Here is a 226226-nt window from a genome sequence, read left to right on the forward strand (position 1 = left end):
TAATATTCAACAGCGGCGAAGGACGCAGCTCCAGCTGCTCAATCAGCGCGTAGTTTTTAATCCGTAAATCGACTAGCATAACCCTTGCGAAAAAAGCGGAATGTCATGCTGAGCGAAGTCGAAGCTTCTCTACCGCCACAGTAAATAATTACTCCTACAATAGAGATGCTTCGACTTCGCTCAGCATGACGTTCTTTTCATTATTTATTCTAATTTGATTCTGATTTATTTAAGCACCGTTTGATATTTTGCCGAATTGCCGGGGTCTACTTCCGTCAGCATGGCCACGAGCTGCTGCTTCTGGTTCTGGTCGGAGCTGGTGCGGAAAATATTGGCAATTTCATCGGACTTGGCGTCAAAAAACGCCCGGGTCAACAACGCGCCGGGGCGCGTAATCACCGCTTTTTGAATGCCCGTGAGGGCCGTCATCACCGAGGCGCGGGCTTCCTCGGGCTTTTCGATGAACACGTCCATGCCCAGCCGGTAGTAGCTGTAGAGGCCGGTGCGGAAAGCTTCAAGCTGCGGGTCGGTCAGGTTGTCGAGCAGGAAATGGCGCTCGCGCGAGCCCGAGCCGCGCCAGCCCTCGTCGACTTCGTTGGTGAGGGTTTGGTTGGCCGAATAGTTGACGACGTTGCGCGCCAATTCATAATACGGCGTGCCCCCGAGCCGCCCAAACGTGTCGCGGTCGATGCCGATGACCAGGTAAGCGTAGTAGCCCAGCAGCGACGCTAGGTTCGACGTGAAGCTGTTTTGCGAGAAGGCAATGGGGTTTTGGGGCGAGTAGTTGAAGTTGAAGCTGCGGTCGGTGAGGCTGATGACATTGGTTTCGTAGCCGGTGCCGTACACCGGGCGCGTCGAAATCAGGCGCATGGTGGCATTGTAGGTGCCGTTTTGCGGGATGGCCGTGATGCCGATGAACATGCGCACCTTGATGCGCTCCTCGGGCCGGTAGGTTTGCGAAGTCCAGGCCTGCGTGTTGAGCAGGTTGCGAATTTCGTTCTGCATCTGCGTCACCAGCGTGGGGTCGGTGATGGTGACGTTCTGGGTCGTTACCTGCACGTCGGCCTGCAGCTCCTGCGCATGGGCGGCAGAGCCAGCCAGCAACAGCAGCGCAAACAGAGACAAGGTCGAGCGGAATTTTCGCAACATGAGCATCAGGAGGTTACGGCCCGGCGGGCCAGAATCAGGCTTACCAGCCCGCGGGCCACGTCGGCCTTGGACTGCAGTTCAAAATTAACGACTTGGCCCCTGGCATCCAGCACCGTCACCTTATTGGTGTCGTGGCCGAAACCAGCGCCCGCGTCGCGCAGCGAATTCAACACCACAAGGTCGAAGTTTTTGCGGCGCAGCTTGTCTTGGGCGTGGGCCAGCTCGTTCGTAGTCTCCAACGCAAAACCGACGGCAAATTGTTCAGCCCGCTTCTGCTGGCCGAGCGTGGCGGCGATGTCCACGTTCTTCACCAGCTCCAGGGTGAGCGTTTCGCCCGATTTCTTAATCTTTTCGGCAGCTACCTGGGCCGGCCGGTAGTCGGCCACCGCCGCTGCAAATACCCACACATCGGCCTCAGCAGCCACCATCGAAGCGGCGGCGAACATCTCCGCGGCCGTTTCGACCCGCACCGTTTCAATCAAGGAAATGGCCGGATTGGGCAGTTGGCTGGGGCCGCTCACCAGCGTCACCCGGGCTCCCTCAGCCGCGAAGGCTTCGGCCAGTGCGTAGCCCATCTTGCCCGTCGAGCGGTTGCCGAGAAAGCGGACGGGGTCGAGTGGTTCGTAGGTCGGGCCGGCGGTGATGAGGACGCGCATGTTGTGTGCGGAGAGGAAATTGCGAACCCAAAGAACGTCATGCTGAGCGTAGCCGAAGCATCTCTACCGGGTAAGTAAATAATTACTCTCGTGGTAGAGATGCTTCGGCTACGCTCAGCATGACGTGCTATTTTGAAACAAAACCGGCGAAAAACTTCGTCAGCTCCGCCATCATGTCCTCCGGTTCCAGCATGCGGCCGTGGCCGCTGAGGCCGCTGGCCAGCTCGCCGCTGGGCGAGTCGAACACGTGGTTGCCGAAGGAACGCAGGCGCGCCAGATTCTGCGTCACGGCCGGGTGGGCGTACATGTCCAGGTCCATGGCTGGCGCCAGGAACACGGGGCAGCGGGCCGACAGGTACACCGCGCACAGTAGATTGGGGCACAGCCCATTGGCCAGTTGGCCAATGGTGTTGGCGCTGGCGGGCGCAATCAGCAGCGCATCGGCCCAGAGGCCCAACTCCACGTGGTTGTGCCACTCGCCGGCCGCGGCATCACGCAGGAAGCCCGTGAGCACGGGCTTTTTGGAGAGCGTACCCAGCGTGAGCGGCGTGACAAAGGCCGTGGCCGCCTCGGTGAGGATGACCTGCACCTCGGCGCCGGCCTTCACCAGCAGGCGGGTGAGCGGCGCGGCTTTGTAAGCCGCAATGCTGCCGCTCACGCCCAGCAAGATGCGGCGGCCGTGCAGGGCAGTTGAGTGCGGAGTGAGGTCGGCCATAATGGGTAAGTTGCTGTTGACAAAAGAACGTCATGTCGAGCTTGCCGAGACATCTCGCGTGCCACCACCAATCCAATCGATTGAGTTAGTGAAGCACGCGAGATGTCTCGGCAAGCTCGACATGACGTTCTTTTTACTTTTCGGCTGCTCGCCGCTGCGGCTTAGAACAGCTCGCGGGGCACCGGAATTTCTTCCGGCTCGGGGGTGCTGTAGTAGATTTTGCCCTGCAGGAACTCCTCAATGGCGAGGCTGGTGGGCTTGGGCATGCGCTCGTACTGTTTGGAAACCTCGATTTGCTCGCGGTTCTCAAACACTTCCTCCAGGTTGTCGACCGTGGAGGCGAACTCGGCCAAGCGGTCGTTGAGCTCTTCTTTCAGCTTCACCGACAGTTGGTTGGCGCGCTTGGAAATCACGGCGATGGCCTCGTACACGTTGCCGTTATCGCCGGTGATGTCGGCGACGTTGCGCGTTACGATGGAGCTCGAGACGGCGTTGGGATTAGGTTTCATGGGCACAGGTTAATTATTAATTACTGCTTGTTCGTTGTCGGGCAATGCGGGCGGCTGCCGGAGTGGTTCTGGTAACCAGCAACCGGAAACCAACAACGAAAGATTAATTGGATGCGGCCGTGGGCACGGATTTCAGACGGGCAATTTCGCTCTGGCTGAAATCGTACATGTCCTGCGCGGCTTTGAGGCTTTTGCTCTTTGGGTAGGCATCGATGAACTGCTGGTAGAAGCTAACGGCTTCCAAATAACGTTCGCGCTGCTTGGTTTCAATGCTTTCCTTGGCCCAGGCATACTGGGCACTGACGCGCAGGAAAGCCGCCTGCTCGGCATAAGCCGAAGCGGGATATTGCAGCTGGAAGTTGGTGAGGGCCACCACGGCGGCTTGGTTGTAGCGCAGCTGATAGTAGAGGCGGGCGCTTTCGAAGGCTTTGTTTTCCAGCTTCTTCTGCAGCTCCTGGGCCATGTTGTCGGTTTCGGCCTTGAACTTGCTTTCGGGGTAGCGGTTCAGGAAATCCTGGATGGATTCGAGGGCCGATACCGTATTGGTCTGGTCGAGCTCGTAGCCAGGCGAGTCCAGAAACAGCGACTTGGCATTCAGGAACGTGGCTTCCTCGGTGTAGTCCGAGTTCGGATACGTGTCGATGAACTGCTTGAAATAGAACGCACTCAGCACGTAGTTGCGCTGCTTGTAGTTGGTGTTGGCGAAGTAAAACTGGGCTTTTTCGGCCTCGGGGCGGCCTTTGAGCAACGGAATCAGGTCTTCGAGCAGGGTGCCGGCCCGGAAATAGTCGCCCTTGTCGTAGTACTGCACCGCAGCCTCGTACTTTTTATTGACGTCGGTGCTTTTCAGCAACTTTTGGTAGCCGCTGGCGCATGAGCCCAGCAAGAGCGTGCTAACCAGCAGAAAGAGAACCGTGAGGCGGGAAATCGGCATAAGGGGTGCAAAGGTAACGATTTGAGCCGGCGAAGGCAAACGGGGCGCCGAATCGGGCGGGCCGCCCGCCACTAGAGTGCGTGGCAGCGGCCAAAGGTTGCAGCTAGCGCCGCACGGCCGGGACCTTGGCCGGGGTTTTGGCCGGCAAGGCGCTGGCGGCCGGCTTGGTAACCGGCGCCGCGGTTTTGGGCGCGGGCGCAGGCTTCAGGGAGTTGGCGGGCGCCTTTTTCGGAGCGGGCTTGGCTTTGGCGTTTTTCCTGGGAACAGTTTTGGTCTTTTTCTTAACGATTTTGCGCTTCTTGGGCCGGTCGTCGAACTGCTTGCCTAACACCTGGCGGCGGGTGGGCCGTTCCTTGGCGCGCCAGCGGAAGTTTTTCAGGCGCTCGTCATCGGGCTTGAGCTCGTGGGGCGGGATGAACCGGGCCTCGGGGTTCGAGAGTACGGATATCTTGTTGAGCTTGCTTTCCAGAAACAGCAGCCGCATGTTGGCCGAGAGCACCCGGTTCATGCCGGTGGTCACGGTGTCGCCGTCGAGGGCGTAGAAGATGCTTTCCGCGTTGCCCAGCACATCGACGCGCCGGATTTTATTGTCGCGGAAATACGAAATCATATTTCGCCCCTTCGTCTGGTTAAAGTTCAGAAGCGTGTCCTGGCTCACGGCAAACGCGTTGGCGTAGAGGCGCATCTCGTCCACCTTGCCGCGCTTCGAGCGAATTTCCATGGAGTCGGCCGTGAGCTGGTTTTTGGCCTGCCACAGCACGGGGTCCTGGTTGAGGTAGATGATGCTGTCCTGCCGGTCGTAAGTCAGCGAGTCGCAGATGCCCTGCAGGTTGCCCCGAAAAATCTGCACCTTCGGGTAGGCGTAGAGCACGGTGCGGGTGGTGGTCTGGCCGGGCCGCGCCTCGATGCTGATGAGCGTGTCGGCGGCCATGTAGAGCGTGTCTTTCTCGCTGCCGATGTTGCGCACCACCGGCCGGCCGCCGTAAAGCTTGGTGCGGCCTAGCCCGCGCCAGTACTTGCCGTGGTCGCCCCGCAGCACGAGGTTGTCCTTCTTGGAGGTGAGCGACACGTGCCCATCGGCCACGCCATAGAGCGTAGTTTCGTTGTATATCAGCCGGTCGCCACCTAGTAAGTAGTTGGGCGTGTCTACTTTAGCATTTTTCTTGAAATCCGACTGCCGGGTGATGGTGTTGTAGTTGCCCGCTTCGGCGTAGAGGTTGCCCTGCTTGCCCTTGATGCGCGTGGGGCCGTTGAAGTAGGCAATTTTGGTGACGGTGTTGTAGCGCAGCGTGTCGTTGTTCAGCTCCGAGTCGGGCGTCACCAGGTGCACGTTGCGCTTGAAAAGAAAGACCTTGGAGTTCCGGTCGTAGAAGCCCTCTTGGCTGTCGAGGGTATTCTGCGGGTCGGTGAGGTGGCCGGTTTCGGTATAGTAGGCCGTTTTCCGGTTCATGTCGTACTCCAGCGACGGGGCCGTGAGGGTCATGCGCGTGTCGCGCATCACCACGTTGCCGGTCATGCGGGCTGTGCGCTTGGTGGCGTCGTAGAAGCCGTGGTCGCCGGTAATGGTCATGGTGTCGCTCTGCACCACGCGCACGTTGCTGAAAGCTTCTACCTGGTTATTATCAAGGTATTGATAGGCCGAATCGCAATACAGAAACACATCGCCCTGCTGGAAACTAACGTTCCCGATAATCTTCCGAATTTTTACGCCGTTGTATATCCCCCCTGTCAGAACACCGGCACCGGGCAGCAGCCTAATAGGCTCTCCTTTTTTGGGCGGGGCGCCCGTGGCCGGGCGCGGAGCGGCGGCCGCGGGCGCCTGCGGGGCACCGGGGCGCGGCGCGTTGGGGTTTTGGCCCCTGCCCAGCAGCGGCCCCAGCACAAAGAGCAGAACTAAAAAGCGGAAGAGAGACATTCGGGGGCCAAAGGTACGGACCGGGCCCGCGCTAACGGCCATCTTTGCAGCATAGTGCCCGCTGGGCGCGTTTGTGTGGCTTAGCATCCGCGCTTCATTATCCAAGCGCTCAGCATGACGGCCTTTCTTAACACGTTATTACATCATATATGCTTGATGCCGTTCGCCGCTTCATTGAGGAGCACGACCTTTTTTCCATCGAAAACGACCCCATTCTGGTAGCCGTGAGCGGCGGCCTCGATTCGGTGGTGCTGCTGGATGTGCTGCACAAGCTGGGCGCGCAGGTGGCGGTGGCGCACTGCCACTTCGGCCTACGCGGCGAAGATGCCGACGCCGACGAGCAGTTTGTGCGCAAGCTGGCCAAGCAGTACGGCCTCCCATACTTCGCCGAGTTTTTCCAGACCAAGGAATTTGCCGAGCAGGAAGGTATTTCGACCCAGATGGCGGCCCGTTTTCTGCGCTACCGCTGGTTTGAGCAGGTGCGGCAGCGCGAGCAGCTCTCCTACGTTGCCACCGCCCACCACCAGCGCGACCAGACCGAAACCATGCTGCTCAACCTCACGCACGGCACCGGCCTGGCCGGCCTGCACGGTATTCAGGTGAAGAATGGGCACATTGTGCGCCCGCTGCTGGGTCTGGGCCGCGACGACCTGTACGAATACCTGGTGGAGCGCGGCCTGCGCTGGCGCGAAGACGACAGCAACGACAGCCCCGTGTACCAGCGCAACCTGCTGCGCATCGAGGTGCTGCCCGTGCTGCGCGAAATCAACCCCAACCTCGACCAGACCATGGCCGCCACCGCCGAACGCGTGGGCGGGGCCGAAGAAATTGTGCGCCGCTACGTGGCGGACACCGCCGCCCAGGCCCGCCGCGACGAGGACGAAGTGACCTATCTGAACATCAGCACCCTGCAAAAAACGGCGGCCACGGCCTTAGTGCTGCACGATATTCTGCGGCCCTTCGGCTTCTCGTGGCTGGTGGTGAAGGACATTGTAGCGGCCTTTGGCGGCGAAAGCGGCCGGCGGTTCGACTCGCCCACGCACCGGCTGGTGAAGGACCGCGAGAATCTGGTCATTACCCCGCGGCGGCTCAGCAAATTCGGCACCTTTCAGCTGGCGGCGGGCCAAACGGACTTGTTAGCCGACGGCATGCGCCTGAAGGCCGAGCTGCACGACGACGCGCGGCACTTCATCATTCCGCGCTCGAAAAGCACGGCGGCTTTTGATGCCGACAAGCTGAAATTCCCGCTCACGCTGCGCCGCTGGCAGGAAGGCGACTGGTTTATGCCGCTGGGCATGAAGGGCAAAAAGCTGCTCAGCGACTTCCTCATCGACCAGAAAGTGCCGCTCAACCTCAAAGACGACGTGCGGGTGCTGACCTCGGCCGATGGCAAAATCTGCTGGGTGGTGGGCTGGCGCGTCGACGACCGTTTTAAGGTGGAAGAGGCCACCGAGCGGGTGCTCACGGTGCAGCGGATGTAGTTCGGCCGGAAAAACTCCGGTCTTCATTCAAAGCATCGGCGGCCCGGCCGTACTTTTACCCGCGAAACTCCAACCCTCCCAATTCCTCTATTATGAAAGTTACCGTAGTCGGAGCCGGCAACGTGGGCGCAACCTGCGCCGATGTGCTCGCCACGCGTGAAATCGCCAACGAAATTGTTCTGGTTGACATCAAAGAAGGTTTTGCCCAAGGCAAAGCCCTCGATATCTGGCAGAAAGCGCCGGTTATTGGCTACGACTCGCGCACCGTGGGCGTGACCAACGACTACGCGAAAACGGCGGGTTCGGACGTGGTGGTGATTACCTCGGGCCTGCCCCGCAAGCCCGGCATGACCCGCGACGACCTGATTTCGACCAACGCCGGCATCGTGAAATCGGTGACCGAGCAGGTGGTGAAATACTCGCCCAACGCCATCATCATCATCGTGAGTAACCCGCTCGACGTGATGACCTACCAGGCCCACCTCACCTCCGGCCTCGACCGCACCAAGGTGTTCGGTATGGCCGGCATCCTGGACACGGCCCGCTACCGCGCCTTCCTGGCCGAGGCCCTGAACGTGAGCCCCAAAGACATTCAGGCCGTGCTCATGGGCGGCCACGGCGACACCATGGTGCCCCTGCCCCGCTACACCACCGTGGGCGGCATCCCCGTGACGGAGCTGATTGGCAAAGAAGAACTGGACGCCATTGTGGCCCGCACCACCAACGGCGGTGGCGAGCTGGTGAAGCTGATGGGCACCTCGGCCTGGTATGCGCCCGGCGCCGCTGCGGCCCAAATGGTGGAAGCCATTGTGCGCGACCAGCGCCGCGTGTTCCCGGTGTGCATCAAGCTGGAAGGCGAGTACGGCATCGACGGCGTGTACCTCGGCGCCCCGGTTATTTTGGGCAAAAACGGCATTGAGCGCGTGATTGAACTGCAGCTCAACGACGACGAGAAAGCCCTGCTCGAAACCTCACGCGGCCACGTGAAAGAGGTGATGGACGCGCTGGACAAGATGAGCGCCGCCCAGCCGGCTGCTTAGTTTCCGAAGCATCTGCTTAGGTATTTGGGCCGCTCCGCTTCACGCGGGGCGGCCTTTTTTGTGCAGTTATTAATGGAAGCCAGTATCTTGCGGGTTAACGATTATTCATGCACCTGAACCTGATTGATACCAACCCGGAGGTAACCGACGCCTGGGAAAAAGTTTTTGCCGACGTGCCGCAGGTCACCGTTCGCCTCGGCTCCATCTTTGATTATCCGGCCGATGCCCTCGTCAGCCCAGCCAACAGCTTCGGCTACATGAACGGCGGGCTGGATTTTGCCATCTCCAAAAACCTGGGCTGGCATCTGGAAAAAGACCTGCAACGGGTCATTCGCGAGAAATATTACGGGGAGTTGCTGGTGGGGCAGGCGGAAGTCATTTCCACCGGCCACGCCGATTTTCCCTACCTGATTGCGGCCCCCACCATGCGCACGCCCATGACCATCACGCGCGGGCCCAACGTGTACCTGGCCATGAAAGCCATTCTGCAGCTGCTTCGCTACGGCCGGCTGCCGGCTGGGGAGTTGGTGGCGGAGAAAATTCAGCGCATTGCGGTGCCGGGGCTGGGGACGGGCGTAGGGCAGGTCCGGCCGCTGGTGTGCGCCCGGCAAATGCGGCTGGCCTGGGAAGATGTGATGCGGGAGAAGTTTACCACCGAAGCGGGCTGGGAAGAAATGTGCGCGAATTATGCCTACTTCTACACCCACAACCGCTCCGACATCAAGTACAACATCCACTAAGCAATGCCGCAGAACCGTGGATGGCAGTACTACCGGGCCACTATCCCAAACCGGCCGCCCTGCACATCCAGAATCAGGGTGCGCTGGCTGAATACCTCGTTGCCGAGCATGCCGCCCATGCCGGAGAAACGCATCAGCATGCGCTCCATGAAACCGGTGCCGTCGATGTAGGTGACGGTGCCCAGCGGCAGGGCCGTGGTGCCGACCTGCAGGCTAGCGGCGGTAGGCGCGGTGTGTGCTATCAGGGTTTTGCCCCAGGAATTGACCGGCGTGGCCTGCTCGGGCGCGCCCGGCCGGGCCAGTTTCTGCCACGAAGCCTGCGAGGTGAGCAAGGCGAAGGCGCTGCTGCCCGAGTCGAAAAGCAACTGTTTGGAAGAGCCCTGCAGGCCGGCGCGGAGCAGCACGCGGCGCTGCTCAAAATCGAGCGGGGCAAATACGGCCTGGCGGGCGAGGCTGTCGGGCACGCTGGTGCGCAGTTCAAAGCGCTGCCGGGCGTAGTCGATGACGAGCACGCGGCCGTCCAGCACATCGGTGCCTAGGGTGCCGATGACAAAGGGCGCGGTGCTATCGGCCGGCAGCGCGTGGGCGCCCATTGGCCGCACCCGGATACTGTGCGCCGCCACCTGGCCCTGGCCGATGGCAAACTGAAAATTGGCCAGCGCATCGGCTTGGGGTGTAAGGGTTTGGCCGGTGGCGGGGTAGCGGGCCTGCAGGGCAGCCAGCGCGTGGGAATAGAGCAGCGAGTAGGGCGCGCCGGTATCGAACTGCAGGTAGCAGGGGCGCGGGCAGTTGGGCAGCGTCACGGGCATTAGCAGCACGGCGTGCGGCATGGTGTGGCCGGCCGTGGTGTTGGCCTGCCACTCGAAGCGGGAAGCGGCCGGCAGCTGCGAAACCGTGAGCTGGTTGGCGGGCGCCTGGAACTGCTTGCGGAAATAGAAGTAGCCGCCGATGCTGCTCAGCACGAACAGGGCGAAGATGGCCAGCAGGGTTTTTGTCAGAACTTTCATGGGTGCAGAAAAAGAGGGGGAAGACTGGGTCAAACCTACCCGGCCTCCTCCCCCATTCCCGGCGTCATTTGGGCGACATTTTACCGCCACTTCACGCAACACGCTGACCTGCAATTGATAAATTTTGTCGCCCTCTAAAGTCTAATGGGATAGATATCGAGCCGGCCCCGACGCAGCAACAGCTGGCTGTAGCCCACCGTGACCACATTGACCAGATAAGTGAGCACAAAAACGCCGAGAAACACGCCCTTTAACACCACTCCGAAGTAGAAGAACATGGCCGCTTGCAGCAGCAGCACCATCAGGTAGCTGAAGAAACTGGCCACCTGCCACAGCACCTGAAACCCCAGCACCCGCCGGCCCACTTCGCCAGCATGCACGGTGTCGTGGCGGTGCTTGCGCCAGAGCAGGTAGGGCACCAGCAGGTTGAGTAAGGGGAATACCAGCAGGCACAGCGCACTCAGGTTGAGCAGTTGCAGCAGCTGCATTTCGTCGCGCACCGTAGGGCCACTGGCGGGCACGGGCACCACGGCCGGCGGCGCGGGGACAGTCGGTGGAATCACCGCCGCAAGGGCCGGCTCAGCCGCGGGCGTGGGCGTGGTCAGCAACGCCTCCAGCGGCACGTCGAGGGCCGTGGCCAGGGCCTGCACGGTGTGGCCGCGTGGCACGGTTTCGCCCTGCTCTACCCGCTGGATGGTGCGCAGGCTCACACCCGATTGCTCGGCCAGCAGCTCTTGTGAATAGCCTCTGCTTTTGCGCAGGGCTTGAATACGGGCGGCAGAAAACATGGGCGCAGGGTAGCGTTGAGGCCGCTAAAATAGACCCGTCGGCAGCATCCGGCTTCACGGCCAAGCTAATTCCAGCCCAACCACCGAATCGGCCGCGACTTACCCGGCAAAGTGCTTACTTTACACCTCTTATTCCCACTGGCCCGCCTTGCTGCATCGATGAAAAAAGAACTCACCAATTCATTCGACAAGGTGTACCTGACCATCGAGTTTGACGCGGCCAACAGCTGGATTTACAACAACTGGCGGGGCGTGCTGCCCACCGAAAAGGTGATTCAGGGCTGCCAGGCCACCATCGATTTTCTGCGGGAAAACCCCTGTCCGCACATGCTCAACGACAACCGCGAAGTGGTGGGTTCGTGGAGTGCGGCCAACGAATGGATAGCCCACAACTGGATGCCACAGGTGCTGCGCCTGGGCCTGAAGCGCTTTGCGCACATCGTATCGCCGGGCATTTTCGGGCAAGCCTCGGCGGCCGAGATGGTGACGCGGGTGGGCACGCAATTCGAAATGCGCCTTTTTGAGGACATCGAGCTGGCCAAGAGCTGGCTGCGCGAAGGCTGATGCGTTAGGCAAAGCGACGCCGCAGGCCCCGGCCCAGCCGCCACAGGCCAAACCCGGCCAGACCCAGCAGCCCCAGCAGAATAAGTTGGGGTATGATATCTGCGCCCTCCCGCAACCACCAGAAATAGGCTTTTCGCTTCATCAGCAAATTGCCATCATAGCCAAACTGCTCGGCCTGCGCATACACCCGCTCCGCCGATTCCACGTTGCTGGTCAGGGCGTAGGCATTGCCAAGGTCGAAGAGCAGCTCGGCCACAATGGGGTCGGGCGGGGGCACAAAGCTCAGCCGCTCCCGAAGCTGATACTGGAGGGCGAATTGAATAGAATCGAGGGGCCAACCGCCACGCAACGCGGGCACCGGGGCCGCTGCCGAGCCGAAATCAACGCCCAGTAAATCAACGGAATTGATAGCCGCGGCTCCGCGCAGCTTGGCGCGCAGAATGTTGGCGTGCAGCCACTCCGTGCCGCGGTGCGAGCGGGGATTCAGTTGAATAGCCTTTTCTATCCATCGCAACGCCAGCTGGTTCTGGCCCAGCAACTCGTACACGGTGCCGAGATTGGCAGCGGTTTCGTATTGATTTGGCTGCCAGGCATTGAGCTGTTCAAACACGGCACGAGCCTCCGCGTAGCGCCCCAGATACGCCAGCGTCAGGCCGTAGCCCGCGTAGTCGGCCAGCCGATGGCGGGTGCGCCACAGGCTGTCGAGCACCTGCAGGCGGCGGCGGTTGTCCGGGGCTTCGGCCGCCAGGTTCCGCCCTACCGGCGGCAAGGGCATGGTCAGGTCCGTATCGTCCGAACTCTGGTAGGAGCCATCCAATTTGGTGGCCACGTGGTCGTTGAAGCACGCGGCGGCCGGATTTGCCAGCAGCAACAAGCCGAAAATAACCAACTGGTTTAAAGACAGCCGCATAAGTTCGCCGGGGTGATAAGCGGCTAAAAATAGCGTTTGCTCCCCGATGGCGCTACTGCTGGCTGGCCCGGAACAGCTTCTGCTTCTCTTCCTTGCTCAGGCTTTCGTAGCCGGAGCGCGAAATCTTATCCAGGATGGTGTCGATTTCGTCTTGCAACGGCTGGCCGGGGGCGGCGGGCTTCTTGGCCCCGCCGGCCGAGGTAGCCGTCACGGTTTCGGGGCGGCGGGTGGTGCTGCTCACGCGCATGGCGGGCCGGCTGCTGGTGAGGTTGCTGAAGAAATTGCCCACGGCCTGCACGGGGCGGCCAAGGTCGCGCCCGGCTTGGAGTTGCTTGATGAACACGAAGCCGAGCAAGGCGCCGCCCAGGTGGGCCAGCATGCCGCCCGGGTTGCCCGACAGCCCCGCCACCGACAGGATAATGACCACCGCCGCAATCCATTTAATCTTGACCGGTCCGATGAGAATCAGCATAAAGGTGTAGTTGGGCAGCAGCGTGGCCGCGGCCACGATGATGGCCGTAACCGCGCCTGAAGCGCCCAACACAAGCTGGCCAGCCGCGGCAAACGGCATCAGCACCGGAATCAGGTTGTAGCCGAGCAGAAACACGGCGGCCCCGGCCAGGGTACCCAAGATGTAGATACTCACCAGGCGGCGGTCGCCGAGGTATTCCTGCAGCAGCTGGCCAAACCAGTACAACTGTAACATATTGAACAGAATATGCAGGAAAGCCTGGTGGGTGAAGGCATACGTGAGCAGCGTCCAGGGATGGCGAACCACTTCGCCGAGGTTGGCCGAAAGCTCCAGCTGGCTCATCACCCGAAACAGGATGCCGGGCGACTGGGTGAGGTAAGTGATGGCCTCGAGCAGCACAACGGCCACAAACACCAGCACATTAAGCCAGATAAGCTTAACGAGGGCGTTGTCGCGCCGGCTGAAGGCGGTGCGGATGTCTTGAACGATGCTCATGGCTCGTGTCAGGGATTAAAACTGTGGCAACGAAAGTAGCGGGCCGGGAGTGGCCCGGCGGCGGGTTGCTGCATCAACCGCGTTTTAGTAAAACCGTTCCCGGCCGCCTTCCCAAAACTTCACCACAATGAACCCAATCAGCAAGCCGCCGAGGTGGGCGAAGTGGGCCACGTTGTCGCCGGGCACACGGTGGATGCCCTGGTAAAGCTCCAGCATGGTATAGCCGAAAGCCAGGTATTTGGCGGCAATCGGAAACGGAAAGGGGAAAAGAAAAAGCTGGGTGTTCGGAAAAAGGTAGGCAAATGCGAAGATGAGCCCAAACAGCGCGCCCGATGCCCCCAGCATGCCGCCGTGGGGCGAGTTCCAGGTGTCGGACACGGCCTTGTCGACGTTGCGCTCGGCAGCGGCGATGTATTCGGAGTTACTGGGGTCCTGCGCCATGGCACGGGCCAGCGGCTCGTAGCCCGAAGCATCGGGGAAGGTCTTGCGGAAGAACTGCTCGTATTCGGGCCCGGTGGGCGACTGGTGAAACTCCTGGCGTGCCACTTCCATGCGGTGCAGTTCGAAGCCCCGCACGCCTTCGTAGAGCAGGCCGGCGCCCACGCCACAAATCAGCCAGAAGGTGAGAAAGCGCGACGCCCCCCAGCGCTGTTCCAGCAACGGCCCGAAAACTATCAAGCCCAGCATGTTGGAAAACAAGTGCCCCCAGTCGGCATGCAGAAACATGTAGGTAAAGAACTGCCACGGATAGAAATACGGCGAGCCGATGGGGTACAAGCTGCCCACCTGGGTCAGCAGTGGCAGCAGGCTATTCTGGGCCACAAGGAAAAGCACATTCGCGATGAGCAGGTTGCGAACCGTGGGGGTGATGTTGAACATGAAGCGAAGAAAAGCGCCGCGCAAGCCGCGTGGCCAGGGCTTACTTACGGAAAAAATCGGCCAGCTGCTGCCCGTCCAGCAGCACCAGGGTTTTGCGGCCGTCGGGGGTGTAGCCGGGGGTCTGGCAGGCAAAAAGGCGGTCGGCCAGGGCGTTGAGCTCGGTTTCGGGCAGGCGCGTGGCGGCCGTGCCGACGGCCACCCGGCGGGCCAGCGCCCGGGCCAGGCTTTCGCGCTGGTCGAGCTTGAGCGGGCCGGCCGTGGTGCGGAACTGCTCAATCAGGCTTTCGAGCAGCTCTTTTTCGTTCTGGGCCGGCATGCCGGCCGGAATAGCTTCCACGGCGATGGTGTTCGGCCCGAACTCCACGAAGATGAAGCCCAGCGCGTGCAGCGGCTCCGTCAGCTCGCGCAGCACCGCAAAATCGGCGGGCGAAAACGTGACCGTGCGCGGAAACAGCAGCGTTTGCGAGGTGCCCACGGCCCGGCCCAGCTCCTGCCGGTACTGCTCGTAGAGAATGCGTTCCCGCGCCGCTTCCTGGTCAATCAGCAGCACGCCCGATTTCACGGGCACCAGCACGAAGCGCTGCTGCACCTGCACGGCCCGGCTGCCGGCACCGCCTTCGCGGGCCGGCACACTTGGCGCGGTCGGCGTTTCCGGCCCCGTCAGGCCCAGCGAAAAATCGGGGACGGCAGGCGTGACTGCCACCGGCGCGGCCGAGAAATCGGCTTCGAAGCTGCGCGCTACCGGATTATCGGCGCTTACAGTCTGGTCGTCGCGCACGGGCTGGCCCAGCTCGCGGTAGAAGGCTTCCAGTTCGCGGCGGGCCTGCTCGGTGGGACGCGGCGGCAGCTGGCGCTCATAGCCGTCGCGCCGGGTTTCGGGCGAGAAGTTGGAGAAACCAGAATTGTTGCTGGCGGGGCCACGCGTGGCGGCCGAAGCGGCGGCGGCCAGCGCATCGGGGCGGAAGCTGTCGTGGCTGGCAGCAGCCCGGGCGGCGGGCGTGGCGGCGGGCAGGTGGTCGTCGGTAGTGGTGGGCGCGTCGCCGGTACCCTTGCCGGCCCGCAGCGGGCGGATGGGCGCGAAGTTCACGTCACCGTCGAAATCCAGCGACGGCGCAATGTTGTGGATGCCCAGGCTTTGCTTCACGGCGGCGCGCACCACGGCATAGACGGTTTTCTCGTCCTCGAACTTTATTTCCGTCTTCGTGGGGTGCACGTTGATATCAATGGCCTTGGGGTCGAGCTCCAGAAACAGCACGTAGAACGGGTGCGTGTCGCGGGCCAGCAGGCCTTCGTAGGCCGCCAGCACGGCGTGGTTGAGGTAGGCCGAGCGGATGAAGCGGTTGTTGACGAAGAAAAACTGGTCGCCCCGGCTTTTCTTGCTCGACTCCGGCTTGCCCACGAAGCCGCGAACGGAAATGGAATGCGTTACCTCCTCGCAGGCCGCGAGCTGCTCCTTGTAGCCGTTGCCCAGCAGGGCCACAATGCGCTGGCTGAGCTTGCCCGCCGGCAGCCCAAACACCTCCAAATCATTCTGGTAGAGCGAGAAGGCAATCTGCGGGTTGGCCAGCGCCACGTGCTGAAACTCGTCGAGAATGTGCCGCATTTCCACGGCGTTGCTCTTGAGGAAGTTGCGCCGGGCGGGCACGTTGAAGAACAAGTTCTTGACGGCGATGCTGGTGCCGTCGGGGCAGGCGGTGGGCTGCTGGCTGGTGATTTGGGAGCCTTCCACCAAGAGCAGGCTGCCGGTGTCGTGCTCGCGCTGCTTGGTCCGAATTTCGACCTGCGCCACCGCCGCAATGCTGGCCAGGGCCTCGCCGCGGAAGCCAAGGGTGCGAATTTTAAATAAATCTTCGGTGCTGCGGATTTTGCTGGTGGCGTGACGCTCCAGGCTCATGCGGGCGTCGGTGGGCGACATGCCGGCGCCGTTGTCGACCACCTGCACGAGCTGCTTGCCAGCCTCTTTCACAATGAGTTGAACCTGAGTGGCGCCGGCATCGACGGCGTTTTCCAGCAGCTCCTTCACCACCGAGGCGGGGCGCTGCACCACCTCGCCGGCCGCAATCTGGTTGGCGAGGTATTCGGGGAGCAGGTGAATGATATCGGGCATGGGCAGAAGTACGCGGGTGAGGCCGCGCCGGGAAATCAAGGGTGAGCTAACCGGCACAAAAACAAGCGGAAACGTGCCCGGCAATAACCAGAAAGACGCGGCGTTTTAAACCCGCACCCGGGTTTTGTGCGTACCTTCGCGGCTAAATAGCGGGATTTCAGCACGAAACTTTCCGGCATTTGCCATTCGATTTTCGTGCCGCCGCCGGCCACGTTTGGAACCTCCAAACCCAGCCAGCGGGTTCCGCTGCTACCCACGACAAAAGTACGGCCCCCGCGGCCCGTTTGCCTCTTGAACCAACCCACCAACCCCACGGGGCTGTTGCGCATCCCTTTTCAGCTGAGCATTGCCGCGTTGGTACTGGCGGCGGGCCTGCTGCTGTCGTTTTCGGAAGTCAGGAAACTTCCCGCCGACCCGTTCACCAACTCGCCCGCCGAGGTGGCGTGGGTGGATAGCGTGTTCAACTCGCTCACGCCGGACCAGCGTCTGGGCCAGTTCTTCATGGTGGCCGCGTATTCCAACAAGGACCGCAGCCACGTGGAACGCATCGAGCGCCTGGTACGCACCCAAAACATTGGCGGCGTGATGTTTATGCAGGGTGGCCCCAAGCGCCAGGCCATCATGGCCAACCGCCTGCAGGCCGCCGCCAAGGTGCCGCTGCTGGTGGCCATGGACGCCGAATGGGGCCTTGACATGCGCCTCGACTCCTCGGCCCACTTCGCCAAGCAGATGACGCTGGGCGCCATGGACGACCCCAAGTACGTGTACCAGATGGGCCAGGACATTGCCCGCAAAATGCGCAACCTGGGCGTGCACATCGACTTCGCCCCGGTGCTCGACGTGAACTCCAACCCCGGCAACCCCGTGATTGGCAACCGCTCGTTTGGCGAAGACCAGAACCGCGTGGCGGCCCTGGGCACGCAGTACCTCAAGGGGTTGCAGGACAACAAAGTGATGGCCGTAGCCAAGCACTTCCCCGGCCACGGCGACACCGATACCGACTCCCACGTGGCCCTGCCGGTCATCAATACCGACCTGGCCCGGCTGACGAAGGTTGATTTGGTGCCCTTCCAGAAGTCGTTCGAAGAAGGAATCATGGGCGTGATGGTGGCCCACCTCTACATGCCGCTGTTTGACACGACGAACGCCAAAACCACCACGCTCTCGCACGCCCTCGTCACGGACCTGCTGAAGGACAAGATGGGCTTTAAGGGCCTAGTTTTCACCGATGCGCTCAACATGAAGAGCGTGAGCAAGCTCTACAAAGACGGCGAGCTCGACGCCATGGCCCTGGCCGCGGGCAACGACATTCTGTTGTTTTCGGAGGATGTGCCGTCGGCGCTGCTGCGCATTCGGGAAGCGGTGGCGGCTGGCACGCTCAAGCAGGAAGATTTGGATTTGCGCGTAAAAAAGATTCTACGCGCCAAGTACTGGGCGGGGCTCAATAAATACCGGCCCGTGAACCTGGCCACGCTACGCGACAGCCTGAACCTGCCCAAATCGAAGGTGCTGGCGCAGGAAATTTTCGAGCACGCCGTGACCGTGGTGAAGAACGAGGACAAGCTCCTCCCCTTCCAGCGGCTCGACACGCTGCGCATGGCGGCCATCACCATCGGCACGCAGGCCGAGGGGCCGTACGCCACCATTTTCAATAAGTACCAGCCCGGCCCGGTGTACGCCGTGCCCGACCGCTACGCGCCCGATAGCACGTTTGCCCGCATCAGCAGCCGCCTGACTGGCTATAATGTGGTGGTGGTGAGCCTGCATGCCATGAACAACACGCCCAGCCACAGCTACGGCATCGGCGATGGGGCGTTGAAGTTCATCAAGCAGTTGCAAAGCAACAAGCGCTTCAAAACGGTGGTGGTGGCCATGGGCAACGCCTATTCGCTGAAGTTTCTGGAAGGTGCCCGCACGCTGGTGTGCGGTTACGAGGACCATTACGCGGCGCAGCTGGTGGTGCCGCAGGTGCTGTTTGGGGCGCTGCCGGCGCGGGGCAAGCTGCCCGTCACGGTGTCGCCCACCATGCCCGTGGCCACCGGCATTGCCACGCCCGACCTGCACCGCCTGCGCTACGCCGTGCCCGAAAGCCAAGGCCTAAGCTCGCGCGTGCTGGCCCAGATTGACAACATTGCCCTCGAAAGCCAGACCTATGCCGCCGCCCCCGGCTGCCAGGTGCTGGTGGCTAAAAACGGCACCGTGGTGTTCGACCAGAGCTACGGCTACTGCACCTACGACGAGACGCAGCCCGTGACCAGCAGCACCTTATACGACCTGGCCTCAGTGACGAAAGTGGCTGGCACCTTGCAAGCGGTGATGTACCTCAAAGACCAGGGCAAGCTGAATATTGAGGAGAAGGTGGCTACTTACCTGCCCGAACTGGCCCGCACCAACAAGCGCGACATGACCATTCGCGACGTGCTGCTGCACCAAGCCGGCCTCAAGCCCGGCATCCCGACTTGGGAGCGCACCATGCGCGACGGCCAGCTCAAGCCTACCTTCTACGCCAGCATCCGCTCCGACGACTTCCCCAACGAAGTGGCGCCCGGCGAGTACAGCACCAAAGCCGCCGACGACTCGGTGTGGGCCTGGACCATGCGCTCCGGTCTGCTGCCGAAGGTGAAAGGCAAGTACCCCACCGAATATTCCGACCTGAGCTTTATTGTAATGAAGCGGGTGTGCGAGAAGATTCTCAAGCAGCCGATTGAGAATTTTCTAGAGGATAATTTTTACCGGCCGCTGGGCCTGGGCAGCATGACCTACAACCCGCTGCAGCGCTTCCCCAAAAGCTGCATCGCACCCACCGAAAAGGACACCTACTACCGCCGCGAGCAGCTGCAAGGCACCGTGCACGACCAAACCGCCGCCCTCGTGGGCGGCGTGGGCGGCCACGCCGGCCTCTTCGCCACGGCCAACGACCTGGCCGTGCTGATGCAGATGAACCTGCAAAACGGCAACTACGGCGGCTCGCGCTACTTTCAGAACCCGGTGGTTTCTGAGTTTGCCCGCCCCCAGAACGGCGGCCGGCGCGGCCTGGGCTGGGACCACGGCGACCCCAGCAAGCCCGAAGGCCCCACCAGCAACCTCTCGCCGGCCAGCACCTTCGGCCACACCGGCTTCACGGGCACCTGCGTGTGGATGGACCCGGACAACCAGATTCTCTACGTTTTCCTCTCCAACCGCGTGTACCCCGACGCCGGTAACAACAAGTTGCGCCAGTACAACATCCGCACGCGCATTCACGAGGTGATTTATAAGTCGTTGGCGGCGGGAAAGGCGAAGGAGTAGCTAGCGACCTTTGGGCAGTGCGGCGAGTTCAATGTGCAGGTAGGCACCACCGCCGAAGCGGACTGCCTCCGTAGTGATTGGCTGGTAACCTGCGGCTTTTATCAAGAGCGGTCGATTGGCTGTTGAGCTTTTCAAGCCATGACAGCCGACCCATCCCAAGCGGAAAAATCCGGCCTCATTGGCAGCGGCTGTTTTCACGTCGCAGCCCTCCCAACAGGTATAAGAGGTTTGAATTGTTGCGCCTTTTATGGGCTTTCCAGTCGCAATATCAACGATTCGACCTTGCACGTGGGTGGCAGTAGTATCAAAGTAAAACATTGTCACTGCTGTTATCTGCCCTGCTCCTATTTTGATAGGCTTTTCATCTCCACGGCCCAATATGCAGTCGGCCTTACCACAAGGCACTATGCCAACTTCTCTGGCCACGTCGAGAGTATACCATTTTTGGGCTTGAACATGACCGGCAGCCAACAGCAGCGCAAGTATTGCATAACCTGAACAACGTAGTTTCATCAGATTTACGTAGGAAGTAGACGCCGCTAAAGCTACGTCCAATGCAGCATTTGGCTGGCTCATTCGTCAACGCAACAAACCATGCGTTTCCCGGTTGGCTAAGCGCAACAGCATAATCTATGAACATCGGCATCGTTTGTTACCCCACCTTTGGCGGCTCCGGCGTGGTGGCCACGGAACTGGGCAAGGCCCTGGCCCAGCGCGGCCACCGCGTGCACTTCATCACCTACAGCCAGCCGGTGCGGCTCGACTTCTTCAACGAAAACCTCTTCTACCACGAGGTGTATGTGCCGGCTTACCCGCTGTTCCAGTTCCCGCCTTATGAGCTGGCCCTGACCAGCAAGATGGTCGACATCGTGCAGAACGAAAAGCTTGACGTGCTGCACGTGCATTACGCCATTCCGCACGCCTCGGCGGCCTACATGGCTAAGCAGATTCTGCGCTCGCGCGGCATCCAGATTCCAGTGGTGACGACGCTGCACGGCACCGATATTACGCTGGTGGGCAAGGACGCCAGCTTCGAGCCGGTGGTCACGTTCAGTATCAACCAGAGCGACGGGGTAACCTCTGTTTCGGATGATTTGCGGCGCGAAACCTACGAGTATTTCGCCGTCGAAAAGGACATCACCGTCATCCCCAACTTCATCGACCTGCACCGCTTCAAGAAGCAGGAAAAGAGCCATTTCCGGGCCGCCATCGCGCCTGAGGGCGAGAAGCTGCTCATTCACACCAGCAACTTCCGCACCGTGAAGCGGGTAGAGGACGTGTTGCGCATCTTCTGCGGGGTGCGGGCCGTGATGCCGGCCAAGCTGTTGCTCGTGGGCGACGGCCCCGACCGCAACCGCATGGAAAAGCTGGCCCGTGAGCTCGACTGCCACCGCGACCTGCGCTTCCTGGGCAAGCTCGAAGCCGTGGAGGAAGTGCTCAGCGTGGGCGACCTGTTCCTGATGCCCTCCGAAAACGAAAGCTTCGGCCTCGCCGCCCTCGAAGCCATGGCCTGCGAAGTGCCCGTAGTGAGCACCAACGCCGGCGGCATCCCCGAACTAAATGTGCACGGCGTGACGGGCATGCTCAGCGAAATCGGCGACGTACCCGACATGGTAAAAAACGCCCTCTTCGTGCTCGCCGACGAGAACCTGCCCCGCTTTAAAGCCGCCGCCCGCGCCCGCGCCGAGGAATTCGACGTAGAGTTTATCGTGCCCAAATACGAGGAATGCTACCGTCAGGCAATAGAAGCCATAGCGGCAGCGGTATAATCGGTTGTCATTGCGAGGCCGCAGGCCGTGGCAATCCGTCCTCTCAACGCGACCAGCTTTGAGTTACGACAAAGGCTTTAAATAGAAAGCCCCGGCACTGTGCAGTGCCGGGGCTTTCTATTTAAAGGGAGCTTATGGTTTTGACAGGACAGGTTGCCGCGTTGCGCTGCGCTCCACTCGCAATGACATCTAAACAGCAGGCGCTAAAACAGCCCCGCTGCCTCGTTCTTCACTACGGCCAGGGCCTGCGCGGTGGGCTCGGCGCCGTCCATCATCAGGCCTTCGAGGATGCGCTTGGCCAGCTCCGTGCCGCGCGCCTGGGCCGGGTTCTGGATGCCGTGAAAGGCGCGGTTCACCATCGTGAGCACGTTTTCCTTGGCTTCCTTCACCAGCGTCCAGGCGTCGGCCGATATGTAGAGCTGCTGCGAGAGGTTGTGCTCAAATTCGGCCCGGATTTCCTGCTGGAGCAGCCGATGAAACTCGGGCGCCGTGGAGCCGGCGCTGCTCAAGCGCACAAGAATGTTGTTGGGCGAGATGCGCTCCAGAAAAAGCACCACCCGCTCGTAGGCCTGCAGGCGCAGGGGCAAGGTGGTTTTGTTGCTTTCGAGGCGCAGTTCAATCAGGCGGCGCTGCTGCTCTTTTTCCAAAAATTGCTTGAAGAGCAAATAAATGGCGCCGGCTACGATGAGGGCGGGCAGAATAATCTTGAGCAGGTCGTAGAAATACGTGGTCGAATCCATGTTGTTTTTTGATTTTCAGAACGTCATGCAGAGCGCAGCGAAGCATCTTTACCGCTTCGTTGCTTCAATTGATTTAGTATTGAGGTAAAGATGCTGCGCTGCGCTCTGCATGACGTACTTGTTGCGCGCGCAGCCCGCAAACTTACGCCGTGAACCGCCGGGCCCCAACCGCTGTTTACGCTCCGATACTGCCGTATCTTTGCCATCCACCTCTCTAAATCGACTTATCACTATGGCTGCTGTTGCCACCCTCGCCCCCATTACCCTCACCGACCGCGCCGTAGTGGAGGTGAAAAACATCATTCAGGAAAAGAACGTGCCCGCCGATTACGGCCTGCGCATTGGCGTGCAGGGCGGCGGCTGCTCGGGCATGAGCTACCTGCTGGGCTTCGACAAAGCCAAAGACGCCGACGAAACCTACGACCTCGACGGCCTGAAGCTCATCATGGATAAAAAGCACGCCATGTACGTGCTGGGCATGGAAGTCGACTTCCAGGACGGCCTCAACGCCCGCGGCTTCGTCTTCAACAACCCCCAGGCCAAGAGCACCTGCGGTTGCGGCTCGTCGTTCTCGGCATAGTCCCATCTAAACTTATATACAAAAAAGCCCTGGCCCACCGGCTGGGGCTTTTTCGTTTACTTTCGCGCCCACGGTTTCCTAACTCCTTCCCCGATGCGCTTGCCTCTTTCGCTGCTGTTGATTCTTGCCAGTTTCGTGGCCCGGGCGCAAAAATTCAGCCCGGCTGAACTGGCCCGCTGGAAGCAACAGGCGCAGCAGGTCAGCATCACGCGCGACACGTACGGCGTGCCGCACATCTACGGCAAAACCGATGCCGACGCGGTTTTCGGCCTGCTCTACACGCAGTGCGAGGACGATTTTGACCGCCTCGAAACCAATTACCTGGATGCCATTGGCCGGTTGGCGGAGGTAGAGGGCGAGGCGCAGTTGTACCACGACTTGCGGGCCCGGCTGTTTCTGGACAGCACGCAGGCCATCGGCATCTACAAACAGAGCCCGGCCGATATGAAGAAGCTGCTCGACGCCTTCGCGGCCGGCACCAACTACTACCTGGCCACCCACCCCACCGTGCATCCGCGGCTGCTGCGCCGTTTCCAGCCCTGGATGCCGCTGATGTTTAGCGAAGGCAGTATTGGCGGCAACATCAGCGTGGTGAGTCTGGAACGGCTGAAGGCGTTTTACAGCCAGCAGAAATCTACTTCCTGGCAAAAACCCGACGCCGGGCAGCCCGACCGCGACGAAATCGGCTCGAACGGCTTCGCTATTGCACCGGCCAAAAGCGCCAACGGCCACGCCCTGCTGCTCATCAACCCGCACACCTCGTTCTACTTTCGCTCCGAGGTGCAGATGGCCAGCCAGCAGGGCCTGAACGCCTACGGGGCCGTGACCTGGGGCCAGTTTTTTGTTTACCAGGGCTTTAATGAGCACTGCGGCTGGATGCACACCTCCAGCCAGGCCGACTCGATGGATGAATATCTGGAAACCATTGAAAAGAAAAACGGGGCCTACTTCTACCGCTACGGCGGCAAGCTGCGGCCGGTGCAGGCCGAAAAGGTGACGCTGCCCTACCGCGCCGGCAACCAGATGCTGCGCCGGACTTTCACCTTGTACCGCACCCACCACGGCCCGGTGGTGGGCCAGAAAACCGACCAGCAGTGGGTGACTTTGCGCATGATGAACACGCCGCTGGCCGCGCTGCAGCAGTCCTACCTGCGCACCAAAGCCACCGACTACGCCAGCTTTCAGCAGTTGATGAAGCTGAACGGCAACGCCACCAACAACACCGTTTTTGCCGATAGCAAGGGCAGCATTGCCTACTGGCACGGCAATTTTATGCCCCGGCGCGACCCAAAATTCGATTGGAGCCAGCCCGTGGACGGCAGCACTCCTGCTACCGAATGGCAGGGCCTGCACCCCGTGAGTGAACTGGTACAGGTGCACAACCCCACCAGCGGCTTTATTCAGAACTGCAACTCGACGCCCTTCACGGTGGCCGGCCCCGGCAGCAGCCCTGCCCCGGGCAAATACCCCAGCTACATGGCCCCCGATGCCGAAAACTATCGGGGCCTGAACGCCGTGCGTGTACTCAGCCGGAAGGCCGTTTTCAACCTCGATACGCTCATTGCCGCCGCCAACGACCCGCACCTCACGGCTTTCGATGACATGCTGCCGCCGCTGCTCACGGCCTACCAGCCCACGTCGGCCGAAAAAGCCGCGGCCCCGGCCCTGGCCGAAGCCATTGAAATGCTGCGCGCCTGGAACCGCAGCTACAGCAAAACCTCCGTGGCCCAGACCGTGGCCATTTACTGGGCCGAGCGGCTGCTGGCCAAGGCCCGGGCCCGCGTCCCGGCGGCCCAGCCCCAGCTCGACTACATCAGCTTCACGAAATTTGCCCTGGCCAACACCAGTCCGGCGGAAAAAACCGCCGCCCTCACCGAAGCCCTCGACGACCTGACCCGCGCCTTTGGCACCTGGAAGATGCCCTGGGGCGACGTGAACCGCTTCCAGCGCCTCACCGGCCGCATCGAGGAGACGTATGACGACCAGCAGCTCAGCCTGCCGGTGGCGTTCACGTCGTCGGCCTGGGGCTCGCTGGCATCGTTCAAAGCGCAGGCCTACCCCGGCACGAAAAAGCGCTACGGCAGCGTAGGCAACAGCTTCGTGGCCGTGGTGGAGTTTGGGACGCGCGTAGTGGCGCGCTCCGTCGTCACGGGTGGGCAAAGCAGCCGGCCCGGTACCCCGCACTTCACCGACCAAGCCGACTTATACACCAACGGGCGCTTCAAAGACGTGCGCTTTTATCCGGAAGACGTGCAGGCGCACGCGGAGAAGACGTACCATCCGGGGCAGTAACAGGCTTCCCTGAACGTCATGCTTCGACTACGCTCAGCATGACGTTCTTTTTTCACAATCTTACTACACCTCTTCCCTAATGGACATCAAATATCTTTCCGACGACAAAGGCAAAATCACCGGCGTTTTTATTCCGATTGCCGAATGGGAGCGGCTGCAAAAGCAATACAACATCAGCGAAAAAGCCCCGGCCGACTCCGGCGCCCAGCTCCAGCAGTCGCTGGCCGAGGCGCTGAAAAAAGTAAAGCCGGAGTAGCTATTCGCTATTCCGGCTTTGCCTTGTTTTTTGAAACGACGCTATCAAGGGGCCCAATATCTACTTGGCAGGGAGCGTCAGCAGGCCGGCAATGCCTTTCACGTTGAGGCGGGCAAACTTGCGCACACGGTCGAAGCGGGCGGTGGTTTCGGCCAGTTCCTCGTCGGGGGGCAGAGCGTTGGGCACGTCGGTGTGCAGGCGCTCGAAGATGGTTGCGGCGATGTCCATGTAGCCGAGCAGCAGCAGGTAGAGCTGTTTCTTCTCGGCCTCGGCGTAGCCCTTGGTGCGAATGGCCTTGTTGAGCGTGTCGAGCTGGGTAGTTTCATCGGTGAATAGGTCGCGCAGGGCATTGCGCGCCGTCCAATAATCGGCCAGCTGCCCGGCGCTGGCCCCCGACACCGCAAACGGAAACGCTTCGGCAAAAGCCGTGGCCCGCGCAAAAGTCGTTTCGGCCTCGTACACACCGGCCAAGTGCTTTTGCAGGCTAGTCCAGAGGCCGGTGCGGGCCTTGTCGAAGGCGGAGGCGGCGTTGGCGTCCGAAGGGGTCATGGGCAGTAGAGGGTTGGGGTGGAAGAGTTGCTTCGGCTACGCTCAGCCTAACGACTACAATGTTACCGCTTTCTACCGGCCAAAATCGTCCTGCACCCGCACGATGTCATCTTCGTCCGACGGGTTGCTGGCGTCGGTGTGCTGCCAGATTTCGGCCAGCACGCCCCAGTCCTTGAGGCCCACGAGGCGGTGGCGCTCGCCTTGCTTAAGCACGATGCGCTCGCCCACTTGGTAGCTTTTCACTTCGCCCTGCTCGTCGGTGTCGCTGGTGGCCACGCCCACGGGGCCCTGCACCACCTGCCAGATTTCGGCACGGCGGTGGTGGTATTGCCAGCTCAGGCGCTGGTGCGGCGCCACCAGCAGCACCTTCGGGCTCAGCTTGCCCGAAATGCGCAGGTTGTCAACTGCGAGGCCATCAAAATAAGTGTCAGCAAATTGCTGGGCTTGGTCTTCGTCAATTACGAAAAAGCCACCCCAGGGGCGTGTCGGGTCTTCTTTGGCAATGTTGAAGCCTTGCTGCTTCAGCGTCTGGGCCACCTGATGAAACAGGGCGCGCTTCTGGGAATCGGTATCGGACATAGAAAATGGGTGTTCTTAATCGGGCAAAAGTAATGTACTGTGCCCACTCTGCCTTTTTTCTAATACGTCTTCGCCGCATCGGCCGGCACCACCACCACAAAATCAGCAATGTTGAGCTGCTCTTTCTCCAGCGTCTGGAGCTGCTCCTGCGTCACCACGCTCAGGGTGCGCACGCGCAGCTTGGGGGCGTACTGGCGCAGCCAGGCCACAATGCCGTCGTGGTGGTCGGAGTGGTAGCTGCCGTTGACGTGCAGCAGCGTTTGGCCGGGCTGGCGGCTGGCCTGGATGAAGTGGGCCATGGTGGCATCCTTCAGCGCCTGGGCCTGGATGATGTTCTGGGCGCCCCCGCCGTGCGCGCTGCCGGTGCCGCCGAACATGGCGGCCATGTTTTTATAGCCGGGCAGGTCGTAGTCTACTTTCAACGGCAGCGGGGCCAGCAGGGCGCGGTCCACGGCCGGGAGCTTGTCGAGGGCGGTGAGGCTGCGCTGGGCCACCACTTTGGCGAAGGGGCGTGGGGCGTTGGTGCCAACGATGGGCAGGTGGTTTTCGCGGGCGAACAGCAGCAGCGGGCGGTAATCGGTGGCGTAGTTGGGCCACGGGCGGGCCTGGCGCTCGAAGGCGGTATCGGCCAGCTCGCCGGTGGAGTAGGCGGCCACCAGCGGCTGCACGTCGCGCTCAAACATCTCCATGCCCAGCACCAGCTGGCCGGGTTTCTTCAGCTTCAGCAAGTCCCTGGCCACTTGCAGCTCCAGCCAGTGCGTGAGGGCGTCGTTGTGCTGCTCGCCGAAGAGCACCACGTCGGCCTGAGCCAGTTCCTGCAGCATCTGGTCATAATCAGCCGGCGGGCCGGCGGCGGTGAAGAGGCGGTAAGCGGGTCGGTCGGCGGCGAAGCTGGCGAGGCCGAGGAGCAGCAGGAAGAAGCTGATGAGGCGAAGGAAGCGCATAATTTGAGAGGCGTTGCAACAAAAAAACGTCATGCTGAGCTTGTCGAAGCATCTCTACCGCGCAAGTAATTAATCACTGCTGCGGTAGAGATGCTTCGACAAGCTCAGCATGACGTTCAAAGTTCGCTCGGCGAGTCGGGAAATCTAGCCCTTATAGAACATCCATTTTCCCAGCTCTTTGTACGTCACCTTCTTACCGTACATCAGGATGCCCACCCGGTAGATGCGCGCCGCCACCCACACCGTGCCGATGAAACCCAGAATGAGCAGGAAGATGGACAGCCCCAGCTGCCACATCGGCACGCCAAATGGCAGGCGGATAACCATGGCAATGGGCGAGGTGAGCGGAAACATCGACATCCAGAAAGCCACCGGCCCGTCGGGGTTGCGCAGTATCACCGACACGCCCACGATGTAGCTCAGAATGAGCGGCATGGTAATCGGAAACATGAATTGCTGGGTATCGGTCTGGTCGTCCACGGCCGCGCCCACGGCCCCAAACAGTGCCCCGTACAGCAGGTAGCCGCCCAGGAAGTAGATGATGAAGCCGAACAGGATGGTGCCCAGCGGCAGGTTGGCCAGCACTTCAAAAACCTTGAAACGGCCGGTCATCATGGGTTGCTGTTTCTGGGCATCCATGCCTTTATCGAAGGCCGCCGCCGCTGAGCGAGGCTCGTCATCGGCCGCAGCTTTGGCAGCGCCGGGGGCGGGCGTAGCGGCCACTTCGGTTTTAGGCTTGTCGTCGTGCATCAGCATCGGCATTACCACCGACGATACGCCGAACGAGAGCACGCCCCACAGCAGAAACTGGGTGAGGCCCACGGCCGCAATGCCCACAATCTTGCCCATCATCAAGTCAAACGGCTTCACCGACGACAGCATCACCTCCATGATGCGGCTCGACTTCTCCTCTCCCACGCCGCGCATAATCTGCACACCGTAGATGAAAATGAACAGGTAAATGGCCAGCGCCAGCGCGTAGGCTGTGCCCGAGGTGGCCAGGGCGTTGCTGTCGGCTTCCTTGCCGCTCTCGTCGAGGCTGATGGCTTGCAAATCCACCTTCGAGCGCAAGCGGTCGAGTTGGTCCTGCGTGAGGCCTGATTTCTGCATTTTGAGTTCAGAAAAGGCCTTGTTCAGGGCATTCTCGACGGCCAGTTGCTTTTTCAGGCTGATGTTGCCTTTGCCGAAAAACTGCACGCCGGTGGGCTTCTCCACGTCGAGGCCGGCGGGCAGGTACACCAGGCCGTCGTGCTTGGCTTTCTGGAAGCCTTTTTTGGCTTCGGCCAGCGTGCCGCTGGCGGTTTCGAAGCGCAGCTGCGGGGTGCTCACGAGGCGGCTGGCCACGTTCAGGCCGGAGTCGTCGCGCACCTCCACCACGTCGGTGGTGTCGTTGTCGGAGCTGGCCACTTTGGCGATGATGAAGCCGAACGCCGCCAGCAGCAGCGGCACGGCCAGCGTGAGAATGATGAAGGATTTTTTGCGAACGCGGGTGAGGTATTCGCGTTGGGCGACGAGTAAAAATTTAGAAGCCATGGCGGATTAAAGCAACGCGTTAGCGGTTTCGGTGAGGGTTTCGGGCATGGTTTCGCGCACGCGCCGGATGAAAATCTCGTTGATGCTCGGGATTTTCTCGCGGAAGGCTTCCACTTCCACCGCCCCGATGAGGTAGCGCAGCAGGTCGTTGGGCCGCACGCCGGCGTGCAACTGCACCCGGGCGTAGAAGTGGCCGTTTTCGCGCTCTTTCTGCTCCACCACCTCAAAATCGGGGTGCACCAGAATGAGCTTGCCCTTGCCTTCCACCTCATAGGTATTGGTTTTGAACTGGTCCCGAATCAGGTTAATGGGCCCGTCGAGTACCTTGCGCGAGCGGTTGATGAGGGCAATGTTGTCGCACATCTCCTCCACCGATTCCATGCGGTGCGTCGAGAAAATGATGGTGGCGCCCTGCTTGCGCAGCTCCAGAATCTCGTCTTTAATCAGGTTGGCGTTAATCGGGTCGAAGCCCGAAAACGGCTCATCCAGAATAATCAGCTTGGGGTCGTGCAGCACCGTGGCAATGAACTGCACCTTTTGCTGCATGCCCTTGCTGAGGTCTTCCACGTTTTTGCCGGCCCACTCTTTTATCTCGAAACGGTTCAGCCAATGCTTGATGCGCGCCGTGGCATCGCTGCGGCTCAGGCCGCGCAGCTGGGCCAGGTAGAGCAGCTGCTCGCCCACTTTCATCTTTTTGTAGAGGCCGCGCTCCTCGGGCAAATAGCCAATCTGGGCAATGTGGCTGGGGTTGAGCCGCTCGCCGCGGAAGCGGATTTCGCCCTCATCGGCCCCGGTAATCTGGGTGATGATGCGGATGAGCGAGGTTTTGCCCGCGCCGTTGGGCCCGAGCAGGCCGAAAATGCTGCCCTCGGGAATTTCCAGGCTCACGCCCGAGAGGGCGACGTGGTTGGCGTAGGCCTTGCGCACGTCGATGGCTTCCAGAATTGGTTTCACAGAAAGAAGGGTTGGTTGGCGGGTTAAATGTAGAGGAATGTCGCTTGACAAATGTATCAGGTGCCGCCGTCAGTCGCCAATGGACGGGCGCCAAACAGCGGCATAGCGTCCCCAAACGGTGAGTAACCGAGATGAACGGAGCAGCCCAATCAGCGCGCCGGTTCGGCATCAGCAAGTTCGTGCAGGCTGGCTTCCAGGCGGTCGAGGTGCTGACCATAGAGACGCTGCAAGTACCAGCGGGCGGCCCGTACCACGGCCCATTGCAAGAGCAGGCCCAGCACAAGCAGCGCCGCCCCCAGGCCGAGCAGCATACCGATGCGCACCCCGCCGGGCCGGCCCCATTCTTTGCCGGCCACAAATTCGAACGCCAGCAGCAGCGAAGCAGGCGGCATGGCCAGGGTCAGCCGATAATTGAAGCGCAGCATGCTCCGCAGCCCGGCGCTTAAGCGCCGCAGGTTGCCCAGCACATGCCCCTCGGGCTGGGTCATCTGCTTCAACATGGCCAATTTGCGGTAGTAGTACCCCAGCATCACCAGCGACACGAGAAATAGGCTCACCACCTGCGCCCGCTCCAGAAAATTACTGGCAAACCTTATTATCAGCGGCATTGCCACCGCCATCACCACTACAAAACCCAATTCCCACCGGGCATTGCGGCGCATTTTTTCCACGAGTCCATCCGAACGCTGGGCTAACAGGCGGCTAAGCGCTGCTTGGTTTATGGGTGGCGCGGCCGGCTCGGGCTGCTGCCATTGGCGGCGGAGGTCATCGAGTTCTAGCATCGGGTGGCGGGGACTAAGAGGGCGCGAAGTTTTTCCTGCACGCGGTGCATTTTCACGCGCACATTGTTTTGGGTAATGCCCAGAATGTCGGCCATCTCATCATAAGGCCGGTCTTCGAGATAGAGCAAAATGAAAGCCTTGTCCACGTCCGACAGCCGGCCAATGGCGCGGTAGAGCTGGGCGCGGTCATCGGCATCGAAACCCGTTTCCGGTGCCTGGGCCACGGCCAGCGCCTCGGCGTCCAGCTCGCTCGGGGCCGGGCGGCGGGTGCGCTGGCGCAGGTTCGAGATGGCTACGTTCAGGGCAATGCGGTAGAGCCAGGTGCTGAGCTTGGCATTGGCCTGCGGCACGTAGCGCGGCCACGCCCGCCACAGCTGCAGCACCATTTCCTGGAACAAGTCCTGGCGGTCGTCGGCATCCTGGCAGTAGAGCCGAGCCACGCGCCGCAGCAGCGGCTGGTACTCGTGTAGCGCGGCAACAAAATCAGCAGACGGGGTGGCGGAAGCCATGCGGGGGTAAGAGTGTTTCAGGCAGGTGAATCGCAGCCGATTAAGAAGCATTACAAGAATGCTCGATTTTTTCGGAAGCCCACAAGAACATCATGCCAAGCGCAGCCGAAGCATGACGTTCTTTATTGGCCGTGTATCAAATAAAAAGCCCCGCCTGACCAATGGCCAGCCGGGGCTTTTCATAACTATTCCAATCAAGAATTACGCGAAGTACTCCTTCACCTTCTCAAAGAATCCTTTCTCGTTCTTGCCGGGGTGCGGCGTGAAATTGTCCGAGTCGCGCAGCTTTTCCAGCAGCTCGCGCTCCTGGTTGCTCACATTCTTGGGCGTCCATACATTTAGGTGAATTAGCTGGTCGCCGCGGCCGTAGCCGTTGAGGTCCTTAATGCCTTTGCCGCGCAGACGCAAAATTTTACCCGGCTGGGTGCCGGGGTCCACCTTGATTTTCACCTTGCCCTCGATGGTCGGCACTTCCAGGCTCGCACCCAAAGCGGCATCCACGAACGAGATGTACTGCTCGAACATGATGTTGTTGCCGTCGCGCTTCAGGAACTCGTGCGGCTCCTCCTCAATCTGGATGAGCAGGTCGCCGGGCACGCCACCGCGCTCGGGGAAGTTGCCCTTACCGTTCATGCTCAACTGCATGTCGTTGGCCACGCCGGCGGGGATGTTGATGGGAATCACTTCCTCGTGCAGCTGGCGGCCTTCACCTTTGCACACGTCGCAGGTCGTCACGATGGTTTTGCCTTCGCCGTTGCAGGTGGGGCAGGTGCTGCTGCTCACCATCTGGCCCAGCATGGTGTTCACCACACGCTTGGTTTGGCCCTGGCCCTGGCAGGTGGGGCAGGTTTTGAGGTCGGTGCCGTTTTTGGCGCCGGTGCCGCTGCACGGCTGGCAGGCCACATAGCGTTTCACCTTAATTTTCTTCTCGACGCCGTTGGCAATTTCCTCCAAATCAAGCTTCAGCTTGATGCGCAGGTTCGAACCCTTTTTCTGGCGCCGGCCGCCGCCCTGGCGCCCGCCCCCGAAGAAGCCTTCGAAGCCCCCGCCCCCGCCAAAAATATCGCCGAACTGCGAGAAGATGTCTTCCATGTTGGGCCCGCCGCCGTTGCCGCCGCCCACGCCCTGGTGGCCGTACCGGTCGTAGCGCGCCCGCTTATCCGCGTTGCTGAGGACTTCGTACGCCTCGGCGGCTTCCTTGAACTTGTCCTCGGCGGTCGGGTCGTCGGGGTTTTTATCGGGGTGGTACTTGATGGCCATCTTGCGGTAAGCCGACTTGATAACGTCGCCTTCCGCCGTTTTGGTAATGCCTAATACCTCGTAATAATCGCGCTTCGTAGCCATCTGCGTGGTGTTATCCGACCGGTCATGCTGAGCGAAGTCGAAGCATCTCTACCGAGGAAGTAATCAGTTACTCTCGCGGTAGAGATGCTTCGACTTCGCTCAGCATGACCGTCTTTATTTATTGTTCTAAATCCAAACCCTAAAATTACTGCCCAAGCACCACTTTGGCGTGGCGAATGACCTTATCACCTAAATAGTAGCCCTGCTCTACCACGTCCACGATTTTCCCTTTCAGGTCGTCGCTGGGCGCGGGAATCTGAGTGATGGCCTCGTGCAGCTCAGCATCGAAGTCGCCCCCCTTGGCTTCCATGGCGGTCAAACCCTTTTGCTGCAGGGTTTTGTTCAGCTTGCTCTGAATAATGTCGATGCTTTCGCGCACGGCGTTGGCATCGGTGGTGCTGGCGGTGGCAGTGCGGGCGCGCTCGAAGTCGTCAAGCACGGGCAGCAGCGCCGTCATCAGCTCTTGGTTGGCAGTTTTAAACAGGTCGATACGCTCCTTGCTGGTGCGGCGCTTGTAGTTCTCAAACTCGGCGGCCAGGCGTAGGTACTTGTCTTTGATTTCGGCCAGCTCGGCATCAGTGCGCGAGGCTTCGGCTTTCGGCGCGGCCGAGGCGGAAGCTTCGGCGGCAGCGGCGGTGTCGGTGGTTTCGCCGTCGGCATCGGCCATTTCGCCAGCTACGTGGTTGGGGTCAGCGGTCAGGTTGTCGTCCTGGGGCAGGTTTTGCTCGTTAGCCATTTGCGGAAATATTCGTCGGAAGGGGTTTTTCACGGGGTTAGCCGGTTAGTCAAGCTGCGGGCGCAATTCACTTGCCAAAGGGGCGCGGGCTGCCATAGTGGCATTGGCAATCAGTGTTACTTTTAGCAAACGTTTAACAGATTGCCTGTCGCTGATGACCACATTTCGAGAGTTATTGAATCACCCTTTAGGCATTGTCTTCATCATAGATAAACCTGACGGCGAAGAAGAGTGGCAGCCACGAACCGGAATTGTCGTTCCAGGAACGGACGGTCTGGCCGTCTGTTTTCCACCGAATACTGCAGCGACTATTCAACTCGACCCAGAATGGGAGGAACGTCTAAGTCGTGTTCCCGAAGACATGCGCACCCATTGCGACGCCGATTTTATGATTTACATAACAATAGGCCAATTACCGGATGACGCTGACCTCAATGCATATTCATTTATCGGACTTAACATCGGCCCACAGAATTAACCGTGCAACGCCTTCCAAATCACACCTAGCGCGCTAAGAAGGCCATTCTTCGTCGCCTTCCTCTTCGCCAAGGCCTTGGCGCTTAGTTGGGGCAGCATCGCGCCGAGTTTCTTCCAATGCCTTCCAAATCATGTCTTTCAGTGGCACGATGTTCTTATTCGTAAGGCTGGAAATGAATATGGCGGGCACTCCTTCCGGCAGCGTAGCCCGGATTTCGGCCTCCAGTTCCTCGTCAATCATGTCGGACTTGGTGATGGCCAGCAGGCGCTTCTTCTCCAGCAGGTCGGGGTTGAACTGCTCCAACTCGCCGATTAGCACGTTGTATTCGGCGTTGATGTCGGGCGAGTCGCAGCTTATCATGAAGAGCAGCATGGAGTTGCGCTCGATGTGGCGCAGGAAGCGGGTGCCCAGGCCCTTGCCCTCGGCCGCGCCCTCAATGATGCCGGGAATGTCGGCCATCACGAACGACTTGTAGTCGCGGTAGGCCACCACGCCCAGGTTGGGCACGAGGGTGGTGAAGGCGTAGTCGGCAATCTTGGGCTTGGCCGCGCTCACCACCGACAGCAGCGTGCTCTTGCCCGCGTTGGGGAAGCCCACGAGGCCTACGTCGGCCAGCAGCTTCAGCTCCAGGATGATAATGACCTCGATGGCCGGCTCGCCGGGCTGCGCGTACTGCGGGGCCTGGTTGATGGAGTTCTTGAAATGGTCGTTGCCCCAGCCGCCGCGCCCACCGGGCACGAGAATGAGCCGCTGGCCGTGCTCCGTGATTTCGAGCATCTGCTCGCCGGTGGCGGCATCGCGGGCTACGGTGCCGAGGGGCACTTGCAGCACAATGTCTTCGCCCTGCGCGCCGGAGCGCAGGTTTTCGCCCCCACCCTCGCCGTCTTTGGCGAAGACGTGTTTCTGATATTGCAGGTGTAGCAGCGTCCAGAGCTGCGAGTTGCCTTCGAGGATGATGTGGCCGCCGCGGCCGCCGTCGCCGCCATCGGGGCCGCCATTAGGCAGGCCCTTGGCCCGGAAGAAGTGGTGCGAGCCGGCACCGCCTTTGCCCGAGCGGCAGATGAGTTTGACGTAGTCGATGAAGTTATTGGAGGCCACAGGAATTGGGGTATTAAGGTAAAAAAACGGTCATCCTGAGCGTAGCGAAGGACCTTATCACAGTCGAACGATTTGCAGTAACGCTAAACCGTGCAAGCGTGATAAGGTCCTTCGCTACGCTCAGGATGACAGTCGTATTAAGAACTGACAGTCGTGTTAAAGGCGTAAAGTTACGCCTTTACTTCTTTGGTCGCTTCGGCGGGCGCTTCGGGCTTGGCGGCCTGGTGCTGGTCAATCAGGCCGCAAATCTGGCCGAAGATACTGTCGATGGGACCGATGCCGTTGAGGGCGTGGAATTTCTGCTGGGCGGCGTAGTAGCCGGCCACTTGGGCAGTTTCGGTGTTGTACACCGTCACGCGGCGGCGGATTTTGGTTTCGTCCTGGTCGTCGGGGCGGTTGCTGGTTTTGCCGCGCTCCAGCAGGCGCTTCACCAACTCTTCTTCCTGCACTTCCAGCGCAATCATGCAACCGATGTGGGTGTTGTGCGAGGCCATGAGCTGGTCGAGGCTTTCGGCCTGGGCCACGGTGCGGGGGAAGCCGTCGAAGATGAAGCCGCCGGCCTGGGGATTGGTTTCCAGGGCGTGGCCAATCATGCCGATGACCACAGCATCGGGCACAAGCAGGCCCTCATCCATCAGCTTCTTGGCTTTCAGGCCCAACTCGGTGCCTTCGGCAATCTGGGCGCGCAGCAGGTCGCCGGTGCTCAGGTGCACGAGGTTGTACTTAGCAATGAGTTTCTGGCTCTGGGTTCCTTTGCCGGCGCCGGGGGGGCCGAACAGCACGATATTCAACATGAACGAGGAGAGTTGCGCGGAGGCAAGTGGTAAGGTGGGGTTGGGCAAGTTAGTCAATCGGGGGCAGAAATGCTGCTACACGGCCACGTATACATCGGGCAGGTTGCGGCCCAGCCCGTCGTAATCCAGGCCGTAGCCCACCACAAAATCGTTGGGGATTTCCTTGGCCACGTAGCGGATAGACAACTCGTGGCGCAGGCTTTCGGGCTTGAAAAACAGCGTGGCAATCTCCACCGACGCCGGGCCTTTGCTCATGAGCGTGGGCAGCAGGTGGTGCATGGTGGTGCCGGTGTCCACGATGTCTTCGACGAGGACGATGTGGCGGCCCTGCACTTCTTCGCGCAGGCCCAGCACTTCCTGCACCACACCGGTGCTGCCCGTGCCCTCGTAGGAGGCCACGCGGATGAAGACAATCTCGCACTCGCCCTGGTAGCGCTTCAGCAAATCGGAGGCAAACATGAAGCCTCCCGTGAGCACCACCACAAACAGCGGCTGGCGCCCGGCGTAGTCGGCGCTCAGGCGGGCCGCCAGCCCGGCCACCGCTTCATCCAATTGACTAGCCGACAGATATGGCCGAAATTCTTTGCTATGGATGGTAACGTTGGCGTGGGCCATGCGGCGCGGGGGGTGTGATGGAGCCGCAAAGCTACTGATGGATGACGGAACCGTGAATTTATCGGATTTCCCGGATTGGGCGGCTTTTGTGGGCGGGGAGCAGGCGGCTCCATGGGCAACAGGGCCACCAAGCGAAAAATTAAGCAGCAAAAAGGCCGCCTCCGGTTAGGAAGCGGCCTTTCGTCAGTGCGTCTTTTTCAATCGTCCCTAACATCCGACCAATCCGAAAAATCCGCCGAATCCGTGGTTCAGGCTATTTCGCAAGCGCCGTGTAGATGAAGCGCGCGGCAGCCGGAGCGGCTTCGGCGAAGGCGTAGCGCACGTGGGGGCGCGAAACGAGTTCTACCCGCTCTTTTTCGAGCTGCACCGGGGCCATGCCGCGCTCGCCGCCTTTCTGGGCAATGTGAGGCGCGATGACCAGCGACACGATGCTCATCAGCTTGATGAGGATATTCATGCTCGGGCCGGAAGTGTCCTTGAAAGGGTCGCCGACGGTATCGCCGGTTACCGAGGCTTTGTGGGCATCGGAGCCTTTGTACTCCATCTTGCCGTTCACCATCACACCTTTCTCGAAGGACTTCTTGGCGTTGTCCCAGGCGCCGCCGGCGTTGCTCTGGAACATGGCCATGAGCACGCCGCTCACCGTGACGCCGGCCAGCAGGCCGCCCAGCACATGCGGGCCAAAGAGGAAGCCCACAATGATGGGCGAGAGCAGGGCAATGGCGCCGGGCGCAATCATTTTCTTGATGGCCGCTTCGGTGCTGATGGCCACGCACTTCTCGTACTCGGGCTTGCCGGTGCCTTCCATGATGCCCGGAATCTCGCGGAACTGGCGGCGCACTTCCTGCACCATGGCCATGGCCGCCTCCCCTACTGCCTTGATGGCCAGGGCCGAGAAGATGAACGGAATCATGGCGCCCACAAACAGACCGGCCAGCACTTCGGCATTGGAAATATCGATGGTGTCGATGTGGGCCGTGCCCATGAAAGCGGCAAACAGCGCCAGCGAGGTGAGGGCGGCCGAGGCAATGGCAAAGCCCTTGCCGGTGGCGGCGGTGGTGTTGCCCACGGCATCCAGAATGTCGGTGCGCTCGCGCACTTCCTTGGGCAGCTCGCACATTTCGGCGATGCCGCCGGCGTTGTCGGCAATGGGGCCGAAAGCGTCGATGGCCAGCTGCATGGCCGTGGTGGCCATCATACCGGCGGCGGCAATGGCCACGCCGTAGAGGCCAGCAGCTTTGAAGCTGAGCACGATACCAGCGGCCAGCACCAGAATCGGCAATACCGTCGATTCCATGCCCACGGCCAAACCACCGATGACGGTGGTGGCGTGGCCGGTGCTGCTTTGCTGCACGATGCTCATCACCGGGCGCTTGCCCATGGCGGTGTAGTATTCGGTTATGATGCTCATCAGCGTGCCCACAATCAGGCCTACCACCACGGCGTAGAACACGTGCAAGGCGTCGAAGCTGATGCTGCGAATGGTGAAAGTACCCGAAGGCAAAATCCACATAATGAGGAAGTACGAAGCTACCGCCGATACAATAACCGAGATGTAGTTGCCCAGGTTGAGAGCGGCCTGCACGTTGCCGCCCTCTTTCACCCGCACGCAGAGGATGCCGATAAGCGAGGCAATGATGCCCATGCCGGCAATGGCCATTGGCAGGAAGATGGGCGAGAGGCCACCGAACTGGTCGCCAGTCACGGTTACTTCGCGGCCCAATACCATGGTAGCCAGAATGGTAGCCACGTAAGAGCCGAACAAGTCGGCGCCCATGCCAGCCACGTCGCCCACGTTGTCGCCCACGTTGTCGGCGATGGTAGCCGGGTTGCGGGGGTCGTCTTCCGGGATGCCGGCTTCAACTTTGCCCACGAGGTCGGCCCCGACGTCGGCCGCTTTGGTGTAAATGCCGCCGCCCACGCGCGCAAACAGGGCAATGCTTTCGGCCCCAAGCGAGAAGCCGGTGAGTACTTCGAGGGCTTTCTCCATCTCCGTGCCGTTAGCGAGGCCGCTGGGCACGAACATTTTATAAAACACAATGAACAATGAACCCAAACCCAGCACGGCCAGGCCGGCCACGCCCATGCCCATCACCGAGCCGCCCGAAAACGACACGTTGAGCGCGGTGCTGAGGCTGGTTTTGGCGGCCTGCGCGGTGCGCACGTTGGCCTTGGTGGCAATCTTCATCCCGATGAATCCTGCCAAAGCCGAGAATACCGCGCCGATGATGAAGGCAATGACGATGACGGGGCTGGAGTTGCCGCTGGTGCTGCCCAGGTAGAACAGGAACGCCCCGGCGATGAGGCCAAACAGGGCCAGCACCTTGTATTCGGCCTTGAGGAAGGCGATGGCGCCGTCGGCGATAAAGCCGGCAATGGTCGTCATGCGGGCATCGCCGGCGTCCTGCCGGGCCACCCAGCCGGCGCGCAGCCAGGTATAGAGCAAGGCAAAAATGCCCAACGCGGGCACTGCGTAGAGGTAATTCGTCATAAGGGATGAATGGGTGGGAAAAAGTGAGTTACGCGGTTTTCGGTGCGCAAAATAGGGGAAATTGAAGCGAATCCAATTTTCCTGCATTTAGCTACCGCCGTTTCAATTTTTTCCTACCCGTGCTTTCTCCCTTTGCGCAGAATCACAGGCAGTTTAGCCAACTGTGGCTACTGGTCAATAACGCGTCGGCTTACAGTTCGCGCATCAACACCTGATAGAGGGCGAGCATGCTATCGATATCGCGCTTATCCACCAGCTCATCGGGCGAGTGCACGTGGTCTTCGGGCGCCCCAATGAAGCACCAGTCCCAAGGCGCGGCGGCGTGCTGCAGCTCCTTGGCGTCGGAGCCGCCGCTGCCTTCCACTTCAAGCTGATGCGGGATGCCCGAGGCGGCGGCAATGGCCCGGATGCGGTCGACGTAGGTACGACGCGGAATGAGTGAGTCGCGTAGCGAAATGGCGCAGCCCTGGCCCGCGTGCACGCCTTCGGTCACCCACGTAATGTCGGAAATGAGGGCCTGGCGCACGCCGTAGGTGTCGTGGATGTATTTGGCCAAGTAGGCCACTGAGCCTCCGCCGTGCTCTTCCCAGCATGAGAAGGCGATGATGCCGTGCTCCAGCGTTTCGCAGAGGCGCAGGGCGTTCCACACGCCGAGGCGGTTGTCGAGGTAGCAGCTTTGCACGGTGGTTTCGGTTTCGCGGAAGTCGCAGTAGAAGGTGAGCTCCGTGCCGCGGTCGATTTCGCGGTGGAACGCGTAGCCCAGTTCGCCCGTTTCCTCGTCTATGGTCAGCGTGCAGTCTATTTCCCCTTGCGAATCGTGCCCCACCAAACGGTAGCCGGCTTCGGCCTGCGGCCCGCCAATGCGCACCAGCTGCCGGCCGTAGCGCACGGTGAAGCCGATGCTGTCGAGGTGGGCAAATACGGCCGTGCGCGGCTGCCCAAACACCAGCAGAAGGCAGTCCTGGAACCGTTCGTCGGCAATAATCTGGGGTTGGTACCGCCAGCTGCCCTGGTGCTGGCGCACGTAGTCGAGCACGAAACGGGACAAGGGCGCTTCGTTGCCGGCCGGGGCCGCCACGCGGCAAAGTGCATGCAGCAATTGCATATGAAAAGGAATTTACGCCTAAAGCTAGGCCAAAGTCCGTACTTTAGCAGACCTGTTTGCTTTGGCCGAATTCTGCCCGAGCCCCACCTTGGGCCCGCCTTCGACTTTCTATCTATGCTGCGTTCGCTGTTTTGTATCTGTTGGGGCCTGCTCCTACTGCCGAATCTGGCCAGGGCCCAGAAGCCCGATACAATTCGCACTCCCCCGCCCATGAAGACGGTGGCCCTCGACACCGTGGGCGTGCTGCCTTCGGCCATCGACACCAAAGGCTGGCTGCTGCTCGACAAAGACATCCAACTGGAGCTCGACGGGGCGGTGCACAACATCTACAATTTCAAGTATGAGCGGGCCGAAAAGCAGTTCCGCTCGCTGCGGCGGCGCTACCCCAACCACCCCATGCCCTACTTCTTGCTGGGCCTGAGCACGTGGTGGAAAATCATGCCCACCAACTTCCAGACCGAGCAATACGACAAGACCTTCTTCGCATACATGGACACGGCGGCCACCAAAGCCCAAAAGCTCTACGACGCCGACAACAACAACTACGAAGCCAGCTTCTTCCTCTCGGCTGCCTACGGTTTCGATGCCCGCCTGCACGCCGAGCGCCACGACTGGCGCAAGGCCACCGTGGGTGCCCGACGCTCGCTCAACTTCCTCAAAAAGAGCCAGGAAGCCAACGGCCTGAGCCCGGAGTTTCAGTTCGGCCAGGCGCTGTTCAACTACTACGCCGTTTGGATTCCGGACAATTATCCGCTGCTAAAGCCGGTGCTGCTGTTTTTCCCGAAAGGCGATAAAAAGCTGGGCATGCAGCAGCTGCGCAGCGTGGCTAACAACGGCTTCTACACCGCCACCGAGGCCCGCGTGTTCCTCATGCGCATTCTTAAAAACGAGGAAAATAACGCCGAGGAAGCCATTCCGGTAGCGCGCTACCTGGCCAGCACCTTTCCCGACAACGGTTATTTCCAGCGCTTCTACGCCCTACTGGCCTACGACCAGGGCGAATTTGCCGACTGCGAACGGGTGAGCCGGGAAATTCTCGATAAGATTAACAAAGGCATGCCCGGCTACGAAGGCATTAGCGGGCGCTACGCCAGCTACTTCCTGGGCTACCTGATGCAGAACCGCTACCGCGACATGGCCAAGGCCAAGGACTACTACCAGCGGTGCATCGTGTTTTCGGAAAGCACCGGGGACACTTCCGGCGGTTTTTATTTGTTCGCCAACGTGAACCTGGCCCGCCTAGCCGTGAAAGAAAAGGATGCCACGGCGGCCAAACGCTACTACGCCGTGATAGCCGACAAAGCCGACCACAAATCGGAGCAATACAAGGAAGCCAAAGGGTGGCTTAAAAAGAACGGGAAGAGTTAGATTATCATGGAGTTATCCGACCTATTCATTGCGCCATTTTATTTGGCGATATTATATGCTATCGCCTTTGCGGTAAGGCCAGCCGTTACCAACCACTTTACCAAGCCCTTCTTCATTCCGGCCCTCACGCTGAAGTTCATCGGAGCCATCAGCCTGGGGATGATTTATCAATTTTACTACGGCGGCGGCGACACTTTCAACTACTACCGCCACGCCACCATTATTCACGAGGCCTTCGGCAAATCCTTTTCGACCGGTTTTCAGCTGTTGCTCGACAACGGCAGTGGCAACACCCCCGAAACGGCTCCCTACATCGCCCGCATGTTCTGGCACCAGACCAACTCCACGGAGTTTCTGGTGGCCCGCATTGCGGCATTTTTTGGCCTTCTATGCTTCAATTGCTACACGGTGATAGCGCTGTTTTTTGCGGTTGTCAGCTTCAGTGGGGTTTGGGCCATGTTCATTGCTTTTGCCAAAATAAGGCCGCACGTTTATAAGCAGTTGGGCTGGACGATGTTTTACGTGCCATCCATGTTTTTCTGGGGGTCGGGGCTGCTGAAAGACTCGTTGTGCCTGGGGGCTTTGGGCTGGCTTTTTTACGCCATGTACCGGGGTATCATTCAGCGGCAAGCGCTAATTAAATGCCTGACGATTGGCGCACTAGCTGTTTATGCGCTGCTATCTATCAAGGTTTACATTCTGCTGTGCTTCCTGCCCGCAGCCTTGGTGTGGATATTCAACGAAACCAACGACCGCATTAAAAGCAAGGCCTTGCGTCTGGTTGCCCGCCCGCTGTTTCTGAGTGTGGGAGCCATTGTTGCGTTTTACGCGGCCACCAACCTCACCAAAGGCGACGATAAGTACGACGTGGACAAAATTGGGGAGCGCAGCAAGATTACCGCCGACTACCTCTACCAGCAAAGCATGAAGCAGGAAGGCGCCGGTTATTCCCTGGGCGAGCTCGATGGCAGCCTCGGCAGTATGGTGAAGCTGGCGCCTCAGGCTATTGGGACGGCCATCTATCGGCCCTTCATCTGGGAGGCGCACAACCCGGTAATGCTCCTGTCGGCGCTGGAAGCAGGGTTCTTTCTGCTTTTCACGTTGCGCATTTTCTGGCGCACCGGTTTCTTCCGTACGTTCGGCGTCATCGGTAGCAACCCAATTCTGCTCCTCTGCTTTGTGTTTGCGCTGGTGTTTGCGGCTTCGGTTGGCATCACGAGTTCCAACTTCGGCACGCTGGTGCGCTACAAAATCCCGATGATACCTTTCTACCTCAGCGGGTTGTACATTCTGCAGGATATGGCCACGCGCCGGGCGTCCGGGTCTGCTTCGCAGGTAGGCAGGCCCGCCGCCCGGCTGCGACCGCAAGTGGCGGCTTAGCCCCTCGCCTGTTATTGAAACAGCGCCAGAAAATTGGCGGTGTTCGATAGAACCGAATAACGGGCTTCGATAGTAGCGCGGGCCGCCTGGCCCAGGCGCTGGCGCAGGCCGGCATCGGCCAGCAGCTGCCGCAGGCTGGCTTCCCACTCGGCGGGCGTGGCGCACACAAAGCCGTTGTAGCCGTGCTGCACCACTTCGGTGTTCATACCCACCGGCGACACCAATGCCGGTACGCCCAACGCCATGTATTGCAAGGCCTTGAATGCACATTTACCCTTGGCCCAGGGGTCGTCTTCCAGCGGCATCAGGCCCACGTGGAAGCCCAGCAGGTCGGCAATTTCAGTTTCTTTGCGCCAGGGCAAAAAAACCAAAGAGCGCAGCGGAAACTGAGGCGGCTGGTTGGAAATGACGCGGAACTCAAAATCCAGTCCTTCGGCTTCCAGCTTGGCCAGCACGGGCACCACCTGGTCGAGGTACTTGAGGGTGGAGTGCGTGCCCGTCCAGCCAATGATGAGGCGGCCGGGCGCGGCCTGGTCGCGCACCTGGTTGTGCAGATGCACGGTGTCGATGGTGGTCGGGTTGACCACGGCCACCGGGTTGAATTGCCGGGCGTAAGCGGCCAAGTAGGCATTGCCGCAGCTGTTTTTATAGGCCCAGGCGCAGATGTCGGCCACCTTGTGGTGCCATTTCACGCCGGCCGCTATTTTATTGGCTTCGGAGGTGTTGGCCAGCCAGATAGCATCATCAAAATCGTAAATAATTTTCTTGCGTAGCAGCTTGCTGATTATCCACTCGAACACGGGCGGACCTACGGGAGCCGCTTCCCGGTGAATGAAAACGAAATCGAAAGCCGGCACCGAAAACAGCAGCGCAAACCGGCGCAGAAATCCCATCAGAATGCCTTGCGCCTTGCGCAGGCTTTGGCCCGGCTTGTAGAGAATATTCCAGGTAGCCACCGAAATAAAGGGCGCCACTTCGTAGCGGTGCCCGGCGGCGGTGAGGATGTCGAAGTATTGCTCAAAGCGAAACCGCTGCGACGGTGCCCGGCCGGCCGGATAAGGAACGATGAACAGAATACGCATAAAATGACGAAAATAAGCCGGCGCGAAAGCAGCCTGGCAACGAGTGATGCTAGAGCAACTCCAGGGTAGCTCGGTTAAAATAAAACTCCAATACGGCCTCAATAACCCGTTGCTGGTCGTGCTCGGCCAGCTCGTAGAACAGGGGCAGCCGCACCAGCCGCTCGCCGTAGTAGTCGGCCCACGGCAGGGCGCGGCCGTCGTGCTTGGCGGCGTAGTAGGCGCTCCGGTGCAGGGGCAGGTAATGAAAAACGGCCCACACCTGCCGCTCTTTCAGGTGGGCCAGCAACGCGGTGCGCTCGGCCAGGCTGCGGCAAACGAGGTAGAACAGGTGGCCGTTGTTGGTGGCGTAGTCGGGCACCACGGGCAGGCCAATGCCCAGCGCGGCCAGCGGGGCCAGCGCCTGGTAGTAGCGCTGCCACACCGCCCGGCGCACCCGCTGAATGTCGTCCATCTGCTCAAGCTGGGCCCACAAGTAGGCGGCAATGATGTCGGAGGGCAAAAAAGACGACCCCACGTCGACCCAGCCGTACTTGTCTACTTCGCCCCGGTGGAAGGCCGAGCGGGTGGTTCCTTTCTCGCGAATGACCTCGGCCCGTGCATCGTAGCGGGCTTCGTTGATAACGAGCATGCCGCCCTCGCCGGAAATAATATTCTTGGTTTCGTGAAACGAGAACGTGGCCATGGTGCCCAGGCTCCCCAGCGGCCGGCCCCGGTAGTAGCTATCGATGGCGTGCGCGGCGTCTTCTACCACAGCCAGCCCGTGGCGGTTTGCTACCTCCTGAATGGCGTCCATGTCGCAGGCAATGCCGGCGTAGTGCACCGGCACAATGGCCCGGGTGCGCGGGGTCACGAGCTGTTCCAACTCGGCAGTGCCCATGTTGGGGTTGAGCGCGGTACTGTCGGCAAAAACGATGGTAGCGCCGCGCAGCACAAAGGCGTTGGCCGTGCTCACAAACGTAAACGAGGGCATGATTATCTCATCGCCGGGCTGCACGTCCAGCAGCAGGGCCGCCATTTCCAGGGCGTCGGTGCACGAGGTGGTGAGCAGCACCTTGCGAAACCCCAACTGTTCTTCGAAGTAGCGGTGCACGCGCTGCGTGAACATGCCATCCCCGGAAATTTTGCCGGAACGCACCGCTTCTTCGATGTAGCGCGACTCGTTGCCGGAAAAATAAGGTTTGTTGAAGGGAATCAGGTCACTCATCGGGCCCGCAAAGATACGGCGCACAGCAGCCTACTCGGGCTGCTGCCAAAGATGAAACACGTACTCGCGCCGGGCCAGCCGAAAACCGCAGTGTTCGTAAAAAAGCTGCGCGGCCCTATTGGCCTCCTGCGTCACCACTTGCAGCGCTTCCCGTCCCTGCCGGCGCGCCTCCAGCTGCGCCACCCGCACCAGCCCTTGCCCGATGCGCTGGTGCCGGGCGGCCGGGCTTACTGCCAGCAGCTCGATGCTGGCGTGGCCCTCACGGACGCCGAGCGTGAGCAACCCTACCGGCGTGCCCTGCCGCACGGCAGCCCAGGCCGTGCCGCTGGCCAGTGCCTGGCTCAGCCACTCGGCATAGAGTTGGTCGCAGGCCTGGGCGGGGATTCGGGCATCGCGCCGAAAGCGGGAGTACTGGCTACTTTGCTGGGCCAGCTGGTGGAGCGCGGCCGAGGGTTCGGTCACCAGTTGATAGGCAAGGCCAGGCGTTTTTGCTTCATTGGGCAGAGCCACGCCAGGCAGCGCCATGGCATATGTCAGCCGCACATCGGCCAGCCACGCGGCGGTAGCTTGCGCGCTGGCAATAGCCGCTTCGGCTCCGGCATCCACTACCAGATACAGCAATTGCAAGCCCGCCGCCTGGGCATTGGCCATTGCATCGGTCACCTGTTGCGGGGTGTGGGCCGTGGCACGCCCCACGGAATAGCCCAGCCACGCGCTGTCCCAAGCCAGGAGTTCGACCGATGCGTTATCCCTCATGGCCAGCAGCTTAAGGCAGCAGCTGGGTGTAGGCTTCCTGCACGCGCGTGAGGCTGCGGTGGCGCACCGCCAGCTCGTGGATGCGGGTGCGGTATTCGGGCTCGTGCATCAGCGCCGCGAGGCGGGCCAGAGCCGCGGGCACGCTTCCCGGCTGCGTGAGGTCGAACACGGCCCCGCCGCGCTCGGCTTCGATAATAGCCGAGTCGTCGCCCACGCCGGGCGTTACCAGTACAGGCAGGCCGCTGGCCCAGTATTCGCCAATCTTGATGGCCGAGCAAAACAACCGGCACGGCGCCGGTCGAATGGGCGAAAACGCAAAGTCAGCCGCCGACAGGTAGTCGGGCACTTCGGCGTGCGGGGCTTTGGTCACGAAAGCCTGGTCGGGGCCCAGGCCTACGGCTTGCAGCTTGCGGCGCACGTCGGCTTCGGCATTGGGCGTGAGCACGATGAGCCGGAAATCAGGTCCGAAATGGTCGGCCGCAGCGCGGAAAAGGTCGAAGGCTTCCTGGTCGTAATAGATGTCGCCAAACTTGCCCACGTAGATGCCCACCACCGCCGTGGCCGGGTAGCCCAGGCGCTGGCGCACCCGCCGGGCCGCCGTCTCATCAAAAGCAAAAGTCTGAGCATCAACCGAACAAGGCACCGTCACAATGCGCTGGGCCGGTACGCCTTCGCTGATGAGCTGCTGCCGGTAGTTTTCGGCCACGGGCATCAGGCCTTTGGCGAGCTGCTTCTGACGCTTCTCCCAGTGCCGCTGAAACAGGTAGCGCGGGTCGTAGGCGCGCCACACCCCCGATTCGCGCATGTAAGCGGCGTGGGGCTCGAAGGATTCCACGTAGAAGGGCAGCTTGGTTTTCTGCCACACCAAGTACGCCAATGCGCCGGCCGGCGCCCCGCGAGCCAGAATAAAGTCGGGCTTGAACTCGGCTACTTGCCGGATAAGCTCCTGCGGGAAGCGCGTAAAATCCTCGATTTTATTGAGAATCACGTTGCGGCCCGGCCGGGAACGCAAGGGCTCAAAGGAGATTTTATCGGCCACAAAGCCTGGAGTGAACTGCAATTCGGCCTGGGCATCGGGGCCGCGCTCAATGGTTACCAAGCGCACGGCGCTCACGTCGGCGCGGTTCTGCAACACGCGCAGGTGCGGAAAAACGGTCGAAGTAGTCAAGCCGTCGTGCAGGCCCCAATAACTCAAGAATAGAATGCGCATAGCAACGGTAACAACGAGCGGAATGAAATAGGTCGGCGGCGGGGCCGGGCTTAGGTGCGCAGCTTTTTCAGGCTTTGCACCACACCTTCGCCTACCAGGCAGCGGGCCAGCAGCAGGGCCGCCGTGCGCACAGGCAAATAGGGCGCGGCCTTGCGCGCGTAGCCCCAGGCCTGGCCGCGGTGGTGGTCGGCGTAGGCATGGATGGCGCAGAGGTAGTACACCCGGCCCGTGAGCGTGCGGCGCTGCTCCGGCGTGAGGGCCACCCGGTCTAGCATCCAGGCCAGGGCCAGTTCGAGGCGGCGCACCAGGGCCGAGTTATCGGAGCGCATCGAGCGCTGGTCGTGGTCGTTCATGGTGAGCGTCACGGCATCGACGAGGTACACCCGGTCCTGCTGCGTGTTTTCCAACATAAACATCCAGTCCTCCACGGCGGCGTAGCGGCGGTCTTCCTCGAAGAGATGCAGGCCCGGGTTCTGGCGCCGGATGCAGATGTTGCAGGCCAGTGCATTGCCGCGCACAAAGGTGTCGAGGCCGTACCAGCCCTCGGCCAGGGCGGCCGTGTCGCTGTCGGCGTGCTGGCCGGCCCGGTCAAAGTCGTACTTCGTGGCAATGAAATTGGGCTGCTTCAGCTCCTGAATTTTGGCGTGTAGCGTGGCCAGATGCTCAGGGTGGAACCGGTCGTCCGAATCCAGAAACAGCACGTACTCGCCAACGGCACGGGCGAAGCCGTAGTTGCGGGCCGCGCCCCGCTCGGCGTTTTCCTTGGGAAAGTAGCGCAGGCGCGCATCGGTGGCGTAGCGCTGCACCACTTCGGCGGTGTTGTCCTTGCTGCCATCGTCCACTACCAGAATTTCTAGGTGCGGGTAGGTTTGGCCCAGCACCGACTGCAACGTCAGGCCAATAAGGTCGGCGCGGTTGTAGGTGGGAATGACAATACTGAAAAAAACTTCTTTCACAACGCAATTATTTAATACCCGCCTTGGGTCAATTTAATCCCTACAGGTCGGATGCAGATTATGCGCCACTTGACACGTGAGCGAATCGTTTTTTCAGATTCAAAAAAGGCATTTCTACCCATTGGTAAGAGGCAGCGGCCAGGAATATCGCAACAGCCACCGCTATTAAATATACGGCAGCGTGATGGGTTGGCCCGGCGGCGATTCCCACCGCAGTTGCTATTCTGATGGCAAGCACAATAGCCAGCGGATGCAGCATGTACAAGCCATACGAAATGCGCCCCATGTAGTCGAGGCCGGGCAAACGCAGGCTTACAACAGAAGTATCAGTCAGCGCTAGGTTCAATACCAGCATACCGAAGAGTACGGCGTAAAGCTCGTGCGTAAAGTAGGGAATCTGCTGGCCGCGGATTATTAGAATTGTTAGCAGCGGCCAAAGAATCCATTGCACCGGACGCGCCGTGAGCAAGCGCAGTAGTTGGGTACGCTGATGAAATAACAACACAGCAAACACGCCACCAATTGCCATGCATTGAATGCGAAAGAATGCCAGAAAATATTTGATGAACGTAGTGATTTCGTTGATAGGCAAAATATGCCGCGCTGGGGTTGTTAGCGCCCACATAATATTTGTCATCACGATAATTACACCTGCTAAAAGCAAGAAATTGCGAATATAACGCCTTGAATAGCAGACCAATATCGGCCATATCACATAAAATTGCTCCTCAACCCCGATAGACCATGCATGCGATACATAAGGTACTATTGGAAACAAATGCGTGACTGCATTAGGCAATATCAGTACGTATAGCAACAGTTTATATCCCAGCTGCTGGCTGACCAAAGGCGTCAATTCCGGGAAATACAACACCTCAATGTACGGAAACACAAAAAAGGACATGCCTACTACCAAAAAATAAAGGGGCCAGATACGAAGCACCCGTCTCAAATAGAAAGCCCGAAAGTCGATGGTACCTAATTTTTGCTTTTCGGCCAACAATAAATAGGTAATCAGAAAACCACTTAGCACGAAAAATAAATCGACTCCTAACTGGCCTAGAAGTGGAATCGCCGGCACATTCCAGTAATTTGACAGCTTGAATTGCTCCCTGTTTTCCTCTACGTGGTCGATGATAACAAGCATCACCGCCAGAAAACGAAGACCATTCAAGTTTGGGAAGAATATTCGAGCAGTTGGTTTCTCAGCTTTATGTTGCTGAACAGCTGCTTGCGATACTGACTCCATGAAGATATTTAAATCAAAATGCTAGACAAAGCATTGATTATCAAATCAATGCCAACGAATTAAAATTAATAGCTTTTGCAGGCGCAGTAAACGCCCCTTGCCGTGTTAGCAGTGTAAGTGGCCTCAATCCACCACCACGCCCATGCTGGCGTACACTTGCTTGAAACTTGCAATCCACAGCAGCCAGTTGGCGTAGGTGCAGCGCGGGTCGTTGGCTTCGTCGAACACGAACTGCAACGCTGCGGGGTCGAAGTCGCGCGGGTAGTTTTGCATGGCGTCAAGCCGCCCGTGCAGCCACGCCTGGTTCAGGTAATGGTTGGCCGCGATGACGTCGAAATCAACGCCCTTGAACATGTTGGTCGCCGACGAAATAAACGAAGTCTGGGTGAGTTCGACTTCGGATTTGGCGAAGCGCGAGAGGCGCTGCCGCGTCCAGCGCAGGGCGCGGGCCAGCTGGTGCACTTCGTCGGCCTGCTGCTGGCCCGCCGACCACAGGTTCAGCCAGTAATCTTTGCTAAATGCCGCCGAGGCCACCGAATACAGGCTATAGAACGGCAGCTGAAAGTAGATGCCCTCTTTAGCCAGACCCAACCGGTGCAGCACCGAATGCAGTTTGAACCGGTTGAGCAGCAGGGCGCGCAGCCACCACTCGGGGCCGGCGGGCAACGAGAGTTCGTATTCCTGCAGCCCCTTGCTCCGCACGCCCATATTGGCCTGGAACGTGGTGATGTTGCTGCCCCAGTAAAACTTGGTCATTACGACCTGGCGCGACTGCATGTAGTCGGCCATCTCGCTAAAATTTACCGGCTGGGTCATCCATATGTCGTCTTCCAGCAAACAAAATACCGGCGTGGCCGCTTCCACGCCTTCAATCCAGAGCTTGGTGGGGATAACGCGCAAGGAGAACTTCGGCCCGCCCGCCACGTGCGCTTCCAGCTGCGCCACTTTGGCGTCGTACAGCTCAGAACGCTTGATTTCGACCTGCGGGTAACGGCGCGCTATTTCAGCGAGGTAGGCCGGTGGGGTGCCGTCGTCGAGCACCGTAATGGTAAAATCCCCCGTTACGTGCGCGTAGATGCTGCGCAGGCAACGGTCCAGGTAAAACGGCCGATTGAAGGATTTGACAAGGATGGAAACGGCAGTCGGCATGAGAAGGAATTCGGCCCGGCCGCAGCAGCCCCGGCGAGCAATGACAAACGAATGGCGCGCGGGCACCCGCGCAAATTTAGCAACGGCCGGCCGCGGGAGCCGCTTAGGGCCGCACCGTGGCGGCCAGGAATTTGGGAAAGAGCGGCGTGAGGCCCCAGCGCGAGAGCTTCACGAGCAGCAGCGCGGCCCCAATGAGCAACAGCGTGCGCAGCGCAATGCGCGCCACTGGCAGCTTTAGCAACGACAGCACGTGCAAATCGACGGCAAACGTGGAGAGAAGGCTCCCGACGCCGAAGAGCAGCAACGCGAGGTCGAGGTTGTGGGTGGCAACGCCAAAGCTCAGGCCGGCGGCCCGTACGATGAGCAGCCCGATATTGGCGTACAGATAATACTTCTGCCGCTCCATGATGGTGTAGATGCCCGCCGTGCCCAGCGACAGCAGCTTGAACAGCGAGTAAAACCCCAGGTAGCTGGTAAACACGCCCGCCATTTCCCATTTGGCCCCGAACACGACCCGGAAAATCACGTCGCCGTACACCGTCACGATACTGAACGGCAGCACTCCGATGTACAGCAGCTTATAGTACAGATTGAGCGTGATGCCCGGCAGGCGCTCGGGCGCTTCCTGGTAGGTTTCGGCCGCCTTTTGCATGTATACCGGCGCAATGGCGGCCCCTAGCACGTTGATAGGCATTTCGAGCAGGCTCATCGAAAACGAATAGAGGCCAACGGCTTCGGCGCCGAAGGCCGGGGCCAGCAGGAAAATCGGGAGTTGAGTCGAAGCCACGTAAACGTAGCCGCCCGGCATGTACACCAGCGGGAAATCGCGGTATTTGTGGGCCACCAGCCGCATGCGCTTCCACGACACCTGGCGAAACAAGCCTTTGAACTCGTGGCGAATGCTGCCCACGGCCAGGGTTACCGTGGCCGTGATGCGGTTAAAAAAATCGGCCAGCAGCAGCCCCACCACGTTGCCGTGCGCCAGCAAGCCGTAGCCAATGGTGAAGGCACGGCTGGCCAGATTAGTGGCAATATCCACCCCCACCCGCTTGCCAAACTGCTTGTCGCGCATGTACCAGGTGCTGAGGATGTTGTTCAGGTTAAACATCAGCAGCATCAGCGGCAGCGTGTAAAACCATGCCCCCATTGCCTCCACGTGTAGCTGCTTTACCAGCCACGGCCCCACAATGCCCAGCCCCACGGCCAGCAGGCCGCAGGTAACCACCGATATCAACACCGTGAGCTGAACCAGGGCGAGAAACTGCGACCGGCGGCGCGGCAGCAGAAACGCCCCCGGGTACGACAAAGTGGTCAGCAGGTTCAGGTTGCTGATAAGCGCATTATACACCGCAAACTGCCCGTAGGCAGCCGGCGGATAAATGCGCGACACCACCGGCGTAAGCAAAATCCCGATGATGGTGCTCAGCGTCGACCCCGAAAGTGTGATGGCCAGGTTGCGGGTAAACGACCCCTTCTGACGCAGCGAGCTGACGTTTTGCTGATAAAATTGTTGGAGTCGTTGGCGCATGAAAGCAGGCGGCAACCGCTTACTGATGAGGAGATGAATACGGAACCCGGCAGCGCCCGTCCGCGTGAGGCAGCAAGCCGCCCGGCGCCCGGCAAAACGACAAGCCGGACCGCCCTGCTTGTTTAGTAGAAGCGCTGCTTCCCAACCCTTCAGATGGTTGAAAAACAGCGCTTCGTGGTTTGTGCGGCCGTGGTTTGCAAAGCAAGCTCACCCGGTCGCACCCCTAAACGACAATGAGATTTACTCGTGCTGGCTGAACACCTTGTGGCCGCCCTTCATCAGGTAAGCATCGCGCTCGAACAGCGACATATCGGCCTGCATCATATCCTTCACCAGGGCCGGCAGGTCGTAGCGCGGCTCCCAGCCCAGCTTGGTTTTCGACTTGGTGGGGTCGCCGATAAGCAGGTCCACTTCCGTGGGGCGGAAGTAGGCGGCATCTACGCTCACCACTACCTGGCCAACCGGCACGTGGTATTTGCCCGAAACGCTCACCACGCGGCCCACTTCCTTGATGCCTTCGCCTTCGAAGGCCACTTCGATACCGGCCTCGGCAAACGCCATCTGCACGAAATCGCGCACGGTGGTGGTCACGCCGGTGGCAATCACGAAGTCCTCGGGCTCGTCCTGCTGCAGGATGCGCCACATGGCCTCCACGTAGTCTTTGGCGTGGCCCCAGTCGCGCTTGGCGTCCAGGTTACCCAGTTTCAGGTCGTTGCGCATGCCCAGGGCAATCTGCGCCACGCCGCGGGTGATTTTGCGGGTTACGAAAGTCTCGCCGCGCAGCGGGCTTTCGTGGTTGAAGAGTATGCCGTTGCAGGCAAACATGCCGTAGGCCTCGCGGTAGTTCACCGTAATCCAGAAGCCGTACATTTTGGCCACGGCGTAGGGCGAGCGCGGGTAGAAGGGCGTCGTTTCCGACTGCGGCACTTCCTGCACCAGGCCGTACAACTCCGAGGTGCTGGCCTGGTAGATGCGCGTCTTTTTGGTCAGGTTCAGCAGGCGCACGGCTTCGAGAATGCGCAGCGTGCCAATGCCGTCGACGTCGGCTACGTACTCGGGCGAGTCGAACGACACCTTCACGTGCGACATGGCGCCGAGGTTATAAATCTCGTCGGGCTGCACTTCCTGAATGATGCGAATCAGGTTGGTCGAGTCCGTGAGGTCGCCGTAGTGGTTGGTGAAGCGCGGGTTTTTTACCCCCCGGTCGTTCGCAATCAGGTGGTCGATGCGGTCGGTGTTGAACAACGACGAGCGGCGTTTGATGCCGTGCACTTCGTAGCCTTTTTCAAGGAGAAGTTCGGCCAAATAAGCTCCGTCCTGGCCAGTGATTCCAGTGATAAGGGCTACTTTCATAAGATGCAGTATGGTAAAACTCTTCAGGCCCGGAATGGGGCACGGTATGACAATGAATGCGAAAAAGAGGCGCGCTAGGCTTTTTGCAGCGCTTTCGTAACCTCGTTGGGACGATAAATAAAGGTGATTTCCCGCTCGGCGTTACGGGCCGCCATAAACTCGTCGCAGACGCGGTAGGCGGCCTCCAACTGGTCTTCTCCGGGGCGGGGTACGTAACCGGTGCTATAACGTTCGGGGTCTTGCACCTGGGGCAGGCCAGCTTGTGCAAAAAAGCGCCGCTTCATCGGCCGCAAAGGCCGCTTTAGGCTTTCCACAAATTCCTTGCTGAGCGCAATGGCACCGTTCAGGGAGAAAGGCGATTTGCGCACGTCGTAGAATATCTGCACGCGCCGGGCTTCGTCGGCGATGCTGCGGGGGCTCATGTTGTTGAAATTGCCCTTGGGGTTGTTTAGGTGCATGCTCAGCACGCCGGTGCACCAGGCAATGTTCACGTTTAGGCGGGTGATGCGGAAGATGAACTCGGCATCAACCATCACAATACCCGTATGAAACAACCCGGTGATGGCCAGCGACTTGCGCCGCACCAGCATGGGCATGTCAATCATCCAGAAGGGCTCCTTCGTGGCCAGCCAGTTCTTGTACTCGTCTACCTTTTTTTCGCCTACGCGGGCAAATGTCTGGTCGTAAAGCTGGCCGAAAGCGGTGTGGCCCAGCATCACGTCCACGTCGGGGTGCGCAATCATGAAATCGGCCGCCATCCGAATCGTGGGATACCAGTAGGCGTCATCGTCGCTGATGGACTTGATGATTTCGCCCTTCGCCATCAAAAAGCCTTTGTTGAGCCCGTGCGACTGGCCTTTGTCGCGCTCCGACACGAAGCTCTGAATTTTGCCTTCGTCGTAGAGGCTTTGCAAGTAGGCCGGGGTGCCGTCGTTACTGCCGCCGTCGCACACTATGATTTCCTCGTCGGGCTGCCGGGCGGCCACCAGTCGCGCCATGATGTGGCGCAAATAAGGCAGCTTGTTGTAAGTAGATACGACGTATGAAATGCGGTACTCCATCTAGTATTTGGCGATTGTAAAAACCAATCGGTTCGGCAAAGGTAACGCATAATGCTGACTGACAAGCAACCCTATTCGCGGTTGGCAGTTCCCCAAAGCCCAGCTACGCTCAAAACAATGCATTTACAACCAATTAACATTCAAATAATTATCAACCTAAACTCATTTGCTTACGCCTCGTTGATGGACCGTCGCAGATGGCCGATGGGCCGCGTTCCGACTGGCGGCGGCGCCGGTTGTAAGGCAGTGGAAATGGCCTGCCAACGGCCAGCGCATTTTGGGGCGGCACCTCACGTTGCGGATAGCGCCTTGGTAATTGGGTTGGTTTTGAACAGAAACCGGGTGGGATTGGCGGCGTTGTGCGCGGCCATAAACCGGTCGGCCACTTCGAAGGCGACGGACAGGCGCGTGGTTTCGTCGAGCACGCCGGTGGCTACGTAGCCCGTGGCCACAGCCGTGTTGCCCTGGTATTGCGGCCGGTTCAGCAAGTCGAACAGGGCGCGCTTGAGGGGCCGGAGCGGCTTTTTCAGCCAGTCGAAGGGCACGCGCTGCGTGAGCACGTTTTTCAGGCTGCTGTAGCGCTTGTCGTAATAGTAGCGGATGCGGTCGGCTTCCTCGTCGCTGGCCCGGCGCCATTTCTGGCCGCTGTTCATCACCCGGAAATTGCTTTGCGGGTTTTCGAGGCGCACGCTCATTATGGCCGTGCTCCAGGCCAGATTGACGTTAAGGCTGGTGATGCGGTAGGTGAACTCGGTGTCGACCTGCACGGTGCCGGTGTGCAGCAAGCCGGTGAGGGCCAGTGATTCGCGGCGAATGAGCAAGGGCAGGCCAATCATCCAGACCACTTCTTTTTTGTCGAGCCAGCGGCGGAAGTTTTCGGCCACATCGTCGTAAAAACTGACGGTTTCGAGGTGCTCCAGGTGAATCAGGCCGGTGTTGCCGGTGAGCACATCCACTTCCGGGTTGGCCAGCATGAATTGCTTGGCTTCGGCGATGGCCTGGTAGCAAAACGCGTCGTCGTCGGTGATGAGCTTCAGCAATACGCCTTGGGCCCGCAGGAAGCCCTTGTTGAACCCGTGCGCTTCTCCTTTGTCGCGCTCCGACACAAACTGCTGGATTTTGCCGGCCTCGAACAGTCCTTGCAGGTATTCCTTGGTGCCGTCCTTGCTGCCGCCGTCGCACACCACAATTTCCTCGTCGGGCTGGCGGGCCGCAATCAGCCGCTCCACCACCTGCCGCAGGAAAGGCAGCTTGTTGTAAGTCGTCAGAACGTAGGAAAGCGTGTACATAAGGATAATAGTCAGGGATGGGCCCGGCAACCACTGCCCGGCCGGCGCGGGCTAGTAGCCCAGCCGGCGGGCGTATTCCAGCATCTTTTCGCGGGGGCGCGCCTTGACGGGCCGGGCCGGCACGCCCACGTACACCGTCCAGGGTTCGGTGTCTTCGGTCACGAAGGAGCAGGCGCCCACCACGCTGCCCTCGCCCAGCGTCACGTTGGGCATGATGACGGCGTTGGTGCCGACACCCGCGAAGCGCGCGCACCGAATGGTGCCAAAATCCACGGTGTCGCGGAATTCCTCCGGCACCGTGACGCTGGTGAAACCGTCGCCCATAAACCGGTCGGAACCGCAAATGAGCCGGCTCCCGGCGGCAATGGTCACAAAATCTTCCACCACAAGGGTGCTTTGCGCGCCGCCGATGCTGGTGATATAGGGCGACAGGTGCACGTAGTCGCCGATTTGCGCGGCGGTGGTCAGGTACACCCCCGAATCGATGGCGACGTGGCTGCCCACCGTGACGAGATGCGGCCGACGAATTTCTACCCGGGCACTGATAAATACGTCTTCGCCGCAGCTTTTCAGCTGCGCCTTGTCGTACTGGGCCGAATCGGAAATAGCTGCCATGGCGGGACTTGGTAAGGGGAGGCGGCAAGAAGCGGCCGGCCCGCTGGCGTCGCCAACGAACCGGCCGCTTCCGGGCCAGCCGTTAGGGCCTAATACGGGAAAACCGATTCGTAGTAGGTGATGGTGTTGGCAATGCCTTCTTCGAAATCCGTGAACTCAAAGTCCGGGAATACCTGGCGGAAACGGGTGTCGTCCATCACCTTCTTGGGGGCACCGTCGGGCTTGGTGTGGTCCCACACCACGTTGCCTTTGTAATCGAATTTGCTCTGGATGATGTCCACCAGTTCTTTCACGCTCAGGCCATCGTTCTGGGCCACGTTGAGCGGATTTTCCAGGCCGGGGCGGTCGGGCTGCAGGAGCACGGCGCGCACGATGCGGGCAAAGTCGGGGGCGTAAAGCCATTCGCGAATGGCCACGCCCGTGCCCCAGATGGGCAGCTCGGCCTGCGCGGTTTTCTCGGCCTTCACAAACTTGGAAATCAGGGCGTTCAGGGCGTGGGCTTTGTTGGGGTCGGTCGAATCGTAGGGGCCGTACATGTTCGGCGTGAGCAGGTTGATGCTGCGGATGCCGTACTGCATCTGGAAGCACTCGGCCGTGGCCCACAACAGGCGGCGGGTGGCGCCGTAGCTCAGCACCGAGCGGTGCAGGTGGCCGTCCCACCACTCGTCTTCGCGGAACAAATCGGCCTTGGCCGGGTAGGCGCAGTTGGCAATCGGGTTGATTACCAGGGCCAGCGGGCACGCCTGGGCAATGGCTTCGTACATGCCCAGAATCATGCGCGAGTTGTCGGCCACCACGGTGGCGGCTTTTTCGGTCACGTAATTCAGGCTGCCCACGTGGGCCGCGCAGTTGACGATGTGCGTGGGCTGGTGCTCCTGCAGAAACGCGGTGGCAGCGGCCGTATCGCGCAAGTCCAAGCCGTCGCTGAGCGAGCTTTCGATTACGTCGATGTTGTGACTGCGCAAGTCATTGGCCACATTGCGGCCGGCGAAGCCCTTGGCTCCAAACAAAACAACTTTCATGGTAAGCAAATTAAGAAAAGGGCGTTACCACCCTTGTTTGATGATGTCAATAATGTAGGCCACCTGCTCGGCGGTCAGGGCGTCGTGCAAAGGCACGTGCACCTGGGTTTCGTCGAAGCGCCGCTGCTGCACCAGCTCCGGCCGCTTGCCGCCAAACAGCGTATTGCGGTCGATGCCGTCGTGTACGACAGAAGAGGCAATGCCGTGCGCATGGAGGTGACGCATGAACGCCGGCCGGGCTTCTACGTGAAAGCCGAACAGCCAGTGGGCGCTTTCGCGGTCGGACTGGTGCTGGAAATGAGTTAGCCCGGGTACGCTTTGCAGGCCCTGCCGGTATTGCGCCACCCGCTGCCGCCGCTGCGCCATGCGCTCCTCGAAGCCGGTCAGGTTGGCCAGCCCGAGGGCGGCGGCGTAGTCCGACAGGTGGTATTTGAAACCAACCTGGGTCAGGTCGTATTGGCGCTCGCCGGTTTCGGATATCGGCGAGTGGGCCCGGTCGATGCCGAACCAGCGGCGGCGAAACACCTCCTCGGCCTTGGCCGGGTCGCGGGCACAGAGGGCGCCCCCGTCGCCGGTAGTGAGGTGCTTAATGGCCTGAAAGCTAAAGCACGTGTAGTCGGAAATCGTCCCAATGGCTTGCCCCCGGTACGTGGCCCCAATGGCATGGGCCGCGTCCTCGATGACCACCAGCCGGTGCCGGGCCGCAACGGCGTGGATTTCGGCCATGTCGCACGGGTAGCCGCCCCAGTGCACGGCCATGATGGCCCGGGTGCGCGGCGTGATGCGGTGCTCAATGTCGGCCGGGTCGAGGTTGCCGTTGTCGTACTGGATGTCGGCGAAGACGGGTTTGGCGCCGGTTTGCAGGATGGTCATGGCCGACGCAATAAAGGTCTGGGCGGCCAGAATGACTTCATCGCCGGCGCCCACACCGGCCACTTCGAGGGCGAGGTGCAAGGCGCTGGTGCCGCTGTTGAGCGCCGCCGGGTGCAGCAGCCCAAGCTGCGCGGCTAGCTGCGTTTCGAATTCCTTTACCTGCTCGCCTTCGCTGAGCATGGTGCTGGCCAACACCTCGGCCACCCGTTGCGGGGCCGTGGGATGCACGAAGGTCGCAAACAGCGGGATGGGCTGGCCACCTGAGAAAGGGGGCGTGTCGGCAATACCGGTCATGAAACTATCGTGGCTTGAAGGCGCAAAGATACCGCAGCGGCCCTCCCCTGCCGTTGCGCTGCGCATTGCGGTTCGGGCCAAGGGTTAGCGCTCGAAGGGCAGGGTGCGGCGCTGGCGGCTGCTTTCCTCGGCCAGCTCGATGATGCGGATGACCTCGCGGGCTTCCTCGGGCCGCACCAGCAGGTCGGCCCCGGCGGTGATGACGCCGTGGATGTTGCGGTAGAAATCGCCAAAATTACCCAGCTCGCTTCGCACGATGCCGTTTATTTCCAAGCCGTTGACCTGGGTATTGATGCGGCCCCAGAAGTTCTCGGGCTCCAGGCCCCAGTCGGGGCCGAGGTGCGGCACCACGCCCTGGCGCAGGGCGTCGTCCTGCACATCGCGGCCGTATTTCATGAACGTGCCCTGGTCGCCGAACACGGTAAACTGCGGAAACGGCTCCTTGGCCAGCATGCTGCCCTTGAGCGTGGCCTTTAGGTTCGGGTATTCCAGCACCACCTCGAAGCTGTCGCACGACTGACCGCCGGTGCGCTGCACCCGCAAATCGGCGCGCACGGCCTCGGGCAGACCGAAGAGCTGCAGGGCCTGGTCGATGAGGTGGGTGCCCATGTCGTAGAAAATGCCGCCGCCGGGGCCTTCGTCTTCTTTCCACGAGCCGGCCCGGATGCTGTTGCGGAAACGGTCGAAGTGGGCTTCGTACTCCACGATGCGCCCGAGCATGCCGCTCTCACACACCTTCTTTACAGTGCGGAAGTCGCTGGAAAACCGGCGGTTGTGGTAAATACTCAGCACCCGCTTGTGCCGGGCGGCCAGTTCGATAAGTTCGTCGGCTTCGGCCACCGTGAGCGTAAACGGCTTGTCGACCACCACGTGCTTGCCGGCTTCGAGGGCCTGCTTGGCCAGCGAGTGGTGCAGGCTGTTGGGGGCCGCCACCACCACGAGGTCAATTTCCGGGTCGTCGAAGATGGCCCCGCTGGTGGCCACCACCTGCGTGTGGCCGTGCAACTCGCGGGCATGAATCTCGGGGCTGGTGCTCGTGGTCCGCACCTTGCTCAGCCGGTAGCCGGCATAGGCATTCAGAAAGGGGGCGTGGTAGATGCGGCCGGCGCTGCCAAAGCCCAGCAGGCCCACGTTAATGATGGAAGTAGTTTTCACGAAGCTAACAAATGACGAAACGGATAAACGGGACAAGCACCGGCTTTCCGGCCGCTACGCCAGGAAGGCTTCGCCCTTGGCCGTTTTGTAAGCCTCGTAGAGCGTGGCGCGGTGCTTGGCGTAGAGCGTGCCGAAGTCCGTCAGTTCGTATTTCTCGGGCACAATGGTGGAAGAGCGGCGGTAAATCAGGTCGTATACCTTGCGCTTCACGGAGTTAATCATGCGCTCGCGCTTGGCCTGGGCCACGGGGCGGCCGGTGGCAATTTCGCGGTACACGTCGTTGAGGCCCTGCTCCACGCGCTTGATATTGATGAATTTCAGCGTGTTGCTGTCGGGGTTGATGATGCGCACGAACACCGGTTTGCGGTACCAGGCCATCTTGATGGGCAGCGAGGTGATGCGGTAGGTGTATTCGTTGTCGACAAAGCGGCTGAGGGCGTGCGTGAGGCCGATGAGCGTGAGGGCCGAGCGGCGTATCATCAGGCCGGGGCCGTAGAAACCGAAGGGCTCTTTCTCGTTTTTCCACTTCGTGAAGTGGGGCAGGTGCGTCACCAGCTCCAGCTCCTGGCCGGTGTAGTTGTCGAAGCCGTCGGCGCCCACCACGTCGTACTCCGGGTGCGTGAGCAAAAACTCCTTGCATTCGGCAATGGCCGGGTAGCAGAACACGTCGTCGTCGTTAATCCACTTCAGCAGCTGGCCCTTGCAGGCCATGAGGGCGCGGTTCACGCCGTGGGCCTCGCCGCGGTCGGGCGCGGAAGTGTAGTACTGGATTTTCTTTTCGGCGAACAATTGCTCCAGCCATTCCACGGTGCCGTCTTTGCTGCCGCCATCGGCTATCACAATCTCCTCGTCGGGCTGGCGGTTGTCAATCAGGTCCTGCAGCACCACCTTCAGGTAGGGCAGCTTTTGAAACGTGGTGATGTAATAGGAAAGCCTGATTTCCGGGTTTGATGCGTTGTCCAACGTGCTAAAATGTTATCGGCGGGGCAGGATTGCCACTTTGCCAAGCCCGGGGCGCTCCTTCTTTCGGAATAAAAAGACGAAGAAGCCCGGTCAATTGGCCGGGCAAAGTTCGCCTATTTTCGTCTTGCAGCCAAAAACACCTGCCCTTTGCCAGGACTACCACCGCAATAGTCGTTTGATTGGCAGCTCATTACCCCCGCGCAAAGACCCCGCTCCCGCTCCAACGGCCGGCCGGCTTCGATGGGCCGGCGTGTTCACTGTGGCAAATGCCGGGTAATTTTGCCGGGCGGCGTGGGCTGGCGCACCGCAGCGGCCAGCCCACGCCGGGCCTCCAACCTGCCCCATGACCAACCTTGTCCTTCTCTCCTACGGGAGCCAAAACGAATACCGCCGGGCGGTGCTCGCCGTGCTGAGCTTTTTCAGCTACTACAAAGCCGGGGAGGCTGCCCCAGAGGTACGGGTTATTTTATTCACGGACAGCTCGGATTATTTCTCGAAGTATCTGGGGCATCTGCCGGTCGAATACGTCATACTGACGTCGGCGCAGCAAACGGCCATGATGGGGACCGTGGGCTACCGGCACCGCATCAAGGCGGTGGTGGTGGGCGACACGCTCCTGCGCTTCCCGCAGGACAACCTGCTGTTCTTCGATTCCGATACCTTTTTCACCCAGCACCCCGGCCCACTGCTGGCCCGCATTGCCCCCGGCACCAGCCTGATGCATACCGTGGAATTCACGTTTGCCGACCAAGCGCAGGTGGCGCTGCCCAACGGCAAGACGGTCAACGATTTCAATAAGCTGCTCGAAGAGAAGCCGTTTGCGCTTTCGCGCGGCCCCGAGCGGTTTTCGCGCACCCAGCAGTGCTGGAACTCGGGTGTGCTGGGTCTGGCCCCCAGCGTGGCAGCGTATCTGCCCGACGTGTACCAACTCATTGACTACCTGTACGCCAACTCCCACTGGCACATTGTGGAGCAGATTGCCTTCTCGCTGGTGCTGCAAACCCGCGACATCATCGAGCCGGCCATCGACTACGTGTACCACTACTGGGAAGGCGACAAGAAGGTAGCTGCCGACGCCTTGCTGGCCGAAACGATTAATGCCGATTTTCTGGCCTTGTCGGCCGATGCGCAGCGGGCGGCCGTGCAGGCGCTGGTGCAGCGCTTGCCAACGGCGATTCCGGCTTACCTGGCCGCGCACGGCGAGATTGGCACGAAGCAGGCGGCCATCACGGCCTTTAACGCCGGCCGGTTTGGGGCAGGCTACCGCGCGGCATTCTCTTACCTGCTCAAGGTGCCCAATGACAGCAAGTTTCTGCGCGATGTGCTCTACCACACCAAGCGCATGCTCAAGGGGAGCTAGCTACGGGCGCGCAGCGGGTAGGCCCGGCGCGGGCCGGAACAGCCGGTAGATTATCCAGCCCACTACCACGAGCACCAGCCCCTGCCCTATCAGGTATTCATTGCTAATCCAGGGGCCCTGGTTCATGAAATAGACCTGGAAGGGCCAGTGCAGCATGATGCCGGTGTGCACGAAGGAAAAGGACGGAAACCGGTCGTCGGGCTGTCCGAAGGTGGGGTCGAACCAATTGAAGGGCAGCCACATTTTGGAAATGAGCAGCAGCAGCGCGGCCGTCCAGGCAATGGCCGCGCGGCGGATGGGCAGCGCGTCGGCCACTACGGCGGTGACCAGCGCCAGCAGCGGCAGCACATTGGCCAGCTGCCGGGTTTCGCTGTTGATGCCCTGCACCATCACCACCATGAGCATCAGGCCCAGGCCCAAGCCCAGCCGCTGCACGGCCACCAGCACCCGCGGCCAGAACAGAATCATGACCAGCGCCGGCAGGCCGTAGTACACGCCGTGCGACACCAGGAACTGGAGCGGCCGCTGTAGCACCGCGAAAGTCGTGTTAATCAGGAAAGTCTTGAAGGGCAGGTACGGCCGGGTGGGGTCGCCCAGGCCACGCGTGAGGGCCACATAGGCCACCACCAGCGTCAGCACGGCCAGCCATTCCAGGCGCGGGCGCAGCACTTGCTTCACCAGCGCCCACATTTCGGCCCAGCCGGGCAGCACACGCCGGGCCAGCGTGAGCTGCGTGTAGTAGAGATACGCCGCCGTGAGAACGATGCCGACCGGCAGCAACGGATGCACATCGGGCGCCATGCGCGGCGGGATGGGCACGTTGCGCACGTACAGCACCCCAACGAAGAGCAGGCTGAAGAAGGCAGCGATGCCCGCCGCCCACAGTTGGCTCAGCAGGGGGTTGTGCGTGCGGGGCAGGGGCTCCTGGCGCGGAATAAGCAGCAGCAGCGTATTGTAGGCCAGCGCCGTGGGCCAGATGGCCAGCGACAGCAGCGCCGTGAGCCAGAGGCCCAGCGTTTTGCCCCGCAAATAGAAATGCAGGCTCAGAATGCCGACGGTGGTGCTGAGCCGGTCGGTGGTGAAGGGAATGTAGAGGTCATATTTGGCGAAGGCGAAGTTGGCCAGCAACGCCAGGTAGCCCACCCATTCGGCGGGCAGCGACAGTTGGAGCTGCGCCGCAATACGGTGCCAGGCATATACGATGATGCCTCCCAACAGCAGGTTAAAGACCTGCATCCACAAAATCAGGTTGTGGTCCTGAAACGGAATGCCGAACAGCTCAAAAAAACCATGCAGCACAACAAACGGCAAAATGCGCTGAATACTGTAGCTGTTGACGCGTAAATCGAACAGGTTGTGGTTCAGGTCAATGGCAATCCGTCGGTAGTACTCGCCCTCCCAGGCAAAGCCGTTGTGCAAGGGAATGATGTCCGGAAAAAAGATGTACCACAGCGACAAAATCGTCGACAAAGCCAAGCAAACCCACAGGGGTGACCGGTAGACTTTATCGGCGAGGGACTCGTTGGTTAACGGCGCGGCGGTACTGGTTGGAAGCATAAGGGCTTTGGTCAGAAATTCGAGTCGAATGTTGGTTGGTCGCGGCGCCCCATCAGGCGGCACGCGGGGCCGGGCTGGCCGGGGCCGCCGTGGGTTCGTGCAGCTCCTTCACCACGTAGAGCGGGCGCTGCCGGGCGGCGTCAAGCCCGCGCCATACGTATTCGCCGATAACTCCGAGCGCCACCATCTGAAAAGCCGAAACGAAGAGCAACACCACCATCAGGGTAGTCCAGCCGGCCGGCTCATCGGGGCTCACCACTTTCAACAGAATGATGTAGAGGCCGTAGATGAGCGCCACCCCGCCCAGCCCCAGCCCGACGGCCGAAATGGCGCGCACCGGGAAGTAGGAAAAGGACAGCAGCGAGTCGATGAGCAGCTTGATTTTTTTGGATAGCGTCCACCGCGACTTGCCAATCTCGCGCTTGCGCCGCACGTAGGGGATGTTCACGTACGGAAAGCCCAGCCACACCATGAGGTAAAACACGTTGGAGTTGCGCTCGCGCAGGGCCACCACTTCTTCGCTCACAATGCGGTCGAAGAAGACGAAATCGAAGCCGCCGTCCGGGATATTTTTCAGGGCCAAACGCTTCATCAGCCAATGAAACGTTTGGGCAAACCAACGCGAAGGGCCGGTTTCCTCGCGGTCCTGTCGGTTGCCGATGACCAGCTTGAAGCCCTTTTTCCAGTAGTCGTACATCTGCACCATCAACTCCGGCGGGTCCTGCATGTCGGCGGTGATGACGGCCAGGCAGTCGCCGGTGGCGTGGGCCATGCCCGCCACGATGGCGTTGTAAGAGCCCACGTTGGCCGCCAGGTCCACGATGCGGATTTTGCCCGGGTAGGCAGCCTGCGCGCGCTGCAAAGCCCCGATGGTGTCATCGCCGGAGCCGTCGTTCACGAACACATACTCGAAGCTTACCTCCGGGGGGAAGTTGGCCTCGTTGGCCACGAGTTCGCGCGCCGTGACGGGAATGTTGTCTTCGTTGAAGTAGCAGGGAATTACAACCGAAAGCTTGGGCATGGGGAAGGGCATTAGGGAATGACCACCGGGGCAGCAAGCCCCGGCAGCAAAGCGTCTCCCTTGCAGGAGCCGCGTGGGGGCCTATTGCTGCGGAAAGCTGCGAATGGCGGCCGCAACGGCGGCCACGTGCTCCTCCGTCATGCCCGGCCACATGGGCAGGCTCAGGCAGGTGGCGGCCAGCTCTTCGGCAATGGGGAAGGCGCCCGCGGGCAGTTGCATGCTGGCATAGGCCTGCTGCAGGTGGGGCGGCACGGGGTAGTGGATGAGCGTGCCAATGCCCTGGGCCGTGAGGTGCTGCTGCAGCGCGGCGCGGTGCGGCGTGTGCACCACGTAGAGATGGTAGACGTGGGTGGCCCCCGGAGCCACCACCGGCAGGCGCAGGTCGGCGATGCCTGCCAGGTGCTGGTCGTACCAGGCGGCCACTTGCTGGCGCTGGCGCGTCCATTCGGGCAGGTGGTTCAGCTTCACGCCGAGCACGGCGGCCTGCAGCTCATCGAGGCGCGAGTTGTAGCCCACTACTTCGTTGTAGTATTTCTGCTGCGAGCCGTAGTTGCGCAGCACCCGCACTTTCTGGGCCAGGTCGGCGTCGTTGGTGGTCACGGCGCCGGCATCTCCCAGGGCGCCCAGGTTTTTGCCCGGGTAGAAGCTGGTGCCATTCACGGCCCCGAAGCTGCCGGTGAGGCCGCCGTCGAACGCCGCGCCCTGCGACTGGGCATTGTCTTCCACCACGTGCAGGTTGTACTGCTTGGCCAGGGCCATGATTTCCGTCATGCGGCAGGCTTGGCCGTACAGGTGCACGGGCATGATGGCGCGGGTGCGGGGCGTGATGGCCGCCGCAATGCGGGCGGGGTCGAGGTTGCTGGTGGCGGGGTCGGGCTCCACGGGCACGGGGGTGCCGCCCACCTGCGTCACGGCCAGCCAGGTGGCGATGTAGGTATTGGAAGGCACGATGACTTCATCGCCGGGGCCGATTTCCAGCACGCGCAGGGCCAGCACCAGCGCGTCGAGGCCATTGGCCACGCCCACGGTATGGGCTACCTGGTTGTAGCCCGAATAGGCCTGCTCGAACTTCTGTACCTCTTCGCCCAGCACATACCAGTACGAATCGTACACGCGCCCAATGGCGGCCATAATTTCCTCGCGGGCCGGCTCGTGCTGGGGCTGGAAAGACAAAAAGGGAACACTCATAATACTAGTCAAAAAAGATATCAGGAGAAATGACAGGCCAAAACGTGGCTGGTGGCCCCCAGCCGGAAGCCCAATTTTTCGCAAGTTCTGAACACGGCCCGGTTCGTGGCCTGCGTCGTCATCATGACCTGTTCAAAACCCAGCTCCCGGGCCCGGCGCACCGTTTCGGCCGTCAGGCGCAGGTGCCACCCGCGGTTGAGCGGCCCTACGGCCGTGAGCAACACCCGCGAGAAGCCCATGCCCAGCGCTTCGGCATCGGCGCGCAGGTCGCCAATGGCCAGGAAAGAATCGACGGGCAAGCCCGGCTCATCGGGCACCAGCACCGCATCGGCAAAGCTGCCGCTCACGGCCGCTTCGGCGTAGCGGGCCAGAAAAGCATCGCCCCGCTCCGGCCCAAACCAGGGGTCGGCGTGGAACCGGTCGTAGGGATTGCGGGCGGTGGCCGAAACCCGGCCAATGTGCGCCGCTTCGTCGGGCCGGGCCAAGCGCACCGGCGACGGCGGTGGCAGCGTGGCCGCGTCGGTCGGGCAGTGCAGGTTCAGCCGGGTTTCTACCAGCCGCCAGCCGCCGCCCGTTAGGGCCTGCAGCAAGGCAATGTCTTCGGCCGGCACCACGCTGAAGGCGTAGAAAGGGCCGCGCGCAGTCAATTGCTCGCGCAAGGTGGCTGCGGCAGCCGCTAAGTCGGCCGGCGCCGCATCATCGGCAAAAAGACCGGTGAAGAGGCGGTAGGTAGGCGTTCCGAAGTACTCGGAGTCCCAAGCCAGCTGTTGCACCAGCCACTGCCCGCTGCCGGCCGTCATGGCCAACACTTCGGCGTGCGGCTCGGCCGCGAAGCGCCGCGCGGCGCCTGTGCCAAACCGCTCCTGCTGCACATCCAGCGGCAATTCCCGCAGGAACTGATAAGGCGAGTGCAAGGCCAGCATTTCCGCCCGGCTAGCCAGCAGGGCTTCGTCAACGCCGACCAAAGCGGGAGTTACTGCTGGGCCTGCCATACCGTCCGAAACTGTTCGTACTGGCGGATGTAGTCGGCCTCGTCATAAGCGGCCGAAGCCATCACCAGCTGCACCGCCGAGTGCGAATACTGCATGGTGTGCCAGGCATTGGGCGGCACGTACAAGCCCACGTTAGGGTCTTCCAGACGAAACGTCTGAATGGTACCATCGGCCAGCTCGGTCGTGACGGTGATGCGCCCCGACACGGCCACGAGCACTTGCTGCGTTTGGTGGTGCGCGTGGCGGCCCCGCACAATGCTTTCGGGCGTGTAATACGTCCAGAAAATGCGCTGCACGTCAAACGGCACCAGCTTCTGCTGCTCAGTGACCGAGATATAGCCGATTTCAGGCGCCCCCAGCTTCGGAAACTCTATCAGGTACGGGGGAGAGAATGTAGTCATACCGGCTCTACTTCACGTGCTCCTTGAAGTACTCCAGCGTGCGGCGCAGGCCTTCGGCGCGGTCCACCTTGGGCTCCCAGCCCAGGATTTCCTTGGCCTTGGTGATGTCGGGCCGGCGCTTCATGGGGTCATTTTCGGGCAGGGCTTGGTAGGTCGGCTTGAACTCGACGCCGGTGAGGCGCGCGATTTCCTCGCCAAACTCCTTAATGGTGATTTCCGACGGGTTGCCGATGTTCACGGGCAAGTGATAGTCGCTGAGCAGCAGGCGGTAAATGCCTTCCACCAGGTCGTCCACGTAGCAGAACGAGCGGGTCTGGGAGCCGTCGCCGAATACGGTCAGGTTCTCGCCGCGCAGGGCCTGCGACAGGAAAGCCGGCAGCACGCGGCCGTCGTCGAGGCGCATGCGCGGGCCGTAGGTGTTGAAGATGCGGATGATGCGCGTCTCCAGGCCGTGGTGGTTGTGGTAGGCCATGGTGATGGCCTCCTGGAAACGCTTGGCTTCGTCGTAGCAGCCGCGCGGACCTACGGGGTTCACGTTGCCGAAGTATTCTTCCACCTGCGGGTGAATTTCCGGGTCGCCGTATACTTCCGAGGTGCTGGCAATGAGCATGCGGGCGCCTTTCACGCGGGCCAGGCCCAGCAGGTTGTGTGTGCCGAGCGAGCCCACTTTCAGGGTCTGAATCGGAATCTTGAGGTAGTCAATCGGCGAGGCCGGCGAGGCGAAGTGCAGGATGTAGTCCAACTTGCCGGGCACGAATACGAACTTGCTCACGTCGGCCTGATGGAACTCGAAATCGGGCCGGCCAAACAGGTGCTCAATGTTCTGGAGCGAACCCGTAATCAGGTTGTCCATGGCAATGACGTGGTAGCCTTCCTTCAGGAACCGGTCGCAGAGGTGCGAGCCCAGAAAACCGGCTCCGCCGGTAATCAGGATGCGTTTTTTTTCTTCGGTGGTATTGTCAGTCATAAATTTTTCTTGTCATCCTGAGCGCAGCGAAGGACCTTCTCACGTCCGCGAGCCCGGGTAAATGGTAATCCTGAGAGGTGCAGCGGTGATAAGGTCCTTCGCTGCGTTCAGGATGACAGCTATGGTTTGGTTACGCCTTCACCGGCTCCTTATGGTCGGTTTTCACGCCAATGCAATGGTAGGCAAAGCCGATGGCTTTCAACTCGCTGGCTTCGTAGATGTTGCGGCCATCGAAAATGACTTTCTGCTTCATCAGGCGGGCCACCACGTCGAAATTGGGCGAACGGAAATCGGGCCATTCCGTCACCACCAGCAGGGCGTCGGCGTCGATGAGGGCGGCAAACTCGTCCTTGGCATAGGTGATGCTGTCGCCCAGCGTGTGCTCGGCTTCCTTCATGGCCACGGGGTCGTAGGCCGTTACGGTGCAGCCGGCAGCCAGCAACTTTTCGATGATGACGAGAGAAGGGGCTTCGCGCATGTCGTCGGTCTTGGGCTTGAAGGACAAGCCCCAGATGGCGATTTTCAGGCCCCGCAGGTCGCCGCCGAAATGGCGGCTTACTTTGTTGAAGAGCACCGATTTCTGGTCCTCGTTCACGCTTTCCACGGCTTTGAGCACCTGCATCTGGTAGCCGTTGTCTTCGGCCGTTTTGATGAGGGCTTTCACGTCTTTGGGAAAGCAGGAGCCGCCGTAACCAATGCCGGGGTAAATGAACTTGGTGCCAATGCGGGCGTCGGAGCCGATGCCCTGGCGCACCTTGTTTACGTCGGCGCCCATGATTTCGCACAGGTTGGCCACGTCGTTCATGAAGCTGATTTTGGTGGCCAGCATGGAGTTGGCCGCGTATTTCGTCATCTCCGCCGATGGAATGTCCATAAAGATGATGGGGTGGCCATTCAGCAGGAAGGGCTTGTAGAGGCGGCGCATCACCTCCTCGGCGCGCTCCGACGACACGCCCACCACAATGCGGTCGGGCTTGAGGAAGTCGTCGATGGCGGCACCTTCCTTCAGGAATTCGGGATTAGAGGCCACGTCGAACTCGATGTCGGCACCGCGCTTGGCTAGAGCTTGCTCGATTTCGGTGCGCACCTTGGCGGCCGTGCCCACGGGCACCGTGCTCTTGGTCACGATGACGCCGTAGCTGTTCATGTTTTCGCCAATGGCGCGGGCCACGGCCAGCACGTATTTCAGGTCGGCCGAGCCGTCTTCGCCGGGGGGGGTGCCCACGGCGATGAACGCCACGTCGCAATCCTTGATGGCTTCGCCGATGTTGGTGGAAAAGTGCAGGCGGCCCTTTTCCACGTTACGGCTCACCATTTCTTCCAGGCCCGGCTCGTAAATCGGCAAGATGCCTTGGTGCAGGTTGTCGATTTTCTTTTGGTCGATGTCGATGCACGTCACGTCAATGCCGACTTCAGCAAAGCACGTTCCTGTTACCAAGCCAACGTAGCCAGTGCCTACAATTGCAATCTTCATATATGATTCAGAAAAAATGAAAGGTTAAGTTCGAAAGTAATCAATCTGTTGACGTTAGTCCTCGTCGACACGACATTGGTCTTCGGCCGACTTTGACGGACTATTCAGTCACGATTTGATACTTGTATTGTGCTTTTTGAAGCAACTCACGCTCTTGAATATTGTAACCCTCAAACTGATACGGTTTGAAATTGATAAAGTGCGGCGCAGAGTACAGCACTTTGTTCCTTTTATTGAGCAGTGGGTTGGGACCGGGAATAACGCGAATCGGGAAAAGGAATGCAAAATTCACCAGCGCGGTGGTGTCCTGCTTCAGACTGGCAGGTGATTTCGTGGTTGCCCACCGTGGCTGCGGCATATCGTATTTCAGGCCCGGTGATGCGCCTATTTCGTTGAAATAAGAAAACTGCTCACCGGCATAATTATTCGAATACCGACTATATAGCAGGTCAAAAGGATATTCTACCTTTTGATAACTGAAAAAGAAAACCGCAAACGAAACTACGGCCAACACACCAACCGATGCCATAGCATAGTCGCCAAGCTTGTTGCTTAGCAAATGCTTGACGCCGTAAACTGCCGCAATCACCATGAACGGAATAAAATGATGCGTTAGCCGTCCGTAGAAAACCATTTTATGCAGGAAAAATGTCGCGGTGGCATGAAGCAGAAAAAAACCGAGAGCCGTGAAAACCAGGATATCCAGGTCACTACTCATCGCCAAAAATTTAAGTTTGTAAGAAATAAGGTTTCTTACAAACAGCACAAAGTAGATGCTGAACATGATTATCAAAACAACACCCAGAATGCCTTCTACCTGAGCCAAGTACTTGAAAAGAAAAGAATACCCCTCTTCGTAGCTTCCCTGGTCGATGGTATGGGCTAGGTGAAAACTCGACAGCAGGTACGATTTGCCGCCTGCTCTCGACAGCAACTCAAAAAAGGAGAGCACTGCTGAACCACCTATCGCATAAGCAACGAAGCAATCCAGCTTCTCTTTAACAAAAGTCAGGGGAGCATCCCATTGAATTAGCAGTGCAAAAGCCAAAAACGGCGCCATGTAAAAGCCCGGATATATCGCTATCAGCAGAGCGGACAGTGCCCCAACCAAGGCGTAATCTTTTCGGTTAATAACCGCCTCTCTTCTCCTTTTCAGCACATAATATACCAAGTAGAGCATTAGGCACAGTGCGGTGTCGTAGGGCAATATGTGCCGAATGTAAATATTGCTATTTACGAGCGAGCCATAAATTAAAGTGGCAACTAAAGCGCTTGTTTTATCAGCGAGCAAGAGCAGACTGATTCTATAAAACAAGAACAAGGATATAGAAACGATGATGCAGTTGAATAAAACCGGAATAATCAATGAATCCGGGTTATTCGTATTCAGTCCAAACATCGAAAACGCACCCTCCTGCAGAAGAGCGGGCAACAATCTAACCAAGGCATCGCCTGGGCGCCCATAAGTACCGGAAAGCTCATGAAAGAAGAGTTGCACGTTCCCATGCATTAAATACTCTGCTGCCTTTAACGAGTTGTAATACCTCGTTTCATCGGGGAACATCATTGCTCCCTTTCCAACAAGAAAAAACCGTGCTACTGAAATAACCAATATAGCGATGGTAATTCCTGCTATCAACGACCGGTTTTGCTTATTTTGTATAGCGTAAGCCATTTATTTTATTTTTAGGCTGCGCCATGAACAGGTGCAACACATGGGGAAATAGCAACGCCTACGACTTAAACAAACCAAATTTTACAATGCAGTAAATTGCTCTGAAACCATCACGCCATCCAATTTTTTTCCCCTCTGCATAGGTGCGGCCATAATAGCTTATCCCTACCTCGTATATCCTGACATCTGGTACGCGAGCAACTTTTGCTGTCACCTCAGGCTCAAATCCAAACCGGTTCTCAACCAAAGTGAGGCCTTGAATGATGTCGCGCCGAAACAACTTATAGCAAGTCTCCATATCCGTGAGGTTCAGATTGTTGAAGGCATTGGAAAGTTGCGTCAACCATTTGTTGCCGATGCTGTGCCAGAAGAATAAGATGCGGTGCGGACGGCCGCCCATAAATCGGGAGCCAAACACTACGTCCGCAAAGCCTTTCAGCACCGGGCGCAACATCACGTTATATTCTTCCGGGTCGTATTCCAAATCAGCATCCTGGATGATAACATAATCGCCAGTAGCCACCCGAATACCCGTATGCAGGGCTGCTCCCTTGCCCATATTCACGGCATGCGCATGGTATGTAATTGGCAACTCTGGGTTTTCACGCATGTACCGGTGTACAGCTTCTTCTGTATTATCTTTTGAACAATCGTTCACGATAATAATCTCTTTGTCTACGCCGCCTATCAATTGCACATTTGCAATCAAATTCAAAATTTCATGAATCGTTGGACCCTCGTTGTAGGCAGGAATGACAATAGAAAGTTTCATAAGCGGTGTTTCGGTACGGTATTATTTGGAGGAGTTGAATTTAATTAAGCCATGTACTGCTTCCACCAGGTCTGGAACACGATGAGGCCCCAGATGCGGGCGTGCACATCGCCGGGGCTGCGCGAGAAGAGCTGCGTTTTCAGGGCCCGAATGGCGTCCACGTCGAAAATGCCTTGGGCCTCGATGAAGTCGTCGCGCAGCAGGTCGTTTTCGATGAGGCCGCGCAGCTCGCCGCGCATCCACTTCAGCAGGGGCACTTCGAAGCCGTGCTTGGGCCGGTCGTAAAGCTCGGCGGGCAGCTCGGAGCGGAAGGCGTCCTGCACGATGCGCTTCTTCATCGTGGCGTCGACCTTGCTGGTGACGGGGATAGAAAAGGCGAAATTGACCACTTTGTAGTCGAGGAAGGGCGTGCGCACTTCCAGCGAATTGGCCATGCTCATCAGGTCGACTTTCGTGAGCATGTCGTAGGGCAGCACCAGCTTCATGTCGGTGAGCAGCACCTCGTTGAGGTCGCCGTCGGCGTGCAGGTCTTCCAGAATGTCTTTGCGGCGCTTGGCGGCGGCTTTCTTGCCCACCTTGCGGCGGCTGGCGGCGCTGAGCAGGCTGCGGGCATCGCTGGCCGAGGCAAAGCTGGCCCAATCCCAGTACCGGTCTTTCACGCCGGCCGTCATGCCGCGGGCGAAGCGCTGGAGCTGCCGCACGCGGTTGCCCAGGAAGCTGTTGCGCGACTTGGGCAGCGCGTCCCACACAAAGCCCAGGGCCGTGACGGCTTCGGCCTTCACGCCGCCCTGGCGCACCTTGAACTCGCCCATGTGCTTGTTGTAGCCGCCGAACATCTCGTCGGCGCCGTCGCCGCTCAGGGCCACGGTCACCTTCTGGCGGGTGCGCTGGCTGAGGATGTACACGGCCAGGGCCGAGGAGTCGGCAAACGGCTCGTCGAGGTAATCCAACATGCTGTGGATGTGCTCGTAGAGGTCGTCGTTGGTGAGCGAGAAAACCGTGTGGTTGGTCTTGTGGCGCTCGGCCACGAGGTTGGCGTACTTGGTTTCGTCGAAGAACGGCTCGTCTTTGAAGCCGATGCTGAACGTATTGAGGTGCGGGGTGTGGCGGGCGGCCAGCGCGGTGATGACGCTGGAGTCGATGCCGCCGCTGAGGAAGGCGCCCAAGGGCACGTCGGCCACGAGGCGGCGCTGCACGGCGCCGTCCATCAGCTCCACCAGCTTATGCTGCTGCTGCTCGTAGCTGAGCTTGTTTTTGGCGACCTTTTTGGGGTCGTAGGGGATTTTGTACCAGGCTTTGCCCACCACTTTTCCGCCTTTGATGTAGAGGTAGTGGCCGGGCAGCAGCTTTTTCACGCCCTTGAAAATGCTGGCCGGACCGGGAATGTAGTTGAGCTGGAGGTACTGGCTCAGGGCAACATAGTCGAGCTTGCGGGGCACGCCCAGCGCCATCATCGACTTCATTTCCGAGGCGAAGAACAGCTTGTCCTCGTCGCGGTAAATGAGCAGGGGCTTCACGCCGAACCGGTCGCGGGCGATGAGTAGGGAGTTTTCCTCCTTGTCATAAATCGCGAAGCCGAAGAAGCCGTTGAGTTTCTTGATGAAGCTGCGGCCCTCGGTGATGTAGAGCTGCAGAATGACTTCCGTGTCGGTCTGGGAATGGAACTTACAGCCGCGCTTGATGAGCTTTTCGCGCAGCTCGCGGTAGTTGAAGATTTCGCCGTTGAACACGATGGTGTAGCGGCCCGACTCGTCGGTCATCGGCTGGTTGCCGTCGGCCGAGAGGTCGAGAATGGCCAGGCGGCGGAAACCCAGCCCGCACTGGTCGTATACGTAGTGGCCCTCCGAATCGGGACCGCGGCGAATGATGGCGTCGGTCGACGCCTGCAGGTTGGCCAGCGACTGGCGACCCGTTTCGGTAAAGGCAAATACTCCGGTTATTCCACACATAGTCGGCCGCAAAAGTACGACCCCGCAACCTAAAGGTCCGCAGCGGGGTATTGTCTGAACCACGGAATTATCGGATTCGCCGGATTTATCGGATTTCGTAGACGCAGATTGGTAGAGCAGGATTCGGCTTTACTGCTAACGCCGGGTGCTGAATGCGTGAACACGTAGCCCGGTTTTGATTCGTGATTTTCGACGGCCACTCCTTTTCATCACCTCCTATTTTCTTTCCCATGGACCTTAATGCGCAATTCCAGGCCGCGGCCGATAAAGTAAACAACCTGCCCGGCGACCAGGCCGCCCAGCACATGAACGAGTTTTACGGCCTTTATAAGCAGGCCACCGAGGGCGACGTGAACATGCAGCCCGGCGAAGTCGATGCCAATTCTGCCGATAAAGCCAGCGGCCCCGCCGGCCTCTCGCAGGCCCAGTGGGACTCGTGGAACCAGTTCAAGGGCGTGTCGGAGGAGGAAGCCAAGCGCCGCTACGTGGCCAAGGCCGCTGAGGTAGCCGGCGCCAGCGGCACGGCCACCGAGGCCAGCGAAGTACCCACCGACGGCCAGACCGGCGCCCCCAAAACCACCGACCACGGCGGGCTACGGGGCGACATCACGGCCGGCGCGCCCTACGGCGGCGAGGACAAGCTGAAAGGCCAGCAGGCGAAGTAATTCGCCGTTGCGAAACTCCATAAAAAAGGCTGGCTCTCTTTCGGGAGCCGGCCTTTTTTTATGCAGCAAGGACTCAACCAAAACTTGTGGAGGGGCCGACAGTTGGCAGGCCGTATCATTGCCTGATTAACCAGCCATCCTCCCTCCTACTCCGCCTTCGCTCACTTCCCAATGGACCGTCGTCTTTTTCTGAATCAGGGCACGCGCGTGGCCCTTACCGCCGCCCTGCTGCCCGCCGTGGCCTGCCAGCCGACCACCGATAAGCCAGCAACTGGCGTACCGGCTGAAACACCAGCGACGGCAGACACGCCCGGTTCCGGCGGCGTTGCGAAGTTTGAGTTGGATGAATTGACCGTGGCCGACTTGCAGGACCGCATGGCCAAGGGCACCGAAACGGCCCGTAGCTTGAGCGAGAAATACCTGGCCCGCATCAAGGCCCTGAACGAGGCCGGGCCGATGCTGCGCGCCGTCATCGAAACCAACCCGGAGGCACTGAATATTGCCGACGGCCTGGATAAGGAGCGCAAAGCAGGCAAGCTGCGCGGGCCGCTGCACGGCATTCCGGTGCTTATTAAAGACAATATTGACAGCGGCGACCAGATGATGACCACGGCCGGGGCCTCGGCGCTCATCGGGCACAAGGCGAAGCAGGACGCCTTTATCGTGCAGAAGCTGCGCGCCGCCGGGGCCGTGCTGCTGGGCAAAACCAACCTGAGCGAGTGGGCCAATTTCCGCTCCTCGCACTCGGTGAGCGGCTGGAGCAGCCGGGGCCGCCAGAGCCGCAACCCCTACGTGCTCGACCGCAGCACCAGCGGCAGCAGCTCGGGCTCGGGGGCGGCGGTGGCCGCTAATTTGTGCGCCGTGGCCATTGGGACCGAAACGGACGGTTCGGTGGTGTCGCCGGCTTCGTGCAACGGGCTGGTGGGTCTCAAGCCTACGGTGGGGCTGCTGAGCCGCAGCGGCATCATTCCGATTTCGAGCACGCAGGACACGGCCGGCCCCATGGCCCGCACCGTGCGCGACGCGGCTCTGCTCCTCGCTGCCCTGCAAGGCGTGGACCCCGCCGATGCGGCTCGGCTGCCCATTCCGGCCGGCACACCCACCGACTACACGTCTTTCTTGAAAGCCGATGCGCTGAAAGGGCAACGGCTGGGCGTTGAAAAAGCCCACTTGAATGGCCCGCCCAAAGTGGCTGCGCTGCTGAAAGCTGCCGTGGCCGCGCTCAAAGCCCAGGGCGCCGAGGTGGTCGAAATTGAGTTGAACAAGCTGATAAACCCGCTGGGTGAGGCCGAATTTGATGTGCTGCTCTACGAGTTTAAGGACGGCGTGAACAAATACCTGGCGGGCGCGGACGCAACAGTGAAAAACCTGGCCGATGTCATTGCCTACAATAAAGCCCACGCCGCCGAGGCCATGCCCATTTTCGAACAGGAAACCCTGATTCGGGCCGAAGCCACCGACGGCCTGGGCAATGCCAAATACATGGCCGCCGTGCAGAAAACCGTGACTGGCGCCCGCCAGGCCATCGATGGCCTGCTGAAAACGCACCAGCTCACCGCCATTATCGGCGTAACGACCGGGCCGGCGTGGTGCATCGATTGGGCAAATGGCGACTACTCCACGGGCGTGGACTTCTCCTCCCCCGCCGCCATGGCCGGCTACCCGCACCTCACCGTGCCGATGGGGCAGGTGCTGGGGCTGCCGGTGGGGCTGTCGTTTGTGGGCTCGGCGTACCAGGAAGGACAGTTGCTGGGATTGGGCTACGCGTATGAGCAGTCCACGCACAAGCGGGCGGCGCCGAAATTCCTGCCGACGGTGGTATAGCAGCTGCGCGATGCCCCGGCATAAAAAAACAGCCAACCCAATTTGGGTCGGCTGTTTTTTTGCCAAGCGTTACCGTTTCTAAGCTAGTGCTTCTCCAAATGAATGGATTGGAGCACCGTTTTGCCAGCGGCAATGACCAAGATGTACTGGCCGGGTGCTACGCTGCTGGCGGGCTTCCAAACCAGGTCATAGGTACCCGGGTTCTGGGTCTTATCCGTGGCCAGCGTCGCTATTTTGCGTCCGGCCATATCGGTCACCGTGAAGGTGAGCGTGGCGCGGGCGGCCAAGTCGTAGCGTATCGTGGTTTGGTCCACTACCGGGTTCGGAAAGGCTTTCGCGCTCACCGTGCCGGCTTGCAGGCCCAGGCCGTTGCTCTGGCGCTGCGACGTCACCGTGGGCTGGGCTTTGGTACCACTCCAGGGGTCTTGCATGAACGGCCAGGCCGTGCGGATGGTGGTGTCGTTGCGTTCCACCCCCGTCGTGAAAGTCAGCACGTTGTTCAACTGCGCCGTCACCGGGTTGGTTGCCCCCGCGGTGTAGTCGTCGTACCACAGGCCCAGCGAGGCCAGCACCACTCCGCTCACGGTTTGCAGCTCAATGCGCGGGGCGTCGTCTTCCAGGCGGCGGCCGTTGGGGAAGCCGTCCATGTTCGGAATGTTCTGCAGCGTTGTCGTGGTATTGAAGCGGGCATCCGTCAGGCCGAGCTTGGCGGCGGCCAGCAGGCCTTCCGAGCTGAAATCGGGGTCGGTGCGGGGCGTTACGGGCACGGCCATGTTCAGGCGCAGCATGTCGCCGCCCAGGCTGGCGGTGGTACCCACTGGCAGGAAGTTGTTGATGAACGGCTTGCCAGCGGCCAGCGGGTTGCCGTTTTTGCCAGTGGCCAGCTGGAAGGGCGGCACGTTGGGCACGCCGGTGTGGAAAATGGGCAGAATATCCACCGAACGCGGCTGGCCGGCCCGCAGCAGGTACTCGCCGTAGCCACCCTGCGCGATGGGCGCCAGCGCCGTGCCGGCCACGGCCGTGCTGCCGGCCAGCCCCGAGAGGCCCGCCGCGCCGTTGCGGAAGTCGAACCCGGCGGCCGGAAGGCCCGTGGCCCCGGCCAGCGACTTGCTCTGAATCCGCAGCATGCTGAAGCCCGGCACCGCTTCGCCGAAGTACGTCTGGCCGGCCGGCTTGGGGGCCGTGGTGCCCGTTGGAACATTGTCGGCCATATACAGGGCCAGTTCCGGGTTGGTGAAGTTCACGTCGTAGGTCCGGTTTTCGGAGTAGGGCGTGCGGGCGTTGAACTCGTTTTTGTTGCCGTAGTTGCTCACCACTTCGTTGGTGAGCGGCATGCCCAGGCGCGATACCTGCACGTAGTTGCCGGAAGTGGTTTGGGCGCCGGTGGTGTTGCCGCTGGCGTCGGGAGCCACAATGGTGCGCAGGGCCGGGCGGCTGGCCGAAGCCCACACCCCAATCACGAAGGCCGGGTCGAGAATGCTGGTGGCGGCCGACACCTGCAGGCCGTCGCGCTGGAGCTGCGCAATGGGGATTTGCAGGGCAATGCAGTTCACATTCTTATGGTAGAGCCCGTCGCGGGCGCGGGTGGCCCGGATGTTGCCCAGGTCTTCCACCGCTCCAATGTCAACAAAGAACGGGTCATCGGCGGTGCCGCAGAACACCTTGGTGCCCGCGCTGGTCCCGCCGCTCACCGTCTGAATGGAATTCGTAATCAGCTGGCGGTAGTTGGCGGCCCCAAAGCCCACGGTGGCATTGGAAATGGCGCGGGGCCCCACGTTATAGGGCGGCACTACGCCGCCGGTCACGATGGTCGTGAACGTGGCGCCGTTGTCGCGGCTCACCTCGCAGGTGTAGGTGGCCTTCTGGTTTTCCTTCACCCCGGCCCCGGCATTGCGAATGCGGAAGTGCGTGGTGAGGTCCTCGTTGGTCAGCGTAAAAGTAAAGCGGTAAGTGATGTCGTCGCCGGCCGAAGTGGGCACGCCGGGCGCCGTGGCTATCGAAGGCCGGTTTTTGATGTGAATTTCGTAGCGCACGTTCTCGCCGAAATTGTAATACACCGGGCCGCCCTGCGGCAGTTGAAACGGAATGTAGTTCGCAATAATGGTCACCGTGTTCGGGTCGTCCGGACTGCGGAAAGCATACACGTCGGTGTTGTCGGCCAAAGGGTCGTAGGAAATCAGCGGTGCCTCGCGGTGGCTGGAGGCCTCCAGGTTGCCCGGCCTGACTCCGAGCGCCAGCGTGCCCGCAAGCACGGCCGAGCCCAGGCCCAAGCCCAGCAACGGTTTGGTAAGTAACTTCTTCATACAGCAATAAAAGATTGGTGTGAAATGGATAAGGCCGGCAACAAGGCCGTTGCTACCGCATTTCACCTGACGCAATACTTTGATTAACAGTTGTCAAATCAAGCCGCCGCACCCGCAATAATGCCAAGGCCATCCCGGGCCAACCTTAAGGCTAGACCTCTGTTAACCTTGAGCAGTAACAGATTATATTTTTTATAATTTTTTGCTTTTATCCACTAAATACTGGCCAGCATGGCTGCTCAAGCGCGCTCCATAAAAATGGCCCGTCCAAGCTCTGGTTCCACACCAGAGCCCGGGCGGGCCGCCAACCTACGCGCAGGGAGCGTTTAGAAAATCTTGCCCGGGTTGAGAATCCCGTGCGGGTCGAACACGCGCTTGATGCCGCGCATCAGGTCCAAGTTAACTTCTTTCAGGGCGATGCCGATGTAGCCTTTCTGCACCAGGCCGATGCCGTGTTCGCCGGAAATGGTGCCGCCCAGCTTCACGCAGAGCTCGAAAATTTCGGTGATGGGCTGGCGCAGGCCCACGTTCCACATCTCGTCGGAAAGCTCGCCGCGGATGATGTTGACGTGCAGGTTGCCATCGCCGGCGTGGCCGTAGCACACGCTTTTGAAGCCGTAGCGGGCGCCGATTTCCTTCACGCCTTTAAGTAGCGTGGGCAACTCGGCACGGGGTACCACGGTGTCCTCCTCCTTATAGACGGAGTTGTAGCGCACCGAATTGCCGATGTTGCGGCGAATTTTCCAGAGGTCGTCTTTCTGGCCGGCGGTGTCGGCCAGCAGGATTTCGCCCACATCGTACTTCTCCAGCACGCCATACACCTGCTCGGCTTCCTTATAGAGCTCGTCCAGGTCCTGGCCGTCGAGTTCGATGAGCAGGTGGGCTTTGATGTCTTCGGGCAGCGTGAGGGGGATTTTGAGGTAATCGGAAGACCAGGCAATGGCCTCACGCTCCATAAACTCCATGCCCGAGGGGATGATGCCGGCCCGGAACACGGCTGAAACCGCGTCGGCCGCCTCCTCTTCCGTGCGGAAAGGCACCAGCATTAGAATGTTGTGCTTCGGGAAGGGCAGCAGGCGGAACACCACCTTGGTGATGATGCCCAGCGTGCCCTCCGAGCCCACCATCAGCTGGGTGAGGTTGTAGCCGGTGGAGTTTTTGAGGGTGTTGGCGGCCGTCCAGATGATGTCGCCGGTGGGCAGCACCACCTGCAGGTTGAGCACGTAGTCTTTGGTGGTGCCGTATTTCACGGCTTTGGGGCCGCCGCTGCTGTGGGCCAGGTTGCCGCCCAGCGAGCAGCTGCCCTTGCTGGCTGGGTCGGGTGGATAGAACAAGCCCACTTCCTTCACCGCGTTCTGGAACACCTCGTTCACCACGCCGGGCTCCACGGTGGCCTGCAGGTTGCGTTCGTCGATGTCGAGAATTTTATTGAGCCGCTCGGTGCTTAGCACCACGCCGTGGTGAATGGGCAGGGCGCCGCCGCTCAGGCCGGTGCCGGCGCCGCGGGGCGTGACCGGCAGGCGGTGTTCGTGGCAGAGGCGCATGATGGCGCCAATTTCCTCGGCCGAGCCGGGGCGCAGCACCACGTCGGGCGCGAAGTGGAAGTCTTCGGTGTGGTCGCGGCCGTAATCGGCGTAGGCATCGGCGGTGGCGGCGGCTGCGGCGCGCTGGGCCGTGAGCACGTGCGCAGGCCCGACAATGGCCTCGAAGGCAACCAATAATTCGGGGGTCAAAGCGTTAAATTCCATGAGCGGCAAAACTAGAATGGCCGCGCAAACTATCTTTGCGGCCGATGGGGAGGGTGACAACGAAGATACTACCGCTACTGCTGCTGCTGACTTTGGTCTTGCTGGCCGGCTGCCACCGCAAGCTCAACTACCGCGACGGCCAGTACCGCTCGGCCCGCGAAATGGTGCGGCTGAAAAAAGGCGGGCGCGCGGCCCCCGCCCGGCCCGGCAACAAGGTGAAAGTGGTGGGCGCCACACCCAGCGGCGGCAAAACCAAGGTGGTGGTGAAGCGCCCGGCCCGCGTGGGCAGCGCCACCGGCACGCTGGCGTCCGTCATCGACGTGGCCCGCTCCTACCAGGGCACGCCCTACCTCTACGGCGGCACCACGCGCCTGGGCCTCGACTGCTCGGGCCTGTTGCAGCTTTCGTTCGGCGCGGCCGGCGTGAGCATCCCCCGCTCCTCCAACGAGCAGGCCGTGTGGGGCGAGCCGGTGAAATCCACCGAATTGCAACCCGGCGATTTGATTTTTTTCGGGGCCTCGCCCGGCAGCCGCACCATCACCCACGTGGGCCTGGTGACGGTGGCCGACGACGAAGGGGTTGATTTTATCCACGCCTCCACCTCATTAGGGGTGGTGGAGAATAGTTTAGAATCTGATTATTACCTCAGCCGGTTTATTCGGGCGGTGCGGCCTCGTTTGTAATATTCCGCCGCTACCTTTGTGACGTAACGGTCCGGCATGCCCTTTCTAAACAATGGTAAAACTACCGTAATATTGGCTCTTTCGGCCGGGTTGTACCTTTGCCTTTGAATTCTGCTCTCACCAGCTTCTCACTAGTCCCACTGTTTCACCAACTCTTTTTCGTATGAATAATTTACGATTACGCCACTTTTTTCTGCTGGCGCTGATGCTCCTCGGCGCTCACGCCGGCTGGAGCCAAGGCTCCACCACGGCGGCCATGAGCGGCCTTATTACGGACAAAACGGGTGCGGGCCTGCCCGGCGCCACGGTAATTGCCGTGCACACGCCCACCAACACCCAGTATGTGGCCCCGACGAACTCCGACGGCCGCTTCAACATTCAGGGCATGCGCGTAGGTGGTCCCTACACGGTGAAAGTGACCTTTGTGGGTTACAAAGACCTGAACCGCGACGGCCTGTTCCTGACCCTGGGCCAGAACCTGCGCTTCGACCAGCAGCTGAGCGACGCCACCACCGAACTGCAGGAAGTGACCGTGAGCGGCCGCCGCGACCCGGTGATGAACGCCGACCACACCGGCGCCAGCACCACGGTGCAGCGCGAAACCATTGAGCGCCTGCCCACCCTGAACCGTTCGCTGAACGACTTCACCCGCCTCACGCCCCAGGCCAACGGCCAGAACTTCGGCGGCCGCAGCGGCAGCTTCAACAACATCACCGTGGATGGTGCCATCTTCAACAACGCCTTTGGCTTGTCGTCGACGGTAGGGGGCCAGGCCAGCGCCCAGCCCATCTCGCTCGACGCCATCGACCAGATTCAGGTGAGCATTGCGCCGTTCGACGTGCGCCAGGGCTCGTTCACGGGTGCCGGCATCAACGTGGTGACCCGCTCGGGCTCGAACAAGTTTCAGGCGTCGGTGTACGACTTCTACCGCAACCAGGACCTGGTGGGCAACAAGGTGGGCGACATCAAGTCGGACTACCCCAAGTTCAACCTGAACAACGTGGGCTTCCGCGTGGGCGGCCCGATTATCAAAGACAAGCTGTTCTTCTTCGTGAACGCCGAGTCGGAGCGTCGGAATGACCCGCCCACCGGCAACTTCACCGCCAACCGTGCCACCGATGGCTCGGCCGCGCCTGCCGGCAGCACCATTTCCAACGCTTCGAGCCGCGACCTGGACTTCCTGAGCAACTTCCTGCAGCAGCAGTACGGCTACAACCCCGGCCCCTACGAGAGCTACAACCTGAAGCAAAACAGCGACAAGGCCACGGTTAAAATCGACTGGAACATCAGCAACAACCACCGCTTCAATATCAAGTACAACTACCTGAAGTCGTACGCGGACATTGCCCCCAGCACCTCGGGCGGCATCAACAACCAACGTTCGCAGTCGCAGTTTGGCCTGCCCTTCCTCTCGTCGTACTACCGCATCAACAACAACCTGAACTCGATTATTGCCGAACTGAACAGCACCCTGGGCGGCGGCAAATACTCGAATAACCTGACGGGCGGCTACTCGGCGTTCCGCGACTTCCGCGAAAGCAGCGGCGGTATTTTCCCGCTGGTTGACATTGGCACCGGCACGAGCCGGACGGCTCTGGGCTCGGCCAACGTGACGGCTTCGAACTCGCTGACCTCGTTTGGCTATGAGCCCTTCTCGGCCTTCAACATCCTGAACTCGGACGTGTGGCAGATTGGCGACAACTTCACGGCTTACCTCGGCAAGCACAACGTGACGGTGGGTACCTACAACGAATTCTACAAGTTCAAGAACGGCTTCTCGCCGAACTACTACGGCAACTACGCCTACAACTCGCTGGAAGACTTCTATGCTTCGGCGGTAAACACGAACAGCAGCTCGCCCTACGGCCTCGCTCCGTATGGCTACAACTACAACCGCACGGCCGGCACCCTCACGCCCCGCACGCAGGCCGAAGGTGCCCTGGGCGCGCAGCGCTACAACCTCTCCTACTCGGCATTGCCGGGCGGCTTCCCCTTCGCCGAAATTTCGGCCGCGCAGCTGGGCTTGTACGTGCAGGACGAATGGTCGCCCCGCAGCAACCTGAAAGTAACCTACGGCGTCCGCGCCGACCTGCCCTACCTGACCTCGGACCTGCAGCAGAACGCAAACGTGGCTGCCCTGACCGGCTTCCGCGATGGTGTGCAGCTTAACACGGGTAACGCCCCGAAGAAGAGCGTGCTGTTCTCGCCCCGCGTTGGTTTCAACTGGGACGTGAACGACGACCGCAAAACGCAGTTGCGCGGTGGTACGGGTATCTTCACCGGCCGTGTGCCGTTCGTGTGGCTCTCGAACCAGGCCAGCAACAACGGCGTGCAGTTCGGCTCGTTCAGCTCCATCGGCAACGCCACCACCGTGCCGACCGGCACGACCCCCGCGTACTTCAGCCCCAGCGTGGACGCCTACCGTCCGCAAAACGCTGCGGCTAACACGGCTTACAACATTGCCGTAACGGCCAGCGACTTCAAATTCCCGCAGGTGTGGCGTACAAACCTGGCCATTGACCAGGAACTGCCCGGCGGTGTAATCGGCACGTTGGAAGCTTTCTATACGAAAGACCTCAACGCCGTGTATCACCAGAACGTGAACCTGCCCGGCACCGAAGCCAACCCGTACAACCGCGCCGTTGGCGCCGATAACCGTCCGATTTTCTACGTTCCCGGTACCAATACCAAAAACAATCAGATTTACGGTCAGCTTCCCGCGCCGAGCCCCAACCCTACGAACCTGCCCAACGGCAACTCCGCCGCCCGCCCGAACATCAGCGACGCCATCCTGATGCGCAACACGAACAAAGGCTACTCCTACGCCATCACGGCGCAGCTGCAGAAGTCGTTCGCCAGCGGCTTCTACGCCAGCGTAGCCTACAACTACTCCGACGCACGCTCGGTGAACGATGGTGGCTCGATTGCCCAGTCTATCTGGCGTGACCGCTCGGTATCGGGCGACCCCAACGCCAACGTGTTGAGCTATTCTAACTTCCTGCAGCAGCACCGCGTGATTGCCTCGGCATCGTACCGCAAGGAGTATGTGGGCCACCTGGCTACTACGCTCTCGCTGTTCTACGAAGCCGCTCCGGCCGGCCGCTACTCGTACGTGTACTCGGGTGACATGAACGGCGACGGCCAGACGGCCAACGACCTGATGTACGTGCCCCGTTCGCAGAGCGAAATCATCCTGAACCCCATCACCCTCACGGCCGCTCAGGGCGGTGGCGTGTACACGGCCGCCCAGCAGTGGACCGACCTGGACAACTTCATCAACCAGGACCCCTACCTGAGCAAGCGCCGCGGCGAGTACGCCGAGCGTAACGGTGCCGTGCGCCCCTGGCAGAACCGCTTGGACTTCCGCCTGTTGCAGGACATTTTCACCAACATCGGCGAAAACCGCAACACGCTGCAGCTGAGCCTCGACATCTTCAACATCGGCAACCTGCTCAACAGCAACTGGGGTACCTTCCAGACGGCTAACAAGGTGAACCCGCTGACCTTCACGAACTACAACGCCCAGGGCCAGCCCACGTTCACGTTCCCCTACCTGACCAACCCCGTGCTTGTGAGCGGCACGGCCGGCACCTCGACCGCCGTGGTAACGCCCGGCACGGTGCTCACCGACACCTTCCGCAAAGACACGGGCGGTATCGGCTCGCGCTGGCAGGGCCAGATTGGCATCCGCTACATCTTCAACTAAGCCCGCTGGCTTAGCGTAGCTCCGGAAAGAGGGCGGGAAGAAATTCCTGCCCTCTTTTTTTGTGGCTGATTGTTTGGGCCTTGCGCTATTTCAACAAAAAAAGTGCGCCCAGGGCTTGCCAAACCGGCTGCGGGCTGTACTTTTGTCGAACCAAAGCGCAATAGGCACGGCGGTAACAAGCAAATCAGGGGGATTAGCTCAGCTGGCTAGAGCGCTTGCATGGCATGCAAGAGGTCATCGGTTCGACTCCGATATTCTCCACTGATACACCCACAAACAGGCAGTTGCGACTTCGGTTGCGGCTGCCTGTTTTGTTTTTGGGGTGTGCGGCCTTGGCCAGTGAAGTTGAGGGCAGAGGTGAAAAATATGGTTTTGGGCTGAATTAAAAATTTCAGCAGCCAACGCGCAGAATCGTTGCCAGCTTGCCGCAAAAGCCGGCCCGGAAAAGCGAAGCTCGCAAGCTTCCTGGCCCAGCAGGCCATAAGCAAGCAATGGGCGGTACGCCCGGGGCACGTTTGGAATAGGCTGGTCGCCATTTCCGGTTTTATATTGAGCAGGAAATCAACCAACTGCTCAATGCTAAAACGATTACGTATTCTGGTATTGCTTCTCCTGGCGGGCCTGGCCCTGTCGGAACGCGCGCAAGCGGCCCCGGGCGACACAACCCGCGTCACCATTTTCAACCAGCGCAAGCTCACGCACTACGGCTTTTATGACACCACGGCGGTGATGCCGGCCGCCGGCCGGCGCTACCGCAAGGTGCTGATGCACTACATTCTGGGACGCTACGCCTGCGCGCCGGGCTCGCAGTACTGCGGCTCGTGGGACTACACCACGCGCCTGATTCTGCGCCCGCCGGCCCACGACAGCCTGGAAATGGTGCGCATCATGACGCCCTACGCTACCGACTGGCTGGCCACCAACAAAACCCACGACTACGTGGTGGACGTGACCGACTACGCGCCCCTGCTGGTGGGCAGCCCCGGCATGCGCTTCGACTACCAGGGCTACTCCTGGGGCTTCACGGTGACGGTGCGGCTGGACTTCATCGAGGGCACGCCGCCGCAGGACCCCGTGGACGTGCGCAACGTGTACGACGGCACGTTTGCCTACGGCCGCACCACCGACCCCATCGACAGCCACCTGCCGGCCCGCGCGCTGGTGGCCCCCTCGGCCGGTACCATTGCCTTGAAGAGCCTTATTTCGGGCCACGGCTCCGACCCGGCGGGCTGCGCCGAGTTCTGCCGCCGCTACTACCAGCTGCTCATTAATGGCCAGTGGAACAGCACCACCTCGCTGTGGCGCGACGACTGCGGCAAGAACGAAGTGTACCCGCAAACCGGCACCTGGGTGTATGACCGCGGCAACTGGTGCCCCGGCGCGGTGGTGCGGCGCATTGTGCAGCCCCTCAGCGGGGTGACCACGCCCGGCCAGCCCTTCACGCTGGACGTGGACATGCAGCCCTACACGGCCAACAACCAGACCTCCGCTTCGGCCCAGTACATCTGGAGCAGCCAGCTGGTGACGTCGGGCGCCATCAATTTCCGGACGGATGCTTCGCTGGATGAAATCATGGCCCCGAACTCGAACGAGAATTACAAGCGCGAAAACCCGATTTGCGGCGGGCCGCAGGTGCGGCTGCGCAACCTGGGCAGCAACCGCCTCACGGCCGTGACCATTGCCTACCGCGTGCAGGGCCGCGGCCCCACTCAAACCTACAACTGGACCGGCGACCTGGCCTACGGCCGCGACACGCTGGTGGCCCTGCCGCCTCTGAGCACCCTGATGAACAACACCGCCGGCGGCCGCTTCCAGGCCTGGACGGCCACGCCCAACGGCACCCGCGACCAGAACGCCTACAACGACACGCTGACCACGCGCTTCTCGCCGTCCATCCAGCTGCCCGGCTCCATCACGGTAAACATGGTCACCAACAACGCCCGCAACGGCCTCTACAACGAAACCAGCTGGCAGATTATCGACGTGGCCGGCAACGTGGTGGGCCAGCGCGTGAACGCCGCCGCCAGCACTACCTACAACGACAACGTGCGCCTGGTGCCGGGCTGCTACTCGCTGCGCGTGACCGACCTGGGCTGCGACGGCTTCTCGTGGTGGGCTTCGCCGGCCACGGTGGGCACCATGCGCATCCTGAACTCGGCGGGCAACGCGCTGAACATTATCAACGGAGACTTCGGCTGCGAGTACACGCTCAATTTCCAGGTAGCCGGCACGGTGTCGGGCGTGGCCAACCAGAAGCTGCTGAGCGCGCTGGACGTGTACCCCAACCCCAGCCACGACGGCCGTTTCACTTTCGACCTCAACCTGCCCGCCACCCAGGACGTGCAGTTGCGCGTGGTAGATGCCCTGGGCCGTCGCGTGTGGGCCCGCACCCTGCCCCAGGTGAAATCCACCGTGCAGCAGCTCGCCCTCGACGGCGTAGCGCCGGGCGTGTACGCCCTCGAAGTGCGCCTGGCCGACGGCACGACGCTGAACCGCCGCCTGGTGATTGATTAGGTTTTCACAGTGAGTCGAAAGAACGTCATGCTGAGCGAAGTCGAAGCATCTCTACCTCTTCGCTGCAGCGAAATTGATTAGTTGGCGCGGCAGAGATGCTTCGACTTCGCTCAGCATGACGTTCTTATTATTAGCTACATGACAAAAAACACCACCTCCCCTTTCCTAACCCTCACACCTTGAATGCAAAAAGCCCCCGCAGTGTACTGCGGGGGCTTTTTGTTGTCCAGCAAATGCGCGGGGCTATTGCTTGCTCACCTTGATGGTGCTGATGCGGCTGTCGTCCTGGTAGCGTACCAGGTAGATGCCGGCAGGCAGGCTACTGAGGTCGAAACGGGCCGTTTGGCTCGTTACGGGCTGGGTTTGGAGCGCGCGGCCGGTCAGGTCCGTCAGGCTAAGCTGGGCGCGGGGGCCGGCGGTGGCTACCGTTACGGCGAGAGAATTGGTGGCCGGGTTGGGGAAGGCGTTGAGGGCTACTTCCGGCTGCCCGGTACGGCTGGCCGTCACGATGGCGATGTTGACCAGATAGTCCTCGGCTTCGCCATAGTCAGACTGTGAGGCGCCGCAGGCCTGGGTGGCCAACGGCACCGAGTCGTCACCGCCGCGAATGCGCATTTTGGTTTGACCTAACAACGCTCCTGTTGGCACCACCACGTTGATGGTAGCCGTGCCGTTGGCGCCCGCATTGGTGCCCGACGTGAAATATTCGCTGCCATCAAAGATGCCGTTGTGGTTGAAATCAATCCACAGGGCGCTGTACTGGGAAGGCTCCGCGCCGAAGGTGAGCACCACATTATTCTGGAAGCCTACCACTACTTCCGGTACGGCCAGGCCCGACGCACCCGTTTGCTGGGCGCTGTAGTCGTGGTAGTAGGGCGCCACATTGCCCAAGGTGCTGGTGTTGTTGGCTAGGTTCCGCAGCGTCACGGTTTTGATGATGTCGGTGTTGCCGCCGCTCACGTAGGTGGGCGTGCAGTAGCACTGCGTGAACGGAGCCAGCGTCACGCTCACCGGCGCCGACAGGGCCGTGGCGCTGCCGGCCGCGCAGGTCACCTGCAGGCGGTAGTCGGTAGCGGCCGTGAGGCTGGCCACGGTGTAGGGCACGGTGGTAGCGCCCGCGATGTTGGTGAAGGTGTTGGCGCCGGCCGGGCTGCTTTGCCACTGGTAAGTGAGGCCCGTAGCGCCGGTGGAGTAGCCGCTGGCGCGCAAGGTGAAGGCCGTGGCCGGGCACACCGCCGGGCTGGAGGCCGTGGCCGTGCCGCCGCTGGGCGTGCCGGCGCAGGCGGTGGGCGCCGCGATGGTGACCACATAGTCTTCCACTTCGCCGAAGTAGTTGTTGAAGCAGGCCTGGTTGCCCACCACGCCGCCGTTGTTGGAACGCACGCGCAGGCGGGTGGGGCCGGTGAGGGCCGTGGCCGGAATAGTCACGTTTGCGGTGAGGCTCAGGTCGAGGGTGGCGAAGCCGGTGGCCGGGCCGGTGCCGACGAGGGTATACTCGCTGGCGTCGAAGGTGCCGCTGTGGTCGTAGTCAATCCAAATGCCGGCGGCACTGTTGGTGGCATTTACCCGCAAATCGAGCGTGACCGGGTAGGTGGCGCCCTGGCTGAGCGTGGTGGTGAGGGCCGCGTTGGTGGTGTAGCTGGCGTAGCCGCCGGAGCTGCAGGTGGTGCCGGTGTTGCCCAGTGAGGCCAGCGTCACGCCCCGAATCCATTCGTTGGCGCAGCTGCCGCCGGTGGGGGTGCAGTAGCAGTTCAGGAAGGAGTTCTGGGGCACGTTCACGAGTGGCGACGTGGACGAGATGCCGCTGCCCGAACAGGTGACGACCACGCGGTAGTCGGTAGCGGCCGTCTGGCTGGCCACGGTGTAGGGCACGGTGGTGGCGCCCGCGATGTTGGCGAAGGCATTGGCGCCGGCCGGGCTGCTCTGCCACTGGTAGCTGATGCCCGAGCCGGAAGCGGCCCCGGTGAGGCTCAGCGTGAAGCTGTTGTTGGTGCAGGCGCTGGCGGTGCTGGCGGCCGGCACCCCGGCAGCCGGCGTGCCGCTGCACACCGAATTGATGGTGATGCCCATGACGTTGAGCACACCCGTGGTCGAGGTTTTGGCAAAGCCCACGCTCTGGATTTGCTTGGCGAAATTGGTGCTGGCAATGGTGAGGCGCAGTTGATACAGGCGCGGGTCGGAAGCGTTATTTTCGCGATTTTCGACGCCGCGCTGCACCCGGCCCAGGCCCAGGATGGCGTAGCCCGAGCCGCCGTACCAGTCCGATACCGTCTGGCCGCTGAACACCTGCGTGGTGCCGTCAGTAAACGTGACGGTGATGGTGGCCGTGCTGGCCCCGCTGCCCGATGTAGCCAGCACATACACCTCGCCCGCCGACTGCGGCGTGGTGAAGGTGAGCGTGCCCGAACCCGTGCCCGTGCCCGTGGCCGTGGCCGGCATCCGCAGCGAATTGCTGCCGGTGTAAGGCGCCAACTGGTAGGCCAGGCCCGCCGTGGCGGCGCTGTTGATGAGGCCGTTGTTGGGCAGGTACGAGGTGCCCGTGGGGTTGTAGTCCTGGGCCATGAAGACGTAGTTGCTGTCGTCGACGCCCACCGTGGTTGAATTGGTGGACACGCCCGTGCCGTTGGCCACCACGTCGTGGTTGTAGCCCGTGAGCGCCACGGGCACGTAGGCGGCCTGCGCCCGCGTGGCCGCGCCCAGCCCCAGCGCACAGAGCGCCAGCTTGGCATAATTTGTAAATTTTTGTTTCATGAAAAAGGTGTTGGTGAAGAGGTTAAACAGGGAAGCAGACGGTGGGCAAGTCCTGAATTTAAAAGTAGCGCCTCGTCCGTGAGTTTCGGTAAGTGACGCGCTTTAAACATGTAATTCCCCTACCCCCACTCACAGAAAAGCTCCCGCCGGACGGGCCGGCAGGAGCTTTCTGAATGGTAGCGCGGGGCTAGCCGGTTATTCCACCACTACCCGGCGGGTTACAGCGCCTTGGCCGGCTACCTGCAGATGCAGGGTGTACACGCCGGCGGCCAGGTCTTTCACCGACAGCACCGTTTGGGCACCGGCGGCGCTGAGGGCCACGGTTTGCTCGCGCACGCGCTGGCCGAGGCTGTTGAACAAGGTCAGCTGGGCTTCTTTGGCACCCGGCACGGCCGGCAGCAGCACCGTGACGCTGGTATGGGCCGGGTTGGGATATACACTCACGCTCGCGGCTGTGAGACCGAGCTGCGCGGCCAGCGGGCTGGCCATGGGCGAGAAGTTCAGCGTGAAGCGGCCCGCGATGCTGGCCGTGCCGGTGGTACTGAAGCGGTAGCTGGCCTGCTGGAGCAGGTCAATCTGCTGGCCGGTGAGGGCGTCGCGCAGGTACACCGGGCCGGCGGGCAGGTTCAGCAGCTCGTCGGCGCGCAAGGTGTAGGTACCGGCCTGGGGCACGTTCACCGTCAGGGGCACCACGGTGGCGGTGCTGGTTAGCGGCAGGCCGTTGATGGCCAACTCGGTGCCAGCCGCTACCGCCGCCAGGCCGAGGCCGGTGGGGTTGGCCAGCTTCACGGCATCGTAGCGGGCATCGATGCCCGCGGTGGCGCCGTTTTCAAAGTACACATAGGCGGCGTCCGAGAGCGTGGCGCCGGTATTTTCCAGGGCCAGGCGCACGCGGGCGCGGGGGTCGTTGCCGCGCTGGAAGCTGCCCCCGGTGCCGAAGTCGGTGCTGCGGGCGGCGTTGGTCAGGGTGAAGGTGGCGGCCGTCGTGCCGGGGCTCACCCGCACGAAGAAGCCCTGGCCCATGCCGATGGTGGCCGAGCGAGTGCCCGTGCCCAGGCCGTTGGTGTAGCTGGTGTAGCTGCCCGCGTACTGGCTGGTGCTCTGGTACACATACACGGCCGCATCCACGCCGGCCGGAATGGTCACGTTGTCCCAGTTCAGGGTCGAGGGGTACGGGTTGCCGAGCAGGTTCCAGCCGGCATCAGGCGTGGTGCCGCGGGTGAGAGCCTGCGACACGTTGCCCGTGCCCAGCGTGCCCACGAAGTCCACCATCTGGCCGGCGGCCAGGTTCACGGTGTAGCCTTTGCCCGAAGTCAGCGGGTCGGCGGTCGAAGTCGGGGCCAGCCAGCCGCGGTCGAATACCGAATAGCTGGTGGCGGGGCTGGTGGCCTGCTGGGCTTCGCTGTAGCCGAACACGTTGGGGAAGGGCGTCACGGTGCCCGGCGTGGCCGAGGCGTTGTAGGCCGCGCCCTGGCTCACGCTGGGGCTGAAGCTGGCGGTGGTCAGGTCGGCCACCGTCGTGTTCGTCACCGGGGCGGCGAAGTGGCGGTAGCCCAGGCCGGCATTCGTGGCCGGGCTGATGTAGCGCTGCACGGTGGCCGCGCCCGTCACGGTGCCGCCGCTGGCGCCCACAGCCACCAGGGCCGTCGAGTCGGCGTCGGAGCGCAGGGTCAGGTTCTGGCCGCCCAGCAGGTTACCGCTGGTCAGGGTGAGCAGGCGGCGCAGGGCCACGGGCTGGCTCAGGGTGAGGCCGGCTGGGTTGTTCACCGTCAGGTTGCGCACCTGCGCGGGGAGGCCCGAACCCGTGACCTGGGCCGCGCTGCCGTTGTAGCCGTAGGTACCCGCAATCGAGAACTTACGCGTGGCCAGCTGAATGGCGCCAGTCGCGCCGCTCAGCGTGATGCCGGCCGGGTCGCAGATGTTCAGGGTGGCGCCGGCAGCCAGGGCGAAGGTGCCGGGGCCGGTCAGGGGCTGGCAGGCGGTGTTCAGGGTGCCGCCGGGCAGCACGGCCAGCGTGCCGTTCACCGCCGTCGCGCCGGTGAGGGTGCCGGTGCCGGTGCCGGTCACGGTCACGTTATTATAAGTACCGGCCGGAATGGTGGCGGCGGTGCTCACCGTCAGGTCGGGCAGGCTGCTGCTGATGGTGACGAGGTAGTCCTCTACTTCGCCGAAATAGTTGTTGGTGCAGGCCGAGCCGGCGCTAATGGACACCGTGCTGTTGGCCGAGCGCACCCGCATCCGTGTTGGGCCGGTGAGGGCGGTGGCCGGGATGGTGATGTTAGCGGAGGCCGACACGTCGTTGGCCCCGGTCAGCGTCGTGTTGCTATACACCGAAGTGTATTCGCTGGCCTCGAAGATGCCGTTCTGGTTGAAGTCAAGCCAGACGCCGGCCCCGGCGGGGTTCGAGTTGATGCGCAGGTTCAGGCCCAAGGCGTAGGTAATGCCTTGGCTGAGGGTGGTGGTCAGGGCCGGGTTGGCGGTGTAATTGACGTAGCCGCCGCTGGTGCAACCGGTGCCGGTGGTGCCGGTGCCCACGTTGCTGAGCGTGTTCAGCGTCACGCCCCGGATGTACTCGTTGGAGCAGTCGCCGCCCGTGGGCGTGCAGTAGCAGTTGGCGAAGTTGTTCTGCCCCACCGCTACCACGTTGGAGGATGTGGTCTGGCCGCTGGCCGTGCAGGTTACTTGCAGGCGGTAGTCAGTGGCGGCCGTTTGGCTGGCCACGGTGTAGCTCAACGCAGTGGCGCCGCCGATGTTGGCAAACGTGCCGGTGCCCGCCGGGCTGCTCTGCCACTGGTAGTTCAGGCCGGTGATGTTGCCGGGGTTGGAAGCCGACAGGGTGAACGAGCTGCCCGCGCAAACGCTGCTGGCCGTGCCGGAGGCCACCAGGGCCGCCGGGGCGCCCGCGCAAGCCGTGGGCGCCACAATGGTGACGGTGTAGTCCTCGGTTTCGCCGTCGAACTGCGCCACGCAGGCGTCGCCGGCCCCAAAATCGCCATACGACGTGATGCCCGCCTTGGTCCGCACGCGCATGCGGGTGGCGCCGGCCAGGGCCGTGGCCGGAATGACCACGGTAGCCGTGGGCGAGGCCGTGGTGCTGGTGGTGCTGCTGGCCACGAATTCCGACGCATCAAAGGTGCCGTTCTGGTTGAAGTCAATCCAGACGCCGTAGCGGTAACCGGCGCCGGCGTTGGCAATGGTCAGCGACAGCGGGGTGCTAGTGCCGGCGTTCAGGTTGGTGGTGGCGGTGCTGGCCGGATACAGCGTGTAGGCCGAGGCCGCGCAGCCCGAGCTGTTGTTGAGGGTGCCGATGCTCACATTAGAAATCGAGCCGTAGTTGGTGCAGCCGCTGGTCGAGGAAGTGGTGCAGTAGCACTGGTCAAATGCATTCTGCCCCACGCTCACCACGTTCGAAGTAACGGGCGTGCCGCCGTACTGGCAGCTTACCACGAGCTGGTAGTCGGTGGCGGCCGTCTGGCTGGCCACCGTGTAGTTCTGCGTAGTAGCGCCGCTGATGTTGGCAAACGTGCCGGCGCCCGCCGGGCTGCTCTGCCACTGGAAGGTGTAGCCGCCCAGCGTAGTCGGAATGCTGTTGGTCGAGAGCGTGAACGAGGAGTTCGCGCAGGCGTTGGCGGTGCTGGCCGTAGCCGCGATGCTGCTGGGCGGGGCCGTGCAAGTGGCGGGCGCCGCGATGGTGATGAGGTAATCCTCCGTTTCGCCGTACCACACGCAGCCGTTGACGCAGCCGGCGGCCGTGTTCGTGGTGCAGGCATCGGTGGCGGCAATGCTGCTGTTGCGCCAGCGCACCCGCACCCGGGTCGGGCCGGTGAGGGCCGTGAGGGGTACCGTCAGCGTCGTGGTCAGGATAACGTCGCGGGAAGGCAGGTCGGCGTTGCCCAGGGCAATGTATTCGCCGGCGTCGAAGGTGCCGCTGTGGTCGTAGTCAATCCACATGCCGCCCTGCGCGCCGTTGCTGTTCACGCGCGCCGTGAGGCTCACGCCATTTGCATAAGTAGCGCCTTGGTTGAGGGTCGTCGTGTAAGTGGAGTTTCCGGTGAAGTCGCCGGTGCCGTTGGTGGAGTTGGCGCCGGTGGTATTGGTGAAGCCCGACGTGCCGGGGAAGGTCACGCTCTTAATGTACTCGTTGGTACCCGTGCTCAATACCGTGCAGTAGCAGTTCAGGTAAGCGCGCGTCACGCTAATGATGCTGGAAGTCGTCGACTGCCCGCTGGCCGTGCAGGTTACCACCAAGCGGTAATCGGTCGAGGCGGCAATGCTGCTCACCGCATAAGTGGAGGCCGCTTGGGCGCTGCCCAGGTTGGTGAAATTGTTGGCGCCGGCCGGGCTGCTCTGCCACTGGTAGCTCAGGCCGGTAACGCCGGTCGTGATGCCCGTGGCATCCAGCGTGAAGCCCGTACCGCCGCACACCGACGTGGCCGTGCTGGTGGCTGTGGTGGCCGCTGGCGCGCCCGCGCAGGCCATGCCGGCCGTCACCGTCAGCGTGTAGTCCAGCGTTTCGCCATACACCGTAGCGGCACAGGTGTTGGCCGAGTTCGTGAGCACCGAACCGGAGTTGCTTTCGCTACGAATGCGGAGCTTGGTGGTGCCCACCGCGGCGCCCGCCGTGAGCGCGGCCGGAATGCTGAGCGTGACGGTGCCCGCGCCCGTGGTGGTGCCCGCCGTCAGGTATTCGCTGGCCTCGAACACCCCGTTCTGGTTGGCGTCGAACCAGGCCGCCACCCGCGAGGCATTCGACACATTCACCGTCAAAGTATAAGCAGTGGCTTGCGTGAGCGTGCCGGTAGCCGTGGCCGTGGGCACAATGCCGAACGAGCCGTAAGGCGCCGTCGGGCAGCTGATGCCGGTTTGCGCCAAGCCGCTGCCCCCGTTGAGGTTTACGGCCGTGATGGTGCCGTTGACGCCGCAGCTGCTGTTGGTGGTGGATTGGGGCGGGTTGCAATAGCAGTTGATGACATCGGTCTGGCCCACGGCCAGCTCGCCCGAGGTAACGCTCGTGCCGTTGGCGCAGGTCACCACGCAGCGGTAACTGGTGGCTGCGGTCTGGTTGGTCAGCGTGCAGGTGGCGCTGGTGGCGTTGGTCGTCACCGGCTCGGTGGTGCTGGCTGTGGTGGGAATGTTGGCCCATGCGGTGCCACTACCCTTCTGGTACTGCCACTGGTAGGTGTAGCCCAACTGGGGCGGCACGCCGGTCAGCACTAGATTGAGGCTGGTGGAGGCGCAGGCCGTGGCCGAGTTGGCCGCCACGCTCAGGCCGCCGCTGCTCAGGGCGCAGGTGGTGGGCGCGCCGGGGTTGATGCTGGCGGCCAGCACGCTCAGAATGGTGTTGCTCAGGCCGGTCACCGTCACACCCGTGACGGTTTTGCCGTATTCGGCAGGGCTCAGCGCCAGCTTAAACTCGAACAGGTTGGGCGTGTTGCTGGCCACCCCGGTCGTGGTGCTGATGTAGCTAGTGATGGCGTTGGTCGTGTTGGAAGCGCCGCCCGAGGTGTAGCCCTGCACGCGGGCGTTGGGGCTGTAGCCCACGTAGGTGGGGGCCGCCACGCCCGTCGTCGTAAACCAGTTATAGAAGGTTGGCGAGAAGGAATGCGAGGTGCCATCCGAGAAGTTCACCACCATCGTACCCGCCCCCGGCAAGCCCGACGTGACGACCGTATTGGCCAGCACGTACACTTCCGTGGCCGACGTGGGGGTGGCGAAGGCCAGCGTGCCCGACGCTGCCCCCCGTATCTGGAGCGCGTTAACGCCCGTGTAGGGCTGCAGCTGGTACGTGAGGCCGGGCACGGTCAGGCTTGGAATGGAGCCGTTCAGCGGCAGGCCCTGCGTCACGCTCAGGGGCGTGCCCGTCGTCGACTTGGTGTAATCGGCCGATACCAGAAAGTAGCCGGCCCCGTCCACGTCGGTGGCCGAGTTATTGGGCGATGATTGGCTGGTGCCGTTGGCTACCACGTCCTGCCCGGTGGCGCTGTTGGCGCTGGGCGTGCCGGCGGCCGGCAGCGTCAGGGCCACCGGCGCGTAGGCGCCCCCGCCGCCGCTCACCGCCAGCACATGAATGATGCCCGTGCTGACAATTTTATCTACCTGAATGCTCGTTACGGCGCTGCTCGTGGCCCGGGTCTGGTCCAGGGGCAGCACCAGCTGGAATAGGCGCGGGTTGTTGCCGGGCAGCTCAAACGTATTATTGGTGCCGGTGCCATTCACGCGGGTGTTCAGCACAAAGGCCGTGGTGGTGTGGTAGGGCTGCACGATGGTGGAATACCAGTCGGGCACAATGCGTGCAAACACCTGCGAGCTGCCGTCGGCAAAATTCACCGTCAGGCGCAGGTTGTTGGCCGTGGCGGTGCCCACGCCCCCGCCCGTCACCAGCACGTACAGCGTCTGGGAGTTGACCGGCGAAGCCATAGTGAGCGTACCCGAGTTGGTGCCCGTGAGGCGCAGGGCATTGCTACTCCCATACCCGGCCAGATTGAACCGGACGTTGGGCGTGCCCACGCTCAGAAACGACTGCCCGAACGGCAAGCCCAGCGACGGGTGAAAAAAGCCGGCCGCCCCGCTCGTCGTGTAGTCAACCGACGGAAAGAAGTAGCCGCCGCCATCAATGTCGACGGCCGAGCCGCCAGCAGCCGTCTGGGCCGTGCCGTTGGCCACAATGTCTGCATTGAAGCTGCTGCCCGCCAGGGGCACCGGCTGCGGAATCACCTGGGCTTGGGCGGCGTAGCCGGCACCCAGTGCCACCGCCAGCGAAAGCAACCGGCGCAAAAAAGGTAAAGGTTTTTGCATAAAAGAAGAAAGAGTTAAGAAATGTAAGTCAATGGCTGACAAGGCCAGACCCGACGCTATAGAACAGTAGTTGTTCTTTTCACCCAACGAAGAATCGTTAGCCGGCTAAATGTAAAATCAAATTTTAACGACCAAAAAACTTCACATTTAGAATTTGTTAACTTATTCTTTTAATAATGGATAGTTCGTTATTTTTTATTTCTCCAATGAATGAATTTCATAAAACCAACGCGATAAATAATATTTTGCTAAAACCATTTATTAAACTAAAAATCAGCGCGTAGTGTATTTCGCAATCAGGGTCTTTATTTTAGTTAAATTATTTCAACCATTATTTATATTATTACAAATTCAGGCCATCGCCATGCAGCTTCACTGCTGGCGGGCTTCTACCATCAACGCTCCGCCAACCGCCCTTTTGAACTACCCAAACAGTAACCCAACGCACGCAAAAGGGCCGCCCTAAAAAGGACGGCCCCTGGCAAATCCCCGGCATAGACGCAGCCAAACAAATCAGCCGCGCAATCCTGACTACTACTTACACAAACAAGCCCTCTACCGACAAATACCGCTCGCCGGTATCGTAGCAGAAGGTGAGCACGCGGCTCCCCTGCGGCATGTCGGGCAGCTTTTTGGCAATGGCCGCCAACGACGCCCCCGACGACACGCCCACGAACATTCCTTCCTCGCGGGCGGCGCGGCGCGTCATCTCGTACGCTTCCTGCTGGCTTACCTGAATGGCGCCGTCCAGCACGTTCACGTGCAGGTTTTCGGGAATGAAGCCCGCGCCGATGCCCTGGATGGGGTGCGGCCCCGGCGCCCCGCCGCTGATGACGGGCGACGCCTCGGGCTCCACCGCAAAGGTTTTCATCTTGGGGAAGTGGGGCTTGAGCACCTCCGTGACGGCCGTGATGTGGCCGCCGGTGCCCACGCCCGTGATGTGGAAGTCGAAGCCTTCGGGCGCATCGCGCAGGATTTCCTGGGCCGTGGTTTCGGCGTGGATTTTCGGGTTGGCAGGGTTCGAAAACTGCATGGGCAGCCAGGCGCCAGGCGTGCTGGCCACAATTTCACGGGCTCGCTCGATGGCGCCCTTCATGCCTTTTTCGCGGGGCGTGAGCTCCAAGTTGGCACCGTAAGCAGCCATCAGGCGGCGGCGCTCGATGCTCATGCTCTCGGGCATCACCAGCGTCAGCTTGTAGCCTTTCACGGCGGCCACCAGGGCCAGGCCCACACCGGTGTTGCCGGAGGTGGGCTCCACAATCAGGCTGTCTTTGGTGAGCAGGCCGTCGCGCTCGGCTTGCTCAATCATGCTCAGGGCAATGCGGTCTTTGATGGAACCGCCGGGGTTGGCGCGCTCCAGCTTCACCCACACCTCCACGTCGGGGCGAACGGTGGCGAATATTCGGTTGAGGCGCACCAGCGGCGTGTTGCCAATGGTGTCGAGAATGGTATTGGCTTTCATGTGATGAAGTGGTGTGATGTTTAGGTATTTGTAGCATGGACTCTGCGAGTCCGCGCATTGGTCGTTCAAAAACGCGCGGACTCGCAGAGTCCACGCTACAATCAAATTGAAAAAACCAACTCCGCGGCGGGGTCCACGCTGCGGGAGATGTTGATGTGGGCGCGGTGATACACGCGGGAGTGCGAGGGTACGCTCTCGGTCAGCCACACGTTGCCGCCGATGACGCTATGTGCGCCCACTACCGTACTGCCGCCCAGGATGGTAGCCCCGGCGTAAATCACCACATGGTCTTCGATGGTGGGGTGGCGCTTCTGGCCCTGCAGGCCCTTGGTCACGCTCATGGCGCCCAGGGTTACGCCCTGGTAAATCTGCACATTGGCCCCGATGATGGCCGTTTCGCCGATGACGAGGCCCGTGCCGTGGTCGATGCAGAAAGCCGGGCCGATGTGCGCGCCGGGGTGAATGTCGACGCCCGTGCGCTGGTGGGCGTGCTCGCTCAGCAGGCGCGGCAGGCGCGGCAGCCCGCGCTGGTGCAGGGCATGGGCAATGCGGTAGAGCGCCGTGGCGTAGAAACCGGGGTAGGAACCGATGATTTCGGCCAGGCCCTGGGCGGCGGGGTCGCTGGCCAGAATGGCGGTGGCATCGCGCAGCAGGGCGGCACGCAGGGCCGGCAGTTGGGAAGTGAACTCGTCGGCCAGCTCGGCGGCGGGGGCCGGCAGGGCCGGCACCTTGGCCAGCAGCACGGCCAGTTCGGAGCGGAAATGGTAGAGCTCGGCGGCCACTACGTCGGCATTGGGGAGGGGCCGTTCGGCCCGGTACGGGAACAGCAGGCCCAACAGGCCATCGGCCAGGGCGCAAAAGGCGGCGCCGGGCAGGGCATCGGGCACGGAAGCATGGGCCTGGGCCAGCTCGATAGCGAAAGATTCGGGAAGCACGGAAACAGAAAAAAGGAAGGTGATGAAGCGGGGAGTTTAACCAGGCGGGCCGGCGAAGGTTTTCGGCCAGCCGCAGCAACGGCCGGGCGGCTTCGGCCGTTAAGAAACGGCCGGCGGCCCCCGCGGCTCCCGGCCAAAAGATACTCCTCCCCTTTCTTAATCCAACACCTCATGGCCGATACCACCATCATCAAAGTCGATTCGCAGCATTCGCCCAAAGGCCCCGACGGCGAGAAATACCTGGCCTCGGGCAAGCACGTGGCCATGCGCATGTGGGAAAACGAAGAGCCCGGCGAAGCCAAAGCCCCCGCCACGCGCCCCTACGAAACCGTGGGCTACGTGCTCAGCGGCCGGGCTGAATTTCACCTGGCCGGCCAGATGGTGCTGCTGGAGCCCGGCAACTCCTGGGTGGTGCCCCAGGGCGCCGAGCACACCTACAAGATTCTCGAAACCTTCTCGGCCGTGGAGGCCACGTCGCCCCCGGCGCAGGTGCACGGCCGCGAGGGGAAGTAGGGTTAAAAGCTACATTGGCCGCAAAAACCGCCTGTCATCCTGAGCGCAGCGAAGGACCTTCTCACGTCAGAACCTGTTGTTCAAACGTGAGAAAGTCCTTCGCTGCGCTCAGGATGACAGGCGGTTTCCGTTTACTCCTGCCCCACTCCAACCGCTTCCTGCCGGCGCGGCCCCAGCACCCAGTCGTACACCATCTTCACCAGTGAAGCCTCCTGAAAAGGCTTGGTGATGTAGTCGTTCATGCCCGCAGCGAGGCACTTTTCGCGCTCGCCCTCAATGGCATTGGCGGTGAGGGCGATGATGGGCACGGCCGGCCCCAGCGCCTCCCGGATGAGGATGGTGGCCTCGTAGCCGTTCATGACGGGCATTTGCACGTCCATCAGAATCAGGTCGAAGGCTTGGGCGCGGGCCAGTTCGACGGCTATTTCGCCGTTGCCGGCTTCCGTCACTTCCAGCTCGGCATTGCTCAGGAAAATAGACGCCAGCATGCGGTTGAATACATTGTCTTCTACCAGCAGCACCTGCTTGCCGCGCAGGGCGTGCTGCAGGCCGGCAATGTCGGCGCCCTCCTTTTGGGGCACGTCGTGCACTCCCCCCACGGGCAGGTGCAGCACGAAGCGGCTGGTGGTGCCGTGGTGTTTCCGGCTTTCGATGTGCAGCTCGCCGCCCAGCAGCTCCACCAGCTTCTTGCTGATGCCCAGCCCCAGCCCCGTGCCGCCAAACTGCCGCGTAACCGACGAATCTTCCTGGCTGAACTCATCAAACACCTGCGCCAGGTACTCCGCATCGATGCCAATGCCGGTGTCCCGGACCGTAAATTCAACCATGGCTTCGCCCGTGGCCGTGTAGCCGCGCAGCGCGCAGGAAGAATGCACGGTGCCTCGCTCAGTGAATTTTACGGAGTTGCCGGCCAGGTTCAGCAGCACCTGGGTGATGCGGTAGGGGTCGCCGAGCAGCACGGCGGGCATGGCGGCGTCGCAGTGCGTCACGAAATTCAGGCCTTTTTCGGCGGCTTTGTAGTGCAGGGTTTTCTCCACCTGCGCGCACACCTGGCACACGCTAAAGCCGATTTTCTCCACGGCCAACCGGCCCGATTCAATTTTGGAAAGGTCCAGAATGTCGTTGATGATGACCAGCAGGTTTTCGGCCGACGACGTGATGGCGTGCAAATAGCTGGCCTGCGGGGTACTGAGGTCGGTTTTGGCCAGCAGCTGGCTCATGCCCAGAATGGCGTTCATGGGCGTGCGAATTTCGTGGCTCATGTTGGCCAGAAAATTCTGCTTGGCCTGGGTGCTGATTTCGGCCAGGCCCTTGGCCTCGCGCAGGCTGGTTTCGAGGTGTTTCTGGGGCGTCACGTCGAGGTAGATGCCGATGGAGCCCACCAGCCGCTGGTCGTTGTCGTAGAGCGGGGCGCCGCTCACCAGCAGCCATTTCACTTCGCCGTTTTTGGTGGTCACGGCTATTTCGTAAGAGTCGGCAATGCCGTCCTGGCGCATTTCGAGCTTGCTTTCCACCAGTTCCAGGTCGTCGCCGGAGAGCAGTAATGGCGAGAGCTTGCGGCCCTTTAGCTCGTCGGTGCAGAAGCCGGTCATGTCGCAGAAGCTCTGGTTGGCATACAGCAGGTAGTCGTCCAAATCGGCCTCTACCAGGCCCAGCGACATATTTTCGATGATGCCGCGGTATTTCTCCTCGCGGCGCTTGAGGTCTTCCTCGGCGCGGGCGCGGGCCGTAATGTCTTCATACTTCCAGAGGTGGCCGATGTAGCGGTGCTGGTCGAAAATCGGGGCGAAGTCGCGCTGCAGAATCCGGCCGTCGCGCAGGGTCAGCACATCGCCCGCCACGGGCTTGCGGCGGCGCAGCAGCGCCGTGATGCGCGCCACGTACTGGTTGGGGTGTTGCACCAGGTCGCGCACGCCTTCGGCCAGGGTGGTTCCCTCCTGCCCCATCAAGTTCTCGGGGGGCGCGGGCACGTGCAGCAGGCGGGCAAAAGCTTGGTTGGCCAGCACAATGTGCCGGTTTTCATCTTCCAGCACCACGCCCTCGTGGAAGTTGGCGATGACGGCCGTGAGGCGCTGGTTGGAAGTATCGAGGGCTTCGCGGGCCTTTTTCAGCTCCGAAATATCGGTGTGGGTGCCCGTGAAAATCAGCGGCTCGCCGTCGGGCCCGCGCTTGGTAATGAGGGCCCGGCTCAGCACCCACTTGTAGCTGCCGTCTTTGCAGCGCATCCGAAACTCGACGGCCATCATCGGCGCCTCGCCGCGCAGGTAGGCCCAGGCGCTGCGCTGGGCCGGCTCCAGGTCGTCGGGGTGCATGTGGGTGAGCCAGCTGTTGTAGTCGTTCGGAAACTCCTCCTCGGTGTAGCCGCCCAGCATGGCCCGGTAATCGGCCGAGTAAAAAACGGCGTTCGAGCGCATGTCGCGCTCCCAGGTGCCATCGCCGAAGCCTTCAATGGCCAGGTGCCAGCGCAGTTCCCTTTCGCGCAGGGCCGTTAGGGCTTGTTTCAGGGGCGTAATATCCTGCAGAATGCCGCTGTAGGTGACACCTCCGGCATCGCGGCTGGTGACCACCGCATTGCCCCGGAACCAGCGCAACGGCCGTCCGGGCACCACTACCCGCCCTTCGTAAGACCACGGGGTTTGGGTGCGGTTGGCCTCGGCAATGGACTCGCGCAGGTTTTGGATATCGTCGGGGTGCACGTAGCTCAGCACGCGTTCTACTTCCGAGGGCTGAATATCGAATAGCTCGAACAGCTTGGGGCTGACGTACAGGAAATGGCCGGTGCCATCCGCGTTTTCGCGCCACTCATAAAGCACGCCGGGCACGTTCTCAGCCAGCGCCCGAAACCGGTTTTCGCTCTCGGCCAGATTCGACTGGGCCTCTTTCCACTCCGAAATATTTTCCAGCAGCCCGGCCATCACCATTTCGCCCCGCTCGTTGTAGATGGGCTGCACCTTCACCCGAATCCAGCGGGCGGCGGCCTTCGGGTGGTGGCTGCGCACCTCGTAGTGAAACGGCAGCCGCGCCTGCAGGCTTTCCTCAATGTACCGAAGGGTCTTCTCATCGTCCAGCCCCGGCCGCAGGAACGCGGCCGGCGGCAGCCCCACCACCTCGTGCGGCTCGAAGCCGCACAGGGTGGTGAAGCCCTTGTTCACCCACGTCACCCGGAAATCGGTATCGGTGAGCACCACGGCCGTGTACATTTCCTCCATCAGCTGCAACAGCTCCTGCTGGTTGGGCAGCTCCGGAGGGGTGGCGCCGGGCGATACCGTGGCCTGGGCCAGGGCCGCTCGTAGCACCGCATTCTCGGCCTGTTGCTGGGCCAGTGCGTTTTCTAGCTCTGCTCGGGTCATGGGCATGGGCACGGAGGTGGCGGGTTGGCACTCAAAAAAGGGGGCCGCCGCGTAGAGCACCCGAGCGGGCCATCAGCGCAGCGCTCCGGCCAATGGCTGTAGGCTTGCAATCAAATTACGTTCAAGCGGTCTAAGTAGATGCCCTCAACCAGCTTCTGCTATAGCCACTTGCTTCATTGAGCACCTGATATTGGCTTAAGACGGTGGTTAATTGGGCAGCGTGCGCACGTAGCTGTGCGACACGGGCACCGGGCCGTTCACGCCCTTCTGGGCCAGCGCCTGCTGTATCTGCTCGATGAGGCGGGCCTGGGCGCCGCCGTTGTGGCCGGCCGCCGTGTAGGCCCGGAAGGCCACCGTCATGCCGCCGGGCTTGAGTCCCGTGACCACCACCTGCGGCGCGGGCGCGGGCAGCACCTGCTCGTCGGCCTGCATGAGAGGCACGGCCCAGCCGCGCAGCTCGTCCAGCTGGGTGCTGTTGTCGACTTCGGCCACAATCTCCACCAGGGCTTTGTTCTGGGCCGTTTTATTCACAATGACGTTGTTCGACGTGGCCCCGTTGGGCAGGATGACGGTATCGCCCTGCGGCGTGACGAGGATGGTGTTGAAAATCTGGATTTCCTTCACCTCACCCGATTTGCCCTGCGACTCAATGGTATCGCCCACCACGTAGGGCTTGAAAATCAGAATCAATACCCCGCCCGCGAAGTTGGCCAGCGTGCCCTGCAAGGCCAGCCCCACCGCCAGGCCCGCCGCTCCCAGAATGGCCACAAACGAGGTGGTTTCGAAGCCCACCATGCCCGCCACCGAAATCAGCAGCAGCACCTTGAGCACAATATTGACCAGGCTGGTCATAAACGAAGCCAGCGACACATCGAGCCGCCGGGTGGCCGTGGCAATCAGCCGACTGGCCCACCCAATGAGCCACCAGCCCACCAGCAGCGCCACAGCGGCCATTAGCACACGGGGCAGGTAGAGGAGGACGAGCGTTTGCAACTGCTGGGCGTAGGTAGCGACTTGGTTCATAGCAGGAAAGAAGGAATAACGATTGATATAAAAAGAAAGTCATGCTGAGCGCAGCCGAAGCATCACTACCGCAATACTAATCTCAACGGATGAATTACGTTGCGCGGTAGAGATGCTTCGGCTGCGCTCAGCATGACGTTTTATTCCATTTCCAAACCAAGACTACGGCAGCTTCACCAGCTCCACGCCCAGAATCTGGTCGCCGATGTCGAGCTTATGCACCACATCCATGCCGCCCACCACCTGGGCAAAAATGGGGTAGCGTCCGTCGAGGTGCGGCGTGGGCGTGTGGGTGATAAAAAACTGGCAGCTTTCGGTGTCCTTGCCGGCCGAAGCCAGGCCCACGCTGCCCTCCTGATAGCGCAGGTCGCCGAATTCGGAGCGCAGGTTGTAGGGGGCGCTGCCGTTGCCGTCGCCGCGCGGGTCGCCGCCCTGGGCCACGAAATTGGGCACCACGCGGTGGAAGTACAGCTTGTCGTAGAAATGCTCGTTGAGCAGCGCCACAAAGCTGGCCACGGCGCCGGGCGCCTCGTTGGGTTTCAGCTCGAGCAAAATAATGCCTTTGCTGGTGCGCAGCCGCACCTGCTGGCCCACCGGCACGGCCTGCACCACGGCCCAGTTGATGGGATGCTGCGCGGCCGTGGCCACGGGCGAAGGCGTGGGCACTTTCTTCTTCTCCAGCTTATCCAGCGCCTGCTGCAAGCCCTGCCAGGCCTCAATCTCGCGGGGCAGCCGCAGCCTGGCCTGGGCCTGGTGCAAGGCCGTGAGGTCAGCCGCCTGGGGCTCAGGGAAGAGCTTGGGGTCGGCGTAGGCTTCGGCGGCGGTGCCAAGCTGGGCCACGTCACCTTCGAACAAAGCTTGGCGCATAGCAGCGGCGAAATCGGCTTGTCGGGCAGCGGGGAAGTCGGCGTGGCGGCGCATGGCCAGCAGCGCCGTGAGCGCCGCGCCGGCTACCACCGGCGCCTGCCCGGCAGCAAATGCTTCGGTGCGCGCAAAGTCGAACGCGGCCGGGTCTTCACCCAGAGCTTGCAGCAAAAAGCTCTTTTCGTACGTGGTGGGCGCGGCTGGGTAGCGCTTCTCGATGGTTTCGACCAGGCTGGGCCGGGCGGCCGGGCTGGCGTGGCGCACGGCCGCTTGTAGCAACGCCGCCCGCACCCGCGGCGAGGCTTGCTTGTTGCCATCGGCCAGGGCCGCCAGCGCCGCGCCATTCTCCCCTTTTGCGTGAGCCAACAGCCACTCGGCCGCCGTGAGTGCCACGGCGGGCTGGTCGCGGCTCAGGGCCGTGAACACGGCCTTGCGGCTGGCGGCATAGGTTTCAGTCCCAAACGGCAGGGCCCGAATGGCGCTCAGCCGCACCCGGTAATCAGCATCTTTGGTAGCTAGGCGCGCCAGTACCGCCGCCGGGCTGCCACTGGCCGGCACCGTTGCTGAAGCAGCCGAAGTCACCGGAGCGACAGTTGCCGCGCCTCCCCCGGGTGCCGCTGAGCTAAGCGCCGCGATTTTGCCCAGCGTGGCCGCCGCCGCCGCCCTCACGGCATACGACCGGTCTTTCTGCGCCACCCGCACCAGCGTGGACTCGGCCAGCCGCTGCAAATCGGCATCATAGCCCCGGGTGCGCGACAGGCCCACCACGGCCGCCAGCCGTCCCCGAGCGGGCAGCTTGGGCGAGTTGAGCACCGCCACCGTGCGCCGGATGCTTTCCGGCGAGGTGAGGCCGCGCAGGGCGGCGCGGCTCAGGCCCCAAGCCAGAGCGGCGGCGCGGGCGGTGTCGTTCAGGGTTTCCACGCGCCACAGTTCGGGCAAGCTGCGGCGCGTCACGGTGCGGCCCAGGGCCTCGTGCACGTAGCGGCGCACCACGGGGTCGTTTTCCTTCAGCACGCGCACGCGCAGGGTGTCAACGGCGCTGCTGTCGCCGATTTGGCCCAGAGCATAGGCGGCGGCGCGGCGCACCGTGGGGTCGGCATCGCGCAGCAGCGGCAGCAGGCCGGGCACGGCTGCCGGCGCCTGCACCGAGGCGAAAGCTAGGGCGGCTTCGCGGCGGTAATTGGAGTTGTTATTGGTCAGGAAAGGCAGCAGCGCGGGCGTGTTGCGCTCGTCCTGGGCCGTGCCGATTTGGCGAATGGTGGCGTCGTGGTACTTGTTGGCGAGGTCGGTGCTGGCGCGGGGCGTGCGGGCGCAGGCGGCCGCCAGCAACAGCAGCGGCCAGTAGCGAAAGGAGCGGTGGGGCATGCGGTAAATGTAGCAGGGAGAGCTTTGCTCTTCAGTCAAGATTTAAAGAAAGAACGTCATGCTGAGCGCAGTCGAAGCATCTCTACCTCGGTAGCAAACCTAATCGTCATATTTAGTTACGCGGTAGAGATGCTTCGGCTGCGCTCAGCATGACGCTCTTTAACTCTTAACTCACCTCTATTCGCCACCCCATGATGCCTCCTGCGCTGCCAGCTCGGCGGGCAGGTGGCGGCTGCCAATTTCTTTCAATTCCTCATCGAGACGGGCAAAAAGCACCTCGTTGCCCTGCTGCTGGTAGCTGGCCAGGGATTTCTCAAAGCTGGCCAGACCGTAGAGGAAGGCCCGCAGGTTGTCGGCCGTGATGGCTTCGAAGTGACGGCCGTAGCCCATTTTCTCTACTTCGGCGGCGTTCAGCCACTGCTCAAACTGCGCCGGAATGGGAATGGCGCAAATCGGCTTGTGCAGAAACACGGCCTCCGAAATCAGCGAAAAGCCACCGTTGGTGACCACGGCGCGGGCGCTGGCCAAGTCGGCAATGAAACCAGCCTCCGAGAAGGCGCAGAGCTGCACGTTGCCGTGGCTTTCCTGCTTGTTGAAGCCGTAGACGCGGAACTCCTGGTCGGGCAGCTGTTGAAGCAGCGGCACCAGGTTTTGCTGCGTGGTGGCCGACTGGTACACCAGCACATGGCTGCCCTTAGAGGGCGGGGCCGCCAGGATTTCGGGCCGGATAATGGGTGGCACCAGCGTGGTGCGCTCCTTCTCCAGCGGCAGTTCGAAGAAGGTCGTCACGAAATAATGGCGGCTGTGTGGCAGCTTGGCCCGCACAATGCTTTTGGCCAGATTGTAGTTGCTGCGCTCGGCTTTGGGCACCGCCATATTCAGCTTGGCCCGGCTGATAATCTGCATATTATCAATGCTGACGATGGGCAGCCGTTGCATCTTGGCAAACAGGTAGGTGAAGGACTCAAAATCCGACACCACCACCTCGGGCTCGAAATCGCAGAGCAGTTCGCGGTACTTGGCGAAGTTGATGCGCAAATCCTCCGGCGCGGTGCGCAGCGTGAGGGCGGCCGTGCGCAGCTTGCTCACCGCCAGCCCATTGTAGGCTAGGTGGAAGCCCCGAATTTCGTGGACCCGGCCGGGAAAGGCGGCGGCCAGCATTTTGTAGGCGCGGCTGCTGCTCACCACACACACCTGGTGGCCCTGCGCCAAGAGGTGGCCAATGACGACTTTGCTGCGGGTGGCGTGGCCCAGGCCCTCGCCGGGCACTCCGTATAGGATGTTCATTCTTTGGAATGAGGAAATGGAAGGAGGAATGAAAAGTAAAAGAACGTCATGCTGAGCGAAGTCGAAGCATGACGTTCTTTTACTTTTCTCGATAAGCTCCACTCCTACTTCACCACCAGCTTCTCATTGCGCGTTCCTTCGTTCGATTCCAGCTTCACGAAGTAAATACCAGCGGCCACGCCTTCCAGCGGCAGTGGCACCTGCTGCGGGCCGGCGGGATAAGCTCTTTCGCGGGTTAAAACCTTCACCACGCGGCCGGTGGCATCGAGCAGCGACACAGTGACGGGCCCGGGCTTTGCCAGCTGGAAGCTAACGGCTGAACTGCCGCTGCCGGGGTTCGGGAATACGGCCATTTGTACGGTGCCGGGGGTGGTGGCCACGCCGGGCAGGGTGCTGAGCACGATGTTTTCATCGCCGGGCTGGTAGGCCAGCAGCTCGAAATAAGTGAGCAGCATCTCGGCGGTGGTGCTTTCGCCCCAGGTCACTTGCCGGGGCGGGGTGTTGGGGTTGCGCGGGTTGTTGGTGGTGTTGTCGTAGGTGGCATCGGCCATGAGGCGCGCGCCGGCCGGCACCCGCTGCAGGCTGGTGAAGCGGTAGTTGCCCTGCCAGCGGAAGTCCCAGTCGTTGATTTTCACCAGCCGGATGGTATCGCCGTTGGGCTTCACGGCCCATACCTTCCAGCTTTTGCTGAGGTAGTGGGCGTGCGGCGACACGCTGAGCACCGTCACATCGGCCGGCACGGTGAGCTGGGCGTGGAAGGTTTTCACTTGGTTGGCCGGAATCACGAACGGGCCGTTGGTGAGGATGTTGGGCGACACGGCGGGCACCGTTTGCACGAAGCGGGTGACGGGCTGACGGGCGAAAAAGATGTTGACCACCGACGAGTCGGTTTGCGTCACGAAGTTGGGGCCGTAATGAATCTGGAGCAGCAGCGAGGCCCGGCGGTAGAGCTTTTTGCCCATGCCCGTGGGGTAGAAGCGCGCCTGCATGCCGGGCACCCAGGCCGCAAACACGTCTTCGAGCGGCGAGAAGCCGAAGCCGCCGAAGCGGGTGTAGCCGTAGCCGGGGTCGGCCGCGTCGAGGGCCTGGGCCTGCTGCGTGGTGTCCATGCCGATGATGACGTGGTGCACGATGCGCTTGTTGCCGGCCCGGAATTCAATGGCCGCGATGTCGCGGTCGGCGGGCAGGTTCACGGGCAGCACAAAAATGCGGTACATGTCCTGGCCGTTGCCTTGGTGCGTGAATTTCTGCGCCATTGGAATCACCAAATCGGGCGTGCCCAGCTGCGAACCGCTCGGGTACGTGGGCACCGGCGGCGTCTGGGCCGGGTTGCCTTGCGGCATGCCGTTATCGACCCAATCCCGAATCTGCTGGATTTCGGTGGTCGTGAGCGTGTTCTCGTCGAGGTAGTGGCGGTAGTTGGCGTCGGGCTTCCACGGCGGCATGTACTTGGTGCCCGTCACATACTTCATGGTGAGGCCGTGGCTGGCCACTTCCGCGTAGGTGGTGAGCGGAAACGGCGCCACCTCGCCCGTGCGGTGGCAGGGCGTGCAGTGCTGGTATACCAGCGGCGCAATGTGCTGGCTGAATGTGACTTGCGCGCCGGTTTGGGCCCGGGCGCCGGACGCGGCCAGCAGGGTGGCAAGGAAAAGAAGGGAGAAGAGGTGTTTCATAAACAAAGAAAAGGCGGTCATGCTGAGCGCAGTCGAAGCATCTCTACCGCGTAACTAATCAAATAGCAGATGCAACGAAGCGGTAGAGATGCTTCGGCTGCGCGGACGCCAGATGAGCATGACGTTCAATATTAATCAATTAATACTCAATAAAACATCCCACCGGCTCGGTGCGCGGCACGGCCACCGGGCGGCTCGCCACCACGTCGGCCAGCGCATCGGCCAGCTCGTGGTGGCGCGTCACGGGGCGGTGCTGGCCGAGGCCAGCGTAGGCGTCGTTCAGGCGGCCCTGGTATAGGGTAGTTTTGCCATCCGCTGCTAGTACTACCGCTTCGGGCGTCACGCGGGCGTGCAGCTTTTTGGTGAGCCGGTGGCCCGCGTCGGCTTGCAGCGGAAAGGGAATCTGATAGGTTTTGCCAAAAGCCGCCAACGCGCCGGGCGTGGCATCGGCGGCCGGAAACACGCCCACGAACCGGATGCCCTGCGCCGCGTATTGCCCGTGCAGCTCGCGCAGCGGCAGCGTGGCCGCCTGGCTGATGGGGCAGGTATCGGCCAGAAAAACATACACCGTGGCCCGCGGCGCTGGCGCCGCCACCAAGGCGCTTAAGTAACTGAGCAACAAGTAAAGCAGGGGCATACGCGAAGATACGGCGGCCGGCCGTTAGACTCAAGTCTCGGAAAGACAACGGCCTGAAGCCCCGGGTTCCGGCTATTTCGGCCTGATTTTCGTTTTTAGCCCATTCTCGCTAATATGCCTTCTATGAAAACCTCTCTTCCCCTCGCTCCTGCCGGCCTGCTGGCCGCTTCGGCCCTGCTACTGGCCACTTCCTGCACCGCGCCGCGCGCCATTGTGGCTACCGGCAAAGTCACGCCGCAGGGCGAATTCCGGGTGGGCTACAACCAGGGCTTTAACGTGGCCACGGCTTCGCTCAGCAAGGTGGGCAGCGCCGTGAAGGAAGCCGCCGCCCAGGCCGTGACGCAGCAAAAAGTGGACTACACCGACGCCACCACCCAACTGCAGGCCGCCGCCCTGGCCTACGTGCTGGACCCCGTGCAGCCCACCGCCGACCTCAACATCCGCTACGGCATCGTGCCTCGCCTCGATGCGGGCTACAAATACGCTTTCGGCTCGCACGTTTTTGATGCGGCCTACCAGTTGTTGGGCCCCACCGGCACGCCCGAAGACCCCGGCGTCGGCGCCACCACCGGCACCACCTACGCCAGCATCGGCCTGCAGTTTGCTACCCAGCGCGCCAAGCTGCCCAGCCTGGCCTTCCTCTCGGATATTAACTCGCTGCTCAACTTCCGGGCCACCCGCAACGACTTGCTCATCCCGCTCACGTTCAGCAACTCGTTCGGGCCGGAGGAAGAAATCGGGGCCATCAGCTACGGTCTGGTGTACGCCCACAGCTGGGTGAGTTACGGCTTTGCGCCCACCAAAATCTACACCGGTTCGGTGCAGGTGCCGGAGCTGCCGTTGCAGTCGCGCAACTTCTCCTCCTTCGGCGGCTTCCTCAACCTGAAGCTCGGCTACCGCTATTTCTACGTCATTCCGGCCGTGTCGCTCTTCTACCAAAACTACGGCGATTACGCCCTGCTCAACGGCCAAAGCACCTCGCTGAGCGGCGTGACGGTGGTGCCCTCACTGGGCTTCCAGCTACGCATTCCCAATTTCACGAAGTAGCCGCCACACAGGGCCAAACCCCAGCCGGGGCGGTACCACGACTTATTGGGCGTGGCACCGCCCCGGCTTTTTTGGGGTTGAGGGCATACGGTTCACTCGCCGAACCAAAGCCGTGCACGACGAATCCGGCATTCTGTGCCTTTCTTTGTTGCCCGTTTTTCAAAACTTTAGGCTTCGTCTGCCATTCCACTTTCCCACCCTATGGAAGCTCCCAACCCCGAATTCATGCGCGAAGCCATTCGCCTGTCCATTGAGAAAATGCAGGCCGGGCACGGCGGCCCCTTCGGCGCAGTGGTGGTGAAGGACGGCCAAATCATTGCCCGCGGCTTCAACCAGGTCACCACCACCCACGACCCCACCTGCCACGCCGAAGTCGACGCCATCCGCAAAGCCTGCAAAGAATTAGGCACCTTCCAGCTCGACGGCTGCGACCTCTACACCAGCTGCGAGCCCTGCCCCATGTGCCTGGGCGCCATTTACTGGGCCCGCCCGCGCCGCGTGTTCTACGGCAATACCAAAGCCGACGCGGCCGCCATCGGCTTCGACGACCAGTTCATCTACGAAGAGCTGGACCAGCCCATGGAAAACCGTAAATTGCCCATGACGCAACTGCTGCGCGACGAGGCGCTGGCCGGTTTCCAAGCCTGGACGGAACTGGAAGGCAAGACCGAGTATTAGTAGTTAGCAGCGCCGGAAGCGCGCAAAAGAGGCGGTCATGCTGAGCTTGTCGAAGCATCTCTACCGCAGTAGTAATCCATTTGAGTTAGTTGCGCGGTAGAGATGCTTCGACAAGCTCAGCATGACGTGCTTTTATTGTTTCCTGATTCATGATTGAATTCTATCTCAACGACCAGCCCATTCGCACCAGCGAGGCCCCGGCCAGCGCGTTGCTTGATTTTGTGCGCTACCACGAGCAGCTGAAGGGCACCAAAATCGGCTGCCGCGAGGGCGACTGCGGCGCCTGCACCGTGCTGGTGGGCGAACTGGCGGCCGACGGCCAGACCGTGAACTACCAGAGCATGACCAGCTGCCTTACGCCGTTGGGCAACGCCGCCGGCAAGCACATCGTCACGGTGGAAGGCATCAACGCGGCCGGCAGCCAGCTCACCCCCGTGCAGCAGGCCATCGTGGACGAGGGCGGTTCGCAGTGCGGCTTCTGCACGGTAGGCTTCGTGATGTCGCTGACGGGCCACAGCCTGAGCAGCCAGCCCGCCACCGAGAAAAGCACCATCGCCGCCATCGACGGCAACATCTGCCGCTGCACAGGATATAAATCTTTGGAGCGAGCTGCCGCTCGGCTCACGGCCGAGTTGGAACAGCGCCCGGCGGAAAATGCGCTGGCCTGGCTGAGCGAGAAGCAGTTCGTACCCGGCTACTTTGCTGACATTCCGGCTAAGCTGGCCGGGCTGCGGGCTACTGCTGCCCAAGTATCCGAAACATCTTCGGGGCCGGAGGGAGCCGCAGCGAAGGCTGCGGGCTACGTTTCGACCTCGCCCAACGGTCACGCCCAAAACCAAAACGACCAGGGCCACGGCGCCCCGGCGCCCCTCACCCACCCGCTCGTGGGCGGCGGCACCGACCTGCTGGTGCAGCGCCTCGAAGAGTTGCGCGAGCAGCCGGGCGTGCGGCTGATTTTCGACCAGCCCGGCCGGCGCGGCATCCGCCACGAAACCACCGGGCGCGTGGTGCTGGGCGCCGCCACCACGGCCAGCCAGTTGCTCGAATCGAACCTGATGCGCGGCCTGCTGCCCAACCTGCCGCAGTACCTGAAACTAGTATCGAGCACGCCCATCCGCAACATGGGCACGGTGGCCGGCAACTTCATCAACGGCTCACCCATCGGGGACCTTACCATCATGTTCCTGGCCCTGGGCGCGTCTATCACGCTGCTCGACGCAGCCGGCGCCACCCGCGAACTGGCCTTGCCCGACCTCTATCTCGGCTACAAAAAACTGGCGAAAGCCGCTGACGAGCAGGTTATCGAAATCAGCTTCCCTGCTCCGCTGGCCGGCGACTTCTTCCACTTCGAGAAAGTATCCAAGCGCACCCACCTCGACATCGCCAGCGTGAATTCCGCCGCCTGGCTGCGCGTCGAAAACGGCCTCATCCAAGCCGCCCGCATCTCGGCGGGTGGCGTGGGGCCGGTGCCGCTGCTGCTGGCCCGCACCAGCGCCTTCCTGCAAGGCCGCGAGCTGACGGCCGAAACCGTGAGCGCCGCTAACGCCGTGATGCAAGAGGAAATCAGCCCGATTTCCGACGTGCGCGGCACTGCCGACTACAAGCGACTGCTGCTGCGTCAGCTGCTGTGGGCGCATTTTCTGGAGTTCGCGCCGGAATTGGCGGTGGATGAATTGATTTAATATTCTCCACCTCAACTGCACTCCCATGAACCGCTTCGCTATCCAACGCTTTCTGTGGGGCGAATCACGATACTTTAAAAGAGGAAGCAAGCCCCTTTTGGCTGTTGCTCTACTGGCTGGATTAGCTTATTGGTTATTGCCTACACCAATATCCCACTACGAAGAAGTGAGTCGGGGAACAGTATTGGCCCAGCAACTGGACGCTTTCTATCGCCAACACCACACATTACCTGCCACAAATGACTGGGCGCTTCTAAAACAGCTAGGCTTCACGGAAGCCGAGTTGAATGCAGCCAACCCGGAATACCACCATCTTGCCAGCGACGCTTACGAATTAACCTTTGTTAAAGGCTTCGACGGCCCTTACCTGATGTGGAATTCGCGGGAGCGTAGCTGGAAATCGGGTTTCCCCACCCTACCCGTTCGTTAATATTTGCTTTAGTTCTCGCCATGAACCACCTCGACCCCAACCGCCACGTGCGCGGCGAATCGCAGTACCTCGACGACGTGCCCGTGCAGCAGGGCACCCTGTTTGCGGCCGTATTTGAAAGCCCGCTGGCCCACGGCGTGCTCAAAAGCCTCGATTTCAGCGCCGCGCTCACGGCGCCCGGCGTGGTGCGCGTGCTCACGGCCCAGGACATTCCCGGCGAGAACCAGATTGGCGGCATTGTGCCCGATGAGCCGCTGCTGGCCGAGGGGCATGTGCATTTTCGGGGGCAGCCGGTGGCGCTGGTGCTGGCCCGCACCGAGGCGCAGGCCCACGCTGCCCTCAAGCTCATCAAGGTCGAAATCGACCCGCTGCCCATCATCACCGACCCGCGGGTGGCGGCGTCGCAGGGCGAGTTCATCGTACCGCCGCGCACCTTTAAAATCGGTGATTCGGCGGCGGCCTGGGCTACTTGCGCGCACGTGTTTGAGGGCGTGGCCGAGAACGGCGGGCAGGAGCATTTGTACATCGAAACGCAGGGCGCCTACGCCTTCCCCACCGAGATGGGCGGCGTGCGGATGATTTCCTCGACGCAGGGGCCGACGGCCGTGCAGCGCCACACGGCCGTGGTGCTGGGCCTGGGCATGCACCAGGTGGAAGTGGACGTGACGCGCCTCGGCGGCGGTTTCGGCGGCAAGGAAGACCAGGCCACGCCCTGGGGCGCCCTGGCCGCGCTGGGCGCCTTCATCACCAAGAAGCCGGTGAAGCTGGTGCTCGACCGCATGGCCGACATGCGCATGACCGGCAAGCGCCACCCCTACTCGTCCGATTTCAAAATCGGCTTCGATGCCGACCTGAAAATCGTGGCCTACGAAGTCACGTTCTACCAGAACGCGGGCGCGGCGGCCGACCTCTCGCCGGCCGTGATGGAGCGCACGCTCTTCCACGCCACCAACGCCTATTTCGTGCCCAACGTGACGGCCACGGCCTTTTCGTGCCGCACTAACCTGCCGCCCAACACGGCCTTCCGGGGCTTCGGCGGGCCGCAGGGCATGTTCGTGATAGAGTCGGCCCTGGCCAAGGCGGCCGAGGAGCTGGGCCTGCCCACCCACGAGCTGCAGCGGCGCAACCTGCTGCGCGAGGGCGACCTGTTCTCGTACCGGCAGGCGGCCGAAATGTGCCACGCCGAGCAGGCCTGGGACACGGCCGCCCGCGAGTTCGACCTGGCCGGCATGCGGGCCGAAGTCGACCAGTTCAATCAAACCCATAAGCTGAAGAAGAAGGGCTTCGCGGTGATGCCCATCTGCTTCGGCATCTCGTTCACCAAAACGCCCATGAACCAGACGCGGGCGCTGGTGCACATCTACTCCGACGGCTCGGTGGGCATCAGCACGGGCGCGGTGGAGATGGGCCAGGGCGTGAACACGAAAATCGCGCAGGTGGCGGCCCGCACGCTGGGCATCTCGATTTCGCGCATCAAAATCGAAACCACCAACACCACCCGCGTGGCCAACACCTCCCCCAGCGCCGCCAGCGCCACCGCCGACCTCAACGGCAAGGCCACCGAAATGGCCTGCGCCGCCCTGCGCCAGCGCCTGCTCGAGCACGCCAGCACCGAGTACACGCTCAACTACGAGGGCCTCGAAATCCACGACGAGCAGGTGCTGGCCGCCGGCGTGCCCGCCGATACCAACTGGGAGAAGCTGGTGTCGTCGGCCTTCTGGAAGCGCGTGGCCCTCACCGAAAACGCCCACTACGCCACCCCCGACCTGCATTTCGACGCCACCGTGAACCAGGGCCACCCCTTCGCCTACCACGTGTACGGCACGGCCCTCACCAGCGTAACGGTGGACTGCCTGCGCGGCACCTACACTGTGGATGCCCTGCGCATTGCCCACGATTTCGGCCAGAGCTTCAACGAAGTCATCGACCGGGGCCAGATTGAGGGCGGCGCGGTGCAGGGCATCGGCTGGATGACCATGGAAGAAGTGGCCTACAACGCCGAGGGCCGCCTGCTCAGCAACTCGCTCAACAGCTACAAAATCCCCGACATCTACGCCGCCCCCCGGGTGCTCGACGTGCATTTCCTCGACACGCCGGGCCACCCCAAGGCCATCCTGCGCTCCAAGGCCGTGGGCGAGCCGCCGCTCATGTACGGCATCGGCACCTACTTCGCCCTGCGCGACGCGGTGCGGGCCTTCCAGGGCCACACAGCGCTGCCGTTTTCCGCGCCGATGACGCCGGAAAAGGTTCTAGTGAGCTTGTACCCGGAGTTTTCTCATGAACCCACGCCTGCGGTGGCATCTGTTAATTAGCCAGCCTAATGTGGCGCTGGTTAACAGAATGGCTGCGGCCTTCGCCCCGTAAATCATCCATTGAATGGAGAGGCAATGTCATCATTTTTTCGATTGGGAAGGACTACGACATAGAAAAACTCTCCGAAGTAATGACGCTTTATTATTCGGAAGCCATTAAAAAAGCGACCAATATCATCGTCGATATTGGTGAATTGACTTCCATCAATGTAATGGGTTCGGAGATTTTAATGCTCAAGGAAAAGCTGGCGAATCAAAGCCCTTACAACTTGGTTTTTTGTGGCCTCAAGCCTGAAACAAAGACAATATTTGAAATAATTGACCCTAAAGAAGCATTTGGGAAATTGGTCAGTTTCAATTCTGTCGGCGAGGCACTTATTTTTTTGAGTTCAGTTCATTAGCTGAATGCGTCAAGGACATACGCTGTGATAGAAATCTAAAAAAGCAACAGTGGCATCAGTAGCTTCAGGCTTCAACAAAATATCTGCGATATTAAAGTGTACAATTCTGCCAGCATTTTACTTCCTTGTTGCGGCGACACTTACAAACTGCTTCAATATGCAAAAGACGGAACAATTTGAACCAGAGAATAAGTGGTTCAAGCTAATTTACCCAGCATCTTGGCAAATAGAATCCGAAGACGATATCTACACCTTCACAGAAGCACACGACCCAAGTTGGGCATTCCAAATATCCGCGTACCGAGCTACGCATGACACAATACCAGATTTTAGCATTAGTGAGGAATTACAGAACACCATCGAAAGTCATCCTACAGCGAAAATAATTTCTTTACCGAATCGAAAAGCTGTTTACTATACCGAACGCAAAGGCTCTTCTTTGCTGCAAATCTGGATAATTGGCGGAAAAAGGTGCAAAGCTTTTTGCAGTTATACAGCCGATACGCCAGCGCCAAAAAACGCGAATTTTAACGCTTCTCAACAAGCAGTTAATTCAATGGAAATTCAGTAACCATGAATAATAGAAACAGAAAGAGGCTGAAGCTCCCGTAGCTTCAGCCTCTTCTCGTTTCTGCCGCAGCTCAGGGCTTTGGGGAAGGAGTTGGGCGGGCCGGCTATCGGGCCGAACACTGGTTGGCAGGCGGCCGAGCGCGGCAGCCGGTTACTTTTGCCCTACCGCACGGTTTTTCCACCTCACCACACGGCTGCCCCTGAAAAGGTGAAGCCCCCGGTGTTGGAGCACCGAGGGCTTCGAAGAAGAAGGTGGAATAAGCACCTAATTCTCGGTCCAATGAGAAAAAATCGTGCGGCGAAGATACGGCGGAAAGTCGTTCTTCGTAAACCCATACCACCAACGCCCGAAAAAGGTTTCTGGTGGTGGCTGGTTCTGGAAACGGTCAAGGTGGCGCTAGCCGCCGCGGCCCGACACTGGATAAGCTAACGGGTTGGCAGGGGGCGACGCCTCGCGGCGTCGCCCCCTGTTTTTTAGTGCGCCGCCTTAGCCCGCCGGCCCTGCAAAATGCGGTAGAAAGAGCGGGTCTGCACCTCTTCCAGGGTGAGGCCGGTGGCCAGGATTTCCTCTTCCGAAATCGCGCCGCAGTTCAGGGCTTTCAGGAAGAAATTGAGCAGGCCCTGGCCGGTGGCGGCGTCGTCGAAAATGTCGCCCGTGAGGGTGGAAATGGCGGCGCGCTCCACGAAAGTTTTCAGGCGGAACACCGCGTCGTCGTAGCTGCTCAGGAAGAAATTGTAGGTGGCGGCGTAGCGCATCGGCAGCTGCGCGGGGTTCAGGTCCCAGCCTTGGTAGAAGCCGTTGATGAGCGAGTGCGTGCTGTGGTGGTAGGCCTGGCGCCAGGCGTTGTGCACCGACTCACGGTTTTCGCGCAACTGGGCAAACGTCAGGTTGTCGCCGCGGTGCGGGCCGATGGGCATCACGTTGGTGGCCCCGTCGGAGAGGAAAATGCCGGTGCCGCCCAGCGCCACCTTGGTCATGTGGTGGGCGAAGTCGTTCACAGGGTGGCCCATGGTCTGGTACTTGGCCGTAATGCCGCAACTGGCGGTGTAATCGTAGGTACCGAAGTGAGCCGCGATGCAGCGTCCCTCGCTGGCCCGGATGATGCGCATGAGCGGGTTGCGCCCCTCCTCGTCCATGATGATTTGCGTGGCCTCCACCATCGTTTCCATTTTGAGGGTGCCGGGGGCCAGGCCGCTGGCCTTTTCCAGCAGCTCAAACAGGCGCACCATTGTCGTCATCTGCTCGGGGATGGTCACCTTGGGCAGCATCACCACGAAGTTGTCGGGCAGCTGGCCGCCGGTTTCGGCCAGCAGCGTGGTCAGGAAAATATCCAGCGTGCGTACGCCGCGCTGCTTGAGGTCTTCGGTGAAGGGCTTGATGCGAATGCCGATAAAGGGCGACAGTGTGCCCTGTTGCATGCCCTTGGCTACTTCCTTGGCGGCGCGCACGGCGGTTTCGTCCTCTTCAGCATCGGGCCGGTTGCCGAAGCCATCCTCGAAATCGACGCGGAAGTCTTCCACGGCCTCGCGCTTCAGCTTGGCCACAATCTTATTGTAGACCGAGTAGGCCAGCCAAGCGGGCTCCTGCTTGCGGTCCTCGGGGCTCATGGCGTCGAGCTTGGCGGTGAGGGCGGCCACGTCGACCTCCAGGTGCGGCAGGTGTTCGTGGTTTTTGAATTGCAGCGCGCGGGCCAGCTCCACGAAGTTGGGCGCGTAGGTGAGCAGGTTGTTGAGGGCGATTTCGCCCATACGTACGCAGGTATCGGCCTTGAAGAGGTTGGCGCCGCCGTACACGGTGTGCACGGGCTGGCGGTCGGGCCGGTCGCCGGGGTAGGTCTGCTGGAACTTAATGTTGGCCGCGCCCAGCTGGTTGAGCAGGGCGGCTTTGTCGGATTCGGGTAGGCTGAGTTTCATGGTGGGAATTGGCGGGATGTAGCGCGAAGCTCCCGCTTCGCGTATCGTTGAACGGTAATCGTTGTAATGGCGCGGCCGAAATGCGAAGCGGGAGCTTCGCGCTACATCGTTTTCAGGAGCCGCGGTAAGTAGAATAGCCGAACGGGTTCAGCAGCAGCGGCACGTGGTAATGGGCATTTTCGGCCACGTTGAACACAATTTCCACGAAGGGGTAAAAATTTGCTGTGCCGTTTTGCGCGAAATACTCTTGGGTGTAGAATTTCATTTTATACACGCCCAATTCCACCTGTTTTTCTTTCGGCAATAAATCCGGAATGCGGCCGTCGGCATTGGTTTTGCCGCGCGCAATTTCCTGCCAATTATCGCCTACTTGTTGTAGCAGCGCAATACTGACATTGGCCGCCGGCTTGCCCTTGGTGGTATCGAGAATGTGAGTGGTTATCTGGCTCATGCGGCGAGGAGTTTTTCGAGGCGAATACGGGTGATTTTATCCTGCTCGCCGGCGGCAATCAGGATTTCATCTTCCGGTTTGTTAGGCAGGCGAGCTTGCAGCAGGGCCAGCATTTCGTCGGCTGTTTTGCCCGTGGCGCACACAATGAAGATGTAGCCGAATTTGCGCTCATAGTCTTCGTTCCCTGTCGCCAAGGCCTCCAAAGTGGCCTGGGAAGCCTGTTTAACGGACGCTTGCTCACCTTCCGCCCATTGGCTGGTACTGGCAAATTTCTCGCGCAGCGCTTCTACACTGCCGCCGATTTTGGGGTGGTGCGTAAAGGCTTCGCGCCAGTCGGCTTCGGTTAGTTTATTCCACTGAGCAGTGGCTTCCTGCATTAAGGTTTCGGCGTTAGCAAATGGAAATAGCGCGGCCATATTTTCTACCCACGCCGTGGAGCCGCAGCACTTTTGTAGGGCTTCGGCGAGGGCAGGCTTGGGCAGGTTATTGAGTTCAGAGAGGGTCATTTATTCCATTGTAGTGTTTCAGCAATTCTTTTTTTGCCCTTTCCATCGTGCTGATAAATTCATTCAAGTTGACAGTGATATGGTCGGGCATGCCGTAATTGATTTTAGCGTCGTTGTAAAAGCTGACGTTAAACTCACCTTTCTCCGTATCAACGTGACATAAAGATAATTTCCCGTAGTACACTTCGGCATACAAATACTTGCCATCTGTTGCGCTTGACAAGTCGAACCAAAACCCATCAGGAGGTCTATTTCCCACACCCTTTTAGTTTAAATCACCGTCGGGAAGCGGTTCACGTTCTTGTAGTAGATGTATACCGACGGCTCCTGGCCCATGGCCGTGGCCCACTGCTGGCAGTAGGGTGCCATCCAGATGGAATCGCCTTTTTTGACGGGGTACCAGCACTGGTCGAGCATGTAGATGGCTTGGCCTTCGAGGTACATCAGGCCGTGCTCCATGATGTGGGTTTCCACCATCGGCAGGTTGCCGCCCAGCCCGTAGGTGAAGATGTTGACGGCCATGTCGAAGCCCGGCTCGTTGGGCAGCAACTCCTGGATGCGCAGGGCCTCGTCGTTCATGTATACCGGCGCTTTGCTGTAGTCGCGCGCGCCCCAGAAGATGCCCGGCGTGGCGTGGCCCGCCAGCGACTCGTACACTTTGTGGAAGGTGAGCAACTGCGTGCCGGCTTCGGGCTGGCTGAAATCGTAGGCGTGGCCCACGGGCACGTACACGTACTCGCCCACTTTCAGGGCGCGGGTTTCGCCGTCCACCGTAGCCGTGCAGCCGCCCTGCACCACGTAGAAGAAAATCTGCGAGGCCTCGGTTTCGCCCTGCACGCGGCCGGCTTCGGTGAGGGTGATGAGCGTTTGGCAGAGGCGGGCACCCATCTGCTCGTTGATGATGACGTTGGTGGTACAGCCGGTCCAGCCGGGCACGTTGCTGTTGATGTAGCCATCGGGGGCAATGATGGCGTGGTTGCGCTTCACAACCGAGCGCGTTAGGGCGGACATTTCCATATTAGCGGGTGGGATTTTGGGTGCGGAGAAGAGCGATAAACTGGTCGGCCACGGCCACGGCAGCGGCCAAATCGGCCAATTCCACGTTCTCCAGCGGGTTGTGGCTGATGCCTTTGTAGCAGCGAATGAACATCATCGTGGCCGGCGCTACAAACGACACGGGCACAGCGTCGTGGCCGGCACCGCTCACCAGCGCAATGGTTTCGTAGCCGCTGGCGGCAATGGCCTGGGTTAGCAGCGTGTTCAGGCCAGCGTCGCAGGTTACGGGCGCGGTTTTCTGCACCAAGTTCCAGTCTAGGTCCACGTTGCGGTGGCCGGCCACGGCTTCGGCGTGGCCGCGGAGGTAGTCGTAGGCCTGGGCCAGCTGCTGCTCGTCGGGGCTGCGCAGGTCGAGGCTGCACGTTACTTCGCCGGGGATGACGTTGCTAGCCGCGTGGCCGATGGCCAGCTTGCCCACCGTGGCCACCAACCCGCGGCCGTGCACCTGCGCAAACTGCTCGGCCGTGAGCACAAACTCGGCCGCGGCACACAGGGCATCCTGACGCATGTTCATGGGCACGGTGCCGGCGTGGCCGGCCATGCCCCGAAAGGTCAGTTCCACGCGCTGCTGGCCGGCAATGGCCGTCACCAGCGCCACGGGCACGTTGCGCTCCCAGAGCACCGGGCCCTGCTCGATGTGCATCTCGAAGTAGCCCAGCCACTCGGCAGCCGGAATGGCATCCAAGCTCAGCTGCGAGGCATCGCCACCCATGGCCACCAGGGCCTGGTCGAGGGAAATGCCGGCGGCGTCGCAGCGGCCCAGCAGAGCAGGGTCGAAAGCGCCCGTTACTACTTTGCTGCCCAGATACGTAGTGTGGAAGCGCACGCCTTCCTCGTCGCTGAAGGCAATCAACTCGATGTGAAAAGGCAATTCGGCTTTTTGCGCCAGGAGGTTTTCCAGCAAATCGAGGCCCATGAGTACGCCCAGCGGACCGTCGAATTTGCCGGCATTCACCACCGTATCGATGTGCGAGGCCAGCACGAAGGTTTTGGCGTCGGGGTTTGGGCTTTCGAGGCGGGCGCGCAGGTTGCCGATGCCGTCGATACGGTGGTGAATGCCGGCGGCTTCGAGCCAGCCTTGCACCAGGTCGCGGCCTTCGACGAAGGCGGGCGTGCCGAAGGTGCGCGTCACGCCATCGGCGTCTTCGCTGATGGCGGCCAACTCGTTGATGCGCTGCATAATTCGCTCAGCGCGCGCGGTGTATTCCTGCTGCATTCCGCTACCGGGTTAAAAATTCGCCGTGGTTGAGGCGGAGGAAATTCGGGCGCTGGAAAACCTGTTCGCCTTTGAGAAAAGTTAATTCCACCACGCCCGCCAATTCCTGGCAAATGTAAGGCGACACTTTGTGTTTATGCAGAATCAGTTCTTCGGTCACCTCAAAGGTCATTTCGGGGTCAAACACAATTAAATCGGCGTCGAAGCCGGGCGTAATCCGGCCTTTGCGCTGGCTTTGGCCGGCCAGTTTGGCGGGGTTGGTGCTTAGCCATTTCATGAGGTCGGACAGGCTGGCGCCGCGCTTTTGAGCTGCTGTCCAGAGCACGGGCAGGGCGAATTGCAGCGAGGCAATGCCGCCCCAGGCGGTAGTAAAATCGCCGCTGTCGAGCTGCTTCAAATCGGGCGGCGCGGGCGAGTGGTCAGTGGCTACGAAATCGATAATTCCGGCTTCCAAAGCGGCCCACAACTGGTCGTTGTTAGCCTTTTCGCGGATGGGCGGCGCGCATTTGAACTGCGTCTGGCCGTCGGCAATGTCCTCGGCGTTGAAATAAAGGTAGTGCTGGCCGGTTTCCACGGTCAGCGGCAGCCCTTTGGCTTTGGCGGCGGCGATGGGCGCAATGGAATCGGCCGACGAAAGATGCACGATGTGCACACAGCACCCCGTTTCCTCGCACAGGCGAATCATCATGGCAATGGCATCATCTTCCCACTTTTTGGGACGCGACGCCAGGTAGTTAGGGTACGAGCGGTGGTCGTTCCGCTTCCACGCATCATCGTCTTCAGACAGCTCGCAATGCACCAGCAGCGGCAGCCGGTGCCGCGCCAGAATTAGCATCACCCGCCGCAAATCGTCCTCCGTCGCGTTCGGAAAATCATCAATCCCGGAGTGCGTCAGAAACGCCTTGAAACCGAGCACCCCGGCCGCAATCAGTGGCTCAATCTCATCAGCATTGCCTGGTACCACGCCACCCCAGAAACCCACGTTTGTATGCAGTTGACCCTGGGTGGCGGCGCGCTTGATTTCCAGATTGGCCACCGAGGTGGTGACGGGCGCCGAGTTCAGCGGCATATCCACCAGCGAGGTGAGGCCGCCGGCCAGCGCGGCGCGGGTGGCCGTGTCGAAGCCTTCCCAGTCGGTGCGGCCGGGCTCGTTGATGTGCACGTGCGGGTCGATGACGCCGGGCAAAATGGCGCGGGTGCCCACGTCGAGCAGCGTGGCGCCGGCCACGTCGGCATCGTGGGGCAATAGGGCACTGATGCGGCCGTTTTCAATAAGGATGGTGGCGGCGCGCTCGCCCTCGGGCGTGACGACGCGCTGGCTGCGCAAAGCGAGAGTTGGCATGGGTAGGGAATTTGGCGCTAAATTGGGGGCTTTTTCCCGGTTTAATTATTTAGCGGGAGAGGAATTCAAACCAAGAAAGAACGTCATGCAGAGCGCAGCGAAGCATCTTGCCCGCCGCAAGTAATTAATACTGTTACAACGAAGCGGTAAAGATGCTTCGCTGCGCTCTGCATGACACGCTAAGTCCTTCCCACTGACACGCCGCCCTGCCCTTCCATGCTCCAATACGTTACCCTGTTTGCCCTGATTCTCACCTTTCTGCTGCTGCTGGGCGTCATCTTCGCCTTGCAGCGGGTGGCCAAAACGCGGCCCGGCGGCGGGGCCGTGGGCGACGGTAGCTTCACCCTCGAAGGCTATTCCTACGCGCTGATTCTGCTGGCCGTCATCGCGGCGGTGGGCATTGCCTACGTGCTGGCGCGCGACTCGCCGTGGTCGGGCCACATCATGGAATGGCTCAACATCGTGGTGCGCCTGATGCACATCACCTTCGGCATCGCCTGGATTGGCGCCTCGTTTTACTTTGTATTCCTCGAAAACGCCCTCAACCGCACCGACAACGTGCGCGACGAACTGGCCGGCAACCTCTGGGCCGTGCACGGCGGCGGCTTCTACTACCTCGAAAAGTATAAGACGGCCCCCAAAGTCATTCCCAAAAGCCTGCACTGGTTTAAGTACGAGGCCTATTTCACCTGGCTGTCGGGGTTTAGCCTGCTGTTCGTGGTGTACTATTTCAACGCCAGCTCCATGCTGATTGACCCGCGGGTGCTGGACATTTCGCCGCTGGCGGGCGTGGGCATCGGCGTGGGCTCGTTTGTGGCGGCGTGGCTGCTGTACGACGGGCTGTGCCGCACCGATTTCGTGCGCAGCCCGTGGTTCAAGGTGGTGGGTTTCATCCTGGCCACGGGATTTGCGTTTTTCTACGCGCAGGTGTTCAGCGCGCGGGCGGCCTACATCCACTTCGGGGCCATGCTGGGCACGCTCATGGTGGGCAACGTGTTTTTCACCATCATCCCGGCTCAAAAAGCCATGGTGAAGGCCGCCACCGAAGGCACTCCCCTCGACCCGCAGCTGGGCAAAAACGCCCTGGCCCGCTCGCTGCACAACAACTACTTTACGCTGCCGGTGCTGTTTGTGATGGTCAGCAACCACTTTCCCAGCACCTTTGGGCACGCCTACCCGTGGGCCATTCTGGCGGCCATCACGCTGGGCACCGCCGGCGTGAAGCACTGGCTGAATCTGCGCGAGAAGCACCAGACCGACACCGCCGTATGGGTGCTGCCCGCTGCCGTGGGCGTGCTGCTGGCCGTGGTATTCGTGACGGCCCCACCCGCCCAATCGGGCGGCTCGGCCGGTACGGCTTCGGCCTGCACTCAGCAGGTGCCCATGAGCCAGGTGAACATGATTGTGCAGAAGCGCTGCATCCAGTGCCACTCCGCCCACCCCACCGACGACGTTTTCAAGTCGCCGCCCAACGGCGTGGTATATGACACGCCGGAGGACATCATTCGTCTGAAAGACAAAATCATGCAGCGCGTGGTGGTGACAAAAACGATGCCCCAGAACAACAAAACCCAGATTACCCAGGAGGAGCGTGACCTCATTGCGTGCTGGATTAACCAGGGAGCGCAGAATAAGTAGCCGATGCCAACAACCGTTTGAACGTCATGCAGAGCGCAGTCGAAGCATCTCTACAGGGTAAGTAATTTATTTACTATTGCACGCGAGATGCTTCGACTGCGCTCCGCATGACGTTATTTTTCAACCCCTTACCTCATGCCCTCCTTTCCCCGCGACCTCCCCGTTTGGACCCTGGCGGCGGCCAGCCTGCGGGCCGGCACGCCGGTGGCGCTGCTGTGCGTGGTGCGCAGCGCGGGCAGCAGCCCCGGCCGCCAGGGCTTCAAAATGGCCGTGACAGCCGACACCGTGGCCGGTTCCATCGGCGGGGGCATCATGGAGCACAAGTGGGTGGAGCTGGCCCGCCAGCGCCTGCGCGACCCAGCGCCTGAGCCGCTGCTGCGCCCCCAGATTCACCGGCGGGAGGCGCCGGTCGACCGCTCCGGCATGATGTGCTCGGGCGAGCAGGAAGTGCTGCTGTGGCCCCTCGCGGCGGCCGACTTGCCCACGGTGGAGGCCATTGAAAGCGCCTTGCTAATAAATTCGGGCGGCTACCTGGCGTTTAGCCCGGCGGCTGGCCTGCTTATGACGGCAGCAGCTGAAGTAGCTTTTGAATCTTCAAAAACACTATTTTACGAGTACCAGCCTGGCCCGGTGTGGCACTACCGCGAAAGGCTGGGCTTCCGCGACAAGCTAACTATCGTGGGGGGCGGGCACGTGAGCTTGGCCTTGTCGAATGTGGCGGCGGCACTGGATTTTGAGCTCACCGTGCTCGACGACCGCGCTGACCTGCCCACGTTCGAAAGCAACCACGCCGCCCACCACAGGCACGTTATCGACTATGAAAACGTGGCCGCCGCCGTGCCAGCCGGCCCGCACCGCTACGTGGTGGTGATGACCGTGGGCTACCGCAGCGATGCCGTGGTGCTGCGCCACTTGCTCAGCCGGCCCTACCGCTACCTGGGCGTGATGGGCAGCGTGGCCAAAGTAGCCGAGTTGCGGCGGGGGCTGCGGGAAGACGGTTTTTCCGCCGACGAAATCGCGCGCCTGCGTGGCCCCATCGGCTTGCCCATTCAGAGCCAGACGCCGGAGGAAATTGCCATCAGCATTGCCGCAGAACTGATACAGGTGCGGCGGAGCAATGAGTCGTGAGCAAAAAGAACGTCATGCTGAGCGTAGTCGAAGCATCTCTACCGTAATAATCCTGTCGATTGGATTGCTACGGCGCTAGAGATGCTTCGACTACGCTCAGCATGACGTGCTTTTTGCTTTGTTCAGCTAGGGGTGCCTTGCAACCAAGACGTCCCTACCGTTCCGCGTCGCTGGCGCCGGTGGGGTTCACGTTGCCGTTGGCGAATTCTTCGGTGAAGACGCGGTAGCGGTCGAGGATGGAGCGGACGGAGCGCTTGAGCACGATTTCGCCCATGGGGCCTTCGGGCACGGTCACGCCCGAAGCGTAGCCGTTCCACACGGCGCGGTTGGTTTTCACGTCGATGAGGGTGACGAGGAGCGTGCCCTCGGCCAGCAGCAGGCGCACGGGCTGGTAGCCCTGGCGGTCTTCCTTGGGCGTATCGTCGTTTTCCTCGATGTTGCGCTTAATCCACTGGCTGAGGTCTTCCTGCTGGAAGCCGTGGAAGTTCATGTCGCCCTCGTACACGCGGAAATTCACCAGCATGTCGGGGCGGCGGGTGGCTTTGCGGTAGCCCTGGGCCAGGAAGCGCTGCTGGATGGCCTCGCGCAGCGTCTGGCCCAGGCGGCTGCTGTCGGAGGTGAGGCCGGTGCCGGTCACGAAATCGTAGGTGCGGTAGTGGCGGAAATTGCCGCGGTAGCTGTAGTCCGAATCCACGCGGGCTTCGCGGGTGGTCATGCAGCCCGTGAAGCCCAGGGCGGCCAGCAACAGTAGCGTAATCGTAGGTTTCATATGGAAAACGATAATCGGGTTAAGGACTACCAATATACGAAACCTAAGGCACTTAGCGGCTTGAAGAAGGGTGATAAAATTATGATTTTTTCAATGAATCGGCCCCATTTCAATCGTAGCCGCATTTAGGACCTGTCGGTAGACTTGGGATGGGCCTGGCATCCTCCCCCGCCAGCCCGCGTTGAAGCGCCTTCCGTTGAAACCGACAACCGCGGCCTGGATTTGAATCAATACAAATCCCCTTCCTTGCGGCATTAGCTATTGATGTCGCAAAAACCGGTTGGTGGAGTGGTACCAGTTGAGCGAGCACGGCGTGTGGAGCTACACGGCCCTGCCGAGCCATCGATGCCGTCTTTATTCCCGAGCTGAATTTGACGATGACGCTGGTGCAGATTTATGAGGAAGCAGGCCTGGCGCCGATGACGGCGGGCTTTGCGGCGAAAGAGGCGGAATAATTAGCCAATCAAAACGCCTGTCATCCTGAGCGCAGCGAAGGACCTTATCACGGCTTTATCGTCCGATTTACTGCAAACTGTTCGAGCGTAATAAGGTCCTTCGCTGCGCTCAGGATGACAGGCTTTCACCGGCCCGCTCCTACCGGTACCCGGCCGCCTGCAGCTGGAACAGCTCGGCGTAGCGCCCGCCCTTGGCCAGCAGCTTCTCGTGGCTGCCGATTTCCACAAACTGGCCATTTTCGATGACCAGGATGCGGTCGGCCATGCGGACGGTGCTGAAACGGTGGCTGATGAGGACGGCGGTTTTGCCCTGGGTGAGCTCCTTGAAGCGCTGGAAGACTTCGTATTCGGCGCGGGCGTCTAGTGCTGCTGTTGGTTCGTCGAGGATGAGGAGTTGGGCGTCGCGCATGTAGGCGCGGCCGAGAGCAATTTTCTGCCACTCGCCGCCGCTGAGGTCCACGCCGCCGTTGAAGCGGCGGCCAATCATCTGGTCGTAGCCGTTGGGGAGTTTGGCAATGACGGTATCGGCGAGGCTCTGCTGGGCGGCGGTTTCGATGCGGGGCTGGTTGTGGCGCTCCTCGATGCGGCCGACGGCGAGGTTCTGGCCGGCGGGGAGCTGGAAGCGCACGAAATCCTGGAAGATGACGCCGATTTCCTGGCGCAATTCGGCGGGGTCGTATTCGCGCAGGTCGTGGCCGTCGAGCAGGATGCGGCCTTCGGTGGGGTCGTAGAGGCGGGCGAGGAGCTTGACGAGGGTGGTTTTGCCGGCGCCGTTTTCGCCCACGAGGGCCAGCTTTTCGCCGGCTTGCAGGGTGAAGCTGAGGTTACGAATGGCCCATTTTGTACCATTCTTGTACTGGAAGCCGACGTTTTCAAACTGAAAACCCTGCTGAATGGGCCGGGGAAAGGGAATGGGCCGTTCGCCGGTGAGCTCCTGGCGCACGATGCGCGGCCGCAGCGCAAAGAAGTCGAAGAAATCCTGGAGATACAAGGCGCCGTCGGCCACGGAGCTGAAGCGGCTGAGGATGCCTTCGAGCAGGGCGCGCAGGCGGGCGAAGGAGCCGGCCAGGAAGGTGAGCTGGCCGAGCGAGATGCTGCCGGCCGCGGTGCGGGCGATGATGTAGACGTAGGCGCCGTAGTAGCCGGCGGCGCCGATGGCGGCGAAGAGGGTGCCCCAGCCGGCGCGGCGCAGCACGAGGGATTTGTTTTGGCGGTAGAAGTCGTCGGAGAGGGTGCGGAAGCGGCCGATGAGGAAATCGGAGAGGCCGAAAATCTTGACTTCCTTGGCGGTTTCGTCGGAGGCGCCGGTTTGGCGGAGGTAGTCGAGCTCGCGGCGCTCGGGCGTCCAGGAGTGCGAGAGGGAGTAGCTGCGCTCGTTGAAGTGCGACTCGCCGAGGAAGGCGGGCACCACGGCCAGCAGCAGCAGCCCCAGCAGCCAGGGCTGGAAGGCGACGAGGCCGCCGGCGAGCAGCACGAGGGTGATGACATCCTGGCCCTGGCTGAGCACCTGGCTCATGAGCACGGTGCGGGAGAGGGTTTGGCGGCGGGCGCGCTCGAGCTTGTCGTAGAAGGTGCTGTCTTCGAACTGGTCGAGGTCGAGGCGGGCGGCGTGCTCCATGAGGCGGATGGAGGACTGGTTGGCGAACAGGTCGCCGAGCAGCGAGTCGAGCAGGGCCACGCCGCGGCCCAGGGCATCGGCGAGCAGCACGAGGCCGAACTCGAGGCCCACGAGGGTGAGCACGGGCGTGAGCTGGCGGGCGGCGGCGGGCAGCTTGGTGAGGGCCACCACGTCGTCGATAATCAGGCGGCCGACGTAGAGCGTGGCCAGCGGCAGAAACGCGCGCAGCAGGCGCAGCACGAGGTTGGCGGAGGCCAGCGCGGGGCTGGTGGCCCAGATGAGTTTCAGGAAGGCGGGCAGGTGGCGCAGGGCCGATACCCGCTCGCGCACGCTCACGGCGGGCTTTTCGGGGCCGCGCCCGGCGTTGGGGTTCTTGGCGGAGATGGATTTCAGGAAGTCAAACATGGCCCGGGCGTGGGCAAGGTTGGGGCCGGGTTTGGGGGGCGGCCGTTTTGGCAGGGGACGTGGGCCGACTCATATAAACATTGTAGCTACTAACAATACTTCATAACATTGTACACTCACGCAAGATGCAGTTAGCATCGCACATGGTGATTGTAGTTCGCTTTATAAGCCACAAAAAATGCCGATTCCTGCCAAACACTTAGTTCAGCATCAAAACAATCTAGTTACTGTCGACCTTGACGCGAAGCTTACACATGCATTAGCACTGATGATTGAACATGATTTCAGTCAATTGCCAGTTGTAGATGATGCTTTTAAGCCGCAAGGAATTGTCACGACTGATGGGATTACGCGCGCGTTGCTCACACTTGGCACGAATGTCAAAGAAATCAGAGTAAAAGACGTTTTTACCAAACCTCCTATTTTCCACGCTGATGAAGATTTACTTTATCTGTTAGATTATTTACTCAAAGCATCTGCGGTATTTATAGTCGACACAGAAGGCAAACTTATTGGCATCATAACTGACTACGATACAACACAGTATTTTAGGCAACGCGCAGAAGACATCGTACTTGTTGAAGATATTGAGAGCACATTGAAGTCGCACATACGGGCAGTGCATAATGCGCAAACGGAAGACAGTGAAGAATTACTTACTGGTATTGCCAGTTTGAATACTACACTTGACGAAACCAGAAAAAAAAGCTATGCAGCTTTAAATGAATTTAGCAAAAAGAAGGCTATAGAATTAAGTACAGAAGAGGCAGATGAAATTATTAATAAATTCTTTCCAATAACCGGTAAATCGCGCACTTTTGACAGCCTAACATTATCGGAATATATACAGTTTGCCCACAAAGTTTGGCCTAAGCTCAATCCAACGTTCAGCCTACCTAAGAATGCATGGTCAGAAATGATGGATGCTGTCAGGGAGATACGCAATAAACTAGTTCATTTTCGAGGCGATATATCTCCAGTAGAACGAACAAAGCTTCGTTATTGTGCAGAATGGTACAAGGCCCACCAACCTGTTCAACAAGAGGTAAAGTCTGATGATAATAATCCGGATGTTACACCTTCCGAAACAGACTCGGCTCTAAATATTGAGCAGAGACTTATTGTTCCACCAGGCGAAAATGATATTTCCAAACATGGTTATGGATTTATCGCAACCAGATTAAATGCGGTTAATAAAGAACTGGCGACACCTAGAGAAGTGTACAGTATTTCTTTTGCTTCGCTAGAGAAAATGCTAAGCATGAAATTGCCAACAGCTGCTTACGAACATATAGCTTGGTGGACAGAAAATAAAATAAGGGCTAGGTTATGGGCTCGACGCGGTTGGATAGTTACAGCTGTAAATCTGGCTGGGTCGACGCCATTTGTCACATTTAGAAAGTTACATACACCTTCTACTCCCGCTTAGTATTACTTGCTGTAATGCTATCTCAAGCAGCCCCCGCCCCGCCAGCGGCTGGGGCTGCTGGCGGTTCCGGCCGGGGCCGCTTACACGCCACGCGGCCCCTTCTACACGCCACGGACGTGCTCCTACGCATCTCGGGCGCGCTCCTACACGCCACGGGCTTGCTCCTACACGCCACGGGGCTGCTCCTACACATCTCGCGCCTCCTCCTACACGCCACGGGCTTACTCCTACACGCCAAGTGGCCGCTCCTACATGCCAGGCTCCGGCCCCAACAAATTTTTGGCAGCTAAAACCCCGTCCACTGCGAATAGGAGCGGATAGCGGGGAAGACAAGTGGAGCAAAGTCAGGAATACCTACCTACTACGGGGGAGAATGGGTAGCTTACTGCCTCATCATTCCCAACCCAACTACCCTTTTTATGGATGCCCAAGACACCTCCATCCTCGACAGCGGCCAGCGCGTGGGCCTGGTCGCCGCCGATTATCCCAAAGAGCTGGCGGACTTCCTGCCCCTGCAAGCCGCCAACACGGACCGCGCCGAGCTGGTGACCGCCATCGAGGCCCAGCAGCAAGCCCAGGACACCCGCACCACGCCCGCGACGACCGATAAGGACGACGCCCGCGAAAAAATGGCGCAGGCCACGGCTACGCTCTCGGCCAAGGCGGTGGGCTACGCGCTGGCCACCGGGCAGCTGGGGTTGAAGCAGGCCTTCACCCTCTCCTACGCCGACGTGCGCTACGGCGAGGCCACCGAGGACGTGAACCACGTGCGCGACCTGGTGAAGGCCGTGGCGGCCCTGCCCGCCCAGGTGCGCAAAGACTACCGCCTGAGCGATGCCGTGATTCAGGCCCCGGCCGACGCGGCGAAGCTGTTCGAAGACGCCGCCGACGACCAGACCGACGCCAAAGCGGCCCCGCGCCTGGCCACGCTGGCGCTGCCCGAGCTGCTGCGCCGCCTCAGCGCCGCCCTGCGCCTGATGGAGACGCTGCTCAAGGGCCAGCGCACCGATACGGACCCGGCGTTTCAGTGGCCGGCCTTTTATGCGGCTTTTAAGGAGGCCAACAAGCGGCGGGGCCTGCCCAAACGCGCTGGCAAAGCCAAAAAGGGAACCCCGCCGAAACCGGACGGGACGGTATAAGGGTGTGCACGGCGGTGCGGCGGCTTGGCACGACCACGAAAAAGGCCCTCACCTGACGGTGAGGGCCTTTTTTATTGCTGGCGGGTTTGGTTCGGTTCTGGCGGCGGTAGCGCGCTTGGCCTCATGGGCAACAGTGCTTCTCGGGTTTCTGGTCTTGGTAGTGGGTTGACAGGCGGGCATGAGGGGCTACTAGGATGCTCGGGATTAAGCACTAACTAGCAGCTTAACTCACCGTCTAGCTGAACTTGAACGGCTTATTCCCCCAATACGTCCATAGTTCCATTCCACAATTCAATGCAGCAGTCAACACTTTTGGACACCATCAACCAAGCCATTGTTGTTGCGCACGGTTCGGCCACAGTTCCGCACTATGGTTTTTTGCAGAAGACGTACGATAAGCGGCCCTATCAGCCGTTGGTAGCTGAACTTGCGTCGCGGTTTGCCATCACGGACACCACCGACCTGAACTACGATTCGGCCATGGTTTACCACTTGTGTCAGCAAGAAGAGCACTGCTTGTTGCTCTCGCTGGTAGGCAAGTTTTTTCTGCTCTTTGATTCCCTTGTGGACCGAGAGTGCCTTGTTGAACAACCCGCCACGGAGGAGTCACGGGCGGTATTTCGAACTGTGCAGCAACACGGATTTGTTTCCATTGACCGGACTACCCTAGAGCGACACACCTGCTTGGTAGACGATGAGGGAGTCTCCAAAACCGTGTGGGAAGCCCTTTTTGACCGAAGCTGAAAATCCGCAGGCAACCAAACAACAAACGCTCGGCATCCTAGTCTACTCCACGCCTCGGCAACCGGCCGCCGCAGCCCTGGCAGCGCCCAAGAAACCCAGCCACGACTCACCGTTTCCCCAGCAGCCCCCGCCCCGCCAGCGGCGGGGGCTTCTTTCGTTTTTGACCGGCATCAGCACCAGCCACAGTAGCCAGTCGCCCCGGTTAAAACTCTGTCGGCAAATAGGGCCACGCGAAATAGAGCACTGCCCCTTGTAGCAGCGTCAGCCCCAGGGTAACGCCCCAGAAAGCGGTTTTGCGGTTTTTATGGTGCAACAGCCAGATGGCGGCCCACGCGCCGGGGGCCGCGCCCGGCAGCGTGGCGAGGTGCAGCGTTTTTTCGGCAATGCGCCGCTGGCCCCGTTGCGCTTTGCGCTTGTCCAGGGCGAAGAGCAGGAAACACAGCAGATTGAGAAAGAACAGGCAGCTCAGGAGAATGGTCATGGGGCGGGCGGCGGGCCGGGGGGTGGGCTGGGACGGTCGCGGGGCGGGTCTGAACCGGTTGGGCAAGTTCAAAAAGAGCGAGGAAGACGCGACGCTAGCAGCCTGACCGGCCCCGCTGGCGCCAGCGGGGCCGCAAGTTATGGCGTTGCGGTTAAGGGGAAGATGGGGTATCTCTCGGCAGCCCCCGCCCCGCCAGCGGCGGGGGCTTCTTCGTATCAAAGCCGGCCGGAAACTGCGGGTGGGCCAGTTGACACGCGGCACCGCGGCCCCACGCCAAAATGCTGCACCAAAAATCGCGCGTTTTAGGGAACCAAAAATATATTTTTTATAAGCCCGGCCATCCGAAGCAACTTGGTATAGTTATATCATGCGTGCCCGCAGCCTGCCACGCAGGGCGCTTCCTTTCACGCTTTTTTCCGCTTTTTATGCCATGTGCCCTCCCCTCTCGTGCTGCCACCAGCGGCTAGTTCAGCCACTGCCTACCCAGCTTTATTACCTGGTGCGCCTGCTGCTCACCCATAATTCTGACGAACTGCTGGCCGACCAGCACGAGCCCGTGCAACAGCGCCTGGAGCAGCTCTGGGGCCGGGTGCAGCACTCGGTGCAGTGCCGGTGCCGGGTGTCGGCCGCGCGGGCCCTGGAGCTCACGGAGTGCCTCGTGGCGTGTTTGCTGCGCGAGGAATGCTGCCGCCGCTCGTTGCGGCGGGCGGTGCCGCTGCACGAGGCGCTGGGGCCGGTACTGAGTTAAAACCGGCGGGCCAGCGTCAGGCTGTGCGAAGTGAAGGCCGTGACGCCGCCCAGCCCGGTTTCCTTCATCACCTTGCCGCCTACGCGCCAGCGCTGCGTGGTGCCCAGGCCCACTTCCAGGTTGAGGGAGCCCAGCAGGCCGGCGTGCGCGCCTTGCCAGGTGGCCAGGCTGTAGCGCAGGTAAGGCGCCTCAGCGTAATTGCCCACGAAGCTGTAGCCGTTGTGCTGGTAGTAGCCCGCGAAACCGCCCGCGCCCACCGCAAACAGGACGCGGCGCGCGTTGCCGAAGGGATACCACAGCGCCTCGGCTTCGGCGTAGCCGGCCCGGTAGTTCTGGTTCGGCAGCTGGCTGGCCATGCCCTCCTGCGGCTGGCCGCCGATACCCACCAAGCGCCCGGATGCGCCCCAATGGCGGCATAGCAGCCGGGTGTATTCCACGGCTACGCGCAGGCAGTGGTAGGTGGGGCCCGCGGCTTCGGTGCGGCCCACGCCCATCCGCAGAAACGCCGGATGGCTGGGAGCATCGGCGGCCGGGGCAGGCAGGGCAGTGGTTTCGGCCAGGGCGGCCGAAGCAGGGGCCGCTGTGGTGGTTTGCGCATGGCCCGCTACGGGCAACGCCAGGGCGACCAGCCCAGACAGGAAAGCTCGGGAAGAAAGCTGCATCGAATAAAGTGGAAAGGTGGTGGGGTGCCGTTTCGGGCTGAAAGCTGCCGGTTACTGGCAATTCTGTGCGCTACCACAGCCCCGTTGAGGGCTGCCTGAATTTTACAGGTTCAGCCCAGGCAAGTTAAACAGCATGGTGGACAACGCCAACCCGCCTGCTCTACCAGCAGCCCGGCCCTGGCCCCGGCAGCAGGCAATTATTTGGGCATATCCCAGTAACTTCCGGCAGCAGAAGCAGCTCTGCGGCGAGAGCCGGCCCTGCACGGTGCTTGATGCCGCTGGCTGATTTGTTCCAATCGGCATCCGTAAGGGGTGGCAGCGGGCCATGGCTCAGCGCAGTCTGGCTGCGCCTGGCAATTCGGGCTTCCATTGCCCGCGTCTGGCTGATGTAAATTTGACCCGATTCCCCCGTTTTTCATCCCTAAATTCTACCCTCCCCTTGCGCCCGCCCGCCGACCCTGCCCGCATCAACGTCCAGTCCACCATCGACGTGAACTACTGGTGCCAGACCTTCAACTGCACCGAAACCCGCCTGCGCAACGCCGTGCTGGCCGTGGGCCCACTCGCGGCCGACGTGCAGGCCTACCTCAACCGCTGAGGAAGCGGTGGCCGCCGTGCGCCCTGCAAAAGCCGCCATTACGCACCGCACGCAGCAGCAGGGGAGCGGCAAATGACGGCCCGGCGGCTGCTACCTTCCCCCGCACCGCACGCCGCCGAACCAACTAGGTCTACTCCTTTTCCTCGCCCGATGCGACTACCCCTACTCCTGCTGTTGGCGCCTCCGCTGCACGCCGTGGCCCAACATACCACCGGCTTCAGCACCACCAACCCCAGCGCGAACAACGCCATGCGCGATTTCTCTGCGGGGGTGAGCCAGGCAAACGCCACGTTTCAGCGGCAGGTAGCCGGGAATCGGATGGCGCTGAGCGGCCCGGGGGTTTTACCGCTTTGAGTTGCGGCTGAACGACAACGCCTTTACGAGCAACCGCTGCATTGTGCGCACGACAAAAGTCTGTAATTGCATCCCCATCGACTTAGCTGACCAATTGCTGGAAAACTGCCCGTGAGGCAGCTCCCGGCGCCGCGCCGCCACCAGTTCAACCGTTCTAAACTAACATTTTATGATGGCACGACCGTTTTTCCCTTCGCTGATGATTGCGGCTTTTTTAGTACTGAGTGCCGGTTGTTCCAAAAAAACAGAGCCCTACGCGCCCACCACCCCCGCTCCAAGCGCCGGCATCTACGACCTCAACAGCCGCATCCCCAGCAGCGGCGCGGTGGCCAGCCGCCAAATCAGCGCGCAAGTGCGTACGGTCGTCACTTCCGACAATGTCAACGACCAGCTGGAGGTACGCTTCACCACTATTCCTAAGCCGGCCACCGGCGAAGAGCACCTCCTGCTGACCTTCATCAAAGCCAAAGGGCAGCCCGCTACGGCGTACCGGTACTTTGGCGGAGCCTACTACCTCAATGCCGCACCATACGCCTTATTCACCGACGATGTAGCCACGATTATCCCCACCCCCAGCGGTGGCTTCTCGGGCATGTTTTCGGCCAAGTGCAGCGAGCAAGTAGGCACCCCCAACCAAACGGATTATACCATCGTCAACGGCACCTTCACCAACGCCAGGCCCTAGGCCCTTTACCATACCTCTACCAACTGCGCGGCAGCGGCAGCATCGCACCGCCGGACGGCCCGCCAATCGACCTGAAAGGGTGGCAAATGCGTGTACATTCTGGCGCGCTGTAGCACACCCTGATTTAACCAAACCCTCTTGACTGATTCCAATCCTTCTATTTCACCGACTCCAGCCGGCCGAACGTATTCTCTCGGGTTCTGGCTGAGAACTAACAATATTTTGTTTTCAGCTTGATTTCGCACTTTTTGCAAAAAAAGGTGGCAAAAAGGGTGGCAAATCACGCCATTGTTGTGACGTATTTAGCCACCGTGCTGGGGGATATTGCCAGGGTCCGGGCGATGTAGCCGTTGGACTTCCCCTCCCCTTTCAGGGCCCGCGCCTGGGCCACCACGGCTGCCGCTTTCGTCGGTGCCCCGAGTTTGGCGCCAGCGGCCTTCTTCTTGGCCAGGGCCGCCTTGGTGTTCTCCGAAATTTTAATCAGGTCCTGCGCGGCGATGGTGGCCAGCATCGAGACAATCACGTCGCCGAAGGGCCCGAGGCTGTCGAGGTAGGGCTCGGTGAAGGACTTGTAGTTGACGCCGTGGTCGCGCAGTTCCTTCAGGTACTTGAGCGTGGGCAGGGCGCCCTCGCGGCTGAAGCGGTCCAGGCGCCAGAACACGACCAGGTCGAATTTCTTCTGGTAGGCTTCCAGTAGCAACTGCTTAAACTGGCTGCGGTCGGACTTACCGCCCGACACCTCCTCGGTGAACACCTTATAGATGGTGCCATGCTTCTCGGCAAACTCGCGCAGCTGGTGCACTTGGTTCTCCGGGTCTTGGCCTTTGTCTTTCGTCGACACGCGGGCGTAGATGGCTACTCTCATTCTCTGATTATACCATTTAGTTTGTCTAAGCCCTTTTGCAATGCTTGACTTAATGAATCAGTAAACGGCATTATTTCTTGGAAGGCGCGGATAAAGCTGAGAGTGTCTTCGTACACCTTTAGATATGCCTCAAGTAATTGCCGCGTGATTTTTATAGACACAGTTTCGTTAGCGCCATTCAAAAAAGAGATATACCATTCATAGGTAGAAGGGCGCCCCCGCCTAGTAGTAATTCTGTGCTTGCCATCCAGGTCACTGGGTGACTTGCCTCCACAATCAACAAAACCCTCTGGGGCAATACATAGCAAGCCCAGCTTTCCATGCGTGAAAATGTTACGGTATGTAACGAAATGCTCTAAATCCGTCCGAAGTTCTTTGGAAAGTGTATGCTTTGTTTTAGCATCGCGTTTCACATAACTGACAATATTGTTTTTTAAAGCCATGAAATCTCTTGCACCCGGCACATTGAGTTCTGCATCAGTCTTTCCGAGTGCGTATTTATTAAGTCGAAGAAAATGAGAATTAATTTGCTCTGCATTTGCCGATTGGTTTGCTATCAAACTCCGCATATCAATGTATTGCTTCAATATCTCAGGCGTTATTTGATGTGCTGAGATAGCCCATATTACTGCGTAATCATCAGGCAAGAACCCAGCATTGTTGAAGGCAATAGTGCCAAAATTTAAATGCTGCCTCAAACCCATGGTAGGTTCGGTGTATTGCACATCAATTGCCTGATGGGCAGCAGCAAATGGAATGATAAGTTCCTTGGGGTTTACTAAAGCCATAGAACAGATTCAAAAAAGTGTTATTATTAAGCAAGAAAGGAATCGCGTAATACTCAAAGTTAACCATCCAATAAACGGTTTAAGAAAACGGCTCGGAAAACCTGCGTTTCCGGGCCGTTTGAGCTCCTGTATAAACCCTCCAGTAAACGACCGTTAATTGGATGGCTTGGTCGCCTGAATATGGCCTTTGCTCTTCACCTTCTTCACCCGCTCCAGGTCGCGGTCGAGGCCGAGCACGTCCTGCACCACCTCCAGCGTTGTGGCCCACTGCTCGACCCCTTCGAGTTTCCTGTCCAACGACTCCAGTACCCGCAGCAGCCGCTGGTCGGTGCTGCCAGCGTCGCTGGCACCGGCCTCCTCGCCCGCCCTGGCGGCCGTGCCCTTGGTGGTGGGGCCGCCCTCGTAGTAGCCCCGCTGCCGGCGCTGCTCCAGCCAGCCCTCCACCTGCATCACCTGCGGGTCTTCGCGCAGCCACTTCGGGATGACGTACTCGTCCTCGTGCACGATGCCGGCCACGGCGTGTCCACTGTCGTCCATCAGCTTGCCGTTGCTGCCGACGTTCATGCCGGTGGCCATGCTGAAGATGTCCCACATGCTGCCGGTGCCGGCCGTCATCGGCGCGGCCTGGCCGGTGGCGCCGCCCTTGGCGAAGCCCATCACCTTGGCGCCGGCCATGCCCGCGCGAATCGTGGCCACCGCGCTCATGCCGAGGCCGTAGAGGGGGCCCGCCACCGGGCCCATGTTCGCGGCTGTTTTCCAATAGCCCTGCACCTCGTCGATGTAGTTGATGCCGATGTTGGCAATGGCTTCCGCTTTCCGGGCCGCTTTGAATACCTTATATAAGATGGTCTGCTGGTCGAGAGCGTCTTCGAGGTTTTTGACGTTGTCGTCCTGCATCGTCTTATCGACGAGGGCCATCCGCTTTTTGAACAGCGCCAGGCCTTCGTCCTCGGTTTGCAGCTTTTTGATGTGGCCCGCCTCGTCCTTGATTTTGTCGGCCTGCAGCTTCTTCCACGCCACCGACTCGGCCTGGTCGCGCTGCTTAATGAGGTCCAGCTCCCGTTGCATCGCCGCCTGCTTGATGGCGTAGACGGCGTCCTGGTACTGCTGCTCGGTGAGCAGCTTGTTGGCCAGGTTCAGGTCGGCCTCGGCCAGCAGCACCTCGGCATCGGCCTTGGCTTGGGCAATCTGCTGGTCGATGCGCGCCTGCCGGTCTTTCTCGGCCGCCTCGCTGTTTTTGGTCGACAACTCGCGCAGGCGCAGGTCGCGCTCGGCGACGATGGCCGCCACCTGCTCGGTGTAGTCGGCCTCCTGGCCGGTGAGGGCCTCTACCTTTTTGGTGGCGGCATCCATGATGGCCTGCCGCTGCTGCTCCAGGCGCAGCAACTCATCCGTCATCCCCCGCTGGTCGATGCCCGCTTTCAGCGTGTTGCGGTACTCCAGCAGGTTGCCCTCCTCCTTAATCCAGGCTTTCATGGCCGCCAGGCGCTCCCGGTCGGCTTTGTCGCGGGCCTGCTGGGCCTTTTTCTCGGCGGCCTCCCGTTCCTTTTTGGCTTTGGCCGACTCGCCGGCCGGCGCGTCCTCGCCGTTGCTGGCGGCCCCGCCCCCGCCGGAGCTGGTTTCGGTCGTTTCCACGCGCACGGAGCGCTTAATCTGGTTGTTTTTGTTGGCCTCGTAGCCCTCCAGAAAGGCTTTGGCGGCCTTCTGCCCACTCTCCAGCGCCAGGTCGGCCGTGCCCGCCAGCGAGGCCTTGAAGCCGGCGACAATCTTGTTTTTATCGAGGGTGAAAATGCCCACCAGGATGTCGCCCACCCCGCCCAGAATCTTGAGCGCGTCGTCCTTGATGGTGGTGAACACGCTCACAATCATCGCCCCGAGGCCGCCGAGTACGCCGCGCACCAACTCGCTCTTATTATAGAGTTCGATGAAGCCGTCGATGATGGCGTGCATCACCGACGCGCACAGCCGCAGCGGTGCCACGAGCAGCGTGATGGCGCCCTTCAGGAAATTGGCCACCGACACGGCCGAGTCGCCCTTCTCCCCAAACAGCCCCAGCCCGTCGACCAGGTCGCTCACGTCGTGCCACAAACTCACCACTTCCGCACCCAGGTCCACGAAGATGTCGACGATGGGTTGTGAGTTCTCCAGCACGCGGCCGAGCCACGAGCTGAGCTTGGTCAGGCCCTCGCTCACGAAGCCGCCCACGGTTTCCTTCATCTCGTTCCAGCGCATCGAGAGCGTGGCCATGCCCCCGCCGGCTTCGCGCGCCGCTTTGGCGGCGCCGCCAAACTCGGAATTCAGCTCGGCCAGAATCAGCTTCTGGGCGCCGGCCGTGTCGCCGGCTTTCACCATGGCCGCAATCTGCTCCTTCTGCTGGTCGGTGAAGGTGACGCCCACCCGCGTGAGGGCCTTGATGCCGCCAATGGGGTCGTTCAGGGCCTTGCCCAGCTGAATGCTGGCCCCTTTCATGTCGGCCGGCCCGTCGCCGGCCATCTTGGTGGCCAGGTCCTGAATGGCGGGGATGGCGTCCTCGAACACGCCCTTCTTCACGTTTTTGAACGTGAGCAGCATGGCGCTGGCCCGGTTGGTTTCGTCGTCGTCGAAGAGCGTCACCTTGGCCCGCTCCTCGCCGATTTTGCGGATTTCGGCAGCGGTCAGCCCGGCGGCGTTCTTGGTGGCGTGGAGCGTGGCTTCGAGGTCGGCGGCCGACCTGGCGCTGCCCTGAAACTCCTCGCGGGATGACGAAAAGAAGCCGAACAACTGCTGTACCACGCCCAGGATGCCGCCGGCCGTGAGGAAGCCGAACGCGCTGGCGAAGCCCTGCTTCAGGAAGCCGGTGCCCTCGGTGGCGCCCTTCATTTCCTTGCTCACGCCGGCAATGCGGTCCTGCAGGGCGTGGTAATCGGCCAGCATCTTCTTCCGGCCCGGGTCGTCGCCGTTCATCGCCTCCAGCTGCTTCTCCAGTTGGGCGGCCGAGGCCTTCATGTCGGTGAACGAGGCGTTGATTTTCTGCCCGTTGAGGATGACCTGCAGGTTTTCCCGGTTCATCTTCTCGGTGGCGGCGCGCACTTCCTCCTCCGTCTGCACGTAGGTCCGCATCTCGGCGCGGGCCGCGCCCACGCGCTGGGTCAGCACCTGGAAGTCGCGCTGCAGCTGCTGCCGGCGCGGGTCGTCCTGGCTCATTTTGGCCAGTTGGTTGTTCATCAGGGCCACGCCCGCGGCCATGTCTTTGATGCTGGCGTTGGCCTGCTGGGCATTGAGGAGTATTTCTAACTCCCGGGTTTCTTTATCGGCAGCCATGGGGACTTCACTTAAAAGTTAATGATGGTTTCGCCGGGCAGGGCATCGGTGGCCTTGGCCACGAGCACCTGCCCGTAGAGGTCGAGCATCAGCTCGGAGAGGCGTTTGGTCTGGTGGGCCACTTCCTTCGAGTACCAGGCGCGGGCCTTGCGCTCGTGGCGTCGCAGCTGCCCGCGGGTTTTTCGAATGCGGTCGTAGCCGTCGTCGCCCTTCCGGATGCCGGCGCCCATGCCGCGGCCGACGCCCATGTCCACGAACTTGCCATAGAGGGCGTAGCTCAGGCGGATGCGGAACAGGTCGCTGCCGGCGGCGCCGATGACTTCCTTGCGAAAGGAGGCCAGCAGCGTGCCGGTGTGCTCAATCCGGAGCCGGCGCATGTTGCCCACGAAGCGCTCCACGGTGATGTCGAGCCACTGCACCGCCAACTCGCGCGGGGATAGGGTCGGGCTCATAGGCGGGTGAAGCGGTAGGTAAAGTCGGCCGTTTCGAGGTAGCGGCCGGTGGTGTTGAGGCGGAGCGAGACTTTCTCCCAGAGGTACTTGCGGTGGTTCACCAGCTCCTTGCGGCCGGGGTCGAGGGTGAGCAGGTCGGCGACGTGAAAATCCATGGTGGCTTCGCGCGTGCTGGCCCGGTCGAGGAAGCCGAGCCAGCCCCGGTGCCAGGTTTCGTACAGCCCGTCAGGCCCGTCCCAGTGCAGCGTGCTGGTGCCCACCGCGAAGCCATCAAAGTCCTCGTTGCCCGAGGTGGCCAGCGGGTAGCGCTGGCCGAATTTGTCGGCCTGCAGGCCGCGGTCGAAGAGCAGGCGCAGGCCGCAGCGGCTGTCGTCGCCCAGCTCGTAAGCCGGCGAGGCACCCTTGGCCGCCACCGCCGGCAGCAGCCACTCGCGCAGGCCCGCGTCGTGCGGGTCCACTTCGCGCACCACGTGCAGCGTGCCGGCCTCCGTGCGCAGGGCCTGCTGGCCGGCGCCCACGCGCAGCGTGGCCCAGCTGGTGTCGAGGGTTTTGTTCAGGTCGTCCGCGTCCTCCAGCGCCATCTCCAGCGCGAAGCCGGTCGCCGTCACGGCCGTGGTGCGGGCCGGGCCGCCGGTGCGCGCCACGTACGCCTCGTCGGCGATGAGGTCGCGCAGGGCGTAAACCGCCATTTCGCGGCGCACCGGGTGGAAGCGGTAGGCCAGGCCGAAAAACTTCTGCAGGGCCAGCAGCAGGTCGCCCACGCCGATGTTGGGCACGTGCCGGTTCACGGCGAAGTCGGCCGGCAGCGTGCCGTCCGCATTTTCCACGGCCCGGTCGGAGTAAAGCACCGCGGCCTGCGCTTCGGGCTCGGCCAGCCAGGGCCCGCTCAGGGCGTAGCCCAGCGCGCCCATCACGCGCGCCAGCAGCGGCAGCAGGCGCAGGAACGGCACCACGGCGCTGCGGTGGCCGCCGGGGCTCCGGTCGTAGGCGCCGGCCGCGTAGTAGTTGAGAATCGGGCTGGCGCCGGCCAGCTTCGCGCCGTAAAAAGCGGCGTTGCGCACGCAGGGCAGGGCGTAATCGGCGGCGTTGGGCACCAGCACGAGCGCCACCCGGCCCAGGTCCAGCGAGGGCAGCGTCACGCCCTCAATGCGCGCCTGCAGGTCGGCGGCGTCGGCCACGAAGTTGTACGAGAACAGGCCCTTGTCCTCGTCGCAGTCCAGGTAGAGCAGCGAGCCCACCCAGCGCAGCTGCTGGTCGATGTAGAACTCCACCGGCTCGGGCGCGATTTGCTCGCCCTGGTCGGCGCGCAGGTGCGGGAAGTTGAGCGGCACCAGGTTGCCTTCCATCGGCAGGCCGAACGGGTAGCTGATGGTGCCCGGCACGGTGTCGGTGCTGAAGAGTGGGCTGCTGATGTCCATCGTGATGGTGCCGGGCGCCAGCGTGAGCCAGCCCCGGCTTGTCTTCAGGCCAATCATAGCAGCGGCTGGGAATAGGTGACCTGGTTGCGGCCCAGCGCGGGCGTGTACAGCTCCTCGGCCGGGAGGTAGAACTCAAACTCCTGGGTCGGCACCGGCTTGGTTTCGTCGAGCAGGGGGCTGGTTTTGGCCTTCACGTAGCCCGGCAGCCAGCGGCCGTCGCGCAGCAGCAGCACGCGCCGCGACAGCAGCAAGTCCTGCGAGGCCTGCAGCTGGGCGCGGGTCCGCACGCCGCTGGCCACCTTCACCACCGCGCGCAGCGAGCGGGTTTGCACGTCGGTGTCGCCGTCGAGCGGGTCGGAGTCCGGTGTCAGCGTGCGGGCCGACTCGGCGCCGGTGACCTCGGCGTCGACCTGCACGTCGCCGGTGGCGACGTAGGTGGCCATGCCGCCCAGGCTGGTGGCAAACAGGAAATAGCGCCGGTGCGGGAAGACGCGCCGGTCCAGCACGTAGCGCCGGGTTTCGCTGAGCACCGTCAGCTCGTCGGGGCTGGTCACGTACACCTCCCACCACCGCACCCGCTTGGTGCCGGCCAGCGCCGCCAGGCCCAGGGCCGCGTAGCCCACCGGCCGGCAGTACACCTCGTGCAGGTTCACGTTGTTGACGCCGCCCACGTTCACGGTTTCGCTCGTGCCGTCCTCGTACTGCACCCGCACCTGGAAGCGGAAGCCGGCCAGCGACTCCTTCACCAGGTAATACAGGTACTCGGGCTGGTCAGCCAAGGCCGGCTTCACCGGCGGCTCCCAGGTGAGAAACGGCTTCACGTCGTTCTGGTAGCTGTCGAAGAAGGTGCGGGTGCGGGACTCGTAAAAGCTCAGCCCGCCCAGCACGACGTAGTTCTGGGTGAGCACCGTGGTGCCGGCGCGCACCGGCGTGGCGCCGAAGCTCTCGGCGTACTTGAGGTAGAAGCGCCGGAACATGGGGTCGGCGCGCAGGGTCCGGGTGGCGGCCACCGGCGGCACGTGGTGCTGCAGGAACACGTCCAGTAGCGCCTGCACTTCGAAGGTGGTGCGGCCTTCGCGGTCGGCCGGTTGCTCCAGTACGCCGCCCACTTGCTCGAACACGTTGCTGAGGTAGTCCGGCTCCACCCACACCTCGCAGAGGAAGGTGAGGTGGGGTTTGGTGGTGGGGTCGGCGCGGTAGGCGGCGCCGGCATCCAGGGCCAGGGTGATGGGGTTGCGCGACCAGAAAAACAGGTCGGTGCGGACCTCCACCGTGATGGTCTTGCGGCAGCCCAGCACGTCGGTGATGGTGCACGAGTGGGTGCCGGTAGTCAGGCCGGTGCGATCCCGCGCGGTGCTGCCGTCGCTCCACAAATACGTGTAGAGGCCCACGCCGCCGGTCACGACCAGGCTCACGGCGCCGCCCACTTTCTGAATCAGCACGTCGAGCTCGGGGTTGCTGCCCACCTGGATGGTGGCGCGCGCGATGGCGCCGCTGGGCACGTCGGTCACGGCTACCCGGTAAGTGCCGGCGCGCAGCAGGCCGCGGTCCTCCACGGTGGGGCCGTCGTCCCACAAATAGGTATAGGGGCCGGGCAGGCCGCTCACCTGCAGGTCGATGGCGGCCGTGTTGTCGCCGTAGCAGGTGCAGCTCACCACGGTGCTGGCCAGCGTCAGGGTTTGCACCTGCAGCGTCACGCCGCCGGCCCCGTCGTGGAAATAGCCGGTGCGGGTGGCGCCGCTCACGTAGTGGAAGAACTCCACCGTAGTGGGGCGGCTGAAGTCCACCGGCGGGTTGTTGTTGCCCTGCGCGCCGGTGTAAAAGTCGTACTGCTGCGCGTTGGGGTCGGTCGAGGGCGTGTACACGACCAGGCGCGTGGCCGTGTCGAAATTCCACTCGTCGGCGTAGTAAAAGTCGCCCGAAATGCGGCTGTCGTTGGGGTCGACGTAGGAGTGGTCGTAGCGCCAGGTGAGCTTGAGTTGAATCAGCATGACGATTAGCCGCTGAAGGCGGCGGGGTTGTAGGTGAGGCCGGCGTTGGCCGGCGAGATGATTTCGAAGTCGAAGCGGGTGCCGTACCAGTTGTCGCCGATGGGGCCCACGGCGTCGGCCACGATGCTGCCCACCGGCCAGCGCACCTTCACCTGGTCCTCGTACTGCTTGCGGGCCGCGGCCAGCACCTGCTCTCCATTTTCCTCGGTGCGGTCGAGCAGCGCCCAGGCGTCGCCCCCCTTGGTTTTCTGCTCGAGCAGAAAGAAGGCCCCGCGCGCGGTGCGCTGGTAGTTGTCGCCGTTGTTGTCGCGGTACTGGGTCTGCAGGCTTTCGAGCACGAGCACCTGCTCCCCGGCGCCGGGCTTCAGGTAGCGGCCGAGGAGCGTTTCCTGCATCTCCAGCAGGTCGACCTGGCGCTGCAGCGGGTCGACGCTGACGATGATGCGGGCGAAGCGGGGCGAGTCCGCGCGGTGGCGGATGAGGTTGTTGCGCCCGGCGATGGTCTGAAACAGGGCGCTGTAAGTGGAATTGCGCATTACGAAGTGGCTTTTTGGGCTTTGAGGCGTTCCTGGTATTGCACGGCCAGGTCCTGCATTTCGGCCAGGATGAGGCGCGCGGGCTGGCCAGCGGTTTGCTGCACCGTGCCGAAGGCCCCGCCGGATAGCTTGCGCAGCACCGGCTCCCACTGCGGGCCTTTTTGCGGGCGCTTGTCATCTTCGTCGGCCATGGCAAACACGTCGGGAAATTCGACGGCCAGCTGGGCGCGGCAGCCGCGGTACCAGGTGAGCACGGCCAGCTTCTCGATTTCGGGCAGGGCTGCCACGCGCGGGGTGCGCAGCTCCAGCTGGTGCTCGTTGAAGGGCACACGCACGTCGCCGTTCCAGTCCGGGTCGGTGGGGGAGGCGTTCTGCTCCACCATGCCGCCGGCCACGGTGACCCGGCGGGCTGGGCGGTAGAGCACGGCTAGGAACTGGTCGAGGTAGGTAGAGCGGTTGTTGAGCCGGACCCGCTGGCCGAGCAGGTGGTACTGCACGAAAAAGGTGTCGGCGAACATGAACTCGCCGAAGGTGAGGTTGCTGAAGCTGGCGCGCGGGCCGTGCCAGGTGGTCACGCCCTCGCGCCAGTGGCGGCCGGGAATGCGCAGGGTGGGCAGCAACTGCGCCGTGAGCCGGTGGTCATCCGATAAGACGAAGTCCGTGAGCGGCAGGAGCTGGGCCAGCACGTCGGACTCCAGGGCGCAGAGCAGGGGGAGCTGGAAGTCGGTGAGCAGGCTGAGCATTTCCAGCCGCCAGCCCGCGTTCAAGGCGGTGCCGTAGAAGTGGGCCAGCACCTGCAGCAGCTGCCGGCGCGTCATCTCGTTCCAAGTGGAAGGCACCTGTTTGGTGGTGGTGCCGATTTGCAGGGTATTCATGCCCCGAAATTGCCGGCCCCTGCCACGGCAGGAAAGGACACAAAAAAGCCCCGCCGGGTGGGGCGGGGCTTCGTGCACCGGTTAGTATTACAAACGGCGGAGGTGGTTCAAATAGTCTTGTAGCCACTCTTGTTGAAAGTTCGGTTCGGGCAAGCTGCTTAAGTGAACCGGTCGGACTACGCTTCTGCCGTCAGGTGAGATTGATGCAATGCGTGGCAATTCATCCGACCATATAAGCCGGTGCTCCCAATTAGCGGCAGTGGGAGATGTAGCCAAGCCGAGCTTAATGCGGTCAAGGCCAAACATGCGCCACGGGTCCTCGGTAGTTTTAAGCAGGCCGAAGAGCTGTAAGTCGGTTAGAAAATTACTGCGTGAATCAATGCGAACATCTACGCCACGTTGGTCATGCGCTAGCTTGTAAATGGTATGCATAAACCCTTCGGGGCTAGCGGTTGATAACCAAGCGTTGTGTAAGGCATCAAAAAGCTCCTCGTCGGTTCTTGCCGTGACTTGGCGGCCAAGCATATCAAAGTTCATCGTTTACAGTACTTAAATGTGGGTGGAAAAGATGCTATTTTATTGTCTGCAAGCAGGTTGACCTAACTAAGCGTTTCCATCTGGAGTGTGCTTATGAAGTTGTCAATGTCAGCTTGTAACTGATGGATGGCTTTGTTAAGAAACCGCTGGGCTTCTGTACGCTTTGAATTTTTTGCCCATCCACCTTCTCTATCCAACGTGTAACCGAGGCTTTGGATAGCATCGTGTCTGATATCAAACTCCTTGTTGACAAACATAGACCCAGGCCCTGGCTGATGCTGTGGCTGGAGTTCAACCGCGCTAATAATTCTCGCAGCTCTGTCGACATAACTGTCAAGTGCGTAAACTGAAGATGCATTGCCCATCTCCTGCTGGACCAATTTCAATTGGTCAATTGCTGTTTTGTAATCCATTATTTTTTTGTTTAAAAAATTAAATAATTTATTTATACTGTCATAAAAGAACCCCAGCTGTATGGCTGGGGTTCAATTTCAATTAGATATTTACAAAATGTGCTCTATCTCACGGATTCGCTGCTCTAGTCCCCCGATGACCTGCACAAGTTGCAATTCAAAGGTGCTCACCGGCGTGAGCGGGAAGAGGTTGTAGCGCTTGAACATCTCGTACATCACCACCGTGTCGACGAAGATGGGCTCCGCCAGCGGGGGCTCCAGCACTTTTTCAGGCGGTGGGGTCTTGGCGCCGCCGTCATCGTCATCAGGATTGCGGCCAAAGCCGATGGGCGGGGTCTTTTTACTCTTAGCCATAGCAGCAGTCGGGCAAGCCGGGGAAAATCGCTGCAAACACTTCTGGGCCGTTCGCCCTGAGCATAGCGGTCACGCTCCGCCACTACTTCCCCGGCCGTTTTCTGACGGCCGAAGCGAACGGGGTAATTATCCAGAAGTGTTTGCTTGGCAAAGATAGCAAAACCGCCCGCCTGCGCTGGGTGCTGGCGGGCGGTTTAATTCGCCCGGCACGGTAGCAGTCTATGCCCCCGGAGCCAGAATCCCAGGGCCAGCAAGGCCAGCCCAGCCCCTAGTATCCAGCCCCAGGGGGTGCGCTTTTCGGTAGCAGTGGCGGTGCTGCCGGCGCCGATGGCCGGCGCGGTGGCCCGCTGGCCGGCTTTCGTATTGTCGGTGGCGGTGGGCGTGGCCACGTTGCCGGTACCGGCCTGCGTGATGAAATTCACCGGGCCGGTGATGGTGATTTTCTTCGCCTGCAGCGCTGGCATCAGGGGCAGTGTGTCGTTGGTCGTGACCATGGGCACCCGCCAGACCGCACGGCTGCAGCCCATCACTGACGACAGGCAACAGACAATTAGGAGCTTCTTCATTTGTATTGGGGATTGTCGACGACGTTGGCCACGGCCGCCACTCATTTGTATTGGGGATTGTCGACGACGTTGGCCACGGCCGCCACCATGCGCTTGAGTCGCCAGTTCACGAACACGCCCTCGCCTTCGCGCTGCAGGGCCCCGCTTCCGCCGGTGTTGCCCCCTACCGCGCGGCAGCTGGGCCCGCTGCCCCAGACGATGAGCATCTCGACGTGGCAGATTTCGGCGTGCCCCCACGTAAAACCCAGCAAGTCACCGGGCTGAGGCAGGGGGCGGCCGGCCAGTTGCACGCCGTTGCGCCAAATGGTGTGGGCGGCGTCGAACCAGGCCTTGGCTTTGCCGAAGCGCGGCACGAGGAGCCCTGCCCGGCGTAGCTCGACGACGACCGTCCACGAGCACCAGGCGTCGCCGGCCCGGCCGCCGGCTTCGCGGATAAGGGCTTCGACTTCCTTACCGCGGTTGAATCCACGCTCCCGGATGCCGACGAGCCGGTTGGCTTCGGCCACGATGCGGGCGCGGAGGCCGGCACCGCCGTCATGGCCACCGTCACCAGCTGCGTGGCCAGGTGCAGCACATAGGCCAAGGATAACAAGCAGAAGGATAAGCGTACGCATCGGATGAGAAAAGTGAACTGGTTGACTTTGCGCCGCTCGGTCAGCTGTGCCAGGCGGGCGGGGTAAATGTTGGCCTCCTCATAAAGCGGCTTGCGCAACTCCTCCGTGAGGTTTTCGAAGAGCTTGGCTTCGCCCTCCAGGCTCTCGGCCTGGTACTCGTGGAAGCGCGGCAGAAACTTCTCGTACACGAACAAGCTGCCGTGCAGCACCCCACTCATGAGCAGGGCCGCCAGGCCCAGCACGTTGAGGATTTCGATACCGAATGCGCCAGCCGTGGGGTCGAGGATGCGCAGCACCGGCGGCAGCACCACGAAAATGAGGCCGGTAGCAAACAGACCCTTGGTGGCCTGGCGGATGTAGTTGGGGATGGGCATAACGATTAGTGGTTGTGGGCCTGAATCCACTGATCGTGCAGGGCGGCACGCTGCTCCAGCGAGTTGAGGCGGGTGTCATAAATTCGGTGGGCGGCCTGCTCTTCCTTGCCGTTTTGCTTCAGGTCCTCGATTTGGGCGCCCTGCACTTTGACGGTGGTGAGCAGCTCCAGCAGGTTGCGGTTGGTTTCGCGCATCTCCGTGCCGGTGGAGTTAATGGCGAAAGTGTAGAGGCCCTGCACCAGCAGCAGCAGGAAGGCGCACACGCCCACCAGTATCCAGTTGCGGGTTTGATGCTGGCTGATTTCGATTTTTTCGGGGGTCACGTCGGGCGTCATCTTAGCAGGCTCTGTAGGTTTTGGCGGTGTAGTCGCGGGCCTGTGGAGCGGCGGGCGCGGTGTAGGCGCTGGAATGGAAGTAGGTGGCGAAACGGGTGGCCGAGGCCGTGCGGTCGAGGTAGGCCGTGAGCTGGCGCAGCCACCGGGCGCCGGTGAGCAGCGCCTGGTCGGCCTTGCTCTTCAGCAGCTGGTCGAGGCCGGCGTCGGCTTCCTTCGAGTTGCTGTCATCGATGCGGGCCACCATCAGCTCAATGCCGTCGCCGGTGAAGCGCAGGCCCATTTCGGGCGTGGCGTGGCCCACCGTCAGGCTGGCCAGCGCCGGCAGCACGTAGGTGCGCAGCAGGTTCTGGTTGTCCGAGGTGAGCGCGCGGGCCAGCGTCTGCTCGCGCAGCTCCTGCAGGAACTCGTGGCCCAGCACGCGGCCCAGCTCGAAGTGCTCCAGCCGGCGGCGCACCGGGCCCAGCAGCGCAAACACGGCCCGCGAGTCGCCGATGTTCTCGTACTCCTGGAAGGCGGCCGTGCTGGTGAACAACTCCCGGCGGTGGCGCTGGCCGGCGTCGGACGTGGCCCAGGCCTGCAGCTCGGGCGAGGACGGGTAATTGTCCTCCAGCCACTGCACCAGCGTGTCGACGTCGCGCAGCCCGCGGCGCTGCAGCACGGCCTGCGCCTGGTTGGTTTGCCACTGAAAGGCCGTCTTGCTGGTTTCCGACACGATGATGTGCACGCCGGTGCCGTCGATGACGACCTGGTGCTCGGGCAGGCCGATGGCGGTGGCCAGGCGGGCCAGCGGCGCCTGCACCAGGCGCAGCACCTCCGCGGCCAGGTCGTCGGGCGAGTCGGGGTCGAAGCCGTCGGCGTCGTAGGCGGCCTGCAGCCAGTCGGCCAGCGGCCGGCCCAGCAGCTGCCGGATGGCGGTGCGCTCCACGTCGCGCAGGGCGATGGCGATGGCCGGCGGGATTTCCTTGGCGTCAATCGAGACGAATTGCCGCAGCTCGTCGATGGTTTTGAGGAGGGACATCAGGGCGTCGTGTTAGGCGTGGTTTCGCTGTTCTTGTCCAACGTGTTGATTTCGGGGTTGAGGAAGCGGAACTCCAGCTCGGGGTCCCAGCCGTTGTAATCGCGCACCAGGTTGAGCACCTCCAGAATCAAATCCTGGTAGAAAGCGTGGGTAGCGACGAAGGCATTGAAGGCCACGCGCTTGTCGGAGCCACTCCCCGCCCCCATGCCCTTGCCGGGCGAAATGCCGCTGAGCGTGGGGTCCACCTGCAGGGCGGTGTAGATGTGGCTGCTGGCCTCCTGCGAGTCCTCGATGTAGAGGCCCGACTTGATTTTGTCGTCGATGGCTGTGACGGTGAACACCTTGACAGGCGGGCCGCCGTTGGGGTCGGGCATGGTCACGGCCAGCACCGATTTGCCGGCCCCGTCCGTGCCCGCCATCGTCTTCTCGAAGGCCTCCAGCTCCTCGGCAATGATGCTTTTGCGGTCGCCTTCCTTCTTCTCGGCCCAGTCCGGGTATTTCCACTCCCAGTAGCGGACATCGGCCTCGATGATGTACTTAATCGAGAGCTGGTTGATGAAGAGCTGCTTCTTGAACTCGGGAATGGCCTGCGCCACGTCGAGCCAGCCCGACTTGACGATGACGTTCCACACCGCCAGCTGGTAAAGCGCCTGGCCGGGGCTGGGCAGCGAGAGCGGGAAGATGTACTTGAAGCCGCGCGTGTCGTTGCGCAGGCTTTCCACCACGTCGAAGTAGGGGTCGAGCACCGGCACCTGCGTGGTGTAGCCGTCGCCGGGCTGGGCCGCCGGCCAGTTGGCCGAGATGTACACCCACTTCGGCACCGCCTCGCCGGCCGCCTGCGCCGAGTAGCGGCAGAACGGCGTGTCCTGGATGCAGATGCTGGTAATCTGGCTGCGGTCGTTGCTGAGCACCAGCTCCGGAAAGGCGTTGGCGAAGTACATCAGCCCCTGAATGCCCTCGAACCCGAAGCGGCCCAGGTTGGATTTGCGAAAAAACTCCTTCACCACGTGGTCGTTCACGCGCTGGAATATCTCCGAGCCGTCCTCCTTGAAGCCGATGACCTTGCCGTAAATGATGCCCTTGCCGTACACGGCGCGGGTTTTCCAGTCCAGTACCGGCTTGATGATGGTGCTCTTGCCAATGGCGGCCAGCACCTGCTGCGGGAAGTCGTTGCCCGGCCCCCAGGGCGCAATGACGCCGGTGGCCGTTTCCCTCGAGACGGGCGTGGTGGGCGCCGCGCCGCCGGGCTTGGCGCTGTTGCGGCCGGCCCGCATGCCCGAAGCACCCAGCGCCCCCGGCGCGCGCAGGATGTTGCCGGTGGCCCGGTGGTACACGACGCCGTTGCCGGAAAAAAGGAATTGCTCCATTTAGATGTACACTTTGCGCCCCGCGACGTGCGTGAGCAGGTAAATGTGAATTTTCACGAGGGCCCCGGTGCGGGTATCGACCAGGTTGCGGGTGGCATGGCGCCAGTGGTCCGGGTTTTTGGGGCCGGCCGGCACCGGCACCTGCCCGTCGGCCGCGACGCGGGCGCGGTCGGCGTCGGTCTCCTCCCCTTCCCGCGGCGCGCGCAGCTCCCCGGCCGCCTGGCGGTGGCCCCGGCCGATGCGCGCCGCCGGCAGCTTGCCAAAATCGCCGCCGGTTTTGCGGCGCCGGTCGCACTTTACCCACTGCACGGCAACGGGCGCGGGCCCGTCGAGCAGGTCCAAGGCGTCTTTTAATCGGATGGTGGCGGGGCTTTCCATTGGTGCCACGAAGTAGGCCCGGCACCGAGGCAGGGAAAAGGACACAAAACCGCATCAGAGGCCCCGAAATGGCACAAAAAGCCAATCTCACGGCCTATTGCGTTTGCGCGCCGGAATCGGCCTTTTTAGGGTGCGACGGTGTTTCATAGTCTCACCAGTCGAGCGCAAGACCCCGGCTTGCACTGTCGGCCGTTGGCAATTGCCGGGGGCTGCCTCGGGGATATCTGTGGGGACCTACCCTCTTCGGCCGTCGACGGTGCTGGGGTTCGGGCAAACAAAAAGCCCCGACCGCAGGGTCGGGGCTTTGGCACTGGAGGCAGGTGGGCCTAGCTGCTCACGATGATGAGCTGGGTGAAGTCGATGCCGGCATTGACCACGTCGGTGCCCACGCTGAGCAGGTGCATGTCGACGTTGTCGGTGTAGTGGGTGGCGTGCTCCTGGGGGAAGCTGGCCTTCTTCTCACTGGTCTTCACCTTCATGATGCGGCCCTTGCTGTCCTGGCTCACCGGGGCCAGCAGCATGGCCGTGACCACGTCCTTGCAGTTGACCTTGTTGAAGCGGATGCGCGTGAGCTTGGGGTCGCGCTCCCCAAGCAGCTTCTGGGCCAGCAGGTAGCGCGTGCCGTGGCTGGGTGCCCGGCCGATGTTCATCCGACGCACGCGCCACCCCCGAGCATTGAAGGCCTTGATAAGCGATTCGTTCAGGGTCAGCTCACTGTCTTCACGCCGGTTATCGCCCCGCTCACTATCGGGCAGCAGCTCTATCTCGCGCTTCCCGTGGTACGCATAGTAGTTCGTGAAATCCTCGACCAGGTCATCGATGAAGGCCGGGTGCTTAACGTGGAAGCCCTTCAGGAAGCGGTACTCGCCCTTGTCCGGGTGGGGCTGGCCGACCACCATGGTGGTAATCTTGGCGCCCCAGTCCACCGACACCCGCAGGGGCCGGTGGGCCCGGCAGTCGCTGTCCATGCGGCTATCACTCTCCAAGTGATTGTCGGCCTTATCGGCCAGCACCTTCAATGCCTTAGCCTTCAGCTCCTGACCCAGTATCAGGCCCAGCACGAAGTCGTCATCGGCACACTCGACCACGTGGCGGGCCTGGTTCAGCTGCGGATAAAAACCGCCTTCCACGGTCGTGGGGCGACGGTTCATCATCTCAATCATGAACGTGAAGTCCGTCATGAAGCGCCGCTGGTCGAGCAGGTACTGCAAACCCAGGTTGTGGATGTTATCGAAGGCATTGGCCTCCGAATAGAACGTACCCTTGTCCTTGGCCGAAGGGAAGTAACGGATGTCCCGCATGAACTTCAGTACCTCTGTTTTCCAGATTTCGAGCTTTTCCTCGTCCGTTTTCGCGTCCAGGAAGCGCACCTGGGCGTCAATCAACTCGTTTTGGCGCTCTACTAGGTCGATGCCTTCGTCCTCGTAGTATTTCGACTTATCCAGCAGCCAGCGGCCGTTATCGCCCCAGGGCATCGACGAAAACAGGAAAACGCCGTGGTGCATCGGGTTTTTACCGAAATACTGGCCGTTGCCGCGGTTGGTGGCCGAGAGGTCGGCATCCAGCTTGTTTTTATCGAACAACAGGGCCTCGTCGCCGATAAAGCCATCCACGTTCAAACCCCGCGAGGCCGAGCCACCGGCATCGAGCGACACCAAGTGGAAACCGGTGCCGTTCTTGAAAATGATGAAGTGGTCGTAGCTCAGCGGGCCCTCGAAGGGCCGGTCCCAGTTCAGGTTGGGCGGCGGCTTGCGGCCGATGTAATAATCCCGGTTCAGCCGGTAGCCTAAACGCTCGAGGGACGCTACCGTCGAGGGCAGCGTCCGGGTGAGCACCTGCTTATAGGTCGAGCCGACGATGACCCAGCAGCTGCGGGGCATCGTTGACACAATCATGTGAATATCCCAGGCGATGATGCTGGACTTGCCGGTGCCGCGCCCCCAGACGCTGACGCCCTCCTTTTTCCGGCGGGCCGTGACGTACCGCAGCTGGGGCTGGTTAAAGGTGAGTTTTACCTGGTCAACGATTACCACCGCCCACCTCCTTTCCACTGGTTTCGGCCAGCATCACCTCCATCGCTTCGGCCCCAAACACGTTGTCCTGCACCGCATCCTGAATCAACTCGAAATCGGCATCCGAGATATCATCCATCTTGCTGATGTCGAAGGCGCGCGTTTTGCGGCCCTCCACCGTCAGGTTGATGACGTAGGACGTGTTGCCGGAGCCACTGCCGCCCTCGTCCGTTGCCGAATCGGCCCGGAGCAGGCCCGACACCATGGCCTCGAACTTCATGGCCGCCAGGGCGCCCTTGGTGTCCGGTGGGCGCATCGTGAGGCAAAGCTGCAGCAGCTTGCGGGCAAACTCCAGCAGCACGGCCCGGCGGCCCTCCTTCTTCACTTTTTTCACGTCCCCAAACAGGTTCTGGGCGTCGCGCAGCCGGCGGTAGCAGGTGGCGCGGCTGATGGAGAATTGCTTCGCCAGCAGCGGCCAGGCCTGCTCGAAGGAATGGTAGTTCAGAATCAACCCATACGCGGCCTCCAGCTGGCTGTGCACCACTTTGTCGTCGCGGCTCAGGCCGTCCAGCCCAGGACCGTTTTCGTCGTGGTAGGCCGCGAAAATGCGCTCCACGGCCGTGGATTTCAGCAGCAGCACCTGGTCGGCACCGGGGAGGTTATTCGGCGAAGGCAGCGAGTTGCTCATCGGTCAGTTCCTCCCCGTTGCGGGTGATGGTGAAGCGACGGTTGTTGTCGCGCATAAACTTCACGTAGCGCCGCACGTGCACGTCGACGTAGCGCGGGTCCAGCTCCACGAAGCGGCCCTGGCGGCCCGTCATTTCGCACACGATGAGCATGGTGCCCGAGCCCCCGAAGCCGTCGAACACGATGGCGCCGGGCTTGCTGGAGCACTCGACCAGGTACACCTGGATGTCGAGTGGTTTCATCGTTGGATGCTCCGCATTGCGCTGCGGCCGGTCGAACTGCAGCACGGTGGTCTGCTTGCGGTCGGAGCACCAGGTGTGGGCCGCGCCTTCCTTCCAGCCGTACAAAATGGGCTCGTGCTGCCAGTGGAAGTCCTGTCGGCCCATCACGAACTGCTGCTTGACCCACACCAGGCACTGGCTCAGCTTCAACCCAGCCTCCTTGAAAGCCAGACGGAAGTTGGCGCCTTCCGAGTCGGCGTGGAACACGTAAATGGGTGCTCCGGGGCGCATGAACGTGAAGCAGTTGACATAGAAGTCGTAGAGAAACAGCCGGAAGGCTTCGTCCCCCATCGAGTCGTTTTCAATCTTCAGCGCATCCTTTGTTTTGCCCTGGTAGTCGACGTTATAGGGCGGGTCGGTGTCGACCAGGTCGATGAGCACGCCCTCGCCTACCGCGCGGGCCACCACGTCCGAATCGGTCGAGGAGCCGCACACCAGGCGGTGCAGCAGCGCCTGGCCGTCGCTGTGGAACTCGTACTCGTCGCCCAGCACCGACACCGGCACGGCCGGCGGCGTGGGGTCGAACTCCTGCTCTTCGGCCGGCGGCAGCAGCGAGGCCGTGAGCTTGGCCAGCGCATCGAGCGAGCCCACGTCCATGATGGCGTCGAGGTTGAGGTGGCTGAAGTTATCGAGCAGGCTCTGGTAGTCCCAGACGCCGGCCCCGACGTTGCTCACGATGTTGTACTCGTCGAGCTCGTCTTTCGTCAGCTGCCGGTTGGGCATCCGCACGTCGATGATTTCGTCGCCACGGCCCGCATCGATGAGCATGGCCAGGCGCTGGTGGCCGGCCACGACGACGTCATCGGTATTAATAGCGGGGATTTCGACCAGGTTGAACTTGGCCAGGCTCGCCTGCAGGCGCTCCCGGCCTTCGTCGGTGAGGGTGCGCGGGTTGTAGCTCAGGGGCACGAGGTCGCGCACGCGGCGCTGGGCGTTGTGCCACTGCAGGGGGATTAATTCGTCAGACACGGCTTAGGGATTGAGTTTTGAGCGGATAAGGGTGATTTCAGCTTCGGCCGTGGCCAGGTCCTCGGCGCGGTCGGGTTTCTTCTTGAGTTTGGAGCGGAGGCTGCAGAGGTTGGCCAGGCGCTGGCGCAGCACGCCGGTATCGGAGACTTCGGCCGTGGGCACCGGACCCGGCAGCCGGCCGTGCGCCAGCACGTGCGCCTCCGCGTCCTTCAGCTTGAGCTCCTGGTCGGTCAGCTCCAGGATGCGGGCCGCCAGCGCGTAGCGGGCTTTTTTGCCCAGGTTGCGCGCGGTGAACTGCGCATGGGTGTGGCTGCGCTCGTCGCGCACGGCACGCAGCTGGTCGCGCACAGGGGCCAACGCGGGGCTGCCCACGCCCACCGGCGTGCTCGGCACCACTGGGGCTGGCGCGGGGTCGGCTGCAGCCGGCGGCTCCGGCGGCCGAGCGGGGCTGTCTAAGACGGCTATTTCGTCCTTCACCTGACCCACCAGCGTGCGCAACTCCCGCACCAGCGCCTGGCGGCTGAAGGCGGTCTCGGGCAGGGCGAAGAGGCGCAGGTAGGTCGGGTTGGTGCCCATCTGGGCGTAGAGGGCCGCGCCGGACGCGTAACGCTGCTCCGAAGCCAGCCAGGCGGTGATTTTGCCAAGTTCCATGCCCCGAAGTTGCCGGTGCCTGCCACGGCAAAAAAGGACGTAAAAAGGCCCCGGTGCGCGTTGCACCGGGGCCTTTTCCCTGGGTTCACCTGGCCTTCTATTTCGCCGCCTTGCGTGCTTTCCGTCGCGGGACTAAGTAGGTGAACAAAGGGTCTTTCACCAGCTCGTCGGCTTCGGCCAGCGTGAGCCGGCGCAGGTCTATCGTGCGCCCCAGGCGTTGTAGCACAATTCGGGTGGGCACGACAGAGGCGCGGTACTTGGCGGCGACCTCGGGCGGGAGCTGGTGAATAGACGTTGCCACGGCTTAGGGCTTCATGAGGACGTCGCCCTCGTAGATGTAGAGGCCGTTGGCGTAGCACTCCCCCTTCACGGTGAAGCCCCGACGGCCGCTGCTCAGCTTGCCCGAGTCGTAGTCGCAGGCCAGCTCCACCGGCAGGCCTTCCGAGCCCACCTGCAGGTAGGTGCCGTCGGCGTCCGGCACCAGCATGATGAGGCCGAGGTTTTTCACCACGCGGGCGAATTCCAGGGCCGCGGCGCGGTTGCCGGGGTGGAAGCCCTCGAAGCTCACCTTCAGGCCGCGGCCGTCGCGCTCGCCGACAATCGCGGCTTTGAGCTGGTTGGAGTCGAGCGTGATGTACTGCTTGGTGAAGCCCTTGCCGGCTTTGAAGACGTGGTCCGCGACGATGCGGGCCGTGTCGCCGGGCGCGGCGCCGGTTTTGGGCGCCTTGGCGATGGTTTCGAAGTCATCCTCGCGGGCCGTCAGCACGTAGCCGAGCAAGCCCGGCGTGTTGTCGTCGCCCTGGGGGCCTTCGAGGTTGCTCAGTGCAAAAGTATTCATGTCGAATTACTTAAAGCGTTGATAATTGATTGATAGCCGGGCCGACCCCAACTATTCGGCCGAAGCCTCGAGGAGCTGGAGCAGGCCCGACTCGTCGGCGAGCAGTTGCTTCACCAACTCCGGGTTGCCCTGCAACTCGTCGTGTTTCACCAGCTTGCCTTCGGCGGTGGTGAACTGGCCGGCCAGCACCTGGTAGTGCTGGCCCTCGTGGGTCACCACCGAGAGTTGGCCGGCGCCCTGGGCCTTGGCGGCAGCCAGCTGCTGGGCCAGGCCTTCGACGACGGCGTTCTGGGCCTCCGATTCTTCTTTGGCGGCGCGCAGCTCGTCGCCGTGGGTTTTGGCCTGCTCAGCCAGCTGCTTTTTCAATGCCTCGATTTGCTGCTCGGGCGTTAGTTCTTTTGCCATGATGAGGCGGGATTTAGCTTGAGAAATGAGAGAATCTATCTGCCTTTTTGAATGCCAACGGACGCACCCGGCCGGTCACGAGGGCCGGCCGGGGGGGGCCATTCCTTATAAGGTGAGGTCCTTGTCGTTGGTGAACACCGCCTCCAGCACCGGGAAGCCCAGGCCTTTGTAGAAGTCGGTGTAGATGAACACCTGGCGCTTGGCGCTCTCGATGCGCACGGCGCGGGTGTTGACCGCTTTTTTGGTCAGGCGCTTGCGGTTGTCCTTGTGCGAAGCCCAGATTTTCTGGGAGTCGCCCATCGAGTTGAGGCCCACCACGCGGTGGTTGGTGAACTCAATCGGGTAGGACTGCAGCTGGTCGCCGTTGCCGTCGATGATGGGGTTGGCATCGGTGGCGTTGGTGTCCAGCCGGTACTTGGCGTGCCGCCCCACGGCGTAGCGGCGGGCCAGCGTGGTGTTCATGCACACCTCCATGGCCCGGCCCCGGTAGCGGAGGGTGAAGCTGGCGGCGAAGGCCTCCACGTAGTCGCAGAAGGCCTGCGGGTCGGTGGGGATGGCGCCCAGGGCGATGGGCGTGATTTTGCTCTGGGAGATGGCGCGGTTGATGACCGTGCGGATGCCGTCCATGCCGGTGCCGGCGGCGCCGGGCGTGCCGGTGGTCGGGGCCACGAACTTGCCGAAATAGATTTCGTTCAGCTCGTAGTCCTCGTCCATGCGGGCGTAGAGGTGCTCCTCCACGAGGTAGCGCACGAAGGGCCACTGGGCGCGGTCGAGGTTCTGGTCGGCCAGGAAGCCGAGCCACGACGACTCCAGCTTGTCCGGGTTCTCCTCCAGGTCCACCTTGAAGGGCGTCTGGGTGAGGACGATGGGCGCGGCCTTCAGCTCCCCCAGCGGCGTCCAGCCGGGCTGGAAGGGCTGCAGCACGCGGCTGAGCTCGGTCGAGCCCATCTGGTACGAGGTGTCGTCGGTCGGAATCAGGCCGAAGAGGGCCTCCGTTTGCGACGAAATGTAAGGCTTCTTCAGGATGCGCGAGAGGTTCTGGCCCCCGTTGCGGTAGTAGTTGCCGTACTCGGTGATGATATCTTGGATATCCATCTGATAAGTGGTTGAGGTGGAATGAATTGAGCGTCGCCGCCAAAGCCGGCCCCCTCACGTGGAGAAGGCCGGCTGGTTGCCGCAAGGGGCGGGTGTTTAGTTGATTAGCCGAACATCGGGTGGCCGTCGATGGCCTTGTTGTGGGGCAACTCGTCGATGGCCTGCTGGTGGGCATCCGGTTCGGTTTGCTCCACGTCCGAGTGGCCGGCCTCCAGCACCGGGGTGGTGTGGCCCGCGCCGGGCTGCTTGTCGAACTTGTCGGCCTTCACCTTGTAGCCGTCGCGCTGGGCCACGAGGGCTTCGATGGACTCGGCGCCGGCGGCCGCGAGGGCGTCGGTGGTGGCTTTGGCGGCATCGGCCGCGGCTTTCTCCGCCACGTCGACGCGGCCGGCCTTCTCGGTCAGCTCGTTGAACGACGCCTCGTTGATGAGCTGGGCACCTTTGATGCCGGCTTCCGTCAACTCCTCGTTGGCGGCGACGGCCTCTTCGGCCGACACGGTTTCTTTGCCCACCAGGGCCGTCATGGCAGCGCCAAAGACGAGGGCAGCACCCGCTTTATTGAACAGATTTAACATGGGGTTATTGAAAAAATGGGGTTGGAGTTAGGAGCGTTTTTGGGCCTGCACCAAGCGCACGCACTCGCCAATGGCATCCTGGAAGGAGCCCATGGCGTCGATGAGGCCGATTTCACCGGCCCAGCTGGCAAAGCCGGTTTTGCCGGCCGAGGCGCCGGACTTTTCGAAGAGCTTTTCATTGAGGCGGCTGCCCCGGTTGGTGCGCACGGCGCCCAGGAAGCCGCCGGCAATGGCCGTCAGGTTGGCCTGAACCGGCTTGTAATCGCCCTTCGCAGCAGCGGCGAAGTCGGCGTTCTTCTGGGTACTCTGCTCGGCGTACACCTCGTGGAACTTCACGCCCATTTTCTCGAAGTAGGGCTGGGCGTCCATCCAGCTGGCCATCACGCCGATGCTGCCGATGGTGCACGTCTCGTGGGTGGCGATGATGGTGTCGGCCGTGGAGCCAATCCAGTAGGCGGCCGAGCACATCAGGCCGTCCTCGCACAGCGCCACCACCGGCTTGCCGGCGGCCTGGCAGGCCCGGATGCCGTCGACGACGCTCTGGGTGCCGAACACTTGCCCACCGGGCGAGTCCACGCGCAGCAGCACGGCGCTGATGTCCTGGTCTTTCGCGGCCCGCTGCAGGTCGTTGGCCAGCGACATGAGCCCGCGCGGGCCGCACTCCTGGTCGGCCTTCATCAGTGGGCCGGCCACGCCCATCACGCGCACCACGATGCCATCGGTCGGGCCACCAGTGGCGCCGCCGGCCTGCTGCCGGGCGCCGTAGGCAATGATGCCGCCGGCCGAGACCGTGGCGGCGTAGTCCTTGGGCGCGGCTTCTGCCCGCAGTTCGGCCATGTTCTGGCCCGTTACCAGCGGCGTGTTGTTGGTCAACAGGCTGGCCAGCATCGGCATATAAGACTGCGCGTGCTCCAGGGAAATGGCCCAGGGCGAGGCGGATAGGCGGGAGATTAAACCGAGCATCGTTCAGGATTGAATGATGCAAAGCTGCCCGCCGCCCAAACCGGGAAAAAGGACACAAAAAAGCCCCGCCGGGTGGGGCGGGGCTTCGGTAGTTAACTCAGTGGCCAGTGCCAGCAGGCGACGATGATGCCGGCGGCCAGCAGCACGAGCAGGGCCGCCCGCAGGTAGGTGGCGAAGGTGCGCGGCATCAGGCAGCAGGCTCCTCGTCGCGGCCGAAGCGGTACCAGGGCGGGCCATCGGCGGCGTCCATCGCCGCCTCCAGCTGCTGGGCCTGCGTCACCGTGGGCAGCGTGTGCATCTGCTGGCCGAAGGCGTTGCCGCGCTCGGCCAGCGGGCGCGGGTCGCCCGCCAGCAGGTCGGCCCACTCCTGGTCGGTTTCCCGCTTGCGGGTGTAGACAATCTCCTGCGTCCGGACGTCGATGATTTCCGAATTGAGGGCCTTGTAGGTGGCTTTGTAGTTGGCCACCACGGCGCCGGCATCGGCGCCGGCCGTGCCGTCCGCGTTGGTGAAAAAGTGCAACACCCACACCTCCACAAACACTTCCACGTTGCCGGTGAGCGGGTCCTGCACCGGGTAGTGCGTCAGGTAGCGCTGCACGCGCTGAAAGACCAACGGGCCGATGCGCAGCGGGCGGATGGCGCGGTCGATGAAGGGCGGGGCGGAAAGGACGAGCGGCATGGGGCTACCAGGTTAAGACTTCGTTGAGGGAAAAGCGCGGGCGCAGGGCGTCGTAGTTCTGCACCTCGATGGCGGCATCCGTGTAGGTTTTGATGTTCACGTAGTCGCCCGCATCCAGGGCCAGCGGGTTGCTGGCCATGCTCAGCGAGGAGTAGAACAGGCCCGCGCCGTCCGCCCCCACCAGGCAGGGCGTGTTCACCGAGCGCGCGCTGCCGTAGTCGCCGTTCACCGATGCAATGGCCTGGATGGGCCGGAACTGGCTGCTGCCGATGCAATAAGCCGTGAGCGCCGGCTCGTAGAGGCCCTTGCGCAGGGCCCGGATGGCCAGGCCCGCCGCGAACAGCATCTCGTCCGGGGCGTTGCCGCTGACCTTCTGCGTGAAGTTGAGGGTGGTAATTTGCTGTCCCCCCAGCGCCTGGTTGCCGTTGGGGAAGCCCACGGTGAGCACCAGCGGGATGGAGCGTCCGCCCAGCTTTCGCCAGCTCGTGCCGTTGCTCCACAGCAGGGCCACCTCCCGCGACCACATGCGCCGGGCGGGTTCGCCGTCGATGTCGGCGGCCTGCAGCTCCCACATGCCGCTGGCCGAGTTGCCAACCTGCATGCTGATGAGCTTGCCGGCCACGTCGGCCGCCGCCGGCAGCGCCACCGTCCACAGCGACTGTCCGGTGCCGGTGAAAACATGGTGCTTGCCCATGTCAGCCACGCTCAGCACGGTGTTGGTGGCGTGCGCCACGAAGTTCACGTAGTCGAGGGCGCCGCTGCTGCCGGTGCTCGTGGCGCTGATGACGTTCTGCGGGCTGATGTTGATGCCCGCGCCGGCGGTGTAGGTGCTGCCGGCGCCGGGCGTGGGCGTGAGGGTGCTGGCGCGCATAACAATGGTATGGCCGCCGGCCTGCTGCTTCAACACAAACCACTCGCCGGGCTGAAACGTCACGCTGGGGTTGCCGTCGATGGTCGCGCCCGGTGCCGCAGTCAGCTTCGCCGTCTGCTGGCCGATGACGCGGTACAGGTCCACCTTGCCGTAGCTGCTCGGGTCCGTGGCTGGATTGTCGAGCTGCACGTTGGTTCCGTTCAGCGTATAGGACTTGCCCCCGTTCAGCCCGGGGGAGAGCGTGCCCCCGGCCGCGACTTCTACCTGGTAGTTGGGCGTGTAGGCCGTGGCGGCCTTCGTGGCCAGAATGGTCGTGGCGTAGGCTTGCGTCAGGTAGCCATCCGAATTGAAGCCCAAGCGTGTGTAGGCCACGGGAATCTTACCCAGCACCTCGTTGATGGCCGCCACCAAATTACCCTTGGTTGAGGTGAGCAGGCTGCCCAACGTGCCAATCCAGCCGCGCGTCTGCGTGTTTTCGGTTTGCAGGTCGGCGTGCTCATTCTGCAGGTCCGTTACTTCCTGCTCCAGAAATACCAAATCCGCTTCGGCTTGCGTCACCCGGCCTTCGAGCGCATCAAAGGATGCCTGCGAAACGCCGCCAGTGCCAGCCGTGAGCGGCGCGAAGGACTTATAGTTCGGGTCGGTGTCGAGGCCGGTGGGCAGCGGGTTCTGCGTTACGTTCAGGTCGTTGATTACCTCCAACAGCCGCGTTTGCCCGCCGGCAAAGGTGTACTGGAATACGTCGCCGGCTTTGTAGGCGTGGTCTTCCAGAATGAAAACCGGGAACGAGGCCACCTTTTCCGCGTCGGTACCGGAAGTCCGCACCCAGGCGCACTTCACGGTGGCCGTCGTGGTGCCCTTCTCGTCCACCAGCGCATCGATGGTGCCGGCCGTGTTGGCAATCAGCCGGAAATCAATCGGGTCGGCCTTCACGCCGCCGGCCGTGGAGGTCTGGTCGGTGCCGTTGATGGCCCGCGCGTCCATGCCCTGGATGCGAAACCGGGCCGGAATCAGCGCGGTGGGGACCGTGGGCTCCCCGTTCACCAGCTGCACGTAGGGCACGCGGAAGAGGGCGCCGCGCACCTGGTTGGTGTTGAGCGTGTCGAGCCGCGCAAACTTGCCGTCGATGTCGGTGGCAAAGTTGCGGAACGTCGCTTCCGTGATGTTCTGGAATTCGTTGTCACGGAAGGCGTAGAGCCAACTCGACAAGAATGGCTCGGCGAGCGGTATCACCACCGGCGGGGGCGTCGTGTTCATAAAAAATTAAGTGATGCTGAAGGCCACCCGGAAGCCCGAGCGCAACACCACGGTGCTGCCGGCGGCCACGGTGGCCATGATATTGCCGCGCCGGTCGCGGATGAGGACTTGCCCGCCCTGGCCCTGCAGCACGAGGCCGCCCTGCAGCCCCACGGCCGACACGTCCCAGGTGCCCAGGTAGGGCCGGGCCCGGCGCGGCGTTTGGCCCGAGAGGGTCCAGTCGTAGTTGTTGCGGGTGAGCGCGTCGAGGCCGGAGTCGTAGGTGTCCTTCCAGCTCAGCGGCTGCTCGGGCGTGCCCACGAGCTGCACCTCGCCGTTGCGGTCGCGGTAGAGCACCACCAGCTCCTGGCCCGCCAGCGCTTCGAGACCGGCGGCCAGGGCCGCCGTGTGGCGGGCCAGCGTGCCGGTCAGCGCCTGGCCGTACACGTCGGCGTGCCGGGCCAGCGCCACCGGCGTCTGCTTGTAGCGCACCGTGTGGCGCACGCTCACCAGCTGGTACCAGAACGCGCCGGGCGCCAGCTGCAGGTTTTCGGTGATGGCCAGCTCACCGAGGGCCGGGAAGTGGAGCAGGTCAGCCGCGCGGGCGTACCACAGCGCCTCGATGCCGCCCAGGTTGTCGGCCGGCTCCTGCACCACGTTCCGAAAGCTGTAGGCGTTAGGAGCGAGCATGGTAGAATTCGGTCTCGAAGAGCGCAATCGGCAGCCTCATAAGTTGCTCACGCACAGACCTGAACATATCCTTGTGAGACATAACGCCGATTTTTTGGGACACAACGCCCTTTTTTCGAGACACTTCGCCGATTTTTTGGGACGAATTCATCGAAAAATTCTCGGGTTTGGCTTTCTTTTTTTTCTTGGGCACCAACTCGGCGTTGCGCTGAACCAGCTTGCGTAGCGACTCATAACTGCGGTCGTCCTCCATGATGTCGTAGAAGACCATGAAGGAGCGGATGGCATCCTTGATGGTGGCCCGCCGGTCAACGTGCTTGCCCACCCACCAGTAGAGCTCGGCATTGAAGTGGTCGTCCACCGTGTCGTTGAACTGGAAGATGGCGTAGGGCGTGAGCTTGCCGCGGGTCAGGTCAAAGTACGCCGCGTTGAAATTGCGCAGATTGACCCCCAGCGTGGCCGTGCAGTCGTCGATGCTGCCCTCGTGGCGGGCCGATTTCACCGGCTTGCGCAGCAGCAGGTCCAGCGCCAGGCCGAAGCGGTTGGCTTTCGAGAGCACGTAATCTTCGAGCTGGAGCGGGTCCTCGCCGATACGGGCCAGCTTGAGATGCACCTGCAAGTACTTGAGCAGGTAGGGGCGGATGGGAAAATCGATTCTCTTCACGTGGGGAGCAGACTTGGAAGGCACAAACCTCGTGCGCAGGGGTCGTGAGGGAAAGGACGAATAAGTCGCACAAGCCGCTTGGCGCGGGGGCGCGTAACCGTGGGGCATACTGCAGGAAATAACGGGAATGAAAGGAGCGCCGGAAGGGCCGCCTGCGCGCCAAACAACGCCGGGCGCGCAGGCATTCAATCCGGAGAAAACCGCACCCACTGCGTCAGATTCAGGCTTTGCTGCTGCACTTTGCCCAGTTCTGGCAAAGCGCCGGTCGCGCCGGGCAGCACGTGCAGCACGATGGCCACGACTTCCTCCGGCTTCAGGCGGAAACGCCACGGCCGTCGGCGGGGTGGCCCCAGGGCATCGGCTTCCCGCTGCGCCACGCGGTAGAGCCGCCGGGCCACGCGCTGGAGCACCGGCAAGGCCAGAAACAAGGCGGCCTCCACTCGCCGGGGCGGCTGCCGCGCGGAGCCGAGGGCGACCCGGCGCAGCACGTTGCCGATTTCCCAGAAAAGCTGACGCGCCTGGCCGTGCTCGAGGGCAATGACCTGGTCGAGGTGGGCCAGGCTCACGACCAGGCCCCGTTTTTCATCCGGGCAATCTCCTGGCCCGTGCGCAGGTCGTAGAGCATGGCCACGTTGATGCGCGCCTGCACGCTGTCGGCGTAGCGCTTCAGGCGCTTTATCTCCAGCTCGCGCGGGTCGGCCGGCGTGTAGGACGAGGCGTTGGGGCGGCCGTACCAGGTGCGGGCGTTGCCGTCCTTGAAGTAGACCAGCAGCTTCACCGAAGCGGCTTCTTTGAGTTTCTGGCCAGCGGCCGAGGGAGTAAAGGGCATGGGTAGTGGAGAAAGGGGATGAAATGGAATCAGGATTAGTCGGCGAGTTTGCCGCAGGCTTTGCCGCCGGCGGCGATGAGGTAGAACTTGTCCAGCGCGCGGGGGTCGCGCAGGGCCTGCACTTTCTTCAGGTGCTTGTGGTAGAGCTGCGACAGGGTCAGGGCCAGCACGCGCTTGCTGGCCGTTTTCAGGCGCCAGCCGCGCAGCTCGGCCCCGGCCCGGCGCAGGGTGGTGGCCACGTGGTACTCGTGGCGGCGCAGCATCTTCTGGGCCAGCCACTCCTCGGTGCTCACGAAGCCCTGGGTGTTTTCGCGGTCGAAGTAGCCGCGGCCCTGCACCAGTTCGGCGTAGGGAGCCGGCAGGAAGCGGCCGGGGTCCCGCTTGAGCCAGTCGGCCACCAGGTCGATGCGCTCGAGGGCCTGCTGCAGGTAGAGCTGCCATTCGCTAGGGCTGAGCTCAGCCTGGAAGCGGGCGAAAACCCCGGCCCAGATGGCGTTCTGGGCCTTTCGGTGCTGCTGCTCGTCGAAGGCCATCCCGCCGTAGAGCTGCACCCGGGCGTAGGCCCAGAGCGCCATCACCAGCCGCAGCTGCTCGGCGCGGGGAATACCCGTTTTTGGCGCGCTGGGCGCGGGCTGGGCCATTTTCCGGGCGGTGGCCCGAGGCTGGCGCCGCGCCCCGGCGGAAGCGGTTTCCGGCGCCAGGGCGGGCCGTTCCGCGTCGGCCTGCGGCCCTGTGTTGCCAGTCGGTGTTGCCAGTCCCGGTGCCGCGCCGCCGGCCGGAGCCTCGTGCGGCAGTAATTTTTCCACCTGGCTAGTTTCCCGTTTCCGTGTCTCAGGTGTTTCAAATGCTACACTAAGTGGAAATTTTGTTTGCTCACCCTGGAGAATCGCGCCGATTTGCAGGCGGTCCAAATCGCTTTCTGGCGCGTTTTCGGGGGTTTGCCACAGGTATTTCGGGTTTATCCACAGCTCGAAATCGGCGCGCGTGCCGTGCCAGGCCTTGGCCGTGAGCGCGCCCATTTTCAGTAGCAGGTCCAGGTGGGTGCGCACCGAGCGCGCCGACATCGAGCAGCGCTCGGCCAGCAGCTTGCAGTTGACGGAAATGCTCGGGGGCTGGGGCCGGCCATCGGCGCCCACCGGGCCCGGCAGGTCCAGGCCATCGCGGTTCTGGCGCTCCAGGGCGCGGATGCCGAGCAGAATCAAGTCGCTCATCGTGTTCTTGGCCGTGGCCGGGGCGGCCTTGGGCTGCACGTAGTAGCGCTCGGTGCGGGCCGGCACGAGCACGCGGCCCTCGGCGTCGACCTTGGCGCGGTGGGTGCGGCAGCGCAGCTGCAGCGGCAGGGCGGCGCACCGGGCTTCGAAGTCCTGGTGCCAGAGCCGGCGGGCCTGGGCCAGGGTAAGGGGGAGTGGCAACATTCTCGGGAACGTGCTGAGGGGTGAGGAAAGCGAAGGAAAAAGGCGGCGCCAGACCAAAGGGGCGTGTGCTCCCCTCCTACCCGGCGCCGGAGCTGCGGCTGCAGACCCTGTGCGCTCCGACCGGCTTCGACGCCGGGTGCCTGCTCCACACAGGTGCCCTCGGTGGGCTCGGGGAAAAAACTTAGTCGGCCCGGGGGCCGTCGTCCGGCGGGAAATCGGCGCGGCCCGGCGGCGGGTCGGGCCCGCGGCGCTCCAGCTCCGCGTGCACCAGCCAGCGCAGGGTGACCACGGCTTTCTGGCCGACCCGGTCCTGCGGGCGCTGCGTACTCAGCCACTCGAGCAATTCGGCCGGCGGGGTGAACATGCCGGGCCAGGCGGTGGACCCGGTGCTCATGACTGCGGGGCCTTCACGCCCACGAGCAGGTACTGCCGGACCAGCAGCTCCAGCACCACCTTGCTCTGGGGCTCCACGTTCATTTTGCGCGTGGCGTAGTTGATGAGCAGTTGGGTGGCGCCCAGCGTCATGACGCGCACCCACTCGCCCACGCCCTTGGTCTGGATGCCGGTGCGGCCTTCCATCTCGTCCTTGATGGTTTTGGCCACGGCCGATTGCATGCCCTCCGACAGGCTGGTGAAGGCCACGAGGGTGTCGTTAGGCTCCATGCTTCGGCCCTCCTTCCTGTTCCGGCAGCTCCAGCACCACGTCGCGCTTACCGGGCGGCTTGCCATCGATAAGCGTCACGCGGCAGCACGCAATTGGGTCTAAGTAGCCGCGCGGCACGGTGCCCTTCGTGGCTTCGAAAAAGCGGCGGGCAAAGCGCTTTGCCGTTTCTACGTCTAGGAAATTGCCGACGGGCTCGTGTAGCCAGTAACCGGTGCCTCTGGGCGCAGGACCGACGCCCACGTAATAGAAATTCTGGTCCAGGGTGCTGAAAGCCGGCAGGTTTGCCGCGAGTACTTCGTCTTTGACCAAGCGGTATGCGTCCTCAAATGCCCGTGGGTCGTACTGCTTGGTCACTTCGGCTAACAACAGTTGCAGCCGTAGGGCGGAATAGCGGTGAGAGTTGCAGGCCTCGCAGAACTGCCGCGGCTGCAGGTCTCTTGGCATGGCGAAGTGTAGCTCGCCGGGCTGGCGATGATAGTTGCACAACGACTCACCGGTGGCCTGGTAAAAGTGGTACTTGGTGCGGCCTGGCTTGGTGCTGGCCCACCCAATTTGGTGCGCTTGCTTAGCCATTATCCTCCCCTCCTTTCCCCAGTCCCAGCGTGGCATTGACCGCCCGTAGGCGCGTTTGCAGGGCGTTCAGGTCGGCTTTCAGGCCGTTCTCGCGGCCGGCGTCGGCCGGCACGTCGCCGTAGGCCAGGCGCTCCAGGTCGTGCTCGACCTGGGCGATGGACTCGACCAGCTCGGCGTGCTCGACGCGCAGGGCCTGCCGGCGCAGCGGGTCGGGCAGGGGCAGCTGGGAGAGGGGCAGCAGCTGCACCGGGCGGCACAGGTTGTGGCTCAGGGCCACGGCGAACCCGGCCAGCCCTTGGTCGGCGGGGTTCGAGGTGTAGACGTTGATAACCATGCTTAAGAAAGAGAGAAAGGGGATGGCGGGAATCAGGAAGCCAGGCGCAGGTTCTCGGCGTCGGCGGCCGGCTCGGGGCGGGGCGGCACGGCCGGGCGCACCTCTTCGGGTGCCGAGAGCACCGGAGCGGGCAGCGTGGAGAGGTCGAAGGCCTCGCCGCGCTCGTAGGCCAGCAGCGCGGGCCAGGGAATGCGGGCCTCGGAGGTGAAGTAGTAGGCCTGGAGCGTGATGGGCTGGCCGCTGCGGCCGGTTTTGCCGGTTTTGAGCCAGCGGCGCACGGTGGCCACGTCCACGTCGCAGACGGCCGCCAGCTTGGCGATGCTGTAGAGCACCACCTCGCTGGGGGCGGCGGTGGCGGCGGGGCGGGCCTCCACGCGGGCGAGCAGGGCGCGGGCCCACTGGTCGAAAAAGCCCACGGTCAGCAAATCGGCGGCAGTCATGGCAGGTCAGGCAGCTTGAGGGGTGTCGGGCAAAAGCAGTTGGAAATCGTGGCGGCAGTCGGTCCAGTCGATTTCGCGGATGCCGGTGGGCAGGGGCTGCACGAGCCACATTTCGGCGTCGGTGCGGCCGTCCTGGTGGGCGGCGCGCAGGTCGAGCGGCATCGAGCCGTTGACGTACACCGTCAGGTGGCCCGCCTGGTAGCAGTAGCCCAGGATGGGCTCCACGAGGGCCGCGCCCGCCGGCAGCGCGTCGAGGCGCAGGCGCTTGCCGGTGCGCGCGTCGGTGAGCGAGACGCGGGTGGCGAACTTTTTCATGCCGACGCGGGCCGAAACTGCGGGGCCGAAGCCGGCGCCGGGGCCCCGCGGCCCGCCACCGTAAGCTCGCCGCGCAGGCGCTCGCGGCGCTGCTCTTCCCAGGCCAGCACCAGCGGGGTTTCTTCCTGGTAGTGCGGGTGGGTGGCGTTGATTTCGCGCACCCGTCGGCGCAGCTGCTTCAGGGGCGTGAGCTGCACCAGCGCCGGGGGCAGCAGCGTGGCGGTGAGGGTGGCCAAATCGCGGATGCAGGGCTTGCGCATCGGCACGGCGGGGTCGGTGTTCAGGTGCATGAAAGTGAACCGGTTAAGTAAAACGATGGTAAAAACCAAAGGGCATGGGGGTACCGTCCGCCGACTGCCAGGGGGCTGGCGGCCGGCGCACACGCGTCGGATTTCCTACTCCAGGAAGCTTAGGCCTCGATGATGAGCAGCGGCCCGGTCAGCGGGTCCTCCTCGTCAATGGCCACCCCGGTCAGGCGCTCAACGTCGGCCGAGGCGCTGGGCGTGAGGCCGAAATCGTAGTCGGCCGCGTTTTCCGGCACCAGGATGAGGTAACCTGGGCCGCCGGCGAACGTCTCGACCGGGATGGCCGTGCCCAGCAGCGCGCGCAGGGCGGGCGCGGCGGCGACAAAGTCCAGCGCCGGGCCCCCGGCGCCCGCGTGGATGCCCAGGGTGGCGAGTTCGGAACCGGTGAGGAGGCGCGGGGCGGCGCCGGGCAGGTGGAGGGTGGCTTGCATGGAGTAAAGAAAAGCGATTAGGAACAGGAAGAAGGGCTGACGATGGGTGCCAGCAGACGGGCGTTGGCGTAGCGCACGCTGCCGAGCAGCAACTGGCGGGCCTCGCGGAGGCGGCGCACCTGCTGGCCGGTGAACAGCGTTTCGGGCTGCAGCTGACCGGGGTATTGCACCGTGAGCCAGCAGGTAGCGCCGGGCACCGGGCCGCTGAGCCAGGTGTAGTCGAGCTGGAACCGCTCGCCCTGCGGGCCGTGCCAGTGGGCGGCCACAGTGGCCATCGTCGGGCGCACCTGCTCCACGGCCGTGAAGCCCTGCGTGCGCAGCCACGCGGCCAGCGGCGCCGAGAGGTCGCGGGGGCCCTTGGGGGCCGCGTGGTAGGGTGCCGGCGCTTCCATTACAGGCCGAGGGGAACGGGGACGGGGGCCGGCAGCAGCTCGGCCGGAATCTGGTACTTGGGCAGGCCGTAGCCCACCAGCGCCACGAGGTGTTCCAGGTTCATCACGCGGCCTATGCGCACGTTGTTGAGCATGGTGGTCTTGGCCTCGTAGCCGTCGCGCACGGCGGTATCAACGGAATCGCTAGGCAAGTCCTCAATGACGAGGGAGAGCAGCCGCAGGTACTTCTGACGCTCGGTCATGATTCGTGTTTGGCACAATTCATCCGGCAGTTGCTTTCTTGCAGCCGCTCTGTACTGTACACTGCACAAACATACGCAGTCTTACTATTAGTAGTACACCACTTATAGTAAGAACATGATTACTTATAGTGGAAAAGCCTATTAATCAGCGAATAAAATTTCTACTCGACGCTCTATCCTTGAGCGCCAGAGACTTTAGCCGTGCCGTAGGGGTGCCAGACAATAACACCCAGAACTACCTAGAGCCACGTTTTGCACAGCCGAAAGCTGATTATCTAGAAAAAATAATGCTTCACTTCGGAAGCATTAATCCCGCTTGGTTACTTACTGGCCAAGGCGAACCTTTCTTATCTGACCCCGCAGGTAGTATCTCGCAGACTGGAAAAATCAATCAAGCGGGCAGCAAGAATAAGCAGATAGTAAAAGGCAACAAGGGCGGCATAGTTGGTGGTAGCATTGGCAAGGCCGAGCAGACCAACATCGTCTTATCCGAATGCGAAAGGGAACGCGACGCCTACAAGGCCGAGGTAGAGTTCCTCCGCCAGCAACTGTCGATGAAGGACCAACTCATCGCGGCCAAGGAGGAGATGCTTTCGCTGCTGCGCAGCCAGTTCAACCGGCCCAATTAATTTCCTATGCATCTACGCCTGCTTCTATCCGCTGCGCTCCTGTTCAGCACCATGGGCTGCTCCAAGAAAGAAGACCCAGCCCCTCCCCCTGCCCCCAGCGTGGGCCGCAACGAGGGCCACTACGTGTATAACGGAAGGCCGACCGACTGCACCGCCACCGCCTTGGTGCAAAGCAGCATCGGCGTGGACGTGTTGACCCTCGTGCTCACCACCAAGCCCCAACCCGCAACGGGCCCGGAGGCCCTACGGCTCATCTTCCGCAAGGACAGCAACCGGCCGGTTTCTGGCTACACGCCCGTCCAACTTCAACGGGTCGTCAACGGGATGGTGGAAGCGTCCTACGGCGTAAATTCATGGTCGGTGACCACTTCCCCCAGCGGGGGCTATTCCGGCACTTTCTCGAGTAACAACTCCTACCTACCCATACCGGTCAGCTTCACCGATGGCACCTTCACCGACGTGCGCCCCTAAAATCCAGCCCTGTAACGCTGGGGCAATAGTAGCTTACTAAGCACTTGCAGACAGTTGAAGCACTTTCCCAATATTAGAATTGCCATTTCTAATACTTTAAGCTAAAAAGCTCAAGTTTTTTCTGCTACTTAGTGCCCCCAAAGTTGTACTGTACGGTACTGGCTTTGGGGGCACGTCTTTTTTGGCTCTTCCTTCTACTTCCTACCCACTTGCATGCCCAGAAAATCTACCATCCCTCCGGCACTACAGCAGTTGCTCAAGCGCCTCGGCACTAATGTGCTTCGCCTAAGCCGCAAGACACAGATTCCACGCGCGCGGCTGGTGGAAATTTATGAAACCGGAGAACTAACGCAATCGGAGATGTATGCCTTGTTCAAGGCATTGGGGCCGCCTCTGGTGGACTACTTAACCGCAGCACTCGGCAGACAGTGCGCTGACCGGATGGTTAATGCCTTGCAGATGCAAATCGGCGTTGTCAATCAGAACGGGTATCGCAACAAGCAACGCAACAACCTCAATTATCACAACCACAAACACCTGCATTTGCATGTGACCGTCGCGAACGAGCCAGAGCCCAAGGCCTTGGGCGGCGCACCTCAGCGGTGGGAGCAGCAGCCGGTGCAACCCGGTGGCCAGGTGCGCCGGCTCGGGCAGCCGATGCAGCCTGGTAGCCAAGTCCAGCAGATAGGGGCAGCCGCGCCGGAGCGGGAGTTGGGGAAGGCGGCGTAGCCTCATGCTCACACTTCTACCATTGCTCTCCTGCCTGCTCAACGCGCCAACCCAGGCACCCCACCCCAAAGCAGCTCCGCAGCCAGTAGGTCACCGCCGCATTGCACCGAAGCCCAAAGCCACGCCCGTGGCCTACTACTGCGCCAGCGGCTACACCGTCAAGTACCACGCCTCCCCTACCTGCCGCGGCCTGGAGAACTGCTCGGCTACAATTGACAAGATTGCCCTGCGCACCGCGCAGGCCCGCATGGAGCCATGCTGGGTGTGCCACTAGGGGCAGCAACTGAAGCCTTCTGGGCGGGGTATAACCGCCTAAACTAATAACTAATCTGAAAAATGGATACGCGAACAACCGCTCCACACCCCAAAGGCTTTATCGAACTCACTTTCTTCGATGGCGGTAAATTCACAGTTGGCATCTACTCGATTGCCTTGTTAAAAGGAGAGTTCAAAAATAACCGTCCCGTTACAGCCATTACTCTAGTCGTAGGCAATGGCGTCTATCATGTTAGCGAAACACGAGAGGCAATTCTTGAGCTCATTCGCGCAGCGCAATAACAAATCTCTGTCAGCAACTCATTATGGCCTAAGCGCTGCTGGAGGCCAATGAAGAAACGCTCAGCTTGCTACGCGTAGGGCATAACCGACCGAACTGATGCTCGATTTTAAAGAGTTGCCTAAAGACGGCGATGCATTCGAACTATTGATTCGAGAGCTCCTATTGGTTAAAGGATTCCATGTGCATTGGAGCGGAAAGGGCCCCGATGGAGGCCGCGACATGATATGCTACGAAGACCGTCCCAGTGAATTCCAGGCCGACCGCAAAACGTGGCTTATCCAATGTAAGCACAACGCGCACGGCGGGGGTAGCGTCGGCGTCGGCGATTTGGACGACATCATTTCTTCCTGCGGTCAGCATGGGGCCGATGCCTATTTATTGGTTTGTAGCACCGTACCCTCCTCCGGCGTAGTCAACAGGTTAGAAGGCATTACAAACAACCCCACTGTGCGGATAACAGCCGCCTACTGGGATGCAACGATAATAGAACAGAAGCTGTCGACGCCTATACTTTGGCGAGTGGCCCAGCTATTCTTTCCCGTATCGAGTAGAAATTCTACTTGGGAAGTCTATGCCACCGAACGGCCGAACGAATGGATAACGAACTACCGAGGCTATCACTTTCATCTGTCGAATAGAATAGGCTCCACCGACCCCGGCCACTTCTCCAGCATTGATGCGCGCATAAACGACATCGAAAAAATCGATGCGCAACTAGGAGAAGGCCATTTCATCCGAATTCGCTCCGTCAATTTCGACGACAAGAATGGTGGTTACAACTGGGACCTGGACTACATGTTTCCTTCTAACGAACCCCCTCGTGTTTCTTCGGCGTGGGTAGCGAAGGCACTAGGCCACGGGTGGTGCCTAGAGGATGGTCAAAGCTATTCGTTCGATGTCATCGTCCGTCCCTACCACCCTTACAGCGACCATTACGACAAAGACCATTATGACTATTATACTCCTTACCTGCACGGTTCTCGTCAAGGTGTGCCGCGGAAACGGACACGCGAAGAGGCTGCAAAGCAGTATGCCGACCTAGCTTCTATAATAAAACAGGAGGAGCAGGACGCCGTCGCTGGATTCGACAGGTTCAAACTGGCACTCGAATCTGTTCCTTTCATCAGAATTTTTCGGGCAGTAAACAGCGGTGTCGAACACATTGACAAGTTCGTATACAATCGGGATTGGGAAGACATAGTCAACGGGTACAAAATCGATATAAACCACCTTTTCTCCTCATGGTTCTTGCTTGATGTCGGGGCGCACGAACAAGAATTTATTGACCTCGTCTCTCAGTTCAGAATCGATGTAGTTCGCAGCTTTCGACTCAATCGAGTCTACCTCTTTACACCGAACGATGAGGGAAAAGCGACGCTGGAGGCAGACGAAAACTCGATGTTCGAATTGACTATCTACGCCGACCAATCATTGGTGCACACAGCTGCCACTGTGAGGTCGTCACTCAACGAGTACTTCGAAGAATGTGCCAAGGCGGTGGAGCAGTTTAAAACAGCTAACAGCCATCTGTTCCCATAAACCGACTTATAACGATGCGGATTGGCTTCTTCGCAGATACGTTTCCAGTCTGAAACACCATTTCCGTTTATCAGATTTGGTAATCGATAACTTCGTCTTTAGTGCTCGATTCTTCAACTATACTCAACTCGATTTTGACGGCTTCGTGCACAGCATCTACATCATGTAGGAACTCGAATATGGGCCACTCTAGATAGTGGGTCGCATCCATCTCTTCCGCTGCAATAGCTCGCCGGAAGAGCACGACGATGTTTTCGTGATTGTCCGATAGGATTGCGTGTGCTAATTTGAAAATTGGCGCAGCCGTACCAATTTTTATTTTTTTCAACTCTTTGGCAAGCGCTGCCTGCTTGCCCTGTTTTTTAAGGCTTATGAGTCGATTGACGTTTATTCGGCTAAGCAAGTCCTCCTGGTCTTCACTACGCGGCTCGATATTTTTTGTGGCGTAATTGGCAAGCCGGTAGTTGGTTTCATAGTCTTTACGAATAAGTAGCTTTACCGATTCATCAAGTATATCACCTACACATTCGTCGATTTCTTCGCTATCCCATTTTCCCCAACAATTGTAAGACAACAGTAACCCTGCTAGGTAAAACTCGTTGCAAGCTCGCAAAAAGTAGTCTTGGCTGATGCTAACCGTGTCACCGACATTGAGTTTGAAGGGGTTCTTTGTACGAGTAAGATACTTCTTATTGACAACGGACGAGTTGTGTACAATCAGATGGCGACGTTCACGGCATTCGTTGATTAAATCCCAATTGATACTGTCGCTTTCACTGCTTATTTTAAGCACTGAGTCGAAGTGCTTGATGAGGTCGGTAAAGGAAAGCTCTACTAGCATCGATTCGACGACTTTAACTATGAAGGCTTTCGAAGCCTCCTTTATGCTGTCGTATTCGTTTATTTCCCGCAATGTGAAATCGAATTTTTTATCATCCAGGCTATTTTGGTATTTGTTGTAGTAGTAAGATAGCAAATCAGCCAAAAGGTATTCGAAGTAATTATTCAGCATCAAAAATGAACTTCTGGAAAGAATGCCGAAATTCTTTGCAAAAGGCACGTTCGAATCGAGTGCCACTAACAATTCCTCTAAATCATCAGGCTGATTCTCCAAGGCCTCATTCATCGCATTCATAAATCCTTCTTTGCCAAGTTCACCACTCATCAAGGATTCAATGCCTATTCCAATGCTATCGAATTTTGCTGCCATTTCGTCCTTGGCTGCCATTGCCTCATCAAAATCTGCCTTGTGTGCCAGTTCACCGAAATTATTAAAAAAATAAGTTATGGAATGCATATTTTCCTTAAAACCATCAAGCACTTTTTTAACAGAATGCACCGGCAGATAAGGCTCTTCTTCCAGGATTTCTTTTTCCATTTGAGGTTTATAGTTGGTTGTTACAAAATAGCATAGCCAAATCCGCTGGATGCACAAGTAGCACAGCTTATACCTATGCGTCTAGGACTCCGATACCAGGCGTGCGATGCGACCTATCAAACTGGTGGCGAGATGCTCCTTGTCGATTCCATAGTGAAATTGGCGGTGGCAATTGGGGCAAATAGCTACGGCGTTAGTGACGGTGTCACTCCCACCTTGGGCCAGCCATTTGACGTGATGAACCTCTAAGAACGGCGTGCCATCTTCCTGCACAAAAGGAGCAGGCTGCCCGCAATTTTCACAATTCCCAACTGCGGCCTCCAGCACCGCTGCCTTGACGGCCGGGTCACGCACGAAACGCTCCACCGACGTGGTCACCCGTTGCGGTTCCTTCCTTCCCAATGGCGCACTGGGGACACCGCGTAGCAGCAAGGCCCGCGTTCTGCGTTCGAGCTGCGCCGGGTCAGCCGTGGGCTCGACCAGTTCTTCCCCAAAGTAGTTCTTCGCTTCAATCACCTGCCGGATGGTAGCCTCTGCCGTCGGCCCAACGTGCTCGGCTGGCGGCTGGCCTGGTAGCCACGCCAGGCCCATCACGGCCAGTACGTGCGAGATATTCCGAAACCGGTATTGGTAGGCGCTGGTGGAACGGCCGTATTGGCTGGCCAGCGCTTCGAACACGGGCCGTAGAGGCACCACCTCACCCCTGTTGCGCCGTTCGAAAACGGCGGAGTAAGCATCTACGGCCGCTTCGATTTCGGCAGGACTCCAGTGAACGGTAGACATCGGGTAGATGGGTCAAGGATTGGTAGCCGGTAAATATAGACGGGACTTCTGTCCAGTGGAGTACTCCGAAACTACTTGCCCCTTCGATATAGCTATCAAGCCTCTGGTAAAGCCACTAATTTTTGCCTTGTAACCATAGAATGGCTTTTTGTACAGTACATTCGCTGGTTTACTAACATCGGTAGCAACCGATTGATTTACCAACGCTGTACATCCATGTCCAAACTACCTAATATAGAGGCAATTGATGTATTCTGCGGGGCAGGCGGCCTTTCGTATGGCTTACAGCAAGCCGGCATCAAGGTTCTTGCTGGCATTGACGTTGATAAAGCGTGCCAGTACCCGTTCGAAAAAAACATCAAGGCTACTTTTCTCAAAAGAGACGTAAGGAAAATAACATCCGCCGAATTGAATGCCCTGTACTCGCCAGGCGCTACTAAAATGCTGGCAGGGTGCGCCCCATGCCAGCCGTTCTCTTCGTTCCGCAACACAAAAGACAGCAACGAAGAAGACGAAAAATGGACTCTGCTCGACGAATTCAGCCGCTTGGTCGATGAAGTCCAGCCCGACCTGGTCACGATGGAGAACGTCCCTCCGTTACGCAGCAAGGATGTATTCAAACAGTTCGTCGCCAAACTGAAGAGTCAGAAATACGAGGTTGACGTCCAAGTCGTATACTGCCCAGCCTACGGAATTCCACAACAACGGCGTCGTCTGGTGCTCATCGCTTCCCGCCTGGGACCCATTGCTCCACTGAAGCCACTATATGAGCCAGCCGACTACCCTTCGGTGCGCAAAACGATAGAGAAACTTCCCGAAGTAGAGTCCGGCAAAGTCTACGTACCCGACCCGTTGCATCGTGCTGTGGGGCTGAACGATTTGAATTTAAAACGCATCCGTCAGTCCAAACCAGGCGGCACCTGGATGGATTGGCCGGTGGAAATCCGGTCCGAGTGTCACACTAAGAAATCGGGTGCCTCTTTCCAGAGTGTGTATGCCCGCATGGAGTGGGACAAGCCGAGCCCCACCATCACGACGCAGAGCCATAACTACGGCACGGGGCGCTTCGGGCACCCAGAGCAGGACAGAGCCATAACACTGCGAGAAGCGGCCATGATTCAGAGTTTCCCAGACCACTATCAGTTCGCCGAACCTGCTCAAATCACTTTTGCCGGTACCGGCCGCCTGATAGGCAATGCTGTCCCTCCAAAACTGGGTACAGCCATCGGTGAACACTTCAAGAAGCATCTCGTCAAGAAGCCCCCCACTAAAAATTCTCTGGTCAAGTAGGCCAACCCTTCCATTTCCCTCTCCAATGCCACCCAAGTCTACCCCACCCAAAGCTGCCGCTGGGGCCCCGGCCAAAGCTGCTCCTGTAAAGCCCACCAAGACGACATCACTAAAGGCGGTAAATTCGCCTTACCTGATGAGAATCGACTTGAATATTCTCAATCACTTGGGGATAAACCTCTACAGCAACAAGGCAGCGGTTCTATCGGAAGCAGTTGCCAATGCTTGGGATGCCGATGCTACCCGAGTCGATATCACTATCAACGACGGCAAAGGCAAGGAAATTCAAGAGATTGTCATTCGTGACAATGGCTGTGGGATGGACCTCGGAGCCATCAACGACCGATTTCTTACAGTCGGTTACGGTAGGCGAAAAGGTTCGGGCGACGAAACGGTCAAGAAGCGGAAAATCATGGGACGTAAAGGCATCGGCAAGCTCTCCTTCTTCTCACTTGCCGACGTCGTCCAGGTGCATACTGCCATCGGAGGCAAACGCCAAGCTTTCGAAATGTCCATGAAGGACATCAAAAAGACGATGAAGACCAAAAAGGAATATCGTCCTAGACCTGTGTCGCCTATTGGCGATTTGGAGCAAGGTACCTGCTTGGTGTTGCGAGAAATAGATGGTAAACGATGGGATATAACCGAGCAGGCTTTGCGAGAAAGAGTATCGCGGCGCTTTTCGGTCATCGGTCGGCACGGAGCCGATACGTTCGAAGTATATGTCAACGGAGAACTGCTAAAAGCAAAGGAACGAGCAGACGTAAAAAATCTGGAGTTCTTCTGGGAGATAGGTAAACAGACGATGGTCGAAACCGATGACTTGCCAGCCAAAGTCCAGCACTTAAAACTCGACGATGTAGTCAGCGAGGAGCACGGCTGGAAAGTGACTGGTTGGATTGGCGCGGTACCGGAGCCCAAAGACCTGAAAAATGCCGAAGGAGATAAACTGAATGGTTTGGTAGTACTCTCTAGAGGGCGATTGATTCAAGAGGATATCCTAAAGGATATCGGCTCTGCTAAATTCTACGCCAACTATCTGACAGGGCAACTCCAAGCCGACTTTCTCGATGACACCAAGGAAAGCGACATCGCTACCAGCGACCGCCAACGAGTGATTGAAGACGACCCACGTTATAAGGCGCTTCTCAACTACCTTAAAGCAAAGCTGACAGGAATCGACGAAGAGTGGAACAGACTACGTGGAGAGGCGAGAGCAGAGGATGCAATTAGGGAAAACCCGGTATTCGAATCTTGGATTGGCAAAATGAAGGGCGACCAACAGCGGGTCGCGCGTAAGATGCTGGGCCAAATACGAGGTTTGCCGGACGATAGCGGCAAGACCCGAAAAGCGATGTATAAAGCTGGTGTTTTGGCCTTTGAAAGGTTGAGATTACGTGACCAAAGCGCAGCATTGGATAGTCAGACAATGATGACGGCGGAGCATCTGTTACCACTGTTGTCCGATGCGAGCGACTTGGAGGCATCCATGTACAGGGATATCATCAAGTCGAGGCTGGACACGATAAGGCATTTTATCGGCATCACTGACGACAACGAGAAGGAACGGGTGTTGCAACAGCACATGTTCAAAAACCTATGGTTGTTGGACGCCGCTTGGGAAGCGGCCACTGACAGCTTGCGAATGGAAAAGAAGTTTTTGAGCGAGTTCTGGAAAAAGAAAAAGAGCTTGTTCAAAGAAGTCATGGGGGAAGATTTCGACAAGGCAGAAAATAAACGTTACGACCTGCGTTATAAAACGGTGTCGGGCGAACATATTCTGGTAGAACTCAAGCGCCCAGAGGCGACTACTTCCTTGGGGGAGCTTATCGACCAAGGAGAGTTCTATCGTGAAATTCTGGCTTCCTGTCTGAAACACGAAGTGGACTCGGACGAAGAAGGAGGTGAACCGATAATCCGCTTGGTTTTTGTCGTAGGGCCTAAATCGGTCAGGGGTATGAGTAAACAGCTCCGCCAGGTGTTAGTGGCTATGAACGCCCGAGTAATTACTTACGACATGTTGATTAGCAGGGCCCTGACATCGTATGGCGCATATTTGGACCGCACCGAGGAGCTCGACAGCATTGACAAATTGATTCATGAAATAGATGGCGAGTCCGGAACAGAGCTAGAAGCGACAATAGGGACTACCGACCTCACAGACGACGATGACGGACCAACTGACAAAGGAGCAGCGAAGCCGGCTCATGGGAAGAGTAAGGCAAAGGGGCACATCGCCGGAACTAAAGCTCCGGCAGTCCCTGCACCAAAGAGGCCTAAGATTCCGACTAAAAGCGCTAAAAAAGCTACCAGGAACCCCTGATATTCTTTTCATCAAGGCGAAAATCGCTGTGTTTGTCGACGGCTGTTTCTGGCATGGCTGCCCCATCCACGGCACCTCTCCCAAGACCAATCCCGAATTCTGGGCAGCCAAGATTGCGCGCAACAAAGAACGGGACGGCCAGGTTGACGAGCAGTTGCGGGAAATGGGTTGGTTGCCAATCAGGGTCTGGGAACATGAAACACGAGTCAAATTTTTGCAGGTGACGACCGACCGCGTCGCCGCTGTAGTGGCAGAACGCCTAGAGCAGACGAAGAATGGAAGTAACCCGCCAGCTCCTCGCCGAGCGGGCCAGTAAAAAAGGCCTGGCCCGCATCCAGCTCACCTTCTGTTGGGCGGGCCAGCGCCTGCGCCTGAGCAGCGGCCAGAAGGTGGCGCCCAGGGACTGGGATGCCCGCCAGCACCGGGCCAAGGCCAAGCCCGGCACCTTTCTGGGCGACGTCAACACCGTGCTGCAGCGCTACACCGACGCCGCCACGGCCGTGGAGCACGAGGCCAAGATGCGCGGCCAGGTGCTGGGCAAGGACGCCATGCGCGCCGCCATTGAGGAGCGGTTCGAGCAACTCACCCGCGAGGCCGCCGGCCTGCCTGACGTACCGGCCCCGCCGACGCCGGCCCCGCGCACCGTGGCCGAGGAAATGGCCCACTGGGTCGAGACGGTGGTGGCCGCCCGCATCTCGCGGCGCACCGGCCGGCCCATCGCCACCAAGGTGGTGCAGAACCACCGCCGGGCGGCCGCCGACCTGGCCAGCTTTGCCGCGGCCTGGCCCCAGCCCCTCACTTACCCCGGCATTGACGCCCGCTTCAACGAGGCCTTTCGCAACCACCTGCTCGGCGTGCTCGGCCGCGGGCCCGGCACCTACAATCACTACCTGGGCCTGCTGCGGGCCTTCCTGCTCTGGGCCGTACTGGAGGGCCATCCGGTCAACCCCCGGTTCAAGGAAGTGCTGCAGCCCGTCGAGCACCACACCTTCGTCGAGTCCTTCACCGAGGACGAGGTGCTCGCCATCGCCGCCATCGACTTCACCAGCCCGGCCGTGCGGGCCTACGTACAGGCGCAGTTCCCCGAGCAGGCCAGCGCTGGCATCCGTCGCATGATTACCACCGAGGAGCACCTGCGCCGCCTCTGGCTCACGCGCGACAAGTTTCTGCTCTGCACCTACACGGCCCTGCGCATCGGCGACGCCGACCGGCTCACGCCCCGGCAGCTGCACGGCGACGTGGCCCGGGTGAAGGCGGGCAAAACCGGCGTCACCTGCATCATCCCGCTCGTCGACGACCACGTGTTCCAGCCGGCCCGGCTCCTGGCCCTGCACGCCGGCTCCGACCCCAGGTGGTGCCTGCCCCGCGTCACCTTTCCGTACCTTTACCTGCCGCACGTGCAGCACCTGGCCGGCATCACGCGCCTGCCGGTGCTGTTTCACACCGGCCGCAAAACCTTCGCCACCCTCAAAGTCGCCCAGGGCGTGCCCCGCTCCCAGGTGATGATGACCACCGGCCACCAGACCGAAGCCAGCTTCAACCACTACCTCGGCGTCAACGAGGCCGAGCTGCTGGACTGGTACCGCCGGACGGCTCGCCAATCGACCTGAAAGGGTGGCAAAAAGGGTGGCAAGTGCGTGTAGATTCTGGCGCACCGTAGCCTACCCTGATTTAGCCAAACCCTCTTGACTGCTTCCAATCCCGCTTTTTCACCGACTCCGGCAGGCCGAACTTATTCTCTCGGGTTCTGGCTGATGTGCCTGTCGTCGTTTCTGTTTTTTGCCAGCTTCAACCTGTTGCTGCCGGAGCTGCCCGAGCACCTCTCCCGGATGGGAGGCGGCGAGTACAAGGGCTTCATTATTGCGCTGTTTACGCTCACGGCGGCCATATCGCGGCCGTTTTCGGGCAAGCTGGCCGATACCGTGGGGCGCATTCCGGTGATGGTGCTGGGGTCGTTGGTGTGCGTGGTGTGCGGGCTGGTGTATCCGTGGGCGCTCACGGTGGGCAGCTTTCTGGGGCTGCGGCTGCTGCACGGCTTCAGCACGGGCTTCAAGCCCACGGGCACGGCCGCTTTTGTGGCCGACATTGTGCCCGCCGAAAAGCGCGGCGAGGCCATGGGCCTGCTGGGCATGACGGGCAGTCTGGGCATGGCCATCGGGCCGTGGCTGGGCACGCAGGTGGCCGAGCATTTTTCCCTCAACACCATGTTTTACTGCTCGGCGGGCATGGCGCTGCTTTCGGTGCTGGTGCAGGGCTCCCTCACCGAAACCCTGCCGCTGGCGCAGCGGCGGCGGTTCAGCTTCGCGCTGCTGAAGCTGGACTGGCGGCAGGAGGTGCTCGAGCCCCGCGTGTTTGCGCCGGCGCTGGTCACCATTCTGTGCCTGTTTCCGTTCGGGGCGGTGCTCACCGTCATCCCCGACCAAAGCAAGGTGCTGGGGCTGCCCAGCAAGGGCCTGTTCTACATCTACTACACGGTGGCGGCGCTGGTGGTGCGGCTGCTGGCCGGCAAGGCCTCCGACACCTACGGCCGGGTGCCGGTGCTGCGGTGGTCGGCGGGCGTGCTGGCGGTGGGACTGGCGCTGCTGGCGTGGGCGCCCTCGGTGCCGGTGTTTCTGCTGGGGGCCGTCGTCTTTGGCGTGGGCACCGGCCTGAACTCGCCCACGCTCTACGCCTGGACCATCGACCTGAGCCTGCCCGAGCGGCGCGGCCGGGGCGTGGCCACCATGTACATCGCCCTCGAAGTGGGCATTGGCATTGGCGCGCTATTGGCGGGCTGGATATTTGCCAACCAGCCCGGCCGCCTCCCCTACGTGCACGGCCTGAGCCTGGCGTGCGTGCTCATGGCCGTGGTTTATTTGCTGAGCATCAAAAGCACCGGGCCCGTCATCACCCTAAAACCTTCGGAATCAGGAGCGGAGCCGGCGGCCGAAGAGGTGGTATAAAGCGCTTAGTAAGCGGCAAAAAAGAATGGTGAATAGTTGATGAAGTTCAAATAGATTCTTCTATTTTTAGGGTTTCAAAGACTGTCTACTCCATTCTTTTTTGCTGATGGCAACATCTTTACTGCTCCTGCTGCCCCGCGGGCGGCGGCGGCTCCCTTTGCTGGCGGCCGCCTGCCTTGGCGCCTTCACGGCCCAGGCCCAGCCCGAACCCATTAAATTCGGCCAGGTTGACAAGGCCGACCTCACGGCCGCACCGTTTGTGGGCGACAGCGCGGCCACAGCCGTGGTGCTCTGCGACTTCGGCCGCTCGCGCATGGAAGGCCACGGCTCTGGCCTACAGGTGGTGTTCGAGCGCGTGACGCGCATCAAGATTCTGCGGAAGGCGGGGTTTGACAATGCCACCGTCGAGATTCCGCTCTATCACCGCGACGAAAACCAGGAAAAGGTGTCGAACCTGCGTGGCTTCACTTACAACCTGGTGAATGGCGCGGTGGAAAAAACCCGCCTCGAAGCCGCCGGCGCCTTCCTGGAAAAGCGCACGCCGACCACCAACATTCAGAAATTCACCCTGCCCAACGTGCGCGAAGGCTCCGTGATTGAGTACGCCTACACGCTGCGGTCAGACTTTCTGTTCAACTTTCAGGACTGGACGTTTCAGCGCGACGTGCCGGTGCGCTGGAGCGAGTACCGGGTGAGCATTCCGGCGTTTTACAAGTACAAGATTATCTACCAGGGCAACCAGAAGTTTGACACGGACGTGGCCAAAACCGGCGTGGTGGGCCTCACCGTCGACAACAAAATCCCCTCGGGCGGGGGCGTGGCGGCCGGCACCACCAGCGGCACGCTGGGCATCACGGCGCCCACCGAGGAGCACCAGTGGGTGCTGAAAAACCTGCCCGCGTTTCGCGAAGAGCCCTTCATGACGACGTATCGCGACTACGTGCCCCGCCTCGATTTCGAGCTGGTGGGCGAGCAGTGGAACGACTCCGACTACCACGACCTGAGCGGCACCTGGGCCACCAACAATGCCACCCTGCTGGCCGATGAGGACTTCGGCGGCCGCCTCAGCCGCTCGGGCCCGCTGAAGGAGCAAGCCCAGGCTCTGGCCACCCAATACCCCACTGTAGTGGAGCGCACCGCCGCCGTACGCGAGCTGGTGATGGCCGCCCTGCGCTACAACGGCCAGAACCGCTGCTACGCCCAGGAGCCCCTGCGCAAGGCCTACGACGCCCGCCAAGGCAGCGTGGCCGACGTGAACCTGCTGCTCATCGCGGCTCTGCGCGAGGCCGGCATCGAGGCCCACCCGCTGCTGCTGAGCACCCGCGACCACGGCCGCGTGAGCAAGGAGTTTCTGCTGCTCGAACGCTTCAACTACGTGGTGGCAGTGGTGCCGCTGGCCGATGGCAGAGACCTGCTGGTGGACGCCACCGAGCCGCTGCTGCCCTGCGGCGTATTGCCCGAGCGCTGCCTCAACGGCGCCGGCCGCCTCATTGCCAAAAAGGAAGCCGATGGCCGCTGGATTGACCTGGCGCCCAGCCAGCGGCAGGTGCGCTTCCAGCAGGTGAGCCTGGCGCTGGACGCGCAGGGTGGCCTCAGCGGGAAGGTGCACGACGAGCGCGGCGGCTACGCGGCCGCCCATGCCCGCGCCGCGCTGGCCAGCCAGGGCGAGAAGAAATACCTGGCCGGCCTGCTGCAGCGCCACGAAGGCTGGGCGGTGCCCAAGCTGACCGTGGGCCAGGCCGAAACCGTAGACAAACCCCTCACCCTGGATTATGAATTCCGCCAGCCGGCCCCCGACAACGCCCCCACCGGCCCCCTCTACCTGAGCCCGCTGAGCGAGTTCGGCCCTGGCCAGAACCCGTTTCGGCACGAGGACCGGAACTTTGCCGTGGACTTCGGCATGCCCCAGGAAGAAACCCTGATGGTGACCCTGACGCTGCCCGCCGGCTACGAGTTGGCCAGCGTGCCTAAGCCTGCCGTGGTGGAGATGCCCGACGGCGGCGGCCGCTTCCTCTACAGTGTGACCTCCACCGCGCCGGGCGTGGTGCAGCTCACCAGCCGCCTCAACCTGCGCAAGCCCGTGTACACGGCGGCCGAGTACACCAGCCTGCGCGAGCTTTATACCCAGCTAATGGCCCATCAGGCCGAAAAGCTCGTCATTCAGAAGAAGGCGGGCGGGTAGCACCACGCGCCTTTCGGATACCGCGTGGGCTTCGCGTCGCTTGCTAACGAAGCCATTCGGAAAACACGGGCCCGTCATGTCCCGGCAAACTCGACATGACGGCCCGGTAGATTCCGCCACTTGTTACAATCCCATTTTGCATGAAACAAACTTTACCCATCCTGGCGGCGCTGGCCGCTGTGCTGCTGAGCGCCACTGCCGCTCAAGCCCAGCCCGAACCCATTAAGTTCGGGAAAATTGACCCGAAAGACCTCACGGCCGCGCCGTTTGTGGGCGACAGCGCGGCCACGGCCGTGGTGCTCTGCGACTACGGCACTACCAGCATCCAGCTCATTAGCAACGAGTTTCAGCTGGTGTCGGAACGGGTGACACGCATCAAAATCCTGAAGAAAGCAGGGTTTGAAAACGCCACGGTGCAAGTTCCGCTCTACCACTACGGCACGCAATCGGAAAAAATCAGCGGCCTGCGCGGCACCACCTACAACCTGGTGGGCGGCAAGCCTGTGCCTACCAAGCTCGACGGCAGTAACATCTTCGTGGAGGAGCTGACGCCCAACTTGCGCATGCGCAAGTTCACGCTGCCGGACGTGCGCGAGGGGTCGGTGATAGAATACACCTACACCGTCATGTCAGACTTTTTCTTCAACTTCCAAGACTGGACGTTTCAGCGCGACATTCCGGTGCGTTGGAGCGAATTTCGAGCTACCATTCCGGAATACTACAAATACAAGATGCTAATGCAGGGCTACCATGCCCTGGCGGTGAATACCCAAGAGAACGGCAGCCAGGCCACGCTGGCCTACGCGCCAGGAGGTTCTCCGAGCGGCAACATGGTGAACATGCAAACCACCACTTACCACTGGGCCATGAAGGACGTACCGGCCTTCCGCGACGAGCCTTTCATGACCACTGCCAACGACTACGTGGACCGCATCAGCTTCCAGTTGGCAGGCCTGCAATTTCCCGAGCGTCCTTACCAGAACGTGGCCGGCACTTGGGGCAAAATCGACCTGGACTTGCTCAACAGCGAAAGCTTTGGCCAGCAACTGGGCCACGTTGGCTTTCTGAAAGACCAACTGCAAGCCTTGGTGGCTCAGTACCCCGATGTGGCTACCCGCACCGCCGCCGTGCGCCGCCTCGTGATGGGCGCCGTGCGCTACGACGGGTCCAACGGTTTCTACACCACCGGCCCATTGCGCAAGGCGTACGATGCCCACCACGGCAACGCGGCCGATGTGAACCTGCTGCTCATCGCAGCCCTGCGCGAGGCCGGCGTTCCGGCCAACCCCCTGCTGCTGAGCACCCGCAATCACGGCCGCGTGAACGAGTCGCAGCCCTTGCTCGACCGCTTCAACTACGTGGCCGCCCACGTGGGCCTGCCCGATGGCCAAGACCTGCTGGTGGACGCTACCGAGCCCCTGCTGCCCTGCGGCGTGCTGCCCGAGCGCTGCCTCAACGGCGCCGGCCGCCTCATCATGAAGAATTCGGCCGAGGGCCGCTGGGTGGCGCTGGCCACCAACCAGCGCTACGTGCATTACCAGCAAGTGAGCCTGACGCTGGATGCCCAAGGCGGCCTCAGCGGCAAGGTACACGAGGAGCGCGGCGGCTACGCCGGCGCCGAGGCCCGCCGGGAGCTGGCCAGCCTGGGCGAGAAAAAATACGCCAGCGAAATGGCGCGCCCGCACAGCAGCTGGACCGTGCCCAAGTTTGTCGTGGCCGACCGCGAAAACGTAGACAAGCCCCTGGGCCTGGACTACGAGTTTACCCAGACCGCCGAGAACAGCGCAGCGGTGGGCACCTTCTACCTGAGCCCGCTGCGCGAGTTCATCAGCGAGCAAAACCCCTTCCGGCACGACGACCGCCTGTTTCCGGTCGATTTTGGCGCGCCCAAGGAGGAAACCCGCATGATTACCCTGACGCTGCCCGCCGGCTACGAGCTGGCCGAAATGCCCAAGCCCACGGTAATGGACCTGCCCGACGGCGGCGGCCGCTTCCTCTACAGCGTGGCCACGACCGCGCCGGGCGTGGTGCAGCTCACCAGCCGCCTCAACCTGCGCAAGCCCTCCTACACCGCCGCCGAATACGCCAGCCTGCGCGAGTTCTACCGCCTCATGCTGGAGAAGCAGGGCGAGAAATTGGTGATTAGAAAGAAGGCGTAGTTTCTTGAAACAAGGAAAACCAGAACGGTCCTGCTCATCTGGCGTCCGCGCAGCCGAAGCAGGACGCCTTACGGGTTCATTACCCCCTTTTCTCTCTCCGCAATTCATCACTCTCTATGAAACCCCTACTACCCCTGTTGGCCGCCCTGCCGCTCAGCAGCTTCCTGCTGCTGCCGGCCGCGCCGGCGCCCAAGTACGCGGTGGCCGATATTCCGGCGGCCTTGCGCGAGGGCGCCCACGCTGTGCTGCGGGCCGATGACGAAGTGGTGACCGTGAAATCGGCCGGGCGGGTGGTGCGCGCCGTGCACCGCGTGGTGACGGTGCTCGACCCAGCCGGCGACGACTTTGGCCGCCACGCCGTGAGCTACGACGCCCTCAACACGCTGGGCTACCTGCGCGGCGCCGTGTACGACGCCGATGGCCACCTGCTGCACCAGCTGCGCGCCGCCGAAATCCACGACCAGGGCGTGGGCGACGCGGGCGGCAGCTTCATGACCGATGTGCGCATTCGCTACGCCGACCTGCGCCAGCCCCAAATGCCTTACACAGTGGAGTTCGACTACGAAGTGGCGTCCGAAAATGCCTTGTTTTATCCCGACTGGCAGCCGCAGGAAGAAGAAGGCCTGGCCGTGGAAAACGCCACCTTCAAAGTGACGACCCCGGCCGCCCTGCCCCTGCGCTATCAGGAGCGGAAGTTGCCCAAAGGCGCCACCGTGGCGCGCAACACCACCGGCAGCCAGGAAACCTACCAGTGGCAGCTGGCCAACCTACCCGCCGTGGACGAAGAAGACGCCGCCCCGCCCCTGGCCTACACCACGCCCGCCGTGGTGCTGGCCCCGGGCACGTTTGAGGTGCAGGGCCACAAGGGCACGGCCGCCACCTGGCAGGGCCTGGGCCAGTGGAGCTACGAGCTGAATGCCGGCCGCGACGTGCTGCCGCCCGCCACCATCGCCAAGGTCCAGGCCCTGGTGAAGGACGCCCCCGACGCCCGCACCAAAGCCCGGCGCGTGTACGAAATGCTGCAGGGCAGCACCCGCTACATCTCGGTGCAGCTGGGCCTGGGCGGCTGGCAGACCTTTCCGGCCAGCGCGGTGGCCAGCAACGGCTACGGCGACTGCAAAGCCCTGAGCAACTACACCACCGCCCTGCTGGGCGCCGCCGGCGTGCCCGCCTACGTGGCCCTGGTGGGCGCCGGCTCCGACCGCCCCGACCTGCGCGCCGACTTCCCCAGCTCGCAGTTCAACCACGCCATTGTGTGCGTACCGCTGGCCCAGGCCGGCAAGCCCGATACCCTGTGGCTGGAATGCACCAGCCAGACCGCGCCGTTTGGCTACATGGGCAGCTTCACCGGCAACCGCCACGCGCTGCTGGTGACGCCCCAGGGCGGCCAGCTGGTGGCCACGCCCCGCTACGGCGCCGCCGAAAACCGCCAGGAGCGCCGCCTCGACCTGTTTCTCGACGACAAGGGCGGGGCCACGGCCACGGCTCGCACCCTGCGCACCGGCGAGGAACAGGACCTGTATGCCCAGCTGATGCACGAGCTGGGCCCGACGGACCAGAAGAAATACATCACCGACCACCTCAAGCTGCCCACCTTCACCCTCACCCGCTTCAACCTGGCGGCGGCGCCCACCAAGGCGGCGCCCGGCGTAGTCGAAACCCTGAACCTGGCGCTGCCAGGCTTCGCGGCGCCCAGCGGCAAGCGCGTGTTCATCGCGCCCAATTTATTGAGCCGCCTACCCGCGCTGCCCGCCCAGGTGGGCGAACGCCAGACGCCCGTGTGGCTGTCCAGCGCCTGCGTGCACGCCGACACCGTGCGCCTGCACCTGCCCGCCGGCTTCAAGCCCGAAAACCTGCCCGCGCCAATGCAGCTCAGCACCATTTATGGCAGCTACTCCAGCCAGTTCCAGACGTTGGCCGACGGCACCATTCAGTACGTGCGGCGCCTCGAAATGAAGCGCGGCCAGCTCCCGGCCACCGCCTACGCCGGCTACCTCGATTTCCGCCGCAAAATCAGCGCTGCCGACAAGGCGCAAGTGGTGCTGCTGCAAACCGAGAGCTGAGTATCTTCGCCGGCCCGGTCCATCCCCCGGTTTTCTTTCCCGTTATGGCTAAAAAGCTTCTTTTCCTCGGCGTGCTGCTCAGCCTGGCCACCGCCGCCACCGCCCAGACCCAGCCCACCGCGCCCGGCACTGAACAGTCGTACATCACGGTTAGACGCGAGCGCCGGGGCGTGAACGACATCAACCCCGAGCAGGATGCCGACCGGAAGGCGTCCCAGCTGACCGGGCAGCTCGCCCTCAGCCCCGAGCAAACGGCGCGGGTGCGGGCCGCCGCGCTGGTGGAGTCGCAGGAGCGGCTGGCGCTGCTCAAAAAGCACAACGCCCTCACCAACCACGACTCCCTGCAGGGAGAAAGCGCCGCCATCGGCCAGAAGTTTGAGAACGAGTTGAAGGCCACGCTCACCCCGGAGCAATACGAGCGCCGGCTGATGATTCAGGAACGGTTTCGCAAGCTTCGGGAGCAGGCCGAAGCGGCCGGGAAGACGGACGGGCAACCCGTACCCGTGGGGCGGCCCTAGTTTGGTTTTATGATAAATGGAAAGCCCCGGCGCTGCGCAGAGCCGGGGCTTTTTGGTTTTGACTGGTAGTCACTGAGCGGCTTAAATCGCCGTTTTACGCCGTATCACTCTGCCTAAAAGCAGCAATACAGCAGCTATTTCTACCAGCCCGCCCACAGCCAGAAATGCGTGCCCCGGCGTTTTATTGCCCGTGATAAACAGGAAGCAACCAACAGTCACACAGACCATACCGGCGACCAGTGCCATTACGAAAGGTTTCATATAGAATTTCCTGATGCGTTACAGATAGTCTTTACCATCTGAGTTATCAACCAAAGAAGGCGCAGATTAGACGGCGAGTACCAGAAAAAGTTGAGCAATAAGTTTATACTGGTTTGTCGGCAGCTTCTCTGAGCAGGCAATTTCCCATTAAAACTTCACCCGCAGCTGCGCCTTCACCTCGTTGCGGAGCGCGCCCTGAATGGTTTCGAGGCCGCTGCCGACGGTGTTCTGGTGGCGGTAGCGGGTTTCGGCGTAGCGCAGCCACAGGGTCATGGAGCGGTTGAGGCGGATTTCGGCGATGCCGTAGACGCGGGTGCCCTGGCCGTAGAGGGCGGGGATGGAGACGGCCAGCAGCACATCCTGCTCGTACACGTACTGGCGGGTGTCGTAGTCGTCGGCGTCGAAGAGCGAGTAGCGGGTCGTGAGCTTGAGGCTGCGGTTGAGCTGGTAGCTCACGTCCTGGGCCAGGGCGTAACCGCTGCGCCAGGCCAGGCCGGTGTCGTCGCGCAGGCGCGAGGCCTGCAGGCGGGTGCGCAGGCTGAGCGCGGTGCTGATGTCGGTGTTGTAATACACCAGCAGGCTTTGGCGGAGCTGTTCGCCGGGCAGGGGCAGCACGCGGTTGGCGGCGAGGTTGAGCAGGTCGGCGGTGGCCAGGTCGCGGGGTTTGAGGCGCTGGCGGGCCTGCACGTAGAGCAGGCTGGTTTTGGTGGGCGAGTAGGCCACGCGTACCAGGGCGTCGTGGCCGTCGGTGGGGGCACTGGCCCGGTAGCGCAGCCATGGGAAGCGGAACTGGTCGTAGTAGGCCGATATTTCCCACTGCGCAATGGGCCGCACCTTCAGGCCAATGTAGACGCCGGTTTCGTTGATGTTGCGGGTATTTTCGCTGAATGCATTGCCGTAGAGGGTGTGGAAGTTGGCGTCGTAGTGCCGCACCAGCAGGGCCGCGTCCACCTGCGGGCCGAGGCTGGCGAGCAGGCCGTTCACGGTACCCAGGCCGCCGCCGGTGCTGCGCGCCGTCTCGCCAAAGAGCAGGAAGTTGCGGTACACGTAACTGTAGTTTAGGCTGAGCGCCAGGTTTTCCTTGCCGCTAAATTCGAAGCGGTTGTAGGGCTCGGGGCGTTTGAGCAGGGCCGTGCCGTAGTGCGTGAACACGCCCGTGGCCCCGATGGCCAGGTTGCCGTCGCGGCTGGTGTAAGTGGCGTTGCCGCCCCCGATGGTTTCCTGCAGCTGGTGGCGGTTGGCCAGCTCCGAGGCCGTGCGGTGGAAGCCGGTGTAGAGCAGCCCCGACGTAAACTCGTCGTACTGCGCCAGCGAATCCTGGCTTTGCTGCAGGTTGGCATCCACGTTTTTGTGCGACACAAACGCCGTGGCCTGCACCGTGGGCGCCACCTGCACCGTGGCCGCGCCGCCCCGAAAAAACGTGTTTTCGAGCAAGGAAGAATACGCCCGCACGCCCAGCGACGAGCGCCGCAGCGTCGTTATCGTCTCGGCCCCTTTGCCCACGCCCAGGCCCGACGACAGCAAGAGCCCCTGCCCAAACTGCAGCTGGTAGTCGCCCAGCGCCAACGTTTTCAGCCGCCCCCGCTCCTGCAGCACGAAGTGCGCCGACACATAATCGGCCCCAAACTGCCCGTTCTTCGGGTTCCAGATGAGCTGTTCGCCGGCGTCCTTTTCCATCGAAAAGCCCAGGCTGAAGTCCTTGGTGTGGCTCACGCGGTAGCGAATGAGCATCTTGTCGGCTGAGCCGAGGTAGCGCGTGGTGGGTTGGCCCTGGTAGATGGTGGGCGGCGTGTAGCCTTGGCGCTGCTGCAGCACCCGCTCGTAGCGCAGAAACAGGGCGTTGTTGTCTTCTTTGGCGATGCGCTGCCACAGCGTGCCGCGGCTGCGGTTGGCGCTGCTGCTTTGCACGCCCACAAAAGGCAGAATGCGATTGATGGTGCGCAGGTCGTAGCCCTCAATGCTTTGCAGCTCGTACACGCTCAGCAGGTCGCCGTTTTCCTGGCGGTGCTTGAGCAGCGTGGTGATTTGGTTTTCGTTGAGCAGCAGCAGCGCCCGCAGCTCCTCGCGGGTGGCGGTGTTGAGGTTGATGGGCGTTTGGTAGTACTGCAGCAGGGTTTCATACAGGTCCTCGTACGGCACCTCGTCGCTCTGAATTTCGGCAAACAGCTCCTGCGTCAGCCGGTCCAAGTCGGGCGGGCGTCGCACGTAGTCCTGGGCTTTCAGCGAATGACTTAGCAGCAAAGCGCTACCCGCCAGCAGCCCGGCCAAACCGTTGCGCATTCTCCCCGAAGCAATTAAGCGTAGATTTTTTCTCATTACTTGCCGCCCCACGATTTGCTGATGCTCAAATGCTGGCTGAAGCCCAGCGCCTGCTGAAACGCCGCCGCGTAGTCAATCTGAAATGCCCCGGCCGCCACGCCAATGCCTGCGCTGGCCTGCTCCGTGAGCGAAGCCAGCCCCAGGCGCACGGCCAGCACCGGCACCGGCCGGTATTCTAGCCCGGCCTTGAAATTGGCGTCGCGCTCCACGTCTTTTTCGGTTTCGACCACCAGCAACACCTGCGCACCGGGCCGGTAGGCCAGGCCGGCCTTGAGAATGGTGGGCACCCGCTCGTCCTGGTAGCTGGACAGCTTAGTTTGGCCCAGGTTGTAAAGCGAGGCGCCGAAGGTGAGGCGGTTGGGCAGAATCTCAATCTGGCCGCCGAGCGTGCCCAGCACCACGCGCCGGCTGCCCAGCCCTTCGATGCTCACCTGCAGCATGTCGACGCGGGCGCCGAGGCTGATTTGGCCGAAGCGGTAGCCGTAGCCGGCGCCCACGCGGGTTTCGTTGTAGAGCGCGCCGCCGAAGCGCTGGGCCTCGAAAGCCACCACGCCGTGGCGGGCCCAGGTGCGGGCAACGGGCGTCACCACCTGGGGAGCGGCCATGCCATCGGTGGGCGTGCTCGCATTGGGCTGGCGGCCCAGCGGCAGGGCCAGCGTAAGGGCGCCCACGTTCAGGGCCGAGCTGAAATAGCGGTTTTCGCCGTAGAACCCCACGCTGGGCTGCTTAATCTCGCTGATGCCGGCCACGTTGTTGCCCATGCTCCACACCTCGCCGGCCAGCGCCACCGAGGCGTTGCTCAGACCAGCCGCACGGGCGCCGCGCACGCCCGGGCCGTTGCCCTGCGCCGCCGCCGGTAGCCAGCTCGAGTAAGCTAAAAAGAAACCAATAATTGAAAGATACCGAGGTAAACAGTGTTGCATGCGGGGAAGGTAGCACGCGGCGGCAATTGGTTCAGCCTGATTTCGAAATTATTTTGGCCAGCCCAGCGGTTATCCATTCCGGCGCCCCTGCCGAACTTGCCGCCTTATGCCCCGCTCCTTCTCTGCCGCGCCCCGCCGCGAAACCCTGCTTTACCGCAACCAATCCCTGCACTACACCCTGGTTTTCCGTTCGCGCCGCACCATCGGCTTCGCCGTGCGGCCCGATGGCAGCGTGCACATCAGCGCGCCCGCCGGCACTTCGCCCGAGTGGGTGGCCCAGCAGGTGCTGCGCAAAGCCGACTGGATTCTCAAGCACCAAGAAACCTTTGCCAGCCGCCCGGCGCCCGGGCCCAGCCGCCGCTACGAAGCCGGCAGCCCGCATTTCTACCAGGGCCAGCCCTACGCCCTGCGCTTCGTCGAAGCCCGGCGGCCCGGCGTGGCCCTGGAAGGCGAAGAGCTGGTGCTGAGCAGCCCCGCGCCGCTCACCGAAGCCCAGACCGAAGCCCTGCTGCACGCCTGGTACGCCCGGCAGGCCGGCCCACTCTTCGCTGAATCCCTGGCCCGGGTGTGGCCGCGCTTCGCCGAGTTCAACCTCCCCCGGCCCACCCTTGCGGTGCGCCAGATGCGCACGCGCTGGGGCAGCTGCACGCCGCGCACGGCCCGCATCCGCCTCTCGCCGGAACTGGTGCGCGCCCGCCCCGAGTGCCTCGACTACGTGCTGTTGCACGAATGCTGCCACCTGCTGGTGGGCGACCACTCCAAAGCGTTCTACGACCTGCAAGCCCGCCTGCTGCCCGACTGGGAGCGTTGGAAAGCGGAGCTGAACGCGCTGCCGAAGTAGCAATAAAAAACTTTGCCCTATGCTTTCCCGCCTGTTCCGCGCCCTATTCCTGGGCCTTGTCTGGTTCTACCAGCGCTTCATCTCGCCGCTCACGGCGCCGAGTTGCCGGTACGCGCCTACATGCTCGGTATATGCGGTGCAGGCCATCAACAAATACGGGCCGTGGCGGGGCGGGTGGCTGGCGCTGAAGCGCATTGCCAGCTGCCACCCCTGGGGGGGCCACGGCTACGACCCCGTACCCTAATCGGGGGCTTGCGTATAGGAAAAGCTCATCACCTGAACTCCCTTCGATGCGCTTGACTTCCCTCCTGCCGGCCGCGTTGGCCTTGTTGCTCACCACCGCTTCCTGCTCGCAGGCCCAATCCGACACCGCCGAAAAGGGCGGCAAAAACAAAAAAGGGGCCGCCAAGGGCGGCGACCGCCGCAAAGACAAAAACGCCGCCGCCGAAGTGGCCGGCCTGCGCAAAGTAGGCTCGCTGAAGGGCGTGGTGCCCGAAAGTTCGGGCCTGGCCCCGGCCCCCACGGCGGGCCACTACTACAGCTTCGGCGACGACGGCAACCGGCCCATTCTCTACGAAATCACCGGCACGGGCCAGGGTGTGGGCACCATTGATGTACCCGCCGACAACGTCGACTGGGAAAGCCTGAGCCGCGATGGCCAGGGCAACTACTACATCGGCAACTGCGGCAACAACGAAAGCACCCGCCGCGACCTGAGCATCTACAAGTTCCGGCCCGATGCGCCTGCCAAGGTGGGCACCATCGCCTTCACCTACCCCGACCAGACCGAGTTTCCGCCTAAGAAAAAGCAGCGCAACTTCGACTGCGAAGCCAGCCTCTGGCACGACGGCCAGGTGTGGCTGTTCACCAAAGACCGGGGCCAGTCCAGCACCAGCAACGTGTACACCGTGCCCGACCAGCCCGGCAATTACACCGCCAAGAAGGTCACGTCGCTGGCCATTCCCGGCGAGGTGACCGACGCCACCCTGCGCGCCGACGGCCGCCGCCTCGTGCTGCTGGGCCGCGGCGAGCTGTTTATTCTGGACGGCAACTCGTGGGCGGAAATTCTGAAAGCGACGCCCCGCCAGGTGCCCCTCACCGGCGCCGGCCAAACCGAAGGGGCCGTATTCAAAGACGACAACACGCTGCTCATCAGCACCGAGCAGGGCGGCCTGTTTGAGTATACGCTGCCATAGGGCCGGAAAGGAGATGAGGAAGCAACCGCCGCCCAACGCGAGCGGACTATTGGCGGATAATCAGATTTTGGAACGCGGCTCCGGCCAGTCGGGGCCGCGCTTCGGCCAGTAAAAGAGGTCTTTGGCCCTGATTGCTGTGCATGCGAGGCACCATTGCGCCCATCTTGCTGCTTCAAGAAGCCTTGCCACTTCTTCCCGCTCCGTTGACGACACTTTTTCCCTCCGCCCCGAACACGGTCGCTTCCGACAGCGCCGCCTGCGCCCGGCAGCTCGCCCTGCTACTCGACCTATTGCCCGAGGGCGTCGTGCTGTTCGGGACCGATGGCCGCGTGGAAGCTATCAACCGGCGCTTTTTTGCGCTCTACAACTTGCCCGATGTCCCCGCTGATTGGCTGGGCCGGACCGGCACCGAGCTGCGGGCCCGTGTGCAAACCCAGGTGCTGAATCCCTGCGCTTTTGCTGCTCGCGGCCGGGCGTTGCCACTGGCTGGCACGGGCATTCGCGGCGAAATACTGGTCCTGCGCGACGGCCGTTTCCTGGCCGGCGACATGGTGGCCGCGCCGGCCGGCGTGGGCGAGCCGGGCCAGTGGCTTCTGTGCCTGCACGAAGTAACGGAACAGCACCGGCTAGCCGTTGAAAAAGAGTCCCTGGCCCGCATTCCGGAGCAAAACCCCAACCCCGTGCTGCGCCTGGCGGCTTCGGGGCAGCTGGTATTTGCCAACGAAGCCGCTCGGGCGCTGGGCCTGAGCCTGGCCCGCCCCGAACGGGTACGCGTGCAGCGGCAGCTGCGGGCGCTGGCCGGCCCGGCCCTCACCGAGGGGGCCCCACAGCAGGCCGAATTAGCCTTCGGCGAACGGTTTTTCACCGTGCGCGTGGTGCCTTTTACCGCCGACGGCTACGTGAACCTCTACCTGACCGAAACCACCGCCCGCGTGCTGGCCGAAGCCCAGGTGCGGGAGCAGAAGCAGTTCTACGAAAGTATTCTCAACGAGCTGCCGGCCGAAATTTTTGTGGTCGACCCCGAGTACCGCTACCGCTACGTGAACCCCGCCGCCGTGCCCGACCCGGCACTGCGCCAGTGGATGCTGGGCCGCACCAACACCGAGTACAGCGCCCGGCGCGGCCACCCCACCACCGTGGCCCAGCAGCGCCAGGCGCGCCTGCAGGAGGTACTGAGCGGCCGCCAGCGCCACGAGTGGCTCGAAAGCCTCGGCAACGACGGCCCGCGCCACGTGCTGCGCCGCCTGCAGCCCGTGCCCGAAGCCGGCGACGACGTGCGCCTGGTCATCGGCTACGGCCTGGATGTGACGGAGCAGGAAACCACGCGCCAGCAACTGCGCGAGCAGCAGGAATTCACCCAAAGCATTCTCGACGCCAGCCCGAGCGTGATTTACGTGCGCAATGCCCAGCACGAAATCATTTTTGAGAACACCGCGATGCAGACTGTTCGCGCGGTGGCGCGGCACCTGACCGGCGAGGCCCTGGCCCCCGGCAGCGTGGAAGCCCGCGAGGTGGCCCAGCTCGCGGCCAACGACCTGGCCGTGCTGACCACCGGCCGGGAGCTAACCATCGAAGAAACTCTCACCCAGCGCGACGGCGTGCAACGGGTGTTCCAGACCGTGAAGCGGCCCCTGGTGCGGCCCGATGGCACCGTGCACGTGCTGGGCGTGAGCACCGACATCACCGCCCTCAAGCAAACCCAGCGCACGCTGGAACACAGCGAAAAGCAGTACCGCGACCTGATGCACTACGCCCAGGCCCTCATTTGCACCCACACCCTCGACGGCACGGTACTCACCGCCAACCCTGCGCTGGGCGAACGCCTCAACTGTCCGGCCGAAGCCCTCATCGGCAGTAATGTGGCCGATGTGATGCCGCCCGAAGACCACGCCGCCTACGCTCAATACCTGCAGCGCATTGCGGCCGAGCACCAGGCTTCGGGCGTGCAGCGGGTGCGCCCGCACGGTAGCCAGGAGTTGCGCTACCTGCTCTATCGTAACTTTTTGGTGAGCGAGCCGGGCCAGCCGGCCTACGTCATTGCCCACTCGCACGACATCACGGAGCGCATCCGGGCCGAGCACGAAATGAAGCGCGCCAAGGAAGCGGCCGAGTCGGCCTCGCGGGCCAAGGAAAACTTCCTGGCCAACATGAGCCACGAGATTCGCACGCCCCTGAACGGGGTGCTGGGCATGGCCCGGCAGCTGGGCAAAACCCGTCTCGATGCCCACCAGCAGGAATTGCTGCGCGTTATCAACACCTCGGGCCAGCACTTGCTGGGCGTCATCAACGACGTGTTGGACATGGCCAAGATTTCGGCGGGCAAGCTCGACTTCGAGCAGGTGGCGTTCAACCTCTTCGACTCGATGAACCAGGCGCTGCAGCCCAGCCAGTTGCAGGCGCAGGAGAAAGGCCTCACTTTCTGTAACCAACTCACCGCAAAGAGTTTGCCGCCCGCCTGGGTGGTGGGCGACCCTTACCGGCTCAACCAAATCCTGCTCAACCTGGTCAGCAACGCCATCAAGTTCACCAAACAGGGCAGTGTCGCGGTAGCGGCGCGCCCGGTGGCCGAAACCGCCACGCACCTCACCGTCGAGTTCCGCGTTACCGATACGGGCATCGGCATTCCGGCCGACCGGCAGGCCCAGATGTTTGAGGGCTTCACCCAGGCGTATGCCGACACCACCCGCCACTTCGGTGGCACGGGCCTGGGCCTGAGCATCAGCCGGGCGCTGGTGACGCAGCTGGGCGGCGCGCTCACGGTAGACAGCGCGCCGGGCACCGGCAGCACCTTCGCCTTCACGCTGACGCTTCCCACCGCCGAGGCGCCCTCCCTGGCCGCGCCGGAGCGGGGCGCCATCAACACGGGCACGCTGGCGGGCCTGCGGGCCTTGCTGGTCGAAGACAACGAAATCAACCGCGAAGTAGCCCGCTTCATGCTGGAGGAATGGGGCGTGGTGCTGGACGAAGCCGTCGACGGCGAGCAGGGCCTGCGTATGCTCAGCCGGCACGACTACGATGTGGCCCTGATGGACATTCAGATGCCCCTGCTCAGTGGCGTGGAAGTGACCCAGGCCGTGCGCCTGCTGCCCGACCCCGTGCGCGCCCAGATTCCCATTCTGGCCCTCACCGCCAATGCCTTCCGCGAAGACAACGAGCGCTACCGCGCCGCCGGCATGAACGACACGCTGGCCAAGCCCTTCGACGAGCACGAGCTCTACACTAAGCTCGAAGCCCTGCGCGCCCTGCCCCGCGGCGCGGCCGCGTACGACCTGACCAAGCTGCGCACCATGGCCCACGGCCGCGATGCCTTCGTGACGAAAATCATTCGCTCGTTTCTCACCAACACGCCCGCCAGCCTGGCGCAGCTACAGGAAGCCGCCACGGCCAGCCAGTGGAACTGGGTGGCCGAAATCACGCACCACATCAAGCCCAGCCTGGAAATGATGGGCGTGGCCGGGGTGGCCCACCTCGTGGCGGTGCTCGAAAAAGTGCCGGGCCCCACCCAGGCCGCCACTGAGCGGCCCGCCCTGGTGGCGCAGCTGGTGGCGCTGGTAGCGCGGGCGCTGGCCGCCGTGCCCGCCGAACTGCCCGCCGAAACGCAGAACTAAAACTCCCGGAGCTGGCGCTGAAAGCTTTCCTGGTACGACTTGCCCACGGGCACTTCTACCTTGGCAAACTGCACCATGTGGTCCTCAACCGACTCGATGCGGCGCATGTTGATGATGTAGGAACGGTGCACCCGCACGAAGCGCGGGGCCGGCAGCCGCTCCTCCAGGCGCCGCAGGGTGCTGTACACGATGAGCTTCTGCTTGTCGAGCACCAGCACGCAGTAGTCCGACAGAGCTTCGATGTAGAGAATGTCATCGAGGCGAACCTGCACCAGCTTCTTGTTCACTTTCACGAACAGAAACTCGTTTTCGGTGGCCGAGGCCGCCAGGCTGGGGCGGGGCTCGGCGGCAGCCGAAGCGGCTTGGCGGTGTTGCACTACCCTTTGCACGGCCTGCAGGAAGCGCGGCAGCTCCACGGGCTTCACCACGTAGTCGGTCACGCTTAGGTCGAAGGCATCCACGGCGTAGTCGCGGTGCGAAGTCACGAGCACGATGTCGGGCGGAGGCACAGGCAGGATGCGCACCAAATCGAGGCCCGTGAGCTGGGGCATTTCGATGTCGAGAAACAGCACGTCGGCCTGCCCGCCCTGCGTGAAGAAATTCAGGCAATCGACCCCGTTGGCAAACGACCCTGCCAGCTCCAGCTGCGGCGTGAGCTCGATGAGGTGCTCGAGGTTGAGGCGGTTCATCTCGTTGTCGTCGACAACTAGACAGGTGAGCGGAGCAAGCGGCTGCATCGGTGGGCACATCAAGAGGGCTGAGCAGCCCCGTCAGCCGGAGCCACCGCCAGGGTGAACATCGACAGCACTCAATCTCACTTCGTTATGATGAGAATTTTCGCCTGCCGAATGACGGCAAGCTATCGCGCCTCAGCCTCTTAAGGCATGCTTATTCGTTTAACCCGATTGCGCAAGCGTTGAACCAGCCATCGGCCGCGCCGAATGAAAAGCCCGCACCAAGCTTTTTGAGAATCAACGCTACCTATGCATTTATTTATCAATAAATTACCTGCACATTATCCAAAACACGCAGCGCCTTTTACTGTGCTTTGGATGGCAACGCCGCTGCATCCTTTTCCTCCAAATCGCGCGGGGCGTAGCCATAAGGGTTTTTCGGGTCTTTGCCCGCCCGCCACAGCACCCAGATGCCAATGAAAATGAGCGGAATGCTCAGCAGCTGGCCCTGGTTGAAGAGGTGGCCGTCTTCAAACGCCACCTGGTTTTCCTTCAGGTATTCGCCCAAAAAGCGTTGCGTGAACAGCAGCACCACAAACAGCCCGAACAGCTGCCCGCGCGGCGTGCGCTCCTTGGTCCGGTTCCACATGGAGTAGAGCAGCGCGAGCAGGAAAATGCAGAACAGCGCCTCGTAAATCTGGGTGGGGTGGCGCGGCACGGCCACGTTGGTATCGCGCGTGACGGAACCGTTAACGGGCTGGCTCACAATGCTGGGCTCGCGGTCTTTCTCGGGACTGGCTATCCGCTGCACGGCGTAGGAGCCGGCGGGCACGGGCTGGTTGGGCTCAAAATGCTTCCAGTGCTCCACGTCGCGCGGAAACACAAAGGCCCACGGCACGTTGGTGGGCTTGCCCACAATCTCGGAGTTCATCAGATTGCCGGTGCGGATGCAGGCGCCGCCCAGCGCCACCACAATCACAATGCGGTCAAGCACCCACAGGTAATCAAACTTGTTGTTGCGGGCAAACAGCCAGCAGGCCAGCAGGATACCGATGGTAGCGCCGTGGCTGGCCAGGCCGCCCTGCCAGATTTTGAACACGACCATGGGGTCGGCCATCAGCGCCTCAAAATCATAAAACAGCATGTGGCCCAGCCGCGCGCCCACAATGGTGCCGATGAGCATGTAAATCGTAATCACATCGACCCACTGCGGCGACACCCGCTCGGAGCGGTAGATGTGCGTGAGGATGAACGTGCCCACCACGAAGGGCAGCATGAAAAACAGCCCGTACCAGCGCAGGGTCACCCAGCCAATGTGGGCAATGATGGGGTTGATGTTCCAATAAATGGCGGCGAGGAAGGGCGACATGCGGGGCAAAGATGAATAAGGGTTCAAAGGTACTCAGCCCCCGGGCTCATCGCCCGGCGAACCAAAGAAAGCCCCGCCCCGGCCCTGGGCCGAAACAAAGCATGATGATGAATGAGCCTAGCGCGGCGGCATAGGCGGCGCGGCATACACCGGCCCGGCCGCCCCGGCGGCAGTGCCCCCGGCCGCGCAGTCGCCGCTGAGGCTCAGCACCAACGCGCCCAGCAGGGCCGCGAAGGCCGGCCGCCGCAGCCAGCCGGGCACCAGCGGCCTCGCCGCCGATGCCTGGGCGGCGAGGCGGGCCTGCACCCGGCCGTAGAAAAACGGCCGGGGCCGGGCCTGGGGCTGGTGGGGCAGCTGGCGCAGCAAAGCATCCCAAGCTTCGTCGGCAGCGGGGCGGAAGTCAGGCTTAGTCATGGCGAAAGTTGGGTTGAACACGTTCGCGAAGGGTTTTGCGGGCCCGGAACAGGAGCGACTCCACGGCGGGCACGGTGGTGTTGAGCACGGCCGCGATTTGCTCGTAGCTCAGCTCCTGCTCGTGGCGCAGGGTGAAGGCCACCTGCTGCTGGCCGGGCAGGCGGGCAATGTGTTCCAGCAGCAGGCCCAGTTGCTGCTGGCCCTCCAGCAGCGCCAGCGGATGCGCGTGGGTGGGCGCCTCGTGTAGCACCTCATTGCCGAAGCCCAGCAGGCTGGTGAAATAGGCAAAGCGCTTTTTGGCCCGGGCCCGGCGCAGGTTTTTCAGCGCCCGCGACGTGGCCAGGCGATAGAGCCAGGTGCTCAACGATGCCTCGCCCCGAAACCGGCCAATGGTCTGGTGCACCTCCACAAACACTTCTTGCGCCACGTCTTCGGCCTCTTCCGGGGAGCGCAGCAGCGAAAAAACCACGCGGTAGATGCGGTCCTGGTACTGCTCGACCAGCGTCCGAAAAGCCGCTTCGCTCCCCTGCTGCAGCTGCACCACTAGTTCGGCCTCGGCCGTCACAGCCGAATCCATCAAACAGGGGCCAACCGATGGCGGCTCATCGACCAAAAACAACGGGATTGCGCAAGCCACAGAAACGAAAGCAGAAGGGTCGGTGAAAGGCTACGCCGGAACTCAACGGGCCGGAAGCTACACTGCAATAGGTCCCATTCGGCGGCCAAACTTGCGCGGGTGGCTCATTTTATTTTTCAGCACCTAAAACATGGTGAAACGAGTACCCCAAAGCCGTGCTTCAAGGTACTCGTTGCAATGCAAGCCGCTGCTACAGTCCCGCCAGCTCCTCGGCAAAGCCGCCGCTGAGAATGGGAAAGCGCAGCCAGGAGCGCGGGTCCACGTTATAATCGTCGAGGTGGAAGCTGGGCGCATACCGCTCACGCTTCCACTGGTTGCGGCTCCAGAGGTTGTAGAAGCGGCGCACGTAGGCTTTCAGCTGCTCTTCGTCGAAGCCCGTGCCTTCGCCTTCCAGCATGGCCAGCACCTGTTTCGGGCTGAGGCGGTCGTAGAAGGCCAGACGCTCGATGCGGTTGAGCAGGGTGTAGGGCATGAGGTCGCGCTCGTCGGTCTGTTTGTCTTCGAGTGGGCGCAGCTCGGCGGTGGGCTGCAGGGCGTTCACGTGGCGCAGGGCGGGGTAGCCCAACTCGGTTTCGGCCCAACGCAGCCACTTTTTCACAAAGTCCTTGTCGACGCCCGCAATGGGCGAGATGCTGCCGGCCGTATCGCCGTCCATGGTACAATAGCCCACGCTGGCTTCGGAGCGGTTGGAGGTGGTGATGAGCAGGCAGTTCTGCACGTTGGCCAGCAGCCAGATGGCGGGGGCCCGCACCCGGGCCTGAATGTTCTGCAGCGCCAAATCATCGGTTTGCCAGGTCAGCGCCCGGCCCAGCACCTGCTGGATTTTACCCACATAGCCCGTCACTTCCTCATCAATGGTCCAGTTATAAAACCGTGCCCCAATGCTGTCGGCCAGTTCCTTAGCGGAATTAAATGTATCGTCTGAAGAATTGACCGTGCCCTGGTAGGCACAGGTGAGCAGTTGCTGCACCAGCTGCTGGTTGGTGCTCAAGGTGCTTGCCGGCGCCGGGCTTTCCACCACCTGCGCGGCTTTACCGCCGGCGCCTTCCTGCGTCACAACCGTTTCATTTGCGGCCGGGAAGCAGCCGCTGCGGCGCTTGAATTCTTCCAAACCCAACTCCTCCACGCCCAGGCGCACCATCTCGGCCACACCCACGGCGCAGAAGCACGAGTCGGCCCCGCCGCTCAGGCTCAGCACGAAGCCGCGGCTGCGCGCCTTGCGCAGGTAGTCGAACAGCGCCAGGCTCATGGCCTGGTTCAGCTCTTTGTACTCATCGGGCGCGGGCAGCGGCACAATTTCGGCCGCCGGCTCCTGCATGGCCGTGAAATCCACGTCCACCCACTCCAAATCCACTTCCTTGAAGCTCAGCAACTGGTTGCGCTTCAGCAGGTGCCCGTTACGGGCCACCAATATCTCGCCGTCGAAGATGATGCGCCCGGCCTCGTTGCCCAGCAAGTTGGCGTAGAGATAGGTGCAGTTAAACGTGCGCGAAGCCTTCATCACCAGCTGGTAGCGCACGTCGGTTTTGCTCATCGCAAAGTGGCTGGCCGAGGGATTCACAATCAAATCGACTTTGCCTTGGAGCCGGCAGGCCGGCCGCACGTTATCGGCCCGCCACGCATCCTCGCATATCTCGAAGCCGAAGCGCACGCCCTCGTGCTCAAAAATCAGGTCGCCCAGCGGCCAGGTTTCACCGTCGCAACTCACGGTGGCTTGCTCGCCCGCCAGCCAGGGCACGAAGAAGCGCGTCTCATAATGCACCCCGTCATTAGCTAGAAACTGCTTAGCCGCGAAACCCAGAATCTGGCCGTCGCGCAGCACCGCCGCCGTGTTATAGGTGCGGTGGTTGAGGCGCACCGGCAGGCCCACCACCACGCAGATACCGTCCGTCCAGGGCCGCACGGCTTGCAGGTGGGCCAGGGCAGACTCGGGCATCCAGTCGCTCAGAAACAGGTCCTCGCAGGCGTAGCCGGTCAGGCACAACTCGGGCAGGCACAGCAGCTGCACGCCCGCCGCCTTGGCCTGCTCAATGGCCGTTTTGATGTTGCGAAGGTTGTTTTCCCAATCAATGGGAATCTGGTTGAGAGCAGCTCCGGCGATGCGCATGAGGAATGGGCGAGAAAGAGAACAAAGGAGGAACGGGGTTGATGGAATAACCCCAAAGGGCCGGCGCCGGTTGTCAGCCGCGCCCGCCCAACGGCCAATTTTTGCCTAGCGGCTTAGCTCGGCCAGCAGCCAGGCACGGGTGGCCGGGCCGCTGGTTTGCGCCACAATTTCCAGCAAAGTATCGGTATTGCTCACATGCCCGGCGGCCACGGTGGCCAGCAGCCGTACAAACGGCGCGGTGCCAAGGCGCTCGTGCAGTGCGGCCAGCACCCTGGTGCCCTTGTTATACACCACGCGCCGGTACACGGGCCGGGGATATTTCTGGTAATCGAAGCCCCGAATCGGCGGGGCGTCGCCCACGGTCGCGACGCGCTTGGCCAGTTCTGCCCGGTAGCCGGCCTCGTCGCCGTCTTCGCGCAGAAACAACAGGCTTGAGTAGGTAGCGAAGGCCTCGTTCAACCAGTCGTTGTAGTTGTGCACCGAGCCGTAGCCCCACCATTTGTGGCTGATTTCGTGCGCCAGAATCAGCAGCGCCTCCCGGTCGGTGGCCACATCAAAATCGGTGTAGGTAATCACCGTGGCATTTTCGAGCAGCCCGAACGCATCGGCATTGGTGCCGGGCAGCAAAATGGTGAACTGCGTAATCGGGTCCTGCTGCCCGATGCTCCGGTTGTAGTAGGCGATAATGCGTTCGGCCTTGCGCAGCAGCACAGTATCGGTGCGCGCCAGCGCCGGCCCCGCCTTCACCACCCGAATGCCCGGGGTTCCAGCCGAAGCTAGTTGCTGAAACTGCCGGGCCACCAGCGCCGTGATTTCGATGGCCCCGGCGCGGCCCCGGAAAAGCCAGCGCCCCGCCCGCTGCTCCACGGCCGACGACGTGCTTTCTACCTGGTAGCCGTCCGGCGCCTGCACTTCCAGCACGTAGTTCACGGCCTCGTACTCGCGGTAGGGCCGGAAGGGCAGCCAGCCCGAATGCCCACTGAAAACCATCACCTGCTCATTAAACAAGCGCCCTTCCAGCGTGCCCGAATACGTCACGCTCACCATGCGTGCCCGGCCGTTGAAGCGCGCCACCACCTGTTGCAGCGTATCGCCGAAATACGGATAGTACACCCGCGTTGCGCGCGGCGGCTTGCTCCCGGAGCTGAGCAGGTTCTCAATCCGCAGCTGCCGGCCCAGGTTCAGGTCCAGGGTAGTGGCCGTGTCGTCGGCGGCCAGGGCCATGGTGTAGCGACAAACGAAGGAGTGCGTGGCCGGAATCACGCGCATTTGCACACTGACGGTGGGCGCAGCGCCCGCCGATACGGCCAGTCCCAGCAGGCCCGCCAGCAACAACAGATACTTCATGTAGCAGCGCGCCCGCGGGTGAGGCAAAAGCGGGAAGATTGGTGGAAAGGAAAAAGAATGCCGCCGCTAGGCCACGCCCAGCTCCGTCAGCGCCCGCTCGGCGGCCAGCTGCTCTGCTTGCTTTTTGCTCAGGCCCATGCCAGTAGCCACGATTTCCTCGTCCAGCAGCACGTTGGCCGTGAACTCCATCATGCCGCCGGGCCGCGCCTCGCCGGTGATGTCGTAGCGCAGGGTTTTGCCCTCGCGCTGCGCCCATTCTACCAGCTTGCTCTTGAAATTGGCCGTGGTCGTCGTGAGCGTATGCACGTCCACAAAACCCTTCACCAAGCGCGTGAGGATGAATTTTCGGGCCGACTGGTAGCCTAAATCCAAATAAACCGCCCCCACCAGCGCCTCCAGCGCGTTGCCATTCACCGAGCGCGAGCGGGCGGCGCGGCCCTGCGCCGTATCCAGTTGCACCAATTTATCGAGGCCCAGTTTCAGGGCGATGCCATTCAGGCTTTCGCGGTTCACAATGCGTGAGCGCACCTCCGTCAGGAAGCCTTCCTGCTCGTAGGGGTACTTCTTGAACAGGTACTCGGCCACCACCGTGCCCAGCACAGCATCGCCGAGAAACTCCAGTCGCTCATTCGTCTGGTGGCGGCCGATGGTGGGCTGCTGCCGCACCGCCGAGGAGTGCGTGAACGCCAGCCGGTAAAGCTTGGCGTTTTTGGGCCGCTGGCCCGTCACGGTCGCCACGGCCTGACGAAACGACTTATCAGAAGCAAAAAGACGGGAAACGAAACCGAGCAAGGGAAGAGAAATTTAGATTCTGGTAGAATAATTTGGCCTAAAAAACGCCAAAAAAGAACGTCATGCTGAGCGCAGCCGAAGCATCTCTACCGCAATACTAACTCAATCGAAAGGATTAGTTGCGCGGTAGAGATGCTTCGGCTGCGCTCAGCATGACGTTCTTTTTTGAACTGCTGAAACAACGCGCCTACAGCTTGCGGAAAATCACCGACGTGTTGTGGCCGCCAAAGCCAAACGTGTTGCTCATGGCCACGCGCACGTCGCGCTCCTGCGCCGTGTTCGGCGTGAAATTCAGCGCCTGGTTGATTTCCGGGTCGGGCGTGTTCAGGTTGATGGTGGGCGGCACCAGTCCGTGCTGCATCGCCATAATGCAGGCCACCGCCTCAATACCGCCGGCCCCGCCCAGCAGGTGGCCGGTCATGCTTTTGGTCGAGGAGATGTTCAGCTTCTCGGCGTGTGCGCCGAATACCTTTTCGATGGCCTTGATTTCGGCGCCGTCGCCCAGCGGCGTGCTCGTGCCGTGGGTGTTGATGTAATCAACTTCCTCGGGCTGAATACCAGCGTCGCGCAGGGCGTTTTTCATCACCAGCACCACGCCTTCGCCGCTCGGGTCGGGCGCGGTGATGTGGTAAGCATCCGACGACATGCCGCCGCCAATCAGCTCGCAGTAGATTTTGGCGCCGCGCGCCTGGGCGTGCTCGTACTCTTCGAGCACCAGCGCGCCGGCGCCCTCGCCCAGCACGAAACCGTCGCGGTCCTTATCATAAGGCCGCGAGGCCGAGGCCGGGTCGTCGTTGCGCTCGCTCATGGCCTTGAGGGCGTTGAAGCCGCCCACGCCCGATTCGGTGATGGCCGCTTCGGAACCACCCGTCACCACGGCGTCGGCCAGGCCGAGGCGGATGTTGTTGAAGGCCGCGATGATGGCGTCGTTCGACGAGGCGCAGGCTGAGGTCGTCACGAAATTCGGGCCGCGGAAGCCGTTCTTGATGCTGATGTTGCCTGACGAGGAGTCAGCAATCATGCGCGGAATAAAGAACGGCGAGTAGCGGGGCGTGCCGTCGCCGCGCTCAAACTGGAAGCATTCTTCCTGCAGCGATTTCAGGCCGCCGATGCCGGAGCCCCAGATTACGCCCACCCGGTCCTTGTCCACGCCGCTCTCGAGCAGGCCCGAATCGGCAATGGCTTCGTCGGAGGCAATCACCGCGAACTGCGTGAACAGGTCCATTTTGCGGTGCTCCTTGCGGTCGAAGTAGGTATCGGGATTGTAATCCTTCACTTCGCAGGCAAAGCGGGTTTTGAACTTGGCCGGGTCGAAGCGCGTGATGGTGGCGGCACCGCTGGTGCCCGTGCGTAGGCCTTCCCAGTAGGCTGGGGCGGTGTTGCCCAGGGGCGTGATGGCCCCGAGGCCGGTAACGACAACCCGTCGGATGGACGTCATACAGAGCAAGCGCCACTGGCGCGAATGATGAAGCGGGATAAAACAGCAAAACCGGCCGGCGGCGGGCCGGCCGGTATGCGCAGTATGGGGGTCATACCGCGCGAAACAGGAAATCAGCGTAAAGGCTACAACTCAAATTTCGCGCTTCGCGGGGATGAAAAAGGACTACTTAGCGTGCTCTTCGAGGTAGCTGATGGCTTGGCCCACGGTGCCGATGTTCTCGGCCTGGTCGTCGGGGATGCTCACGTTGAACTCCTTTTCGAACTCCATAATGAGCTCAACGGTATCCAGCGAGTCAGCACCCAAGTCGTTGGTGAAGCTTGCTTCCGGGGTCACCTCCGAGGCTTCAACGCCCAGTTTATCAATAATAATGGCCTTTACTTTTTCTGCGATTTCAGACATCTCCGTGGGGGGTTTAAGGAAAACTATGGCACAAAGTAACGAGAGAATTTTCATCTAACCCACCGACGCGCTTTTCATTTCGGGGTACAACATTATGGCCGCGCGGCTGGCAAGCGGCCCCGGCAGGCCGTAGCTTTGCCCTGCCCGCCCCGCGGGTGCCCTTTTTGCGGCCCCTATGAAGACCTTCACCCTCGACGTTGATTACGAGTGCGACTTTGCCCTTTTCGGGCTGGTGAGCAGCACCCGCGACTATACCCTGGCTTGGAACCTGAACCGGGCCCTGCGCCTGCGCCTCGTGAAACAGCCCGAGCTGCTGCTGAACCTGCTCAGCCGCGGCCGGCTGGTGTTCACGCATTACCTGCACGCCACCGAGGCCCTCACGTTCCGGCTGCTGCGCAATCGTTCGGTGGCTCCCTCCACCCTAAAAAAGCCCTTCCTGGCCCCCGACATCAAGGAATACGACTACCTGCTGGCCGTGAGCAACGGCACCGGCGCCCTGGCCGACGAGGCCCTGCTGGAACAGCTCGCCGCCCTCGATGCCGTGCAGTACGTCTGCCAGTTCGACCCCAATACCCTCAAGTACAAAGAGAACCTGATTCTTTGAGTTCCTGGGTGGCTTGCAGCCCATAAATTTCACCTTATGATTAGGGCGCTGCAATGGCCACTGGCCACTTTGAGCAATCGTTTTCACAACGATTGGGCTTCATCAATAGGCATTTCAATTTAATTGAACGACTTTTGCGCTGGTAGGGCCTTCGTTTTGCCCCCATTGTGCACGCTTCTGCTTAATCTCAATCAATTTTGCCTTCGGCGAAATGTCCCCTCCTCAATTTAAGGAGGGGAGTTTTTTTGTTCTGCTATTTCCGACGACTCCCGCATGGAAAAACATCCTGTTTTCAACAAGACCAAAATTGTGGCCACGGTAGGCCCCGCTTCCAACACCTACGAGCGCCTCGGCATTCTCATGCGCGAGGGCGTCGATGTGTTCCGCCTCAACTTCTCGCACGGCTCCTACGAAGACCACCTCTCGGTCATCAACACGGTGCGGCGGCTGAACAAGGACATGAAAACGTCGGTGGGCCTGCTACAGGACTTGCAGGGCCCCAAAATCCGCCTCGGCGAGGTAGAAGGCGGCGGCGTCGAAATCAAAGCCGGCGACAAGCTGAAGCTGGTGTGCGGCGAGAAGGAAATCAGCACGGCTACGCGTCTGAGCACGATTTACCTGGGCCTGGCCCGCGACGTGAAGGCCGGCGACATGATTCTGATTGACGACGGCAAGATTGAGCTAAAGGTGCTGGCCACCGACCGCGACAAAGAAGTGGACGTGGAGGTGGTGTATGGCGGCTTGGTGAAGCCCCGCAAGGGCATCAACCTGCCCGACTCGGAAGTTTCGGCTCCGAGCATGACCGAGAAGGACATTGAGGACCTGCAGTTTGGCCTTGAGCATGACGTGGACTGGGTGGCGCTGAGCTTCGCCCGCAAGGCCGACGACATTCGCTTCATCAAGAACCTGATTGCGCAATCGGGCAAAACCACCCGCGTGGTGGCCAAAATCGAAACACCCGACGGCCTGCGCAACATCGACGAAATCATTGCCATCACCGATGCCATCATGGTGGCGCGCGGCGACCTTGGCGTGGAGGTGAAGATGGAAGAGGTGCCCATGGCCCAGAAAATGATTATTGCCAAGTGCAACGCCGCCGGCAAGCCCGTCATCGTAGCCACGCAGATGATGGAATCGATGATTACGGCCCCCCGCCCCACCCGCGCCGAAACCAGCGACGTGGCCAACGCCGTCCTCGACGGCGCCGATGCCGTGATGCTCTCCGCCGAAACCGCCGTGGGCGCCTACCCCGCCGAGGTCATTCGCTCGATGGTGGGCACCATCCTGAGCGTGGAAAGCCGCAGCCCGCAGCTCTTCCACCGCTGGTGGCCCATCGACCCCACCGGTCCCAACTTCATGGCTGACAGCGTACTGTCTGCCTCCTGCCACCTGGCTAAAAACACGGGTTCGAAGGCCATTACCGGCATGACGCACCACGGCTACACGGCCTTCCAATTGGCCAAGTACCGCCCGAAAGCCAACATCTTCATCTTCACCGATAACCGCCCCTTGCTCACCGTGCTGAGCCTGGTGTGGGGCGTGCGAAGCTTCTACTACGACCGCTTGGTGAGCACCGACAGCACGGTGGCCGACATCCGCTACGTCCTCACCACCACCGGCCACCTCGAAGCCGGCGATATTTTCATCAATACCGGCTCGATGCCCATTCAGGACAAGGGCAAAGCCAACATGGTGAAAGTGAGCATTGCCTAAGGCGTTGCTGAAAACAGATTGACACCAAAAAGCCTCCGCAGCGCTAGCTACGGAGGCTTTTTGGTGCGAGATGCACTATTCGTGAATCAGTTTCCAGGTTGCCTTGCTGCCGTTGCTGCCGCTCAAGTGCAACAGATACAGACCAGCGGGTTGCTCAGCCAGCGGCACAGTCAGGGCCGTTTGGCCGGCGGCTACCGAGGCTTGCCACACGGCGCGGCCCAGCGCGTCGGTCAGGCGCAGCGTCTGGCCAGCGCGGGCGGGCTGGGCCAGGGTGAGCGTGGCGGCTTCGGCGGCGGGGTTGGGGTGCAGCGTGGCCAGGGCGGCGGCCTGGGCGGCGCGGGAAGGAAGCAGATTAACAAAAGTTGAAGGCGAGCCGCAGGTTGTTGTTACTCCGCTGCGGGTGCGACGGTAGTAAGTCAGAAAAACGCTATTGTTGCCAATTGGGCCCAACCCAAGCGCTGATGAAAAATGAACTTGCGTATACAAGTCCGGAACGTGACCGAATGTGCCATTGTTGGCACCGTAGGTATACAGATTGTCGTACACCAGCCGCTGGTCGCCAACACAGCCGCCTCCGCCCGGCTGCAGTTGCACCACCCCCAGGCTAAGGGTAATTCCGGACGCGGTTAGACGGTATTCCCCGGTAAGCAAGGGCATGAATTGGAACTGATTGGACTGGCCCGTGCGCAACGCCAACGCCCAGCGGCGAGTGGCAATGCTACTATTTTGGGTGCCGGCTGCAGGACCGCAGCCGGGTGCGCCCGAGTAAGTGTACTTGCTCTGCTCCAGATAAGTATACACGAGGGAATCGGAGGTCTGCGTCTTTGTCAGGACTTTGCGCAAAATTTGTCCTAACGAGCAGGAAAAGGGCGTGATGGCTATTGGGTCGTCGGTATAACCTAACTCATCCCCGGGCTGCAAGTCAAACAACCGCAAGGGGCTATACGGCGACTGAGGCAGCGCCACCGGCAGTTGCGTGGCCGTCCATTGCCCCGGGCTGTTGCTCAGGGCCAGCCATTGCGGACCTTCTATCAAGCCAAAACGCCGGCTCAGGCGCACCACGGGCCCTGAACTGAGGGTGATGGTGGCCACGGTATCGGCCTGCCCGTTCACCATCTGCAAGCCGCGGCTGCTGAGCGTGGCATTAATGCCAAGCGCCGAGTTGGCCACCCACGTACTGGCTACCGGCGCACGCGGGCGCAAGCGCAGCGTGTTTCCAATTTGGGCAGTGCCTTCGGTGATGGTTTCAAGCGTAAATTCTGACGAGCCGGGCTCCCAAAGCAAACGCTGGCCAAACAAGTTATTACGGCTTTTCCGGAATCGGTTGGTGTACGATTCGCCGGGGGTCCGGCCCTGGGTTTCCCGCATCACTCGATTGAAAGCCCAAGCCGAGTCGCCCGCAGCTGTCACATAAGCCGAATCGAGTCGAAGCGTATAAATCCCTTTGGTGACATACATGCCCGCGGGCGTAGCAGTTGGAGATTCGTAAGCATAAATCAGCCCCGGCCGGAACGGCCGCCAGAGTTGTTGGGCGCGGGCGCCAAAGCCCAGGGTTAATAACGAGGCGGCCAGCAGGGGCCGCAGCCAGCGGTAGTGGTGTTTCATGCTTTCGGAGCATTTGGTGGTGGAAAAGTGCCATAAGGTACACAATCCGACCAATTTACCAACCGCTGCGCCCAGCCAAACGCAAGAAGCCCCGCACGTTTCCGAGCGGGGCTTCTGTGATGAGCGGAAGACCAGACCTTGGGGCGGCGCAGTCTGGCCTTCCTAGACTCGTAGTCGCACTAGAGCGCGTTAACGAGCTTTGTCAGCTTGCTTTTGTTGTTAGCAGCTTTGTTTTTGTGGATGATGTTCTTCTTGGCCAGACGGTCCAGCATCGAAGACACCTTTTTCAGCAGTTCCTGGGCGGCCGTTTTGTCGGTCGTCGTACGGAGCTTTTTGATAGCCGTGCGGGTGGATTTGTGCTGGTAACGGTTCAACACGCGCTTGGCTTCGTTGCTGCGGATGCGTTTGAGGGCCGACTTATGGTTTGCCATGAGCAGGAAATATAGAGGAGCGTTATGCTTGAGTTCTGTGTTTGGGAGGGCAAAGGTACGAATCCGACTGACAAATTCAAACCCTGCCGGCAAAAATCTTGAGTGAAAGCTGCTTCAACTTTTCGGCAACAGAGCAGAATCATTGCAAAAACTGTTCAAACTCATGTCCATTTCACTTTAGGGCCGCTAAATTAGTATGCATGCCGATTAAGTCCGAACTTTACCTCCTACCCAATTCCGCCCAGCGTGCCGCTTATCACCGCTTAACTTATCCGCGCCATGCCCCTCGTCGCCCAACCCCATTATCAGCCGCCGTTCTACTTGTTCAACGGCCATTTGCAGACCATCGTGCCCAGCTTATGGCGCACCGTGCCTGATGTAGCTTACCAGCGCGAGCGCCTGGAACTGCCCGACGGCGACTTCCTGAACCTGGACTGGAGCCGCCTACCCGGAATGCGCCCCACCGACGGCCTCGCCATCGTTTCGCACGGCCTCGAAGGCGACGCCTCCCGGCCCTACGTGCGCGGCATGGTGCGCGCCCTCAACCGCGCCGGCCTCGATGCCCTGGCGTGGAACTACCGCAGCTGCGGCGGCGAGATGAACCGCCTGCTCCGCTCCTACCACCTCGGCGACACCGATGACTTGGACACGGTGCTGCGCCACGCGCTAGCCACGGGCCGCTACCAGCGGGCCTACCTGCTGGGCTTTTCGGCGGGCGGCAACGTGACGCTGAAGTACTTGGGCGAAGATGCCAGCCGTGTGCCGGCCGAAGTGCAGCGGGCCGCCGTGTTTTCGGTGCCGACAGACTTGCGGGCCAGCTCCGAGCACATCGGCCGGCCGCAAAACCAGGTGTATATGCGGCGCTTCCTGAAATCATTGCGCCAGAAAATCCGCGATAAAGCGGCCTTGCTGCCCGGACAGGTCGACGTGGAAGGGCTGGAAGAACTGCGCAATTTTCCGCAGTTCGATGACAAATACACCGCGCCTATGCATGGCTTCGACTCGGCCGATGCCTACTACCAATACGCCAGCTCCGGGCGCTACCTGAGCGGCATTCGGGTGCCCACGCTGCTGGTAAATGCGCAGAACGACCCGTTCCTGCCCGCCTCCTGCTTCCCGCGGGATGTGGCGGAGCAGTCGCCCTTTGTATTCCTAGAAACCCCGGCCGATGGCGGGCACGTGGGCTTCGCCGAGAGTAACGGGGAGTATTATTCGGAGCGCCGCGCAGTGGAATTTCTGACGGCGGAGGTACCGGCGTAGCGCCGGTCATTGCGAGGCCGCGGGCTGTGGCAATGACCGGCGAAAACCTACTTCGCGGGCACGAAAACGACCTTCTTCGTTTCGAAAAACTCCTCTTTATAAAAGTCGCTCAAATCCGTCACTTTCGCCTTCAGACCCGACTCGGCGATTTCTTCGGTCAGGTCGCCGCCTTTCAAATAATACAGGCCTGAGCCGGGCTGGCCCTGGGGCTTGAAGCGGTGGGCAATCCAGGGATGGAAGGTGGCGAGGCGAGCCACGGCGCGGCTCACCACGTAGTCGTATTTGGTGCGGAGCTGCTCGGCGCGGGTTTGCTCGGCGGTGACGTTGTTCAGGCCCAGGGCGGCGGCCATGAACTGTACGGCGCGGATTTTCTTACCGATGCTATCGACGAGGTGAAAATGGACCTCCGGGAACATGATGGCCAGCGGCAGGCCGGGCAAGCCGCCGCCGGTGCCCACGTCGAGCACGGCGCTGCCTTTGGGGAACTGGATGACCTTGGCAATGCCCAACGAATGCAACACGTGGCGCTCCACGAAATTGTCCATGTCGGTGCGCGACACGAGATTGATGGCTTCGTTGGTGGCCCGAAACTCGGTTTCGAGCTGCTGGAAAAGCTGGAGCTGCTGGGGCGTGAGCGCGGGGAAGTAGTGCTGCAAAAGGTTCATGGGTGCAAAGGTGCACGGTTTGGGCCTTTGCTACGAAATAGAACGTCATGCTGAGCGCAGTCGAAGCATGACGTTCCGTCTTTTATCGTCCAGCCCAAAACGCCAACAAAAAAGCCCCGACTCGCATCGGGGCTTTTTCACGATTAAATAATCTGCTTGGTGTGCTTCACCATGTCATAGAGCAGCTCGCGGGCGCGGTGCAGCTGGGCTTTCACGGTGCCGAGGGGGGCTTTGAGCTCGGTGGCAATTTCTTCGTAGCTGAGCTCGTCGAAATAGCGCAGGCTCACGAGGCGCTGGTACTTATCGGGCAGGCGCGAAACGACGTGGCGCATGATTTCGATTTTCTGGTTGCGCACGGCGTGCTCGGCCGGGTTCAGGTCGTTGTCGCGGAAATCGATGGTGATTTCGTCGCCGTTGTCGACCTTGATGGCCGAATCAATCGACATGGTTTTGATTTTATTCTTGCGAATAAAGTCGATGCAGTTGTTGGTAGCAATGCGAAACAGCCAAGTGCTGAACGCATACTCCGGGTTGAACTTGTGCAGGTTGCGGAAGGCTTTGGCGAAGGCTTCGATGGTGAGGTCTTCGGCGTCGTCCTGGTTGCGCACCATCTTGAGCACCACGTGGTACACAGGCTTTTTGTAGATGTGCATCAGCTCGGCGTAGGCCTTCTCGTCGCCGTGGTCCACGGCGGCGCGAATCAGCTTGAAGTCGTGCTTGGCTTTGGCTGAAAACTGCTTTTGAATGTCTTGGTTGTTTACTTCCATCGAAGGGTGCGGTTAAGGAACAGCGAGATTCCTAGGGCCAGGTATTGAAAAAAATAAACCACATCGAGCACTGGCAGGAGCCCGACGATTACGGGCTGCTCAAGCCGGCGGCTGAGACGGGCATACACGGCACTCACGAACAAAGTTCGGAGAACCCATACCACCGCCAAAGGTACCCAATTGTTTGGCGAAAAAACTAGCACGGCGGTAGTCAAATAGAACAACATATTGGCCAGCACGAAGGTGCCAATTCGCAAACGGTCGGCCAACCGATAGGCGCGGCCGGCGGAGAGGTGGCGGCGCTTCTGGCGCCACCACGCGCGCCAGGTGGGCGCGGGTTCGCTTAGGGTGTGGGCGGGCGGGTCGGCCACCACGGTGATGCGCTGGCCGTAGCGCACGGCGTCCTGCACCATGAGGTCGTCGTCGCCGGAAAGCAGGCGCATGTGCGAGGCAAATCCTTTGGTGGCGTTGAAGCAGGCGCGGGTGTAGGCCAGGTTGCGGCCCACGCCCATGTAGGGCCAGCCGCGCCAGGCAAAGCTGAGGTACTGCGCGGCGGTGAGTAGTGTTTCGTAGCGGATGAGCTGGTTGAGGAAGCCGGGCGCCGGGGCGTAGGCCGAGAAGCCCAGCACGACATCGGCCCCGCTGCCGTGCGCAAAACCGCGCTGCATGAGGCGCAGCCACTGGTTGGTGGCCGGAATGCAGTCGGCGTCGGTGAAAAGCAGGCGGGCGAAGCGGGTGGTTTTGATGCCGAGCGTGAGGGCGTATTTCTTGGGTCCGAAGCCGCGGGGGGTGCGGGCCACGCTCACGAGGCGCACTTTTTCGTGGTAATACTGGGCCAGCTGCTGGGCGTATAGATAGGTATCGTCGTCGCTGCGGTCGTCGATGAGGACGATTTCGAAGCCGGCCGGGTAATCCTGCTGGAGCAGCAGCGGCAGGAGGCGGCGCAGGTTGTCGAGCTCGTTGTGGGCGCAGACGACGATGGAGACGGGCTCCGAATCGGGCCCGGAGGTGTCGGCAGGCGCTTCGAGGGGGCGGCGGGCGAAGGGCCAGAAGAAATAGGCGGCGTAAATAAGCTGCACCGCCACGCACGCCAGCAGCAGCCAGAAAAACGGGGAAGTGGGTATGGGTATCGGCAAGGGAACGGCGGCGTGAATGGACTTGCAAAAGTACGGGACGCCGGGCGGCCAGGGTATCTTTGCGGGAAGTAGCGCCGATAGCCCGTCATGCAGAGCGCAGCGAAGCATCTTGCCCGCAGTAAGTAATTCAATCAAATGAGTTAGTGGTGGCGGGCAAGATGCTTCGCTGCGCTCTGCATGACGGGCTAATAATCCGCTTCCATTTCCGCATGACCTTCGACCTTCTCGCCCAGGACCCCGCCACCAAAGCCCGCGCCGGCCGCCTCGAAACGGCCCACGGCACGATTGAAACGCCCATTTTTATGCCCGTGGGCACGGCCGGCACCGTGAAAGCGGTGTCGCAGCAAACGCTCAAAACCGACGTTAACGCCCAGATTATTCTTGGCAACACTTACCACCTCTACCTGCGGCCGGGGCTCGATGTACTGAAGGCGGCCGGTGGCCTGCACCAGTTCAACGGCTGGGACCGGCCGATTCTGACGGACTCGGGCGGCTACCAGGTGTATTCGCTGAGCAACACGCGGAAGATTAAGGAGGAGGGCGTGAAATTCCGCTCGCACGTGGACGGCAGCCAGCATTTGTTTTCGCCGGAGGGCGTGATGGACATTCAGCGCGTCATCGGGGCCGATATTATTATGGCCTTTGATGAGTGCACGCCCTGGCCCTGCGAGTACGACTACGCCGCCCGCTCGCTGGATATGACGCACCGGTGGCTGAAGCGCTGCATCCAGCGTTTCGACAGCACCGAGGGCCTTTATGGCTACGAGCAGAACCTGTTTCCGATTGTGCAGGGCAGCACATTCCGGGATTTGCGCGTGAAATCGGCCGAATTTATTGCCGAGCAGGGCCGGGCCGGCAATGCCATCGGCGGGCTGAGCGTGGGCGAGCCCGCCGAGCTGATGTACGAGATGACAGAGTTGGTGTGCGACATTCTGCCCCAGGACAAGCCGCGCTACCTGATGGGCGTGGGCACGCCGGCCAACATTCTGGAAAACATTGCCTTGGGCGTGGATATGTTCGACTGCGTGATGCCGACCCGCAACGCCCGCAACGGCATGTTGTTCACCACGCAGGGCATCGTGAACATCACCAACAAGAAGTGGGAAACCGACTTCTCGCCCCTCGACCCCGAACTTGGCGGGCACGCCAGCACGTTCTACTCGCGTTCGTACGTGCGCCACCTGTTTCAGTGCAAGGAAATGCTGGGCCCGCAGATTGCCTCGGCCCAGAACCTGGCCTTTTATCTGTGGCTGGTGAAGGAGGCCCGCAAGGAAATCCTCGCCGGCACGTTTGGCCCTTGGAAAGAGCGCATGGTGAAGCAGGTGATGACGCGCCTCTAGACTTTAAGTAACGTCATGCTGAGCGCAGCCGAAGCATCTCTACCGCGCAACGCAATTATTTACTCCCGTAGTAGAGATGCTTCGGCTGCGCTCAGCATGACCGCCGAATTACAATTGCACCAGCAATGAATATCCTCGACAAATACATCATTAAGAAGTTTCTGACCGCGTTTTTTTTCTCGGTGGTGATTCTCGTGTCGGTGATTTGCGTCATTGATTTCACGGAGAAAAACGACGACTTTATTCAGCATAATTTGTCGATGGGGCAAATTATTTTCGGCTATTACATTTACCTGTTTCCCTATTTCGCCAACCTGCTTTCGCCAATTACCATTTTTATCGCGGTGGTATTTGTGACGGCACAATTGGCGGCGCGCACCGAAATTGTGGCGATTCTGGCCAGTGGGGTGAGCTTTAAGCGGCTGATGCTGCCGTATGCGGTGGGCGGCTCGGTGGTGGGGCTGCTGATATTTGGGCTAATTGGCTGGGTGCTGCCGGTGGGCAGCAAGTCGCGCGTGGCGTTTGAGCGGGCGTACATCAAGCTACCCTACCGGTTTCAGGGGCGCAACGTGCACTTCAAGGAAGGGCCGCGCACCTACGTCTTCATGGAAAGCTATGACAACACTAACAACATCGGCTTCCATTTTGCTTTTGAAACCATTGACGGCACCGTGTTGCGCCGCCGGATGACGGCCGACGCCATCAACTGGGACTCGACGAAGCACATGTGGCATTTGTCGCCGCAGCTGGTGCGCACGTTTCGCGGCCCGCAGGACGAAACCCTGCAGACGTTGCCGGCCCGCGACACAACCCTGAACCTCTACCCGAAGGACTTCGCCAGCAACTACAAAATTGCCGAAACCCTCACGCTGCCGGAGCTGAATGCCTTCATCCGCACCAAAATCGAGCGCGGGGCCGACGACACCCAGATTTACCTGAGCGACAAGTACGAGCGGTATTCTTACCCCTTCGCCATCGTGGTGCTCACCCTGATTGGCGTGACGCTGAGCGCCCGGAAGTCGCGCGCCGGCGTGGGCGGGCAGATTGCGCTGGGCTTCGTGCTGGCCTTTGTGTTCATCATTTTTGTGATGCTGAGCCGCAACCTGGCGCAGGTGGGCAGCCTTTCACCGCTGGTGGCGGCCTGGGTGCCCACCACGGTATTCAGCGTGATTGGGCTAGCGCTGTACCGGTTTGTGCCGAAGTAGGCAAAATGACTGGCCTCCAGCCGGTCATGCTGAGCGCAGCCGAAGCATCTCTACTGCAGCAGTAATTAGTTACTCTCGCAGTAGAGATGCTTCGGCTGCGCTCAGCATGACCGTTCTTCTTTTCCCAATTCAATCTTCCTGCCCTTGCTTCGCGACTACCTCAAGCTTCATTTCATCGTGCTCCTGTGGGGCTTCACGGCCATTCTAGGCAAGCTGATTGCGCTGCCTTCGGTAGAGCTGGTGTTCTGGCGCACGCTGCTGGCGGCCACGGGGCTGGCGGTGCTGCTGGGGGCGCGGCGCATGCCGTGGCGTGTGCCGGCGGGGCAGGTGTTGCGGCTGCTGGCGGTGGGCGCGCTGGTGGCCACGCATTGGATTACCTTTTTTCTGGCCGCGCGGCTGTCGTCGGTGAGCGTGTGTTTGGCCGGGCTAGCTACGCTGGCCTTGTGGACGTCATTGCTGGAGCCGTTGCTGCTCTGGCGCCGGGTGCGCGGCTACGAGGTGGGGCTGGGGCTGATTACGATGGTGGGGCTGTACTTGGTGAGCCAGGCCGAGCTGGACCAGCTGCTGGGCCTGGGCGTGGCGGTGCTGTCGGCGGGTTTGTCGGCGCTGTTCAGCGTACTGAATTCCAAGCTAATCAAGCAGCACCCGCCGTTGCGGCTCACGTTTTACGAGATGCTGGGGGCTTGCATAAGCATTGCGCTGTTCTTCCCGGTTTACAGTCATTATTTCACGCAGGGCCGGGGCCTGCAACTGGCCTGGCACGGGCTCGATTGGCTGTGGCTGGGCCTGCTGGCCGGCGTTTGCACGGTGTACGCCTTTTCCACATCGGTGGAACTGATGAAGCGCCTCTCCCCTTTTGCCGTAAACCTGACCATCAATCTGGAGCCGGTTTATGGCATCTCGATGGCTGCGGCCATTTATTGGCTGCACGTCAAAGGCCTGCTTCACGCGCCGCAATTCAACGGCGAGCGCATGAGCACGGGCTTCTACATTGGCACACTGCTCATTGTGCTCAGCGTGCTGATTCACCCGCTGGTGGCCCGGCTGATGAAGGACAAGGAGCCGGATTTGGAGCCGGTGGTGCCGGTTTAGAGCACGCCCTGCCACACCGTATATTCCGCTGGCCACGACAGCGCCGCGGGCTCTCCTGTTTCCCACAGCCCATACACCGCCGAGCCCGAGCCCGACAGGCTGGCATAAGTGGCCCCGGCTTCATAAAGCTGCTGCTTAATCTCGGCCAGGACGGGGTGCGCGGGCGTCAGGGCCGTTTCGAAATCGTTGCTGACGGTTCCGCGCCAGGTGTTCATGGATTGGGCTATTGCTTCGCGTAGTGGGAATTGGGGCTGCTGCGGCACAATGCGACTGTACGCCTCGGCCGTGCCAATGTGCAGGTTGGGATACACCACCACGCAGGCGGTACCCGCCAGATTCAGGTTGATTTCTTCGAATACATCGCCTTTCTCCACGGCCAGCACGGGCTTGTTTCGGATGAAAAACGCGCAGTCGGAGCCCAAACGGCGGGCGTATTTTTCCAATGCTTCGGCCGAAAGATTCAGGCTGAATAAATCATTGGTGGCTTTCAGAGCAAAGGCGGCATCGGCCGAGCCGCCACCCAGGCCGGCGCCGATGGGGACAATTTTGTGAAGGTAGAGCTGGGCCGGGGGGAGCTGCGGAAAATCGGCCTGCAACAGCTCATAAGCCCGCACGCAGAGGTTGGTGGCCGGGTCGCCGGGGATGGGGCGGCCCGTGAGGGTGATGCTGGTGGGCTGGCCGGGCGCGACGGGCAGAATTTCCAACGCATCGGTCCACGGCAGAGGGATAAACACCGATTCGAGGTTGTGAAAGCCGTCGGGCCGGCGCTGGGTGACGTAGAGGCCGAGGTTGAGTTTGGCGTTGGGGAAAACGAGCATGGCAGGAGCGCGGGCCAAAGCCGGCGGCGGCAAAGGTACTTTTGTGCCGTGTCTGCACCAGCTTCCTTCTACGTTCGCCACGGCAAGCGCTGGCTTGATGTGGCCGTCAGCCTGCCGCTGTTGCTGCTCACGCTGCCGCTGCTGGCGGGCGCGGCGGCGCTGGCAGCAGCCCAGAACCGCGGGCGCTGGCTGTTTCGGCAGCAGCGGCCGGGCTGGCACGGGCGGCTGTTCACGCTCTACAAGCTGCAAACCATGACCGATGCGCAAGACGCGGCCGGCCAGCTCCTGCCCGATGCCGCGCGCCTGCCCCCGCTGGGCCGCTGGCTGCGCGCCACCTCGCTCGACGAGCTGCCCCAGCTCTGGAACATCCTGCGCGGCGACCTTAGCCTGGTGGGGCCGCGCCCGCTGCTGCCCGTGTACCTGCCGCTGTACTCCCCCACCCAGGCGCGGCGGCACGAGGTGCGGCCCGGCCTCACGGGCTGGGCGCAGGTGAACGGCCGCAACGCCATTGGCTGGGAAGAAAAATTTGCCTTCGACGTGTGGTACGTCGACCACCTGAGCTGGCGGCTGGATATGACCATTTTGTGGCGCACCGCCGGCCGCGTGCTGCGCGGCAGCGGCGTGGCCGCGCCCGGCCAGGCCACCACCACGGCCTTCCGAGGCACGCCGCCGCCCCCCGTTTCCCCGTAGATTGCAGGCATGACCACCTTGTTTTTTTCCGATTACGAAGCCGGCGAAACCGGCGCACCACTCGTTATTTTTGGGGCCGGCGGGCTGGGCCGCGAGGTGCTGCTGCTGCTGCGGCAGCTCAACGCCCGGCACCCTACCTGGGAGGTGCGTGGCTTCTACGACGACCAGCCGCCCGCCACGCCCACCGTGGCCGGCCTCCCCTACCTCGGCACCGCCGCCGACCTCAACGCCACTGCCGAGCCGCTGGCCGTGGCCGTGGCCGTGGGCAACTCCGCGGGCCGCGCCGCTGTGGTCGGCCGGCTCACTTCCAGCAAACTCACCTTTCCGGCGCTGGTCCATCCGCAGTCAGAACCGGACGCCGACCAGCGCGTCACACTGGGCGAGGGCTGCATCATCCAGCAGGGCTGCCTGCTCACCTGCGATATTTCACTGGGCCGTTTCGTGCTGCTCAACCTGGGCTGCACCGTGGGCCACGATGCCGTGCTCGAAGATTTCTGCTCCCTGATGCCGCACGCCAACGTGAGCGGCGCGGTCCGGCTGGGCATCGGCTGCTACCTGGGCACCAACGCCACCGTGATACAAGGGGTGGCCGTGGGCGAGGGCAGCACGGTGGGTGCGGGGGCCGTGGTGGTGCGCGACCTGCAGGCCGGCGTGACGGCCGTGGGCGTACCGGCGAGGGCGCTTTGATAGTGAACTGTAACCAATCAGAACGTCATGTCGAGCTTGCCGAGACATCTCGCGTGCCAAAGTAATTAGTTACTACCCCACGCGAGATATCTCGGCAAGCTCGACATGACGTTCTTTATAATTCTTCATTAAGCGAAGCACCATGCGTAGCCAGGATTACGACCGTCTCTACCTTTCGCCGCCCCACCTCGGCCGGCACGAGCTCAACTATGTGAGCAAGGCCATTGAGGACAACTGGGTAGCACCCGCCGGGCCCAACCTGGCCGGGTTCGAGGCGGATATCTGTGCGGCGGTGGGCGTGCCGTATTGCGTGGCGCTGAGCTCGGGCACCGCCGCCATTCATCTGGGATTGATTTTGCTGGGCGTGGGGCCGGGTGATGAGGTGCTGTGCCCTTCGTTCACCTTCGTGGCCACGGCCAACCCCATTGTGTACCTCGGCGCCACGCCGGTGTTCGTCGACAGCGAGCCCGCTACCTGGAACCTCTGCCCCGAGCGCCTGCGCGAAGCCATTCTGGACCGTATGGCGAAAGGCAAAAAGCCTAAAGCCCTCATCTTGGTGCACCTCTACGGCATGCCGGCCAAGCTGCCCGAAATCCTGGCCCTGGCGCAGGAATTCGAAATTCCCATTCTGGAAGACGCCGCCGAGGCCCTGGGCTCGGAGTGGCAGCAGCAGCCGCTGGGCGGCTTCGGGCGGGTGGGGGTGTTTTCGTTTAATGGCAACAAGATTCTGACCACCAGCGGCGGCGGCGCCCTCGTCACTTACGACCGGGCCCTGGCCGAGCGCGCCCGCTTCCTGGCCACCCAGGCCAAGGACGACGCGCCCCACTACCAGCACTCGCAGCTGGGCTACAATTACCGCCTGAGCAACGTGCTGGCCGGCATCGGCCGCGGCCAGATGGAGCTGCTGCACGACCGGGTGAAGCGCCGCCGCGAAATCTTCGCCTGGTACCGCGAGCACCTCGCCAACCTGCCTGGCCTCACCGTGGCCCTGGCGCCCGAGCCGGCCGGCAGCCGCTCCAACCGCTGGCTCACCACTATCCTCCTCAACCCCGCCGACCCGGACGCAGAAACAGTTTCCAACCTCACCCCCGAAACCCTGCGCCGGCACCTCGAAACCCGCAACATCGAAAGCCGGCCCCTCTGGAAACCCCTGCACCTGCAGCCCCTCTTCGCCGACGCGCCCGTGTACGGCGGCGCCGTGTGCGCCGACCTTTTCGCCCGGGGCCTGTGCCTGCCCAGCGGCACGGCCATGGGCGACGCGGAATTACGCCGCGTGAAAGAAGCGCTGACGGAAGCATTATCGGCGTGAGCCTGTCTGGGGCAATTTTTCCAAGCAATTGGCCCGATTCGTGCCTTGCGGCTGTCACCCGAATCCATCGTTCGGACGCATTTTGCCGTTAAAGGCGCATCCATCCATTTTATATCATGAAAACTTCGCCCGTTTTTGCGCTGCTCCTGGCGTTGCCCCTGGCCGCCGCCGCGCAAACCACCCCCACCACGAGCCCCACCAAAACCACGACCACGACGCCCGCCCCGGCCGGCACCCAGCAGCAAACCGAGGTAGTCGAAGAGCTCGACCCGGCCACCGGCAAGGTTATCCGGCGCACCACCCGCACCGTCAACGTGCCCGTGGGCACCACCCCATCGACCACCACCACGACCCGACCCAGCACCACGACGACCACCGCGAGCGACTTGCCCGCCTCGCCGGCTTCCGATGCGCAGGTCACCGCTTTTCTGAAGAAGAAAACCACCGTTTCCACCCTCACTACCAGCGGCCTGCTCGATGCCTACAGCCGCCTTCTGGACCGCGTGCACAGCGACCGTTCGGGCTGGAAGCCGGCCGACTGGGCCCTGGCCGCCAACGTTATGAGTGCCCTCAACGGCCGCTACGAGCAGCTCCGCAGCAGCTTCTCCTTCGATGACAAGGTGAACATCCGGGCCCAGCAGGCCGAGTTTCAGACCCTGCGCACCGCCCGCCAGCTTTCCGACCAGGTTTCGGACAAGCTGTAAGCCCACATCCATAACAAAAAGCCCCGGCAGCTAATCTGTCGGGGCTTTTTTGGGTTTAATGATGGTGATGTTCCTCCTCGGGCGGCGGGGGCAGTTCGGCGGCGGCGCGGTAGAGCAGGGCCGTGGGCACGCGTGGGTAGTGGTGGTGCAGGTGATGGAAGGCGAACGAGGCCGTGATGGGCGTCCAGGCCTGGGCCAGGGCGGCGGCCGTGCGCGCCGCCGGGTTGCGCGACGACACGTGGTGCGGCACGTACGACGCCCAGATGGGCATCGTCGCGCTCATCACAAACGCCACGCCCCAGTACACCAGCCCCACCAACGAACCCGTGGCCCAGTACAAGGCCACGAAAGCCACCAGCAAGCCCAGCGTCAGCCCGGTTTCGATAAGCTGAATGCGGCGCGTATTGGGCGCGATGCGCAGCGACTCGCGCCGCAGCATGAGCGTGTGCCGGGGCCCTTGCCACAGCACCCGCGAGAAACTCCAGGTAGCGGGTGCGCCCTCTGGGTCGGCCTCGGTGAGGCAGCGGCCGTGGTGGCGCAGGTGCGTCACCTGCAGGCCGTGGCCGCTTTTCAGAATGAGCAGGCCGGCCAGGGTGAGCACCCACTCGTTGGTGGGCTTGGCCAAGCCCAGGGAGTTGTGCATAGCGTCATGCATCATCACGAAAGCCGCCAGGCACACCACCGCGGCCAGCGGCACCGCTAGCCACCACCAGCCGGCTAGTGCCAGGCTCACATACAGCGCCAACAGCACCCAGGGCCGGGCCAGCTCAACGCGCCGCTGGGCGGGAGTGAGTTCGAGTTTCATGGGCAATAAAAAAACAGGTGAACGAAATAAACTCATCTGTCATCCTGAGCGCAGCGAAGGACCTTATCACGGCTGCATTACCTAATTTGCTGCAAACTATTCGAGTGTGATGAGGTCCTTCGCTGCGCTCAGGATGACAGGCATGGCGCCCGCCCTCACTCCCGCGCCTCGTACCGCTGCGGCAGCGCATACGCCGGAATCTGAGCCGGCGCCACCACGCGCCAAGAGGATTGAAACGAGCCATAATACCCAAACAGCTTGCCGATAACCGGGTTGCGCACCACCACTTCGATGCGGTAGCAGTCGGCCGCGTCGTCGTACCACTCCTCCACATCGGCCAGCGCAGCCAACAGGCCCGGCAGCCGAAACGCCAGCCGCCCCGCCCGGAAGCGCTGAGCCCCGGAGCGCAGCCGCAGGCCGCCCCGCGCCGTCACGGCCATGTCAATGTCCACAGCCACGTGCTGGTGCGTGCCCAGGTAATCGACGATGGCGTGGCGGGCGGCGCTGCGTATCATCGTCGCATCGAAGCAGCGGGTGTGCTTCGGGAAG

The 226226-nt window shown here is 61.6% G+C and carries 207 protein-coding genes and 1 tRNA gene (2 of these 208 running past the window's edge); 65 read left to right on the forward strand and 143 right to left on the reverse strand.

Annotated elements, in window-relative coordinates; translation table 11 throughout:
• The 7 genes from recN to Q4S41_RS15645 form a co-directional block, all read right to left on the reverse strand.
• Nucleotides 1-79: the beginning of a DNA repair protein RecN gene (recN, locus tag Q4S41_RS15615; RefSeq protein ID WP_305032057.1), read on the reverse strand. It extends 1592 nt beyond the left edge of the window; only the first 79 of its 1671 coding nucleotides appear in the window; it begins with the start codon at nucleotides 77-79; its stop codon lies off the left edge, out of view.
• Nucleotides 80-225: 146 nt separating this feature from the next.
• A complete protein-coding gene (gene porD / locus Q4S41_RS15620; protein WP_305032058.1) occupies nucleotides 226-1149 on the reverse strand; it encodes a type IX secretion system protein PorD in 924 nt (307 codons plus the stop codon).
• A gap of 5 nt (nucleotides 1150-1154) precedes the next feature.
• A complete protein-coding gene (locus Q4S41_RS15625; protein ID WP_305032059.1) occupies nucleotides 1155-1805 on the reverse strand; it encodes a phosphopantothenoylcysteine decarboxylase in 651 nt (216 codons plus the stop codon).
• 127 nt (nucleotides 1806-1932) lie between these two features.
• Nucleotides 1933-2520, reverse strand: a complete 588-nt coding sequence (locus Q4S41_RS15630) for a flavoprotein (RefSeq protein ID WP_369811313.1) — start codon at nucleotides 2518-2520, stop codon at nucleotides 1933-1935.
• A 161-nt stretch (nucleotides 2521-2681) separates the two neighbouring features.
• A complete protein-coding gene (locus tag Q4S41_RS15635; protein ID WP_305032060.1) occupies nucleotides 2682-3029 on the reverse strand; it encodes a DNA-directed RNA polymerase subunit omega in 348 nt (115 codons plus the stop codon).
• 103 nt (nucleotides 3030-3132) lie between these two features.
• Nucleotides 3133-3963 (reverse strand): outer membrane protein assembly factor BamD, encoded by an 831-nt coding sequence (locus Q4S41_RS15640; RefSeq protein WP_305032061.1) that lies wholly within the window; start codon nucleotides 3961-3963, stop codon nucleotides 3133-3135.
• Between the two features lie 103 nt (nucleotides 3964-4066).
• Entirely contained in the window at nucleotides 4067-5878 is a 1812-nt protein-coding gene (locus Q4S41_RS15645; RefSeq protein ID WP_305032062.1) for an OstA-like protein, read from the reverse strand.
• A gap of 149 nt (nucleotides 5879-6027) precedes the next feature.
• Between Q4S41_RS15645 and tilS the strand changes: the two genes are divergently transcribed.
• The 3 genes from tilS (at nucleotide 6028) to Q4S41_RS15660 (ending at nucleotide 9139) form a co-directional block, all read left to right on the forward strand.
• Complete coding sequence (gene tilS, locus Q4S41_RS15650) at nucleotides 6028-7359, forward strand: tRNA lysidine(34) synthetase TilS (RefSeq protein WP_305032063.1); 1332 nt, start codon at nucleotides 6028-6030, stop codon at nucleotides 7357-7359.
• A 92-nt stretch (nucleotides 7360-7451) separates the two neighbouring features.
• Complete coding sequence (gene mdh / locus Q4S41_RS15655; RefSeq protein WP_305032064.1) at nucleotides 7452-8399, forward strand: malate dehydrogenase; 948 nt, start codon at nucleotides 7452-7454, stop codon at nucleotides 8397-8399.
• A 107-nt stretch (nucleotides 8400-8506) separates the two neighbouring features.
• A complete protein-coding gene (locus Q4S41_RS15660; RefSeq protein WP_305032065.1) occupies nucleotides 8507-9139 on the forward strand; it encodes a macro domain-containing protein in 633 nt (210 codons plus the stop codon).
• A gap of 29 nt (nucleotides 9140-9168) precedes the next feature.
• Here the strand turns inward: Q4S41_RS15660 and Q4S41_RS15665 are convergent, their stop codons facing one another.
• Together Q4S41_RS15665 and Q4S41_RS15670 are read right to left on the reverse strand one after the other, a co-directional pair.
• Nucleotides 9169-10146 (reverse strand): hypothetical protein, encoded by a 978-nt coding sequence (locus Q4S41_RS15665; RefSeq protein ID WP_305032066.1) that lies wholly within the window; start codon nucleotides 10144-10146, stop codon nucleotides 9169-9171.
• Between the two features lie 134 nt (nucleotides 10147-10280).
• A complete protein-coding gene (locus Q4S41_RS15670) occupies nucleotides 10281-10934 on the reverse strand; it encodes a helix-turn-helix domain-containing protein (RefSeq protein ID WP_305032067.1) in 654 nt (217 codons plus the stop codon).
• Nucleotides 10935-11093: 159 nt separating this feature from the next.
• Between Q4S41_RS15670 and Q4S41_RS15675 the strand changes: the two genes are divergently transcribed.
• Complete coding sequence (locus tag Q4S41_RS15675; protein ID WP_305032068.1) at nucleotides 11094-11498, forward strand: STAS/SEC14 domain-containing protein; 405 nt, start codon at nucleotides 11094-11096, stop codon at nucleotides 11496-11498.
• Between the two features lie 4 nt (nucleotides 11499-11502).
• Here the strand turns inward: Q4S41_RS15675 and Q4S41_RS15680 are convergent, their stop codons facing one another.
• The 4 genes from Q4S41_RS15680 to mutL form a co-directional block, all read right to left on the reverse strand.
• A complete protein-coding gene (locus tag Q4S41_RS15680; RefSeq protein WP_305032069.1) occupies nucleotides 11503-12408 on the reverse strand; it encodes a hypothetical protein in 906 nt (301 codons plus the stop codon).
• Nucleotides 12409-12460: 52 nt separating this feature from the next.
• Nucleotides 12461-13375 (reverse strand): rhomboid family intramembrane serine protease, encoded by a 915-nt coding sequence (locus tag Q4S41_RS15685; RefSeq protein WP_305032070.1) that lies wholly within the window; start codon nucleotides 13373-13375, stop codon nucleotides 12461-12463.
• Between the two features lie 84 nt (nucleotides 13376-13459).
• Entirely contained in the window at nucleotides 13460-14254 is a 795-nt protein-coding gene (locus Q4S41_RS15690; protein WP_305032071.1) for a rhomboid family intramembrane serine protease, read from the reverse strand.
• Nucleotides 14255-14294: 40 nt separating this feature from the next.
• Nucleotides 14295-16361: a DNA mismatch repair endonuclease MutL gene (gene mutL / locus Q4S41_RS15695; RefSeq protein WP_305032072.1), complete on the reverse strand. Its 2067-nt coding sequence runs from the start codon at nucleotides 16359-16361 to the stop codon at nucleotides 14295-14297.
• Nucleotides 16362-16652: 291 nt separating this feature from the next.
• On the opposite strand from mutL, the gene Q4S41_RS15700 reads away from it, so the two are divergent.
• Nucleotides 16653-19649 (forward strand): glycoside hydrolase family 3 N-terminal domain-containing protein, encoded by a 2997-nt coding sequence (locus tag Q4S41_RS15700; protein ID WP_305032073.1) that lies wholly within the window; start codon nucleotides 16653-16655, stop codon nucleotides 19647-19649.
• Here the strand turns inward: Q4S41_RS15700 and Q4S41_RS15705 are convergent, their stop codons facing one another.
• A complete protein-coding gene (locus tag Q4S41_RS15705; RefSeq protein WP_305032074.1) occupies nucleotides 19650-20162 on the reverse strand; it encodes a carboxypeptidase-like regulatory domain-containing protein in 513 nt (170 codons plus the stop codon).
• A gap of 119 nt (nucleotides 20163-20281) precedes the next feature.
• Here Q4S41_RS15705 and bshA point away from each other — a divergent pair, with 119 nt between their 5' ends.
• Nucleotides 20282-21418: an N-acetyl-alpha-D-glucosaminyl L-malate synthase BshA gene (gene bshA, locus Q4S41_RS15710; protein WP_305032075.1), complete on the forward strand. Its 1137-nt coding sequence runs from the start codon at nucleotides 20282-20284 to the stop codon at nucleotides 21416-21418.
• Between the two features lie 203 nt (nucleotides 21419-21621).
• Here the strand turns inward: bshA and Q4S41_RS15715 are convergent, their stop codons facing one another.
• Nucleotides 21622-22158 carry a DUF7935 family protein gene (locus Q4S41_RS15715; protein ID WP_305032076.1) on the reverse strand — a complete coding sequence of 179 codons (537 nt, stop codon included), beginning with the start codon at nucleotides 22156-22158 and terminating at the stop codon, nucleotides 21622-21624.
• A 232-nt stretch (nucleotides 22159-22390) separates the two neighbouring features.
• On the opposite strand from Q4S41_RS15715, the gene Q4S41_RS15720 reads away from it, so the two are divergent.
• The 3 genes from Q4S41_RS15720 to Q4S41_RS15730 all read left to right on the forward strand — a co-directional run bounded on the left by Q4S41_RS15720 (nucleotide 22391) and on the right by Q4S41_RS15730 (nucleotide 25286).
• Nucleotides 22391-22738, forward strand: coding sequence for a HesB/IscA family protein (locus tag Q4S41_RS15720; RefSeq protein ID WP_168675019.1), 348 nt, complete (start codon nucleotides 22391-22393; stop codon nucleotides 22736-22738).
• A 93-nt stretch (nucleotides 22739-22831) separates the two neighbouring features.
• On the forward strand, nucleotides 22832-25030 hold the full coding sequence (locus tag Q4S41_RS15725) for a penicillin acylase family protein (RefSeq protein ID WP_305032077.1): 2199 nt from the start codon (nucleotides 22832-22834) through the stop codon (nucleotides 25028-25030).
• A gap of 79 nt (nucleotides 25031-25109) precedes the next feature.
• Complete coding sequence (locus Q4S41_RS15730) at nucleotides 25110-25286, forward strand: hypothetical protein (protein ID WP_305032078.1); 177 nt, start codon at nucleotides 25110-25112, stop codon at nucleotides 25284-25286.
• 60 nt (nucleotides 25287-25346) lie between these two features.
• Here Q4S41_RS15730 and Q4S41_RS15735 read toward each other — a convergent pair whose 3' ends face one another.
• The 9 genes from Q4S41_RS15735 to Q4S41_RS15775 all read right to left on the reverse strand — a co-directional run bounded on the left by Q4S41_RS15735 (nucleotide 25347) and on the right by Q4S41_RS15775 (nucleotide 33216).
• Complete coding sequence (locus Q4S41_RS15735; RefSeq protein WP_305032079.1) at nucleotides 25347-25835, reverse strand: hypothetical protein; 489 nt, start codon at nucleotides 25833-25835, stop codon at nucleotides 25347-25349.
• Between the two features lie 72 nt (nucleotides 25836-25907).
• Entirely contained in the window at nucleotides 25908-26414 is a 507-nt protein-coding gene (locus Q4S41_RS15740) for a phosphoheptose isomerase (protein ID WP_305032080.1), read from the reverse strand.
• 59 nt (nucleotides 26415-26473) lie between these two features.
• Nucleotides 26474-27358: a ChaN family lipoprotein gene (locus Q4S41_RS15745; RefSeq protein ID WP_305032081.1), complete on the reverse strand. Its 885-nt coding sequence runs from the start codon at nucleotides 27356-27358 to the stop codon at nucleotides 26474-26476.
• A gap of 144 nt (nucleotides 27359-27502) precedes the next feature.
• On the reverse strand, nucleotides 27503-28891 hold the full coding sequence (locus tag Q4S41_RS15750; protein ID WP_305032082.1) for an ABC transporter permease: 1389 nt from the start codon (nucleotides 28889-28891) through the stop codon (nucleotides 27503-27505).
• A 6-nt stretch (nucleotides 28892-28897) separates the two neighbouring features.
• Nucleotides 28898-29845, reverse strand: a complete 948-nt coding sequence (locus tag Q4S41_RS15755; protein WP_305032083.1) for an ABC transporter ATP-binding protein — start codon at nucleotides 29843-29845, stop codon at nucleotides 28898-28900.
• A 149-nt stretch (nucleotides 29846-29994) separates the two neighbouring features.
• Nucleotides 29995-30627: a hypothetical protein gene (locus tag Q4S41_RS15760; protein WP_305032084.1), complete on the reverse strand. Its 633-nt coding sequence runs from the start codon at nucleotides 30625-30627 to the stop codon at nucleotides 29995-29997.
• On the reverse strand, nucleotides 30621-31136 hold the full coding sequence (locus Q4S41_RS15765) for an RNA polymerase sigma factor (RefSeq protein WP_305032085.1): 516 nt from the start codon (nucleotides 31134-31136) through the stop codon (nucleotides 30621-30623). The genes Q4S41_RS15760 and Q4S41_RS15765 overlap by 7 nt, the downstream gene beginning before the upstream one ends.
• Nucleotides 31137-31337: 201 nt before the next feature.
• Nucleotides 31338-32480: a molecular chaperone DnaJ gene (gene dnaJ, locus Q4S41_RS15770; RefSeq protein ID WP_305032086.1), complete on the reverse strand. Its 1143-nt coding sequence runs from the start codon at nucleotides 32478-32480 to the stop codon at nucleotides 31338-31340.
• Nucleotides 32481-32625: 145 nt separating this feature from the next.
• Nucleotides 32626-33216, reverse strand: coding sequence for a nucleotide exchange factor GrpE (locus Q4S41_RS15775; RefSeq protein ID WP_305032087.1), 591 nt, complete (start codon nucleotides 33214-33216; stop codon nucleotides 32626-32628).
• Nucleotides 33217-33370: 154 nt separating this feature from the next.
• On the opposite strand from Q4S41_RS15775, the gene Q4S41_RS15780 reads away from it, so the two are divergent.
• A complete protein-coding gene (locus tag Q4S41_RS15780; protein ID WP_305032088.1) occupies nucleotides 33371-33694 on the forward strand; it encodes a hypothetical protein in 324 nt (107 codons plus the stop codon).
• Between the two features lie 33 nt (nucleotides 33695-33727).
• Here the strand turns inward: Q4S41_RS15780 and obgE are convergent, their stop codons facing one another.
• From obgE to Q4S41_RS15805, 5 genes are all read right to left on the reverse strand, one after another.
• On the reverse strand, nucleotides 33728-34792 hold the full coding sequence (gene obgE, locus Q4S41_RS15785) for a GTPase ObgE (RefSeq protein ID WP_305032089.1): 1065 nt from the start codon (nucleotides 34790-34792) through the stop codon (nucleotides 33728-33730).
• A gap of 170 nt (nucleotides 34793-34962) precedes the next feature.
• Nucleotides 34963-35586, reverse strand: coding sequence for an adenylate kinase (locus Q4S41_RS15790; RefSeq protein WP_305032090.1), 624 nt, complete (start codon nucleotides 35584-35586; stop codon nucleotides 34963-34965).
• 75 nt (nucleotides 35587-35661) lie between these two features.
• Nucleotides 35662-36201 (reverse strand): phosphoribosyltransferase, encoded by a 540-nt coding sequence (locus Q4S41_RS15795; protein WP_305032091.1) that lies wholly within the window; start codon nucleotides 36199-36201, stop codon nucleotides 35662-35664.
• 253 nt (nucleotides 36202-36454) lie between these two features.
• Nucleotides 36455-38692: a sodium-translocating pyrophosphatase gene (locus tag Q4S41_RS15800; RefSeq protein WP_305032092.1), complete on the reverse strand. Its 2238-nt coding sequence runs from the start codon at nucleotides 38690-38692 to the stop codon at nucleotides 36455-36457.
• 190 nt (nucleotides 38693-38882) lie between these two features.
• On the reverse strand, nucleotides 38883-39797 hold the full coding sequence (locus Q4S41_RS15805) for a M20/M25/M40 family metallo-hydrolase (protein WP_305032093.1): 915 nt from the start codon (nucleotides 39795-39797) through the stop codon (nucleotides 38883-38885).
• Nucleotides 39798-40007: 210 nt separating this feature from the next.
• On the opposite strand from Q4S41_RS15805, the gene Q4S41_RS15810 reads away from it, so the two are divergent.
• A complete protein-coding gene (locus Q4S41_RS15810; protein ID WP_305032094.1) occupies nucleotides 40008-41165 on the forward strand; it encodes a tol-pal system protein YbgF in 1158 nt (385 codons plus the stop codon).
• A 42-nt stretch (nucleotides 41166-41207) separates the two neighbouring features.
• Nucleotides 41208-42545, forward strand: coding sequence for a hypothetical protein (locus tag Q4S41_RS15815; protein ID WP_305032095.1), 1338 nt, complete (start codon nucleotides 41208-41210; stop codon nucleotides 42543-42545).
• Nucleotides 42546-42556: 11 nt separating this feature from the next.
• On the opposite strand, the gene Q4S41_RS15820 is transcribed toward Q4S41_RS15815, so the two are convergent.
• From Q4S41_RS15820 to Q4S41_RS15895, 16 genes are all read right to left on the reverse strand, one after another.
• Complete coding sequence (locus tag Q4S41_RS15820; protein WP_305032096.1) at nucleotides 42557-43627, reverse strand: glycosyltransferase family 4 protein; 1071 nt, start codon at nucleotides 43625-43627, stop codon at nucleotides 42557-42559.
• A gap of 49 nt (nucleotides 43628-43676) precedes the next feature.
• Nucleotides 43677-44831: a dTDP-4-amino-4,6-dideoxygalactose transaminase gene (gene rffA, locus Q4S41_RS15825; protein WP_305032097.1), complete on the reverse strand. Its 1155-nt coding sequence runs from the start codon at nucleotides 44829-44831 to the stop codon at nucleotides 43677-43679.
• Between the two features lie 30 nt (nucleotides 44832-44861).
• Nucleotides 44862-45587: a GNAT family N-acetyltransferase gene (locus Q4S41_RS15830; RefSeq protein WP_305032098.1), complete on the reverse strand. Its 726-nt coding sequence runs from the start codon at nucleotides 45585-45587 to the stop codon at nucleotides 44862-44864.
• A 10-nt stretch (nucleotides 45588-45597) separates the two neighbouring features.
• A complete protein-coding gene (locus Q4S41_RS15835) occupies nucleotides 45598-46797 on the reverse strand; it encodes a glycosyltransferase (RefSeq protein ID WP_305032099.1) in 1200 nt (399 codons plus the stop codon).
• Nucleotides 46798-46847: 50 nt separating this feature from the next.
• Nucleotides 46848-47753 carry a glycosyltransferase family 2 protein gene (locus Q4S41_RS15840; RefSeq protein WP_305032100.1) on the reverse strand — a complete coding sequence of 302 codons (906 nt, stop codon included), beginning with the start codon at nucleotides 47751-47753 and terminating at the stop codon, nucleotides 46848-46850.
• Nucleotides 47754-47811: 58 nt separating this feature from the next.
• Nucleotides 47812-49002: an acyltransferase family protein gene (locus tag Q4S41_RS15845; RefSeq protein WP_305032101.1), complete on the reverse strand. Its 1191-nt coding sequence runs from the start codon at nucleotides 49000-49002 to the stop codon at nucleotides 47812-47814.
• A 123-nt stretch (nucleotides 49003-49125) separates the two neighbouring features.
• A complete protein-coding gene (locus Q4S41_RS15850; RefSeq protein WP_305032102.1) occupies nucleotides 49126-50151 on the reverse strand; it encodes a glycosyltransferase family 2 protein in 1026 nt (341 codons plus the stop codon).
• 103 nt (nucleotides 50152-50254) lie between these two features.
• Nucleotides 50255-51679: a lipopolysaccharide biosynthesis protein gene (locus tag Q4S41_RS15855; protein WP_305032103.1), complete on the reverse strand. Its 1425-nt coding sequence runs from the start codon at nucleotides 51677-51679 to the stop codon at nucleotides 50255-50257.
• 240 nt (nucleotides 51680-51919) lie between these two features.
• On the reverse strand, nucleotides 51920-53032 hold the full coding sequence (gene gmd, locus Q4S41_RS15860; RefSeq protein ID WP_305032104.1) for a GDP-mannose 4,6-dehydratase: 1113 nt from the start codon (nucleotides 53030-53032) through the stop codon (nucleotides 51920-51922).
• A gap of 74 nt (nucleotides 53033-53106) precedes the next feature.
• Entirely contained in the window at nucleotides 53107-54093 is a 987-nt protein-coding gene (locus Q4S41_RS15865; protein ID WP_305032105.1) for a glycosyltransferase, read from the reverse strand.
• Between the two features lie 290 nt (nucleotides 54094-54383).
• Nucleotides 54384-55382 carry a glycosyltransferase family A protein gene (locus Q4S41_RS15870; protein WP_305032106.1) on the reverse strand — a complete coding sequence of 333 codons (999 nt, stop codon included), beginning with the start codon at nucleotides 55380-55382 and terminating at the stop codon, nucleotides 54384-54386.
• A 51-nt stretch (nucleotides 55383-55433) separates the two neighbouring features.
• Nucleotides 55434-55997, reverse strand: a complete 564-nt coding sequence (locus Q4S41_RS15875; protein ID WP_305032107.1) for an acyltransferase — start codon at nucleotides 55995-55997, stop codon at nucleotides 55434-55436.
• Between the two features lie 89 nt (nucleotides 55998-56086).
• Complete coding sequence (locus tag Q4S41_RS15880) at nucleotides 56087-57019, reverse strand: NAD-dependent epimerase/dehydratase family protein (RefSeq protein WP_305032108.1); 933 nt, start codon at nucleotides 57017-57019, stop codon at nucleotides 56087-56089.
• A 24-nt stretch (nucleotides 57020-57043) separates the two neighbouring features.
• Complete coding sequence (locus Q4S41_RS15885; protein WP_305032109.1) at nucleotides 57044-58186, reverse strand: DegT/DnrJ/EryC1/StrS family aminotransferase; 1143 nt, start codon at nucleotides 58184-58186, stop codon at nucleotides 57044-57046.
• An 84-nt stretch (nucleotides 58187-58270) separates the two neighbouring features.
• On the reverse strand, nucleotides 58271-59341 hold the full coding sequence (locus Q4S41_RS15890) for a Gfo/Idh/MocA family oxidoreductase (protein ID WP_305032110.1): 1071 nt from the start codon (nucleotides 59339-59341) through the stop codon (nucleotides 58271-58273).
• 54 nt (nucleotides 59342-59395) lie between these two features.
• Nucleotides 59396-60304 (reverse strand): glycosyltransferase, encoded by a 909-nt coding sequence (locus Q4S41_RS15895; RefSeq protein ID WP_305032111.1) that lies wholly within the window; start codon nucleotides 60302-60304, stop codon nucleotides 59396-59398.
• Nucleotides 60305-60647: 343 nt separating this feature from the next.
• On the opposite strand from Q4S41_RS15895, the gene Q4S41_RS15900 reads away from it, so the two are divergent.
• A complete protein-coding gene (locus Q4S41_RS15900; RefSeq protein ID WP_305032112.1) occupies nucleotides 60648-61664 on the forward strand; it encodes a hypothetical protein in 1017 nt (338 codons plus the stop codon).
• Here Q4S41_RS15900 and Q4S41_RS15905 read toward each other — a convergent pair whose 3' ends face one another.
• The 10 genes from Q4S41_RS15905 to asnB form a co-directional block, all read right to left on the reverse strand.
• Nucleotides 61665-63221 (reverse strand): hypothetical protein, encoded by a 1557-nt coding sequence (locus Q4S41_RS15905; RefSeq protein WP_305032113.1) that lies wholly within the window; start codon nucleotides 63219-63221, stop codon nucleotides 61665-61667.
• A 52-nt stretch (nucleotides 63222-63273) separates the two neighbouring features.
• The gene (locus Q4S41_RS15910; RefSeq protein ID WP_305032114.1) at nucleotides 63274-64242 is read right to left on the reverse strand and encodes a glycosyltransferase family 2 protein; all 969 of its coding nucleotides are present in this window, start codon (nucleotides 64240-64242) and stop codon (nucleotides 63274-63276) included.
• 81 nt (nucleotides 64243-64323) lie between these two features.
• Nucleotides 64324-65430 (reverse strand): DegT/DnrJ/EryC1/StrS family aminotransferase, encoded by a 1107-nt coding sequence (locus tag Q4S41_RS15915; protein ID WP_305032115.1) that lies wholly within the window; start codon nucleotides 65428-65430, stop codon nucleotides 64324-64326.
• Nucleotides 65431-65450: 20 nt separating this feature from the next.
• The gene (locus Q4S41_RS15920; RefSeq protein WP_305032116.1) at nucleotides 65451-66395 is read right to left on the reverse strand and encodes a hypothetical protein; all 945 of its coding nucleotides are present in this window, start codon (nucleotides 66393-66395) and stop codon (nucleotides 65451-65453) included.
• 8 nt (nucleotides 66396-66403) lie between these two features.
• Nucleotides 66404-66823, reverse strand: coding sequence for a sugar 3,4-ketoisomerase (locus Q4S41_RS15925; RefSeq protein WP_305032117.1), 420 nt, complete (start codon nucleotides 66821-66823; stop codon nucleotides 66404-66406).
• A gap of 7 nt (nucleotides 66824-66830) precedes the next feature.
• Nucleotides 66831-67790, reverse strand: a complete 960-nt coding sequence (locus Q4S41_RS15930) for a UDP-glucuronic acid decarboxylase family protein (protein WP_305032118.1) — start codon at nucleotides 67788-67790, stop codon at nucleotides 66831-66833.
• 130 nt (nucleotides 67791-67920) lie between these two features.
• A complete protein-coding gene (locus tag Q4S41_RS15935; protein ID WP_305032119.1) occupies nucleotides 67921-69264 on the reverse strand; it encodes a UDP-glucose dehydrogenase family protein in 1344 nt (447 codons plus the stop codon).
• Between the two features lie 100 nt (nucleotides 69265-69364).
• Complete coding sequence (locus Q4S41_RS15940; RefSeq protein WP_305032120.1) at nucleotides 69365-70939, reverse strand: hypothetical protein; 1575 nt, start codon at nucleotides 70937-70939, stop codon at nucleotides 69365-69367.
• A gap of 58 nt (nucleotides 70940-70997) precedes the next feature.
• Nucleotides 70998-71711: a glycosyltransferase family 2 protein gene (locus Q4S41_RS15945; RefSeq protein WP_305032121.1), complete on the reverse strand. Its 714-nt coding sequence runs from the start codon at nucleotides 71709-71711 to the stop codon at nucleotides 70998-71000.
• Between the two features lie 44 nt (nucleotides 71712-71755).
• Nucleotides 71756-73660 carry an asparagine synthase (glutamine-hydrolyzing) gene (gene asnB, locus Q4S41_RS15950; RefSeq protein WP_305032122.1) on the reverse strand — a complete coding sequence of 635 codons (1905 nt, stop codon included), beginning with the start codon at nucleotides 73658-73660 and terminating at the stop codon, nucleotides 71756-71758.
• 230 nt (nucleotides 73661-73890) lie between these two features.
• On the opposite strand from asnB, the gene Q4S41_RS15955 reads away from it, so the two are divergent.
• The gene (locus Q4S41_RS15955; RefSeq protein ID WP_305032123.1) at nucleotides 73891-74325 is read left to right on the forward strand and encodes an acyl-CoA-binding protein; all 435 of its coding nucleotides are present in this window, start codon (nucleotides 73891-73893) and stop codon (nucleotides 74323-74325) included.
• A 171-nt stretch (nucleotides 74326-74496) separates the two neighbouring features.
• On the forward strand, nucleotides 74497-76149 hold the full coding sequence (locus tag Q4S41_RS15960; protein WP_305032124.1) for an amidase: 1653 nt from the start codon (nucleotides 74497-74499) through the stop codon (nucleotides 76147-76149).
• 83 nt (nucleotides 76150-76232) lie between these two features.
• Here Q4S41_RS15960 and Q4S41_RS15965 read toward each other — a convergent pair whose 3' ends face one another.
• Nucleotides 76233-78452 carry a DUF4331 family protein gene (locus Q4S41_RS15965; protein ID WP_305032125.1) on the reverse strand — a complete coding sequence of 740 codons (2220 nt, stop codon included), beginning with the start codon at nucleotides 78450-78452 and terminating at the stop codon, nucleotides 76233-76235.
• A gap of 326 nt (nucleotides 78453-78778) precedes the next feature.
• Nucleotides 78779-80200 carry an FAD-binding oxidoreductase gene (locus Q4S41_RS15970; protein ID WP_305032126.1) on the reverse strand — a complete coding sequence of 474 codons (1422 nt, stop codon included), beginning with the start codon at nucleotides 80198-80200 and terminating at the stop codon, nucleotides 78779-78781.
• 92 nt (nucleotides 80201-80292) lie between these two features.
• Here Q4S41_RS15970 and Q4S41_RS15975 point away from each other — a divergent pair, with 92 nt between their 5' ends.
• The 4 genes from Q4S41_RS15975 to Q4S41_RS15990 all read left to right on the forward strand — a co-directional run bounded on the left by Q4S41_RS15975 (nucleotide 80293) and on the right by Q4S41_RS15990 (nucleotide 87103).
• A complete protein-coding gene (locus Q4S41_RS15975; RefSeq protein ID WP_305032127.1) occupies nucleotides 80293-80883 on the forward strand; it encodes a C40 family peptidase in 591 nt (196 codons plus the stop codon).
• A gap of 163 nt (nucleotides 80884-81046) precedes the next feature.
• Nucleotides 81047-84589, forward strand: a complete 3543-nt coding sequence (locus Q4S41_RS15980; RefSeq protein ID WP_305032128.1) for a TonB-dependent receptor — start codon at nucleotides 81047-81049, stop codon at nucleotides 84587-84589.
• A 187-nt stretch (nucleotides 84590-84776) separates the two neighbouring features.
• Nucleotides 84777-84850, forward strand: a tRNA-Ala gene (locus Q4S41_RS15985).
• Nucleotides 84851-85165: 315 nt separating this feature from the next.
• On the forward strand, nucleotides 85166-87103 hold the full coding sequence (locus Q4S41_RS15990) for a peptide-N-glycosidase F-related protein (protein WP_305032129.1): 1938 nt from the start codon (nucleotides 85166-85168) through the stop codon (nucleotides 87101-87103).
• Nucleotides 87104-87346: 243 nt separating this feature from the next.
• Here Q4S41_RS15990 and Q4S41_RS15995 read toward each other — a convergent pair whose 3' ends face one another.
• From Q4S41_RS15995 to Q4S41_RS16010, 4 genes are all read right to left on the reverse strand, one after another.
• The gene (locus Q4S41_RS15995; RefSeq protein ID WP_305032130.1) at nucleotides 87347-89854 is read right to left on the reverse strand and encodes a GEVED domain-containing protein; all 2508 of its coding nucleotides are present in this window, start codon (nucleotides 89852-89854) and stop codon (nucleotides 87347-87349) included.
• A gap of 195 nt (nucleotides 89855-90049) precedes the next feature.
• Nucleotides 90050-96649, reverse strand: a complete 6600-nt coding sequence (locus Q4S41_RS16000) for a GEVED domain-containing protein (protein WP_305032131.1) — start codon at nucleotides 96647-96649, stop codon at nucleotides 90050-90052.
• Between the two features lie 538 nt (nucleotides 96650-97187).
• Entirely contained in the window at nucleotides 97188-98111 is a 924-nt protein-coding gene (gene cysK, locus Q4S41_RS16005) for a cysteine synthase A (RefSeq protein WP_305032132.1), read from the reverse strand.
• 101 nt (nucleotides 98112-98212) lie between these two features.
• Nucleotides 98213-99046: a serine O-acetyltransferase gene (locus Q4S41_RS16010; RefSeq protein WP_305032133.1), complete on the reverse strand. Its 834-nt coding sequence runs from the start codon at nucleotides 99044-99046 to the stop codon at nucleotides 98213-98215.
• Between the two features lie 171 nt (nucleotides 99047-99217).
• Here Q4S41_RS16010 and Q4S41_RS16015 point away from each other — a divergent pair, with 171 nt between their 5' ends.
• Complete coding sequence (locus Q4S41_RS16015; protein WP_305032134.1) at nucleotides 99218-99559, forward strand: cupin domain-containing protein; 342 nt, start codon at nucleotides 99218-99220, stop codon at nucleotides 99557-99559.
• Between the two features lie 131 nt (nucleotides 99560-99690).
• Here the strand turns inward: Q4S41_RS16015 and Q4S41_RS16020 are convergent, their stop codons facing one another.
• The 6 genes from Q4S41_RS16020 to Q4S41_RS16045 form a co-directional block, all read right to left on the reverse strand.
• Complete coding sequence (locus Q4S41_RS16020; protein WP_305032135.1) at nucleotides 99691-102915, reverse strand: PAS domain S-box protein; 3225 nt, start codon at nucleotides 102913-102915, stop codon at nucleotides 99691-99693.
• A 201-nt stretch (nucleotides 102916-103116) separates the two neighbouring features.
• Nucleotides 103117-103932 (reverse strand): mechanosensitive ion channel family protein, encoded by an 816-nt coding sequence (locus tag Q4S41_RS16025; RefSeq protein WP_305032136.1) that lies wholly within the window; start codon nucleotides 103930-103932, stop codon nucleotides 103117-103119.
• Between the two features lie 162 nt (nucleotides 103933-104094).
• Nucleotides 104095-106161 (reverse strand): peptidylprolyl isomerase, encoded by a 2067-nt coding sequence (locus Q4S41_RS16030; protein ID WP_305032137.1) that lies wholly within the window; start codon nucleotides 106159-106161, stop codon nucleotides 104095-104097.
• A 177-nt stretch (nucleotides 106162-106338) separates the two neighbouring features.
• Complete coding sequence (locus tag Q4S41_RS16035; RefSeq protein WP_305032138.1) at nucleotides 106339-107448, reverse strand: glycosyltransferase family protein; 1110 nt, start codon at nucleotides 107446-107448, stop codon at nucleotides 106339-106341.
• A gap of 104 nt (nucleotides 107449-107552) precedes the next feature.
• Complete coding sequence (locus Q4S41_RS16040) at nucleotides 107553-109121, reverse strand: T9SS type A sorting domain-containing protein (RefSeq protein WP_305032139.1); 1569 nt, start codon at nucleotides 109119-109121, stop codon at nucleotides 107553-107555.
• 139 nt (nucleotides 109122-109260) lie between these two features.
• Nucleotides 109261-109758, reverse strand: a complete 498-nt coding sequence (locus Q4S41_RS16045) for a redoxin domain-containing protein (RefSeq protein ID WP_305032140.1) — start codon at nucleotides 109756-109758, stop codon at nucleotides 109261-109263.
• A 123-nt stretch (nucleotides 109759-109881) separates the two neighbouring features.
• Here Q4S41_RS16045 and Q4S41_RS16050 point away from each other — a divergent pair, with 123 nt between their 5' ends.
• The 7 genes from Q4S41_RS16050 (at nucleotide 109882) to Q4S41_RS16080 (ending at nucleotide 116879) form a co-directional block, all read left to right on the forward strand.
• Entirely contained in the window at nucleotides 109882-110805 is a 924-nt protein-coding gene (locus Q4S41_RS16050; protein ID WP_305032141.1) for a hypothetical protein, read from the forward strand.
• 201 nt (nucleotides 110806-111006) lie between these two features.
• A complete protein-coding gene (locus Q4S41_RS16055) occupies nucleotides 111007-111483 on the forward strand; it encodes a nucleoside deaminase (RefSeq protein ID WP_305032142.1) in 477 nt (158 codons plus the stop codon).
• A 149-nt stretch (nucleotides 111484-111632) separates the two neighbouring features.
• Nucleotides 111633-113165, forward strand: a complete 1533-nt coding sequence (locus tag Q4S41_RS16060) for an FAD binding domain-containing protein (RefSeq protein WP_305032143.1) — start codon at nucleotides 111633-111635, stop codon at nucleotides 113163-113165.
• 25 nt (nucleotides 113166-113190) lie between these two features.
• Nucleotides 113191-113595 (forward strand): hypothetical protein, encoded by a 405-nt coding sequence (locus Q4S41_RS16065; protein ID WP_305032144.1) that lies wholly within the window; start codon nucleotides 113191-113193, stop codon nucleotides 113593-113595.
• A gap of 20 nt (nucleotides 113596-113615) precedes the next feature.
• On the forward strand, nucleotides 113616-115907 hold the full coding sequence (locus Q4S41_RS16070) for a xanthine dehydrogenase molybdopterin binding subunit (protein ID WP_305032145.1): 2292 nt from the start codon (nucleotides 113616-113618) through the stop codon (nucleotides 115905-115907).
• Between the two features lie 8 nt (nucleotides 115908-115915).
• Nucleotides 115916-116308, forward strand: a complete 393-nt coding sequence (locus tag Q4S41_RS16075; RefSeq protein WP_305032146.1) for an STAS domain-containing protein — start codon at nucleotides 115916-115918, stop codon at nucleotides 116306-116308.
• Between the two features lie 157 nt (nucleotides 116309-116465).
• Nucleotides 116466-116879, forward strand: a complete 414-nt coding sequence (locus Q4S41_RS16080; protein WP_305032147.1) for a DUF3805 domain-containing protein — start codon at nucleotides 116466-116468, stop codon at nucleotides 116877-116879.
• A 473-nt stretch (nucleotides 116880-117352) separates the two neighbouring features.
• Here Q4S41_RS16080 and Q4S41_RS16085 read toward each other — a convergent pair whose 3' ends face one another.
• The 6 genes from Q4S41_RS16085 to allB all read right to left on the reverse strand — a co-directional run bounded on the left by Q4S41_RS16085 (nucleotide 117353) and on the right by allB (nucleotide 123363).
• The gene (locus tag Q4S41_RS16085) at nucleotides 117353-118792 is read right to left on the reverse strand and encodes a DUF6986 family protein (RefSeq protein WP_305032148.1); all 1440 of its coding nucleotides are present in this window, start codon (nucleotides 118790-118792) and stop codon (nucleotides 117353-117355) included.
• 112 nt (nucleotides 118793-118904) lie between these two features.
• Nucleotides 118905-119243, reverse strand: a complete 339-nt coding sequence (uraH, locus tag Q4S41_RS16090; protein ID WP_305032149.1) for a hydroxyisourate hydrolase — start codon at nucleotides 119241-119243, stop codon at nucleotides 118905-118907.
• Entirely contained in the window at nucleotides 119240-119749 is a 510-nt protein-coding gene (gene uraD, locus Q4S41_RS16095; RefSeq protein ID WP_305032150.1) for a 2-oxo-4-hydroxy-4-carboxy-5-ureidoimidazoline decarboxylase, read from the reverse strand. Before uraD ends, uraH begins: the two co-directional genes overlap by 4 nt.
• A gap of 270 nt (nucleotides 119750-120019) precedes the next feature.
• Entirely contained in the window at nucleotides 120020-120760 is a 741-nt protein-coding gene (allE, locus tag Q4S41_RS16100) for a (S)-ureidoglycine aminohydrolase (RefSeq protein ID WP_305032151.1), read from the reverse strand.
• 7 nt (nucleotides 120761-120767) lie between these two features.
• Nucleotides 120768-122021 (reverse strand): allantoate amidohydrolase, encoded by a 1254-nt coding sequence (locus Q4S41_RS16105; protein WP_305032152.1) that lies wholly within the window; start codon nucleotides 122019-122021, stop codon nucleotides 120768-120770.
• Nucleotides 122022-122025: 4 nt separating this feature from the next.
• On the reverse strand, nucleotides 122026-123363 hold the full coding sequence (gene allB, locus Q4S41_RS16110) for an allantoinase AllB (RefSeq protein ID WP_305032153.1): 1338 nt from the start codon (nucleotides 123361-123363) through the stop codon (nucleotides 122026-122028).
• Nucleotides 123364-123579: 216 nt separating this feature from the next.
• On the opposite strand from allB, the gene Q4S41_RS16115 reads away from it, so the two are divergent.
• Both Q4S41_RS16115 and Q4S41_RS16120 read left to right on the forward strand, forming a co-directional pair.
• Nucleotides 123580-125001: a urate hydroxylase PuuD gene (locus Q4S41_RS16115; RefSeq protein ID WP_305032154.1), complete on the forward strand. Its 1422-nt coding sequence runs from the start codon at nucleotides 123580-123582 to the stop codon at nucleotides 124999-125001.
• A gap of 135 nt (nucleotides 125002-125136) precedes the next feature.
• Nucleotides 125137-126129 carry an XdhC family protein gene (locus Q4S41_RS16120; RefSeq protein ID WP_305032155.1) on the forward strand — a complete coding sequence of 331 codons (993 nt, stop codon included), beginning with the start codon at nucleotides 125137-125139 and terminating at the stop codon, nucleotides 126127-126129.
• Nucleotides 126130-126283: 154 nt separating this feature from the next.
• On the opposite strand, the gene Q4S41_RS16125 is transcribed toward Q4S41_RS16120, so the two are convergent.
• Together Q4S41_RS16125 and Q4S41_RS16130 are read right to left on the reverse strand one after the other, a co-directional pair.
• The gene (locus Q4S41_RS16125) at nucleotides 126284-126898 is read right to left on the reverse strand and encodes a DUF4136 domain-containing protein (protein ID WP_305032156.1); all 615 of its coding nucleotides are present in this window, start codon (nucleotides 126896-126898) and stop codon (nucleotides 126284-126286) included.
• A gap of 594 nt (nucleotides 126899-127492) precedes the next feature.
• Nucleotides 127493-129376 (reverse strand): ABC transporter ATP-binding protein, encoded by a 1884-nt coding sequence (locus Q4S41_RS16130; RefSeq protein WP_305032157.1) that lies wholly within the window; start codon nucleotides 129374-129376, stop codon nucleotides 127493-127495.
• Nucleotides 129377-129554: 178 nt separating this feature from the next.
• Here Q4S41_RS16130 and Q4S41_RS16135 point away from each other — a divergent pair, with 178 nt between their 5' ends.
• The 3 genes from Q4S41_RS16135 to Q4S41_RS16145 all read left to right on the forward strand — a co-directional run bounded on the left by Q4S41_RS16135 (nucleotide 129555) and on the right by Q4S41_RS16145 (nucleotide 132688).
• Nucleotides 129555-130805, forward strand: a complete 1251-nt coding sequence (locus tag Q4S41_RS16135; protein ID WP_305032158.1) for a CBS domain-containing protein — start codon at nucleotides 129555-129557, stop codon at nucleotides 130803-130805.
• Nucleotides 130806-131224: 419 nt separating this feature from the next.
• Nucleotides 131225-131944 carry a hypothetical protein gene (locus tag Q4S41_RS16140; RefSeq protein ID WP_305032159.1) on the forward strand — a complete coding sequence of 240 codons (720 nt, stop codon included), beginning with the start codon at nucleotides 131225-131227 and terminating at the stop codon, nucleotides 131942-131944.
• Between the two features lie 312 nt (nucleotides 131945-132256).
• The gene (locus tag Q4S41_RS16145; RefSeq protein ID WP_305032160.1) at nucleotides 132257-132688 is read left to right on the forward strand and encodes a hypothetical protein; all 432 of its coding nucleotides are present in this window, start codon (nucleotides 132257-132259) and stop codon (nucleotides 132686-132688) included.
• A 202-nt stretch (nucleotides 132689-132890) separates the two neighbouring features.
• Here Q4S41_RS16145 and Q4S41_RS16150 read toward each other — a convergent pair whose 3' ends face one another.
• A complete protein-coding gene (locus tag Q4S41_RS16150; RefSeq protein ID WP_305032161.1) occupies nucleotides 132891-133169 on the reverse strand; it encodes a DUF1294 domain-containing protein in 279 nt (92 codons plus the stop codon).
• Nucleotides 133170-133599: 430 nt separating this feature from the next.
• On the opposite strand from Q4S41_RS16150, the gene Q4S41_RS16155 reads away from it, so the two are divergent.
• Nucleotides 133600-133917: a hypothetical protein gene (locus tag Q4S41_RS16155; RefSeq protein WP_305032162.1), complete on the forward strand. Its 318-nt coding sequence runs from the start codon at nucleotides 133600-133602 to the stop codon at nucleotides 133915-133917.
• Here Q4S41_RS16155 and Q4S41_RS16160 read toward each other — a convergent pair.
• Nucleotides 133914-134579 carry a hypothetical protein gene (locus tag Q4S41_RS16160; protein ID WP_305032163.1) on the reverse strand — a complete coding sequence of 222 codons (666 nt, stop codon included), beginning with the start codon at nucleotides 134577-134579 and terminating at the stop codon, nucleotides 133914-133916. The two genes, Q4S41_RS16155 and Q4S41_RS16160, sit on opposite strands and share 4 nt — an antisense overlap.
• Nucleotides 134580-135018: 439 nt before the next feature.
• Between Q4S41_RS16160 and Q4S41_RS16165 the strand changes: the two genes are divergently transcribed.
• The 3 genes from Q4S41_RS16165 to Q4S41_RS16175 all read left to right on the forward strand — a co-directional run bounded on the left by Q4S41_RS16165 (nucleotide 135019) and on the right by Q4S41_RS16175 (nucleotide 136216).
• Nucleotides 135019-135177: a DUF3606 domain-containing protein gene (locus Q4S41_RS16165; RefSeq protein ID WP_305032164.1), complete on the forward strand. Its 159-nt coding sequence runs from the start codon at nucleotides 135019-135021 to the stop codon at nucleotides 135175-135177.
• Nucleotides 135178-135327: 150 nt separating this feature from the next.
• Nucleotides 135328-135531 (forward strand): hypothetical protein, encoded by a 204-nt coding sequence (locus Q4S41_RS16170; RefSeq protein ID WP_305032165.1) that lies wholly within the window; start codon nucleotides 135328-135330, stop codon nucleotides 135529-135531.
• A 199-nt stretch (nucleotides 135532-135730) separates the two neighbouring features.
• Nucleotides 135731-136216 carry a hypothetical protein gene (locus Q4S41_RS16175; RefSeq protein ID WP_305032166.1) on the forward strand — a complete coding sequence of 162 codons (486 nt, stop codon included), beginning with the start codon at nucleotides 135731-135733 and terminating at the stop codon, nucleotides 136214-136216.
• A 280-nt stretch (nucleotides 136217-136496) separates the two neighbouring features.
• On the opposite strand, the gene Q4S41_RS16180 is transcribed toward Q4S41_RS16175, so the two are convergent.
• The 44 genes from Q4S41_RS16180 to Q4S41_RS16395 form a co-directional block, all read right to left on the reverse strand.
• Nucleotides 136497-137081 carry a recombinase family protein gene (locus Q4S41_RS16180; RefSeq protein WP_305032167.1) on the reverse strand — a complete coding sequence of 195 codons (585 nt, stop codon included), beginning with the start codon at nucleotides 137079-137081 and terminating at the stop codon, nucleotides 136497-136499.
• Nucleotides 137078-137869 (reverse strand): hypothetical protein, encoded by a 792-nt coding sequence (locus tag Q4S41_RS16185; protein ID WP_305032168.1) that lies wholly within the window; start codon nucleotides 137867-137869, stop codon nucleotides 137078-137080. Before Q4S41_RS16185 ends, Q4S41_RS16180 begins: the two co-directional genes overlap by 4 nt.
• A gap of 153 nt (nucleotides 137870-138022) precedes the next feature.
• On the reverse strand, nucleotides 138023-141169 hold the full coding sequence (locus tag Q4S41_RS16190) for a hypothetical protein (RefSeq protein ID WP_305032169.1): 3147 nt from the start codon (nucleotides 141167-141169) through the stop codon (nucleotides 138023-138025).
• 11 nt (nucleotides 141170-141180) lie between these two features.
• The gene (locus tag Q4S41_RS16195) at nucleotides 141181-141621 is read right to left on the reverse strand and encodes a hypothetical protein (protein WP_305032170.1); all 441 of its coding nucleotides are present in this window, start codon (nucleotides 141619-141621) and stop codon (nucleotides 141181-141183) included.
• A complete protein-coding gene (locus tag Q4S41_RS16200) occupies nucleotides 141618-143096 on the reverse strand; it encodes a hypothetical protein (protein WP_305032171.1) in 1479 nt (492 codons plus the stop codon). The genes Q4S41_RS16195 and Q4S41_RS16200 overlap by 4 nt, the downstream gene beginning before the upstream one ends.
• A complete protein-coding gene (locus tag Q4S41_RS16205; RefSeq protein WP_305032172.1) occupies nucleotides 143093-145030 on the reverse strand; it encodes a SprB repeat-containing protein in 1938 nt (645 codons plus the stop codon). The genes Q4S41_RS16200 and Q4S41_RS16205 overlap by 4 nt, the downstream gene beginning before the upstream one ends.
• 5 nt (nucleotides 145031-145035) lie before the next feature.
• Nucleotides 145036-145566, reverse strand: coding sequence for a hypothetical protein (locus Q4S41_RS16210; RefSeq protein ID WP_305032173.1), 531 nt, complete (start codon nucleotides 145564-145566; stop codon nucleotides 145036-145038).
• Complete coding sequence (locus tag Q4S41_RS16215) at nucleotides 145566-146441, reverse strand: hypothetical protein (protein ID WP_305032174.1); 876 nt, start codon at nucleotides 146439-146441, stop codon at nucleotides 145566-145568. Before Q4S41_RS16215 ends, Q4S41_RS16210 begins: the two co-directional genes overlap by 1 nt.
• A gap of 599 nt (nucleotides 146442-147040) precedes the next feature.
• Nucleotides 147041-147391, reverse strand: a complete 351-nt coding sequence (locus tag Q4S41_RS16220) for a hypothetical protein (protein ID WP_305032175.1) — start codon at nucleotides 147389-147391, stop codon at nucleotides 147041-147043.
• A gap of 90 nt (nucleotides 147392-147481) precedes the next feature.
• Nucleotides 147482-147745, reverse strand: coding sequence for a hypothetical protein (locus Q4S41_RS16225; protein WP_305032176.1), 264 nt, complete (start codon nucleotides 147743-147745; stop codon nucleotides 147482-147484).
• Between the two features lie 194 nt (nucleotides 147746-147939).
• Nucleotides 147940-148311: a hypothetical protein gene (locus tag Q4S41_RS16230; protein ID WP_305032177.1), complete on the reverse strand. Its 372-nt coding sequence runs from the start codon at nucleotides 148309-148311 to the stop codon at nucleotides 147940-147942.
• 41 nt (nucleotides 148312-148352) lie between these two features.
• Nucleotides 148353-148517: a hypothetical protein gene (locus Q4S41_RS16235; protein WP_305032178.1), complete on the reverse strand. Its 165-nt coding sequence runs from the start codon at nucleotides 148515-148517 to the stop codon at nucleotides 148353-148355.
• The gene (locus Q4S41_RS16240) at nucleotides 148475-149299 is read right to left on the reverse strand and encodes a hypothetical protein (RefSeq protein WP_305032179.1); all 825 of its coding nucleotides are present in this window, start codon (nucleotides 149297-149299) and stop codon (nucleotides 148475-148477) included. The genes Q4S41_RS16235 and Q4S41_RS16240 overlap by 43 nt, the downstream gene beginning before the upstream one ends.
• A gap of 5 nt (nucleotides 149300-149304) precedes the next feature.
• Entirely contained in the window at nucleotides 149305-149634 is a 330-nt protein-coding gene (locus Q4S41_RS16245; protein WP_305032180.1) for a hypothetical protein, read from the reverse strand.
• Between the two features lies 1 nt (nucleotide 149635).
• Nucleotides 149636-150652, reverse strand: coding sequence for a DUF6712 family protein (locus tag Q4S41_RS16250; RefSeq protein WP_305032181.1), 1017 nt, complete (start codon nucleotides 150650-150652; stop codon nucleotides 149636-149638).
• On the reverse strand, nucleotides 150652-152019 hold the full coding sequence (locus Q4S41_RS16255) for a hypothetical protein (RefSeq protein ID WP_305032182.1): 1368 nt from the start codon (nucleotides 152017-152019) through the stop codon (nucleotides 150652-150654). Before Q4S41_RS16255 ends, Q4S41_RS16250 begins: the two co-directional genes overlap by 1 nt.
• Nucleotides 152020-152397 (reverse strand): hypothetical protein, encoded by a 378-nt coding sequence (locus Q4S41_RS16260; protein ID WP_305032183.1) that lies wholly within the window; start codon nucleotides 152395-152397, stop codon nucleotides 152020-152022.
• Between the two features lie 326 nt (nucleotides 152398-152723).
• Nucleotides 152724-154430 carry a hypothetical protein gene (locus Q4S41_RS16265; RefSeq protein WP_305032184.1) on the reverse strand — a complete coding sequence of 569 codons (1707 nt, stop codon included), beginning with the start codon at nucleotides 154428-154430 and terminating at the stop codon, nucleotides 152724-152726.
• Nucleotides 154417-155097, reverse strand: a complete 681-nt coding sequence (locus tag Q4S41_RS16270) for a hypothetical protein (RefSeq protein ID WP_305032185.1) — start codon at nucleotides 155095-155097, stop codon at nucleotides 154417-154419. Before Q4S41_RS16270 ends, Q4S41_RS16265 begins: the two co-directional genes overlap by 14 nt.
• Nucleotides 155069-156346, reverse strand: a complete 1278-nt coding sequence (locus Q4S41_RS16275) for a DNA modification methylase (protein WP_305032186.1) — start codon at nucleotides 156344-156346, stop codon at nucleotides 155069-155071. Before Q4S41_RS16275 ends, Q4S41_RS16270 begins: the two co-directional genes overlap by 29 nt.
• Nucleotides 156347-156349: 3 nt before the next feature.
• Nucleotides 156350-156997: a hypothetical protein gene (locus Q4S41_RS16280; RefSeq protein ID WP_305032187.1), complete on the reverse strand. Its 648-nt coding sequence runs from the start codon at nucleotides 156995-156997 to the stop codon at nucleotides 156350-156352.
• 97 nt (nucleotides 156998-157094) lie between these two features.
• A complete protein-coding gene (locus Q4S41_RS16285) occupies nucleotides 157095-157298 on the reverse strand; it encodes a hypothetical protein (protein WP_305032188.1) in 204 nt (67 codons plus the stop codon).
• Between the two features lie 3 nt (nucleotides 157299-157301).
• Nucleotides 157302-157835, reverse strand: a complete 534-nt coding sequence (locus tag Q4S41_RS16290; RefSeq protein WP_305032189.1) for a hypothetical protein — start codon at nucleotides 157833-157835, stop codon at nucleotides 157302-157304.
• A 51-nt stretch (nucleotides 157836-157886) separates the two neighbouring features.
• Complete coding sequence (locus tag Q4S41_RS16295; protein ID WP_305032190.1) at nucleotides 157887-158240, reverse strand: hypothetical protein; 354 nt, start codon at nucleotides 158238-158240, stop codon at nucleotides 157887-157889.
• Nucleotides 158241-158345: 105 nt separating this feature from the next.
• Entirely contained in the window at nucleotides 158346-159335 is a 990-nt protein-coding gene (locus tag Q4S41_RS16300) for a hypothetical protein (RefSeq protein ID WP_305032191.1), read from the reverse strand.
• Nucleotides 159336-159439: 104 nt separating this feature from the next.
• Nucleotides 159440-159910: a hypothetical protein gene (locus tag Q4S41_RS16305; RefSeq protein ID WP_305032192.1), complete on the reverse strand. Its 471-nt coding sequence runs from the start codon at nucleotides 159908-159910 to the stop codon at nucleotides 159440-159442.
• A 27-nt stretch (nucleotides 159911-159937) separates the two neighbouring features.
• The gene (locus Q4S41_RS16310; RefSeq protein ID WP_305032193.1) at nucleotides 159938-160873 is read right to left on the reverse strand and encodes a S49 family peptidase; all 936 of its coding nucleotides are present in this window, start codon (nucleotides 160871-160873) and stop codon (nucleotides 159938-159940) included.
• 187 nt (nucleotides 160874-161060) lie between these two features.
• Nucleotides 161061-161552 carry a hypothetical protein gene (locus Q4S41_RS16315; RefSeq protein WP_305032194.1) on the reverse strand — a complete coding sequence of 164 codons (492 nt, stop codon included), beginning with the start codon at nucleotides 161550-161552 and terminating at the stop codon, nucleotides 161061-161063.
• A gap of 4 nt (nucleotides 161553-161556) precedes the next feature.
• Nucleotides 161557-163680, reverse strand: a complete 2124-nt coding sequence (locus Q4S41_RS16320; protein ID WP_305032195.1) for a hypothetical protein — start codon at nucleotides 163678-163680, stop codon at nucleotides 161557-161559.
• Nucleotides 163681-163686: 6 nt separating this feature from the next.
• Nucleotides 163687-164349, reverse strand: coding sequence for a hypothetical protein (locus Q4S41_RS16325; protein WP_305032196.1), 663 nt, complete (start codon nucleotides 164347-164349; stop codon nucleotides 163687-163689).
• Nucleotides 164336-165013 (reverse strand): hypothetical protein, encoded by a 678-nt coding sequence (locus Q4S41_RS16330; RefSeq protein ID WP_305032197.1) that lies wholly within the window; start codon nucleotides 165011-165013, stop codon nucleotides 164336-164338. The genes Q4S41_RS16325 and Q4S41_RS16330 overlap by 14 nt, the downstream gene beginning before the upstream one ends.
• Before the next feature lie 185 nt (nucleotides 165014-165198).
• Nucleotides 165199-165579 carry a hypothetical protein gene (locus tag Q4S41_RS16335; RefSeq protein WP_305032198.1) on the reverse strand — a complete coding sequence of 127 codons (381 nt, stop codon included), beginning with the start codon at nucleotides 165577-165579 and terminating at the stop codon, nucleotides 165199-165201.
• A complete protein-coding gene (locus Q4S41_RS16340; RefSeq protein ID WP_305032199.1) occupies nucleotides 165576-165842 on the reverse strand; it encodes a hypothetical protein in 267 nt (88 codons plus the stop codon). Before Q4S41_RS16340 ends, Q4S41_RS16335 begins: the two co-directional genes overlap by 4 nt.
• Nucleotides 165843-165877: 35 nt before the next feature.
• Complete coding sequence (locus tag Q4S41_RS16345) at nucleotides 165878-167257, reverse strand: hypothetical protein (protein ID WP_305032200.1); 1380 nt, start codon at nucleotides 167255-167257, stop codon at nucleotides 165878-165880.
• Nucleotides 167258-167438: 181 nt separating this feature from the next.
• Nucleotides 167439-167651, reverse strand: a complete 213-nt coding sequence (locus tag Q4S41_RS16350) for a hypothetical protein (protein WP_305032201.1) — start codon at nucleotides 167649-167651, stop codon at nucleotides 167439-167441.
• Nucleotides 167648-167920: a hypothetical protein gene (locus Q4S41_RS16355; RefSeq protein WP_305032202.1), complete on the reverse strand. Its 273-nt coding sequence runs from the start codon at nucleotides 167918-167920 to the stop codon at nucleotides 167648-167650. The genes Q4S41_RS16350 and Q4S41_RS16355 overlap by 4 nt, the downstream gene beginning before the upstream one ends.
• A complete protein-coding gene (locus Q4S41_RS16360; protein ID WP_305032203.1) occupies nucleotides 167910-168494 on the reverse strand; it encodes a hypothetical protein in 585 nt (194 codons plus the stop codon). The genes Q4S41_RS16355 and Q4S41_RS16360 overlap by 11 nt, the downstream gene beginning before the upstream one ends.
• A complete protein-coding gene (locus tag Q4S41_RS16365) occupies nucleotides 168487-168828 on the reverse strand; it encodes a hypothetical protein (RefSeq protein ID WP_305032204.1) in 342 nt (113 codons plus the stop codon). The genes Q4S41_RS16360 and Q4S41_RS16365 overlap by 8 nt, the downstream gene beginning before the upstream one ends.
• A 32-nt stretch (nucleotides 168829-168860) precedes the next feature.
• Entirely contained in the window at nucleotides 168861-169268 is a 408-nt protein-coding gene (locus Q4S41_RS16370) for a hypothetical protein (protein ID WP_305032205.1), read from the reverse strand.
• A gap of 6 nt (nucleotides 169269-169274) precedes the next feature.
• Complete coding sequence (locus tag Q4S41_RS16375) at nucleotides 169275-169583, reverse strand: hypothetical protein (RefSeq protein ID WP_305032206.1); 309 nt, start codon at nucleotides 169581-169583, stop codon at nucleotides 169275-169277.
• Nucleotides 169580-169873 (reverse strand): hypothetical protein, encoded by a 294-nt coding sequence (locus Q4S41_RS16380; protein WP_305032207.1) that lies wholly within the window; start codon nucleotides 169871-169873, stop codon nucleotides 169580-169582. Before Q4S41_RS16380 ends, Q4S41_RS16375 begins: the two co-directional genes overlap by 4 nt.
• A 119-nt stretch (nucleotides 169874-169992) precedes the next feature.
• Entirely contained in the window at nucleotides 169993-170319 is a 327-nt protein-coding gene (locus Q4S41_RS16385; RefSeq protein WP_305032208.1) for a hypothetical protein, read from the reverse strand.
• Between the two features lie 17 nt (nucleotides 170320-170336).
• Nucleotides 170337-170711: a hypothetical protein gene (locus Q4S41_RS16390; protein ID WP_305032209.1), complete on the reverse strand. Its 375-nt coding sequence runs from the start codon at nucleotides 170709-170711 to the stop codon at nucleotides 170337-170339.
• On the reverse strand, nucleotides 170711-170953 hold the full coding sequence (locus Q4S41_RS16395; protein ID WP_305032210.1) for a hypothetical protein: 243 nt from the start codon (nucleotides 170951-170953) through the stop codon (nucleotides 170711-170713). The genes Q4S41_RS16390 and Q4S41_RS16395 overlap by 1 nt, the downstream gene beginning before the upstream one ends.
• A gap of 128 nt (nucleotides 170954-171081) precedes the next feature.
• Here Q4S41_RS16395 and Q4S41_RS16400 point away from each other — a divergent pair, with 128 nt between their 5' ends.
• From Q4S41_RS16400 to Q4S41_RS16425, 6 genes are all read left to right on the forward strand, one after another.
• Nucleotides 171082-171582 carry a hypothetical protein gene (locus tag Q4S41_RS16400; RefSeq protein ID WP_305032211.1) on the forward strand — a complete coding sequence of 167 codons (501 nt, stop codon included), beginning with the start codon at nucleotides 171082-171084 and terminating at the stop codon, nucleotides 171580-171582.
• A 6-nt stretch (nucleotides 171583-171588) separates the two neighbouring features.
• A complete protein-coding gene (locus tag Q4S41_RS16405) occupies nucleotides 171589-172053 on the forward strand; it encodes a hypothetical protein (protein WP_305032212.1) in 465 nt (154 codons plus the stop codon).
• Nucleotides 172054-172266: 213 nt separating this feature from the next.
• Nucleotides 172267-172782, forward strand: coding sequence for a hypothetical protein (locus Q4S41_RS16410; RefSeq protein ID WP_305032213.1), 516 nt, complete (start codon nucleotides 172267-172269; stop codon nucleotides 172780-172782).
• Nucleotides 172783-172786: 4 nt separating this feature from the next.
• Complete coding sequence (locus Q4S41_RS16415) at nucleotides 172787-173056, forward strand: hypothetical protein (protein ID WP_305032214.1); 270 nt, start codon at nucleotides 172787-172789, stop codon at nucleotides 173054-173056.
• Nucleotides 173057-173118: 62 nt separating this feature from the next.
• On the forward strand, nucleotides 173119-173340 hold the full coding sequence (locus Q4S41_RS16420) for a hypothetical protein (RefSeq protein ID WP_305032215.1): 222 nt from the start codon (nucleotides 173119-173121) through the stop codon (nucleotides 173338-173340).
• Between the two features lie 97 nt (nucleotides 173341-173437).
• Nucleotides 173438-174880, forward strand: coding sequence for a restriction endonuclease (locus Q4S41_RS16425; RefSeq protein ID WP_305032216.1), 1443 nt, complete (start codon nucleotides 173438-173440; stop codon nucleotides 174878-174880).
• 70 nt (nucleotides 174881-174950) lie between these two features.
• On the opposite strand, the gene Q4S41_RS16430 is transcribed toward Q4S41_RS16425, so the two are convergent.
• On the reverse strand, nucleotides 174951-176258 hold the full coding sequence (locus Q4S41_RS16430) for a hypothetical protein (protein ID WP_305032217.1): 1308 nt from the start codon (nucleotides 176256-176258) through the stop codon (nucleotides 174951-174953).
• Nucleotides 176259-176339: 81 nt separating this feature from the next.
• Nucleotides 176340-177041, reverse strand: a complete 702-nt coding sequence (locus tag Q4S41_RS16435; protein WP_305032218.1) for an HNH endonuclease — start codon at nucleotides 177039-177041, stop codon at nucleotides 176340-176342.
• Nucleotides 177042-177257: 216 nt separating this feature from the next.
• On the opposite strand from Q4S41_RS16435, the gene Q4S41_RS16440 reads away from it, so the two are divergent.
• From Q4S41_RS16440 to Q4S41_RS16480, 9 genes are all read left to right on the forward strand, one after another.
• Entirely contained in the window at nucleotides 177258-178331 is a 1074-nt protein-coding gene (locus Q4S41_RS16440; RefSeq protein ID WP_305032219.1) for a DNA cytosine methyltransferase, read from the forward strand.
• Nucleotides 178332-178356: 25 nt separating this feature from the next.
• The gene (locus Q4S41_RS16445; protein WP_305032220.1) at nucleotides 178357-180654 is read left to right on the forward strand and encodes a BbrUII/HgiDII family restriction enzyme; all 2298 of its coding nucleotides are present in this window, start codon (nucleotides 178357-178359) and stop codon (nucleotides 180652-180654) included.
• Nucleotides 180539-180970, forward strand: a complete 432-nt coding sequence (locus Q4S41_RS24605; protein ID WP_369811318.1) for a very short patch repair endonuclease — start codon at nucleotides 180539-180541, stop codon at nucleotides 180968-180970. The genes Q4S41_RS16445 and Q4S41_RS24605 overlap by 116 nt, the downstream gene beginning before the upstream one ends.
• Entirely contained in the window at nucleotides 180930-182264 is a 1335-nt protein-coding gene (locus Q4S41_RS16455) for a tyrosine-type recombinase/integrase (RefSeq protein WP_305032222.1), read from the forward strand. Before Q4S41_RS24605 ends, Q4S41_RS16455 begins: the two co-directional genes overlap by 41 nt.
• Before the next feature lie 144 nt (nucleotides 182265-182408).
• Nucleotides 182409-183596 (forward strand): MFS transporter, encoded by a 1188-nt coding sequence (locus Q4S41_RS16460; RefSeq protein ID WP_305032223.1) that lies wholly within the window; start codon nucleotides 182409-182411, stop codon nucleotides 183594-183596.
• A 106-nt stretch (nucleotides 183597-183702) separates the two neighbouring features.
• Nucleotides 183703-185778, forward strand: coding sequence for a DUF3857 domain-containing protein (locus Q4S41_RS16465; RefSeq protein ID WP_305032224.1), 2076 nt, complete (start codon nucleotides 183703-183705; stop codon nucleotides 185776-185778).
• 140 nt (nucleotides 185779-185918) lie between these two features.
• The gene (locus Q4S41_RS16470) at nucleotides 185919-187937 is read left to right on the forward strand and encodes a DUF3857 domain-containing protein (protein ID WP_305032225.1); all 2019 of its coding nucleotides are present in this window, start codon (nucleotides 185919-185921) and stop codon (nucleotides 187935-187937) included.
• A gap of 116 nt (nucleotides 187938-188053) precedes the next feature.
• A complete protein-coding gene (locus Q4S41_RS16475) occupies nucleotides 188054-190000 on the forward strand; it encodes a DUF3857 domain-containing protein (RefSeq protein WP_305032226.1) in 1947 nt (648 codons plus the stop codon).
• 44 nt (nucleotides 190001-190044) lie between these two features.
• Nucleotides 190045-190518, forward strand: coding sequence for a hypothetical protein (locus Q4S41_RS16480; RefSeq protein WP_305032227.1), 474 nt, complete (start codon nucleotides 190045-190047; stop codon nucleotides 190516-190518).
• A gap of 81 nt (nucleotides 190519-190599) precedes the next feature.
• On the opposite strand, the gene Q4S41_RS16485 is transcribed toward Q4S41_RS16480, so the two are convergent.
• From Q4S41_RS16485 to Q4S41_RS16495, 3 genes are all read right to left on the reverse strand, one after another.
• Nucleotides 190600-190779: a hypothetical protein gene (locus Q4S41_RS16485; RefSeq protein ID WP_305032228.1), complete on the reverse strand. Its 180-nt coding sequence runs from the start codon at nucleotides 190777-190779 to the stop codon at nucleotides 190600-190602.
• 147 nt (nucleotides 190780-190926) lie between these two features.
• Nucleotides 190927-193059: a helix-hairpin-helix domain-containing protein gene (locus Q4S41_RS16490; RefSeq protein WP_305032229.1), complete on the reverse strand. Its 2133-nt coding sequence runs from the start codon at nucleotides 193057-193059 to the stop codon at nucleotides 190927-190929.
• Nucleotides 193060-193094: 35 nt separating this feature from the next.
• Nucleotides 193095-194021 (reverse strand): hypothetical protein, encoded by a 927-nt coding sequence (locus Q4S41_RS16495; RefSeq protein ID WP_305032230.1) that lies wholly within the window; start codon nucleotides 194019-194021, stop codon nucleotides 193095-193097.
• Nucleotides 194022-194127: 106 nt separating this feature from the next.
• On the opposite strand from Q4S41_RS16495, the gene Q4S41_RS16500 reads away from it, so the two are divergent.
• The 4 genes from Q4S41_RS16500 to Q4S41_RS16515 all read left to right on the forward strand — a co-directional run bounded on the left by Q4S41_RS16500 (nucleotide 194128) and on the right by Q4S41_RS16515 (nucleotide 199666).
• Nucleotides 194128-194862, forward strand: coding sequence for a M48 family metallopeptidase (locus Q4S41_RS16500; RefSeq protein ID WP_305032231.1), 735 nt, complete (start codon nucleotides 194128-194130; stop codon nucleotides 194860-194862).
• 19 nt (nucleotides 194863-194881) lie between these two features.
• Nucleotides 194882-195106, forward strand: a complete 225-nt coding sequence (yidD, locus tag Q4S41_RS16505; RefSeq protein WP_305032232.1) for a membrane protein insertion efficiency factor YidD — start codon at nucleotides 194882-194884, stop codon at nucleotides 195104-195106.
• 46 nt (nucleotides 195107-195152) lie between these two features.
• Nucleotides 195153-196058 (forward strand): hypothetical protein, encoded by a 906-nt coding sequence (locus tag Q4S41_RS16510; RefSeq protein WP_305032233.1) that lies wholly within the window; start codon nucleotides 195153-195155, stop codon nucleotides 196056-196058.
• Nucleotides 196059-196261: 203 nt separating this feature from the next.
• On the forward strand, nucleotides 196262-199666 hold the full coding sequence (locus tag Q4S41_RS16515; RefSeq protein ID WP_305032234.1) for a PAS domain-containing protein: 3405 nt from the start codon (nucleotides 196262-196264) through the stop codon (nucleotides 199664-199666).
• On the opposite strand, the gene Q4S41_RS16520 is transcribed toward Q4S41_RS16515, so the two are convergent.
• The 9 genes from Q4S41_RS16520 to Q4S41_RS16560 all read right to left on the reverse strand — a co-directional run bounded on the left by Q4S41_RS16520 (nucleotide 199663) and on the right by Q4S41_RS16560 (nucleotide 208846).
• A complete protein-coding gene (locus Q4S41_RS16520; RefSeq protein ID WP_305032235.1) occupies nucleotides 199663-200403 on the reverse strand; it encodes a LytR/AlgR family response regulator transcription factor in 741 nt (246 codons plus the stop codon). The two genes, Q4S41_RS16515 and Q4S41_RS16520, sit on opposite strands and share 4 nt — an antisense overlap.
• A 301-nt stretch (nucleotides 200404-200704) precedes the next feature.
• The gene (gene lgt, locus Q4S41_RS16525; RefSeq protein WP_305032236.1) at nucleotides 200705-201709 is read right to left on the reverse strand and encodes a prolipoprotein diacylglyceryl transferase; all 1005 of its coding nucleotides are present in this window, start codon (nucleotides 201707-201709) and stop codon (nucleotides 200705-200707) included.
• A 117-nt stretch (nucleotides 201710-201826) separates the two neighbouring features.
• On the reverse strand, nucleotides 201827-202123 hold the full coding sequence (locus tag Q4S41_RS16530; RefSeq protein ID WP_305032237.1) for a hypothetical protein: 297 nt from the start codon (nucleotides 202121-202123) through the stop codon (nucleotides 201827-201829).
• Entirely contained in the window at nucleotides 202116-202700 is a 585-nt protein-coding gene (locus Q4S41_RS16535) for an RNA polymerase sigma factor (RefSeq protein WP_305032301.1), read from the reverse strand. The genes Q4S41_RS16530 and Q4S41_RS16535 overlap by 8 nt, the downstream gene beginning before the upstream one ends.
• Before the next feature lie 250 nt (nucleotides 202701-202950).
• Nucleotides 202951-204867 (reverse strand): NAD(+) synthase, encoded by a 1917-nt coding sequence (gene nadE, locus Q4S41_RS16540; RefSeq protein ID WP_305032238.1) that lies wholly within the window; start codon nucleotides 204865-204867, stop codon nucleotides 202951-202953.
• A gap of 105 nt (nucleotides 204868-204972) precedes the next feature.
• Nucleotides 204973-206241, reverse strand: coding sequence for a M1 family aminopeptidase (locus Q4S41_RS16545; protein WP_305032239.1), 1269 nt, complete (start codon nucleotides 206239-206241; stop codon nucleotides 204973-204975).
• Nucleotides 206242-206280: 39 nt separating this feature from the next.
• Nucleotides 206281-207006 (reverse strand): ribonuclease III, encoded by a 726-nt coding sequence (gene rnc / locus Q4S41_RS16550; protein ID WP_305032240.1) that lies wholly within the window; start codon nucleotides 207004-207006, stop codon nucleotides 206281-206283.
• Nucleotides 207007-207193: 187 nt separating this feature from the next.
• A complete protein-coding gene (gene fabF, locus Q4S41_RS16555; RefSeq protein WP_305032241.1) occupies nucleotides 207194-208444 on the reverse strand; it encodes a beta-ketoacyl-ACP synthase II in 1251 nt (416 codons plus the stop codon).
• 165 nt (nucleotides 208445-208609) lie between these two features.
• Nucleotides 208610-208846 carry an acyl carrier protein gene (locus Q4S41_RS16560; protein WP_019948606.1) on the reverse strand — a complete coding sequence of 79 codons (237 nt, stop codon included), beginning with the start codon at nucleotides 208844-208846 and terminating at the stop codon, nucleotides 208610-208612.
• A gap of 175 nt (nucleotides 208847-209021) precedes the next feature.
• On the opposite strand from Q4S41_RS16560, the gene Q4S41_RS16565 reads away from it, so the two are divergent.
• Nucleotides 209022-209450 carry an IPExxxVDY family protein gene (locus Q4S41_RS16565; RefSeq protein WP_305032242.1) on the forward strand — a complete coding sequence of 143 codons (429 nt, stop codon included), beginning with the start codon at nucleotides 209022-209024 and terminating at the stop codon, nucleotides 209448-209450.
• A 273-nt stretch (nucleotides 209451-209723) separates the two neighbouring features.
• Complete coding sequence (gene pyk / locus Q4S41_RS16570) at nucleotides 209724-211163, forward strand: pyruvate kinase (RefSeq protein WP_305032243.1); 1440 nt, start codon at nucleotides 209724-209726, stop codon at nucleotides 211161-211163.
• Nucleotides 211164-211238: 75 nt separating this feature from the next.
• Here pyk and Q4S41_RS16575 read toward each other — a convergent pair whose 3' ends face one another.
• Both Q4S41_RS16575 and rpsT read right to left on the reverse strand, forming a co-directional pair.
• Entirely contained in the window at nucleotides 211239-212768 is a 1530-nt protein-coding gene (locus tag Q4S41_RS16575) for a T9SS type A sorting domain-containing protein (RefSeq protein WP_305032244.1), read from the reverse strand.
• 179 nt (nucleotides 212769-212947) lie between these two features.
• Nucleotides 212948-213199, reverse strand: a complete 252-nt coding sequence (rpsT, locus tag Q4S41_RS16580; protein WP_198066977.1) for a 30S ribosomal protein S20 — start codon at nucleotides 213197-213199, stop codon at nucleotides 212948-212950.
• 279 nt (nucleotides 213200-213478) lie between these two features.
• Here rpsT and Q4S41_RS16585 point away from each other — a divergent pair, with 279 nt between their 5' ends.
• Nucleotides 213479-214459 carry a YheT family hydrolase gene (locus tag Q4S41_RS16585; RefSeq protein WP_305032245.1) on the forward strand — a complete coding sequence of 327 codons (981 nt, stop codon included), beginning with the start codon at nucleotides 213479-213481 and terminating at the stop codon, nucleotides 214457-214459.
• Between the two features lie 47 nt (nucleotides 214460-214506).
• On the opposite strand, the gene rsmG is transcribed toward Q4S41_RS16585, so the two are convergent.
• The 3 genes from rsmG to Q4S41_RS16600 form a co-directional block, all read right to left on the reverse strand.
• Nucleotides 214507-215124, reverse strand: coding sequence for a 16S rRNA (guanine(527)-N(7))-methyltransferase RsmG (gene rsmG, locus Q4S41_RS16590; RefSeq protein ID WP_305032246.1), 618 nt, complete (start codon nucleotides 215122-215124; stop codon nucleotides 214507-214509).
• A 143-nt stretch (nucleotides 215125-215267) separates the two neighbouring features.
• Entirely contained in the window at nucleotides 215268-215891 is a 624-nt protein-coding gene (locus Q4S41_RS16595; protein ID WP_070728736.1) for an RNA polymerase sigma factor, read from the reverse strand.
• Nucleotides 215882-217027, reverse strand: coding sequence for a glycosyltransferase (locus Q4S41_RS16600; protein ID WP_305032247.1), 1146 nt, complete (start codon nucleotides 217025-217027; stop codon nucleotides 215882-215884). The genes Q4S41_RS16595 and Q4S41_RS16600 overlap by 10 nt, the downstream gene beginning before the upstream one ends.
• Nucleotides 217028-217236: 209 nt before the next feature.
• Here Q4S41_RS16600 and tgt point away from each other — a divergent pair, with 209 nt between their 5' ends.
• From tgt to Q4S41_RS16615, 3 genes are all read left to right on the forward strand, one after another.
• Nucleotides 217237-218367 (forward strand): tRNA guanosine(34) transglycosylase Tgt, encoded by a 1131-nt coding sequence (tgt, locus tag Q4S41_RS16605; RefSeq protein WP_305032248.1) that lies wholly within the window; start codon nucleotides 217237-217239, stop codon nucleotides 218365-218367.
• A 125-nt stretch (nucleotides 218368-218492) separates the two neighbouring features.
• Nucleotides 218493-219572: an LptF/LptG family permease gene (locus tag Q4S41_RS16610; protein WP_305032249.1), complete on the forward strand. Its 1080-nt coding sequence runs from the start codon at nucleotides 218493-218495 to the stop codon at nucleotides 219570-219572.
• A 144-nt stretch (nucleotides 219573-219716) separates the two neighbouring features.
• Entirely contained in the window at nucleotides 219717-220664 is a 948-nt protein-coding gene (locus Q4S41_RS16615; protein ID WP_305032250.1) for a DMT family transporter, read from the forward strand.
• Here the strand turns inward: Q4S41_RS16615 and ispE are convergent.
• On the reverse strand, nucleotides 220661-221482 hold the full coding sequence (gene ispE / locus Q4S41_RS16620; protein ID WP_305032251.1) for a 4-(cytidine 5'-diphospho)-2-C-methyl-D-erythritol kinase: 822 nt from the start codon (nucleotides 221480-221482) through the stop codon (nucleotides 220661-220663). The genes Q4S41_RS16615 and ispE overlap by 4 nt on opposite strands.
• A 48-nt stretch (nucleotides 221483-221530) precedes the next feature.
• Here ispE and Q4S41_RS16625 point away from each other — a divergent pair, with 48 nt between their 5' ends.
• The 4 genes from Q4S41_RS16625 to Q4S41_RS16640 all read left to right on the forward strand — a co-directional run bounded on the left by Q4S41_RS16625 (nucleotide 221531) and on the right by Q4S41_RS16640 (nucleotide 224872).
• Complete coding sequence (locus Q4S41_RS16625) at nucleotides 221531-222172, forward strand: sugar transferase (RefSeq protein WP_305032252.1); 642 nt, start codon at nucleotides 221531-221533, stop codon at nucleotides 222170-222172.
• Nucleotides 222173-222181: 9 nt separating this feature from the next.
• Nucleotides 222182-222859 carry an acetyltransferase gene (locus Q4S41_RS16630; protein ID WP_305032253.1) on the forward strand — a complete coding sequence of 226 codons (678 nt, stop codon included), beginning with the start codon at nucleotides 222182-222184 and terminating at the stop codon, nucleotides 222857-222859.
• A 142-nt stretch (nucleotides 222860-223001) separates the two neighbouring features.
• Entirely contained in the window at nucleotides 223002-224168 is a 1167-nt protein-coding gene (locus tag Q4S41_RS16635) for a DegT/DnrJ/EryC1/StrS family aminotransferase (protein ID WP_305032254.1), read from the forward strand.
• A gap of 116 nt (nucleotides 224169-224284) precedes the next feature.
• Nucleotides 224285-224872 (forward strand): hypothetical protein, encoded by a 588-nt coding sequence (locus Q4S41_RS16640; protein WP_305032255.1) that lies wholly within the window; start codon nucleotides 224285-224287, stop codon nucleotides 224870-224872.
• Nucleotides 224873-224927: 55 nt separating this feature from the next.
• On the opposite strand, the gene Q4S41_RS16645 is transcribed toward Q4S41_RS16640, so the two are convergent.
• Nucleotides 224928-225677 carry a fatty acid desaturase gene (locus Q4S41_RS16645; RefSeq protein WP_305032256.1) on the reverse strand — a complete coding sequence of 250 codons (750 nt, stop codon included), beginning with the start codon at nucleotides 225675-225677 and terminating at the stop codon, nucleotides 224928-224930.
• 155 nt (nucleotides 225678-225832) lie between these two features.
• Nucleotides 225833-226226 carry the 3' portion of a DUF4166 domain-containing protein gene (locus Q4S41_RS16650; RefSeq protein WP_305032257.1) on the reverse strand. The gene runs 287 nt beyond the window's last position, so only the last 394 of its 681 coding nucleotides appear in the window; the start codon falls outside the window, past its right edge — the gene reads right to left on this strand; it ends in the stop codon at nucleotides 225833-225835.

This window comes from Hymenobacter convexus (assembly GCF_030580955.1).
GTDB lineage: Bacteria > Bacteroidota > Bacteroidia > Cytophagales > Hymenobacteraceae > Hymenobacter.

Excerpts from the sequence above, each read along its gene's own strand:
- cysK (WP_305032132.1), bottom strand. The coding sequence starts at position 98,111 with ATGAAAGCCAATACCATTCTCGACACCATTGGCAACACGCCGCTGGTG.
- Q4S41_RS16205 (WP_305032172.1), bottom strand. The coding sequence starts at position 145,030 with ATGCTGATTCAACTCAAGCTCACCTGGCGCTACGACCACTCCTACGTC.
- rpsT (WP_198066977.1), bottom strand. The coding sequence starts at position 213,199 with ATGGCAAACCATAAGTCGGCCCTCAAACGCATCCGCAGCAACGAAGCC.
- Q4S41_RS16510 (WP_305032233.1), top strand. The coding sequence starts at position 195,153 with ATGCGCTTGACTTCCCTCCTGCCGGCCGCGTTGGCCTTGTTGCTCACC.
- Q4S41_RS16140 (WP_305032159.1), top strand. The coding sequence starts at position 131,225 with ATGGATGCCCAAGACACCTCCATCCTCGACAGCGGCCAGCGCGTGGGC.
- Q4S41_RS16410 (WP_305032213.1), top strand. The coding sequence starts at position 172,267 with ATGCCCAGAAAATCTACCATCCCTCCGGCACTACAGCAGTTGCTCAAG.
- Q4S41_RS15680 (WP_305032069.1), bottom strand. The coding sequence starts at position 12,408 with ATGCGGCTGTCTTTAAACCAGTTGGTTATTTTCGGCTTGTTGCTGCTG.
- allE (WP_305032151.1), bottom strand. The coding sequence starts at position 120,760 with ATGTCCGCCCTAACGCGCTCGGTTGTGAAGCGCAACCACGCCATCATT.
- Q4S41_RS16435 (WP_305032218.1), bottom strand. The coding sequence starts at position 177,041 with ATGTCTACCGTTCACTGGAGTCCTGCCGAAATCGAAGCGGCCGTAGAT.
- mdh (WP_305032064.1), top strand. The coding sequence starts at position 7,452 with ATGAAAGTTACCGTAGTCGGAGCCGGCAACGTGGGCGCAACCTGCGCC.
- Q4S41_RS16360 (WP_305032203.1), bottom strand. The coding sequence starts at position 168,494 with ATGGCTAAGCAAGCGCACCAAATTGGGTGGGCCAGCACCAAGCCAGGC.
- Q4S41_RS15820 (WP_305032096.1), bottom strand. The coding sequence starts at position 43,627 with ATGCGTATTCTGTTCATCGTTCCTTATCCGGCCGGCCGGGCACCGTCG.
- Q4S41_RS15855 (WP_305032103.1), bottom strand. The coding sequence starts at position 51,679 with ATGCGCCAACGACTCCAACAATTTTATCAGCAAAACGTCAGCTCGCTG.
- Q4S41_RS16420 (WP_305032215.1), top strand. The coding sequence starts at position 173,119 with ATGGATACGCGAACAACCGCTCCACACCCCAAAGGCTTTATCGAACTC.
- Q4S41_RS16220 (WP_305032175.1), bottom strand. The coding sequence starts at position 147,391 with ATGGATTACAAAACAGCAATTGACCAATTGAAATTGGTCCAGCAGGAG.
- Q4S41_RS16445 (WP_305032220.1), top strand. The coding sequence starts at position 178,357 with ATGCCACCCAAGTCTACCCCACCCAAAGCTGCCGCTGGGGCCCCGGCC.
- mutL (WP_305032072.1), bottom strand. The coding sequence starts at position 16,361 with ATGCCCGATATCATTCACCTGCTCCCCGAATACCTCGCCAACCAGATT.
- Q4S41_RS15805 (WP_305032093.1), bottom strand. The coding sequence starts at position 39,797 with ATGCAATTGCTGCATGCACTTTGCCGCGTGGCGGCCCCGGCCGGCAAC.
- lgt (WP_305032236.1), bottom strand. The coding sequence starts at position 201,709 with ATGTCGCCCTTCCTCGCCGCCATTTATTGGAACATCAACCCCATCATT.
- Q4S41_RS16120 (WP_305032155.1), top strand. The coding sequence starts at position 125,137 with ATGCCCTCCTTTCCCCGCGACCTCCCCGTTTGGACCCTGGCGGCGGCC.
- Q4S41_RS16430 (WP_305032217.1), bottom strand. The coding sequence starts at position 176,258 with ATGGAAAAAGAAATCCTGGAAGAAGAGCCTTATCTGCCGGTGCATTCT.
- Q4S41_RS16305 (WP_305032192.1), bottom strand. The coding sequence starts at position 159,910 with ATGTTAAATCTGTTCAATAAAGCGGGTGCTGCCCTCGTCTTTGGCGCT.
- Q4S41_RS15720 (WP_168675019.1), top strand. The coding sequence starts at position 22,391 with ATGGCTGCTGTTGCCACCCTCGCCCCCATTACCCTCACCGACCGCGCC.
- Q4S41_RS16355 (WP_305032202.1), bottom strand. The coding sequence starts at position 167,920 with ATGGAGCCTAACGACACCCTCGTGGCCTTCACCAGCCTGTCGGAGGGC.
- Q4S41_RS15995 (WP_305032130.1), bottom strand. The coding sequence starts at position 89,854 with ATGAAACAAAAATTTACAAATTATGCCAAGCTGGCGCTCTGTGCGCTG.
- Q4S41_RS16350 (WP_305032201.1), bottom strand. The coding sequence starts at position 167,651 with ATGAGCACCGGGTCCACCGCCTGGCCCGGCATGTTCACCCCGCCGGCC.
- Q4S41_RS16520 (WP_305032235.1), bottom strand. The coding sequence starts at position 200,403 with ATGCAGCCGCTTGCTCCGCTCACCTGTCTAGTTGTCGACGACAACGAG.
- Q4S41_RS16135 (WP_305032158.1), top strand. The coding sequence starts at position 129,555 with ATGCCGATTCCTGCCAAACACTTAGTTCAGCATCAAAACAATCTAGTT.
- fabF (WP_305032241.1), bottom strand. The coding sequence starts at position 208,444 with ATGACGTCCATCCGACGGGTTGTCGTTACCGGCCTCGGGGCCATCACG.
- Q4S41_RS16280 (WP_305032187.1), bottom strand. The coding sequence starts at position 156,997 with ATGGAACTTGGCAAAATCACCGCCTGGCTGGCTTCGGAGCAGCGTTAC.
- Q4S41_RS16260 (WP_305032183.1), bottom strand. The coding sequence starts at position 152,397 with ATGGAAAGCCCCGCCACCATCCGATTAAAAGACGCCTTGGACCTGCTC.
- Q4S41_RS16300 (WP_305032191.1), bottom strand. The coding sequence starts at position 159,335 with ATGGATATCCAAGATATCATCACCGAGTACGGCAACTACTACCGCAAC.
- asnB (WP_305032122.1), bottom strand. The coding sequence starts at position 73,660 with ATGTGTGGAATAACCGGAGTATTTGCCTTTACCGAAACGGGTCGCCAG.
- Q4S41_RS15725 (WP_305032077.1), top strand. The coding sequence starts at position 22,832 with ATGCGCTTGCCTCTTTCGCTGCTGTTGATTCTTGCCAGTTTCGTGGCC.
- Q4S41_RS15635 (WP_305032060.1), bottom strand. The coding sequence starts at position 3,029 with ATGAAACCTAATCCCAACGCCGTCTCGAGCTCCATCGTAACGCGCAAC.
- Q4S41_RS16475 (WP_305032226.1), top strand. The coding sequence starts at position 188,054 with ATGAAACCCCTACTACCCCTGTTGGCCGCCCTGCCGCTCAGCAGCTTC.
- Q4S41_RS15850 (WP_305032102.1), bottom strand. The coding sequence starts at position 50,151 with ATGCCGACTGCCGTTTCCATCCTTGTCAAATCCTTCAATCGGCCGTTT.
- Q4S41_RS16025 (WP_305032136.1), bottom strand. The coding sequence starts at position 103,932 with ATGAACCAAGTCGCTACCTACGCCCAGCAGTTGCAAACGCTCGTCCTC.
- Q4S41_RS15750 (WP_305032082.1), bottom strand. The coding sequence starts at position 28,891 with ATGGCTTCTAAATTTTTACTCGTCGCCCAACGCGAATACCTCACCCGC.
- ispE (WP_305032251.1), bottom strand. The coding sequence starts at position 221,482 with ATGCTCGTTTTCCCCAACGCCAAACTCAACCTCGGCCTCTACGTCACC.
- Q4S41_RS15775 (WP_305032087.1), bottom strand. The coding sequence starts at position 33,216 with ATGGCTAACGAGCAAAACCTGCCCCAGGACGACAACCTGACCGCTGAC.
- Q4S41_RS15980 (WP_305032128.1), top strand. The coding sequence starts at position 81,047 with ATGAATAATTTACGATTACGCCACTTTTTTCTGCTGGCGCTGATGCTC.
- Q4S41_RS16160 (WP_305032163.1), bottom strand. The coding sequence starts at position 134,579 with ATGCAGCTTTCTTCCCGAGCTTTCCTGTCTGGGCTGGTCGCCCTGGCG.
- Q4S41_RS15690 (WP_305032071.1), bottom strand. The coding sequence starts at position 14,254 with ATGTTCAACATCACCCCCACGGTTCGCAACCTGCTCATCGCGAATGTG.
- Q4S41_RS16425 (WP_305032216.1), top strand. The coding sequence starts at position 173,438 with ATGCTCGATTTTAAAGAGTTGCCTAAAGACGGCGATGCATTCGAACTA.
- Q4S41_RS16085 (WP_305032148.1), bottom strand. The coding sequence starts at position 118,792 with ATGAAACTCAGCCTACCCGAATCCGACAAAGCCGCCCTGCTCAACCAG.
- Q4S41_RS16245 (WP_305032180.1), bottom strand. The coding sequence starts at position 149,634 with ATGACGCCCGACGTGACCCCCGAAAAAATCGAAATCAGCCAGCATCAA.
- Q4S41_RS16215 (WP_305032174.1), bottom strand. The coding sequence starts at position 146,441 with ATGAATACCCTGCAAATCGGCACCACCACCAAACAGGTGCCTTCCACT.
- Q4S41_RS16610 (WP_305032249.1), top strand. The coding sequence starts at position 218,493 with ATGAATATCCTCGACAAATACATCATTAAGAAGTTTCTGACCGCGTTT.
- Q4S41_RS15930 (WP_305032118.1), bottom strand. The coding sequence starts at position 67,790 with ATGACTGACAATACCACCGAAGAAAAAAAACGCATCCTGATTACCGGC.
- Q4S41_RS16645 (WP_305032256.1), bottom strand. The coding sequence starts at position 225,677 with ATGAAACTCGAACTCACTCCCGCCCAGCGGCGCGTTGAGCTGGCCCGG.
- rffA (WP_305032097.1), bottom strand. The coding sequence starts at position 44,831 with ATGAGTGACCTGATTCCCTTCAACAAACCTTATTTTTCCGGCAACGAG.
- Q4S41_RS16485 (WP_305032228.1), bottom strand. The coding sequence starts at position 190,779 with ATGAAACCTTTCGTAATGGCACTGGTCGCCGGTATGGTCTGTGTGACT.
- Q4S41_RS16490 (WP_305032229.1), bottom strand. The coding sequence starts at position 193,059 with ATGCGCAACGGTTTGGCCGGGCTGCTGGCGGGTAGCGCTTTGCTGCTA.
- Q4S41_RS24605 (WP_369811318.1), top strand. The coding sequence starts at position 180,539 with ATGGGAAGAGTAAGGCAAAGGGGCACATCGCCGGAACTAAAGCTCCGG.
- nadE (WP_305032238.1), bottom strand. The coding sequence starts at position 204,867 with ATGCGCATCGCCGGAGCTGCTCTCAACCAGATTCCCATTGATTGGGAA.
- Q4S41_RS15880 (WP_305032108.1), bottom strand. The coding sequence starts at position 57,019 with ATGAAAGTTGTTTTGTTTGGAGCCAAGGGCTTCGCCGGCCGCAATGTG.
- Q4S41_RS16210 (WP_305032173.1), bottom strand. The coding sequence starts at position 145,566 with ATGCGCAATTCCACTTACAGCGCCCTGTTTCAGACCATCGCCGGGCGC.
- Q4S41_RS16015 (WP_305032134.1), top strand. The coding sequence starts at position 99,218 with ATGGCCGATACCACCATCATCAAAGTCGATTCGCAGCATTCGCCCAAA.
- Q4S41_RS16170 (WP_305032165.1), top strand. The coding sequence starts at position 135,328 with ATGCGACTACCCCTACTCCTGCTGTTGGCGCCTCCGCTGCACGCCGTG.
- Q4S41_RS16415 (WP_305032214.1), top strand. The coding sequence starts at position 172,787 with ATGCTCACACTTCTACCATTGCTCTCCTGCCTGCTCAACGCGCCAACC.
- Q4S41_RS15990 (WP_305032129.1), top strand. The coding sequence starts at position 85,166 with ATGCTAAAACGATTACGTATTCTGGTATTGCTTCTCCTGGCGGGCCTG.
- Q4S41_RS15660 (WP_305032065.1), top strand. The coding sequence starts at position 8,507 with ATGCACCTGAACCTGATTGATACCAACCCGGAGGTAACCGACGCCTGG.
- Q4S41_RS15640 (WP_305032061.1), bottom strand. The coding sequence starts at position 3,963 with ATGCCGATTTCCCGCCTCACGGTTCTCTTTCTGCTGGTTAGCACGCTC.
- Q4S41_RS16070 (WP_305032145.1), top strand. The coding sequence starts at position 113,616 with ATGAACCACCTCGACCCCAACCGCCACGTGCGCGGCGAATCGCAGTAC.
- Q4S41_RS16240 (WP_305032179.1), bottom strand. The coding sequence starts at position 149,299 with ATGCCCATCCCCAACTACATCCGCCAGGCCACCAAGGGTCTGTTTGCT.
- Q4S41_RS16130 (WP_305032157.1), bottom strand. The coding sequence starts at position 129,376 with ATGTTTGACTTCCTGAAATCCATCTCCGCCAAGAACCCCAACGCCGGG.
- Q4S41_RS16315 (WP_305032194.1), bottom strand. The coding sequence starts at position 161,552 with ATGCCGCTCGTCCTTTCCGCCCCGCCCTTCATCGACCGCGCCATCCGC.
- bshA (WP_305032075.1), top strand. The coding sequence starts at position 20,282 with ATGAACATCGGCATCGTTTGTTACCCCACCTTTGGCGGCTCCGGCGTG.
- Q4S41_RS15730 (WP_305032078.1), top strand. The coding sequence starts at position 25,110 with ATGGACATCAAATATCTTTCCGACGACAAAGGCAAAATCACCGGCGTT.
- Q4S41_RS16035 (WP_305032138.1), bottom strand. The coding sequence starts at position 107,448 with ATGAACATCCTATACGGAGTGCCCGGCGAGGGCCTGGGCCACGCCACC.
- Q4S41_RS15630 (WP_369811313.1), bottom strand. The coding sequence starts at position 2,520 with ATGGCCGACCTCACTCCGCACTCAACTGCCCTGCACGGCCGCCGCATC.
- Q4S41_RS15745 (WP_305032081.1), bottom strand. The coding sequence starts at position 27,358 with ATGCGCTTCCTTCGCCTCATCAGCTTCTTCCTGCTGCTCCTCGGCCTC.
- Q4S41_RS16465 (WP_305032224.1), top strand. The coding sequence starts at position 183,703 with ATGGCAACATCTTTACTGCTCCTGCTGCCCCGCGGGCGGCGGCGGCTC.
- Q4S41_RS15845 (WP_305032101.1), bottom strand. The coding sequence starts at position 49,002 with ATGGAGTCAGTATCGCAAGCAGCTGTTCAGCAACATAAAGCTGAGAAA.
- Q4S41_RS16295 (WP_305032190.1), bottom strand. The coding sequence starts at position 158,240 with ATGGCAAAAGAACTAACGCCCGAGCAGCAAATCGAGGCATTGAAAAAG.
- Q4S41_RS16045 (WP_305032140.1), bottom strand. The coding sequence starts at position 109,758 with ATGCCCCTGCTTTACTTGTTGCTCAGTTACTTAAGCGCCTTGGTGGCG.
- Q4S41_RS16530 (WP_305032237.1), bottom strand. The coding sequence starts at position 202,123 with ATGACTAAGCCTGACTTCCGCCCCGCTGCCGACGAAGCTTGGGATGCT.
- Q4S41_RS16030 (WP_305032137.1), bottom strand. The coding sequence starts at position 106,161 with ATGCCCCACCGCTCCTTTCGCTACTGGCCGCTGCTGTTGCTGGCGGCC.
- Q4S41_RS16325 (WP_305032196.1), bottom strand. The coding sequence starts at position 164,349 with ATGCTCGCTCCTAACGCCTACAGCTTTCGGAACGTGGTGCAGGAGCCG.
- Q4S41_RS16040 (WP_305032139.1), bottom strand. The coding sequence starts at position 109,121 with ATGAAACACCTCTTCTCCCTTCTTTTCCTTGCCACCCTGCTGGCCGCG.
- Q4S41_RS16370 (WP_305032205.1), bottom strand. The coding sequence starts at position 169,268 with ATGACTGCCGCCGATTTGCTGACCGTGGGCTTTTTCGACCAGTGGGCC.
- Q4S41_RS15740 (WP_305032080.1), bottom strand. The coding sequence starts at position 26,414 with ATGTCCGATACCGATTCCCAGAAGCGCGCCCTGTTTCATCAGGTGGCC.
- Q4S41_RS15915 (WP_305032115.1), bottom strand. The coding sequence starts at position 65,430 with ATGAGTGTTCCCTTTTTGTCTTTCCAGCCCCAGCACGAGCCGGCCCGC.
- Q4S41_RS15885 (WP_305032109.1), bottom strand. The coding sequence starts at position 58,186 with ATGACCGGTATTGCCGACACGCCCCCTTTCTCAGGTGGCCAGCCCATC.
- Q4S41_RS16000 (WP_305032131.1), bottom strand. The coding sequence starts at position 96,649 with ATGCAAAAACCTTTACCTTTTTTGCGCCGGTTGCTTTCGCTGGCGGTG.
- Q4S41_RS15965 (WP_305032125.1), bottom strand. The coding sequence starts at position 78,452 with ATGAAGAAGTTACTTACCAAACCGTTGCTGGGCTTGGGCCTGGGCTCG.
- Q4S41_RS16065 (WP_305032144.1), top strand. The coding sequence starts at position 113,191 with ATGAACCGCTTCGCTATCCAACGCTTTCTGTGGGGCGAATCACGATAC.
- Q4S41_RS15945 (WP_305032121.1), bottom strand. The coding sequence starts at position 71,711 with ATGAAACTTTCTATTGTCATTCCTGCCTACAACGAGGGTCCAACGATT.
- Q4S41_RS16230 (WP_305032177.1), bottom strand. The coding sequence starts at position 148,311 with ATGAAGAAGCTCCTAATTGTCTGTTGCCTGTCGTCAGTGATGGGCTGC.
- Q4S41_RS16440 (WP_305032219.1), top strand. The coding sequence starts at position 177,258 with ATGTCCAAACTACCTAATATAGAGGCAATTGATGTATTCTGCGGGGCA.
- Q4S41_RS16390 (WP_305032209.1), bottom strand. The coding sequence starts at position 170,711 with ATGGAAGCGCCGGCACCCTACCACGCGGCCCCCAAGGGCCCCCGCGAC.
- Q4S41_RS16395 (WP_305032210.1), bottom strand. The coding sequence starts at position 170,953 with ATGACCGAGCGTCAGAAGTACCTGCGGCTGCTCTCCCTCGTCATTGAG.
- Q4S41_RS15935 (WP_305032119.1), bottom strand. The coding sequence starts at position 69,264 with ATGAAGATTGCAATTGTAGGCACTGGCTACGTTGGCTTGGTAACAGGA.
- Q4S41_RS16195 (WP_305032170.1), bottom strand. The coding sequence starts at position 141,621 with ATGAGCCCGACCCTATCCCCGCGCGAGTTGGCGGTGCAGTGGCTCGAC.
- Q4S41_RS16270 (WP_305032185.1), bottom strand. The coding sequence starts at position 155,097 with ATGAGCAACTCGCTGCCTTCGCCGAATAACCTCCCCGGTGCCGACCAG.
- Q4S41_RS15735 (WP_305032079.1), bottom strand. The coding sequence starts at position 25,835 with ATGACCCCTTCGGACGCCAACGCCGCCTCCGCCTTCGACAAGGCCCGC.
- Q4S41_RS16125 (WP_305032156.1), bottom strand. The coding sequence starts at position 126,898 with ATGAAACCTACGATTACGCTACTGTTGCTGGCCGCCCTGGGCTTCACG.
- Q4S41_RS16250 (WP_305032181.1), bottom strand. The coding sequence starts at position 150,652 with ATGTCCCTCCTCAAAACCATCGACGAGCTGCGGCAATTCGTCTCGATT.
- Q4S41_RS16290 (WP_305032189.1), bottom strand. The coding sequence starts at position 157,835 with ATGAATACTTTTGCACTGAGCAACCTCGAAGGCCCCCAGGGCGACGAC.
- Q4S41_RS16150 (WP_305032161.1), bottom strand. The coding sequence starts at position 133,169 with ATGACCATTCTCCTGAGCTGCCTGTTCTTTCTCAATCTGCTGTGTTTC.
- Q4S41_RS16075 (WP_305032146.1), top strand. The coding sequence starts at position 115,916 with ATGTGGCGCTGGTTAACAGAATGGCTGCGGCCTTCGCCCCGTAAATCA.
- Q4S41_RS15665 (WP_305032066.1), bottom strand. The coding sequence starts at position 10,146 with ATGAAAGTTCTGACAAAAACCCTGCTGGCCATCTTCGCCCTGTTCGTG.
- Q4S41_RS15705 (WP_305032074.1), bottom strand. The coding sequence starts at position 20,162 with ATGAAACTACGTTGTTCAGGTTATGCAATACTTGCGCTGCTGTTGGCT.
- Q4S41_RS15760 (WP_305032084.1), bottom strand. The coding sequence starts at position 30,627 with ATGCTAGAACTCGATGACCTCCGCCGCCAATGGCAGCAGCCCGAGCCG.
- tilS (WP_305032063.1), top strand. The coding sequence starts at position 6,028 with ATGCTTGATGCCGTTCGCCGCTTCATTGAGGAGCACGACCTTTTTTCC.
- Q4S41_RS16080 (WP_305032147.1), top strand. The coding sequence starts at position 116,466 with ATGCAAAAGACGGAACAATTTGAACCAGAGAATAAGTGGTTCAAGCTA.
- uraD (WP_305032150.1), bottom strand. The coding sequence starts at position 119,749 with ATGACCCTCTCTGAACTCAATAACCTGCCCAAGCCTGCCCTCGCCGAA.
- Q4S41_RS15670 (WP_305032067.1), bottom strand. The coding sequence starts at position 10,934 with ATGTTTTCTGCCGCCCGTATTCAAGCCCTGCGCAAAAGCAGAGGCTAT.
- Q4S41_RS16310 (WP_305032193.1), bottom strand. The coding sequence starts at position 160,873 with ATGCTCGGTTTAATCTCCCGCCTATCCGCCTCGCCCTGGGCCATTTCC.
- Q4S41_RS16385 (WP_305032208.1), bottom strand. The coding sequence starts at position 170,319 with ATGCAAGCCACCCTCCACCTGCCCGGCGCCGCCCCGCGCCTCCTCACC.
- Q4S41_RS15715 (WP_305032076.1), bottom strand. The coding sequence starts at position 22,158 with ATGGATTCGACCACGTATTTCTACGACCTGCTCAAGATTATTCTGCCC.
- Q4S41_RS16115 (WP_305032154.1), top strand. The coding sequence starts at position 123,580 with ATGCTCCAATACGTTACCCTGTTTGCCCTGATTCTCACCTTTCTGCTG.
- Q4S41_RS15835 (WP_305032099.1), bottom strand. The coding sequence starts at position 46,797 with ATGCGCATTCTATTCTTGAGTTATTGGGGCCTGCACGACGGCTTGACT.
- Q4S41_RS16340 (WP_305032199.1), bottom strand. The coding sequence starts at position 165,842 with ATGCCCTTTACTCCCTCGGCCGCTGGCCAGAAACTCAAAGAAGCCGCT.
- tgt (WP_305032248.1), top strand. The coding sequence starts at position 217,237 with ATGACCTTCGACCTTCTCGCCCAGGACCCCGCCACCAAAGCCCGCGCC.
- Q4S41_RS16375 (WP_305032206.1), bottom strand. The coding sequence starts at position 169,583 with ATGAAAAAGTTCGCCACCCGCGTCTCGCTCACCGACGCGCGCACCGGC.
- Q4S41_RS15780 (WP_305032088.1), top strand. The coding sequence starts at position 33,371 with ATGACCACATTTCGAGAGTTATTGAATCACCCTTTAGGCATTGTCTTC.
- Q4S41_RS15625 (WP_305032059.1), bottom strand. The coding sequence starts at position 1,805 with ATGCGCGTCCTCATCACCGCCGGCCCGACCTACGAACCACTCGACCCC.
- Q4S41_RS15790 (WP_305032090.1), bottom strand. The coding sequence starts at position 35,586 with ATGTTGAATATCGTGCTGTTCGGCCCCCCCGGCGCCGGCAAAGGAACC.
- Q4S41_RS15875 (WP_305032107.1), bottom strand. The coding sequence starts at position 55,997 with ATGGCAGCTATTTCCGATTCGGCCCAGTACGACAAGGCGCAGCTGAAA.
- Q4S41_RS16190 (WP_305032169.1), bottom strand. The coding sequence starts at position 141,169 with ATGGCTGCCGATAAAGAAACCCGGGAGTTAGAAATACTCCTCAATGCC.
- yidD (WP_305032232.1), top strand. The coding sequence starts at position 194,882 with ATGCTTTCCCGCCTGTTCCGCGCCCTATTCCTGGGCCTTGTCTGGTTC.
- Q4S41_RS15905 (WP_305032113.1), bottom strand. The coding sequence starts at position 63,221 with ATGCTTCCAACCAGTACCGCCGCGCCGTTAACCAACGAGTCCCTCGCC.
- pyk (WP_305032243.1), top strand. The coding sequence starts at position 209,724 with ATGGAAAAACATCCTGTTTTCAACAAGACCAAAATTGTGGCCACGGTA.
- Q4S41_RS15940 (WP_305032120.1), bottom strand. The coding sequence starts at position 70,939 with ATGGCTTACGCTATACAAAATAAGCAAAACCGGTCGTTGATAGCAGGA.
- rsmG (WP_305032246.1), bottom strand. The coding sequence starts at position 215,124 with ATGAACCTTTTGCAGCACTACTTCCCCGCGCTCACGCCCCAGCAGCTC.
- Q4S41_RS16345 (WP_305032200.1), bottom strand. The coding sequence starts at position 167,257 with ATGTTGCCACTCCCCCTTACCCTGGCCCAGGCCCGCCGGCTCTGGCAC.
- porD (WP_305032058.1), bottom strand. The coding sequence starts at position 1,149 with ATGTTGCGAAAATTCCGCTCGACCTTGTCTCTGTTTGCGCTGCTGTTG.
- Q4S41_RS15900 (WP_305032112.1), top strand. The coding sequence starts at position 60,648 with ATGACCAACCTTGTCCTTCTCTCCTACGGGAGCCAAAACGAATACCGC.
- Q4S41_RS15765 (WP_305032085.1), bottom strand. The coding sequence starts at position 31,136 with ATGGCTTCCGCCACCCCGTCTGCTGATTTTGTTGCCGCGCTACACGAG.
- Q4S41_RS15910 (WP_305032114.1), bottom strand. The coding sequence starts at position 64,242 with ATGCCCAAGCTTTCGGTTGTAATTCCCTGCTACTTCAACGAAGACAAC.
- Q4S41_RS16495 (WP_305032230.1), bottom strand. The coding sequence starts at position 194,021 with ATGCAACACTGTTTACCTCGGTATCTTTCAATTATTGGTTTCTTTTTA.
- Q4S41_RS16105 (WP_305032152.1), bottom strand. The coding sequence starts at position 122,021 with ATGCAGCAGGAATACACCGCGCGCGCTGAGCGAATTATGCAGCGCATC.
- Q4S41_RS16635 (WP_305032254.1), top strand. The coding sequence starts at position 223,002 with ATGCGTAGCCAGGATTACGACCGTCTCTACCTTTCGCCGCCCCACCTC.
- uraH (WP_305032149.1), bottom strand. The coding sequence starts at position 119,243 with ATGAGCCAGATAACCACTCACATTCTCGATACCACCAAGGGCAAGCCG.
- Q4S41_RS16060 (WP_305032143.1), top strand. The coding sequence starts at position 111,633 with ATGATTGAATTCTATCTCAACGACCAGCCCATTCGCACCAGCGAGGCC.
- Q4S41_RS16180 (WP_305032167.1), bottom strand. The coding sequence starts at position 137,081 with ATGAGAGTAGCCATCTACGCCCGCGTGTCGACGAAAGACAAAGGCCAA.
- Q4S41_RS15795 (WP_305032091.1), bottom strand. The coding sequence starts at position 36,201 with ATGGCCCACGCCAACGTTACCATCCATAGCAAAGAATTTCGGCCATAT.
- allB (WP_305032153.1), bottom strand. The coding sequence starts at position 123,363 with ATGCCAACTCTCGCTTTGCGCAGCCAGCGCGTCGTCACGCCCGAGGGC.
- Q4S41_RS16200 (WP_305032171.1), bottom strand. The coding sequence starts at position 143,096 with ATGATTGGCCTGAAGACAAGCCGGGGCTGGCTCACGCTGGCGCCCGGC.
- Q4S41_RS16575 (WP_305032244.1), bottom strand. The coding sequence starts at position 212,768 with ATGAAACACCACTACCGCTGGCTGCGGCCCCTGCTGGCCGCCTCGTTA.
- Q4S41_RS15970 (WP_305032126.1), bottom strand. The coding sequence starts at position 80,200 with ATGGAATTTAACGCTTTGACCCCCGAATTATTGGTTGCCTTCGAGGCC.
- Q4S41_RS15960 (WP_305032124.1), top strand. The coding sequence starts at position 74,497 with ATGGACCGTCGTCTTTTTCTGAATCAGGGCACGCGCGTGGCCCTTACC.
- Q4S41_RS16020 (WP_305032135.1), bottom strand. The coding sequence starts at position 102,915 with ATGCCCATGACCCGAGCAGAGCTAGAAAACGCACTGGCCCAGCAACAG.
- Q4S41_RS16255 (WP_305032182.1), bottom strand. The coding sequence starts at position 152,019 with ATGGAGCAATTCCTTTTTTCCGGCAACGGCGTCGTGTACCACCGGGCC.
- Q4S41_RS16460 (WP_305032223.1), top strand. The coding sequence starts at position 182,409 with ATGTGCCTGTCGTCGTTTCTGTTTTTTGCCAGCTTCAACCTGTTGCTG.
- Q4S41_RS16225 (WP_305032176.1), bottom strand. The coding sequence starts at position 147,745 with ATGGCTAAGAGTAAAAAGACCCCGCCCATCGGCTTTGGCCGCAATCCT.
- dnaJ (WP_305032086.1), bottom strand. The coding sequence starts at position 32,480 with ATGGCTACGAAGCGCGATTATTACGAGGTATTAGGCATTACCAAAACG.
- Q4S41_RS16175 (WP_305032166.1), top strand. The coding sequence starts at position 135,731 with ATGATTGCGGCTTTTTTAGTACTGAGTGCCGGTTGTTCCAAAAAAACA.
- Q4S41_RS16405 (WP_305032212.1), top strand. The coding sequence starts at position 171,589 with ATGCATCTACGCCTGCTTCTATCCGCTGCGCTCCTGTTCAGCACCATG.
- Q4S41_RS16470 (WP_305032225.1), top strand. The coding sequence starts at position 185,919 with ATGAAACAAACTTTACCCATCCTGGCGGCGCTGGCCGCTGTGCTGCTG.
- Q4S41_RS15800 (WP_305032092.1), bottom strand. The coding sequence starts at position 38,692 with ATGACGAATTACCTCTACGCAGTGCCCGCGTTGGGCATTTTTGCCTTG.
- Q4S41_RS16630 (WP_305032253.1), top strand. The coding sequence starts at position 222,182 with ATGACCACCTTGTTTTTTTCCGATTACGAAGCCGGCGAAACCGGCGCA.
- Q4S41_RS16455 (WP_305032222.1), top strand. The coding sequence starts at position 180,930 with ATGGAAGTAACCCGCCAGCTCCTCGCCGAGCGGGCCAGTAAAAAAGGC.
- Q4S41_RS15685 (WP_305032070.1), bottom strand. The coding sequence starts at position 13,375 with ATGAGCATCGTTCAAGACATCCGCACCGCCTTCAGCCGGCGCGACAAC.
- Q4S41_RS15830 (WP_305032098.1), bottom strand. The coding sequence starts at position 45,587 with ATGAGGGATAACGCATCGGTCGAACTCCTGGCTTGGGACAGCGCGTGG.
- Q4S41_RS16595 (WP_070728736.1), bottom strand. The coding sequence starts at position 215,891 with ATGGAAGTAAACAACCAAGACATTCAAAAGCAGTTTTCAGCCAAAGCC.
- Q4S41_RS16480 (WP_305032227.1), top strand. The coding sequence starts at position 190,045 with ATGGCTAAAAAGCTTCTTTTCCTCGGCGTGCTGCTCAGCCTGGCCACC.
- Q4S41_RS16585 (WP_305032245.1), top strand. The coding sequence starts at position 213,479 with ATGCCCCTCGTCGCCCAACCCCATTATCAGCCGCCGTTCTACTTGTTC.
- Q4S41_RS16535 (WP_305032301.1), bottom strand. The coding sequence starts at position 202,700 with ATGGATTCGGCTGTGACGGCCGAGGCCGAACTAGTGGTGCAGCTGCAG.
- Q4S41_RS15645 (WP_305032062.1), bottom strand. The coding sequence starts at position 5,878 with ATGTCTCTCTTCCGCTTTTTAGTTCTGCTCTTTGTGCTGGGGCCGCTG.
- Q4S41_RS15955 (WP_305032123.1), top strand. The coding sequence starts at position 73,891 with ATGGACCTTAATGCGCAATTCCAGGCCGCGGCCGATAAAGTAAACAAC.
- Q4S41_RS16235 (WP_305032178.1), bottom strand. The coding sequence starts at position 148,517 with ATGCTCATCGTCTGGGGCAGCGGGCCCAGCTGCCGCGCGGTAGGGGGC.
- Q4S41_RS15810 (WP_305032094.1), top strand. The coding sequence starts at position 40,008 with ATGAAGACGGTGGCCCTCGACACCGTGGGCGTGCTGCCTTCGGCCATC.
- Q4S41_RS15870 (WP_305032106.1), bottom strand. The coding sequence starts at position 55,382 with ATGTACACGCTTTCCTACGTTCTGACGACTTACAACAAGCTGCCTTTC.
- Q4S41_RS16640 (WP_305032255.1), top strand. The coding sequence starts at position 224,285 with ATGAAAACTTCGCCCGTTTTTGCGCTGCTCCTGGCGTTGCCCCTGGCC.
- Q4S41_RS16050 (WP_305032141.1), top strand. The coding sequence starts at position 109,882 with ATGAAAACCTCTCTTCCCCTCGCTCCTGCCGGCCTGCTGGCCGCTTCG.
- Q4S41_RS16500 (WP_305032231.1), top strand. The coding sequence starts at position 194,128 with ATGCCCCGCTCCTTCTCTGCCGCGCCCCGCCGCGAAACCCTGCTTTAC.
- Q4S41_RS15865 (WP_305032105.1), bottom strand. The coding sequence starts at position 54,093 with ATGGAGTACCGCATTTCATACGTCGTATCTACTTACAACAAGCTGCCT.
- Q4S41_RS16185 (WP_305032168.1), bottom strand. The coding sequence starts at position 137,869 with ATGGCTTTAGTAAACCCCAAGGAACTTATCATTCCATTTGCTGCTGCC.
- Q4S41_RS16380 (WP_305032207.1), bottom strand. The coding sequence starts at position 169,873 with ATGCACCTGAACACCGACCCCGCCGTGCCGATGCGCAAGCCCTGCATC.
- Q4S41_RS15675 (WP_305032068.1), top strand. The coding sequence starts at position 11,094 with ATGAAAAAAGAACTCACCAATTCATTCGACAAGGTGTACCTGACCATC.
- Q4S41_RS16055 (WP_305032142.1), top strand. The coding sequence starts at position 111,007 with ATGGAAGCTCCCAACCCCGAATTCATGCGCGAAGCCATTCGCCTGTCC.
- Q4S41_RS16155 (WP_305032162.1), top strand. The coding sequence starts at position 133,600 with ATGTGCCCTCCCCTCTCGTGCTGCCACCAGCGGCTAGTTCAGCCACTG.
- Q4S41_RS16320 (WP_305032195.1), bottom strand. The coding sequence starts at position 163,680 with ATGAACACGACGCCCCCGCCGGTGGTGATACCGCTCGCCGAGCCATTC.
- Q4S41_RS16565 (WP_305032242.1), top strand. The coding sequence starts at position 209,022 with ATGAAGACCTTCACCCTCGACGTTGATTACGAGTGCGACTTTGCCCTT.
- Q4S41_RS16560 (WP_019948606.1), bottom strand. The coding sequence starts at position 208,846 with ATGTCTGAAATCGCAGAAAAAGTAAAGGCCATTATTATTGATAAACTG.
- Q4S41_RS15925 (WP_305032117.1), bottom strand. The coding sequence starts at position 66,823 with ATGACTACATTCTCTCCCCCGTACCTGATAGAGTTTCCGAAGCTGGGG.
- Q4S41_RS16365 (WP_305032204.1), bottom strand. The coding sequence starts at position 168,828 with ATGGTTATCAACGTCTACACCTCGAACCCCGCCGACCAAGGGCTGGCC.
- gmd (WP_305032104.1), bottom strand. The coding sequence starts at position 53,032 with ATGAAAGTAGCCCTTATCACTGGAATCACTGGCCAGGACGGAGCTTAT.